This window comes from Novosphingobium capsulatum NBRC 12533, assembly GCF_001598375.1.
Taxonomy (GTDB): Bacteria; Pseudomonadota; Alphaproteobacteria; order Sphingomonadales; family Sphingomonadaceae; genus Novosphingobium; species Novosphingobium capsulatum.
Genome location: NZ_BCYV01000005.1, coordinates 226,247 through 443,791 on the forward strand (window position 1 = coordinate 226,247; position 217,545 = coordinate 443,791).

Below are 217,545 nucleotides of genomic sequence, written 5' to 3' on the forward strand. Positions count from 1 at the left end.
CCGCCACCCACGGCGAGGTACGCGCCAGCCATGATGTGCCGCTGGGGCCCCTGGCCGGCAAGCCCGGCACCGGCTGGACGGTGGCGTTCCAGGCGGGACGCGGCGCGCCGGCGACACTGGCTATGCCCACGCTGGCGCGGCTCGACCAGAATGCCGACGCTGGGGTGCGCTATTTCTCGGGCATGGCCACCTATGCCCGCACGTTCCGCCTGCCCAAGGGCTGGAAGAAGGGCCAGGCACTGTGGCTCGATCTGGGGGAGGTGCACGACATTGCCGAGGTCACGGTCAACGGCCAGACGCTGGGCACGCAATGGCATGCGCCCTATCGCTTTGACGTGGGCAGCGCGGTGCACAACGGCAACAACACGATCGCCGTGCGTGTCGCCAACAGCTGGGTCAACCGCCTGATCGGCGATGCCCAGCCCGGCGCCACGAAGGTAACCTGGACGGCGATCCCGACCTACAATGCCGATGCGCCGCTGCGCCCATCGGGCCTGGTGGGGCCGGTGGTGCTGGGCACTACCCACTGACGCGGGGGCACTGAACCCCGTTTCAGGCCTCGGGCAGGGGCGGGGCGATCGAGTCCCGCTCCACCAGGTGATAGGGCAGCAGGCGCAGCGCGGGCGCCGCATCACCCTCGCGGTCCATCAGCAGGCTGGCGGCGGCATAGCTCATTTCCTGGATCGGCTGGTAAACCGTGGTGAGGTAGGGCCAGACCGACCGCGCCACCCAGCTATCGTCAAACCCGCAGATCGACACATCGCGCGGCACGGCAAGGCCGGCCCGCGAACAGGCAACCAGCGCGCCGGCCGCCGAATCGTCGTTGGTGGCAAAGATGGCGGTGGGGCGCGGGGTGTGTGCCAGCAGATCGGCCCCGGCGCTGATGCCGCCTTCAAACGAAAACCCGCCGTTGGCTTCCACCACCGGGCCGGTGTGGCCGAGGTCGGCCAGGGCGGCAAGAAAGCCAAGGCGGCGGCGCGCGGCGGCGCCATGGTTGGGCGGCCCGGTCAGCACGCCAAAGCGGCGATGCCCGGCTTGCCACAGCATCTGCGCCACGGCCGCCCCGGCGGCCGTATCGTCCATGCCGATGCCCGGCGCCTCCAGGCTGGGCTTTTCCGGTGCGACGCGCACATGGCGCACGCCCTGTTCGCGCAGGAAATCGAGCACCACTGGCAGATCGGCCAGCGGCGGGGTCAACACAAAGCCATCGCAGCGTCCGTTGCGCAGCAATGCGGCAAGATCAGCCACGATCTCGGCATCGGGACGGGCCGAATCGATACGGTCGATGCGCAGGTGATACTGGTTGTCGACACAGGCCTGATAGGCGCCGGCCTGGATTTTCATCGTGTAGTTGGGGCTGGGATTGTCGAACAGCACGCTGATGATGAACGAGCGCGCCCCGGCCAGGGAGCGCGCCGCCAGATCGGGGACATAGTCCAGATCGGCAATCGCCTTTTCCACCTTGATACGCAGCGTATCAGATACATGCGGCTCGCGGTTGATCACACGCGACACGCTCTTGAGCGACACCCCGGCATGCCGCGCCACATCGTTCATCGTGATGTTACCCGTCGCGCGGCCGGCTGTGGTGGGTGCCGCATCGTTGTCGTCGTCGGCGCTACTGGCGGTTGCAGAGGGGCGGTGGCTTTGCGCGGGATCGGGCATGGGCCAAGCTATGAACGCAATTGTCCGGCAAGCCAACCTGAACAGGTAATTGACAACGCTGACAAGCGGCGGCACGATAACGGAGAACAAGCAGGTGGCGCTGTGGCCACCAACGGGAAGGGTGCATGACGATGGGCAGGAGATTTCTTTCGGCCGTGGCGCTGGCTGCGGTCGGAGCAGGGCTGGCGCAGGGTTCGGCCCAGGCGCAGGCGCCAAGCAGCGCGCCGGTCGACATGACCGCGGCGCAGGCACGGGCCGATCAGACCGTCAAGGCAATGCAGCCGGACGAGCGCACCACGTTGACCCACGGCATCATGGCCATCCAGCTGTTTCCCGGTGCCCCGCCGATCCCGGCTGACGCGGTGCCAGGCGCCGGTTACATCGCCGGGTTGCCACGCCTGGGTGTGCCTGCGCTCAAGGAAACCGACGCAAGCCTTGGTGTCGCGTGGGTTTCGGGTGCGCGCAAGCGGGGCGCGACAGCGTTGCCATCGGGCATTGCCCAGGCGGCGAGCTGGGACCCGGCAGTGATGCAGGCCGGCGGCGCGATGATTGGCGCCGAGGCGCGCGCCAGCGGCTTCAACGTGCTGCTGGCGGGCGGCGTCAATCTGACGCGCGATCCCCGCAACGGGCGCACGTTCGAATACCTGTCGGAAGACCCGCTGCTGTCGGGCATGCTGGTGGGCGCGGCGATCCGGGGCATCCAGTCCAACAATATCATTTCCACGATCAAGCACTTCGCGCTCAATGGCCAGGAAACCGGGCGCCAGTTCGTGGACATCCAGATCGGCAACGCCGCGGCGCGTGAAAGCGATCTGCTGGCTTTCCAGATCGGCATCGAACAGGGCCAGCCCGGCTCGGTCATGTGCGCCTATAACCGCGTCAACGGTAATCGCGCGTGCGACAACAGCTGGCTGCTCAACACCGTGCTCAAGCGCGATTGGGGCTACAAGGGCTTTGTCATGTCTGACTGGGGCGCGGTGCCTGGGCTCGATGCAGCGATGGCCGGGCTCGATCAGCAATCGGGCGAACAGCTCGACAAGGCGGTCTATTTCGGCAGCAAGCTGGCGGAAAAGGCGGCGACCGACAAGGCCTGGGCCGCGCGCCTGGCCGACATGAACCGCCGCGTGCTGACCGCGATCTATGCCACCGGCGTCGACAAGAACCCGGTAACCCCGGGCGGCCAGTGGGATGCCGCGGCGCATGCGGCCGTTGCCGAACAGACGGCGATTGCCGGCATGGTCCTGCTGCGCAACCAGAACAACGCCCTGCCGCTGCTGCGTGATGCCAAGAGCGTGGCGGTGATCGGCGGCTATGCCGACGGCGGCGTGCTGTCGGGCGGCGGGTCGAGCCAGGTTCAGGGCGATGGCGGGCCGGTGGTGTCACGCCCGGTGCTGGCTGGCGGCATGTTTGCCGGGATCATGCAGCAGCAGTTCCACCGCTCCAGCCCGCTCGATGCGATCAAGGCGCGGGTGCCGCAGGCGGCCATCCATTTCCGCGATGGGCGCTATATCGCCGATGCGGTAGAGGCGGCGCGCCGGTCTGACGTGGCGATTGTGTTTGCCACCGAATGGCGCACCGAAGGGCTCGATCAGCCCGATCTGTCCTTGCCCGATGGCCAGGATGCGCTGATCGCAGCTGTGGCCGCCGCCAATCCGCGCACGATCGTGGTGCTGGAAACCGGTGGCCCGGTGGCGATGCCGTGGCTGGACCAGACCGCCGCCGTGCTCGAAGCGTGGTATCCCGGCGCGCGCGGGGGCGAGGCGATCGCCAAGGTGCTGTTTGGAGAGGCCAACCCCGGTGGGCGTCTGCCGGTCACGTTCCCCGCCAGCGTGGCGCAACTGCCCCGGCCCAAGCTCGATGGCAGCGATACGCTCGATCCTGATTTCATGGGCAACCCGCCCACGCCAACCACCACGCTCAAGGCCGACTACAATATCGAGGGTTCGGACGTGGGCTATCGCTGGTTTGCCCGCACCGGGGCCAAGCCGCTGTTCCCGTTCGGCTATGGCCTGAGCTACACCAGCTTTGCCCAGGATGGGCTGAGCGTGGATGGCAAGACCGCGCGCTTCACCCTGCGCAACACGGGCAAGGTGGCGGGCGATGATGTCGGCCAGGTCTATCTGGTCGATCGCGCCGGCACGGCCAAGCGCCGCCTCGTCGGCTTTGCCCGCGTGCATCTCGCGCCCGGCGAAAGCAGGACTGTCAGCGTGACGATCGACCAGCGCCTGCTCGCCGATTGGCGGGACGATGGCAAGGGCAGCGGCGGCTGGACGCTGCCGGCGGGCAACTATGGCTTTGCGCTGGGCAGCGATGCGCAGACGCTGGGGCAGGTGGTGACGGTGCGCCTGGCGGCGCGCAACTGGAAGGATTGAAGATCATGACCTTTCGCAAAACGCTGATGCTGTCAGGATTGATGCTTGCTGGCGCGCTGTCGCTGCCGGGCGCTACGCTTGCCAAGGCTGCGCCAGCGGCGCCTGCCGCACCGACGGTAATGGTGGCCCAGGGCGCCTTGGTGGGTGCGGTGGAAGGCACCGTCGCCAGTTTCAAGGGCATTCCCTATGCCGCGCCGCCGGTGGGCGATCTGCGCTGGCGTGCGCCACAGCCGGCTGCGGCATGGAGCGCGCCGCGCGATGCCACGCACTATGGCCACGATTGCGCGCAGGCGCCGTTCCCGCCCGATGCCGCGCCGATCCGCACCCAGCCGGCCGAGGACTGCCTCTATCTCAACGTGTGGAAGCCGGCGGGCGCGGCCGCCAATGCGCGGCTGCCGGTGATGGTGTGGGTGCATGGCGGCGGTTTCGTCAACGGCGGCACCTCGCCAGCGGTCTATTCTGGCGCAGCCTTTGCGCGCGATGGCGTGGTCCTGGTCAGCCTCAACTACCGGCTCGGCCGCTTCGGCTTCTTCGCCCATCCCGCGCTCAAGGATGAAGGGCTGGGCGGCAACTTCGGCTTCCTCGACCAGATCGCCGCGCTCAAGTGGGTGCAGGCCAATGTCGCCGCATTCGGCGGTGATCCGGCCAACGTTACCGTGTTCGGCGAAAGCGCGGGCGGCATGAGCATGCACATGCTGCTGCAATCACCGCTGGCGCGCGGACTGTTTGCCCGCGCGATCATCGAATCCGGCGGGGGGCGCGATGGCACCCTGCCGATGCCGACGATGGCCCGTGCGGCCAAGATCGGCGCCGATTTTGCCCCCGGCCTCGATGCCGCCGCCCTGCGCGCGCTGCCCGAGGAAAAGGTGACCGGCAACCTCAGCATGATGACCATGGCGCAGACCGGCTATTCCGGGCCCATGGTGGATGGGCAAACGATCGTGGGCGCGTCCAACGATGCCGCCGCCGCCGGCATCGATGCGCCGGTGCCGGTGATGATCGGCGCCAATTCGGCCGATGGTTTCCCGATGACGACCGACAAGGCCGCTATCTTTGCCACCTATGGCGCCGATGCCGACAAAGCGCGCGCGCTCTATGATCCCCAGGGCACGACCAGCGGCCTGATCTTGGGCACGATGACCAGCGCCGATCGCATGTTCATCGAGCCGGCGCGCACCATCGCGCGCACGCTGGCCCCGCGTCAGCCGGTCTATCTCTATCGCTTTGCCTATGCCCATCCCGAGCCGCTCGAAAAGATGGGCGGCGCGCCGCATGCCTCGGAACTGCCCTATGTGTTTGACAGCCTGGCCGGGCGCACCACGCCCAAGGCCATCGCCGCCGAACAGCCCGTGGCCGATCTGACGCACAAGATGTGGGTGGCGTTTGCCAAGACCGGGCGCCCCGATGGCCTGCCCGGCCTGGCGCCCTGGCCCAAGGTGACGCCCACCGACACGACCGTCCACCTGATCACCGCAGCAGGCGCCACGCAGGTAGAAGATCCCTATCGCGCGCGGATCGATTTCGTGGAGCAGCGGATCAAGCCATAAGACCCCGATCCCGGTGCAGCAAAAACGCTGCTGCACCGGGATATTCAAGCGTTGGCGTTGACATTCGCGCGCAACCGGCTTTTTGTATTTCCCATGCTCTCGCAAAAAACGCGTTATACGATCCGTGCCCTGCAGCATCTGTCCGACACGTTTGGACAAGGCCCGGTGCGGCTTGACGCGATTGCCGAGGCGCAGAATATCCCGCGCAAGTTCCTGACCGTCATCCTGTCGGAAATGGCCCGCGAAGGCGTGGTGGTTTCACAGCGCGGTCGCGACGGCGGCTATGAACTGGCGCTGCCCCCGGTGGACATCCGCTATGGCGACATCATCCGCCTGACGCGCGGCAGCCTGGCCCTGGTGCCCTGCGCCAGCCGCAACGCCCACGAACACTGCGCCAACTGCCTGCCCGAGGCCGATTGCCGCCTGCGCGGGCTGATGATCCGCCTGCGCGATGAAATGGCAGACATGCTGGACAAGGTCACCCTGGCCGACGCGATCACGCTGGTCCCGCCGTTCGAGGAAATTGGGGCCGAGGGCTGAAACGCCCGTCCCAGCGTCACCCCGGACGTGATCCGGGGTTTCGCTGCCTGTGCACCGTCCAGAAAAAGCGGGATTCCGGGTCCAGCCCAGGATGACGAACGATCGGGGCATTCCCGGAAAAATGCAATCAACCGCAACTTTTGCGGGGCCCGCGCAACCTTCGCTTGGCGAGTGCCAAGCCGCTGGCTATAGGACGGCGCATGACCCTTCCTGCTTCTGGCCGCAGCCCGCTGCGCATCGCCGTTCTTGCCGCCGCCACTGTTGCCATGGGCCTGACCGCAGGGTGCGCGGGCGGGGGCAAGGCCAAGAAGGACGTGGCCTATGTCGCCCGCGACGTGGACACGCTCTACATGACGGCCAAGGACCGGCTGGACAAGGGCGACGCCAAGCAGGCCGCCGCGCTGTTCGACGAAGTGGAGCGCCAGCATCCCTATTCGCCCTGGGCCCGCCGCGCGCAGCTGATGGGCGCGTTCAGCTATTACGTGGCGCGCGACTATGCCAAGTCGGTGCAGACCGCGCAGCGCTTCCTGTCGATCCACCCCGGCAACAAGGACGCGCCCTATGCCTATTACCTGGTGGCGCTGTGCTATTACGAGCAGATCAGCGACGTCACCCGCGACCAGAAGATCACCCAGCAGGCGCTGACCGCGCTGACCGAAGTGATCCGCCGCTATCCCAACACCGACTATGCCACCGACGCCCGCCTCAAGCTTGACCTGGTGAACGACCACCTGGCCGGCAAGGAAATGGAAGTGGGCCGCTTTTACGAAAAGAGCGGCAAGTGGCTGGCCGGCACGCTGCGCTTCCGCGTGGTGATCGACAAGTACCAGACCACCAGCCACACGCCCGAGGCGCTGTTCCGCCTGGTCGAATGCTACCTGGCCCTGGGCATCCGCGACGAAGCCCAGAAGACCGCCGCCGTGCTGGGCGCCAACTATCCCGGCAGCGAATGGTACAAGCGCGCCTTCAAGCTGATGAACGCCAAGGGCGACGATATCAGCGCGGTGTGATTTGGGGCGCAGATTGTGAAGTTAGAGAAGGGCGCCTGCGGGGCGCCCTTTTTTTGGGGTGGGATGGCGCCCTCAAAGCAGACGTTCGTCGAGCAAAGCGACGGCGCCGAAATCAGCAATCTGTTGAGAAAAGGCACTATCACCCTCCCGAACGGCCTATCGCCAGAAGGGGCCAACATTGCGCAGTGATAACGGCAACCAGTGCAGTTGCTTTGACATCACCGATTTCTACTTCATGCCTTTGCGACCTTGAGTGCAATCACATTACCGACCAAGCGCTTGGATGCGTTTTGCGCCGCAAAAGCAACCACAACATAACAAAGAAACAGTCCGCCCATGAAGGTTGGAAGACTCAATTGAGGCGTTGTTTTCAGAAAAAGAAGGAGCGGCGTTGCCAAAAAGAGCATCAATAGAACCACAGTGCACTCCCTCAGGATCAAGAATCTCCTGTGATTATCCGCAATTCCTGGATCGCTCTCCACCGATTTGAACCACCGATACCACAGGGCATTCTCTTCACTTGCCGTCAAAGACTGCCTAGGAAGAAGTATCTGCAAATCAACGGGATCAATGCGCTGATCTGCTGGTGCTATCACCGAAAACGCGCGGCACCCGGGTACTCGATCACGCCAGCGCCAGAAAACCAGCATTTCCTTGATCGGGCGAGGCACAATCTCTTGGAGAAGCAGAACGCCCAAGCCAGCAAGCCCGGCTAAGCTTGCGTGCTGGACGAAAGACTGGATTTGATTGACGGACGTGATCCCGGCGATTCCAGCAAAAAAGCAATAAGCAACGATGATCGGGGAAAGGTATTTCGTCCCGATGCCTTTCTTCAAGGATTCGGCCATATGCTTCAGCGCCTTCCAACAGACCTTTGAACCGCGAAAATAAGCGGAAAACTCTACGCCCTCGCTGGCTCAAGCGTATACTCTGTTTCGACCGTCAGAGTTCCAAAATAACCTTTGAATTTATCTTGCTTCTCATCAGAAATTTTCTTTGCAAGATCGTGGTTAAAATAATTTTCGTTTGAAACGTAGATGTGAACCTTGTCATCCGACAGATCGAAAGTGATATCTCCAGCCATATTCTGGGTGATTTTCTCGTAGCCGGTGTAATAATGAAGGTGGCGCGATGCAGCCTCACCGATAACAATGATCTGCGGGTCCAGCTTTTCAAGCCAGCTATCCGGGATCTTACCCGATTTGCGACCATGGTGAGCAGCAAAGACGATGGTCGTCTTGGGCAGCTCGATAGCATCAACGATGTTTTCCATGAAATCAGTCTCGAGATCGCCCAGCCACATGACGCTCGCGCCGCCATTAAGCGAGTACCTCAGCACCGCAGAGGTGTTATTATAGCTTTCCCCAGCGTCGCATGCCGCCAGAGCATCAATAAAGTGCTGATTCTTCAAATCGGGCCAGAGTATGGTGATTCCGGCGCCAGACCGGGTGTCATCGTTCGAATTCAACCACTTCCGGCGCGAACCCTTTTCGATGTAGAAGGCCTTGTTACCATCTCGCAGTTCGCAATACCGCTGGAACGAGACCGTGTCCTGATCTTTGAGTGCCTGATTTTTTACAACATAGAAATTCGCGATCGGCATGGCATCGTCGAGAATTTCGATGCCACCAAAATGATCTTCATCAGGGTGGGTGCAAATGAAGCGGGTAATGCCCTTGCCCGCTGATTCACTCTTGAGCTCGGCGATGATGCAGCCGGCATTTTCCTCTGAAAGATCACAATCAATTATGGTGAAGCTATCGCTGCCATGCTTGATATAGAACATGTCGCCGCTGCCCACGGCGAAACTCTTGACGACCGACATAAGCCCCCCCTTCGGATAATCTCTATGTTGGCGTGAAGAATGGCATTGCAAGAGGTCTTAAGATTTTTTCAGAACCAGAGCATTCCCCGCTCTTACTTCGATTCATGTTGGTTGACGCGCGGGGCGCAAACCGTGCTGCCAGTCTAATCGCAACATGTCTCCGATTGACGCAGTTAGACCCCATGCCCCTGCCGATCAAGCGGCGAGCCTCATGGTCCTTCGAGTGTCTATTCCTAACCGTATGAATGATGAGCAGTTTGGGCCGATCCGCGCGCTAAAGGCGACTTACCGGTTCGTCCCCGAAAACAGCCATTCCCCCATCACCCCACTCACCCCCCATCCGTCATCATCCCCATCGTCCACTCCTGATCATAATCCACCTCTCCCGCCACCGCATGCCCCGCAGCATCCCGCGCCGGGCGGAAGCGGAAGCGTTGTAGGACGAGGGCGCAGGTGGTGGTGTCGAGCGCGGCGTTGTGGCTCGATTGCGTGATGTGGCAGGCGCTGGGGCGGCCTTGTGGAGTTACCGCTATGGTGACGGAAGTGGTGCCCTGGGCGTGCGCTTCGCGCGCGGCGAGGGGATAGTCTGACGATTTGATCTTGCCGCTGGTCCATTCCGGGTCGCTGCCGCCAGCGCCGTCACCGTTTCCGCTGGCGCCCGAGCCTGTGCCATTGCCGCTGCCACCAGCGCCGCTGCCGGGGCCGGGCGTGGGCGCGGCGCCGTTGTGGCTTTGCGTGCCGAGCGCCACTTGCGGGGCGACGGGGATCGGTGGCGGTGGGGCGTGGATGACCAGCGGGGCATAGACCGGCGCGGCCTTGGCGCGCAGGGCAGGGGGGGCAGACTTGCCGCTGGGCCGATGATGACGACTGGGTGGTGGTGGCGGCGGTTGCGCGGGTGGCGGCGGCGGGTTGAGCCGGACTGCCGTCAGCCAGTCGCGGGTGGCCTGGCGCAGGCCCGCCGGCTGGGCGAGGCCGAGCCATAGGGCAATGGCAAGGCCCACTTCGATGCCGGCGGCGATGCCGGCAGAGATGAGCCGGGATGATCGGGTCTGCGTGGCGGAAAAGGCCATGGTTGGCACGCTAGGCCACGCAGCCCCAGATCGATTAGCGGCAGCGCTTCTTGGCGGTGAGCGTGCGGTCGATCGCGCGGCCACCCAGGGCGCCGCCAACGGCACCCGCGACGATGCCCACCGGGCCGCCGATCAGGGCATGGCCGAGCAGCGCGCCACCGGCGCCACCAGCCACCAGGCCAGTCGTGCCGCTGGAGTGACGGCACCAGCGATAGTGCGCCCGCGACGAATAGTGGTGGCGGGCAAACGCCGGCGTCGCGTCGATCGCGGTGAGGCCGAACGCCGCGACAATCGCGGGGGCCAGCGCGAGCTTGCGGTTGAATGAGCGCATGATTGTGTCCTTCCCGTTGTTACAATCCAGCAATAATGCCAGGGGTAACGACCGAAGTGGCAGTTGGTTCACGCCACGGGCGATGAAATCTCTGTAATGATCACAAGCCTTTGTAATAGACCGTAAAGTTATGGTTCAGGCAGCGTCCTGGCGCACCCATACGCTCACACTGCCGCCCTCGCACCGCACGGCCAGCGCCCCCTGGTCATCCGCCACGCATTCACCCTGGGCGTGGCCCAACCAATCGACGAACGTGGCGCCGGCGTGATCGGGGCCAAGCTCTGCCGTGAGCGTGGCGGGTTCGCCATTGCTGAGGATCACCACGCAGCCCGGGGCATCGGCCGTGCCATGGCGGATGAAGCCGATGCAGGTGGGGCTGTCGAACAGGTCGGTCTGGGCGCCATGGGCAAAGCGCTGGCGCGCCTGGGTCAGCCGGGCAAGGCAGGCAACCGGGGCAAGGGTAATGTCGTAGTTCTCCCCGTCGCCGCCGGTGTCTGAATAGCTGGCGCCATAGAGATCGGGGTGGAACAGGCAGGGCACGCCGCCTTCGCGCAGCAGGATAAGGGCATAGGCCAGCGGCTTGAACCAGTCTTCCACCGGCGCCTCCAGCGCCTGAAGCGGCTGGGTGTCGTGGTTGGCAACCAGGGTAACGGCGTGTTCGGGCAGGCTTTGCACCAGCGTGCCGTCAAAGATCGTACGCAGATCGTAATCGGCGCCGGCGTGCGATGCGTCGGAGAAATGGTGGACGAGAGCGGCATCGAACAGTGACAGCTGGTGATCGACGCGATCGAGATAGGTGTGCAGCGCCGCCAGATCGGGTTGCCAGTATTCGGCCACCACGAACAGATCGGGGCTGATGGCCTCACGGCAATGGCCCACCCAATCGCGGAAGAACCAGGCGGGAATGTGCTTTGCCGCATCCAGCCGGAAACCATCGACCGCCACCTGGTCTGCCAGCCAGCGACCCCAGAACTTGAGCTCCTCATAGACCGCGCGATTGCGGAATTCTACATCGGCACCCATCAGGAAATCGAAGTTGCCGAGTTCCTCGTCCACCTCTTCGTTCCATTCGCCATCGCCATACTGGTTGACCAGGCGAAACACGCCGTCTTCCTGCGGGTCTTCGATGCGGTCCACTCCGCTGAAGCACTTGTGATCCCATATGAAGCGTGAGTGCGCACCAGCGCGACCGGGAAAGGTGAAGCGGGTGTGGGTCGTGGCGTCGAACGCCTCGTCCTCGATCTGCGTGCGGTCGTCCGGGTTGGTACGGCGCACGCTGACGCGCTCGGTCTCGTCGGCTCCCATCTTGTGATCGAACACCACATCGTGGATCACGCGCAGGCCCTGTTCGCGCAGCGCCGCGCAGGCTGCTTCCAGCGCGGCGCGGGTGCCGTATTTGGTGGGCACGGTGCCCTTCTGGTCAAACTCGCCCAGATCGAACAGGTCGTAGGTATCGTAGCCTACCGAACTGGTGCCGCTGGCGCCCTTGTAGGCGGGCGGCAGCCACACGTCGGTCACGCCCATCTCGGCCAGGCCCGGCGCGGCGCGGGCGGTATCGTCCCACAGCGCGCCTTCGGGAAGATACCAATGGAACATCTGAATCAGGGTGCGCTGCGACATGGGAAGCTCCGATGGGAGAAAGCTTCCCGGCAAATGCTTCAGCGCGGGATTGGTTGCAGTGCATCATCGGGCAAGTCGTACTTGGCGATGATCGTACCTCAGGCGGCGCAGGCGATCCGCTCCACGGCGCTGGCCAGCGCGGTTTCGAACTGGTCGGTGGCCGCTTCCCAGGAATAGCTGGCGCCATAGGCAGCGGCATCGGCGCGGCGGCAGGCCAGTGCCTGGGCAATCGCGGTGGCGAGGTCTTCGTGGCAGGCGCCCACCGGGTGGGGCAGGTTGCCCTGCGCGCCGCGGCCATCCACGCCGATCACGTCGCGCGGGCCGGCCACCGGGAAGGCGGCCACCGGCACGCCGCAGGCCATCGCCTCGATCATTACCAGGCCAAACGTGTCGGTACGGCTGGGAAAGACGAAGCAATCGGCGGCGCGATAGGCCTGGGCCAGCGCTGTACCCGAAAGCGCGCCGGTGAAATGCGCCTGGGGGTAGCGGCTTTTGAGCATGGCCAAGTCTGGTCCGTCGCCCACCACCACCTTGCTGCCGGGCACTGCGCAATCGAGAAACGCGCCAAGGTTCTTTTCCACGGCCACGCGGCCGACATAGAGCAGCACCGGCCCGAGCAGTGCGGCAAGCTGGGGCAGCGGGGCGTGGCCGGGATGGAACAGCCCGGCATCGATCCCGCGCGACCACAGCCGGGTCTGCACGATGCCGTGCCCGGCCAGCTCGCGCGCCAGGCTGGGTGTAGATACCAGCACCGCGGCGCTTTGCGCATGAAAGCGGCGCATCACCGGCCAGAACACATCGGGGCTCAACCCCGTGCGCATCGCGGCGTAATCGGGAAAGCGCGTGTGAAATGCGCTGGTAAACGGCACGCCCACCGATTTGCACCAACTGCGCGCGGCCCAGCCGATCGGCCCTTCGGTGGCGATATGCACGATATCGGGCGCAAAATCGCGCAAGGTGCGCCGCGTGCCAAAGCGGGGCGCCATGGCCAGGCGGATCTCGCCATAGCCGGGCAGGGCACACGTGCGGAACTGCTGGGGGGTGAGCAGTTCCACCACGTGGCCCCGCGCGCGCAGGTGCGCAACCGTGGTGGTCAGCGTGCGCACCACGCCGTTGACTTGCGGCGTCCAGGCATCGGTAGCGAGGGCAATGCGCATCAGGCGGATTCCGTTTCGGCCGGGCTGGGCAGGCCGGGCACGGCGGCGGGCGTGAACGGCGCCTGCTTGCGCTGTTCCTCCACCCAGTCGACGATGCTCATCGCGCCGGTGAAATCCTCGACCAGGGCGGTGCAGCTTTCCACCCAGTCGCCATCGTTGTAATAGGTGACATCGCCGATCTGGCGGATTTCGGCGCAGTGGATGTGGCCGCACACCACCCCGTCCACGCCCATGTCGCGCGCGGCGTGGGCCACGGCCTCTTCAAAGTCGCAGATGAACTGCACCGCGTTCTTCACGCGCTTTTTCATATAGGCCGAGAGCGACCAATAGGGCAGCTTGAACTGGCGCCGCACCAGGTTGACCCAGCGGTTGGCGCGCAGCAGCACGGCATAGGCGGCATCGCCCAGGAACGCGAGCCAGCGGGCATAGAGCACCACGCCATCGAAGCCGTCGCCATGGGTGATCAGCAGGCGCCGCCCATCGGCGGTGCGGTGAATGGTGTCGAGCGCCAGTTCCACGCCGCCAAAGGTCATCCCGGCATAGGGGCGCAGCATCTCGTCATGGTTGCCGGCAATCAGCACCACGCGGGTGCCGCGATGCGCCATCTTCAGCACGCGGCGGACCACTTCATTGTGCGCATCGGGCCAGTACCACCCACGCGACAGGCGCCAGCCATCGACGATGTCACCCACCAGATAGAGCGTTTCGCACTCGATCGAGGCCAGGAAATCGAGCAGCATTTCGGCATTGCAGCCGCGCGTGCCGAGATGAAGGTCGGAAATCCACACCGTGCGTACCCGCCGCTTGGGGCGAAAGCCGCGCGGTTCGGGCAAGTCAAGCCAATCGGGCGCGCCCTTTAGCCATTCGCTGACGGGGGCAAAGTTGCGGTCGCTTGGGCGGTCCATGACCCAGTCCCTTCATATGCTGCCGTTGTCTTGCGAATCTCATGGCACCGTCACATTGCGCGCTGGCGACACCGTGTCATGGTTGTGAAACAAGAGGGGAACAAATGGAGGGTGACGCCGGGCGTGCAACCCGCTAGGAAGGAAAGCGATGCTGACCGGGCTTTCCATCCGCAATGTCGTCCTGATCGAGGCGCTGGACCTCGTGTTTCCGGGCGGTTTGGGCGTTCTGACCGGCGAAACCGGTGCGGGCAAATCGATCCTGCTGGATTCGCTGGGCCTGGTGCTGGGGGACCGCGCCGACAGCGGCCTGGTTCGCGCCGGAGAAGACGTGGCGAGCGTGACCGCTACATTCGAGTTCGCGCGGCGGCCCGATGGCGTGGAAGCGATCCTGGCCGAAGCGGCGATCGATTGGGAACCGGGCGAGCCGTTGTTGGTCCGCCGCCGGTTGCGCGCCGATGGCGGCAGCCGTGCCTATATCAATGACCAGCCGGTGGGCGTGGCGCTGCTGCGTGAACTGGCGCGTTTCCTGGTGGAACTGCATGGGCAGCACGACGATCGCGGGCTGGTCAATGCACGCGGCCACCGGGCCTTGCTCGATCGCTATGCCCGCGCCGATGCCGCCGAGGTGGCGCGTGCATGGGATAGCTGGCGCGCGGCCGAACAGGCTTTGGCGCAGGCGCGCGCGCGCGTGGCGAGCGCGGCGGCCGAGCAGGACCTGATCGAGGCGCACTTGGCCGAGCTCGACGCGTTGCAGCCGATGGCGGGCGAGGAGGAAGAACTCGCCCTGCAGCGTGCCGAGATGCAGAAGGGGGAGCGACTCTCGGGCGATCTCAACGAGTTGCAGCACTTGTGGAGCGGATCGGATGCGCCACTGGTGCAGTTGCGCGGCGCGGCGCGGCGGCTCGATCGCATCGCGGCAGAGCATCCGCTTCTGGCCGAGGCGCTGGAAGCGCTGGACCGCGCGGTGATCGAGGCGGGCGAGGCGGAAGACAAGCTCTCGGCCGCGGCCGAGGCCCTGGCGCACGATCCGGCGCTGCTCGACCGGATCGAAACGCGGCTGTTCGATCTGCGTGCCGCTGCGCGCAAGCATGGCTGCACGGTGGACGACCTGCCCGCCCGGCGCGAGGCGTTGCAGGCCGCGTTGCAATCGATCGAGGGTGGCGAGGCGCAGATCGCCGGCCTGGCGCGCGTGGCGATGGACGCGGGCCTGGACTATCGCGCCAAGGCAGAGGCGCTGTCGGTGCAGCGGGCCGAAGCAGCGCGCAAGCTGGACAAGGCGGTGGCCGCCGAACTGGCGCCGCTGCGCTTGGATGCGGCACGCTTTCACACCGCCGTGGTGCGCCTGCCCGAGGATCGCTGGTGTGGCCAGGGTATGGACGCGGTGGAGTTCCTCATCTCCACCAACCCCGGCAGCGATTTTGCGCCGCTAGGCAAGATCGCTTCGGGCGGTGAATTGTCGCGCTTTATCCTGGCGCTGAAGGTGGCGCTGGCCGAACAGGGCGGGGCAGCGACCGTGATCTTCGACGAGATCGATCGCGGCGTAGGCGGCGCTGTGGCCAGTGCCATTGGCGAGCGCCTGGCGCGCCTGGCGCACGGTGGGCAGTTGCTGGCCGTGACGCACAGCCCGCAAGTGGCGGCGCGGGGTGACGCCCACTATCTGATCGCCAAGTCGAGCGAGGGCACAGTCACGCGCACCTCGGTGAGCAAGCTGGACGCGGCCGGCCGCCAGGAGGAAATCGCGCGGATGCTGTCTGGCGCGGAGGTGACCGCCGAGGCGCGCGCGCAGGCCAGCCGCCTGCTCGAACAGGCTTGAACCCTTTTGCCCGGGTGGGCAGGCGGTTCCTCCACAGCTATGCCTTGCCCGGACTGGCGATAGCGCTTTACGAATTGCCGTGATGGCGTATCGCGCCGGTGACTGGCGCAATTGTTTGGTGAAAGTGGCGTATAATGAGTGATCCGGCAGGCATCGATCCGGCAGCAATGGGCGAGGCGGCTGCCGCCAACGAACTGATGCGGCTGGCGCGCCAGATTGCCTATCACAACCGGCGCTATCACGCCGAAGACGCCCCGGAAATTTCCGATGCCGAGTATGATGCTCTGGTGCGGCGCAATGCCGAACTGGAAACGGCGTTTCCGCATCTGATCCGCGCCGACAGCCCCTCGCGCGCTGTGGGTCACGAGGTTTCTGCTTCTCCCCTGCGCAAGGTGACGCACGAGGTTCGCATGATGAGCCTCGACAACGCCTTCACCGACGAGGAGGTCGAGGAATTCGTCGCGCGCGTGCGCCGCTTCCTGGCGCTGCCGGCCGATGCACCGGTGGTGATGACGGCGGAAGACAAGATCGACGGCCTGTCATGCTCGCTGCGCTATGAAGATGGCCGCCTGGTGCGCGCGGCGACCCGTGGTGATGGCCAGGTGGGCGAGGATGTGACCGCCAATGTAGCCCATATCAAGGACATACCGCAGGAACTTTGCAGCGATTCCGGTGTCGAACCGCCGGCCGTGTTCGAAATCCGCGGAGAGGTCTACATGGCCAAGGCCGATTTCCTCGCGCTCAATGCCGCGCAGGAGGAAAAGGGCGACAAGGTCTTTGCCAACCCGCGCAACGCGGCTGCCGGATCGCTGCGCCAGAAGGACGCGAGCGTGACGGCCGCGCGGCCCCTGCGGTTTCTGGCGCATGGCTGGGGTGCGGCCAGCGCCGTGCCCGCCGAAACGCAGTGGGCGATGATGCAGCAGATGGCGGCCTGGGGTGTTCCCGTGTCACACCTGCTGACACGCTGCGATGATACCGCGCAAATGCTGGCGCACTATCGCAGCATTCAAGCGCAACGCGCTGATTTACCCTATGATATCGATGGCGTGGTATACAAGGTCGATAGCCTGGAATGGCAGCGCCGGCTGGGCTTTGTCGCCAAGGCGCCGCGCTGGGGCATGGCGCACAAGTTTCCCGCCGAGCAGGCGGAAACCACGGTGGAGGCGATCGATATCCAGGTGGGGCGCACCGGCAAGCTGACGCCGGTGGGGCGCTTGGCGCCGGTGTTGGTGGGCGGGGTGACCGTTACCAACGTGACACTTCACAACCGTGATGAGATCGGCCGGCTGGGTGTGCGCGTCGGTGATCGCGTGGTCTTGCAACGGGCTGGCGATGTCATCCCGCAAGTGGTTGAAAATCTGACACGCGAAGAAGATCGTCCGGCTTATGTCTTTCCCGATCACTGCCCGGAATGCGGCAGCGAGGCGGTGGCCGAAGAAGGCGAAGTGGACGTGCGCTGCACCGGCGGGTTGGTGTGCCCGGCGCAGCGGACCGAGCGGCTCAAGCATTTTGTCAGCCGCGCCGCGCTCGATATCGAAGGGCTGGGCGAAAAGACCATCGCCGAATTCTTTGCGCTGGGCTGGCTGGAAAGCCCGGCCGATATCTTCCGCCTGCGCAAGCGGCGTGACGATATTGTCGGTCGCGAGGGCTGGAAGGACAAGTCGGTCGACAATCTGCTCGCCGCGATCGAGGCCAAGCGCCAGCCCGATGCCGCGCGCCTGCTGTTCGGGCTGGGCATTCGCCACGTTGGCGCGGTCACCGCGCGCGACCTGTTGAAGCGCTTCGTCACGCTGCCCGCGCTGCGCGCCGTGGCCGAACGCGCCCATGGCGGCGATGAAGAGGCCAAGGCCGATCTGCTGGGCATCGATGGTGTTGGCCCGGTGGTGGTGGAAGCGCTGGGCGATTTCTTCCACGAACCGCACAACATCGCCGTGTGGGACGATCTGCTGGGTGAAGTGAGCCCGCCCGATTTCATCGTCGAAACCCGCGCCAGCGCCGTCGCGGGCAAGACGGTGGTGTTCACCGGCAAGCTGGAAACCATGAGCCGCGACGAGGCCAAGGCCCAGGCCGAGGCGCTGGGCGCGCGGGCCGCTGGCAGCGTTTCCCCCAAGACCGACCTGGTCGTTGCCGGGCCGGGTGCGGGCAGCAAGCTCAAGAAGGCAGCCGAACTGGGCATCGAGGTGATCGACGAAGCGGCCTGGGCGGAAATCTTCAAGGCAGCGGGATAGGCGATCATGGCCCTTCACACTTGGTGGCTGTTTGTCGTCACCGTCTTTTTCATCTCAATCTCGCCCGGCCCCAACATGCTGCACGTGATGACGCGCAGCGTGACACTGGGCTTTGGCCGGGCGATGCTGGCGATGAGCGGCTGCTTTCTCGCCGTGCTCACGCTGCTCAGCCTCTCGGCTGCGGGGCTGTCGGCAGTCCTGGTGGCGATGCCGCAGGTGTTTACCGCGCTCAAGATCGTCGGCGCGGCCTATCTGCTTTACCTGGGGTACAAATCCTGGACCGCCAAGGAATCTCCGGTGGACATGGTGGGCGATGGGGCAGTGGCCCTGCCATCGCCGCTCGGCCTCTTCCGCACGGGATTTCTGATCGGCATCAGCAATCCCAAGGCATTGCTGTTTGCCGGGGCATTCCTGCCGCAGTTCATCGACCCGGCCCGGCCCAAGGCGGCGCAGTTTGCCGTCATGGTGGCAACCTTCGGCGTGATCGAGATGACCTCGTACCTGCTCTATGCGCTGGGCGGGCGATCGGTGGCGCGCTGGCTGGAAAAGCCATCGCCGCGCAAGGTGTTCAACCGGGTGACCGGCGCGATCTTTGTGGCGTTTGGTGTGGCGATGGTGGGCAGCCGGGTTTAGGCGTTTGCGCTTGGTTTCGCACCACCCCTCGCCCCCCTCCTCTGAAGAGGAGGGGGAGTTAAGCTGCTGATTTTATAGCCTCATCCTCTTTAGAGGGGGCGGGGGTGGTGGACGTCGTGCGCTGTCCTACCACTTCTGCGACCACGCCGGCAGGGCGCCGGGCGTGGTGGCATGAATGCGCGCGGTGGCGCGGCGGCGCAGCCACAGGATCGACCAATCGCCGCGCACTTGGCGCGCCGCGAGGCGTAGGCCGGCGCGGGCATAGGCAGCACGCACGGCTTTTTCCTGCGTGGCGAGCAGGCCGGCGAGGAGGATATGGCCACCTGGCTTGACTGCCGCGGCAAATTCCGGCGCCAGTTCGATCAGCGGACCTGCCAGGATATTGGCAATCAGCAGGTCATAGGGCGCCGACAGGCGCAGGAGCGGGTGGTCCATGCCAGCCGCGATGACCATGGCCAGCTTGCCCGGCCCATCGCCTAGCGGCACGCCGTTGGCATCGGCATTGGTTGCGACCACCGGGCCGCAGACGGCGTCAATGTCGCTGGCGATCGCGCGCGCGCCGGGCCACAGATGCAGCCCGGCAAAAGCAAGCAAGCCGGTGCCCGTGCCGATATCGGCCAGGTTGCGCACCACCGCGCCATTGGCCTTCATGTGCGCCAGCATGGCCAGGCACCCGGCGGTGGTGGCATGCTGGCCGGTGCCAAAGGCCTGGCTGGTGGGGATCAGGAAATTGCGGATGCCGGGCGTGTCCACTGCCGGATATTCGGGGGTGTGGACGTGGAACGGCCCTTCGTGGATCGGCTCCACCCCGTGCTGGCTGAGCGTGACCCAGTCTTCCTCGGGCAGTTGTTCGATCACCATCGGCGGTGCGCCATCGGCGAACAGCGCGGCGATCGCGGCGCGTTCGTCTTCGCCTGGTTCGTCGGCCAGCCAGGCTTCCAGCTGCCAGTCTTCGGGCTTGTCCTCGGCAATCTCGCTGCCGGCGATGACGATGTCGGCGTCCCAGTCGAACACGTCTTCGTGGGCGATCAGCGCGGCCTGGACGATGGGGCGCGGCGCAAGGATGGTGATTTTCCAGCTCATGGCGCGGGTCTTTGCGGCGGCGCGGCCTCCTTGGCAAGCGTCTCGTCAAGCCGGGCGCGGCCATTGGCGGCATAGGTGCGGCAGGCACCCGGCACCGGCCGGGGCGCCCCATGCGCAAGGCGCTCGAACAGGTCGCTGGCGCCGGGATGAGGCGTGATCAGCACCGTGCAGGGCAGGGCGGCAATGCGATCGAGCGAGGCGCGAAACGCCGCGACATAGGCGGGATGATCGGCAAAGCGCCAACCCGGCGCGGCCATCGCGGTGACGCTGTCGACATAGGCCATGGTGCGGCAATCGCGGCCCTGGCAGCTGGTCCAGGTCCAGCTGGTGGAGCCGGGGGCGTGGCCTGGCGTGGCATGGGCGACAAGGCGCAGCGGCCCGGCCACCAGCGTTTCGCCATCATGCAGCACGCGATCGACGGCAACGGCCGGGAACGGCTTGAGCCAGGCGGACTGGGGATCGTCTGCCGGAACCTGACCGGTGGTGAGCACGCGCGCGGCGGCGGGCATGGCCGCCAGGCGTGCGCCGGTCATCCGCTTTAGCGCAGCCAGGCCGCCAGCGTGATCGGAATGTTCGTGGCTGAGCACGATCCAGCGCACGTCATGCAGGCGAAAACCGGCGGCAACGATGTTGCGCGCGACACTGTCGGCGGCCTCCGCCACGCCCGCGTCGATCAGGATATGTCCCTGCGGCGAAGTGACAAGCACCGCGCTGATGCCGCAGGTGCCGACGTACCAGGTATTGGCAAAGATCCGTTGCGGCGGCGCGGGATCGGCCCAGCCATCGCGGTTGTGGCAGGCCTGGGCGAGGGTGGGCCGCGCCGGAATGTGCGACGGCTGCGATCGGCCAAGCGCTGGCGCGGCCATGGCAACAAGCCCGGCGAGCGCGGCTGCGAAGATAGGAATGGTGCGCATCGCCTGTGGTTTGCGCGTCATCTTGCCGCATGACAACATACGAATTCGGCTTGGCCCTTTCGGCGGCTTGCACCCCGGGGCTTTTCGACTAATAGCGACTCGTCCCGACCGGAAACCTCATCCCGGTCGCCTTTGCGATAATAAGGGGAAGTTCCATGGCGCTGGCGCACAGCAACCGGCCACTTTCGCCGCACCTCCAGATCTGGCGCTGGGGTCCGGCCATGCTGGTCTCGATCCTCCACCGTGTTACGGGCAATGGCCTGGCCTTTGTCGGCCTGTCGCTGTTGCTGTGGTGGCTGGGTTCGATCGCCAGCGGTCCTGAAGCCTATGCAACGTTCATGACCTATGTGTGGACCGGCGCCGATGGCGGCCTTTCCGCCATTACCGCGATCCTCGGCAAGATCGTGCTGGTCGGCCTGTCGTGGGCGTTCTTCCAGCATGCCGCCACCGGCATCCGTCACCTCGTGCTCGATATCGGCGTGGGCTACGAACTTTCGGTCAATGCCCGTTGGTCGGTCTTCACCATGATCGCTTCTGTCGGTCTTACGGCTCTGTTCTGGGGCTTCGTGCTGCTGCGCTAAGCGCCGGCACGCCTTACCTGATTTCTCGGAGGTACCATGGGTAACGGAACTTCGATCGGTCGCGTGCGCGGGCTGGGCTCCAGCCACGCCGGCACGCACCACTGGCTGGCCCAGCGCCTTACGGCGGTGGGCAACCTGATCGTCATCCCCTTCCTCGGCATCAGCCTGGCGCTGCTGCCCGCGCACGATTACGTCACCGTGCATGGCTGGGCGGCGAAGCCGTTGTCGGCCACCATGCTGGTGCTGCTGGTGCTCAACACGCTGTACCACGCGCGCTTGGGCGTGCAGGTCATGCTCGAAGACTATATTCACGAGGAAGGCGGAAAGGTCGCATCCTGGATGCTGATCAACTTCGTGCCCGCCGCCGCTGCCGTGTTCGGCATCGTCTCGATCATCCGCATCGCACTGGGGGCCGCGTAAGCCATGTCTGCTGCCTACAAGATCATCGATCATACCTATGACACCGTCGTTGTCGGCGCGGGCGGTTCGGGCCTGCGCGCCACGATGGGTTCGGCCCAGGCCGGTCTGCGCACCGCGTGCATCACCAAGGTGTTCCCCACCCGCTCGCACACCGTGGCGGCGCAGGGTGGTATCGCGGCTTCGCTGCAGAACAACACGCCCGATCACTGGACCTGGCACATGTACGACACCGTCAAGGGGTCTGACTGGCTGGGCGACCAGGACGCGATCGAATACATGGTGCGTGAAGCCCCGGCTGCGGTTTACGAACTGGAGCACGCTGGCGTGCCGTTCAGCCGCAACGCCGATGGCACGATCTATCAGCGCCCGTTCGGCGGCCACATGCAGAACATGGGCGAAGGCCCGCCGGTGCAGCGCACCTGCGCCGCCGCCGACCGCACCGGCCACGCCATGCTTCACGCGCTCTATCAGCAGAGCCTGAAGTATGATGCCGACTTCTTCATCGAATACTTCGCCATCGACCTGATCATGGAAAACGGCGAATGCCGTGGCGTGATCGCGCTGTGCATGGACGATGGCTCGATCCACCGCTTCCGTGGCCACGCCGTGGTGCTGGCCACCGGCGGCTATGGCCGCTGCTATTTCACCGCGACGTCGGCCCACACCTGCACCGGCGACGGTGGCGGCATGGTGCTGCGCGCTGGCCTGCCGCTGCAGGACATGGAATTCGTGCAGTTCCACCCGACTGGCATCTATGGTGCGGGCGTGCTGATCACCGAAGGCGCGCGCGGGGAAGGTGGCTATCTCACCAACTCCGAAGGCGAGCGTTTCATGGAACGCTATGCCCCTTCGGCCAAGGATCTGGCGAGCCGCGACGTGGTGTCGCGCTCCATGGCGCTGGAAATCCGCGAAGGCCGCGGCGTGGGCCCGCACAAGGACCACATCTACCTGCACCTTGACCACATCGATGCCAAGGTGCTGGCCGAGCGCCTGCCGGGGATCACCGAAAGCGGCAAGATCTTTGCCGGCGTCGACCTGACGCGCCAGCCGTTGCCGGTGGTGCCGACTGTGCACTACAACATGGGTGGCATCCCCACCAACTATCACGGCGAAGTGATGACCATCGGCGCCGATGGCAATCCCGAAACCGTGGTGCCGGGCCTGTTCGCCGTGGGCGAAGCGGCCTGCGTTTCGGTGCACGGCGCCAACCGCCTGGGCTCAAACTCGCTGATCGACCTTGTCGTGTTCGGCCGCGCCACCGGCCTGCGCCTCAAGGAACTGATCAAGCCGGGTACGGCGCACCAGTCGCTGCCCAAGGACAGCGCGGACCTGGCGCTGTCGCGCCTGGATCACTTCCGCAATGCCAAGGGCGGTTCGCCCACCGCCAAGATCCGCACCGAGATGCAGCGCGCGATGAGCCAGCACGCGGCGGTGTTCCGCACCGACGAGCTGATGGCTGAAGGCAAGCACAAGCTGGCCGAAATCTATGCCTCGATGCAGGATATCGGCGTGTCGGACCGCTCGCTGATCTGGAACTCTGACCTGGTGGAAACGCTGGAACTGGACAACCTGATCAGCCAGGCTTCGGTGACGATGCATTCGGCCTACAACCGCAAGGAAAGCCGCGGCGCCCACGCGCACGAGGATTTCCCCAACCGCGACGATGCCAACTGGATGAAGCACACCGTGGGCTGGTTCGACGGCTGGGGCGGCAAGAGCGGCGACATCAAGCTCGATTACCGCCCGGTGCACGAATACACGCTCACCGACGATGTGCAGTACATCAAGCCCAAGGCGCGCGTCTATTGATCCGCGCCTGACGGCAAGAGACCAAGGAAAGGCCGGGGTTGGCAAGACCCCGGCCTTTTTCGTTGATCCGAACTGGGGCTTGTTTCCATGGGTGGAAGCCATGCGTTGCAATAGGTTGTGAACCATCGCGCTCTCGTTGGCCGGAGCGGAGATGGGAGATATCATGACCTATTATCGGGATGGAGCGGAAGTAACGCTGGACCAGACGCAGGCGCAAAGGCGTTCTCCCTTCGCGACGTTCCTGGCCAACGGCAACATCCTGGTCATGAACGAGGACACCGCGCATCCCAATTCGGGTGACTATATCTATTCCGTATTCACGGCCGATGGCGTGGCCAGCGGGGTAACTGCCACGGTGCGCGACTATGAGGTTTTTACGCTCGCCAACGGCAATGCGATCACTGTCAAGGAGGCCGAGGGCGCCGGTAGCCCTGTCACCCTGTCGCTGTTGGACACCGATCCGCGCGATGGCACGATCAGCGGGACGATCACGGTGCCGGCGCCGTCCCCCTCGGCCACGTACACCGGCACCTCGGTGCTGGCGCTGAAGGGCGCGGATCTGGGCAAAGTGGCCGTCGTCAGCAACGTCGATTTCGGGGGGAGTGCGGCGCGGGCGGTGGTCAACATCGTTGACCTGGCAACGATGAGCGTCCTTGCGCGCTTCACGGCCTCCTCCTCGGATCGGGATTTGCCGCCCAGCGTGACGCAGTTGGCCGATGGTGCACTGCTTACGCTGGCGCTGGACAATGGGGTGTCGAGCGGCAACGTCGGCTACACCTATGCGATCCACGCTGTAGACGGCACCGAGATCAAGGCGGCGACGCTGCTGGCGCTGCCGACGCGCGATGGCAATGCAGTGGAAGTGCAGATGGTCGCGCTTGCGACGGGTGGCTTTGCCATGACCTGGGCCGAAAACCATTCCAGTGGCGGTTTCGTGTCGCTGGGGGCGCTGCATATGCAGGTGTTCGACAGCAGCGGTGCCGTGGTGCAGGCCGATACGATCGTCAGCGAGGATGGTCCGCGCTTCGTCGGCTCAACCGACGTGGTTGCCCTGGCGAATGGCGGTTTCGCGATCGCCTGGGCCAGCGCTAACCCGGCGGGCGGCGCGAACGGCGCCAGCGAGATTGCGTTGCGGACCTATGATCATTCCGGCGGCGAAATCGGCCAGGAGCAGATCGTCAACACCACCACGGCGGGAACCCAGGATGCCGCGCAACTTGTGGCGCTGGCCGATGGTGGTTTTGCCGTGCTGTGGCGCGACGGCAACGGCACCTTGCACTCGCAGGCCTACACCGATCACCACGGGCAAACGGTGGAAGGCACGGCGGCGGCTGATAAACTGGTCGGCACCGATAAGGACGATCTGTTTCTCGGCCATGGCGGCAACGACAGGTTTGCGGGCGGCGCGGGGAACGACACGATCAGCTTTGCCGATGCGCAGCAGGGCATCTACCTGACGCTGGCGACGACCAAGCCGGTCGACACGATCGGGGCGGGAACGGTGCAGATCAAGAGCATCGAAAACGCCATCGGCTCGCAATTCGATGACGTGATCCTGGGCAACAAGGATGCTAACCGCCTGGAAGGCGGCGCGGGCAATGATCGCTTGAAGGGCGGGGCGGGGGATGACCACCTGCTCGGCGGCGCCGGCAACGACGCGCTGTTTGGCCAGGCTGGGGCCGACTGCATGGAGGGCGGCACCGGGAACGACGTCTATTATGTCGATGATGCCGGCGACCGGGTGGTGGAACGCGGCGATGATGCCGGGATCGACAAGGTCTTCTCCACCATCAGCTATCGTCTCGATGCCAACGTGGAACGGCTCACGCTGGTGAGCGGCGCGGGCAACATCAATGGTGCCGGCAACAACGCCAACAACACGATCGTGGGGAACGAGGGTGACAACGTGTTGAGTGGGGGCGGCGGCATAGACAGCCTGACCGGCGGGGCGGGGCACGATACCTTCGTGTTCGACACCAGCCCCTTGGCTGTCGGGCGCACCGTGATCCGCGATTTTGTGAGCGGCGAGGACAAGATTGCCCTATCACTCGATGCGTTTGGCGCAGGTTTCTATGCACAGCCGCCCGGCGCCATTGCCGACACCGAATTCGGCTATGGAACGCGTGCGACCACAGCCGAACAAAGCCTGATCTATGACCAGGCCAGCGGAAACCTCTATTACGACGTGGATGGTACCGGGCCGGAGAAGGCGGTGCGCATCGGGGTGTTGATGGGCGCGCCCGATCTGCACCTTGCCGATATCATACTGGTCTAAGTGACCTATCCCCGGCACCTGCACCGCATGACAGCGGGCGGGCGCCGGGGATAGGGTGAAGGATCAGCGGTTGCGCTTTTCCTGCTTGGCCTGTTCCTTGGCCGCATCGGCAGCGGCGGCCTCACGCGCGCGGTTGGCCGCGACGGCGCTGGCATCACGCGCAGTGGCGCCACGCGCCGGATAGGGACAGCCGCGCGACTGGCCAACGCCTTTGAGGAACGAACGGCGGGCCGTGCCGGCGAACAGGGCCACCTGCCAACGGCGCTGTGCTTCGTTCGCGCCAGAGATTTCGCGGATGATGCCGCCGAACGGGATAAGCGAGCCGACGATCGACTTGGCGGTGTTGCCCACCTTGAGGCCGCCCTTGGTGTAATCGGCAATATCGATGTCATCGCCGAGCACGGCATCGAGCCGGCGGATTTCGGACGAGATCGCCGGGCAGCTGCGCAAGCCAGCCAGCGTATAGGGCGTTTCCTGGGCGCGCTGCAGGATCGGCGGAATATCTTCCTTCTTGAGGTTCACCGTTTCGAGCGGCGTGGCGACGACATCGCCGACCTTGGCATCCTTGGGAGCCACGGCAGTCTGCGCGTGGGCGGCGAGGCTGCCAAGCGCGAGCGGGAGCATCGCGCCGAGCAGGGCGGCGCGGGCGGCATTTCGGTGTGCGAACATAATCGGTAAAACTCCCCGGTTTCCCGCATTACGCTGCAAACCGGCCTAGGTTCCACACGATCTGCCGATCACACCGCGCCCGGCGCAAAGGTGTTGCACTGCGCAGGGTTGCCGCTGTCGAGGCCCTTGCGCAGCCAGGCCATGCGCTGTTCAGAGCTGCCGTGGGTAAACGCCGCCTCGACCGGGGTGCGGCCGGCGGCTTTCATCAGCGTGTCATCGCCGATCTGGTGCGCGGCGCGCATGCCTTCCTCGACATCGCCGGGTTCGATCCGTGCGCGGTTCTGCGCGGCCCACACCCCCGCGTAGCAATCGGCCTGGAGTTCGAGGCGCACCGACAGGGCGTTGGCCGCATCGGGATTGGCGCGCTGCGCCTGTGTTACCTTGTCTGACGTGCCGACCAGCTTCTGGATATGGTGGCCATATTCATGGGCCATGACATAGACCCGCGCGAAATCACCCCCTGCGCCGAGCTTCTTGTCCAGCTCGGTATAGAAATCGGTGTCGATGTAGATGCCCTGGTCACTGGGGCAATAGAACGGCCCCATCGCGCTTTGCGCCGCGCCGCAGCCGGACGAACCCTGGCTGGAATAGAACACCAGCTTGGGTGCGCGAAACGCGATGTTCTCGCTGGCCAGCAAAGGCTTCCAGGTCTTGTTGAGCGAGGACAGCGCATTGCAGCTTTCATGGCTGAACGCGTTGACGTCACACGCCTGGGCCAGGGTTTCCCCGCCGGGCTGGCCCACCTCCTGCGATGGCGTTTCGCCCACGGGACCGGCCAACTGGCGAGGCAATCCGCCAAACAGCAGCGACGCGCCGACTACGACCAAGACCCCGAGGATGCCAAAGCGTGAGCCGACCAGGCTAAGGATCAGGCCAAGCGGGAAACCGCCGCCACCGCCGCCGCCCAAAGAAAAGCCGCCGCCCCGGCCGCGCTGGTCTTCCACGTCGATGTTGTTGTCGTAATCGTCGAGCCGCATCGCTTGCCTGTTGTCTGTGTGCCGTACGTGCCACGGCCTATAGCGTAAATGGCAAGCCGTGGCGCGCGACAATGTTCCGCGTCATGCGCCAGGAATTTCGCGCCCAGGCTCGATTCACCGTGCTTTACAGTTTGGGAACTTGCGCGTCTTGGCGGGTTTTGTCAGCAATGAGCCTGCGCTGAAGCGTTTGGGGACATAGATGAGTCGTGGCGCAAGGCTGTTGAGGGCACTGGCCCTGGTCTCGCTGGCAGCCCTGCTGCCGGCGGGCGCTACGCGTGCCGCAACCGCCCCCTTGGCGCTGCCCCTCGAGCAGCGGCTGCGTGGCCATGTCGAGACGCTGGCCAGCCCGGCCTTTGCCGGCCGCCGCCCCGGCACCGAGGGTGAAACCCAGACCTTGCGCTATCTGGTGCGGCAGTGGTTCGAAATGGGCCTGGAATCGGGCACCAACCTGCCGGGCAGCCCGTGGTTTGCGCCGGTCGAACTGGTCGCGCGCGAGCCGGTGCTGTCGCGCGCGGCCTTCATGCGCGGCCGACGGCGCCTGGCGGCTGACGAGCATGATGTCTTCGTGGTGACCTCGGGCGTGCGCAATCTGGTAGAAAGCGCGCCGGTGCTGTTTGTCGGGCATGGGGTGGTGCCATCGCGCACCGAACTGGCCGGCCGTGTTGCGCTCTTGCTGGAAAGCAAGGCCGCCGCTGGCGGCAAGCGTGGTGACCATGACGAGCGCCACGGCGACGTGGAGGCCGGGCGCGAGGCCGTGGGCCGCCTGCTGGACGGCGGGGCCATGGCGGTGATCACGGTGCTGGATGGCACGCGCACCCTTGATGATGTGGCAACGCGGCGGCGCAAGGCTGGCACGATGCTGGCCGGCGAGCGGCTCGACAACGAGATCGAGGCGTTTGTCACCCCCGACATGGCCGATCGCCTGCTGGGCGGAACCACGGCCGCGCCTGGCCAGGCGCTGGCCGCTGCCCAGGCCGAGGCAGAAAAGCCCGATTTCACGCCGCGCCTGATCGGCACTACGGCCAGTCTGGAAGCGACCAGCACCGAAACCCGCGTGCGCACGCACAACCTGATCGGCCGCATTCCCGGGCGCGATCCCGCTGCCGGCGCCGTGCTGCTGGTGGCGCATTGGGACCATTTCGGGGTCTGCACGGCGGCCGGGGCGATCTGTCCGGGCGCGGTGGACAATGCCAGCGGTGTGGCGGTGATTACCGAAGTGGCGCGGCAGATCTTGGCAGGCATGCCGCAGCGCATGCCCGATCGCGATATCTATGTTCTGGCCACCACCGGCGAGGAAATGGGCCTGCTTGGCGCCCTGGCCTTTGCCGAAAATCCGCCGCTGCCGCTGGGGCGGATCGTGGCGGCGTTCAACGTCGACAGCACCGGCCTGGTGCCGGCGGGCGGGCAGGTGGCGATCGTGGGACGGGGCATGACCCCGCTGGATGATACCGTGGCGCGGGTGCTGGGGCGGATGCGGCGCAAGCTGGTCGATGGCCGGGCGGCCAATGCCTATGTGCGCCGGCAGGATAGCTGGGTGCTGATGCAGCATGATGTGCCCGCGATCATGGTCAGCACCAGCTATGCCGACGAGGCCCCATTGGACCGGTTCATGACCGGCGCCTATCACACCCCGGCCGATACGCCGGACCATGTGAACTATGCCGGCATGGCCGATGACGTGCAGATCAATACCGAGCTGGTGCGCGAATTTGCCGATGCCCGCCGCTATGCCACAGGGGGCGTGACACCCCCGGCGACGGCGCCCGCGCCGGGGCCGACAAATAGCGCCCGAACCCCCTAGCCAATTGTTCCCGGCTTGATTACATGGGCCGCCACGATTCTACCCGGACAGGAAGTGGCAGCGCACATGGATATCCCCCTCGGCCTTACCTTTGACGACGTTCTGTTGCGTCCGGCCGAGTCAGACATTCTGCCTTCGCAGGCCGATACCCGCACCCGCCTGACCAAGGCGATCGCTCTCAACATCCCCGTGCTGTCTTCGGCCATGGACACCGTGACCGAGGCCGACATGGCCATCGTGATGGCCCAGCTTGGCGGGATCGGCGTGTTGCACCGCAACCTGACGATCGAGGAACAGGCCGCCGCCGTGCGCGCAGTGAAGCGCTATGAAAGCGGCATGGTGGTCAACCCGATCACCATTTCGCCTGATGCCACGCTGGGCGACGCCCAGGCGCTGATGAGCGCCAACCGCATCAGCGGCATTCCGGTGGTGGAAGCCGGCGGCCGGCTGGTGGGCATCCTCACCAACCGCGACGTGCGCTTTGCCGCCAATCTGGCGCAGCCGGTGCGCGAGCTGATGACGCATGAAAACCTGGCGACGGTGAAGCTGGGCACCAGCGGCGACGAAGCCCGCCGCCTGCTGCACGCCCGCCGCATCGAAAAGCTGCTGGTGGTGGACGATGCCTATCGCTGCATCGGCCTGATCACGGTGAAGGATATCGAAAAGTCGGTGACCTATCCCAACGCCACCAAGGACAGCGCCGGCCGCCTGCGCGTGGCCGCTGCCACGACCGTGGGTGAAAAGGGCATGGCCCGCACCGCCGCGCTGGTGGAAGCGGAATGCGACGTGGTGATCATCGATACCGCCCATGGCCACAACCGCGACGTGGCCCGTGCCGTGGAAGCGGTGAAGAAGCTGTCGAACGACGTGCAGGTGATTGCCGGCAACGTTGCCACCGCAGAGGCGACCCGCGCGCTGATCGATGCCGGGGCCGATGGCATCAAGGTGGGCATCGGGCCGGGCTCGATCTGCACCACCCGCATCGTTGCCGGCGTGGGCGTGCCGCAGCTGACCGCGATCATGGAATGCGCGGCCGAGGCGGAAAAGTCTGGCGTGCCGGTGATCGGCGATGGCGGCCTGCGCACCTCGGGCGATGCGGCCAAGGCGCTTGCCGCCGGTGCCAGCTCGATCATGATCGGTTCGATGCTGGCCGGCACCGAGGAAGCGCCGGGCGAAACCTTCATCTACCAGGGCCGCGCCTACAAGGCCTATCGCGGCATGGGTTCGGTTGGTGCGATGGCGCGCGGTTCGGCCGATCGCTATTTCCAGCAGGACATCAAGGATTCGATGAAGCTGGTGCCCGAAGGCATCGAAGGCCAGGTGCCGTACAAGGGCCCGGCCAAGGACGTGGTGCACCAGCTAGTTGGCGGCATCAAGGCGGCCATGGGCTATACCGGCAGCGGCACGATCGAGCACCTGCGCAAGAACGCCAAGTTCGTGCGCATCACCAATGCGGGCCTCAAGGAAAGCCACGTCCACGACGTGACGATCACGCGTGAGGCGCCGAACTACCCCACGCGGTGACGCCCGCCGCGCGGGTCCAGGCCGCGATTGACATTCTGGATGGCGTGATCGCGGCCGCGCGCGGGCAGGGGGCTTCGGCCGATCGGCTGGCGGCGGAATGGTTTCGCCAGCGGCGGTTTGTCGGATCAAAGGATCGCCGTGCCATTCGCGAGCTGGTCTGGGCCGCGATCCGCGCCTGTGGCGAAGTGCCGGTAAGCGGGCGGGCCGCCGTGCTGCGCCTGGCGCAGGATGATCCCGATCTGGCCGCACGCTTTGACGGTTCGCCCTATGGCCCGGCGCCGATCCGCGCCGACGAGCCCGTGGCGCTGGCCGGCGCCATGCCGGGCTGGCTGGCCAAGGCCATGGCCGCGTCAGGGCTGGGTGAGGCGGAACAGGCCGCGTTGATGGGCCGCGCGCCGCTGGATCTGCGCACCAATACGCTGAAGATCGATCGCGATAGCCTGGCGGCGCGGCTGCCGGTCGCGGCTGAGCCGGTGGTGGCGCCGCATGGCTTGCGCCTGCCAATGGGTACGCCGGCCGAAACATGGCCGGAATTTGCCCAGGGCCTGTTCGAAGTGCAGGACGCTGGCAGCCAGATCGCCTGTGAGGCGCTGGCCGCGCGGCCCGGCGAAAACGTGGTGGACCTGTGCGCTGGCGCCGGGGGCAAGACCCTGGCGCTGGCCGCTGCCATGGCAAACACCGGGCGATTGCTGGCCTGCGATATCGATCGCCCGCGCCTGTCACGCCTGGCACCACGGGCAGAACGCGCTGGCGCGCTGGTGGAAACGCGGCTGCTGAATCCCGGCAAAGAGACCGAGATGCTGGCCGATTGGCGCGGCCAGGCCGATGCGGTCCTGGTCGATGCGCCCTGTTCGGGCACCGGCACCTGGCGCCGCAATCCTGAGGCGCGCTGGCGGCTGAGCCCGGCCGCGATCGCTCGCTATCAGCAGATGCAGGCCCAGGTTCTGGACGTGGCGGCCGGGCTGGTGCGGCCCGGTGGGCGCCTGGTGTTCATCACCTGCTCGCTGATCGATGCCGAGGGCGCCGATGGGCTGGACGCGTTCCTGGCCAGCCATCCCGATTTCACGTGTGAACAACTGGCCATGCCGGCCGGGCGGGCGCATCGTGGCGGCTGGCGTTTGTCTCCGTATCATGACGATACGGACGGGTTTTTCTTCGCTCGGCTGGTTCGTCTGTGATAGACCCATCGGCCATGAGGGTGGTCTATCGCCGCGGTGAGCAGTCCCGGCTGAAGGAGTTCTTGATGCGTTACACGCCAGCGGCCCTTGCGCTGTCCCTGCTTGTGGCCGTGACCGGCAGCATGGGCTCGGCCCACACCAGCGAACCTCTCGATCCGCGCGCGCAGGTGCTGTTTCAGGAAGGGCGCACGCTCATGGCCAAGGGCGACATCGACGCCGCGACCGACAGCCTGGAATCGGCGCTGACCATCGATCCGGCCAATGCCAGCATCCTGGTCGCGCTGGGCGATGCCTCGCGCCAGGCCGGGCTTCAGGGCAAGGCGATCCACTATTACCGCGACGTGCTGGACCGCGAGCCCAACAATCTCGCCGCGATTGCGGGCGAGGGTGCGGCGCTTGCCGAAAAGGGCGCCATCGACAAGGCCAAGGCCACGCTCACCCGGCTGGAAGGCCTGTGCGGCAAGGCCTGCCCGGAAACGGCCGTGGTGAGCAAGGCGCTTGCCGCTGGCCCCAAGCCGCAGGTGGCGGCAGCTGAGCCGGTTGCGACGAAGGACCCGGTTCAGGCGAATTGATTTTGCGGGGGACGTGTTAGGCTTCGCACCACCCCCCGACCCCCTCCTCTGAAGAGGAGGGGGAGCAGAGGCTTAAGCCCCATCCTCTTTAGAGGAGGGGGTTTGGGGGTGGTGGAAACATGGCGCTGAAAAAATTCAGATCAGCGCGCGGAATTCTTCCACGACCTGGCGATAGACGCGCCGCTTGAACGGCACGATCAGATCGGGCAACTGCTCGGGATCGACCCACTTCCATTCGCAGAATTCGGCAGGATCGTGGGCGTCGAGCACCACGTCGCTGTCTTGGCCGTTGAAGCGCAGCAGCAGCCATGCCTGGCGCTGGCCGCGATATTGGCCGCCCCACAGCTTGCCCAGCAATTCGGGCGGAAGATCATAGAAATGTTCTTCGCGGCTCTGCGCCAGCACGGTGACATGCTCGCTCGTCAGGCCGGTTTCCTCGTGCAGTTCGCGCATCGCGGCGGGGACCAGTTCCTCGCCGTCGTCGATGCCGCCCTGTGGCATCTGCCAGGCGTCACCTTCCTTGTTGTCGATACGCTTGCCGACAAAGACGCGGCCTTGGGGATTGACGATCATCAGCCCCACGCAGGGGCGATAGGGAAGAGCGGCAAAGGGGTCCGCACTCATGGATAGGTGGTCCTCGTTCAAACAATAGGGCGCCCGGCATCGAGCACACCGCGCAGCGCCGCCAGAATTGCTTCCAGATCAGCCTGCGCGCTGGGGATGGCCTTGCGCACCTGGATAAAGCCGTGGATCGTTCCCGCGCGTTCGGTGAACACGAGGGGCGATCCGGCGCGTGCCAGGGCCGCGCCATAGACCCGCCCGCTATCGCGAATCGGATCGAGGCCTGCGGTCACTAGCACCGTAGGGGGCATGCGGTCATGCCCGCCGTTGAGCGGAAAGGTGCGTATGCTGTCGGCCGGCGCGGCATAGGCATCGGCAAACCAGCGCATCACCTGCGCATCGAGCAGAAAGCCTTCGGCAAATTCGCGGAAAGAGGCGTGGCCATCCACCGCATCGGTCAGTGGGTAGATCGGCACCTGGGCGATGACCGGGACGGCGGCGGGATCGGCAGCCAGCGCCTGGGTAACCACGATCGCGAGATTGCCGCCGGCCGAATCGCCGATCGGCACCAGGCCGGTGACATCCAGGCCCAGTTCGGCTGGGGATTGCGCGATCCAGCGCGTGGCCGCCTCGGCATCGTCGGTGGCGGCAGGAAACGGATGTTCGGGGGCGAGCCGGTAATCGACCGAGACCAGCGGCAAGTCCATCTGCGCGGCGATCTCGGTGCAGACGTTGTGATGGCTGTCCAACCCGCCAAGCACGAAACCGCCGCCGTGATAGAACACCAGCACTGGCCCCGGGGCGCGGGCTTCGCGGCTGTCATACAGGCGCAAGGCAATTTGGCCGGCTGGCCCCGGGCACTGTAGGTCGCGGATCACGGGCAGATTGCGCGGCGGCAGGTCGGCCAGTTGCTGCATGGCAACATAGGCGGCGCGGGCCTGGTCCACCGGCATCTGGTGCATCGCGGGGGCACCGGCGGCAGCAGCCTGGCGCAGGTAATCGAGGAACGCCTGCACATCAGGACGGACAAAGAGCGGTTCGGCCAAGGCCCATTCTCCAGTTGCGGCACCATAGGCGCCCAGCGCGCAGACCTGCACCAAGGGGCAGGCGGCCAACCATGGCCAAGTGGGCCATTACCCTGCACATAGCAAGGCATGACGAGCCCAACAATTGTCTGGCTGCGCCGGGATTTGCGCCTGCAGGACCAGGCCGCCTTCGCTGCCGCAGCCGCCAGCGGCAACCCGGTCATTCCGGTCTATGTGCTGGACGACGAAACCCCCAAGCACCGTCGCATGGGCGCCGCATCGCGCTGGTGGCTGCATCACAGCCTGGAACGGCTCGATGCGCAGTTGCAGGCCATGGGATCGCGCCTGATCTTGCGCCGCGGCAAGTGCGATGCCGCGCTGGCCGCCATTCGCCGCGAGACCGGCGCGCGCGTGGTTCATGCACTGCACCATTACGAGCCGTGGTGGCGCCTGGCCGAGCGCGCGGTGGGGAAGGCGCTGGATTTGCGCCTGCATCACGGCAATTTCCTGCTGCCACCCGGCACGGTCACCACCGGTGCGGGGCAGCCATACAAGATCTATACGCCGTTCTGGCGGGCCAGCCTGCAGCAGTTGCCGCCGCCGCCGCCCCAGCCTGCGCCCGCAAGGCTACCCGCCCCAGCGTTCTGGCCAGCGAGCGACGACCTGGACGATTGGCGGCTTTTGCCCCAGCGCCCGGATTGGGCGGGAGGCATGCGCGAAACCTGGACGCCGGGCGAGGCGGGGGCAGCGCAGCGTCTGGAGAAATTCGTCGGCCGTGCGCGTCGCTATGACGAGCAGCGCAACCTGCCGTCTTGTTCGGGCACCTCGATGCTGTCGCCCCATCTCCATTTCGGGGAAGTGTCTCCCGCCACGGTGTGGCACGCCGTGGCCGATGCCGGCGGTAGCGTGGACGTGTTCCTGAGCGAACTGGGTTGGCGCGACTATGCCCAGAACCTGATCCTGCAATGCCCCGATTACGCCACGCGCAATGGCCGCGCGGCATTCGATGCCTTGCCGTGGCGTGACGCACCTGAAGAACTTGCCGCCTGGCAGCAGGGGCGCACCGGCTATCCCATCGTCGATGCCGGCATGCGGCAACTGTGGCACACCGGCTGGATGCACAACCGCGTGCGGATGATTGCCGCCAGTTTCCTGATCAAGCATTTGCTGATCGACTGGCGCGCGGGGGAGCAGTGGTTCTGGGATACGCTGGTCGATGCCGATTACGGCGCGAATGCCACCAATTGGCAGTGGGTGGCGGGTAGCGGCCTGGATGCCAACATGTTCGTGCGGATCATGGCGCCGCTATCGCAATCGGCCAAGTTCGATGCGGCGACCTATATTCGCGAATGGGTGCCCGAGTTGCGCCATCTCGACGATGCCGACATTCATGATCCACAGCGCCCACCGCGCGGCTATCCGGCCAAGATCATCGATCATGGTCAGGCGCGGGCGCGGGCTCTCGCCGCGCATGGCGCGATGAAGGCGCAGGCTTGAGACGAGATTATCGGTAGCGGCAGGGGCGGGCGGCTCAGCGCCCGTCGCCGTCGGCCTCTCCGCCATAGCGCAGCAGCAGCGCGTCATGCTCGCGCTGGGTCAAAAGGTTGGCAAAGGCACAGCCGACCAGGCCGGCATGCCACCACACGACCTCGGCCTCGCGCAGTTCCAGGCCGGGCAGCGTGAGGTAAACCTTGCTGCCCTGGGCCAGCCGCACCGAAGCGAGCGCCGAAAAGCCGGCCAGTGAGAGATCAAGCACCAGGGTTTGCGCGGCGCGGGCCCCGTTGCGGCGCAACTTGGCCGGAATGACCATGCGCGAGCGCGGGGCGCAGCGATCGTCGCTGGCGGCTGCTTCGTAATCCTGCTGCCAATTGATTGTCGGCATTGGCCCTGACCTGCTGAAGCCGTGGTTCCAGGCCGCGCAGCACGCGGCCGTTGTGGAAGCATGAGGAAAGTGCGTTACCAGCAGGTTAACAGGCGCAATGACACCCTAAGATTTCATGCGATTGTGACATGTAACCGCGCGGAAAGCTCAGGCGGGTTCGTCCACCCGCTCGCGGTGCGGGCTGGTGAAATCGGCGCTGGCCAGGGCGACGATGCGCGCAGCCACCGTTTCGGGCGGCTTGACGCTGGCCGGATTTTCGCCGGGATAGGCCTTGGCGCGCATCTTGGTGCGCGTGGCACCCGGATCGACGATGGCCACGCGAATGCCCGAGATCGCGGCCACTTCCTGGGCATAGCTGGCCAGGAGATTGTCGAACGCCGCCTTGGTCGCGCCATAGGCGCCCCAATAGGCGCGCGGCGAGGCGCCGACGCTGCTGGTCAGGCCGATGACGCGCGCATCCTGGCTGCCCTTGAGCAGGGGATGGAACGCGCTGATCAGCGAGTGCGTCGCCAGCACGTTGAGCGTGATCGCGCGGCTGAAATCGCGCGGCTCGATCTGCCACACCGGGGTGAGGGCCGGCAGCACGGCGGCGTTGATCACCAGGATGTCGAGCGCCACCCAGCGTTCGGAAATCGCCGACGCCAGGCGCGCCACGCCATCGGGTTCGGCCAGGTCGACCGGCGCGATCGTGGCATTGCCACCGGCCTGGAAGATTTCGTCTTCCACCTTTTCCAGTTCGGCCGCCGTGCGGGCCACCAGCACCACATGGGCACCAGCGGCTGCCAGCGCCCGGGCCGTGGCGGCACCGATGCCCCGGCTGGCGCCGGTCACGAGGGCGACACGTCCGGCGAGCGGCGTTTGCGCGTTGGCGGCCGACACGATCAGGCCACCTTGGCGGGCTTGGCCTTGAGCTTGACCGGCGAACAGCCCGGCGCGCGATCACCCATATCGGTAAGGCGCGTGGGATAGTCACCGGTGAAGCAGGCGTCGCAATACTGCGGGCAGGTGCTGTTGCGCTGAACCTCGCCCACGGCGCGATAGAGACCGTCGATCGAGACGAAAGCCAGGCTATCGGCCTGGATGAATTCGGCCATGGCGGCAATGTCCATCCGCGCGGCGAGCAGCTTCGAGCGTTCCGGCGTGTCGACGCCATAGAAGCACGAATGTTCGGTCGGCGGGCTGGCGACGCGGAAGTGCACTTCGCGCGCGCCGGCTTCGCGCATCATCTGCACGATCTTGAGGCTGGTGGTGCCACGCACGATCGAATCGTCGATCAGCACGATGCGCTTGCCGGCCACCAGGGCGCGGTTGGCGTTGTGCTTGCGCTTGACGTCGGCATTGCGGGCGCCGTCAGAGGGCTGGATGAAGGTGCGGCCGACATAGTGCGAGCGGATGATGCCAAGCTCGAACGGAATGCCCGATTGCTGGGCATAGCCAAGCGCAGCGGGAACGCCGCTGTCGGGCACTGGGATCACGAGATCGGCATCGGCCGGGTTTTCCAGCGCCAGCTGCGTGCCGATGGCCTTGCGCACTTCATAGACCGAGCGGCCACCCAGGATCGAATCCGGGCGACTGAAATAGACATGCTCGAAGATGCACGGGCGCTGCGGCGTGTCGCCGAACGGGCGATGCGTCTGGATCGAGCCGTCGAGGGCCACCTGGACCAGTTCGCCCGGCTCCACTTCGCGCACCATGTCGGCGCCCACCACGTCGAGTGCGACGCTTTCGCTGGCGAACACCACGGCATCACCCAGCTTGCCCATCACCAGCGGACGGATGCCGAGCGGATCGCGACAGGCGATCATGCCTTCGGGCGTCATGCAGATCAGCGAATAGGCGCCCTCGACCAGGCGCAGCACATCGACGAAGCGATCGAGCAGCGTGGGATAGCGGCTGGTGGCCACGAGGTGGATGATCACCTCGGTATCCGAGGTCGACTGGAATATCGCGCCCTTTTGCACCAGATCGCGCTTGAGGAACATCGCGTTGGAAATGTTGCCGTTGTGCGCGATGGCAAAGCCACCGGCAGCAAGATCGGCAAACAGCGGCTGCACATTGCGCAGGCCCGAACCACCCGTGGTGGAATAGCGGACGTGGCCGGCGGCCATCATGCCCGGCAGTTCGGCGATTGCCTGGCCGCTGGAAAAGTTCTGCGCGACATGGCCGATGCCGCGGCGGGAGAAGAACTCCTGCCCGTCGAAGCTGGTGATGCCCACCGCTTCCTGGCCGCGATGCTGCAGGGCATGGAGCCCCAGTGCCGTCATCGCTGCCGCATCGCGCGCGCCAAGCACGCCGAAAATGCCGCATTCCTCGCGCAGCTTGTCGCCGTCGCGGTCCTCGAAGGGGTTGGTGGTGATCATCTGTCTCGCAAGCGCTCGCGCCAAAGACTCGCACCGGTGCGAAATGCCCCGGCCGAGCAATGGCGCCCATGTGGCGACGTTTGCCGCCAAAGGCAAGGGTGCGCGCAGCCCAGCCATTTGGCGTGGCCCGATTCAGGAGAAATTATCAATTAGCGCCATACAGTTGTTCAAGAGCGGCGATCACGGTGCAGCTGGTTTCCAAAACTTTACCATCGTATTGCGCGCTCAGCGCTGCCCCTTAGGTTGGAATTAACCATTTGGTGGCAGGTATAAGGGCCATGCAAACCGCCGTTCTTCCTCGGCCCCGTCTGGCCATAACCCCGGCAGCATCGCTGCGTGCCGCGCTCGTTACGGCACTCGCCTTTTTCATCAGTGCTTTCCTCGCCATCGAGTACAGCCGGCTGAGCGGCGGCGTGGCGATGGTGTGGGTTTCGAACGCGGTTCTCGCCTCGCGACTCAATGCATTGCCGACGCGGGTATGGCCAGCAACGATTGCCGCAACCGGCGTCGCCAGTTGGCTCGTCACCGGTTTGTTCGGGCTTGGCTGGCTGGCCGCGCCCGCGATGATGGTGATCAACCTGTTCGAGGGCGTGGTCGCCGCGGCGATCCTGCGCCGCCTCATGAAAGACCACTGGCCGCAAGACACTGCCGAATGGATGGCCGGCTACAGCCTGGGGATCGGCTTGTTCGTCCCGGTGATCGGCGCCATGCTGGCGGCGGTGATCGTATGGCTGACACTGGGCCAGCCGATGCGCGCCAGTTTCGTGGATTGGCTGGTGGGCCATTCGCTGGGCCTGTTGATTTTCCTGCCGGCGGGCAGCCTGTTGTGCCTCGCCTGGCAAACGCGCCAGCCGCTGGTGCCCAAGGGCAATGGCCTGCGCGCGCTGCTGCTGATCGGCGTGATGATCGTGCTGACGATCGCGGTGTTTTCGCAGATCGCCCGGCCCCTGCTGCTGTTTCCGCTGTTGCTCGTGCTGTTTGGCGCGGTTTGGGCCAATGCCATTGTCGCCCTGACCCTGCCGATCATTCTGGCAACGGTGGGCGGGTTGATGACCGTGCTGGGCCACGGCCCGATTGCCGACATGCAACTGGCGCCCACCGATCTGCATGTCCTGGCCGGGCGGTTGCAGTTCTTCCAGGTCTATCTGGGCATTACCGTGCTGGCCGTGCTGCCGGTGGTGGCCGAGCAGGAACGCCGCCGCCGCCGCATGCTCGATCTGGCGAACAGCGAAGCGCGCTATCGCCTGCTGTCAGACCATGTGAGCGACGTGATCATCCACATGAGCCAGCGCGGTACGATCCGCTATGCTTCTCCCGCGATCACGCAATTGACCGGCCATGTGCCCGAACAACTCCACGGCGTGGATTTCCGCCAGATCGTGACGGAAGAGCACCGTGCCGCCGTGGCCGCTGCCTGGAATGCTGCCTTGGCCAGCCCGGGTGAACCGGTGGCGGTGGAGTTCCTGGGCCTGCCGCTGGGTGGCCCGGCGCGCTGGTTCGAGACCCATTTCCGCGCTGTCACCAACGAAAAAGGCGAGATCGATGGGCTGGTCTGCGTGACGCGCGACATCGCCCAGCGCAAGCGCATCGAGGAAGACCTCTCGCGCGCCGCGCTGACCGATCCGTTGACCGGTATTCCCAACCGCCGTGCCTTCTTCGAAACCGCCGAGCGCGTCGGCGCGCTGGGCGTGCCTTCGGCGCTGGCGGTGGTGGACATTGACTATTTCAAGCAGGTCAACGATCGCTATGGGCATGCCGTGGGCGATCGCGTGCTGCGCGCTTTTGCCGAGGCGGCCGTGGCGGCCGTGCGCTCGACCGATTTCGTGGCCCGCATCGGCGGGGAGGAATTTGCTGTCCTGCTGCCCGATACCGAACTGGTTCACGCCGAAAAGGTGTGCCAGCGCCTGGCCAAGGCGGTGAACGCGCTGGCGGTGGATACGCCGCAAGGCCCGGTCAAGATTACCATCAGCGCAGGCATCGCCGCGCTGGGTAGCCATCCAGATGCCGCGCTGGCGGCGGCAGACAGCGCGCTCTATCGCGCCAAGGCCGAAGGCCGCGCCCGGCTGCGCGTGGCCGCCTGAAAGGGCTTGGCAGCACCAGACGCGGGAACCATTGCGGCACTCCATGATTGGGCAGGGGCGTCTTGCCCTGTCGCGCCCGCCGTCCTAAAGCCGCGGCCGACAAATCCGTCCAGTTCCAGCGCGAAAGTGTGCCGCCTTTGATCCTCTCGCCTTTCGAATGGACCATCGCCAAGCGTTACATGCTACCCGGACGCGGAGAAGCGTTTATTGCCATGGTGGCCGGCATCAGCCTGGCCGCCGTGATGCTGGGCGTGGCTGCGCTGGTGATCGTGATGAGCGTGATGAACGGCTTTCGCGCCGAACTGCTCGACAAGATCGTGGGCCTCAACGGCCACGCCGTGATCCAGGCCTATGGCGGGCGGCTTGAAGATTGGCAGGATATCCTGGCAAAGCTGGAAAAGACGCCCGGTGTCACCCGCGCGTCGCCGCTGATCGAGCAGCCGCTCTTGGCCAGCTTCAACGGCCGGGTGGAAGCCATCCTGGTGCGCGGCAATACGTCGAAGGATATCAACCGCCTGTCGGACAAGCTCAAGGCCGGCAACCTGGCCGCCTTGCAGCCCGGCAGCGACAATGTGGCAATCGGGTCGCGCCTGGCCGAAAGCCTGGGCGCGCAGGTGGGTGACACGATCACGATCATCAATCCCGCCGGCCGGTCTACGCCGTTTGGCACGGTGCCCCGCCAGGTGGGCTACAAGGTCGCCGCGATCTTCGAGATCGGCGTCTACGATTACGACAATGCCTTTGTCGTCATGCCCATCCCCGATGCGCAGACCCTTCTGCTCACCGGCGATTCCATCGGCATGATCGAAGTGACGACCACCGACCCCGATACGGTGATGACCACGCTTGGCCCGCTCAAGAAGCAGTTGGAAGGCCGCGCGCAGATCACCGACTGGAAGACGATCAACGCCAGCCTGTTCGAGGCCCTGGCCGTGGAACGCGTGGCGATGTTCGTGGTGTTGTCGATCATCGTGCTGGTCGCGGTGTTCAACATCCTTTCGTCGCTGATCATGCTGGTTCGCGCCAAGACGCGCGACATCGCGATCCTGCGCACGATGGGGGCATCGCGGCGCAGCCTTCTCAAGATCTTCATGGCCATCGGCTTTGTCATCGGCGCGCTGGGGACGATCGTGGGCCTCGTGCTCGGCTTCGTGTTTCTCTATTTCCGCCAGCCGATCGTGCATCTGGTGGAACTGCTCACCGGCCAGAACCTGTGGGACCCTTCGATCCGATTCCTGACCGAGCTGCCCAGCCGCAGCGACCCGGTGGAAATCATCGTGATCGCGCTGATGGCGCTGGTCCTGAGCTTCCTCGCCACCCTCTATCCCGCCTTGAAGGCGGCCAGCACCGATCCGGTGCAGGTGCTCCGTTATGAGTGAGACGGCCATGAACCAACCCGTCGTCCGCCTGCGCAACCTGCGCCGCAGTTTCGAGCAGGGCGGCGTGCGCATCGACGTGCTGCGCGGCGTGAACCTCGATATCCGCCCCGGCGAAATCGTCGCGCTGCTTGGGCCATCGGGCTCGGGTAAGTCCACCATGCTTCAGGCGGTTGGCCTGCTCGAAGGCGGCTTTGAAGGCATGATCGAGATTGCCGGAACCGATGCGGCCAAGCTCAACGGCGATGCCCGCACCGTGTTGCGCCGTGATCACCTGGGCTTTGTCTATCAGTTTCACCACCTCCTTCCCGATTTCAACGCCACCGAAAACGTCATCCTGCCCCAGCTCGTTTCGGGCAAGGCAGAGCGGGAAGCGCGCGAGCGGGCGACCGAACTGCTCACTGCGCTGGGCCTGGGCCACCGCCTCGATCATCGCCCCAGCCAGCTTTCGGGCGGCGAGCAGCAGCGCGTTGCCGTGGCCCGCGCGCTGGCCAATCGGCCGGCGCTGGTTCTGGCCGATGAGCCGACTGGCAATCTGGACGAGGCGACCGCCGACCGCGTGCTCGACGAATTTCTCAAGCTGGTGCGCGGCGAGGGCAGCGCTGCGCTGGTCGCCACGCACAACGAACGGCTTGCCGTGCGCATGGACCGGGTCATGCGCCTGAACGAGGGCGTCTTGGTGTAAGCCCAGGTTCAGATAGGTATTGCTTTGCTATGGAAACCGGAGAACGCTTTGTGCGTTGCCGGGGAACCCAAGGAGGGTTTTATCAGATGAATACCACAATTCGTGCCGAAGGCCGCGCAGGTGCCCAAGATTTCTGGAACGATCACGCCACGATCGTGACGCGCGATGCCGCGGGCAGCGTGCTGCATGGCTTTGCCGTGCTGCATTCGGGCAGCTTTGCCGAAATGGTCCGCATGATGGGACGCATGCCCGAAGCCGATCGCAACGACCTCGTCATCGAAAAGTCCGGCGATCGCAGCTATGGCCCGGCCGAAGCGCTGGAACTGTTCAAGCGGGCTGACTTCCCACTTTAATGCGGTGAACCAAGGCATTGATTTCGGGGGCCAAGCCGTGGCAACACGGCATGGAGACGGGACCGACCCGGAGCGATGCCTGCGGAGCACTGTCATGCATGATTCTGCCATAAGCGAGCGGAAGACCATTGCCGATTTCGACGCGCGCTTGCCCAATGGTGAGCGGGTCAGCCTGGCCGACCGGCTCGGCAAAGTCGTGCTGGTGGTGAACACCGCATCGAAATGCGGTTTCACCCCGCAATACGAAGGCCTGGAAATGCTATGGCGCCGTCACCGCGATGCCGGGTTCGAAATCCTGGCGTTTCCCTGCAACCAGTTCGGCGCGCAAGAGCCCGGCTCGGCTGACGAGATCGCCAGCTTTTGCCAGGTGAATTTCGGCTTGAGCTTTCCCCTGATGGCCAAGGTTGACGTCAACGGCGATAAGGCCGAACCCTTGTTCGATTGGCTCAAGGCGCAGGCGCCCGGCGTTTTGGGAACGAAGGCGATCAAATGGAACTTCACCAAGTTCCTGATCGATCGCAACGGCCATGTCGTGCGCCGCTACGCCCCCACCGACAAGCCCGAGGCGATCGAGGCTGACATTGTCGCTTTGCTTTGATGGCGTGCGAACGAATTAAGGAGCGGGGCCCCGGATCAAGTCCGGGGTGACGAGACATACGTGTGGTATAGAATTAACGTCACCCCGGACTTGATCCGGGGTCCCGCTGCTCTTCGGCCCTAGGCCGCATGCTGTGATCACCCGTCCGTGAATTGCGCATACCCCTTGCGGCGTTCCAGGCTCCTTCCGCAGCCCAGCTTGTTTCGGTTGTAAACAGTTGGAGGTTTTGTACAAAAACCGCCAACCGCACAATCGACGCAGGGGGCAATCATGATCAAGCCAATTCACGCCATGCTGGCTGCCACAGCCATGGTGTCATGCCTGGCAGGCGGCGCTGCGCTGGCGCGTGATACGTCCACCGCGCCGGCCGCCACCGCGCCAGCCAGCGCAGCCGCCGCGCCGGCCGCCACCGCGCCAGCCAGCGCAGCCGCCGCGCAGGACGCGCGCCTGGCGGCATTTCTCGACCAGGAATTTACCGCTGAATTGGCGCTGCGGCCGCAGCTTGCCACGCGCCTGGGCCGCAAGGAAGGCATGGACCGGCTGGACGACAACAGCGACGCCGGCATGCTGCGTCGCCTGGAATGGCGGCGGGGCAGCGTTTCCCGGATGAAAGCGGCGTTTTCCCGTGATGCGCTCTCTCCCGAAGGACGCATCAACTACGATATCTGGGCGCTGGAACTCGATCGGGCCGAACTGCAATACCGTTTTCGCCGTTATCAGCCGCCGTTTTATTCCTACCTCTATTCCGTCCACGCCGAACTGCCCAATTTCCTGATCAACACGCATCAGGTGCAGGACGCTTCAGACATGGCGGCCTATATCACGCGGTTGCGCGCGATCCCGGCGGTGCTCGACACCGCGATCGGCCAATCCACCCAATCGGCGGCGATGGGCATCTTGCCGCCGCGGTTTCAGCTGGAGCGCGTGATTTCCGGCAGCAAGGGTCTGATCACCGGCGCGCCGTTCGACAACGGCCCGGCCTCGCCCTTGCTCAACGATGCCGAAACCAAGATCGCCAAACTGCTGGCGGCCAAGGCGATTTCGCCGGTGCAGGCAGCCCAGCTGACCGAGCAGGCTGTCGATGCGGTGCGCGCCTTGCAGCCAGCCTATCAGCGGGTAATCGCCTGGGCGCAGGGCAATCTGGACAAGGCGCGTTCGGGCGTGGTCGGCGTCGGCACGCTGCCGGGCGGGGCAGACTGGTATGCTGCGGCGCTGCGCCTCAACACCACGACCGACCTGACGCCCGAACAAATTCACCAGACCGGCCTTGCCGAAGTGACGCGCATCAATGCCGCCGAAGACGCCCTGGCGCGCAAGGCCGGGTTTGCCGATGCTGCTGCGCTGCGGGCCGATATCGTGGCCAAGGACCCGCCGCGCCCGTGGACCGACGAATTGCGCGCGGCGCGCCTGGCCAAGTCCAACGCCATCGTCAATGCCAACCGCGCCCTGCTGCCCAAGGTGTTCACCATGCTGCCGGCCTATGGCGCCGAGGTGGTGCGCGAGCCGGCATTCAGCGAAGTAGCCGGTGGCGCCGCCCACGCTGCCTCTGCCAGCGCCGATGGCAAGCGCCCAGGACGCGTATGGCTGCACATGCTGGGCGAGAAAGACCCCGACGCCACGCTCTATACGCTGATGTGCCACGAGGGCATCCCCGGCCACCTGATGCAGGGCGATATCCAGGTGCGGCAGACTGGTACGCCGCAGTTCCGCAAGGCCTATACCTATGTCGCGTTCAGCGAGGGCTGGGCGCTCTATGCCGAGCGGCTGTGCAGCGAAATGGGGGCGTTCCCCGATGCCGCCGCCGATCTGGAGCGGCTGGATGCCGAACTTTTCCGCGCCGCGCGCCTAGTGGTGGATACCGGCATCCATGCGAAGGGCTGGTCGGAAGATCAGGCCGTGCAATACCTGATCGATACCGCGCATCTGCCGGCGCAGCAGGCCGGTTCGGAAGTGCGGCGCTATATCACCGTGCCGGGGCAGGCGACTGGCTACAAGGTCGGCATGCTGCGAATCGTCGGGCTGCGGGAAAAGGCGCAGGCCGCTTTGGGCGCCAAGTTCGATCTGCGCGGCTTCAACGATCTGGTGGTGAGCGCCGGTTCGGTGCCGCTGTCGGTGCTGGAAGGACGGGTTGACGCCTGGATTGACGGCCAGCGGGCCAAGGGGTGATCGTTATCTGTTGATGAGGGCACGCTGCCCCTCAAAATCGGGCGAAGGCCATGCTATCTTGATGCCATGGCCTTCGCACCCTTCGTTCCGCTGCGCGTCTTTTCGTCGTACACCATGCTGGACGGGGCGATCGACCCCAAGGCGATTGCCAAGACCGCAGAAAAGCGCGGCTTCCCGGCCATCGCCATTACCGACCGCAATGGCCTTTATGGCAGTGCTGCCTTTGCCAAGGCGTGCAAGGACGGCGGCGTCCAGCCGATCATCGGCACCATGCTGGCCGTTGCTCGGCCCGAACGCGAGGGGGCATCTAGCCCCGGCTTTGGCCCGCAGGCGCCGACGATCGATTGGCTGGCGCTCTACGCCCAGGATTCGCGCGGCTATGACAATATCTGCCATCTGGTCAGCCGAGCCCACCTCGATCGCCCGCTGGAGCATGCACCGCACGTGCTGCTGTCCGATCTGGAAGGCTATACCGACAGCCTGATCTGCCTGACAGCAGCGGGTGAGGGGGCGCTGGTGCGCCTGCTGGCCGGCGAACAGCAGTCTGCGGCCGAAGCCTATTGCACGCGGTTGCAGGCGCTGTTTCCCGATCGGCTCTATATCGAAGTGGCACGCCGCAACGAGGCCAACGAGCAGGCCGCCGAAGAGGCGCTGATCGCGCTGGCCTATGCCCGCGATCTGCCGCTGGTGGCGACGAACCCGGCCTGCTTTGCCGACGCGCAGTTCTATGATGCGCACGATGCCATGCTGTGCATCGCCAGTTCCACCCATGTCGACAGCCCGGACCGGCCGCGCTCCTCGGCGCAATGGTGGATCAAGCCGATCGAGGCGATGCAGGAGCTGTTTGCCGACCTGCCCGAGGCATTGGCCAATACCCTGGTGGTGGCGCAGCGCACCGCCTGCATCCCGCCCAAGCGCAAGCCGATCCTGCCTAGCCTGGCGGGCGACAAGGAAGGGGAAGCGCTGGCCTGCGCGCGCGACAGCCGCACTGGCCTGGTCGAGCGGCTCAAGCCCTATTACCCGGAACACTGCCACGCCGAACTGTCGCAAGTCCTGTGCCTTGAGCCGGAGGCAGAACCGGACGGCGCAGACTATCCCGAACTCGTGGCTGCGGGCGTGTGGGACGAGGTGCTGGAATACCGCAAGCGGTTGGAGTTCGAGGTTTCGATCATCAACCGCATGGGCTTTGGCGGCTACTTCCTGATCGTGGCCGACTTCATCAAGTGGGCCAAGGATCATGACATTCCGGTGGGGCCGGGGCGTGGTTCGGGTGCCGGTTCGCTGGTCGCCTGGGCGCTGACCATTACCGATCTCGATCCGATCAAGCTGGGCCTGCTGTTCGAACGCTTCCTCAACCCGGAACGCGTTTCCATGCCCGACTTCGATATCGACTTCTGCGAAACCCGGCGTGGCGAAGTGATCCGCTATGTCCAAGCCAAGTATGGCGCCGATCACGTGGCGCAGATCATTACGTTCGGTAAGCTGAAAGCCCGCGCCGTGCTGCGCGATACCGGGCGCATCCTGCAGATGAGCTATGGCCAGACCGACCGGCTGTGCAAGATGGTGCCCAACCATCCCACCGATCCCTGGACGCTGGAGCGTGCACTCAATGGCGTGATGGAACTGAAGCGCGAGTACGATCGCGATCCCGAGGTCAAGCGCCTGATCGACCTGGCGCGCCAGCTGGAAGGCCTGCCGCGCAACAGCTCTACCCACGCGGCGGGCGTGGTGATCGGGGACCGGCCGCTGGCGAAACTGGTGCCGCTCTATCGCGATCCTCGGTCAGACATGCCGGTGACCCAGTTCGACATGAAGCATGTCGAGGACGCAGGGCTGGTCAAGTTCGACTTCCTCGGCCTCAAGACCCTGTCGGTGCTGCGCAAGGCGGTGGACCTGCTGGCCAAGCGCAGCATCACCATCGATCTGTCGCTGCTGCCGCTCGATGATGCGGCGGTCTATCGCCTGCTCCAGGTGGGTGACACGGTCGGCGTGTTCCAGCTGGAATCGGAAGGCATGCGGCGCACCCTGGCGGCGGTGAAGCCCACCAATTTCGGTGACATCATCGCGCTCGTCTCGCTCTATCGCCCTGGCCCGATGGACAACATTCCCTTGTTCGGCCGCCGCAAGAATGGCCTGGAAGCGATTGAATATCCGCATGAAAAGCTGTCGGGGATTCTGGCCGAAACCTATGGCATCTTCGTTTACCAGGAACAGGTGATGCAGGCCGCGCAGATCCTGGCGGGCTATTCGCTGGGCGACGCTGACTTGCTGCGCCGCGCCATGGGCAAGAAGATCCAGGCGGAAATGGACCAGCAGCGCCTGCGCTTCGTGGCCGGGTGCAAGGAGGTGTCGCAGATCGAGGCAGGCAAGGCCAACGAACTGTTCGACTTGATCGACAAGTTCGCCGGCTATGGCTTCAACAAGAGCCATGCTGCCGCCTATGCCTTGCTGGCCTATCACACCGCTTGGTTCAAGGCGCATTACCCGCACGAATTCTATGCCGCGTCGATGTGCTTCGACATGCACCAGTCGGAAAAGCTCAACATCTTTGTCGACGACATGCGCCGCAACGGCGTGGCGCTGGCGGGGCCTGACATCAACCATTCCGAAGCCGAATTCACCGTGGAGCGGACCGCCGATGGCCACGCCGTGCGCTATGCCCTGGCTGGCCTGCGCAACGTGGGGGAAAAGGCGATGGACGCGATCGTCGCGGAGCGGGAGGCGAGTGGCCCGTTCGCCTCGCTCGACGATCTGTTCAAGCGCATTCCCGCTGGCTCGATGAACCGGCGCCAGCTTGAAGCCTTGGCGGCGGCCGGCGCGCTCGATGGGTTGGAGCCTAATCGGGCCAAGATCATTGCCAACGCCGAACTACTGATGGCCGTGGCCGATGAAGCGGTGCGCAGCCGCACCTCTGGCCAGGGCGGCCTGTTCGGCGGCGACGGGCATGATCAGCCGGCCACGCGGCTGGCGGAAACCAAGCCATGGAGCCGCGCCGATCAGATGGCGGCCGAGCGCGAGAACTTCGGCTTCTATTTCGCCGCGCACCCGGTGGAGGAATACCGCGCCGTGGCGAGCGCCAATGGCGCGCGCACCTATGGCAGCCTGATGGCGGGTTCTGGTGATGGTGGTGGCGCCGCGCGATCGGCGGCGGTCATGGCGGCGCTGGTGGAAAACGTCCAGAAGCGCAAGACCAAGCGCGGCAAGGACTTTGTCATGGCCGACTTTTCCGACAGCAGCGGGCTGTTTTCGGCCTCGTGCTTTGAAGAAACCCTGGTCGACGATTTCGTCGCCTGGGCGCGCGAAGGCACCTGCGTGCTGCTCAATGTCGAACTCGATCGGCCCAACCCTGACGAGCCGCCACGCGTGACCGTGCGCGGCGCCCGCCCGCTGTCGAGCGTGACCAGCGCGGCGCGCATGCACCTGACGCTGGACGTGACACGCGAGGATGCCCTGCGCGAACTGGCGCTGCTCTTGCCGCGCGAGCCCGATGGCAAGGGCGAGGTGATCGCCCGGCTGCGCACCGCAAGCGGGGCCGAGCCGCGCGTGCGGCTGGGGCGCAATTTCAAGCTCGACAGCGATTTGATCGAACGGCTGATGCCGATCGAAGGGCTGGCCAACATGGCGCTGACGGCCAAGGCCGACCTGCGGCTGGTGAAATAACACGTCAGCCGGGCGACAAGACCCGGCAGTAACGAAAGGGCAGAGCGATGCTGGGCGGAATGCAGGACTGGCCGCTGCGCGTGGGCCGCTTGGTCGATCACGCCGCGCGAGAGCATGGCGCGCGGGCGATCGTCAGCCGCTGGGCGGATGGCCGCGAAACCGAAACCACCTGGAGAGAGGTGCGCGACGATGCGGCGCGGCTGGCAGCGACGCTGCGCCGCGTCGGTGTTCAGCCCAGTGATCGCGTGGCGACGCTAGCCATGAACCACGCCCACCACCTGGCTGCTTGGTATGGCATTCCCGGCGCCGGGGCGGTGCTGCACACGGTGAACCCGCGCCTGTTCGACGATCAACTCGAATTCATCGTCAACCACGCCGAAGACCGGGTCATGCTGTTCGACGCGGTGTTCGCCCCGCTGGTCGAGCGGATGAAACCGCGCTGGCCCAGTGTGGAGCATTACGTCTGCTTTGACAGCGACGGCCCTGCGCCAGCCTTTGCCGACTGGATCGGCGACGATCGCGCCGCGTGGGTTGAGGGTGATGAGCGCGAGGCCTGCATGCTGAGCTACACCAGCGGCACCACGGGCAATCCCAAGGGCGTGCTCTATTCCCACCGCTCTACCGTGCTGCACGCGCTCTCGATGTTGCAAAACCAGGTCTTTGGCCTGGAAAGCCGCAGCGTGATGCTGCCGGTCGTGCCGATGTTCCATGCCGCCTGCTGGGGCGCGCCGTGGGCATCAGCCAGCGTGGGCGCCAAGCTGGTGTTTTCTGCCGTGGCCGAGCCGGCGGTGCTGTGCGATCTGCTGCATCGCCACGCGGTAACCGCCGTGGCGGGTGTGCCCACGGTCTGGCTGGGGCTGACGCAATATGTCGACGCAACGGCCGATGGCGCCTTTCCCCCGGCTCTGCGCGATGTGCTGTGTGGCGGATCGGCCCTGCCACGCGCGCTGGTGGAGCGGTTCATGGCGGCGGGGCTGCGCGTCAGCCATGCCTGGGGCATGACCGAAACCTCGCCCATTGGCACGTCTGGCGGTGAGCCGTGGAACTGGGACACGCTCGATTTCCAGGCGCAGGTCTCGCTCAAGGCGATGCAGGGGCGCCCGCCGTTTGGCGTGGAGATGCGCTGCGTCGATCTGGGAAATGCCACGCGCGTGCTGCCCCGCGATGGCAAGACGGCAGGCGCGCTGCAGGTGCGCGGGCCGTGGGTGATCCAGCGTTATTTCAAGGCCGAGGCCGATGCCGTGGATGGCGACGGCTGGTTCGACACCGGCGACGTGGCGATCCTCCACCCCGAGGGCACGTTGCAGATCACCGACCGGACCAAGGACGTGATCAAGTCGGGCGGGGAATGGATCAGTTCGGTCGATCTGGAAAACATCACCGTTGGCCATCCGGCCGTGGCCGAAGCCGCCGCGATCGGCATTCCCCATCCGCGCTGGGACGAACGCCCGCTGCTGGTGGTGGTGCTGCGCCCTGGAATGACCGCCACGGCGGATGACCTGCGCGACTATCTGTCCAGCCGGGTTGCCAAATGGTGGCTGCCCGATGCCGTGGTCTTTGTCGAAAGCCTGCCGCACACCGGCACCGGCAAGATTTCCAAGAAGGATCTGCGCGCACAATTCCATGGCTTTTCATGGGATCAAGCGCCATCATCGGCGGCAATCAACGGGAGAGAACCATGATCGTCACGACCACCGAAAACATCGCCGGCCATGAAGTGGTGGAAAGCCTGGGGCAGGTGTTCGGCGTGGTGGTGCGCAGCCGCGGCCTGGCTGGCAACATCGTGGCGGGCCTGCGCACGATCATTGGCGGCGAGATCAAGGAATATTCGGCGCTGGTCGAAGATACGCGGCGCCACGCGATCGATCGGCTGGTGATGAATGCGCGGCTGATGGGTGCCGACGCCGTGGTGATGATGCGCTTTGACTCTGGCTCCATCGGCCAGACCATGAACGAGGTGGTGGCCTATGGCACGGCCGTGAAGCTGGCCAGGCCGTGACCGGCGGGGCACGCATCGCCGCGCTGGTGACAGCGGGGCTGGTCGGCCTGGGCGGAGTGGCCCTGCATCTGGTGACGGGCCATGGCTGGGGCCTGATCGGCCTTGGCGCGGTGATTGCGCTCGGCACGCTGTTCGAAGGGCGTTACCGCGCGCGCCTGCCCGAAGGGCAGGTGCAGTGGCAACGCACCGGCGAGTGCGAGGTGGACGTGGAAACCGGCGCGGTGGTGGAAGTGTGGTACGATCCGCTGACTGGCGCGCGCAAGTATGAGCCGGTTGCGGATTAATTGGGCGCTCAGGTTTCCACCACCCCCGACCCCCTCCTATAAAGAGGAGGGGGAGTTAAGTAGCTGACATAAAAGCCCCCTCCTCTTCAGAGGAGGGGGTTGGGGGTGGTGGAAATCATGCGCCGCACCTCTCAAAACAAGTCCATCTGCCCATCCCGCGAAGGCGCGCGGAACTGGCTGCAATCGAGGTTCAGCCGCTCTTGCGGTATCCCGGCCCGGCGCAACGCCAGGCGAAAGCGGGTGCGGACGAGATCGGCCCACACGCCCTGTGGTTTCATCCGGGTGTGGAAGCTGGCGTCATAATCCTTGCCGCCACGCATCGATTGCACGGTGTGCATCACCTTGGCAGCGCGATCGGGAAAATGCGTGTCGAGCCATTCGCGGAACAGCGGCGCCACCTCGTGCGGCAGGCGCAGCATGATCCAACTGGCCGAGCGCACGCCCAGCGCGCCGGCATCCATCAGGATCTGTTCGAGGAACTGATCGGTAATGGCCGGAATGATCGGCGAGACGCCGACATGCGCGGGAACCCCGGCCTCCACCAAAGTACCGAGCGCCGCCATGCGCTTGGCCGGGCTGGCCGCGCGCGGTTCGAGCAGGCTGGACAGGCGCGGATCGAGGCTGGTGATCGAGATGCCGACCGCCACCAGCCGGCGCGCCGCCAGCGCGCGTAGCAGATCGAGATCATCGAGCACGCGCGCAGACTTGGTGGTGATGGTGACGGGGTGGCCCACGTCCAGGCACAGTTCCAGCACCTGGCGCGTGATGCGATAATCCCGCTCGATCGGCTGATAGGGATCGGTGTTGGTGCCCATGGCCAGTGGCCTTGGGCTATATCCGCGCTTGGCAAAGGCCTGGCGCAAAAGCGCGGCCGCCTGCGGTTTGGCAAACAGCTTCGTCTCGAAATCGAGGCCCGGCGAGAGATCGTGATAGGCGTGGGTTGGTCGGGCGTAGCAATAGATGCAGCCATGCTCGCAGCCGCGATAGGCATTGACGCTGCGGTCAAACGGAATGTCGGGAGAGGCGTTGAACGTGAGGACCGACTTGGGAAATTCCTCGGTCACCGTCGTGCGCAGGGGCGGGGCGGCGCCGTCGATATCAGGCGCCATGTCACGCCAGTCGCCATCGGCCTCGCGCTGGGCAAGGCCAAAGCGCGTGGGCACCGCGCCGGATTGCGCACCCCTGCCTTTGATCGGTTGCATGCATGAGAACATAGCATGAACATAAACGCAGAGGAAGCCAGTTCCTCCCCGGCACGGGGAGGGGGACCAGCCAAAGGCTGGTGGAGGGGTGTCTATCCCTCGCACGGCGTATCGGGCTGACAATCCCCTTCACCACGCTTCGCGCGGTCCCCCTCCCCGGCACGGGGAGGAGCTTACTTTTCGAGCAGCCTTGGCATCAGTTCGACGAAGTTGCAGGGGCGATTGCGGCTGTCGAGCTGTTCGGCCAGGATGCCGTCCCAGCCATCCTTCACCGCGCCGTTCGAGCCGGGCAGCGCAAAGATATAGGTTCCGCGCGCCACCACGGCGCAGGCGCGGGACTGGATCGTGCTGGTGCCGATGGTCTTGTAGCTGAGCCAGCGGAACAGCTCGCCAAAGCCGGGAATGTCGCGGGTCTTCACCCGGTCGAGCGCTTCTGGCGTCACGTCGCGGCCGGTCAGCCCGGTGCCGCCGGTGATCACCACGGCATCGACCTTGGGATCGTCGATCCAGTTGTTGAGCCGCGTGGCGATGACGCCGGCATCGTCCTTGTCGATGCCGCGCGCCACCAGGCTGTGCCCGGCATCGCGAATGCGCTGGGCGAGGATGTCGCCCGAGGTGTCCTCATCCGGTCCGCGCGTGTCGGACACGGTGAGCAGGGCGATGTTGATCGGCTTGAAAGTGCGCGTCGTGTCTATGGCCATGGCGGCGTGATGCGCTCAATTCCCGCCCATCGCAACCCGGACATTGTCTGCGCCGGCCAGGCCCGGGAACTTGGGCCACAAGCCCTGGACCAGGCCGATCCGGCTATCCGACGGGCCACCGGCCTGGCGTTCGTACATCCAGTAGTTGCGCATCACGGCAGAAACATAGCCGCGCGTTTCCCAATAGGGGATCGATTCCATCCACAGCAGCGGGTCACCCTGGTCCTTCACCTGGGTGTTCCAGCGCGCCACCGGCATCGGGCCGGCGTTGTAGGCGGCGATCACCTTGGGCAGCAGCCCGCCGGTGGCGCCATTGTCGCGCAGCCGCGTGAGGTAGGTCTGGCCAAACGCCAGGTTCACCCCGGGCAGATCGAGCTGGGTGTCGCGGCCCTGCATGACCGGATCGGCCCGTGCCATGTCACGCGCGGTGCCAGGCAGCACCTGCATCAGGCCCTTGGCGCCGGCCGGGCTGGTCACCGCCGTGCGGAAGTTCGATTCCTGCAGCGAGTGGGCAAAGAGCAGCGCGGGATCGACTTTCCAGCCATTGGCCGGGACCCACTTGGGCGCGGGGAAGCGTGCCGCTTCATCGGCGCGCGCGCCAGCCGGGGCGTTATAGGCCATCCACAGCTGGGTGGATGGCAGGCCCAGGTCGCGCGCCAGGCGCGAAAGCGGGGCATACTGGCTGGGCGCACCGATCCGCGCCTGATAGCGCAGAACATCGTCGGCCAGACCATCCTCACCGATTTCAGCAAGCTGGACGGCGAGGCGCACATTGTTGACATCGCGAAGCGATTGCCAATCGGTAGCGGAGAAATCGGGCGCTGGGGGCGGCGTCGCGCTGCGCAGGCCCAGCGCCTCTGCGGCCATCATGCCATAGAGCGTGTCGCTGTTGCGGGCAGCGGCGCGCAGCATGCCAGACACCTTTTCCGGCTGGCGGCAGCGCACCATCGCGCGGCTGGCCCAGTAATAGCCGGCCGAAACCAGTTCCGGGTTGCTGCCCTGCGTGGCCGCCTGCTGGAACGCATCGGCCGCGGCCATGCAATCGTCCATGCGCCAGGCAGCGAGGCCGGCGGTCCACAGCGCCTCGGCCACCCAGGGGCCAGAGCCGCCCTGCGTGGCGGACAGCGCGACGAGCCGGGCGTTGGCATCGTCGTTTTCGATGTAGAAGCTCCAGCCGACCTTCTGGCGCCATTCGGCGCGGGCGTCGGAGGAAAGGTTGGCGTCGATCCCATCGAGCAGCACGCGCGCGCCCGTGGGGTCGTCGGCCTTGATCCGCTCTTGAATGGCCTGGGCGACGCTATCGGGCATTGTGCCATCAGCAATGCTGCGCGGGCGGGTGCGGCGCGGCGTGCTGGGCAGCGTGGCGAACGATTGCGCGCTGGGCGTGATCGGCAGCGAGATGGCCCCGCGCTTGAGCGCCAGGCGGCCGAGCTGGTCGGTCCACGGCAGATCCGGCGCGCGGGCGATCAGATCGGTGAGCGAGGCGAGATCCGCCTTGGGCGATGTGGCGGCCAGATAATACTGCGCGCGGGCCACGGCCTGAAGCGGGCCATCGCTGCGCTGGGCCAGCATGGTCTGGACATTGGTCCAGTCCTGCCGCTCGATCGCGGCGAACAGCTGGGTGTAATAGGTGCGGTCGTCCTGGCTGAGCAGGGTTGGCACCGCGGTGCGGTCTGCGCGGCTGCGGAAGTACTCCACGGCCGCGCTGTTGGCGTGTGCAGGCGCGGCCAGGCCGGCGATGCAGGCAAGGGCTGCAGCCGGCAGGCAAGCGCGGTGAAAGCGCCGGATCATCACGTCAGGTCTGTTCCCGTCCAGTCAAGCAAGCGGTTCCACAAGGCCGCCTTGTGCGCCGGGCGAGCCACGAGCGCCGCAAGATCGTATGCGAAAACCGCAGGTACGCATCCACCGTCATGGTTAAACTCTCGTAAATCGGCAGCATTATTCGGCAAGCTGTGGCCAAGAAGCGTTGAAATGCCGCTGCGGCCCAGGATCAGCATGCGTTGCGGCGCGGCAAGGGCGGCGTGATGGGCGAGGAGTGCGCCCAGGCCTTCTGCCCGCAACTGGCCCCAATCGGGCATCGGCACATGCACCGGCAGGGCGGCTGCGCAATAGACCTGTTCGCGCGCCAAGCCCAAAGCGGCCAGCATCCCGTCCACTACCTTGCCGCCTCGTCCGCTGAGCAGGCCGGCTTCGTCATCCGCCTCGGGCATGGGCAACAGGATCATCAGCGGCGCGCCGGCCGGGCCGGCGGGGGCGATGCGGCGCGCTGGCGGGAAGGGCAGGCTGGGCGTTTCCAGCCACCAGGCGTGGAAATCATCAAGGGTTTGCGGCCAATCCCGCGCCAGGCCGCCCATCGCCGGCGGCGGTGGTGGCGGGGCAAAGCCGGCGGCGCCATTTCCGGCCTTGGCATTGGCATTGGCCTTGGCCGCAGCCTTGCGGTCGCTTTCCAGCCAGGATTGCGGCGTATCGCTCAACATTCCATCGAGCCCGGCATCCTCCCACCAGGCAAAGGCAGCGTCGACCAGGGCAGACAGGGAATGGCCGGCGGCCGTGCCGGCAGGGGGCTGGCTCATGCCGCAACCTGTGGCGCGATGCCTTTTTGTCTCATGAGGCGGCTTGTCATGCACACCCTATTGACCTTGGGCGCCCCAGCTTTCAAGGCTGCGCTGCATAATCGCGTGATTAACAGCCCTCAGCAGGAACGGGCGATGGAGCGGGGACGATGAGCGAACGGGAATCGATGCCTTATGACGTGGTGATCGTCGGTGGTGGGCCTGCAGGCCTGGCTGCCGCGATCCGGGTGAAGCAGCTCAATCCCGAACTTTCGGTGTGCATCCTGGAAAAGGGCTCCGAAATCGGCGCGCATATCCTGTCTGGCGCGGTGGTCGATCCCAAGGCGTTGGACGAACTGCTGCCCGAATGGCGCACCATGGGCTGCCCGATGGCCGAAGTGCCGGTGACCGACAACTGGCACTGGGTGCTGACCAAGACCAAGAAGTACGCCATCCCGCACTGGCCGATGCCGCCGTTCATGTCGAACGAGGGCAACTACACCGGTTCGCTTGGCAACCTGTGTCGCTGGCTGGCCGAACAGGCGACCGAACTCGGCGTGGAAATCTTCCCCGGCTTCCCCGCTGCCGAAGTGCTGTTCAACGAGGCCGGCGCCGTGATCGGCGTGGCCACGGGCGACATGGGCGTGGCCAAGGATGGCAGCCACAAGGGCGATTACCAGCCCGGCATGGAACTGCATGCCAAGTACACCCTGTTTGCCGAGGGTGCGCGCGGCAGCCTGACCAAGCGGCTCAAGCAGCATTACGATCTTGAGCGCGATTGCCAGCCGCAGGTCTATGGCCTGGGCATCAAGGAATTGTGGGACATCGATCCGGCCAAGCACGTGCCGGGCCGCGTGCTGCACACCCAGGGCTGGCCACTGTCGGAAAGCAATTCGTGGGGCGGCGGGTTCCTCTATCACCAGGCCAATAACCAGGTGGCCCTGGGCTTTGTCACCGCGCTCGATTACGTCAACCCCTATGTCTATCCCTACGAGGAATTCCAGCGCTGGAAGCAGCACCCGGAAATCCGCGCCATCCTGGAAGGTGGCCGCCGCGTGGCCTATGGCGCGCGCGCGATCAACGAAGGCGGCTGGCAATCGGTGCCGCGCCTGTCGTTCCCCGGTGGGGCGCTGATCGGCTGCTCGGCCGGCTTCGTTAACGTGCCGCGCATCAAGGGAAGCCATACCGCGATGAAAAGCGGCATGCTGGCGGCCGAGGCAATCGTTGCGGCAGCGGCAGCCGGGCGCGAGCATGACGACATGGTGGAATACGATGCCGCCTTGCGCGACAGCTGGATCGCCAAGGAACTCAAGCTGGTGCAGAATGCGCAGCCGCTGGTGTCGAAGTTCGGCGGTTCGTGGGGCACGATCCTGGCCGGGGCCGACATGTGGGCCCGCGTGCTCAAGGTCAATCCGGTCAAGGGCCTCAAGCATCATACCGATGCGGAGGCGACGCAGCGCGCCGATCTCTACAAGCCGATCGCCTATCCCAAGCCCGATGGTGTGATCAGCTTCGATCGCCTGACCAGCGTGTCGTTCTCGTACACCAATCACGAGGAAGACCAGCCGTGCCACCTGGTGTTGAAAGACCCCGAGGTGCCCACGCGCGTCAACCTGCCGCTCTATGCCGGGCCAGAGGCGCGGTTCTGCCCGGCGGGTGTCTATGAATTCGTGGGTGTGGAAGAAGGCACGCCGCGCCTGCAGATCAACGCGCAGAACTGCGTGCATTGCAAAACCTGCGACATCAAGGACAAGACCCAGAACATCGACTGGGTCACGCCAGAAGGTGGCGGTGGCCCCAATTATCCCAACATGTAAGGCCCTGTTGTTCAGACCATGGATGAAACGGCCTTTGCCAAGATCAACCTGGCGCTGCACGTCCGCGCGCGGCGCCAGGATGGCTATCACGCGCTGGAAACTGCGTTCGCCTTTGTCGACACCGGCGATGAACTGGCGGTAAGCCCGGCAGCGCAGGATGCCTTGCGCGTGGTCGGTGAATTTGGCGGAGAACTGGCCGATCCCTTTGGCAATATCGTGGCCAAGGCGCTGACTACGCTGCCGCGTGAGCAAGGCTGGGCGGTCACGCTGGAAAAGCGCTTGCCGGTGGCGGCCGGGATGGGTGGTGGATCGGCCGACGCCGGCGCGGTGTTTCGCCTGGTCGAGCGGGCGCAGGGCCTGCCGAAGGATTGGCACGCGCGCGCCGCTGCGCTGGGCGCCGATGTGCCCGCCTGCGTGGCGAGCCAGGCTTGCATCGGGCGCGGTACCGGCACCGAGTTGGAAGCGGTGGACAACGACTTGGCCGGCTGCCCGGTGCTGCTGGTCAATCCGCGCATTCCGCTGGCGACCGGACCGGTGTTCAAGGGCTGGGATGGCGTCGATCGCGGCCCGCTGCCGACCGGAAACCTGCGCACCATCGCGCTGGACGGGCGCAACGATCTGGAAGCACCGGCGCTGGCGCTGGTGCCGCAAATCGGTGAGGTGCTCGCCGCGCTGCGCGCCACGGGCGCCTGGCTGGTGCGCATGTCTGGGTCTGGCGCAACTTGCTTTGCGCTGTTTGACGATACGGCCGCGCGCGATGCCGCGCAGGCGGCCATGCCTGGCGCATGGTGGACGCTGGCCGGAGCGTTGCGATGAGCGCCGAGGCCTGGACCCTGTTGGGCACGCCCACAACAGGTGGGGTGCTGATCGTTTCCGACCACGCATCGGCGCGTGTGCCGGGCGATATCGATCTCGGCATCGATCCTGCCTTGTTGAGCCAGCACATGGCCATCGACATTGGCGTGGCCGGCATTGCCGCCATCCTGGCGCAAACCTCGGGCGTGGCGGCATTCCTGGGCGGGGTGAGCCGGCTGGTCTGCGATTTCAACCGCGATGCCGATGCGCCGGGCGTGGTTCCCGAAGCGAGCGACGGGCATGCGATCCCCGGCAACCGGCTCGACGCCGTTGCCCGCGCGGCACGGCTGGCACGGTTCTTCGATCCTTATCATACCGCGCTGGCGCGAATGCTGGCGGCGAATGAACCGGCGCTAATCCTTTCGCTGCATAGCTTTACGCCGCGTCTTTCAAGTGATCCCGAACAGCAGCGGCCGTGGCACGTCGGCGTGTTGTACAACGAGGATACGCGCGCCGCACATCTGACGCTCGATTGGCTGGGTCAAGAGCCGGGCCTGTGCGTGGGCGATCAGCAGCCCTATTCGGGGCGCCTGCTCAATGCCACGATGAACCGCCATGCCGAGGCGCACGGGCGGGCCTATGTCGGGCTGGAACTGCGCCAGGATCTGATCGGCGATGCGGCGGGCCAGGCGGATTGGGCCGCGCGACTCTCCCGGTTGTTGCCAGCGGTGGTTGCGGGCCTCGCCAAAAAGTCGCAAATGTAACCTTGGACGCGTCGGCTCACGTGGAGTAGGGGCACGTGCTTGCGCCTGCGCGGCGCGAGAAAATTGCATGCCTGGAGTTACCGAACAATGCCCGCCTATCGCTCCCGCACCTCTACCCACGGCCGCAACATGGCGGGCGCGCGCAGCCTGTGGCGCGCCACGGGGATGAAGGATGGCGATTTCGGCAAGCCGATCGTCGCCGTGGTAAACTCGTTCACGCAGTTCGTGCCGGGCCACGTCCACCTCAAGGACCTGGGCCAGATGGTGGCGCGCGAGATCGAGGCCGCGGGCGGCGTTGCCAAGGAATTCAATACCATCGCGGTGGATGATGGCATCGCCATGGGCCACGACGGCATGCTCTATTCGCTGCCGAGCCGCGATCTGATCGCCGATAGCGTGGAATACATGGTCAACGCGCACTGCGCCGACGCCATGGTGTGCATCTCCAACTGCGACAAGATCACGCCGGGCATGCTGATGGCGGCGATGCGCATCAACATTCCCGTGGTGTTCGTTTCGGGCGGGCCGATGGAAGCCGGCAAGGTGGTGCTGCGTGGCAAGGAACACGCGCTCGACCTGGTCGACGCCATGGTCGTGGCCGCCGATGACAACTATACCGACGAGGAAGTGGCCGATATCGAGCGTTCGGCTTGCCCCACGTGCGGCTCGTGCTCGGGCATGTTCACCGCCAATTCGATGAACTGCCTGACCGAAGCGCTCGGCCTGTCCTTGCCCGGCAATGGCTCAACCCTCGCCACCCACGCCGATCGCCAGCGCCTGTTCCTGGAAGCAGGTCGCCTGGCGGTGGACCTGTGCAAGCGCTATTACGAAGAGGGTGACGAGAGCACCCTGCCGCGCTCGATCGCCAACTTCCGCGCGTTCGAAAACGCGATGAGCCTCGACATCGCCATGGGCGGTTCGACCAACACCGTCCTGCACCTGTTGGCCGCCGCGCACGAGGCCGGGGTCGATTTCACTATGGCCGATATCGATCGCCTGTCGCGCCGGGTGCCGGTGCTATCCAAGGTGGCGCCCGCCAAGAACGACGTGCACATGGAAGACGTGCACCGCGCTGGCGGGATCATGGCCATTCTGGGCGAACTGGACCGCGCCGGGCTGCTGCATACCGATACGCCGACGGTGCACGCCCGCACCATGGCCGATGCGCTGGCGCAGTGGGACGTGGCGCGCACCAATGCGCCCTCGGTACAGGAATTCTATCGCGCCGCCCCTGGCGGCGTGCCCACGCAGACCGCGTTCAGCCAGAACCGCCGCTGGGCTGAGCTGGACCTCGACCGCGAAAACGGCGTGATCCGCAGCGCGACCCATGCCTTTAGCCAGGATGGCGGGCTGGCCGTGCTGGCCGGCAACATCGCCGCCGATGGCTGCATCGTGAAGACGGCGGGCGTGGATGAAAGCATCCTCACGTTCACCGGCCCGGCGAAGGTCTATGAAAGCCAGGACGCTGCAGTAACCGCGATCCTCACTGGCCAGGTGGTGGAAGGCGATGTGGTGCTGATCCGCTATGAAGGGCCGAAGGGGGGGCCTGGCATGCAGGAAATGCTCTATCCCACCAGCTATCTGAAGTCCAAGGGCCTGGGCAAGGCCTGCGCCCTGGTGACGGACGGGCGCTTTTCGGGCGGCAGTTCGGGCCTGTCGATCGGCCACGTCTCGCCTGAGGCGGCCGAGGGTGGGGCGATCGGCCTGGTGGAAACCGGTGACCTGATCGCCATCGACATTCCTGGCCGCAAGATCGACGTGCTGGTGTCGGCCGATGAACTTGCCCGCCGCCGCGCCGCGATGGAGGCCAAGGGCGCCGATGCCTGGCAGCCAGCCAAGCCGCGCGCGCGCAAGGTTTCGGTGGCGTTGCAGGCCTATGCCGCGATGACCACGAGTGCGGCACGCGGTGCGGTGCGCGACCTGGCGCAGTTGAAGCGGAGCTGATGCTGCGCGCGGCCGCCCTGCTGCCGCTGCTGGCGCTGGCTGCCTGCGGGCAGGGCGCCGGCTCTGCGCCGGAACGGCCGATGGTCACCATCGAATGCGCCACCGATGGCGCCACTGCCTTTGCGCGCGATTGCAAGGTGGAGCCGGTGGTGGAGCAGGGCCGGCACCTGTTGGTCGTGCACCATCCCGCTGGCGGATTTCGCCGCCTGCTCAAGGTTGATGACGGGCGCGGCGTGGTGACTGCCGATGGCGTGGTGCCCGCCCAGGTGGCGTGGCTCGCCGATGGCCGGCTGGAGGTGACGGTGGGCAACGATCGCTATCGCTTTCCCGCCAAAGTGAAGGCCGACGCCCCGGCCAGTGCCCCGGCTGGACCCGATGTTCCCGCCAAGCCGTGACCCTGCGCAAATCCTCACCGTCGCGCAGATGCGCGCCGCCGAAGATGCCCTGATCGCCGCTGGAACCGATGTCCATGCGCTGATGCAGCGCGCCGGGCGCGGCGCCGGGGAATGGGTGCGCCGGGTGGCGGCCGGGCGGCGCGTGACGGTGCTGTGCGGGCCGGGCAACAACGGCGGCGATGGTTATGTCATCGCGCACTATCTGGCCGAGGCGGGCTTGCGTGTGTGCGTGATCGCGCCCAGGCCGCCCGCCACCCCGGCGGCGCAGCGGGCGCGGGCGCTGTATGCCGGCACCGTTGTGGAAAGCGCGGCTGACGGGCTGGGCGGCGTGCTGGTCGATTGCCTGTTCGGTAGCGGGTTGACCCGGCCACTGGACGATGCATCGGCGGCGATGCTGGCGGATCTGGCCGCGCGGCACGCCTATCGCATCGCGATCGATGTGCCCAGCGGCGTGGCGAGCGATAGCGGCGAATGCCTCAATCCCGGTCTGCCCGATTGGCATCTGACCGTGGCCTTGGGCGCATGGAAGCATGCCCACTATGCGATGCCGGCTTGCCCCACGATGGGCGCGTTGCGGCTGGTGGATATCGGCGTTAGCGCGGTGCCCGGCGCGGCGCATGTGTTGCCGCGGCCGCTATTGGCAGCGCCGGCGGCCGATGCGCACAAGTATCGCCGGGGCTTGCTGGGCATCGTGGCCGGTGCCATGCCCGGCGCGGCGCTTCTGGCGGCCACGGCCGCGCTGCGCGGTGGGGCGGGCTATGTTCAGGTCTTGGCGGGCGAAAGCGCGCTATCCGGGCCGCCGCCGGAACTGGTGGTGCGTGACACTGCCGAGCAAGCGGCGCTGGCAACGGCGTTGGACGATGATCGCTTTGCCGCGTTGCTGGTGGGGCCGGGGCTGGGCCGTGATGACGTAGCGCGGGCACGCCTGGCTGCAGCGCTTGGAGTAGGCCGGCCCATGGTGATTGATGCCGATGCGCTGGTCTTGCTGGCGCCGGCGATGCTGCGGGGAACACCCTTGGTGTTGACCCCGCATGATGGAGAGATGCAGGTTTTGGAACGCAATTTTGGACTTTCCGGCACGGGTGACCGGCGCGCGCGCGCCGTGGCACTGGCGCAAGCCGCCCGCGCTGTGGTGATTCTCAAGGGACCGGACAGTGTGATCGCCGCGCCCGATGGCGCTGTGACGGTGGCGCCGCGCGCGTCGTCGTGGCTGTCGGTGGCCGGCAGCGGCGATGTGCTGGCTGGCACCGTTGCCAGCCGCCTGGCCGTGCTGCGCGATCCGCATCGCGCCGCGCAGGAAGGGCTGTGGCTCCATGGCGAAGCAGCGCGCTTGGCCGGCCCGGCCTTCACCAGTGGCGATCTGGCCCATGCCATCGCCGGTGCAATGCAACAGGTGCTGGCATGAGCGCGGCACCGATCGTGCGCGTGGCCGCCAAGGGTGAGGGCGCCACGGCCGATGGCCGCTATGTCGCGCTCTCTGCCCCCGGTGACATGCTGGAGGCCGATGGCACGCTGACCTGGGGGCCCAACCATGTCGAGCCGCCCTGCCGGCATTTTCCGGCCTGCGGTGGCTGCCAGCTGCAGCATCTTTCCGAAGCCGCGCTGACCGATTTCGTCGGCAGCCGGGTGATCGGTGCGGCCAAGGGGCAGGAACTGGACCCCGGCACGCCCGAGCCCACCCACCTTTCGCCGCCGCGCACCCGCCGCCGCGCCACCCTGCATGCGCAGGCGATCGGCCGCCGCGTGGTGCTGGGCTTTCGCGAGGGTGGCAGCCACAAGACCATCGACATGCGCGAATGCCACGTCATTGCGCCCGAGTTGATGGCGCTGGTGGCCCCGCTGCGCACGCTGCTGGAAAGCTGGCAGGATCGTAAGCTGGCGGTAGACGTGGAACTGACGCTGGCCGATCAGGGCGTGGCCGTGGGCTTTTCCGGCCTGGTCGCTGATAACCTGGCGCGGACCGAGGCGTTGCTCGATTTCGCCCGCGATCACCGCCTGGCGCGGCTGACGATCGATACCGGCTATGGCCCGGAAACCACGTGGGAGCCTGATCCGGCGACGATCACCCTGGGTGGCACCGCCGTGGGCATTCCGCCGGGTGCATTCCTGCAGGCCACGGCCGATGGCGAAGCGGCGCTTGTCGCCGTCGCGCAGGGCTGGCTGGCCGGCGCCAGCACCGTGGCGGATCTCTTTGCCGGGTTGGGCACCTTTGCCTTTGCTTTGGCCGGGCCGGGTACAAAGGTGCTGGCGGTGGAAGCCGCGCGCGATGCGCATCTGGCCTGCCAGGCGGCGGCGCGCAGCCAGGGCCGCCCGGTGCATGCGCTGCACCGCGATCTGTTCCGCAATCCGCTGCGGGCCGAAGAACTGAACCGCTTCGCTGCCGTGCTGCTCGATCCGCCGCGCGCCGGCGCGCGCGAGCAGGTGGGGCAGATCGCGGAATCAACCGTGGCGCGGGTGGTCTATATCAGCTGCAACCCGGCCAGCTGGGCCCGTGATGCGGCAACGCTGGTGGCGGCTGGCTATCGCCTGGAAGGGCTCAAGGCTGTGGGCCAGTTCCGCTGGTCCACCCATGTCGAACTGGCGAGCCTGTTCGTGCGCGCAGGTGCCTGATCAGGGCCGGCGCAACCCACAGCCTTTCCCGGCGATATCCATGGATTGTGCGCAGGTTATCCACAGGTCTGCGCACAGGGGCTCAGCGTGACCGGGTGAGCACGATCAGGCGGTAATAGCCAAAGGCGCCGGTATGGGTCTGGCAAGACAGTCCCTGCCGCGCGGCGATGTCCTGGGCCAGCTTGGCCAGTTCGGTGCGCGGCGTGACATGAAAGCGCGTCAGCCAGGCATGCAGCAGGCGGCGCAGCGGACCGGGCAGGCCGGCGGCATCGTGGAAATCGACGATGTGCAGCGATCCGCCCGGCGCCAGCAGGGTGGCGGCATGGGCCACGGTTTGCTGCCACGGCGGGATCATCGAGAGCGCAAACGAAATGACCACGCGATCGAACCGCGCCGTGCCGAGCAGCGCAGCCGGGTCAAAAGCGCCCGCATCGGCCAGTGCCAGGCGCGCGCCATCACCCAGCCGCGCCTGTGCGGCCCCGAGCATCTCGCGTGAGATATCGATGCCGAACAGGCGCATGCCGGGCCAGCGCCGCGCGATCATCGCCAGGTTGCGCCCGGTGCCGCAGCCCAGTTCCAGCACGCGGGCGCCGGGCGCAGCGTCCAGCCCGCGGATCAGGCGATCGCGGCCGAACAGGTAATATTTGCGCGTGATGTCATAGATGCGCACCTGGCGGCGGTAGATCGCATCCATCAGCACGCCATGCTCGCGGGCTTGCCCGGCCAGCATCGTCATGCGCGCAGTTCGTAAAGGTGGACGCCGCCATAGATCGACGAGCGATCACGCGCGGTAAAGCCGGCGCTGGCCTGCGCATAATAGGTCCAGCGATCGAGCAGGTCGGGCGCCACGCGTCCCGGCAGCAGCGTGGGTTGGGCGGCGGTGCGGAACAGCACGCGGGCGCCGGGCCGGGCAGTGCGGGTGATCTGCTGCCACAGCGCGTTGAGCTGGGCATCGGTCATCCAGTCCTGCGCATCGAGCAGGACATAGCGATCGCGCGAGGCATCGGGCAGCGTGGCGAGATGCTCGGTGAAATTGGCGTGAAGCACGGTCACGCGGCCGGCACGGGCACGCACGGCGTCCCAGTTCCCGGCCTGGAGATAGGGCGGCAGGGGCCCATCACCATCGCGGGCATAGCCGCGGGCGAAGGCTTGCCAGGCGAAATAGTTGTCCTCCACCGGGAAATCGCAGGCCAGCTTTTCCAGGCGGCGGCGCAGCACCTGGGCCATGGGCTGGTCTCCCGCCAAGGCATCGAACTGCGCCGGGGGAATGCCCAGGCCAAACAGCGCGGCGGGCTGGTCGGTCAGCCAGCGCACGAAGCGCTTGTCGAACACCGGGGCCAGTTCGCGCTCGAACACGGCGCGCTGCGCCTCTTGCGTGGGGGCGGCCAGGATTTGCGCCAGGTCGATGCGATAAAGCTTGGCCAGCAGATGCGCCACGCCGATGAAGTTGCCCAGCAGCCCGCGCTTGTAGATGCCCTTGGAAAAGCCGCCGATGCGGCGCCGGCCGATCAGGTCGCGTCCTTCCCAATAGCGGCGCGTCGGCTCATCGAGCATGGGCGCAAGGTGCGCGCGATAGGCCGCGATGTTGGCCGGGCTATCCGCCTGAGCGAAAAAGCGGTGGAAGGCGGCATGGTCGGGCAGGCCTTGTGCTGCGGCCAGTTTCAGCTTGTTGAGCGCGATATGCGCGGTGTTGAGATCGACCGCCGTAATGCTTTCGGGATCGGCCACCAGATAGGACAGCACGTTGCACCCGCCGCTGGCGATCGCCACCACGCGGCTGTCGGGTCGGATCTGCAGGGCGTCCATGTCGACGTCCGGGTCTTCCCAGATCTGCGCATAGACCAGCCCGCGAAACGCCAGAGCAAAAGCATGATCGAGCAGGCGGTGGGCAACACCGGCGCCCTTGCGCACGACAGAGCGGGTGATCGGGTTGCCGGCGCCGGGTTGGCCCCGGTGGCGTTGCAGTTCCATGGTCAGTGTCTTTCCCATTCGTATGGATAGGCACCGGTTTAAGGCAGCGGCGTTGCGGTAATATGGCAAACCCGGTGGCGTACCGGGTTTCGCCCCGGTTGTGTTGCCCGCAATAGGACTTGGGTTTGTCATGTGCTTGCCCTATGGGGCCTGCCCATGATGGGTCTGCCCTGTGCCGGGCAGGCCGAATGCCCCCTGTTTTCTCGAATTATGGAGTGACCATGGCTCAGGTTCTTGTGATTGGCGCCGGCGGCGTCGGCTCGGTCGCGGTCCACAAGATGGCGATGAATGCCGATATCTTCACCGGCATCGCGCTCGCCAGCCGCACGAAGAGCAAGTGCGACGCGATTGCCGCATCGGTGAAGGAACGCACCGGTGTTGACGTGGCCACCTATCAGATCGACGCAGACGATGTGGCCGCTACCACCGCGCTGATCAACCAGGTGAAGCCCATGCTGGTGGTCAACCTGGCACTGCCGTACCAGGATCTCACGATCATGGACGCGTGCCTGGCGGCCGGCGTGCACTATATGGACACCGCCAACTACGAACCGCGCGAAGAAGCCAAGTTCGAATATAAGTGGCAGTGGGCCTATCAGGAACGCTTCAAGGAAAAGGGCCTGATGGCGCTGCTCGGTTCGGGCTTTGACCCGGGCGTGACCTCGGTGTTTGCCGGCTGGCTCAAGAAGCACAAGCTCGACACGATTCGCACGCTCGACATTCTCGATTGCAACGGCGGCGATCATGGCCAGGCCTTTGCCACCAACTTCAACCCGGAAATCAACATCCGCGAAGTGACGGCCCCGGCGCGCCAATGGCTGAATGGCGAATGGGTGGAAACCCCGGCGCTGACCATCCGCCAGCAGTTCGATTTCGAGGCCGTCGGCCCCAAGAACATGTACCTCATGTATCATGAGGAAATCGAAAGCCTGAAGACGCACCTGCCCGAAATCGAGCGCATCCGTTTCTGGATGACGTTTGGCGACGCCTATATCACGCACCTCACCGTGCTGCAGAACGTGGGCATGACGCGCATCGATCCGGTGATCTATGAAGGCAAGGAAATCATTCCCTTGCAGTTCCTCAAGGCCGTACTGCCCGAACCGGCGTCGCTGGGCGCCACCACCAAGGGCAAGACCAACATCGGTGACATTGCCACCGGCATCAAGGACGGCGTTGAAAAGACGTTCTACATCTACAACATCTGCGACCATGAAGACGCCTTTGCCGAAACCGGCAACCAGGCGATCAGCTACACCACTGGTGTTCCGGCGATGATCGGCGCGGCGCTGATGGTGCAGGGCCTGTGGAAGGGCGAGGGCGTGTTCAACATCGAACAGCTCGATCCCGATCCGTTCATGGACATGCTCAACCAGCATGGCCTGCCCTGGCAGGTGAAGGAACTGGCAGGCCCACTGCAGTTTTGATTGGGTTCCGGGGTCTGGTTTAGACCTCCACCACCCCCCGACCCCCTCCTCTGAAGAGGAGGGGGAGTAAGACCCACATAGCCCCCTCCTCTTCAGAGGAGGGGGTTGGGGGTGGTGGAAGCCACCCGCACACCACAGAAAGGCCGCACCTTCATGGAAACCAGAGCCGGTGACCCGGGCGCCTTCGCCCATTTCGATCTGTCGCGTGTCGACAGCCCAGCTTTCGTCGTCGATGTGCAGGCCCTGCGGCGCAATCTGGCGACCCTGGCTGACATTCGCGATCGGGCCGGGATAAAGGTTCTGGCTGCGCTAAAGGCCTTTTCGATGTGGCAGGTGGCGCCCGTGGTGGGCGAATACCTCGATGGCGTGTGCACCTCGGGCCTGTGGGAGGCCAAGCTGGCGGCCGAGCACTACCAGGGCGAGATCGCGACTTATTGCGCGGCCTACAAGGCGGAAGACCTGGCCGAAATCTGCGCGCTTTCGGATCACGTGATTTTCAATTCGCCGTTCCAGATCGCGCGCTTTGCCCCGGTGCTGGCGCAGGCGCGCGCTGATGGCCAGGCGTTCGACGTGGGCCTGCGGATCAATCCGCTGCACCAGGAAGGCGAAGTGCCGCGCTATGATCCGTGCGCGCCGCATTCGCGCCTGGGCTTTCCTGTGGACCAGTTGCAGCCAGAGCATCTCGGGGGCGTGTCCGGCCTGCATTTCCACACCCTGTGCGAGCAGGATTTCGAGCCGCTGCGCCGCACGTGGGAAGCGCTGCTGCCGCGCATCGCGCCGTTCCTGGGCCAGCTCAAGTGGTTGAACTTTGGCGGCGGCCACCATGTGACCCGCGCGGATTACCAGCGCGATGACCTGGTGGCCTTCCTGCGCGAGGTGAAGGCCCAGACCGGGTGCGAGATCTATCTCGAGCCCGGTGAGGCCGTGGCGCTCGACGCCGGCATCCTGGTGGGCACCGTGCTCGATCGCCATTGGAACGGCATGGACATTGCGATCACCGACATTTCGGCCACGTGCCACATGCCCGACGTGATCGAGGCACCCTATCGTCCGGCAATGCTGGGCGAGCTGCCGATCGACGAATACGAGGATGGCGCCGGCGATGCTCCGGTGCGGCTGGGCGGGCCATCGTGCCTGGCGGGGGACGTGATCGGCGACTATCGCCTGCCGGTTCCGGCCGAGCCGGGCGTGCGTTTCGCGTTCCTGGATCAGGCGCATTATTCGATGGTCAAGACGACCACGTTCAACGGTGTGCCGCTGCCCTCGATCTGGTTGTGGGACAGCGGGGCGGACACGCTCAAGCTGGTACGCCGGTTTGCCTATGAAGATTTCCGCGACCGGCTGAGCTAACCGGAAAATATCTCTTTAAAACAGTCTTTTGCCCGCTCTCGTCGAGGTGCTATCTGCGCCCGGACGGGGCGGGGGTGCGCCAGTCCGAGGCTGGCACTGTGACAGATTTGTGAAAGGGGGATTTTTTCGCTTGAAGTTCCCCCCCTGAGCCTTATTTAGCGCTTCCTCGCTGCCCCATGGGGACTTCCAAACCGCAAGGCAGCTTTCGTTCCACGTTCCGTTTGGGGGTCCCTTGAGTTGCACATTCATCCTGATGCACGGGCTGTAGTTCGCGCCACCGCGCCTGACCAACCCGCCATTTTGAACCGCCCGCATGCAGCAGCGCGCGCAGCCCGCTTCTTTGTTGAGAAGTTTCCGGGCAAGTCGCTCTATGCTGTCAAAGCGAACCCCTCTCCTGACCTCCTGCGCATCCTCTGGGACGCTGGTGTCACGCACTATGACGTAGCCTCGATCACCGAGGTCAAGCTGGTGCGCGCCACGCTGCCGCAAGCTACGCTGTGCTTCATGCACCCGGTCAAGGCGCCGCGCGCCATTGCCGAGGCCTATCACGTCCATGGCGTGCGCACGTTCAGCCTCGACTCGCTCGACGAATTGGAAAAAATCCGGGAAGCGACCAATGGCGCCACCGATCTCACGCTCTGCGTGCGCTTGCGCGTATCGTCCGAGCATTCGGAACTGAGCCTGGCGTCGAAGTTCGGCGTCGACCTGGTCGATGCGCGTGAACTGCTGCAGCAGACCCGCCAGTTGGCCGATTGCCTGGGCGTGTGCTTCCACGTGGGCAGCCAGGCGATGAGCCCGCATGCCTATGTGCTGGCGCTGGAAAAGGCCCGTGCCGCGATCGTCGATGCCGCCGTGACGGTGGACATCATCGACGTGGGCGGGGGCTTCCCGTCGGTCTATCCGGGCATGGAGCCGCCGCCGCTCGAAGACTACTTCGCGCTGATCGACCGTACCTACGAATCGCTGCCGGTGTCCTATTCGGCCGAACTGTGGTGCGAGCCGGGCCGTGCGTTGTGCGCGGAATACAACTCGATCATCGTGCGCGTCGAAAAGCGTCGCGAGAACGAGCTGTTCATCAACGACGGCGCCTATGGTGCGCTGTTCGATGCTGCACACGTGGGCTGGCGCTTTCCTGTGCGCCTGCTGCGCGAAGCCGACAACGATGCTGCTGGTAGTGTCGAGGCGCAGGACTTCAGCTTCTATGGCCCGACCTGCGACGACATGGACTTCATGGAAGGGCCGTTCCCGCTGCCCGGCGATGTCCGTGCCGGCGACTATATCGAGATCGGTATGCTCGGTGCCTATGGCGCGGCGATGAAGACCGCGTTCAATGGCTTTGAAGCGGTGGAAACTTATACCGTGGCGGATGAGCCGATGGCCAGCCAGTACAACGGCAGCCGTCGCCACCTGCGCACCGGCGACAACGTGGTTTCGCTGCGCTGAAAATATGAAACCGGCGGACTGCGGTCCGCCGGTTCATTTTTGCGTCATGTTGCAATCGATATAATTCGTCCACATCCCGAGTCCAATCGGGTCGCAATCCAGAAAAAAGGCCCCGTCGATCGCATCGGCGGGGCCTTTTTTGTTGTGCAGTATGGGGCGTTGCGGCCCGTGCTGCATGGCGGCCGAAACCGCCACGCAGCCGTGGTCATCAGAACTTGATGCCAGCCGTAACGCGCATGTAGCGGCCCATCACAGCGTCGTAGTAACGGGTGGAAACCGAACTTCCGAGGCCATACGGGAAGGGCACGCTGCGGTTGAACACGTTGTTCACGTTGAAGCGCAGGCTGAAACGGTCGTTGACGTTGAAGCCGAGTGCGCTGTTAAACAGCACATAGGCGCCCACGCGCGGATACTGATAGACCGTGTCAGGCGAATTCACCGCAACCTTGGCCGGCCCATAATACGTGGCCTGCCACATCCAGTTGATCGACTTGGTGGCCCAGACTGCCGTTGCGGTGAAGTTGTCGGTCGGTTCGGCAACGCCGCCCACCGTCTTGGTGAAATCGCCTTCACCGATCTGGTAGTAGTGGCGGAAGGTATGCAGATAGTTCACGTCGAACAGCAGTGCACCGGCCGACGAAGGCAGGCCGAGGCGGGTAAGTGGGAGGTCCCACTTGGCCGAGGTCTGCAGGGCGCGGAACACTTCCAGACCGATGTTGTAGTTGCCTTCGGCAAAGCTGGTGACCTGGCCGGCAGCATTGCGCGTGAACGTGCTGCAATACGGGCTGCTACCCGAGGCCGAATCGTAGCACGCGTTCATCAGATCGGTCAGGCTGAGCGTGGCGATCTCGTTCTTGAGCTTGATGTTCACGTAGTCCGACGTGACAGTCAGGCCTGGCAGGAAGCTGGGCTGGAACACGCCACCCACGGTCCAGCTGTTCGCCACTTCGTTGCGCAGGCCGGGGTTGCCGCCCGACGTACCCTGAGCGGTGTAATCCACAACGTTGGAGGTGAAGTTGGCGGGAATGCCGGCGGCAGCGCAGTTGGCGGCACGGCGCGTCGGGTTGGGCCCCTGGTTGATGTAGCGCGCGTCGCAAGGGTCGTTGCCGGTGTCGAAGATCGAGCCGACCGGTGCAAACAGTTCGGTGATCGACGGCGCGCGGAACGAGCGGGTGTAGTTGCCGCGCAGCGTCAGGGCCTTGACCGGCGCGTAGGTGGCGCCACCGGTATAGGTCCAGAAACCGCCGGCGATGCTGTTCTTCACATAGCGGCCCGCCCCGTTGACTTCGAGGCGATAGACGGCCGGCACCGCATTATCGGGTGAGATAAAGGGCAGGCTGATTTCGCCGAACGCTTCGTTGGTATTGTAGCTGCCCGCCACCGGATCGATCGGAATCGAGTTGCCGTACTGCGTGCGCGTGCCATCGCCATTGTCCTGGCCGTAATAGAACGCACCCGGATCGAAACGCGCGCTTTCATAGCGGTGCTCGTAACCCAGCACGAACTTGGCAAAGCCGCCCGGCAGCTTGACCAGATCGCCCTTGATGTCGGCGATGATGTCGGACTGCTTGTTGATCTGGCGGGTGGTGGCCTGCGTGGTGACGTAGTCGAGCGCTGCCTTGCTGGCGTTGCCATTGCCAAAGACGTTCAGCGGCGCACAAGTGGAGCTGAACGTAGCAATCGCGGCGTTGGTATAGCCCGGGCGGCAAATGATGTTGCCGCTGCCATCGGTGGTGGCATCGAGCGCATTGAAGAAGTTCTGCGTGACGATCTCGCGCGAGGTCGTGCGCGAAATGGTCCGGCCATAGGTGCCGTTGATTTCCCACGTGAACTTGCGTTCGCCAGCCTCGATATCGCCCGTCACGCCGCCCACGAAGCGCAGCAGGTCGCTGCTCGTGCGGAACGAGCCGGTGGACAGGTCGGTATTGGCACGCGACATGTAGAACTGGCTCGGGTCAGCCCCGGCGGCGGTCAGGTTGTTGATGATCGTCGCGCGGTCGGCGGCGCTCAGGAACGGGTTGGCCGTGCTCAGGATGAGGTTGCCGTTGGTGTCACCGGCATTGCCGAAACCGGCATAGTTGTAGAACGGCTGACCCGCGGTGTTCGACGCATAGTTGCGGCTGAACCACACTTCACCGTTGAAGCGGATGCTGTCGCTGATGTCATAGTGGGCCAGCAGCGTGCCCTGATAGCGTTCAGAGGCCACCAGGAAGTTGCTGTAGTCGCCGATGGCAAAGCCGTCGCCACCCGCCTGATAGATGGAGCTGCCGGTACGCTGCCCGTTCTGGAACGGCACCAGTTGCCCGGCGCGGTTGAACACCAGCGCCTGACCGGCTGCATTGGTGATTGCCGAAACGGGGGTCGTGCCCAAGATCGGGTAGTAATCCTCGACCATCGGCATGCCGGTGTTGGTGAACACGTTGTAGTGACGGCCGCCGCCATAGAGCTGGTACGCATAGCTCGCCGGCTTGACTGAGGTGCCGAAGAACGACGCCGAGCCGCCGTAGGTCGTCGGACGCTGCGCGCCGGTGATGCCGTTCTGGTTGTCGTAATAGAAGTTGGCAGTGATGTTGCCACGGCCGTCGGCAAAGTTCTTCCCGGCCAGCACCGAGAAGTTGTAGTCCTGACCGTCGCCATACTTCGACAGGCCGTAGGAGCCATTGGCTTCGACGCCGTCGTAGTTCTTCTTCAACAGGATGTTGACGGTACCGGCGATCGCGTCGGAGCCATAGATCGGTGCCCCGCCGACCGAGACGACTTCGATGCGGTCAACCAGGCTCGGCGCGATCTGGCCGAGGTCCACCGGGCTACCGGCGACGGCGCCGAAGATCGAGGTGGTCGCCGGGCTGACGAAGCGCATGCCGTTGACGAGGGTGAGCGTGCGCTGCGAACCCAGGTTATAGAGGTTGGCAAAGGTCTGGCCGGCGCCGAAGCTGCCCTGGTCACCGGCGACGCTGTTGCCTGGAACGCCGAAGCCCGGCAGCTGCTGCAGCGCCTGGCCCACGTTGGTATAGCCGCGCTGCTCGATCAGGTCGCTGCCGAGCGTGGCCACGGGCTGGTCGGTGATCGGCGCGCGGGTGATGCGCGAACCGGTGACGACGATTTCGGCGTCGGATGCGTCGGCCGGTGCAGCCTGTTCCGCCGAGGCGGGGGCCGCGTCGGTGGATTGTGCGTGCGCCACGCCGGCCAGGGTCAGAGGAACAAGGAATGACGCCGTAGCTGCCAAGGCACGCATGCGGCGCTGCGAAAAAGTAGTCGCGGCCATAAAGCCCCCGTTTGTTGCAAGTGCGACCAAACTTGCGTGCGAGGTATCAAAACGCAACTGTTTTGCGCCAATTCGATCAATGGCTTGTCCGGGTGTTGCAGCCAGGTTACACCCTGGCCTTTGGGGCAATACTGCTGCATTCGTTCGCAACAGACGGCATCGCTCGCGCGCTGCAACGCACGTGGCTAACCCTTGGTTCCCGCCCTTTTTCGCATGATCGATTTCGGCAATCTTTGTGACCGGATAAATCTGTTTCCGCCAAACCGCGAATTGCGGAAAGACACACCCTGAACTCGTGATGAAGGGGAAGTGTATTTGCAATGCCGGGATGACATGATCTGAAATCCACGAAATTGCTGTTTCTAACCCGTCATCAGGCATTTTGCCTGATGGTCGCGTTCGTTCTGTTGGTCTGAATATATTCGGAAACAATTCGTGCCGCACGCCATCGCGTTTGCGGCAGCGCCTATGCTTGTCTTATCAAAACGCAGGAGATTGTTGCAATGCGTCATATTCATCGCTCGCTGGGCGCTTTGTGTCTGGCGATGATTGCCCCTTGGGGCACATCGCTGGCTCATGCCGAAGCAACCGCTCCTGCTGGGGCTGCGCCTGTGGCCATGGCTGCCAGCGACACGGCCACCACCAACAAGGACTGGTGGCCGGCTCGCCTCGACCTGTCGCCGCTGCGCCAGAATGACGTGAAATCGAATCCCTATGGCGCCGATTTCGATTATGCCGCTGCGTTCAAGACGCTCGATCTGGCGGCGGTGAAGGCTGATATCGCCAAGGTGCTGACCACGTCTCAGCCGTGGTGGCCGGCCGACTATGGCAATTACGGCCCGTTCTTCATCCGCATGGCCTGGCACAGCGCCGGCACCTATCGCACGGTCGATGGTCGTGGCGGATCGGCCGGCGGCGAACAGCGCTTTGATCCGCAGAATTCCTGGCCAGATAACGCCAACCTCGACAAGGCGCGCCGCCTGCTCTGGCCGATCAAGCAGAAGTATGGCCGCAAGATCTCGTGGGGCGATCTCATGGTGCTGACCGGCAACGTCGCGCTGGAGCAGATGGGCTTCAAGACCCTGGGCTTTGCCGGTGGCCGCGTCGATGCGTGGGAGCCGGACATGGTTTTCTGGGGCAGCGAGAAGAAGTGGCTCGACGGGGCGAACAGCCGTATCGGCGCCAATGGCCAGCTCAAGGGCCCGCTCGCTGCCGTGCAGATGGGCCTGATCTATGTGAACCCCGAAGGCCCGGGCGGCAATCCTGATCCGATCGCAGCAGCGGCCGATATCCGCCGCGCCTTTGGCCGCATGGCGATGAATGACGAGGAAACCGTGGCGCTGATCGCCGGCGGCCACACCTTTGGCAAGGCGCACGGCGCGCACAAGCCCGACGAGTGCACTGGCCCGCAGCCGGCAGCCGGCCCGGTGGAAGACCAGGGTTTCGGGTGGAAGAACAAGTGCGGCAAGGGCAACGCCGAAGACACCGTGACGAGCGGCTTGGAAGGCGCATGGTCGGCCAATCCGATCGCGTTCACCACGCAGTATCTCGACAACCTGTTCGGGTTTGACTGGGTGCTCACCACCAGCCCGGCTGGCGCCAAGCAGTGGACGCCCAAGAACGCCAAGGACGTGCAGATCGTGCCCGATGCGCACCTGGCTGGCGTGACCCATGCACCGATGATGTTCACCACCGATATCGCGGTTAAGGAAGACCCTAGCTTTCGCGCGATTGCGCTCAAGTTCCGCAAGGACCCGCAGGCGTTTGCCGATGCCTTTGCCCGCGCCTGGTTCAAGCTGACCCACCGCGACATGGGCCCCAAGGGCCGCTACATCGGCCCTGACGTGCCGGCGCAATCGTTCCTGTGGCAGGACCCGCTGCCCAAGGCCGATTACGCCATGATCGATGCCGGTGACATCGCCAAGCTCAAGGCGCAAATCCTGGCGAGCGGGCTGGGGCAGCGCGAACTGATCCGCGCCGCCTGGGCTTCGGCCAGCACGTTCCGCAGCACCGATATGCGGGGCGGCGCCAATGGTGCGCGCATTCGCCTGAACCCCGAAAAGGCCTGGGCGGTCAACGATCCGGCCGAGCTTGACGCGGTGCTGGCCAAGCTGGCGGCAATCCAGGCCGGCTTCAACAAGACCGCGCCGGGCGGCAAGAAGGTGAGCTTGGCCGATCTGATCGTGCTGGGTGGCAATGCGGCGGTGGAACAGGCCGCGGCCAAGGGCGGCGTCACGCTGGCGCTGCCGTTCACGCCAGGCCGTGTCGATGCCACCCAGGCGCAGACCGACCCGGCCAGCTTTGCCGTGCTCGAACCCGTGGCCGATCCGTTCCGCAACTATTACGATGCCCCGTCAAACTGGCAGGGCCCGGCCGAAGCCATGGTGGACAAAGCCGACATGCTGGGCCTGAGCGTGCCGGAAATGACTGTGCTGCTGGGCGGGATGCGCGCGCTTGACGCCAATACCGGCCATTCGGCCAATGGCGTGCTCACTGCCAAGCCGGGCACGTTGAGCAATGATTTCTTCGTCAACCTGCTCGACATGGGCACGGTGTGGAAGAAGTCTGACAAGGCAGCGGGCCTCTATGAAGGCAGCGACCGTGCCAGCGGCAAGCCGCGCTGGACCGCCACCACGGTGGACCTGATCTTTGGCTCCAATTCCGAACTGCGCGCCGTGGCCGAAGCCTATGCCATGGACGATGCCAAGGAACAGTTCGTGCGCGATTTCGGCGCGGCCTGGACCAAGGTGATGAACGCAGATCGGTTCTGATATGGGTGGAGGTGGGGGCTGGGCTGGTGCCTGGTTTCCACCATCCCCAAACCCCATCCGCTGAAGAGGATGGGGCTTAAAGAAATAGGCCCCCGGATTGCGGTCCGGGGGCCTTTTTCTGTGTTTGCGGATGAAAGCGTCAGGCGGCCTGGCGCTGCGACATTTCCAGTTCAAGCCGTTCCCAGATTTCCACCAGGGCCTGCGTCAGGTCGCGCATCATTGCCTCGGTGTGGGCCGGGCCGGGGGTGAAGCGCAGGCGCTCGGTTCCGCGTGGCACAGTGGGGAAATTGATCGGCTGCACATAGACGCCGTATTCCGCGAGGAGGATGTCCGACACCTTCTTGGCGCGCACCGGATCGCCGACCATCAGCGGGACGATGTGCGTGGTGCTGTCCATCACCGGCAGGCCGGCATCGCGGAACAGCTGCTTGAGCGTGGCGGCAGCGGCCTGCTGGGCGTTGCGTTCGTCGCTCGATGCCTTGAGGTGGCGAACCGAGGCGAGCACGCCGGCCACGAGCACCGGCGAGAGCGAAGTGGTGAAGATGAAGCCCGGAGCGTAGGAGCGGATCACGTCGATGATCCGGCTGTCGGCCGCGATATAGCCGCCCATCACGCCAAAGGCCTTGCCCAGCGTGCCCTCGATGATGTCGATGCGGTGGGCCGCGTTGTCGCGGTCGGTGATGCCGCCACCGCGCGGGCCATACATGCCCACGGCGTGGACTTCATCGATGTAGGTGAGGGCGTTGTACTTGTCCGCCAGGTCGCAGATCGCGTGGATCGGGGCGACATCGCCGTCCATCGAATAGACGCTTTCAAACGCGATCAGCTTGGGCAGGGCGGGATCGGTTTCCGCCAGAAGCTGTTCCAGATGCTCCAGGTCGTTATGACGGAACACGCGCTTTTCCGCGCCGGAATTGCGAATGCCGGCAATCATGCTGGCATGGTTGAGCTCGTCGGAAAAGATCACGCAGCCCGGCAGAACCTTGGCCAGCGTGGACAGCGTTGCGTCGTTCGAGACATAGCCCGAGGTGAACAGCAGCGCGCCCTGCTTGCCATGGAGATCGGCCAACTCGTTTTCGAGATCGACGTGATAGTGGGTGTTGCCGCCAATGTTGCGGGTGCCGCCAGAGCCAGCACCGACATCGTGCAGCGCTTCTTCCATGGCGGCGATCACCTTGGGGTGCTGCCCCATGGCGAGATAATCGTTGGAGCACCACACCGTGATCGGCTTGGGTCCGTTGTGGCCGGCAAAGCAGCGCGCGTTGGGATAGGCGCCCTTGTTGCGCAGGATGTCGATGAAAACGCGATAACGACCTTCGGAGTGCAGGCGATCGATGGCAGCATCAAAAATCTGGTCGTAGTTCACTGCTTGCTGCTCCTTCGTTCCTGCAGCTGACCGGCTGGGCCCGGATTGCCTCGCGATGAAGCACTGCCAGGCAGCCGCGTCTTTGTCTTATCGCAACAAAATCCCATCCTGCGGTGAATGCACGGGTTGGATAATGCCACATCGTTGTTGTGCGCCCGCCACCTCTCTCCCAAAAGGCGTTTGTCGCGGGTTGCCAGGTGCTTCTACTCCCCGCGGTAAAGTCTTGCCAAGTGACTTTTGCGGTTTGAGTGATCGAAGCGATTGCACTTTAGGTCAATGCGGCAAAATGCCCCAGGCGGCGCGGCGCAACGCTCAAGCCTTGCCCACCTGGTCAAGGCCGTGTGCCGCCAGCGTGGGCGCCAGTTCGGCCACGGCATCGTCAAGGCGGGTGAACAGCGCAAGGTCGGGCACGCTGCGGGCAAATTCCTGGCCCTGGGTAAGGAACGCGATGCGCCGCGCGATGCCGTCAGAGCCGTCGATGAAGCGTACGCCAGGCCCGAAGGCGCGGCCCAGCTCCTGCTCCACCAGGGGGAAATGCGTGCAGGCCAGCACCACGGTATCGATCTGGGCGCCGCCCGGCTGTTCGCGCAGGGCCTGCGCTGCTGCGGCAAACACAGCGGGATCAACCGCATGGCCCCGCAATTGCGCCTCTGCTGCGGCAACCAGTTCGGGCGCCCCGTGCCGCAGCAGGCGCTTGTCGGCGGCAAATTCTGCTTCCAGCCGATCGACATAGCCCTGGCGGATGGTGGCCTGCGTGCCGAGCAGGCCGATCACGCCAGTATGCGTCATCGCGGCGGCCGGCTTGATCGCCGGCACCGTGCCCACGATCGGCACCTCCAGCACTTCGCGCACCGAAGCCAGCGCAATGGTGGAGGCCGTGTTGCAGGCAATGCATACCAGGCGCGGACGCAGCCGTTCGGTCAGGCGGCCGAGCAGGCCCGATACCCGCGCCGCGATCTGTGCCTCGGTCTTGGTGCCATAGGGCAGGCCCGCATTATCAGCCACATAGATCACCGGCGCCTGGGGCAGCACCTGCCGCAGCTTGGCCAGCACCGAAAGCCCGCCGACGCCGGAATCGAACATCAGGATCGGCGCGTCGGCCGGCGGCATGGCTGGATCGGAAGTGGTGGCGGCAGCGGTCATGGCCGCGCTTGTAGCGATAACGGTGGTAAAAAGGGAGGGCATGGCACCTTTCGATTGTGCGCAACCACGGCTAAGAGCGGCGGCGTGACCCATGACCTTGCCCTTCCGGCCTGCATCCTGGCCTATCTGCTCGGCGCGATTCCCTTCGGCCTGATCCTCACCCGATTGACCGGGGCGGGTGATCTGCGCGCGATTGGGTCGGGCAATATCGGCGCCACCAATGTCTTGCGCACCGGGCGCAAGGGGCTGGCGGCCAGCACGCTGCTGCTCGATCTGCTCAAGGGCAGCGTGGCGGTGTGGCTGGCCCGCGCCTATGCCCCCGGCACCGAGGCGCTGGTCGCGCTGGCGGCGGTGATCGGGCACTGCTTCCCGCTGTGGCTGCGCTTCAAGGGCGGCAAGGGCGTGGCGACCACCATGGGCGTGGCACTGGGCCTCGGCTGGCCGATCGGGCTGGCTTATGCCGTGGTGTGGCTGGGCATGCTGGCGCTGGTGCGGATTTCCTCGGTCGGCGGCATGTCCGCCGTGGTGGTGGCGCCGCTGGCTGCGCTCGCCATCGGGCGCAGCGATTATGCGCTGGTCCTGGCCGTGATCGCCGCGCTGGTGATCTTTTTGCACCGGGCCAATATCGCCCGCCTGCTGGCAGGAACCGAGCCGAAGATCGGCGGCAAGAAGAACACCGGCGGGGACGCCGCCTGATGGCCAGCGCGGACGAAGCTGCGGCGCCGCCGCTTTCGTCCGACGAGGCGCTGGCCCGGCTGCGGCTGCTGCGCTCACCCAACGTGGGGCCGGTTTCCTATTACCAGTTGCTGCGCCGCTTTGGCAGCGCCGGCGCTGCGGTGGAGGCTTTGCCCAGCCTGGCGGCGCGGGGCGGGGCGCCCTATCGCCCGGCCGATGCGGCGCGCATCGCGGCAGAGGCGGCCAGGGTGCGCGCGCTGGGTGGGCGTTATCTCTTTCATGATTCGCCGCACTATCCCGCGCTGCTGGCGCAGACCGACACGCCGCCACCGATCCTGACGATGCAGGGTGATGCAGCGTTGCTGGCGCGGCCGGCGGTGGCGCTGGTGGGCGCGCGCAATGCTTCAGCCGGGGCAATGCGGCTGGCCCGTGAATTCGGTGCCGCGCTGGCAGCGGCCGGCTTTGCCGTGGTTTCCGGGCTGGCGCGCGGAGTGGATGGCGCCGCGCACCAGGGCTCCTTGCTGCCCGATGTGGCGGCGGGTGGCGGCGGCACGATTGGCGTGATTGCTGGCGGGCTCGACAGCATCTATCCGCCCGAACATGCCGCGTTGCAGGCCCAGATCGTGGCGCAGGGCGTGCTGCTGGCAGAAATGCCGCCTGGCACCGAACCGCAGGCCCGCCATTTTCCCCGGCGCAACCGCATTATCGCCGGGCTGTGCGCCGGCACGGTGGTGGTGGAAGCCGCGCCCAAGTCCGGCTCGCTGATCACCGCGCGGCTGGCGGCAGAAGCGGGGCGGGAGATCATGGCCATTCCGGGCTCCCCCCTCGACAGCCGCAGCCAGGGCTGCAACCAGTTGATCCGCGAGGGCGCGATCCTGGTACAGAGCCCGGCCGACGTGATCGAACTGCTCGAAAGCTTTACCGGCACGCCGCGCTCCACGTTTCACGAAGCAGCCGCGCCCGTGGCGCTCGACAGCGCGCCGGCCGACGATGCGCCGGCCGATATCGTCGCGCTGCTCGGCACCGCGCCGGTTGGCGTGGATGAACTGGTGCGGCTGAGCGGCGCGCCGGCCGGATCGGTGCAACTGGCGCTGATCGAACTGGAACTGGCCGGGCGCCTGCTGCGCCATGCCGGGGGGAGGGTGTCGCTTGCCTGAGCGCCTGCCTGAACGCACGCCTGAACCGTCGCTGAAAATCGGGGGCTTGACGCCACCGTCCAACCGCCCCCACCCTCATACGCACGTATACGCGTAAGGACGTTTTGCCAGTCGCCATGCAGCTTGTCATTGTAGAATCCCCGGCCAAGGCCAAGACCATCGAGAAGTACCTTGGCCCCGGCTACAAGGTCCTGGCCTCTTACGGCCATATCCGCGACCTGCCGGTCAAGGACGGGTCCGTGCGCCCGGACGAAGACTTCGCCATGGATTGGGAGCTGTACGGCGACAAGCAATCGCGCGTGAAGGCGATCACCGACGCCGCCAAGGAGGCCGACGGCCTGATCCTGGCGACTGACCCTGATCGCGAAGGCGAGGCTATTTCCTGGCACGTGCGCGAACTCCTGGCCAAGCGCCGCGCGCTGCCCAAGAATGTCTCGCGCGTGACGTTTAACGCCATCACCAAGCCGGCGGTAACCTCGGCGATGAAGGCGCCGCGCGAGCTGGACCAGGATCTGATCGATGCCTATCTGGCGCGCCGCGCGCTGGATTACCTGTTCGGCTTCACGCTGTCGCCGGTGCTGTGGCGCAAGCTGCCCGGCGCCAAGTCGGCCGGGCGCGTGCAGTCGGTGGCGCTGCGCCTGATCGTGGAGCGCGAGCGCGAGATCGAGACGTTCAAGGCGCAGGAATACTGGTCTGTCGCCGCGCGGATGGAGCACGATGGCACGCCGTTCGTGGCGCGCCTCGTCAAGTTTGACGGCAACAAGGTCGATCGCCTGTCGCTGGGCGACGAAGGCAGCGCGCTGGCGGCCAAGGCGGCGGTGGAAGCGGGCACGTTCCGCGTCGAAGAGGTGGATGTGCGGCCCACGCGGCGCAATCCCTCGCCGCCGTTCACCACCTCTACGCTGCAACAGGAAGCGGCGCGCAAGCTGGGCTTTTCGGCCAGCCACACCATGCGCGTGGCACAGACGCTGTATGAAGCGGGCGCCATCACCTATATGCGTACCGATGGCGTACAGATGGACCCCAGCGCCATCGACGCCGCGCGCCGGGCAATCTCCGACCGCTATAACGGGCACTTCCTGCCCGAAAAGCCGCGCCACTATGAAACCAAGGCCAAGAACGCCCAGGAAGCGCACGAGGCGATCCGCCCGACCGATTTCACCCGCGATCACTATGGCAGCGGTGATGAGGCGCGGCTCTACAACCTGATCTGGAAGCGCGCGCTGGCCAGCCAGATGGCCTCTGCCGCGATCGAGCGCACGACCGTGACCCTGCGCGAAGGCACCGGCAAGCACGAGCTGCGCGCCACCGGCCAGGTGATCAAGTTCCCCGGGTTCCTGGCCGTCTATGAAGAAGGCCGCGACCAGAAGGCCGACGGCGACGACGAGGACGGCAACCTGCTGCCGATGCTCAACAAGGGCGATTGCCCGGTCAAGCACGGCGTTGACGCCACGCAGCACTTCACCCAGCCGCCCCCGCGCTATTCCGAAGCCAGCCTGGTCAAGCGGCTGGAAGAGCTGGGTATCGGCCGCCCGTCGACGTATGCCGCCACGCTGCAGGTTCTCAAGGACCGCAACTATGTGCGGACCGAGAAGAACCGGTTCTTTGCCGAGGAAAGCGGGCGCATGCTCACCGCGTTCCTCGAGCGGTTCTTCGAGCGCTATGTCGCCTATGAATTCACCGCCGGCATGGAAGACGAGCTAGACGACGTTTCCGGTGGTCGTGCCGCCTGGAAGCAGGTGCTGGCCGAATTCTGGCGCGATTTCAAACCCAAGTCCGACGAGGTCATGGAGAAGAAGCCCAGCGAGGTTACGGCCGAGCTGGACGTGTTCCTGGAAGACTACCTCTTTCCGCCGCGCGCCGACGGGCATGACCCGCGCGAATGCCCCAAGTGCGGGGCTGGGCGGCTCTCGCTGCGCGGTGGCCGTTTCGGCGCGTTCATCGCCTGCTCCAACTATCCCGAGTGCAAGTTCACCCGCAAGTTTGCCCAGCCGGGCGGCAATGGCGAGGGTGGCGATGGCGAAGAAACCGGCCTGGGCAAAGACCCCGAGACCGGGCTTGAAGTGACGCGCCGCACCGGGCGGTTCGGGCCCTATATCCAGCTGGGCGAGGGCAAGGACGCCAAGCGCGCCTCGATCCCCAAGGATATTCCCGAGCTGGATCTGGAATGGGCGCTAAAGCTGCTGAGCCTGCCGCGCGAGGTGGGCGTGCATCCCGAAAGCGGCAAGCCGATTACGGCCGCGATCGGCCGCTATGGCCCCTATCTGGCGCACGATGGCAAGTATGCCCGCCTCAAATCGACTGCCGAGGTGTTTGACACGGGCATGAACGCGGCGGTGGTGCGCCTGGCCGAGGCGGCCAGCGGTGCGGGTGGGCGCGGCGCGCGCACGGCGGCCGAGCCGCTCAAGACCTTCGGGCCGCACCCCACCTCTGGCGGCGAAATCAAGCTGATGGCTGGGCGCTATGGCCCCTACGTCACCGATGGCACCACCAACGCCACGCTGCCGCGTGACAAGCAGCCCGAAAGCCTGACGCCTGCCGAAGCCATTGCGCTGATCGACGAACGCGCCGCCAAGGGACCGGCCAAGGGCAAGAAGAAGGCGCCAGCCAAGAAGGCTGCCGCGCCCAAGAAGGCGACTGCCAAGAAGGAACCTGCTGCGAAAAAGGCCCCGGCGCGCAAGAAGGCTGCGGCGGAATAACCCTGTGACATGGCGGGCACGACGATGCCCGCCATGTCGGCTACCGGGGGCGATAGAGCGCGTAGCGTTCCTGCCCCAGCGTGATCTCGGCAAAGCGGGTGTAGTCTTGGGCAAGCGCCTGGGCCGTGATCGTGCGTGTGGCGCGGTTGGGCAGGTAGAGGTCTTCGGGCGCGCTTTCCGACACCTGCACCACGGCGGGGCGCGTCGCCATGATGCGGCGCACTTCGGCCACCGGGTCTGCGCCGATCGCCGGGCTTTCGGTCCAGGTGTTGAGGTGGTTGGGGAAGGCAAAGCGCGTCGGCACGCAGGCGCCCACGCCCCGATAGAGCGCCGGCACGCCATCGAACTGGAAATAGCAGCCCTGGTTCACGGCGCTGCGGATCACTGCAGTGGCGCGCTGAAATTGCTGCGCCGTGCCATGGTTCTGGACAGCACCCGCCATGACCACGATGCCGCCGATCGCGCTCGCCAGGATCAGGAAGCGCCCGCTCCACCGCGCCTGCCACGGCTGGCCCGCGCGCGCCGCAGCCGCCAGGGCAGGGGCCGACAGCACGGCGAGCGGTGCCACCAATGGCCCGGCATAGTGATCATACCAGGTGCCGAACAGCAGGAAGCCCAGCACCGCTGCCCCGGCCCACAGGCTTAGCAGGCGATAGGCGAGCGCGCGGCGTTGATCATTCCACCCGGCGCGGCGCAGGGGATCGAACGCGATGCACAGCACGAACGGCGACAGGCCGGCCGACAGCTTGAGCAACCGGCGCCAGCTGGGCGCGCCATCGGGCAGGCGTTCCAGTACCGAGGTGAAATTGGCGAAGACGAAGGCGTGCGCCTGGTCGATCGCGGCATAGCTGCCCAGCACCAGCACGGTTGGCGCCAGGGCGATGGCGCACCACACCAGTGCTGCGCCGGCCAGGCGGGGGAGGGGCCAGCCTACCCTGCGGCCGAGTGCCAGCAGCATGATGCCGATCGCCAGGCCCTCGAACACGGCGGCATACTTGATCTGCAGCGCCAGGCCGATCAGCAGCATGATCACTGCGCCTTGCCGCAGCAGATCGGCGCCATCGGCGCGTTGCCATGCGCGCAACAGCAACAGCGCCGCCAGTGCCACCAACGGATTGTAGAACACGGGCGATTGACCCAGCGCGCAATTGAACGCGGGCATGGCGCAAAGATAGACCAGGCCTGCCAGCCAGGCGCCACGCGGCGAGGCCAGCTCCAGCGCCAGGCGCCGCACGACCAGCGCCGCAGCCGCCGTGCTGGCAATGCCGCATACCTGATAAGCCAGCACGGGATCGCCCGGCAGGCTCACGAACAGCCGATAGAGCGCAAAGAGGCCCAGTGGCTTGCGGTCCCAGATATCGATGAAAGGCACCGCGCCATGCGCCCAGCGATCGGCCATGAAGAGATAGAACTCTTCATCGACGTGGACGAGCGGGTTGCCCAGTAGCATCAGTCGAAAGATGAGGGCGAGGCCAAAATACTCGGCAAAGAGACGAGCGTATTCGAGCCTGGCAGGCGGCGTTGATTTCACCCCAACAGGATATTCTGGTCGCGATGCGATCAAGGACAGGCCAGAGATATCGATCATCGTTTATTTCCGAAGTTTTCAGCTATATTTATATAGGCTAAAGCTTCGGAAATTGGCTATCAAGCGCAGTGGTTGTTATTATCTCAATATAACGTTCAGCGTCGCGTTTAATGCGGATGGGCTATTATTGTCGCAATGCTGACACGTAATTGTTGTGGCCTGTCAGCGTGCGGCAAACAGCGCGAATGATCGCGTGCCTAGCGTGATGGTGCGAATCCGCTGATAGTGCTGCGCCAGCGCCTGGAGCACGACAGCGCGGGTCTGCATGTTGGCGCCATAGGGGTTTGGCGCGGCGTCGATCACGACCGCACCCGGGCGGCTGGCCATGATGCGTTCCACTTCGGCGGTGGGATCGATGCCCAGGGCATGTTCCTCGAACCGGGTGGAAAGATGCGCGGGAAAGGCAAAGCGCGTGGGCAGGCACGAATTTGTCGCGCTGTAGAGGGCGCTGTCGCCTTCGTAGACATAGAGGCAGTGGTTGGCGTCGATATGGGGGCGAATGGCGGCGGCTGCCTCGTCCAGGTCGGTGGTGTTGCCAAAGCGGTGCGCCTGCACCGTCGTTGCGCCCAGGCCCGCGCCAAGGCGCACAACGAACAGCACGCGGCGCAGCCAGCCGGTGGGGCGGCAGCGGCCATCGAGGGCCGGGGCCGCCAGGATCGCCAGCGGCATCAGGGCAGGGGCGACGTAATGATCGTACCAGGTGCCCGGCGCGAGGAACCCGACGATCGCCAGGCCCAGCCACATCAGCACCGCACGCCGCACGATTTCGCTTTCGCTGCGGGGCAGCGCGATCCGCCAGCCCATCGCCAGCGCCACATAGAACGGTATCAGCGCGGCCGCCACCTTGGCCAGGCGGAACGAAGCCTCACCCAGATCCTGGCCGCGGCCCAGAATGGACACCACATTGGCAATGAGGAACGCGCGGGCTTCACCCTCTGCCACATAGGCGGCAAAGACCAGTGCTGTGGGCAGCAGTGCCAGGGCAATCCACGCTGCGCCGGCGCCGGCCAACCTTGGCCAACCCCAGCCGCGCCGCCAGCCGGCCCACAGCAGCATGAGGCCAAACCCGATGCCTTCGATCACCACGCTGGTCTTGATCTGCAAGGCAATGCCGATCAGCGCCATCGCCATGCAGCCGCGCGCCATCAGGCCGAAACGCTGCCCGGCGATGGTGGGCGCGGCCGTATCGGCCAGGGCACCGATCACCAGCCATGCCGCTGCGATCATCGGCAGGTCATAAAAGACCGGGGCCTGGCCCATGCCGCAATTGAACGCCATCAGGTAGATGAGATAGGCAAGCCCGGCAAACAGCGCGCCGCGTGGCCCGGCCAGGTGGCGGGCACAGCGCGCCAGAACCACGGCAGTGCCAGCGGCGCAGGTAATCGCCATGAGTTGGTAGGCCAGCACGCCATTGCCGGGAAAGGCCCGCGCCGCGCCATAGATAAGGAACAGGCCCAGCGGCTTGCGATCCCACAGATCGACGTAGGGGATCACGCCGTGCCACAGCCTGTCGCCCATCAGCAGGTAGAACTGCTCGTCTGCGTGAAACAGTGGATCGCCCAGCCACGGCGCGCGCAACACGAAGGCAACCAGGAAAAACACGGCAAAATTGCGCATTCGCGACAGTCCGATCCGATCCGGTCAGGGCAGGGCCGCAGCTGCGTTCTGGAGTTTACCCGGCGCGGCGACAACGCCCCTCGCGCACGGGTGTTCCGGATCGAGCACGGTGGCGCGGTCTGCGCATGGCGCGGCGGCGAAAACCGGCATGATGGCCAGGCCCGGCAGGTACGGCGGTGTCTGGTCAAAGGCGGTCATCGGTCCCGTCAGCATCCTTGCAGGCTGCGCCAGCCCCGGCGGCGGGTCAAGCGCCATTACTTCACCCAGTCGAGACCGATTTCCTCGTAGATTTCGCGGCTATCGGCCCAGTTCTCTTCCACCTTAACGTGCAGGAAGAGATGAACCTTCGCACCAAGCAGGTTGGCCAGCTCTTTTCTGGATGCCTCGCCGATCGCCTTGAGCTTGGCGCCACCCTTGCCCAGCACGATGCCGCGCTGGCTGTCGCGCGCGATCACGATCTGCTGGTGGATTTCCACCGAGCCGTCGCGGCGGTGCTGATAGCTTTCGGGGCGCACCGCGCTGTCATAGGGCAGTTCGTCGTGCAACTGGCGATAGAGCTGCTCACGCGTGATTTCCGCGGCGAGCAGGCGTTCCGAGGCATCGGAGACCTGATCTTCGGGATAGTGCCACGGCCCTGGCGGCATGAGGGCAGCCAGCCGCGTCTTCAATTCGGGCACGCCATCGCCGGTCAGGGCCGAAACGAAGAACACCTCGTCGAACTGGCCTTCGCCGCTCAGCGCCTCGGCCATGACCAGCAGCGGTTCCTTGGGGCTGGCATCAACCTTGTTGAGCACCAGGAACTTGCGCTCGGGCCGCCCGGCCAGCGAGGCGAGGATGGGTTCGAGGTATTCGCGCTTTTTCTTGCGCGCATCGACCACCAGCAGGATGGCGTCGGCCTCGCTCGCGCCTTCCCAGGCGGCGTTGACCATCGCGCGGTCGAGCCGGCGCTTGGGTTCGAACAGGCCCGGCGTATCAGCCAGGATGATCTGCGCCTGGCCTTCCAGGGCAATGCCCATCAGCCGCGCGCGCGTGGTCTGCGCCTTGGCCGAGACGATGGCGACCTTCTGGCCGACCAGCGCGTTGACCAGGGTGGACTTGCCCGCATTGGGCGCGCCGAGCACGGCGACCAGGCCGCAGGTTTGCCCGCCGCCAGTTTCAGTGGGGCCGGATTCGGATGGAATGGAAGTGGTGTCGATCATGGAAACAGAATGAACCTCATGGCGCCCGCCGACAAGCGGCCGGTGCGGCACTGGAAAATGCCCGGAAAAAGTGGCGGAATTGGGGATGGACGCTCGGTCGTGCGTGCGGTCAGGCGAACTGCTTGAGGAAATCGCGCGCAGCGGCCGTTTCGGCCTCCTGCTTGCTCGATCCGCGTGCTTCCGCCAGGCCCACGCCCTTGACCTCTACGCTTACGGTAAAGATCGCGGCATGATCGGGGCCATCGCGGCTGACCAGGCTATAGACCGGGGGCTTGCGGCGGTTGCCGGCGGCCCATTCCTGCAAGGCGGCCTTGGGGTGCTTGCGCTGCCCGGCGCCGGTGCGCATCGGCTTATCCCAGCAGCGGCGCACGAAATCGCGCGCGGCGGGAAAGCCGCGTTCCAAGAACAGCGCGCCGATCAGCGCTTCCATCACGTCGCCCAGGATGTTGTCGCTGTCGGCCCCGCCATCGTCGCGGGCCTGCTTGCCCAGGCGGATATGCACCGGCACGCCCAATGCGCGGGCCACATCGGCGCAGGTTTCGCGGCTGACCAGGGCGTTGAGCCGCTGCGACAGCTTGCCTTCGGCGGCATCGCTGGCCTCGTGCAGCCATTCGGCCACGGCCAGTCCCAGCACGCGATCGCCCAGGAATTCCAGGCGCTGGTAATCGCGCGCCTCGCCCAGCGAACCATGGGTGAGCGCTTCATGCCAAAGCGCCGGTTGTGCAACCGGCGCCTGGGTCAGTTCCGCCAGGAATTTGGCGGTTTCGGGGGAAAGGGGCGTGCTCAGAACATGCCCCCGATCCGGTTCCAGCGCAGCGCGGTAAACCAGGTCCACGGCAGGAACCAGTTGGCCGAACCGTCGGTGGACCACATCACGATCGTGGCGCGGCCAACCAGGTTGTCCTGCGGCACCAGGCCGATGCCGCCGCCTTCGATCGCGGGGAAACGGCTGTCCATCGAGTTGTCGCGGTTGTCACCCATCAGGAACAGGCGGCCTTCAGGCACGACCACGGGCGGCGTATCGTCCTGCGGGCGATAGCCCAGGTCGAGCACGTTGTAGGTCTTGCCGCCAGGCAGGGTTTCCTGGAACTGCGGATAGTGGCAGGTCTGCGTGCCATCGGCCTCGGTCACGGCAAAATCGGGCGAGATGCACTCGGTATTGGCCGAAACCTTGATCACGAAATCGGCAACCTTCACCTTGGGCACGGCCTTGCCGTTGAGGTGAAGCACGCCGCCGATCATCTGCACGGTATCGCCCGGAACGCCGATCACGCGCTTGATATAATCGACGTCGTTGCCCGGGGGCGCCTTGAAGATCACCACGTCACCCCGGTTGGGCTGGCTGGCGAAAATGCGCTTGGGCAGCAACGGCACGCTGAACGGCAGGGAATACTTGGAAAATCCGTAGGGCCACTTGGCCGCCAGCAGATAATCGCCGTTTTCCAGCCGGGGCAGCATCGATTCCGACGGGATGTTGAAAGGCGAGAAGAAGAAGCTGCGGAAGATCGCCACGATCAGCACCAGCTTCACCAGGAACACCGGGAAGCTGTCTTCCTTCTTCTGCTTTTTCGCCGGGGCGGCAGGCGCGCCCGCGGGAGTTGGCGCGGCCGCGGGCGGCACAGGCGTTTCCACCGCAGGATTGGCGGGTTCGGGCGTTTCGTTCATCGGCTGGGTCATGTGGAGGGCAAAGGCATCCGTCAAGCAGGAATGCACGTGCCATAGCCCGAGGCAAATACGTTTGCACGATCCGTTCGTCGAGCCACGCCACCGCTTGGAAGATTGTGCGCAAGCGGGCATGAGAGGCGCATCCCGCAACCGCGAAAAAGGACGTTAGACAATGGCAGCACAGGACCAGGCCACGCTGTGGCACGCACTGGAGACGCTGGAGGTGCCAACGCTCGCCGCGCTGTTTGCCGATCCGGCCCGTCTCGAGCGCTATGCCACCACGCTCGACCTGCCCGGTGGCCCGATTCGCTTTGACTGGTCCAAGACCCATCTTTCGGCCGACGTCGAGGCGATCCTGGCCCAGCTGGCACAGGCCACGGATTTTGCCGGCAAGCGTGAAGAGCTGCTGTCTGGCGCCAAGATCAACAACACCGAAGGCCGCGCCGCCGAACACACCGCACAGCGCGGCGTGGGCGCCGAAGCCAGCGTGGAAGAAGCCCAGGCCCTGCACGCGCGCATGGCGCTGCTGGTCGAAGCCATCCACGAAGGCGTGCTGGGCGAGGTGAAGAGCCTGATCCACATCGGCATCGGCGGCTCCGCGCTCGGCCCGGCGCTGGCGATCGACGCCTTGGCCCGCGAAGAGGCCAAGGTGGCCGTGCACGTGGTGTCCAACATCGATGGCTGCGCACTGGAACAGGCAATGAAGCAGTGCGATCCGGCCACCACGCTGATCGCGGTGGCGTCCAAGACCTTCACCACCACCGAAACCATGACCAATGCCCACAGCGCGCTGGAATGGCTGCGCGAAGGCGGCGTGGCCGATCCCTATGGCCGCGTCGTGGCGCTGACCGCCGCGCCGGAAAAGGCGGTGGAATGGGGCGTGGACGAAACCCGCATCCTGCCGTTTTCCGAAACCGTGGGCGGGCGCTATTCGCTGTGGTCCTCCATCGGGTTCCCGGTGGCGCTGGCCCTGGGCAACGAGGCTTTCGCTGAATTCCTCGCTGGTGCCAAGGCGATCGACGAACATTTCCGCGACGCCGCGATCGGTGAAAACGTGGTGGTGCGTGCCGCCTTTGCCGACCTGTTCTATACCCAGGCGCGCGGCTGCCAGACCCGCGCGGTCTTTGCCTATGACGAGCGCCTGGCGCTGCTGCCCGACTATCTCCAGCAACTGGAAATGGAATCGAACGGCAAGCGCGTGCTGGCCGATGGCACGCCGCTGACCCGCCCGAGCGCGCCGATCACCTGGGGTGGCGTGGGCACCGACGCGCAGCATGCCGTGTTCCAGCTGCTGCACCAGGGCACCCACCTGATCCCGGTGGATTTCCTGGCCGTGAAGGTGCCGGGCCATGATCTTGATCCGGTCCATCACAAGATCCTGCTGTCCAACTGCTTTGCCCAGGGCGCCGCGCTGATGGCGGGCCAGGCGAGCGAGGATGGCGCGCGCGCCTATCCGGGCAACCGGCCTTCGGCAACGATCCTGTGCGACGAACTCAACGCTGCCACGCTGGGCGCGCTGATCGCCTTCCACGAACACCGCGTGTTCGTTTCGGCGATGCTGCTGGGCATCAATCCGTTCGATCAGTTCGGTGTGGAACTGGGCAAGGCGATTGCCAAGAAGATCGATGCCGGTGGCGGCGAAGGCTTTGATCCCAGCACCGAAGCACTGCTGGCCGAAGCCGGCATCGGCGTGGAGTGAACGTTAGCCTGCCTAATTGAATAAACGGCGCAGATAATCGCTACGCCAGGGCTGGCGCCGGATGGGCATCGTTGCCATATCCGGCGCCAGTTTCCGATTCAGCAGCAAAAAGGCCGTGCCATGACCGAACCCGCCTACGACTATGATCTGTTCGTGATCGGGGCCGGATCGGGCGGGGTGCGCGCCAGCCGTATCGCCGCCGGCTATGGCGCGCGGGTGGCCGTGGCCGAGGAATACCGCGTGGGTGGCACCTGCGTGATCCGCGGCTGCGTGCCCAAGAAGCTGCTGGTCTATGGATCACACTTCGCCGAGGAACTGCAGGACGCGGCCAATTATGGCTGGACCGTCGAGAAGATGACGTTCGATTGGCCGACGCTGCGCGACGCGGTGGCCAAGGATGTCGACCGCTTGAACGCGGCCTATACCAACACGTTGAATTCCAACAAGGTTGAGCATTTCCTCGAACGCGCCACGATCACCGGCCCCAACAGCGTCAAGCTGGCGAGCGGGCGCGAGATCAGCGCCAGGTATATCCTGGTGGCCGTGGGCGCCTGGCCGGTGATGCCGCCGTTCGAGGGCGCCGAGCATTGCATCACCTCCAACGAGGTATTCAGCCTGGAAAAGCTGCCGCGCCGCGTGGTGATTGCCGGGGCTGGCTATATCGCGCTGGAATTTGCCGGCATCTTCAATGCGCTGGGCAGCCATGTTACGGTCGTCAACCGCAGCGAGACGATCCTGCGCGGCTACGACGCGGCGCTGCGCGACCGCCTGCTGCAGATCACCATGGCGCGCGGCATCGAATACAAGTTCAACTGCGGTATCGAGCGTGTCGAGCGACTGGAGGACGGCTGCCTCAACGTGCACATGAAGGGCCAGCCTGATCCGCTTGGCGCCGATGCGGTGCTGGTCGCGACCGGCCGGCGTCCCAAGACCGACGGGCTGGGCCTGGAAAACGCCGGCATCGAACTTGGCGAACATGGCGAAATCCGCGTGGACGACACCGCGCAGACATCGTGCCCCAGCATCTTTGCGGTGGGTGACGTGACCAACCGCGTGCAGTTGACGCCCATCGCCATTCGCGAAGGGCACGCCTTTGCTGATCGCGTATTTGGCGGCAAGGACACGCGCGTGGCCTATGACTGCATCCCGAGCGCGGTCTTTTCGCAGCCACCGCTGGCCAGTGTCGGCCTCACCGAAGCGCAGGCCCGCGAGATGCTGGGCAGCAACGTCAAGGTCTTCACCTCTGACTTCCGCCCGATGAAGAACATCTTCGCCCACCGCCACGAGCGCGGGCTTTACAAGCTGGTCGTCGATGCGCAGACCGACAAGGTGCTGGGCGTACACCTGATCGGGCCGGAGGCACCAGAAGTGCTCCAAGCTGCTGCCATTGCGGTGAAAGCCGGGCTGACCAAGGCCGATTTCGATGCCACCGTGGCGCTGCATCCATCGATGGCCGAGGAACTTGTCCTGATGCGCTGACCCACTTGGCGCATCGGGATTCCGCATTAACCAAAGATGCCCGTTGAACTGCGCCGCCGGTACGATAGGCTGTAGGCGGAGAGGGCTGGGGGCGGAATCAATGGACAAGATCGGCGGCACCGTGCTGGTCACGGGCGGATCGGGCTATATCGCCGGATATATCATCCGGGCGTTGCTGGACGAGGGATGGACCGTCAACACGACGGTGCGTGATCTTGCACGCGAAGCGCAGCTGCGTGCCCAGCTTGGCGGCAGCTATGCCACCTTGCGGTTTTTCAAAGCGGATCTGATGGACGACAAGGGCTGGCGCGCGGCGATGGACGGGTGCAGCCACGTTTGCCACGTCGCCTCGCCCATCACCGTACAAGCCCCGCGCCAGGAAGATGAACTGATTCTGCCGGCGCGCGAAGGGGCCTTGCGCGCCTTGCGCTTTGCCCGTGCTGCCGGGGTGGAACGGTTCGTGCAGACATCGTCGGTGGCGGCGATCGTCTATGGCCACGGCAAGGGCATCCGCCGGTTTACCGAGGCGGACCGGACCGACACCGATGGCCCGGGCGTGCATGCCTATGCCAAGTCAAAGACCCTGGCCGAACGCGCGGCGCGCGAATGGATCGCGCGCGAGGGGCGCGGCATGGAGTTCGTCTCGATCAACCCGTCGGTGGTACTGGGGCCGGTGTGGGGTGAAGACTATTCCACCTCGATCGAGCTGGTGCGGCAATTGCTGGCTGGTGCGGTGCCGGGCTGCGCCGATCTTGGCTTTGGCGTGGTCGACGTGCGCGACGTGGCAGCGCTGCATGTGCGCGCCCTGACCGAGCCGGGGATCGATGGCGAACGCTTCATCGCCTCTGGCCCGTTCCTCAAGATGATCGACATTGCCCGCATCCTGCGTCAGCAACTGGGCCAGAAGGCCCGGCGCGTGCCGCTGCGCCATGTGCCCGACTGGATGGTCCACGCCCTGGCGCTGGTCAATCCGATGGTGCGGCAGGTGACCGGCGAACTTGGCAATGTGCGCGATACCGATGCTGGCCATGCGCTCAGCCGGTTGGGCTGGGCAACGCGGCCGGTGGAACAGACGATCACCGATTGCGCACAAAGCCTGATCGAAACGCGGGTGGTGGCGGCCTAGATTCCCGCCCACCACTGATAGCCGGAATGGTCTTCCCAGTACCCGCCCTTGCCGCCGTAAAGGCCGGTAAGGCTGGCGACGAGTTCCACCCGCATCACATACTTGGCCTGCTTGTAGCCCAACTGGCGTTCGACCCGCAGGCGCAGCGGTGCGCCATGGCCGACCGAGAGCGGCTGCCCGTTCATGGTGTGGGCCAGGATCGTCTGGGGATGCAGCGCCTCGGCCAGGTCGATCGATTCGTAATAGGGCTTGCCCGAAAAATCGTCGGCACAGTGGAACACGGCATAGCGCGCCTGGGGCAGGGCGCCGGCACCGTGCAGCAGCAGGGCGAGCGGAACGCCGGTCCATTGCGCGATCGCACTCCACCCTTCCACGCAATCGTGGCGGGTGATCTGGGTGCGCTGGGGCAGGGCGCGCAGTTGCGCCAGGCTAAACGCCATCGGCTTTGCCACCAGGCCATCGACGGTCAGCCGCCAATCGGCAAAGCCGCGCTCCACCTGCGCGAGATAGGCCGCTGCCGTGGGCCGGGTATTGCCGTTGACGCGGAACACCGGCGAAATGTCAGCCGCGGAAAACTCCGGCGCCAGGGCATTGCCGGCGACCAGCCGCTGTGCGCTGCGGCTGGCCTTTTCGCCCAGCGACAGCAGCGACTTGGCCGTGGGCGAGGTGGTGATGCGATCGCACCCCGACAGCAGCAGCCCACCCGATCCGACCAGCAGGCCGCGCCGCGAAAACCCGCTCATGGCTGGCGCTCCGGTGGCAGGCGATACCAGCCGGTAATCATCGCGCGCAACTCGTTGAATGGCCCGGCCAGCACTACCATGGCGAGGTGCACGGCAATGAACAGCGCCATCGCCAGCGCGCAGAGGAAATGGATCGACCGGGCAGACTGTCGGCCACCCAGCAGCGTCAGCAGCCATGGGCACGCAGCGTTCATCGTCGGCGACATGGCCAGACCCGTGGCGATGATCAGCGGCAAGACGCCCAGCAGCACCGAAAGATAGGCGATCTTCTGCAAGGGGTTGTAATGCCGCGCCGCCTCTCCGCGCGGCAGGCGCAGGCGCAGATGCTCGGTAACGTCGTGCAGCAGCGCCCGTGGCCGCCGCTCTTCCCGCGAAAGGCCAAGATCGCGGCGCAAATGGCCGGAAAGCAGCGCATAGGCGAGGAAGCCCAGCAGACTGATCACCAGCATCCACGCGCCCAGGAAATGCCATCCGCGCGCCAGCGACAGGTTGTAATGCGTGGGCAGCGTTACCAGGGGCGGAAACGCCAGCGCGGTATCCTGGGCATAGCCGATCACGCCGGTGGTGGGCCATTCATGGCCGCCCAGCGCGAGAAAACCGCGCGCGCCATGGTTGCCGATTTCCAGCCAGGCCTTGTCGAAGTTGGCGCCGAACTTGCCCCAATAGAGCCGCGGATGGGCATTGAAGATCATCATCCCGCTCATCAGCATGATGAACACGGTCAGCGCGTTGATCCAGTGCCACAGCCGCACCGGCCAGCGAATGCGCAGGATAAGGGGGGATCGCTCCATGCCCGATATCATGCCCGTGTTTGCGGCCGGGGTCATCCCCTGATCGATGAACGACGCGCGAGGCTTCAACCCCAGGGGCGGGCCTGCGCCAGGGCGATCAGGCTTTGCCGGCTGTGGCGGCGGGCCAGCGCGCTCTCTCGGCATGCCGGCGGCACCGGGCGCAGCGCCTGCCAGCCGGCGCGGAAAATCCACGCCAGCTTGGCCTTGCCCGACACCACGGTGCGGCTGTGCCAGGCGCGATCGCCACGCGCCGCCACCTTGCGGGCAATGTCGCCATAGATGCCGGCGGCGGCCAGGATCGCCCAACGCTGGCGCGGTTGCAGCCGGCCGGCACCGATGCGGGCAGAGCATTCGTGGGCCTGGGCCATGGCGCACATTCGCTGGGCCAGGATGGCCAGCGTGGCGCGGTACTGCGGCTTGAGCTGCTCGCCCGGCGGTAGGTCAACCTCGGCCAGCCATTCGGCCGGCAGATAGCAGCGACCGGCGGCATCGTCTTCGGCCAGGTCGCGGGCAATATTGGCCAGCTGGAACGCCAGGCCCAGGTCTGCCGCGCGATCAAGGGTGTCATCGTCATCGGGTGAAACCCCCATGACCACCGCCATCATCACGCCCACCGCGCCCGCCACGTGCCAGCAATAGCGCATGAGGTCTGCCTCGGTACGCGGCTGCCAATCGGCGGCATCCAAGGCAAAGCCGTCGATCACCGCCTCGGCCATGGCCATGGTGAGGCCGGTTTCGCGCGCGACCAGGCCCAGCGCATCGAACGCGGGGTTGCCGGTCGGCTCGCCCGCCATGGCCCGCGCGGTCAGATCGCGGACCAGCGCCAGCCGTTCGGCCGCGCCGGATTGGTCACCCAGTGCGCCGCCCATGTCCTGCGCATCGACGATATCGTCGCACGCGCGGCACCAGGCATAGAGCAGCCAGACCCGCTCACGCGTGACGCGGTCAAACAGGGTGGAGGCGGCGGCAAAGCTTTTCGAGCCGCGCCGGATCGTGTCGCGCGCGGCAGCCACCAGCGCGGCGCGATCGGGAGCGGCCAGGGTCATGGGATCAGAGGTCCGAGGCCTGCATCGCGATGATCGGGCGGTGCGGCTCGTGCGCGGCCATGCGCTGCAGCAGCAGGTCAAGCTCGTGCTCGGCCACCATGATCCCGGCGTGGACCGGGCGGATGAAGCCGACCTCGATCATGTGGCGGTTGAACGCCAGCAGGTGATCATAGAACCCGAACGCGTTAAGCACGCCCACCGGCTTGGCATGATAACCAAGCTGCGCCCAACTGATCGCTTCCCACAATTCGTCCATCGTTCCCACGCCGCCGGGCAGGGTGAGGAAACCATCGGCCAGATCGACGAAAGCCTGCTTGCGCGCATGCATGCCGGGCACCACGTCAAGCCGGGTCAGCCCATGGTGCGCCACTTCGGCACCGACCAGCGCCTGGGGGATCACCCCGATCACTTCACCACCAGCGGCCAGTGCGCCATCGGCCACGGCGCCCATCAGGCCCAGGCGGCCCCCGCCATAGACCACGCCGATGCCGCGTTCGGCCAGCTGCCGGCCGACATCGGCAGCCAGCGCGACATAGCGCGGGTCGGCCGGACTGGCCGATCCACAATAGACGGCGATACGTTTCACTGCAGGTCCTCCAGCATCAGCCGCGCCGTGGCCTTGGCGCTGCCGACCACGCCGGGAATGCCTGCGCCTGGATGCGTGCCGGCACCCACCAGATAGAAATTGGCGATATCGTCATCGCGGTTGTGCGCGCGGAACCACGCGCTTTGCGTGAGCAACGGCTCGAGGCTGAACGCGGCGCCCTGATAGGCGGAAAGATCGGCCGCGAAATCGGTAGGCGCATAGTGGAACTTGGTGACGATGCGGCTGTGGATGTCGGGGATCAGGCGGCGGCCCACTTCATCGAGGATGCGCTTTTCCAGCAGCGGCCCAACTTCGGCCCAGTCCACCGGCAGCTTGCCCATGTTGGCGACAGGGACCAGGGCATAGAACGTGCTCATCCCCTCGGGCGCGACGGACGGATCGGTCACGGTGGGATGGTGCAGGTAGATCGAGAAGTCCTGCGGCAGCACGCCGTGCTGATAGATATCGTCGAGCAGGCCCTTATAGCGCGGGCCGAACAGGATCATGTGGTGCGGGATGCCCGGCCAGGTGCCTTCGATGCCGAAGTGCACGACGAACAGGCTGGGCGAGAACTTCTTGCGCTTGAGCGCGCGCGACCGCTTCTTGCCCGTGGCGCTGTCGCCCAGCAGATCGCGATAGGTGTGCATGATATCGCCGTTGGAGGCGACGGCATCGAAATTGCCGTGCCAGCCACTGGCGGTGTGCACGCCGGTCACGCGGTTACCCAGCGTTTCGACCCGCACCACCGGATCGCCCATGCGCACTTCGCCGCCGATGCGCTGGAAATGGGTGAGCATGCCGGCGATCAGGCGGTTGGTGCCGCCTTTGGCCCACCACACGCCGCCATCCTTTTCCAGCTTGTGGATCAGGGCATAGATCGCGCTGGTGTTCATCGGATTGCCACCAACCAGCAGCGTGTGAAAGCTGAACGCCTCGCGCAGCTTTTCGCTTTCGATGTATTTTGACACCATCGAATAGACCGAGCGCCAGGCCTGGTACTTCGCCAGGGCCGGCGCGGCCTTGATCATGCTGGCAAAATCCAGGAACGGCACCGCGCCAAGCTTGACATAGCCTTCTTCGAAGACGCCGGCGGAATAGCCCAGGAATTCTTCGTAGCCGGCCACGTCACGCGGGGAAATCTTGGCGATTTCGGCGCGCAGGCTGGATTCATCGTTGGAATAATCGAAGTTCGTGCCATCGGGCCAGTTCAGCCGATAGAACGGCATGACCGGCATCAGCTCGACATCTTCCGACAGCTTGTGCCCGCTCAGGCCCCATAGCTCTTCCAGGCAGGCCGGATCGGTAATCACCGTGGGCCCGGCATCAAAGGTAAAGCCATCACGCTGCCAGTGATAGGCGCGGCCACCGGGCTTGTCGCGCGCTTCGATCAGGGTGGTCTGGATGCCGCCAGACTGCAGGCGGATAGCCAGGGCCAAGCCGCCAAAACCGGCGCCGATGACGCATGCTCTTTTCATTTACTTGCGCATCCCTGCCAAAGTGAGAGGCCGCGGCCGGGCGCCCGATCCGGCGAGCACCGCCAGGGCGCGCGAAATCGGTACCGGGGGCCGCCCCACAAAAATCCGGGCGCGATCCAGCAAGCTGCTGCGTCCGGCATAAAAGCGTTCGATCAGCCGGGTATCCAGCCGATAGAAATGTTCCATCATGCGATAGCGTGCCAACGGCTCTGCTGCCTGGAACAGCATGGCCGACAGCAGGCGGCCAAAGCTGTTGCGCTGCCAGTGGCGCTTGGCCCAACGTTCGCTGAAACCGGCCAGCGCCTCGTGCGTCAGATCGGGCTGCTGCGCCACGGCCAGGGCAAAACGCACCGCTTCGGGCACGGAATAGCTGGTCACCGGGTGAAACAGGCCGGCGCGCGTACCGGCGCGGGCGATCTGTCCACCTGAGGAGCGCCAGAACGCGTCCCAATCGCCGGCGGAAACCACGGGCAGAACGCCCTGTTCCTCGTGCAACACCTCCACGATCGACCAGCCCTGGCTGCGGGCATAATCGGCGATGCGGGCGGCAAGGGCGGGGTGATCGATCGCCGGGCTGTCGGCGTAATAGGTGTCTTCGATGAAGATCTCGTCATCGCCAAACGGCAGGCAATAGACAAAGCGATAGCCATCGACCTGTTCGACCGTGGCATCCATGACGATCGGCTTGATCAGGCCATGGGGCTGCGCCAGCTTGACGCGCTGGCCGAGGAATTTTTGCCAGCCGCCTGAAAGCTGCCCCTGCAGGCGAATGCCGCGCGCATCGACCACTGCGCCGGCTTCGATCCGGGTGCCATCGGCCAGGGTCACCGCGCCGGTGCCGGCGGCGAGTACGCGTGCGCCGGTGACGATCGCGTCAGCCGGCAAGGCAGCGCGGATCGTGGCGTCAAAGCGGGCCGAGGTCATCGAATAATAGCTGGTCGAGAGATCGCGGCGATACTGCGGAAAGCGCACCGAATATCCCGACCACGCCCCAACGACCATCGGCGCCAGCAACTCGCGCCCGGCCTTGCCCACGTCTGATCCGAAGAAGGACCACACGTGGTTGCCGCCCAGCACATGGTCCTGTTCGACAAGCAGCAGGGTGCAATCCGGGCGGGCTTTGCGCAGGGCGAGCGCGATCAATCCCCCGGCAAGGCCCCCGCCCAGGATCGCGATGTCGGCATGGCGTATGCTCATTGCCATGGCGTTAGGCCAGGCGGCGCGACCATGCAACCGCCCCTAAGGGCCTGTCAGCAATGCACGGCGCTTTTCCGCGGCGAAGTGTTGATGTCATGCCGGAGCCGGCCGGGCCGCAGCCTTGAAGCGGCGGCCGGCGCGGGCCGATCGCTTGCGCAGCCAGATCAACACGCCGGTGACCGACAGCACCGTGATGCCAAGGCCGATCACGCTGACGGCAATGCGCCATGCCAGCCCGCCGACATGGGCCATGTGCAGCGCGACAATCCAGGTGGTGAACGTTGTCGCGCCCTGGGCTCCGGTAGGCACGGAGACGTGGCGCAGCGCGCCGCTGTTGCCATCAAACGCGATCCGCGTGCCGCCGCCTTCCGGCGTGATGTCAGCCGAAGACTTGACGCCATAGACATAGAGCCCGGTTGCCGGAATGTACCATAGCCAGGCCCGCCCATCCGGGCGCAAGGACAGCCCGCGCCGCGCTGTCTCTTGCTGCGCCAGTGCCGCCCCGTGTCGCGCGGCGGCGGGGAAATCGAGCGCGGGGTTCCAGCGCGGGCTGGGCAGGGCAGACGCTTCCAGCAGGGCCTCGTCATCCTGCCCGCCCAGCAGGCCAAGCACCGGGCGATAGACCTGGGGCAGGTTGAACGAGACGCTGGACAGCGCAAAGACCAGCAGGATCGGCCAGAGCCACAGCCCACCGGCGCGGTGCAGGTCGAATGTCAGCTTGTAGCTGCTGGTGGGCCGGCGCACTTTCCAGCTGGGCCGCCAGCGACGCCACAGGCCGCCTTTGCCCAACGCGCCGGGCGGCAGGGTGAGATAGAACCCGACAAAGCAATCCGCCGTCCAGACCAGCGCTGCCACGCCCATGGCGAACAGGCCCCATGGGCCCAGCGCCAGAGAATAGTGCAGGCGATAGAGGAACGGCATCAGGTTCTTGATGCCCTGGCGCACGTCCCCATTGCGGCGATGGCCCTGCTCGGCGCCGGTCCAGGGATTGAGGAAGACATCGTCCCAATCCGGCCGATCGCGCCGTTCCAGGCCGGTCCTGGGGTCGGGCCAGGTGGCATAGAGCCGATCGGCCCGGCCGGGCAGGCGGGTGAGGTAGACGAAATCGACCCGCGCCGCGGGATGGCGGGCAAGCAGCCCGGCGCGCACCGCCAGCGGATCAAGCGCTGCCATGCCAGGGCGGGGCGGGGCTGCGTTCTGCATCGCTGGCGCCGTGGCTGCGTCGAGTTCCTCGAACCACGGCAACAGCGATCCGGTGAGCCCCGCCACCGCCAGGAACAGGGCAAGAGTCAGCCCCGCCCAGCGATGGACGATCACCCAGAACGGACGGCCGGGAAGCGCCATGACGGTCAGAACGTCACACGGACAGAGCCGGTGACATTGCGCGGCGCGGCGTAATAGGCCTGCGTCCAATACAGGCTGGTCAGGTACTTGTGGTTGGTCACATTGGCGACGTTGAAATTGAACTGAACGTTCTCGTTCAATTTATACCCGGCCTGCAATTGCAGCGTGGCATAATCGCCCTGGCGCACGGTGCCGGAATAGATCGTGTCCTGCCACTTGACCGCCGCGCCCAGTTGCAGCGGCGCGATGGGATTCCAGCGCAGCGCCAGGTTGGCGGTGTTGCGCGGCACATACGTACGCACTTGCCTGCCCGCGCCATCGTCCATCTTGAGCGTGGTGGCGCCGGCCTGGATCGTGAGCGTGGAGGTCAGCTTGCCACCCACTTCGGCCTCTACCCCGCGGCTGACGGCGCGGATGCCGTTGTACAGGGTCTGGCCGGTGGCCGTGTCGTAAGCGCCCGCATCGGCCAGGTTGCTTTGTTCGGCGCGGAACCAGGCGACCGATCCAAACAGCCCGCCGCCCGGTGTCTGCGCCTTGAGCCCGGCTTCATAGCTCTTGCCTTTGGCCGCGCCCAAGGGCCTGCGGTCGATGTCGAGATTGGCCTGCGGGGCAAAGATGCTGGAATAGCTGGCATAGAGATTGACGCCGGGCAGGGCGTTGTAGGTCACGCCGACGAATGGGCTCAGCGCCTTTTCATTCTTGTCGGTGCTGGCGCCAAAGCTGATCCCACGCGTCTTTTCGACAAGGTAACTGGCGCCCAGCAGCACGCTGAGCTTTTGGGTCAGCGATACATCCGATGCCCCGCGCAGGCGCCACTGGCGATCTTCGGTATGCTCCTGCTGCACGCTGGCGCCATAGGCGGGGAGGGCGACTTCCTGTCCGGTCCAGCTGCCGGGCAGGCCGCGAATCTGAGCCCAGGCAGGATCGCTGTCAGGCACGGCGCGGCCATAGTATTCATAGGTTCCCACCGTGCGCTGCACGCCCAGCGTCAGCTGCTGGTCGCGGCCGAACAGGCGATAGCTGCCCTGTACCGTGCCGTCATAGATCCAGCCTTTGGCGACGGGGGCATAGGCGCCGGGATTGCCAAAGAGCCCGCCCCAGGCGCCGGTCTGGCTGTCCTGCTTTGGCGTGCCATAGACATAGAACAACCGCGAATCTTCGTTGTGGTACTTGCGCGTGACATGGGCGCGCACGCTCCAGCCCGGGGCGAAATCCCAGGTCAGCTGGCCATAGGCGGTCTGGTCATGCGTATTCCAATAGGTCCAGTCCATCGTGGTAGAGGCGCTGCGGTCAAACTCCAGCTGGTTGCCCTTGCTGTCCTGCAAGGGCAGGGCGCCCCACATCACCCCGGTGGACTTGCCATCCTGGCGCATATAGCCGGCCGAGAGATGCAGGTTGGGGGTGATTTCGCCATCCAGAACGCCGGAAATCGCGGTGCGGCTGTGGTGATAGCTGCGCAGGTAGGAATCGCCGTCCTGCGCCGCGCCGGTGACGCGCACGGCCCATTTGCCATCGGCGGTCAGCGGCAGGTCAAGGTCCACCTCGGCGCGCTTCTTGTTCCATGAGCCATAGGACAGCTCGGCCGACATATGGCGCTGGCCGGTGGGATGGCGGCGGTGATAATTGATCGTGCCCGAAGGATTGCCTGCGCCGGTGAGCAGCGCGTTGGCCCCGCGCACCACTTCCACGTTGTCCCACATCACCGAATCCTGGGCGCCGATCGTCGGGCCCCAGATATTGGGCAGGCTGATCCCGTCGATCATCGCGTCGACGATGTCGAACCCGCGCGCGTTGTAGTATGTGCGCTCGGTTTCCACCTGATCGACATTGACGCCCGTAACGTAGCGCAGCAGCTGGTTGGTTTCGTCCAGCGCAAAGTCATCCAGGAACTTTCGATCGACCACGCTGACCGATTGCGGCGTATCCATCAAGGATAGCGCCAGGCCGGTAGCGCCGCTTGCCACCGTCTCCCCCTTTTCGCCGTTGACCACAATGGTGCGGCCAGCGTCGGCATCACTGGCGCTGGCACTCGCGGCGTCCGCAGTGCTGTCGGCATGGGCGGGCGCCGCCGCCAGCACACCCAGCGAAACGCCGCAGGCCAGCATCGCGTGGCGCAAATGCGTGGGGGCCATGGTCTCAATCCTTCCTGAACAATGATTTCTCACCGCCCGCTAATGCGAATGGTTATCATGAGTCAAGGAGAGTGATAATCATTTTCAAAAAAGTAGCGCTTGTCTCAACTCGACCGACGATGGCGTCGGTCCGGCTTGCAGCGTTACGCCCTTGGCCCTAGGATGCGGGCACCCCGGGGAGCCAGTGGCCTGGGCAACGCGCCTGCGTTGCCGGGTTGAGCAAAGGCTGAGAGGGGCTGGTCACGCAGCCCGACCCGTCGAACCTGAACCCGTTAGCACGGGCGGAGGGAGGGCCGGCCCAGCGTTACACGTGCGTGCCACAGCCTTTCGTTCGTCCACACGAAAGGAACCTCGTGTATGGCCGATCTCAATTCTCCGCTGGAAATCGGTGTCACCACCGGCCCTATCCGCGGCAGCCGCAAGATCCACGTGGAATCGCCGCGTTTCCCTGGCATGACCGTGGCGATGCGCGAAATCGCGTTGGAGCCTGGCTGCGGCGAGCCGCCGCTGCGCGTCTATGACACCTCAGGCCCCTATAGCGATCCCAAGCAGGCGATCGACATTCGCGCTGGCCTGCCGCGCCTGCGCCATGATTGGATCATGGCGCGTGGCGACGTGGAAACCTATGCCGCGCGTGAGGTGAAGCCCGAGGACAATGGCCTCAAGGGGCCGGACCGTTCGGGCGGCGTACCGGCGTTCCCCAACGTCAATCCCGCACCGCTGCGGGCCAAGGCCGGCGCCAATGTCACGCAGATGCACTATGCCCGCCAGGGTATCGTTACGCCCGAGATGGAATACGTGGCGATCCGTGAAAACCTGGGCCGCCGCCAGTTGAAGGAAGCCCTGGTGCGCGATGGCCAGGATTGGGGCGCCAGCATCCCCGATTACGTCACGGCCGAATTCGTGCGCGATGAAGTGGCGCGCGGGCGGGCGATCATCCCCAACAACATCAACCACCCGGAAAGCGAACCGATGGCGATCGGGCGCAATTTCCTGGTCAAGATCAATGCCAACATCGGCAATTCGGCGGTCGCGTCTGATGTGGCCAACGAAGTGGACAAGATGGTCTGGGCGATCCGCTGGGGCGCCGACACAGTGATGGACCTGTCGACCGGGCGCAACATCCACGACACGCGCGAATGGATCCTGCGCAACAGCCCGGTGCCGATCGGCACGGTGCCGATCTATCAGGCGCTGGAAAAGGTCGGCGGCATTGCCGAAGACCTGACCTGGGACATCTTCCGCGATACCTTGATCGAGCAGGCCGAACAGGGCGTGGACTATTTCACCATCCACGCCGGGGTTCGCCTGCCCTATATTCCGCTCACCGCCAAGCGCGTGACCGGGATCGTCAGCCGGGGTGGCTCGATCATGGCCAAGTGGTGCCTGGCGCACCACCGCGAAAGCTTCCTCTACGAGCATTTCGACGAGATCACCGAGATCATGAAGGCCTATGACATCGCCTATTCGCTGGGCGATGGCCTGCGCCCGGGCAGCGTGGCCGACGCCAATGACGAGGCACAGTTTGCCGAGCTTTACACCTTGGGTGAACTGACCAAGCGTGCCTGGGCGCAGGACGTGCAGGTGATGATCGAGGGGCCGGGCCATGTGCCGATGCACAAGGTCAAGGAGAACATGGACAAGCAGCTGGCCGCCTGTGGCGAGGCGCCGTTCTATACGCTCGGGCCGCTCGTCACCGATATCGCGCCGGGTTATGATCATATCACCAGCGGCATCGGCGCGGCGATGATCGGTTGGTTCGGCACCGCCATGCTGTGCTATGTCACGCCCAAGGAACATCTGGGCCTGCCCGATCGCGATGACGTCAAGGTTGGCGTGGTCACCTACAAGCTCGCCGCCCATGCCGCCGATCTGGCCAAGGGACATCCGGCGGCCAAGCTGCGCGATGATGCGTTGAGCCGCGCCCGCTTCGAATTTCGCTGGCGCGACCAGTTCAACCTCAGCCTCGATCCCGAAACGGCCGAGCAGTACCACGACCAGACCCTGCCGGCCGAAGGGGCCAAGACCGCGCACTTCTGCTCGATGTGCGGGCCCAAGTTCTGCTCGATGAAGATCACGCAGGAAGTGCGTGAATTTGCATCGAAACAGAACCAGGCCGCCGATACCTTCATCGCCGCCGAAGAGGCCGAGGCGGGGATGCAGGCCATGAGCGACAAGTATCGCGAGGCCGGTAGCGAACTGTATCTGCCGGCCGCGCAATAAGGCGGTGCGTCCTGCGCTGGTTGCCATCGTGTAACCAGCGCAGGAACCAGCGCGGTTTCCGATCATTGCCTGTCCATCTGGAAGGTCGCGTCGCCATGGGGTGGCGCTCCGCTCCTCTCGTGATGGAGATCGCGCCATGAAGAAGGCTTTGCTGGCAGTGGCACTTGCAGCGTCGGGCCTGACCGCCGCTTGTACCGATGGTTATGATGGCCGCCCCGGCTATGACAACGGCTATCACCGCCATCGCGGCGGTTACGGTGGCATCGAAGGCGGTTATGCCGGTGGCGGCGGCTGGGGCTATCGCGACGACGGCTATTATCGCCGCTATGGCAACTATGACTACAACCGTCCCGATCCCAGCTACGGCGGCTACTATGCCGATCGCTATTACCGCGACGATCCGCGCTACGGCGAACATCGCCTGAGCGCCAATGAGCGGATTTATCGCGGCAATGATGGTCGCTATTATTGCCGCCGTTCCGATGGCTCGACCGGCCTGATCGTCGGTGGTGTGTCGGGCGCGCTGCTCGGCTCGGTGATTGCCCAGGGCGATTCCCGTCCGCTCGGTGCGATCCTCGGTGCCATCGGTGGCGCTGCCGCCGGTGCCGCGATCGACAGCAACAACGTGCGTTGCCGCTGATCCCCAACCGGGCATCCGCACACATGAAAAAGGCCCTTTCGCCACGCGGCGAAAGGGCCTTTTTCATGTCGGCGTGGCGCGGGACAATCCCGCGTTAGGCCTCAACAGGCTTACTTGGCAGCGTCGACCGCGATGCCGAGCTTCTTCACGTCGTTGAGCGTGAAGGCCACCGGGCGATCATTGAACGTGCCTTCCACCGACTTCTTGCGGATGTGCAGTTCGAAGGGCACCTTGCCGGCATAGGCGGTGCCACGGACGATCTTTTCTTCGCCCTTGGTTTCGGTGGTGTAGGAATAGCTCACGCCCTTGTAAGCGAAGCTATCAGGCTGGGTTTCGGCCGAGGCCACGGCGGGGGCGGCAAGCACGAGAGCGGCGGCGGCGGTCGAAATGAAAGAACGAAGCATGGCAATTTCCCCTGATCATAAAGGCGAGATTGCCTTCGGACACCCGTCTGTTGTGTTCTTGTTGCAGCGCGTTTCACCCATGCTGCGCCTGCGAGCAATTGCTTAGGTTGCCCGCCCGCTTGCATGATTTGCAAGTGGCGAGCGCTCGGTTTTGAAAAGCGTTTGTTTTCATGCATAACAATATGCGCCCAGCCATGGGGGAGGTGGCCGGGCGCATACGAAAACACGGGAAAGTGCCGGAACGCTTAGGCTTCGAGCGCGCGCTCCAGCGTGACTTCGCAGTTCAGCAGGCGCGAAATCGGGCAGTTGGCCTTGGCCTCATCGGCAATTTTGGCGAAATCCGATTCGGCGATACCGGGGATTGCCGCCTTGAGTGCAAGTGCGCTGCGCGTCACCTTGAAGCCGTCGCCATCGGCCTCCAACGTAACCTTGGCGGTCGTGTCGAGCGTGCCATCGGCATAACCGGCCTTGGCGAGGGCAAAGCTGGTGGCCATGGTAAAGCAGGCCGCATGCGCGGCGGCGATCAGTTCTTCCGGGTTGGTGCCCGGCTTGCCTTCGAACCGCGTGCCAAAGCCATAGGGCTGGTCTGACAGCACGCCCGAGGCCGTGCTGATCGATCCCTTGCCGGGCTTGCCGAGCCCTTCATAACGGGCAGAAGCGGTGCTGGTGGGCATTGGGGCATCTCCTTGATGGGGTTTGCCCGTTGAACGCCCTGGCCAGCGGTGCGTTCCATCCGGTTCAGCGCTTGCGCACGAACTCTGCGCGGAGCACGAGGCCCTTGATCCCATCGAACTTGCAGTCGATTTCCTGTGCGTCACCGGTGAGGCGGATCGACTTGATCAGCGTGCCGCGCTTGAGCGTCTGCCCGGCGCCTTTGACATCAAGATCCTTGATCAGCGTAACCTGGTCACCGTCCTGCAGCACGTTGCCCACGGCGTCGCGCACTTCCACGGCGTTGGCCGCCGCGCGCCGCGTGGCCAGTTCCGCGGCCGTCATCCATTCGCCGCTTTCATCATCGTAAACGTATTCGTCGTCGCTCATGTCCCGCCCCTTTATGCTGTGGTCCCGGTGGGGCCATGGCAGGTTGGGGGCACGGGCGCCAGCCCTTGCGGGAACTTGTCTTACCACACCGCCGGGACGAGCACGATTGCGCCACCGTCGCGGGGTTTCCAGGCGCGCATGGCCAGGGCGACATTGCTTTCCCGGGCCGCGCGGTCTTCCGCCAGAGACCATGTGATGTGCCAGATGCCACCGTCCGGCCTGCGGGTGGAGCCTTCGAGCGCCACCACCAGCGCCTCCACGCCCGCGCCGTCATCGATATGGCCGACAACGCGGGCGTGGCGGATCGCTGGTGGCAAGGGATCACCGGGGCCGGCATGAACCGTGCGCGTCACATGGTTTGCCACAGTGTGCGGATAGCGTGGCGGGAACAGCGCCATCAGGCGGTCGCGGCTATCGGGTTCGAGCTTCCAGCCGCTGGGCATCGCGCGGTTTCCGGCAGATCAGGAAGATGGCGTGGCCTGGCCACTGACGACGCCGTTGTGATCGGCCTGTGGTGTCGTGAGCGCACCGGTGATCCAGATGGCAGACAAGGCCAGGATTGCCAGCACGAGGCTGATCAGAAGTACCCAGCGCACCACGTTCAAGCCGACGGCGCTACGCGCTTCGTCGGTGGACAGCCGCGCCGGCGGCTCCTGTCGTTGGGTATGGTCGTTCTGCATGACGACTCTCCTGCGTTTCATCGGCAGGGCGCACGGGTGGCGCGCCCCTTTTGCCTGATTCTACGCGCGGAGAGCCCGCGTGGTTCCGCGTCAGTCGCGCAGCAGCTCGTTGATGCCGGTCTTGCTGCGGGTTTGCGCGTCCACGGTCTTGACGATCACGGCGCAATAGAGCGACGGCCCGGGCGTGCCATCGGGCAGCGGCTTGCCGGGCAGCGAGCCGGGCACGACCACGGCATAGGGCGGCACGCGGCCGATATGCACTTCGCCGGTGGCGCGGTCGATGATCTTGGTGCTGGCGCCCAGGAACACGCCCATCGACAGCACCGCGCCTTCGCCCACGATCACACCTTCGGCCACTTCCGAACGCGCGCCGATGAACGCGCCGTCTTCGATGATCACCGGGCCGGCCTGCAGCGGTTCGAGCACGCCGCCGATGCCGACGCCGCCCGAGATATGCACGTTCTTGCCGATCTGCGCGCATGAACCCACAGTGGCCCAGGTATCGACCATGGTGCCTTCATCGACGAACGCGCCGATGTTGACGAAGCTGGGCATCAGCACGACATTCTTGGCAATGTGAGCGCCACGGCGCGCCACGGCGCCCGGCACCACGCGGAACCCGGCGGCGCGAAAGGCGGCTTCGTCCCAGCCGGCAAACTTGCTCGGCACCTTGTCAAAGGCCGGGGCGCCACCGGCGCCACCCTCAACCACGACATTGTCGTTGAGGCGGAACGAGAGCAGCACGGCCTTCTTCAGCCACTGGTTTACGCGCCACGCGCCATCGACCTTTTCCGCCACGCGGGCCTGGCCGGCGTCGAGCAGGGCGAGGGCCTGTTCCACCACCACGCGCACATCGTTGCTGGCCGGCGTCACGTCCGCGCGGTTGTCCCAGGCGGCTTCGATGGCGGCTTCAAGCTGTGCGGTCATGTGTGTTTCTCCGGGCAATACTGAGATGGTCTGGCCTTGGGGGGTCTGGACAGTCTGCTTGGGCAGGGCGCCTAGCCGAGGTGACCGTCGGCGGCAAGCGCGTCGAGCCAGGCAGCAAGATCGTCGATCGTCTCATCGATCGCGGTCTCGTCACGGGCGCGGGCACCCCAATCCGTGCCGAAATCGAGCCAGACCGTCTGCATACCCATGGCCTTGGCCGGGGTGAGGTTGCGCGCCGAATCCTCGAAGAACACCGAGCGGGTAGGGTCGATGCCAAAGGCGGAGACAAAGCCGCGATAGGCCGATGGCTCGGGCTTGGGCTTGTATTCCATGGCGTGGATGTCCCACAGGCCTTCAAAGCAGTGGGTGATGCCCAGGGCATCGAGCACCCGCGTGGCATAGGCGGCATCGCCATTGGTAAATATCAGGCGACGCCCGGGCAGGCGCATCAGGCGTTCTTCCAGGCGCGGCGCGCGGTTCAGCGGGGCCATGTCGACATCGTGAACATAGCCAAGAAATTCATAGGGATCGACGCCGTGAAAATGCATCAGGCCAGCGAGCGTGGTGCCATGGTCGTGGAAATACATCTTCTGCACGCGGCGCGCCTCGGCATGGTCGCAGCCCAGCAGATCGGCAATATAGGCGCCCATGCGCACGTCGATCTGGTCGAACAGGCAGGTTTCGGCCGGGTACAGCGTGTTATCCAGATCGAAGATCCAGCAATCGACACGCGATGGGTCAAAGGGCATCCGTCATCCTTGCGAGCTTGGCTCTGGCCTTAAGAGCGTGGCTCTGCCTTTAGAGCATGGTGCCGCCGCCTGCCCGCAAAATCAGCGCGGGGCAAGCCTCCTCAGCCGGGCGTTTTCGCCGTCTTCGAGAATCCATAGCGTACCATCACGTGCTTCGCGAATCTCGCGTATCCGCGTCCCCAAGTCGATCCTCTCCAGTTCCTTGCCCACGGGGCGGCCGTCTGGCCCCGGTTCCAGGCCCACGCGCACGATCCCGGCCGCGCCCAGCGCCGCGATTAGCGCCTGCCCGCGCCACTGCGGAAACGCCTTGCCCGAATAGAACACGAAGTCCCCCGGTGCGATCACCGGATTCCAGCTGATCGCCGGCGCGGCCAGGTCTGGCCGCGTTGCGTTGCGCGGGATCGGCGTGCCATCATAGTTGTCGCCATCGGAAACCAGCGGCCAGCCATAGTTCTTCCCGGGTGAAAGCAGGTTAAGCTCGTCCCCGCCGGCCGGGCCATGTTCGAGATCCCACAGCCGCCCCTGCGCATCGAATTGCAGCCCCAGCGGGTTGCGATGCCCCAGCGTCCACACCTGCGCGGCAATGCCGCCTTGCGCTGCAAAGGGATTGCCCGGCGCGGGCTGGCCATCGAGCGTGAGGTGGAGGATCTTGCCCAGGTTGGTGGTCATATCCTGCGCCGGGGTGAACTTCTGCCGCTCGCCCGAAGACAGGAACAGGCTTTTGCCATCTGGTGCAAAGGCGATGCGATGGCCAAAATGGCCGCGCCCGGAAACCTTGGGTACCTGCCGCCAGATCACCGTGAGGCCTTCAAGGCGGGGCGAGCCCTGATCGCGCACCAGCCGCGCGCGGCCCAGCACGGCGCCGCGCGTATCCCCCGCGCCCGCTTCCACCCAGGTGAGATAGACCAGCCCGCTGGTGGCAAAATCGGGGGCGAGGGCAATATCGCCGAGGCCCCCCTGGCCGCCGGCGTCCACCTTGGGCGTGCCAGAAACGATCACGGCCTTGGCCCCTTCGCGCCACAGCTTGAGCGCGCCGGTGCGTTCGGTCACCAGCATGGCGGTCTTGCCTTGGCCATCATCGGGCAGGAACACCATGGCCCAAGGGCTGTCGAAACGCGCCAGGTCGGTAATCACGAAGCCGTCGCGCTGTTCGGGCGCCGTGGCGGCGGCGTTATCGGGCTGGGCTTGCGATCCGCAGCTTGCAGCCAGGAACGCGAGCGGCGATAGGAGGCAGAGGATCCCTTTTGTCATGCCCGCTACAATGCCCGAAACCCGCGTCCGTGCCACCAGAATTACCCGTGTTACTACCCGCGTATCGGGGCACGTCATCGGCGTCGACGAGGCGGGGCGCGGCCCCCTGGCCGGCCCGGTGGTGGCCGCTGCCGTGGTGCTGGGGCGGCGGCCGCCCGAAGGGCTGGCCGATTCCAAAAAACTTTCGGCCAAGCGCCGCGCGGTGCTGGAAGAGCAGATCAAGGCGTCGTGCCACTGGGGCGTGGGCGTGGTGGACCCGGCCGAGATCGACCGCCTCAACATCTTTGGCGCCACCATGCTGGCGATGACCCTCGCCGTGCAGGAACTCGTGGCGCAATTGCAGGGCGACGTATGCGAGGTGCGTGTCGATGGCAATCTCACGCCGCACGGGCGCCATGCCGATTGGTGCTGGCCGGCGCGGCCGATTGTCGGTGGCGACGCGATCGAGCCGTGCATTTCTGCGGCCTCGATCATCGCCAAGGAACACCGTGACCGCATGATGCGGGCGGCGGCCGAACTCCATCCGCACTATGGCTGGGAGCGCAACGCCGGCTATGGCACGGCGCAGCACCTTGCCGCCCTGCGCACGCATGGCCCTACGCCGCTGCATCGGCGCAGTTTTGCCCCCGTGGCGCAACTGCTGCTTCTCTAGCCGCGACTCGGCGCAAGGCCTGCGAATAAATTTTCCACAGTTGCGCGCACCATATCTTGAGTCGCGCACCCCACCGAGACTCTAGATGTGGTTGGCGGACTCGTTCCGTTCCGCTTTTGCAGCGCTGCGACTCGCCGCAAATCGGCGAGTCGCGCCTTGACCTGCGACTCGCGATGATTCAGATTCCACGTCAACAAGCGACAGTGGAAGGAAGTATCATGGTTACGGCAGTGAAAACGCGCACCCGCGCCTTGCGGGCCAAAGTGGCCGCCAAGGTTCAGGCGCCCGCGCTGCCCGTCAACCGCATCCTCAAGGGCGATTGCATCGACATGATGCGCTCGCTGCCCACTGGATCGATCGACATGATCTTTGCCGATCCGCCCTACAACCTGCAGCTTGGCGGCGACCTGGCCCGCCCCGATGGCAGCCATGTCGATGCGGTGACCGATCACTGGGACAAGTTCGACAGCTTTGCCGTCTATGATCGCTTCACCCGCGAATGGTTGAGCGAGGCCTATCGCCTGCTCAAGCCCAATGGCTCGATCTGGGTGATCGGCAGCTATCACAACATCTTCCGCCTGGGCACGATGCTGCAGGACATGGGCTTCTGGATTCTCAACGACATCATCTGGCGCAAGACCAACCCCATGCCCAATTTCAAGGGCACGCGGTTCACCAATGCCCACGAAACCCTGATCTGGGCAGCCAAGAGCGAGAAGGCGAAGTACACCTTCAACTACCGCGCGATGAAGACCTTGAACGACGAGTTGCAGATGCGCTCTGACTGGGTGCTGCCGATCTGTTCGGGCAAGGAACGCCTCAAGCGCAACGGCACCAAAGCCCATCCCACGCAAAAGCCGGAATCGCTGCTCTATCGCGTGATCCTGGCCACCACCAACAAGGGTGACGTGGTGCTCGATCCATTCTTTGGCACCGGCACCACCGGCGCAGTGGCCAAGCGCCTGGGCCGCAACTGGATCGGCTGCGAGCGCGAGGACGATTATATTGAAGTGGCGCAGGAGCGTATCGACCTGGCCCTGCCGCTCGATGAAAGCGCGCTCAAGACCATGCAGTCCAAGCGCGCCGCGCCCAAGGTGCCGTTCGGCTCGCTGGTGGAAAGCGGCTGGCTGACGCCGGGCACCGTGCTCGCTGACAAGAAGCGCCGCTGGCAGGCGGTTGTGCGCGCCGATGGCAGCCTGGCCGTAGGCGAGGATACCGGGTCGATCCATGGCATGGGGTCCAAGGTGCAGAACGCCGCCTCGTGCAACGGCTGGACGTTCTGGCATTTCATGGACAAGGGCGAGATGAAGCCGATCGACGTGCTGCGCCAGCGCTATCTGTTGGCGGTGGAAGACTGATCGGGTTAATTGCCGTCGTCCCGGACTTGATCCGGGGCCCCGCTTTTCCTGAAGGATAGCGCAAGGCGCCCAAAAGAAGCTGGACCCCGGGTCAAGCCCGGGGTGACGAATAGTTGGTGGTTGGGGCAAAGGCTTTGGCATGAACGAGACGGTTTACCTTCGCCCCATCGCCTTGACCGAAAGCCCGCAGGCTGACGATGGCCAGGCCGTGCGCCTGGCCGGCGGGCTCGCCTGTGCCAGCCGCTTTGCCCTGCTGGTGCGGGGTGACGGCAAGGTGGTCTCGCGCCAGGTTGTCAGCGCGGGCGACGTAGCTGCTGCCATTGCTGCCTTGCCCGATGCCCTGGCCGCTGACGCCAGCGCGCAATGGGCCAATCTGCGCAAGAGCCATGCCCCGATCGGCTGTGGCGAGCGGGTGCTGCGCCTCGATCAGCCGCTGGTCATGGGCATTCTCAACGTCACGCCCGACAGCTTTTCCGATGGCGGCCAGTTCCTCGACAAGCCCGATGTCGCGCTAGACCATGCCTCGGCCATGCTGGCGGCGGGCGCGGCGGTGATCGACGTGGGTGGGGAATCCACCCGGCCCAATGCCGCCGCGGTGTGGGAAGGGGACGAGATCAAGCGCGTGGTGCCGGTGATCGAGCGCCTGGCCACGACAGGCGCTGCCATTTCCATCGACAGCCGGCGTTCCAGCGTGATCGCCGCCGCGCTTGCCGCCGGGGCGCATATTGTCAACGATGTGTCCGCCCTGCGCCACGATCCGCGCAGCATGGAGATTGTCGCTGCCAGCGGCGCGCCGGTCGTGCTGATGCATGCGCCGGGCGGTGCGGACGACCTCCACGCCGATGGGCATTATCGCGATGTCGTGCTCGATGTGTTCGATGACCTGCGCACCCGGCGTGATGCCGCGCTGGCCGCGGGCATTGCCGCCGAGAAGATCCTGCTCGATCCCGGCATCGGCTTTGGCAAGACGCTGGCCGAAAACCTGGCGCTGATCAACGCCCTGCCGCTGTTCCACGCGCTGGGCCAACCCGTGCTGTTTGCTGCCAGCCGCAAGCGCATGATCGGCGCCTTGGCCGGCGAGGCACCGGCAGACCAGCGCCTGGGTGGCTCGGTCATGCTGGCGATCAAGGCGCTGGAGGCGGGCTGCCACATGGTGCGCGTGCACGACGTGGCTGAAACGGTGCAGGCCATGCGCGTGTGGCGCGGCCTGCGCGATGCGGCGCTGACTGACTTTTCGCAGGTCGGTTGAGGCGGCGGGGGCTTCGACAGGCTCAGCCCGAACGGATTAAAGAGCAGTTTGTGAATACCGTTCGGGCTGAGCTTGTCGAAGCCCCAGCCGCGCACGTCCCTGTCAGGCCGCGTTGTCGATGCCCAGTTCCGACAGCTTGCGGTAGAGCGTCGAGCGGCCGATCCCCAGGCGCCGTGCCACTTCGGTCATGCGGCCGCGATAGTGGCCGATCGCCAGGCGGATGACATCGGCCTCGATCTCTTCCAGCGGGCGCAGGTTGCCGTCGGCGGTGAACAGCATCACGCCGGCACCGTCGCTGATCGGCGCCGGGCTGCGCGGGGTTTCGCCCACCATCGTCGAGAGATTGGGGAAGTCTTGCGCGGTCAGCGTTTCCGCATCGCAGAACACGGCGGCGCGAAACAGCGTGGCCTGCAATTGCCGCACGTTGCCCGGCCAGTCATAGGCCTTGAGCAGGGCCAGCGCGCTATCGGTGATGCCAAGCGGGCGCAGGCCCGGCTGCTCCCCGATCCGCGTAAGGAAATAGCGGGCCAGCGCGGCGATATCGCCCGACCGCTGGCGCAGCGCGGGCAGATGCACGTGCACCGTGCTAAGCGCATCGACCAGGGGCGCATGATAGAAACCCGCCTCGGCCAGATCGCGCAACGGCGCATTGCTGCAAGCGAACAGGCGCACGTCGATGCGGAACGAGTGGCGCGCGCCGATCGGCTGTACATCACCGCGTTCGACGAACTGGGTCAGCCGTTCCTGCACATGAAGGGGCAGGCGATCGACCTCGTCGATCACCAGCGTGCCGCCGTCAGCGTGTTGCAGCGCACCGATATGCCGATCGAAGGCCCCGGGAAACGCGCCCTTTTCGTGGCCGAACAGCACGCTTTCGATCTGGTTGGCGGGAATGCCGCCAGCGTTGACGATGCGCAGCGGCGCCTTGGCGCGCGGGCTGGCGGCGTGCATCGCGCGCACCAGCATTTCCTTGCCGGTGCCGCTTTCGCCCTCGATCAGCACCGTCTGCTGGGTCCGCGCCGCCTTGGCCGCCACGGCCAGTGCGGCGCGGAATGCCGGCGCGGCGCCGATCATCGAATCAAAGTCGAGCGTCGTGCCGATCTTTTCGGTGAGCGGCTGAAGCTCTGCCGCGGGCGCCTCGCGCGTGGTTGCGCTGCGCAGGGCCTGGAGCAGGCGATCGGGTGCCACGGGCTTGATCAGGTAATCGGTGGCCCCGGCGCGCATTGCTTCCACCGCCAGCAGCGGCGAGGCACTGGTGGTGAGCATCAGGATCGGCAGGGCCGGGCGCCGCGCCTTGAGTTCGGCGATCAGCGCACAGGCATCGTCGCCCGGAACCCATTGATCCAGGATGATGGCACCCAGTTGCATGCCCTGGCGCGTGCCGAGCGTGGCAATCGCGGTTTCGGAATCGCGGGCCACGAGCGTGCGCCACCCTTCGCGTGCGGCCAGTGCCGTGATCAGCCGGCATTGCGCAGGCTCATCATCGATCAGCATCAGCAGGCGGTCGTCGGCTTCGGCCATGATTTTCCCGTCGTTGAAACAACACCCGATTACGCATTTCTGGTAAAAACCTGATTAAACAATCAGGCCGTTCGATCGCCCTTGAGAGACGCGGGACAGCGGTTTAAGGTGCGCCCAAGGATAATAACGAGGGATGAGTGAGCATGACGTCTGCCAATGATATGAAGGCTGCACGCGAAACCTACGAAGGCTTTATCTCGATGATCAAGGTCTCCGTGCCGGTGATCGCGCTCATCGTCGCTTTCGTGATCCTGATCATACAATAAAGAATGTCACATGACATAACGATCGCCGTTCTTCGGGAACGCGCGACGGGGGAGAGCCGGGTGGCGGCGACACCGGAAACGGTGCGCAAGCTCTCGGCTTTGGGGGCCAAACTGGTGGTGGAAAGCGGCGCGGGGAAGGGCGCCGATATTTCCGACGATGATTTTCAGGCCGCCGGCGCGGCGATTGCCAGCGCCGATGCCGCCGCCGGCGCGCAGATAGTGCTGGGCGTGCAGGGGCCCGATCCGGCGCTGTTGGCTGGCGCCGCGCCTGGTGCGTGGATCGTGGCAGGGCTCGATCCCTTTGGCCAGCGCGCCCGGGTCGATGCCTATGCCGCTGCGGGGCTCGAGGCGCTGGCGATGGAATTCATGCCGCGCATCACCCGCGCGCAATCGATGGATATCCTGTCATCACAGGCCAATCTCGCTGGCTACAAGGCCGTGCTGGTGGCGGCCAATCTCTATGGCCGGGCTTTCCCGATGATGATGACGGCGGCCGGCACGGTGAGCGCGGCCAAGGCCTTCATCATGGGCGTGGGCGTCGCCGGCCTCCAGGCCATCGCCACCGCTCGCCGCCTGGGCGCGCAGGTTTCCGCCACCGACGTGCGCTCTGCCACCAAGGAACAGATCCAGTCGCTGGGCGCCAAGCCGATCTTCGTGGAGAACGTGGCGGGGATCGAGGGCGAAGGCGCGGGCGGCTATGCCACCGAAATGAGCCCCGAATACCAGAAGGCCCAGGCCGAACTGGTATCGAGCCATATCGCCAAGCAGGATATCGTCATCACCACCGCGCTGATCCCCGGCCGCGCCGCGCCGCGCCTGATCAGCGATGCCCAGATCGCGACGATGCGGCCAGGCTCGGTCATCTATGACTTGGCCGTGGCGCAAGGCGGCAACGTGGAAGGCAGCGTGGCCGACCAGGTAGTGGAACGCCACGGCGTGAAGATCGTCGGCTATGCCAACACGCCCGCGCTCTTGCCGGCCGATGCTTCGGCCCTGTTTTCGCGCAACCTGTTCAATTTCCTTTCGGCCTTCTGGGACAAGGAACAAGGCCGCCCGGTGCTGGACGAGGAAATCGGCAACGCCATCCGCCTGACGCAAGGCGGGCAGGTCGTGCACGAAAGGCTCAAGGGGTGAGTATGGACGAGTGATCCTCCCCCTGCGGGGGAGGGGAACCGCCCACAGGGCGGTGGAGGGGGGGTAGCGATGCGCGATCATAGCGTGCAAGCACTGACAAGCGCGAGAAAGCTGCGCAAAGCCATGAGCTTGCCCGAGGTTCTGCTGTGGCAGCGCTTTCGGCAGCGGCCTGCGGGAATCAAGCTGCGCCGACAGCACCCGGTGGGCGGCTTTGTCGCTGATTTCTATTGCGCTGCGTCTAGAACTGTCTTCGAGATCGACGGGATTTCGCATGACATGGGCTCTCGCCCGCTTGCTGATGCCCGGCGTTCGGCGTGGATGGAACGCCACGGGCTTCGCGTGATCCGCATTCCCGCCGCCGACGTTCTCCGCGACCCTGATGCCACGGCCCAAGCCATTATAACCGCGTGCCAAGCAGCACCCCCTCCGTCAGCGCTAGGCGCTGCCACCTCCCCCGCCGGGGGAGGATCTGAAGGTACCTGATCTATGGACTTCATATCGATCCTGAGCATTTTCGTGCTCGCCTGCTTTGTCGGCTACTACGTCGTCTGGTCGGTCACGCCGGCCTTGCATACGCCGTTGATGGCGGTGACCAATGCCATTTCGTCGGTCATCATCGTCGGCGCCCTGGTCGCCTCGGCAGCGGCGGGGTCGCCACTGGCCAAGGTGCTGGGGCTCGGCGCAGTGGTCCTGGCGTCGGTCAATATCTTCGGCGGTTTTGCCGTTACCCAGCGCATGCTGGCGATGTACAAGAAGAAGGAGAAGAAGTGATGGACTTCTCGTTCCTCTCGGCGGCTGTGAGTGTGGCGCCGCGCAATGCATTTCCGATGCCTGCGGCAGAAAACAGCGGTATCGTTCCGCTATTATACCTCATTTCGGGCGTGCTGTTCATCATGGCGCTGCGCGGGCTTTCGTCGCCGGGCACGAGCCGGGCGGGCAACCGCTATGGCATGATCGGCATGACGATTGCCGTGGCGACCACGCTGGTTACCCATTCGATCGCCAGCCTGCCGGAAATCGCGGTGGCCATCGCCATTGGTGGCGGCATCGGCTTCATCATCGCGCGGCGCATCCAGATGACGGCGATGCCGCAACTGGTGGCCGCGTTCCACTCGCTGGTGGGCCTGGCGGCTGTGCTGGTGGGGCTGGCGGCCTATGCCAATCCCGAGGCTTTCGGCATTCTTGATGCGCAAGGGCTGATCGAACCGCAAAGCCGGGTGGAAATGGGCCTGGGCATTGCCATCGGCGCGATTACCTTCTCCGGCTCGATCATCGCGTTCCTCAAGCTGGCGGGCAAGATGAGCGGCGCGGCGATCCTGCTGCCCGGGCGCCATGTGATCAACCTGGGCACGCTGCTGACAATCCTCGGGCTGGTTGGCTGGTTTACCCAGGATCAAAGCCCCTGGGTCATCGCCACGATTACCGCGCTGTCTTTCGTGATCGGCTTCCTGCTGATCATCCCGATCGGCGGGGCAGACATGCCGGTGGTGGTCTCGATGCTCAACAGCTATTCCGGCTGGGCCGCGGCGGCGATGGGTTTCACCCTGCACAACACCGCCATGATCATCACCGGCGCGCTGGTCGGCTCTTCGGGTGCGATCCTGTCGTACATCATGTGCAAGGCGATGAACCGCTCGTTCCTGTCGGTGATCGCCGGGGGCTTTGGCGCCGAAGCAGCCGTCAGCGGCGGTGCGGCCAAGGAGCAGCGCCCGTGGAAGCGCGGTTCTGCCGAAGACGCGGCATTCCTGATGAAGGAAGCCGAAAACGTCATCATCATCCCCGGCTACGGCATGGCTGTCAGCCAGGCACAGCACGTGCTGCGCGAGATGGGTGACGTGCTCAAGGCCAATGGCGTCAACGTGAAATATGCCATTCACCCGGTGGCGGGGCGCATGCCCGGGCACATGAACGTGCTGCTCGCCGAAGCCAACGTGCCCTATGACGAAGTCTTTGAACTGGAAGACATCCAGGGCGATTTCGCCCAGGCCGACGTGGCCTTCGTGATCGGCGCCAATGACGTGGTCAACCCGGCGGCCAAGACCGACAAGTCCAGCCCGATCTATGGCATGCCGGTGTTCGACGTGGACAAGGCCAAGACCATCTTCTTCGTCAAGCGCTCCATGGGCGGGGTCGGCTATTCGGGCGTCGACAACGATGTGTTCTACATGGACCAGACGATGATGCTGCTGGCAGACGCCAAGAAGATGGTGGAGGAGATCGTCAAGGCGCTCCAGCATTGAGGACAACCCTTGGTTGACAGCGTCGGCGCGGCGGGGCGAGAAGGCGGGCATGAAGCCCATCGTTCTTGTCACCGCCGCTGCCGCGCTGTCGCTCGTTTCTACCGGCTGCGTCTCCAAACTGGCCGAAGGCCGCGTGCGCACGGCCTTGGTCGATGCCGGCCTGTCCCATGCCAATGCCGCCTGCATGGCCGAGCGTATGACCGATCGCCTGTCGCTGGGTCAGTTGCGCCGGTTGGAGGCGCTGCAGGCGCCCAAGCGCAGCCTGGCTGATTACGTGTGGACCGTGCGCCGGCTCGATGATCCGCAACTGGTGCAAGTGACGGTCAGCGCCGCTGCGCTCTGCGCCATGGGATTGGCCCCCGAAAAGCGGTGAACCGCGTGCGCGCACACGGTGGATCGCTGCCGTGGGCCGCTGGACCTGGGCGGTGGTCTTGCCTAAGGCTGAAAGCCATCGAAACGGGACTGACCGGCGGGGGCGCCGGTGGGAGATAGTGGTTTGCGCAAGATTGGCCTTATCGGCGGCATGAGCTGGGTTTCGACCCGCACCTATTACGAGCATCTCAACAAGCTGGTTCAGGCGCGCACAAGCACGTTGTCGAGCGCGCCATTGCTGATCGAAAGCCTGGATTTCGCCGGTCTGGCCCGGCTTTCGACTGCGGATGAGTGGGCCCACGCTGCGACTGTCCTGGTGCAAAGCGCCAAGCGGCTGGAACAGGCTGGCGCCACCGCGCTTCTGATCGGCGCCAACTCGATGCACAAGGTCTATGACCAGGTGGCCGCGTCGGTCGGCGTGCCGGTGATCCACATTGCCGACGCCGTTGGCGCGCGGATGCAGGCCAATGGCGTGAAGACCGCGGCGCTGATCGGCTCGCGCAATGTCATGGTCGAAAGCTTTTACCGCAAGCGCCTGGTCGCCCATGGCGTCACGCTGCTGCCGCCGGTGATGGACAATGTCGATGAGATCGACCGGATCATCTATGAAGAGCTGATGCAGGGCCGCGCCACGCGCTCGGCCGAGCGGACCTTCAAGACGCTGTTGACCACCATGGGCCAGGCCGGCGCGCAAGGCGTGGTGCTGGGCTGCACCGAACTCGACATGGTGATCGATGTCGATGCCAACGTGCTGCCGATCTATGATGGCACGCGCATTCATGCCGAGGCGGCGGCCGACTGGATCCTGGGCGCGGGGTGACAGGCATGCGCGCGCCCTGGGCCTGCGATCCCGCTGCCTCGCGTGGGCGAGAGTTCGCACCAGAGCAGGGCGGGGTGCGCGGCCCGCGCAGCGAGTTCCAGCGCGATCGCGATCGGATCATCCATTCGATCGCGTTTCGCCGGCTGCGCCACAAGACGCAGGTGTTCATCGCGCCCGACGGCGATCACTATCGCGTGCGGCTGACGCACAGCCTGGAAGTGGCGCAGATCGGGCGGGTGATCGCCCGTGCCCTGGGCGCGGATGAAGACCTGACCGAAGCACTGTGCCTGGCGCACGATATCGGCCATCCGCCGTTCGGTCACGCCGGCGAGGATGCGCTGGAGGCGGCGCTGTCCAATTGCGGCGGATTTGATCACAACGCCAATACCTTGCGCGTGTTGATGCGCCTGGAAAGCCCCTATGTGGAGCATGACGGCCTCAACCTGACCTGGGAAATGCTCGAGGGCCTGGCCAAGCATAACGGCCCGGTGAAGAAGCCCACCTGGGCGCTGGCCGAACTCGACCAGGCCTTTCCGCTCGATCTCGCCAGCCACGCCTCGATCGAGGCGCAGATCGCCGCGATTTCCGACGACATTGCCTATGACAACCACGATATCGACGACGGACTACGCGGCGGTTTCCTGACGCTGGACGATCTGCTGGAACTGCCTTTCGTGGCCGATCAATGGTACGCGATCGAGGCGCGCCATCCCCATGCCCCGCGCGAGCGGCTGCTGCGCGAATTGGTGCGGGGGCAGATCGGCCGGATGGTCAACGACGTGATCAGCGAAACGCAGCGGCGCCTGGATGATAGTGGGGTCGACAGTGTGGCGGCGGTGCGCGCGGCCGGGCGCGCGCTCTGCGGGTTTTCCGAGGAAGTGCGCCGAGAAGAGCGTACGCTCAAGCAGTTCATGTATGCGCGGCTCTATCTTCACCCCGAGCAGGTGGCGGCGGCCGATCGTGCGCGGCATGTGGTGGAAACGCTGTTTGCTGCCTATCGCGCCGATGCCGGACACATGCCGGCCGCCTGGCAGGCGCGCTTGCGGCTGTCAGAGCCAGATCGCAGCCGCGTGATCGCCGATTTCATCGCCGGCATGACCGATCGCTATGCTATCGACTGTTACGCGAAGATCGTCGGTCAAGTGCCTGAAGGACTTAGCAATGTCTGATCCCATCCGCGTGCTGCTGGTCGGCGCGACGGGGCTGGTCGGCCAGGCCGTGCTGGATGCCGCTGCTGGCCGGCCTGGCGTGCGCATGGTCGCCTTGGGACGCCGTGCGGCGCCCCTGCCTGCCGGCGCGCAGATGGAGCAATTGGTGATCGCGCCTGAACACTGGGGCGATGCCGTAGCGCAGGTGCGCCCTGATGTGATCGTGCTGGCATTGGGCACGACGATCGCGGCGGTGGGTGGCGATCGCGCCGCCTTTCGGGCGGTGGACCATGACCTCACGCTGCGCTGTGCAACGGCGGCGCGCCAGGCGGGCGTTGGCCATGCGATCCTGGTTTCGTCGGTTGGCGCTGATCCTTCCGCGCGCGCGTTTTATCTCGCCACCAAGGGTGAGGTGGAGCGGGACGTGGCAGCCTTGGGCTTTGCCCGTCTCGATGTGCTGCGCCCGGGCCTCCTGCGCGGCGCCCGCCAAGGCGCGGTCCGCCCGGCGGAGCGGCTAGGCATGGCGGTGGCGCCACTGGTCGATTGGGCGCTGATGGGTGACCTTTCCCGCTATCGCTCCATCCCCGCCGCCAGTGTGGGCCAAGCCATTGTAAACCTGGCCAGCGCCCAGGCCACCGGGTATTTCGTCCATGAATTCCGCTCCATCCACAGCGCTGCGCGCGGGACTGCTTATCCAGGCAGTTGACTTGCACGGGGTGCCTGCGCGAAAGGGCGGGCCTGTCGCTGACCCGCGCGGGAGAGTTTGCTGCTGATTCGCATATGTGAAAAAGCAGTGACGCCGAAGGAGCAACCGCCCCGGAATCTCTCAGGCTAAAGGACCGCACGGGGTCTATAGCGACACTCTGGAAAGTGTTTCATTTCCTTGCGGAAATGGGGCCGCCGAAGGGGTAACCCCGCGATGCGCCACAACTAGGGGCGCGGGGGAAAGCTCTCAGGTTTCCGTGACAGAGGGGGCACCGTTGGGTGCACCTCTGTGCGGAGTTGAAACTTGTGAGTGACACATACGATCTCGCCCCGATTGCGGGCGAAAAGCCGCTTATCCTCACCCTGCCTCTCGATGCCTGGCACCGCGCACGCGGCGGCCGGATGGTGGAATTCGCCGGCTATCACATGCCGGTGCAGTACGAAGGCATTCTGGCTGAACACCAGTGGACGCGGGCCCATGCCGGGCTGTTTGATGTGTCGCACATGGGCCAGCTGGTGCTGCGCGGTGACCATGCCGGGCAGGCGCTCGAGGCCTTGCTGCCCGGCGCCTTCACCACGCTCAAGCCCGGCAAGCAGCGCTATTCGCTGCTGCTGGCGGACGACGGCGGCATCCTTGACGATCTGATCGTGACCAATCGCGGCCCGGATTTCTACGTGGTGGTCAACGGCGCTACCAAGCATGCCGATATCGCCCACATCACCGCGCGCCTGCCGCACGGCGTGACGCTGGACCACTTGGCAGACCATGCGCTGCTAGCGCTGCAAGGACCGGAAGCCGCCCTGGCGCTCGGCGCGCTGGGCCTGGTGCCGGCGGCCGATCCGGCGCGCACGCTTGACAGCCTGGTGTTCATGGAGGCCGCGCCGTTCATGTGGAACGGGGTGGCGCTGGGCGTCAGCCGCTCGGGCTATACCGGCGAAGATGGCTTTGAGATTTCGGTTCACGCCGATCACGCCGTGGCGCTGGCCGATGCCCTGCTGGCCCAGCCGCAGGTCAAGCCGATTGGTCTGGGCGCGCGGGATTCGCTGCGCCTGGAAGCCGGCCTGCCGCTCTATGGCCATGATCTTTCGCCCGATATCGATCCGGTAGAGGCCGATCTCGGCTTTGCCATTCCCGCCCGCCGCCGCGTGGCCGATGCCGGTTTCCGCGGTGCCGCACAACTGGCCAAGGCTTTTGCCGAAGGCACTGCGCGGCGCCGCGTGGGCCTGCTGATCGAAGGCCGCATGGCCGCACGCGAAGGCGCCGAGGTGGTGTCAGATGGCCGCACCGTGGGCATCGTCACCTCTGGCGGCTTTGCCCCCAGCCTGGAGCGGCCAATCGCCATGGCCTTCATCGAAACCGCGCTGGCCACACCCGGCACCGCGCTGACCCTTTCCGTGCGCGGCAAGAGCCTTGCCGCCACTGTCGTTTCGCTTCCCTTCCATCCCCATCGTTACGTGCGCAAAGGAGCCGCCTGATGACCCGCTATTTCACCGCCGATCACGAATGGCTTGTGGTTGAAGGCGATGCTGCAACTGTCGGCATCACCGACTATGCGCAGAGCCAGCTGGGCGACATCACCTTTGTCGAACTGCCCACCGTGGGCGCTGCCCTGGCCAAGGGCGACAGCGCGTCTGTCGTGGATTCGGTCAAGGCCGCTTCGGATGTCTATGCCCCGGTTTCGGGCGCCGTTACCGAAGTAAACCCGGCCCTGGAAGACGCCCCCGAACTGGTCAACTCCGCGCCGGAAGGCGAGGGCTGGCTGTGGCGCATGACGCTGGCCGATGCCGCCCAGCTTGATGGGCTGATGGACGAGGCGGCCTATGCCGCCCATGTCGCGGGGCTTTGACACGATGCGCTATCTTCCCTTGAGTGACCGTGATCGTGGCGAGATGCTCGCCACGATCGGGGCGCCGGATATCGATGCGCTGTTCGCCGATGTTCCGGCGGCGGCCCGGCTCTCTGGCCCGATCGCGGGCCTGCCGGGCCATGCCAGCGAAATGGCGGTGGAACGCCACATGGCGCGGCTTTCGGCCGAAAGCCTCACCGCCGGCCAGGTGCCGTTTTTCCTCGGGGCAGGGGCCTATCGCCACCATGTTCCCGCGACGGTCGATCACCTGATCCAGCGCGGCGAGTTCCTCACCGCCTACACCCCCTATCAGCCGGAAATCGCCCAAGGCACCCTGCAGGTGCTGTTCGAATTCCAGACCCAGGTGGCGCGCCTGTTCGGCACCGATGTGGCCAATGCCTCGCTCTATGATGGCTCGACCGCGTGCTGGGAAGCCATCGCCATGGCCGGTCGCATCACCCGCCGCAGCAAGGCCGTGCTCTCGGGCGGCCTGCACCCGCATTACGTAGGCACGGCACAGACCATGGCGCGCTTTACCGGCGATACGCTGGTGACGGCCAAGCCTGAAGTGTCGGCACAGGCCGATGACGAAGCGCTGATCGCGGCGATCGACGCGGAAACATCGTGCGTGCTGGTACAGTATCCTGATGTGCTGGGCCGTATTCCCGATCTCAATCGCATTGCCGCGGCCGCGCAGGCCCAGGGCGCGCTGCTGATTGCCGTGGTGACCGAACCGGTTGCGCTGGGCCTGATCGAAAGCCCGGGCACGCTGGGCGCGGATATCGTCGTCGGCGAAGGCCAGTCGCTCGGCGTTGGCCTGCAGTTCGGCGGGCCTTACCTGGGCCTGTTTGGTTGCCGCGAAAAGTACGTGCGCCAGATGCCGGGCCGCCTGTGTGGCGAAACGGTGGATGCCGATGGCAAGCGCGCTTTTGTGCTGACCCTTTCCACGCGGGAACAGCATATCCGGCGCGAAAAGGCGACGAGCAATATCTGCACCAATTCAGGGCTTTGCGCCCTGGCTTTCAGCATTCACCTGAGCTTGCTGGGTGGTGAAGGCCTGGCCCGCATGGCCCGCGCCAGCCATTTGCGCGCGGTCCAGGCGGCCACCGCGCTGGCGGCGCTGCCGGGCGTGGCCGTGGTCAACGCCAGCTATGTCAACGAGTTTGCCATCACGCTGCCGCGCCCGGCGGCCGAGGTGGTGGATGCGCTGGCGGCCCGTCGCGTGTTGGGCGGCGTTGCCCTGTCGCGGCTGGTGCCGGGGCAGGCTGATCTCACCCACGTGCTGCTCGTCGCCACCAGCGAACTCACGACCGATGAAGACATCGCGGCCCTGTGCGCCGCGCTTGCGGAGGTACTGGCATGACTGTTCTGAACCCCGCCGGCTGGCGCCCCGAACTGGGTGACCGCATTCCTGCCGCGCTGGAAGCGCCCGAAACCGTGACCGGCAACCGCGCGCTGCACCTGGAAGAACCGCTGCTGTTCGAAGTGGGGCGGATGGACCACTGCGGCGTTGATTTCGACGACGTACCCGGATCGCCGCTCGCTGGCCTCGCCCTGCGCGCGGCGCCGGTGGACCTGCCGGGCCTGAGCGAGCCGGAGGCGGTGCGCCACTACACCCGCCTCTCGCGCCAGAACTATGCGATCGACCTCGGGCCGTTCCCGCTCGGCAGTTGCACGATGAAGCACAACCCGCGCCTGGACGAAAAGGTCGCGCGGATGCCCGGTTTTGCCGATGTGCACCCGCTGCAACCGGTAGGCACGGTGCAGGGCGCGCTCAAGGTGATCGACGAACTGGCTGACTGGCTGGTCAAGCTGACCGGGATGGCCGCCGTGGCGATGACGCCCAAGGCCGGTGCGCATGGCGAACTGTGCGGCTTGCTAGCGATCCGCGCCGCGCTCGATGCGCGGGGGGACAAGCGCGAGGTGATCCTGGTGCCCGAAAGCGCGCATGGCACCAACCCGGCCACCGCCGCCTTTGCCGGCTTCCAGGTGGAGGCGATCCCCGCCACCGACGATGGCCGCGTCGATACCGCCGCGCTGATCGGCAAGCTCGGCCCGCATGTGGCCGGGGTGATGATCACCAACCCCAACACCTGCGGCCTGTTCGAGCGCGATCTCAAGACCATTGCCGATGCGGTGCATGCCGCTGGCGGCTATGTCTATTGCGATGGCGCCAACTTCAACGCCATCGTCGGCCGGGTGCGCCCGGGCGATCTGGGCGTGGATGCCATGCACATCAACCTGCACAAGACCTTCTCCACGCCGCACGGCGGGGGCGGTCCGGGTGCCGGTCCGGTGGTGCTGTCGGACGCGCTGGCGCCGTTTGCGCCGCTCCCGGTCGTCAAGCCTGGCAGCGACGGCATGCTGCGCCTGGTGGAAGAGGCCGATAGCGCCGCTGAGGCGCCTGAGGCGTTTGGCCGCATGTGCGCGTTCCATGGCCAAATGGGTATGTTCAGCCGTGCGCTGGCTTATATCCTGAGCCACGGTGCAGATGGCCTCGCCCAGGCATCGGGCGATGCCGTGCTCAACGCCAACTATGTGCTGCGCCGCTTGGAGCATGTGCTGCATGCGCCGTTTGCCGCAGCCGGCCCGTGCATGCACGAGGCGCTGTTCAGCGATGATGGCTTTGCCGATGGCTTTGCCACGCTGGACCTCGCCAAGGGCCTGATCGACGAGGGCTATCACCCGATGACGGTCTACTTCCCGCTGGTCGTGCACGGTGCGATGCTGGTTGAGCCGACCGAGACGGAAAGCAAGGCCGGCCTCGATCAGTTCATCATGGCGATGGAAAGCCTGGGCGCGCGCGCGAAGGCGGGTGATCCCGCGCTCAAGTCTGCGCCGCACTTCGCTCCGCGCCGCCGCGTGGATGAAACCCGCGCTGCACGCAAGCCGCGCCTGGTGTGGAGTGCTTGAGGCGCGCCTAGGAATTTGATGGCCAAACGTAAAAAGGCGCCGCAAGATACTGATCTTGCGGCGCCTTTATTATTTCAGATCGCGGCGTACTTACTTGCCGTTGATTGCGTCCGAACCGGCCTGGCCAGCAGACTGGATGTCCTTGCCGGCGCCCTTGACGGTGTTGCACGCAGCCGTGCCCAGCAGCAGGCCGCCCATGGCGGCCGCGACGATGATCTTGCGCATCATGAGATTGGCTCCCTTCCTTGTGGGACGAAAGGCTTGAAACATGCCCTTCCGAACGCGCACAGAACGAGCCAATTCGCATGCGGTTCCTTGCCCTAAGGACCCTGCAGTTACGCCATGGCAGAGGCGGTAGCCGGGCTGGCTTGCTGCTGTCGGTGCCGCACATGTTCGCGCCAGGCGATGATCAGCCCTGCCGCAATCACGATCGGCGCACCGATCCAGGTGGTGGCAGGCGGTAGGTGGGCAAAGACCAGCCAGCCCCACAGCGTGGCCCAGCCAAATTGCGAGTAATCCATCACGATCACGCTGGACACCGGGCCGAACCGCAGTGCGGCTGTCATCAGCAATTGCGCGCCAAGGCCGGCCAGGCCAATGCCGCCGAGCATGAGCCAGCCGAGGGCATCATGGTGCACCCCGGTGCGGAACAGGAACAGCGCCAGGAACGGCGCGCTCATCGCGGAAAAATAGAAGACCACTGTCAGTGGCTCTTCCGTGCGGCCAAGGTCGCGCAACTGGATCGAGACCAGCGCGACCATGAACGCCGCGCCGACGCCAACCGCCACGCCCAGCGCGGGCAGGTGGGTCTGGTTCGGGCCGGCAATGATAACGATGCCCAGCAGGCCCATGGCCACTGCCGTCCAGCGCCACGGACCCACCCGTTCCTTGAGCAGGAACGCAGAGAGGATCACGGCAAAGACCGGGGCGGTAAAGCCCAGCACGGTCGCCTCGGCCAGGGGCAGGATCTGCACTACACCGAGCGTAAGGAACATGCCGGCCGTGCCGATCATCGCGCGGCGGAAATGAACCCACGGCCGCGCCGTGCGCAGGCGATGCAACTGCCCACGCGCACCAAGCCAGCCCAGCAGCATGAGCGCCGGCAGCGTCTGCCGCCAGAACATGGTTTCGGGCAGCGGCATGCCACGCTCGCCGGTCAGCTTGACCAGCACCAGCATGGTCGACAGCATGGCCATTGCCACCAGGCGCAGGCCCAGGGCCAGAAAGGGTCTTTCACGAGACGGCATGGCCCGCGCGCCTAGGCGCAGGGCGATGCGAGTGCAAGGCTTGTCGATCGCGGGGTTGCATCGTGCCGGCGCTGCGGCCATGGCGCCGCCATGATCGAACGGTGGCGCGCGATAGACTGGCAGCAGGTGTGGCAGGGGCCGTGGCAAGCCGTGGCGGCCGTTGGCGCCGTGCTGCTGGCGGTGGCGATCGTGGCGCTGGTGGCCGAACGGCGGCGCAGCAAGCATGCCGATCTCGATCGCGTGGGCTGCATGCCGTGGACGATGATCTATGCGCTGTGCTTTTTCATGGCCTGCGTGCTGCTGGGCGGCGCTTTGCGCACCGCCCTGGCAAGCTGAAGATCAGAGGCACGCTTCCAGGAATGCCTGGTCAAAGCCGAACTGGCGCGCCTTTTCCAGGGTATAGGGGCGCAGGCCCGACGGGCGGAATTCGCCGATGATCTTGCCCTCTTCGGTTTCGTCGAGATATTCGAACTTGAACAGTTCCTGCGTCACGATCACATCGCCTTCCATCCCGATCACCTCGGTGATGTTGGTGGTGCGGCGCGAACCGTCGCGCAGGCGCTTGACCTGAACGATCAGATCGACGCTCTCGGCGATCTGGCGGCTGATCGCTTCCTTGGGGATCTTGATGTCACCCATCAGGATCATGTTTTCCATACGGCCCAGGCATTCGCGCGGGCTGTTGGCGTGCAGCGTACACATCGAGCCATCGTGGCCGGTGTTCATCGCCGCCAGCAGGTCAAAGCATTCCGCGCCGCGAATTTCGCCCAGGATGATGCGGTCAGGGCGCATACGCAGCGCGTTCTTGACCAGATCGCCGATGGTGATCGCGCCCTGGCCTTCGAGGTTCGGCGGGCGGGTTTCCAGCGGCAGCCAATGCGGCTGTTGCAGGCGCAGTTCGGCCGCGTCTTCGATCGTCAGCACGCGCTCGCCAGGGTCGATCATCTTGGACAAGGCGTTGAGCATCGTGGTTTTCCCCGAGCCGGTGCCCCCGGAAATCACGATATTCATGCGGCACGCCCCGGCGATTTTCAGCGCCGTGCACATCTTGTCGCTCATCGAGCCGAAATCGCGCAGCATATCGAGCGTGATCGGCTTTTCGGAAAACTTACGAATGGAGATCGCCGTGCCGCGTAGCGAGAGCGGCGGCACGATCACGTTGACGCGGCTGCCATCCTTGAGGCGGGCGTCGGCCAGCGGCGTGGTCTGGTCGACGCGACGGCCGACCTGGTTGACGATGCGCTGGGCGATCTGGAACAGGTGGCTTTCATCGCGAAAGCGGATCGGCGCGAGCTGCAGCTTGCCCTTCTTTTCGATGTAGGTCTGTTCCGGCCCGTTGACCATGATGTCGGACACGTCGGGATCGTTGAGCAGTTCCTCCAGCGGCCCGAAGCCGAGCAGTTCGTCGATCAGCACCTTTTCCAGCGCAAACTGTTCGCGCCGGTTGAGCGTCACTTTCAGTTCGGCCAGCACTTCCATGATGATCGGGCGGAATTCTTCCGACAGTTCATCCTTGGTCAGCGTTGCGGCGGCTTCGGGATCGACACGTTCGAGCAGGCGCGGCAGCACCTGTTCCTTGATCTTGTGGACCGACGCCTCGAAGCCTTCCGCCTGGTAGGTGTTGTCCACCACGCCGTTGATGCGCTCGGCCAGGCGGCTCATCGCATCGGCATGCTTGCCGCCCATGTCATCGTTGGCGCCGGGCAGAGGGCTTGCTTCGACAAAGCCAGCGGGCACGGCCGTTGCGGCTTCGCCAGTTTTCATCGGCCGGGCAACGCCGAACGAGGGGCGCGCGGCGGTGGCTCCACCCAAACCTGTCTTCCGGCCAAAAGCGCTCATGCGTCTTTTCCTGTCAACTCGTTCTTCCGGGGCCGTAGCCCGACAATGGTCAGGAACGGCTTTTCAGACGTAGTGAATACGGGGGAAACCTTCAGGATTCCCTAAAAACGGACAAAAGGCCGAAATGGCGCCGTGCATGGCGGTGTTGCCTGGCCGCGCGGCGGCAATCCTTCACCAACTCTATAGAAATGAAAGGCTTGGCCATCCAATCCGGCCGGGACGTCGCCGATCCGCCGAATCAGGGGCGGCATGTCGGGCAGGGAAAAGTCACTCAGCAGATAAAAGCTGCCTTCGTGTTTCGCCGTGGCCGCCAGTACGCGATAGAACTGCGCGCCATCGACCAGCTTTTGCGGTTCGGGATTGTTCCAGCGGGTAAAACTTTGCGTGCAGCGCTTGCCCAAGCGTTGAAATGGCATGCCGCTCAGCCCGGAAATTCCCTCGCCCGCGCTTTCCGGGAAAGCCAGCCAGCGTTCCTGGCTCAGGTTATGAGACGCGATCCAGGCGGAGGCGCGATCGCTGTTGTTGAACGGCATGATCAGGGCGACCACCGCCATGAACACGCCACACCCCGCCACCAGCCATAGCCACGCGCGCATCCACACGCCGGGGCCAGGCCCCCCGGCAAGGGCCTGGCGCCAGACCATCGCCACCAGCAGCAGTGTGCTGAGCATGAGGTGGCGGACCGAGAGGGCGTAAACCGCCACGCTGAACACCAGCGTAAATCCGGCAAAGCCGGCCAGCACGAGGCGATCGGCCGGTCGGCCGCGCAGTTGTGTCCAGGCCATGGCTGCTACGGCCAACAAAGCGATCGCGCCCAGCAAAGCAGGCGGAGGCTGACCCCATTCCGGGCGCAGGCCGTGCCATTGCAGCGGCAGGCCTTGCGCGCTCATCCCAGCGAGCCAGTCAATCAGTCGTGCAAGTCGGCCAGGCTGGGTGATGGCGGGCGCCACGTCGGGCGCGGGGCGCACCCACCATGCTGCCAGCAGGCCCGAGGCGATCCACCCGCCCAGCCAGCCGAGCGGCGCGCGCCGTTCGACCCAGCGCCAACCGGCGAATACGAACGACAGCACCCCGAACAGGAAATCGCACTGCGGCAACAAGATGATGAATGGCCAGGCCCAGTGGCCGCGTCGCCACAGCGCTAAGGCAAGGAACACGCACACCGCGCCCAGGGTGAGGCTGCGCGACACGGTCAGGAATTCGAACAGCACGAATTCCGACAGGGCCAGGCACAACCGCTGGCTGCGCGCGAAGGGTGCACCTAGCAGGATGGCAAGCTGGCCCGGAACCGCAATCAGGGCGGCTGCCACCGGCAGGGTCAGCAATGGCGCAGATAGAAAGTGCGTCAGACCGCGCAGGATCGCGTACCACAGCGGGGGATGGCCTTCATAACGCAGCGCGGCAAGCAGATCGGGCCAGGTTGGCGTCTGCACCGCGATCAGCACGGCCTGCCATTCGTCCAACCAGGGTTTGTGCGTGATGATCAGCAGGATTTGCAGGGCGATAACCGCGCAAATCGCGCCGGTCCACGCAACGGTTGTGGCCAAGGCTGCGTTGACGGCGCGATCCAGCGCCAAGGTCGTGCGGGCTATCCAGGCCAGCACCCGCGCCAGCAGCGGCGCCCGCGCGCAAAGCCAGGGTGCGATCGTGTCGCCGCCGTGGATCTGCGTCATGCCCCGTCTGCCCCTTTCTGTCCGTCGCTATGGCTAGGGCGGGAATAAAAGGACGGAGGCCAAGGAATGGTTAACGCGCGCTTGCTGGCGGCGTGCACGAACGCGAACGGGGCTGCACCGCTTGGCGATGCAGCCCCGTTCCAAGCCTTCCAGGACGCAGCAGCGCGGAGGGACGCGGCGCCAGGTCTTGGGGTGTTGCGTCAGTTTGCGGTCAGATGCGGGCCGCGAACAGATAGCCTTCGCCGCGTACCGTGCGGATCAGGGCGCCGCCGCCGTGGCGCACCAGCTTGGCACGCAGGCGCGAAACGGCGACATCGATCGCGCGGTCAAACGCTTCGGCTTCGTCGCCATGGACCAGGCGCAGCAGCGCTTCGCGGCTGACGACCTGGCCGGCGTGGACTGCCAGGGCATGGAGCAGCTTGAATTCGCCGCTGGTCAGGTCAACGTCGCGGCCAGCGGCATCGCGCACCACATAGAACGTGGGATCGAGCACCCAACCGGCAAAGGTCAGCACTGGAGTGGCAGCGGCGCGCGCGGTGGCGGCGTTACCACGGCGCAGCACCACGCGCAGGCGGGCGAGCAGTTCGCGCGGGTTGAACGGCTTGGCGAGATAATCGTCAGCGCCCAGTTCCAGGCCGACGATGCGATCGATATCGCTGGCGACGGCGGAAAGCAGCATGACCGGCGGCGTGCCGGGCTGTTCAGCCATCTCGCGCAGCAGGCCGAGCGAATCCTCGCCACGGGCCATGACATCGAGGATCACCGCATCGATCGGTTCCTGCGACACCAGCTGGCGCAGTTCGGTGCCATTGGCGACGGGCACCACGTGCATGCCCTGGCCTTCCAGGTATTCACGCAGCATGTCGCGGGTCTGCTGATCTTCATCGAGCAGGGCGATGCGGGCATCGTGGGTGCGGCGCATGGCAGGTTCATAACCGTTGGCCGGAGCGGGGGCGGTGATCATGGCGTCGTTACGGGCAAAGCGCATGGCACCGGCGGGATTTGGGCGGAGTTCGGAGTGTGCAAGGGGCATTCGTCAGGGTCCATCAGTGGGAGGGGAGGGATGAGGGACACCGGCTTAACGAGGTGCGTGGCAAAACCCTTCGCGGCAAGTTTCTTTTTCTTGCGGTTCGCGCGGCTTTCGTGCCGAAGATCGACGAGCCCATTTTGCAATCGATTGTTGTAAGGGCGCATTGTCTGTGCCATGGTGCACGCGAAGGGCCGGTGAAGCCCCTTGGGAGAGCGTCATGGAATTTGCCCGCAATCAGGCCGAAACTCCGCCAGGCAGCACGGTGCCGGGCAGCGGTTGCGTGGCATCGGGATCTGCGCGGCCGCATCTGTCCCTGGCGCGTATCCTGGAAATGAACCTGGGCTTCCTGGGTCTGCAATTCAGCTTCGGCCTGCAGCAGGGCAACATGGGCCCGATCTACAGCTATCTTGGCGCCAACGAGGCGCAGCTTCCGCTGCTTGGCCTAGCCGGGCCGATTACCGGGTTGCTGGTGCAGCCGCTGATCGGGGCGCTGTCTGATCGCACCGCCAGTCGCTGGGGCCGCCGTACGCCTTATTTCCTGGTCGGGGCCGTGCTCTGCGCGCTTGGGCTGTTCATCATGCCGCTGTCCTCGTCGGTGCTGATGGCTGCCTCGCTGCTGTGGCTGCTCGACGCTGGCAACAACATCACCATGGAACCCTACCGGGCCTATGTCTCTGACCGGCTCAATCCCAACCAGCGGCAGACCGGGTTCCTGTCGCAAAGTGCGTTCACCGGCCTGGCGCAGATGCTGGCATTTCTGACGCCCTCGATCCTCGTCGGCCTGGGCATGAACCAGGATTGGGTCGATGCCCATGGCATTCCCTATACCGTGCGGGTGGTGTTCACGCTGGGCGCCGTCCTGTCGCTGGTGACGATCCTGTGGTCGGTGTGGCGCGTGCCGGAACTGCCGCTGACACCGCAGGAACGCGCGCATATCGATGCCGCGCCCAAGGGCTTTGGCGCGGCACTGGCCGAGATTGCCGACGCCATCCGCACGATGCCGGTCGCCATGCGCAAGCTTGGGCTGATGAGCCTGTTCCAGTGGTCGGCGATGTCCGGCTATTGGCTCTATGTCACCTATTCGATTGCGCGGACGGTCTATCACACCGCCGATGCACATAGCTCGGCGTTCCACAGCGCGGTGCTAACCAATGGCGAAATGGCCGCGTTCTACAACGGCATTTCGTTCGTTACCGCGTTTGCCATGGTGCCGCTGGTGCGCCGGATCGGCCCGGGACCGCTGCATGCGCTGTGCCTGCTGGCCGGTGGCGTGGGCATGCTGGCGCTGCCGCACATTACCGACAAGGCGCTGCTATTCGTGCCGGCGGTGGGCGTGGGTCTTGCCTGGGGCAGCATCATGGGTAACCCCTATGCCATCCTCACCAATTCCATCCCGCCGGCCCGCACCGGGGTCTATATGGGCATTTTCAACATGATGATCGTGATCCCCATGTTGCTGTTCGCGGTGGTGATGAGCGAGTTGGACCTGGGCTTCATCAAGCTGGGGCTGGGTGTCTATTCCCATGTGCTGCGTGGCGATCCGGGCAATATGCTGTCGCTGTGCGGCGCGCTGTTGATCGCGGCGGCGCTGTCGGTCCTGTGGGTGCGCGAAGGGCGCGCCCATGCCGTGGCCCAGGCGCAAGCCCTGGCATGAGCGGCATGTTTGCCTTGAATAGCGGCGATGCGGCAATCGTGCTGGAGCCGCGCGAGGGCCGCGCTCCCGCGTGGCGCCATTGGGGCGCGGCGGTGGATGTTGCTGGCCTGCCGCCGCTGGCGGACACGCGCGGCGCAGCGTCGTTTTCGTTTGACGAAGACGTCCCGTTCGATAGCGCGCCGGTGGGCGGGCTGGGCTGGTTCGGTCCGGCTGCGGTGGAATTACGTGATGCCACCGGGGCCGGCATGGTCGTTTCCTGGACCAACAGTGATGTTGCCCGCACCGACGACGGGCTGGTGATCTGCCTCGATGATACGGTGCAGGGCGTGCGCCTGGTGCAGACCATCGCCGCCGATGGCCTTGGCGGCTTTCGCATGGGTGCCACGCTGACCAATATCGGCCCTGCGCCGATCCAGCTCGATTGGCTGGCCAGCGCGGTGCTGCCGCTGCCGGGCGATGCCGCGCAGCTGGTGTCCTGGCGCGGGCGGCACAATGCCGAATTGGTGCAGAAGGTCGAGCCCTTGCCGGCGCATGCCTGGCAACGCGAAGGGCGGCGCGGCATTGCCGGCCATGGCGGCCCGGCCGGGCTGTTCGTGCTGGGCGAGGGGGCAGGGCATGCCACCGGCCCGGTTCATGCGCTGCAATTGTGCTGGTCAGGCGACAGCCGGATCCGGGTGGAGCGCGATGACGAAGGGTTCTTTATCGCCATGGCTGGCGCGCGCCTGGCACCGGGCGAGGTGGTTCTGGCCCCCGGTGCCAGCTGGCACGCGCCCGATGTGTTGGCAGCCTGGTCCAGCCACGGGCGCAACGGCGCCACGGCGGTGTTCCATGCGGCGGTGCGGGCCATGGTGCGCTGGCCGGGCGGCACCATGCCGCCGCGCAAAGTCCATCTGAATTCGTGGGAAGCCTGCTATTTCGATCATGACGAGGCGCGCATCCTTGCCTTGGCCGAAGCCGCCGCGCAGATCGGCATAGAGCGCTTTGTGCTCGACGATGGCTGGTTCGTGGGGCGCAACGACGATACGGCTGGGCTGGGCGATTGGACGCCCGATCCAGCCAAGTATCCGCAAGGCCTGGCGCCGCTGGCGCACCGGATCATTGCCACCGGCATGGAATTCGGACTGTGGGTCGAGCCGGAAATGGTCAACCCCGATAGCGATCTCTATCGCGCCCATCCCGGTTGGGCACTGGCGCTACCCGATCGTGCGCGACCCACGGCCCGCAACCAGTCGGTGCTGGATCTGTCGCAGGCAGCGGTGCGTGACTATCTGTTCGATTGCCTCGATCATCTGCTGCGCGATGTGCCGATCAGCTATCTGAAATGGGACCACAATCGCGATCTGGCGCCATCCGGTGGCGCGGCACAGGTGCGCGGGCTGTATGACTTGCTGGCCCGCTTGCGCGCCGCCCATCCCGGCGTCGAGATAGAGGCCTGTGCAGGTGGTGGCGGGCGCAGCGACGCCGGTATGGCGCCCTATGTCCACCGCTATTGGACCAGCGACAATATCGATGCCGTCAGCCGCGTGGATATCCAGCGCGGGTTCCTAGCGTTCCTGCCGCCCGAGATGATGGGCAGCCACGTGGGCGCCAGCCCCGCCCATGCCACGGGCCGGGCACAGGCCCTGGCGTTTCGCGCTGCCGTGGCCATGCCAGGGCATTTCGGTGTGGAGATGGACCCGCGCACGCTTGACGCGCAAGAGCGGGATGAACTGGCCGGTTGGATCGGGTTTCACCGCACGTGGCGCGATCTGCTGCATAGCGGGCAGGTGTGGCTGGGCGAAGGCCCCGATGGCCTGGTGTGGCAGGCCCAGGGCAATGCACAGGCGCAACTGCTGTTTGCCATTCGCCGCGCGCCGGCCGCTGATCGTCGGCCGCAGCCGCTGCGCTTGCCGCATCTGGCCGGGCAGGGGGCATGCAAGGTGCGCCTGCTGCGCCTGGCCGGTGGCACTGGTGGCCACGCCGCCCCAACCGCCCCGCTCCATCGTGCCATGGTGGATGCGCCGGTAACGCTGGCAGGCAACTGGCTGGCCCATGCCGGCCTGCCCATGCCGCCGATGAATGCCCAGACCGTGGCGATCTTTCATATCGAGGCCGGGTGAATGACTTGGCCGCTTCACACCCTCCACCCTTCCTCGCGCGCCTGACGCGCCAACCAGCACGAGGTCGCATGTCCGCCGATCGTCCTTCTTTCCAGCCCGATGCGCAAACGATTGCTCACCCGGTCACCCGGCAGCCGAGCCGCTGGGAGCCGCATGGCTATGACCCCGTGCCCGAAATTCCGCTGGTGACGGCGGCCGATGTCGCGCCGATCATGCCCGGCCTCGATCTGTGGGACTGCTGGCCGCTGGCGCACGAAGACGGGCGCACGGCGGTGCATGCCGGGCGCACCTGGTGGTTCTTCCTCAGCGCGCCGTGCTTCCCCGATCCGGTGCAGCGGCACGACGTGGCACGTATCCGCCTGCTGTCGCACGGCGCGGATGGCTGGCGCGATCATGGCAACGCCTTGCCCGATGGGCTCAACCCCGGCACCCGCGAATGGGCCGGCTGCGCCGTGGTGATGGATGACGGCGTTTCGGTGACGCTGTTCTACACCGTGGCCGGGCGCCAGGGCGGGGCCTTTTCCTATGAGCAGCGCCTGTTCTCAGTGCCCGGCACGCTGGGCGCGGATGGCCCGGGGCAGTGGCAGGCTCCGCAGGAAATCGTTGCCGCCGATGGCCGCCGCTATATTGCCGATCGCCAGGAAATCACCAATCCCGCGCCTGGTTCGATCAAGGCGTTTCGCGATCCCGCGTGGTTCCGTGATCCGGCCACCGGCCAGCGTCACATCGTCTTTACCGGCAGCGCAGCCTGGACCGACAACCCGCACAACGGGCTGGTAGGCTTGGCCACGCTGAGCGATGCCGGCTGGCTGCTGGAAGATCCGCTGGTCGAGGCGATCGGCACGAATAACGAAATGGAGCGCCCCTGTGTGGTATGGCGCGAGGGCCGTTATTACCTGTTCTGGTCCACCCAGCGGCATACTTTTGCTCCTGGCGCCGTCGATGGGCCCAACGGCCTTTATGGCATGGTGGCCGACAGCCTCACCGGCCCGTGGCGCCAGATCAACGGCAGCGGCCTGGTTGCCCCCAATCCGGCCGGCGAGCCCGGCCAGACCTATAGCTGGTGGGTGACGGGCGAAGGCGCGGTGTGGAGCTTCATCGACTATTGGGGCATGAACGGGCGCAAGCTGGCCGATCATCCCGAACTGCTGCGGGCCCAGTTCGGTGGCACGCCGGCGCCGGTGTTCCAACTGGCGTTTGACGGGGATCGCGTCACCGTCGCGGCCTGAACCTGGCGGCTTGGCCCCCCGTGCTGGTCAGGCGCTTTCGCGCACGACCAGTTCGGGGGCCATGATCGTTGATGGGGTTTCCACGCCGGCGATGCGCTGGGTCAAGAGGTCGACCATCGCGCGCGCCCCGCCAGCGATATCCTGGCGCACGGTGGTAAGCTGCGGCACGGTCTGCGTGGCGATCGGCACATCGTCAAACCCGGTCACGGCCACATCGTGCGGCACACGCACACCGCGTTCGTGCAGCAGGCGCAGCGTGGTCATCGCGATCACGTCAGACGCGCAGACGATGCCGTCGATCTGGCCGGCGAACTGCTCAAGGTGCCCGGCCACCTGTTCGGGGATTTCCTCGTTGGACAGATGGGTGGAACAGGCCACGAGCGGCGTGGCCCCCGCGCATGCCGCCACGGCATCCTGCGCCCCGGCCAGGCGATCGGCGATTTCCGGCGCGCCGGTATCGCCAAAGAACACGAGCTTGCGCTTGCCCTGGTCGAGCAGGCGCTGCGCCGCCAGGCGGCCGCCCAGGCGGTTGTCGGTGCCCACGGTGCAATGGATCTGCCCGTCACGGTGGCTGCCCCACACTACCATCGGCAGATAGCGTTCTGCCACCCGCTCGATCGCCTCCATCTGGTTGGACTGGCCGATCACCAGGGCGCCATCGAGCATGCCGGAATCGACGATGCGATCCAGCCATTCGTCATCGCCCGGGATCACGCGCGACAGCATCAGGTCGTGCCCGCTTTCCGTCAGCGCATCGGCCAAGTGCCCAAACAGCGTCATGAAAAACGGATCGGAAATGTGTTGGCGGCGCTCGTGGCCGAGCGGGATGACCACGCCGATCACGCCGGTGCGCTGCGTGCGCAGGCGGCGGGCCATCTGGTTGGGCCGGAACCCATGTTCGCGGGCGATGGCCTGGATGCGCTCGCGCGTTTCGGCGTTGACCAGGCTCTTGCCGGCCAGCGCGCGCGAAACAGTGCCGGCCGAAACACCGGCCATGCGTGCAAGTTCCGCAATGTTGCGGATCCTGGGTTTGCTTGCCTCTCTTACGGTCTTTTCGTTGGACGTTTCGGTCATGGCCACGCTTTTAGCTGGGGGAACCCTGAAAGCAAGGTAGAGCAGGCAACTTAAAGCCGTGCAACGCCGGGCTTCGAGGCGATGGGTGATGCAGCGATGCCACAGCCCGAGGCAAAGTGATAGCCGACGATGCAATCCATTGCATAGCGCGCAAATGCGCATTGCAAACGATTGTAGTGGTGCGTATCAGGCTATTTATCGATTCCCGCTCCGCATGTGGGAACGTGTTCATGGGAGAGTACCTGATGAAGCCGTCCGCTTTTCTGTCGTGCGCGTCGCTCGCCGCCCTTGCCGGTGCGCTGATTGCCACGCCCGCCCTGGCGCAGGATGCCCAGCCGGCCGCGACCCCCGCCGATGACGCCGCCGATGTCGCCCCGATCGTGGTGACCGCCGCTGCCGGCGGCAAGTCTGCCCAGCTTTCGTCGATCTCGGTGTCGCAGATCAACCAGGAAGCGGTCACCAACTTCACCCCGCGTTCGCAGGCCGAAGTGCTGCGCACGATCCCCGGCCTCAACGTGCAGGACACCGCCGGCCCGGGCGGCAACGCCAACATCGGCGTGCGCGGTATTCCGGTTTCCACCGGCGGTTCGGAATATGTCGGCCTTCAGGAAGATGGCCTGCCGGTCACCCTGTTCGGCGATATCCAGTTCGGCAACAACGACTACTGGGTGCGTTTTGACAACAACGTGAACCGCGTGGAAGCGGTGCGCGGTGGTTCGGCCTCCACCTTCTCCAGCCAGGCGCCCGGCGCGGTCATCAACTATGTGTCCAAGACCGGTGAGCACGACGGCGGCGAAATCGGCCTGAGCCAGGCGCTCAACTATCGCGAAACCCGCGTCGATTTCGATTACGGCGGCCACCTGTCCGACAGCGTGCGCTTCCACCTGGGCGGCTATGCGATCGATGGCAACGGCCCGACGCACCTGCCGTACAAGGCGCAGAGCGGCTATCAGATCAAGGGCAACATCACCAAGGACTTTGACGACGGCAAGGGTTACATCCGCTTCAACTTCAAGCGGTTGGACGACAAGGAGCCGACCTTTACCTCGATGCCCAGCCTGGTGACGCTCTCGGGCAACAAGATCACCGGCTACAGCACGTTCGATGGTGTCGACGCGCGCAAGTATGCCTCCACCGGCATCTACAACCAGAACTTCCAGATCCTTGATGCCAACGGCAACGTGCGCACCGTGGCGATGGAAGGCATTCACCCGGTCGCCACCGCGCTGGGCGGCGAATTCCACTACGAATTCACCCCGGCCTTCACCGTGACTGACAAGGCCCGCTGGACCTCGATGAGCGGCACCTTTGCCAACCAGTGGACCGGTGAAGCCACCGCTGCCTCGCTCGCGGGTCTGGGCACGCTGCGCTATGCCGCCGGCCCCAACGCCGGCCAGGTCTATAACGGCCGTTTCGTCAGCAACAGCGCGCAGGCCTATGTCGACATGAAGGATGTCGGCAGCCTGGTGAACGACCTGACGTTCAGCGGCAAGTTCGACGTGGGTGACGGCGCCAAGGTCAAGGCCAATGCCGGTTGGTTCCACATGCGCCAGACCGTGGCGATGGATTGGCGCATCAACAACGCCACCCAGACTCTGAATGGTTCGAGCAATCCCGTTCCGCTCGACCTGTTCGATGCTGCCGGCAACCAGCTGACCGCGCAGGGCCTGACCGGCTTCAACAACCAGTGGGGCGGCTGCTGCGGCGGGCGTTCGTATGACGTCAGCTACACCGACGATGCGCTTTATGGTCAGCTCGAAGGCCAGGTTGGCCACCTCAACCTCGATGGCAGCGTGCGCTATGACAGCGTGAAGGCATCGGGTGCGGCCTATGCGCCGCAGGCCGTGGGCAACGTGACGGTTACCGACGCGCTCGGCTCGGCCTCGATCCCGGCCTACAACACCAAGTCGACCCCGGACAATGTGCTGAACTACACCAAGAGCTATGTCAGCTGGTCGTTTGGCGCGCTCTATGAAGTGAGCAACGACACCAGCGTGTTCGTCCGCGTCAGCCGCGGTGGCCGCTTCAACGCCGATCGCCTGCTGTACAACAATGCCAACTTCACGGCCGATGGCAAGCTGACGGCCGGTGGCGATCACCTCTCGGTCAACTATGTCAGCCAGCAGGAACTGGGCCTCAAACAGCGCGGCAACGTGGGTGGCGGTCGCTATCACGCCGAAGTCACGCTCTATCGGGCGCAGGTGAAGGAAAGCAATTACGACTTCACCGCTCCCTCGCGCGGGGAAAGCCCGTTCATCGACGCGATCTACCACTCCTATGGCGTGGAAGCCTCGGGCGGCGTGTCGGCGGGCCATTTCTCGCTCGACGGCTATGTGGTCTATACCCATGCCGAAAACGTCGGCACCAAGACCACCCCGGTCGCCATGCCGAAGTGGACCTGGCTGGTTTCGCCCAGCTATGACGCGGGCGTTGCCGCCATCGGCTTCTCGGCCAGCGGCCAGTCCAACTTCCTGGTTTCGGGTGGCTATACCGCGCCGGGCCGCACGTTCGTGAACGGCTTCGTCAAGGTTCGCCCGGCCGACAAGCTGGAAGTGAGCTTCAACGTCAACAACCTGTTCAACACGCTGGGCTATCGCGCCAACAACGGTTCGATCGCGGTGGGCCCGGGCACGGCCGGCCTGTCTGCCAACCAGGCGATCTTCGACAACAGCGCCATGCTGGGCCGCACGATGAGCGCTTCGGTTCGCTACAAGTTTTGATCCACGGGAGGGCGGCCGGGGCATTCCCGGCCGCCTTTCTCATGACAGACAAGCAGCAAAAAGCCCGGCAAGGTCAGACCTTGCCGGGCTTTTTGCATGCGCCGTGCGGCAGGCGGGATCAGCCCGGCAGGGCCGCGTCCAGCGCCTGGCAGCCCAGCGCGATCGCGCCGGTGATGCCGGCATCGTCGCCCAGGCCCGGCGTGACGATATAGGTTTCCAAGCCAGCATCGAGGCGCGGGTGGCTGACATAGCCGTTGAGCTTGGCTTCCGTCTGGCGGCGAACCGATTCCACTAGGCCCGGCGCCTTCATCACGCCGCCGCCAAAGATCAGGCGATCGGGCATGTGCAGCAGTACCAGGCTGGCCGCGAGGTGCGCGATATAGCCGCCGATCAGATCGATCGCCGCGCTGTCACCGGCCAGCTGGTCCAGGCTCTTGCCCCAGCGCTTTTCGATTGCCGGGCCCGATGCCAGGCCTTCCAGGCAATCACCGTGATAAGGGCACGATCCTGCGAACGGATCGAGCGTGCGGTCGTGCGGGGGCAGGATATGCCCGCTTTCAAAGTGGGAAATGCCCATTAGCGAGCGGCCATGGCTGACGACGCCGGTGCCCACGCCGGTGCCGATAGTGGTATAGGCCAGCGTGCGGCACCCTTGCCCTGCGCCTTTCATCCATTCGCCCAGGCACGCGCCGTTGACGTCGGTATCGACCACGATCGGCGCGCCGAAGCTGCCCAGCACATCGTGGAAACGCGCGCCCTGCCAGCCCGGCTTGGGCGTGGTGGTGAACGTGCCATAGGTGGGCGAGGTGAGATCGATGTCGATCGGGCCGAAGCTGGCAACGCCAAAGGCGGCGACGGGGCCGTGCTCTTCCTGCGCGGCGGCAAAGAAATCGGCCAGCGCGGGGAAGCAGGTTTCGGGCGTTTGCGTGGGAATGCGCGTGCGCGCCAGGATTTCGCCTTCCGGGGTGGCGAGTGCGGCGATGAACTTGGTTCCGCCTGCCTCGATCGCACCGATCAGGGGGGCACCGTTGAGCGGGGCAGCAGGCATTATTTCTCCCTTTGGATCGCACAAATCGGACGGTCCTTGAAGGCGTGATGCCAGCATGGTCAACCTCTTTGCAATCGAATTATCACGAAAACGGCGCGATCATGCGCACGGCAGGAAATTGCGCGCGCTACCATGGCCAGCCATGGAAACGTGCTTGGCAGTGCCCACCCCGCTTGCATACTTATGCGACGTGCATCGCGCCGCATGAGCGACTAGGGCAGGCATCGACAAGGACCCAACCCAAGGGGTCGCACGTTGCCATGCAAGCGCGCACGGCATTCGTGTTGCGAAAGATAAGGAGATCCGCCGATGGCCGACAGCAGTTGTTCTGCGCTTTTGCTCTTTGGCGCAACCGGCGACCTTTCCCGCCGGATGCTGTTGCCCTCGCTCTATGCCCTGCATGAAGACGGGTTGATCGATCCGGGCCTGCGCATTGTCGGCACCGCGCGCTCGGAACACACCGACGCTGATTTCCGTGACTTTGCCCACGCCGCGCTTGATGAGTTCCTGCCGGAAGACCGCAAGGACGAAACCAAGCTGGCGAGCTTCCTGGCGCGCCTGGAATACCAGACGCTCGATGCGTCGAACGTCGATGGCTTTGCCGATCTCGCCACCAAGCTGGGCGATACCAGCTGCGGCCTGTCGATCTTCCTGTCGACCGCGCCCGCGCTGTTCGAGCCGACGATCGAGGGCCTGCGTCGCGCTGGCCTGGCGCATGACAACGTGCGCATCGGCCTGGAAAAGCCGCTGGGCAATGATCTGGCCTCCAGCCGCCGGATCAACGATGCCGTTGCCGGGGCCTTTGCCGAAGACCAGATCTTCCGCATCGACCATTATCTGGGCAAGGAAACCGTGCAGAACCTGATGGCGCTGCGCTTTGCCAACATGATGTTCGAGCCGCAGTGGAACGCCGGCAATATCGATCACGTGCAGATCACCGTCAGCGAAACCGTGGGCCTGGAAGGGCGCAAGGGTTTCTACGACGATACTGGCGCCCTGCGCGACATGGTGCAGAACCACATGCTCCAGCTGCTCGCGCTGATCGCGATGGAGCCGCCGCGCGATTTCGATGCCACCTCGATCCGCGATGAAAAGGTCAAGGTGCTGCGCGCACTGCGCACGGTGAAGGCCGAGGAGATGGTGCGCGGGCAGTATCGTGCCGGGGCGGTGAAGGGCGGTGGGGTGGCTGGCTACCAGGAAGACCTGGGCGAGCCGTCGGACACCGAAACCTTCGTGGCGATCAAGGCGCATGTCGACAACTGGCGTTGGCAGGGCGTGCCGTTCTACCTGCGCACCGGCAAGCGCCTGGCCGAGCGCCGCTCGGAAATCGTGGTGCAGTTCAAGCAGGTGCCGCACAACATCTTCTCGGGCCGTGGCGGCAAGTTGCAGGCCAACCGCATGGTGATCCGCCTGCAGCCGGAAGAATACGTGCGGCTTCAGGTCATGGCCAAGGAGCCGGGCCTCGATCGCGGCGGGGTGGTGCTGCGCGAGGTCAACCTCGATCTCTCGCTGACCCAGGCCTTTGCCAAGGCGCGGCGTCGCATTGCCTATGAACGCCTGCTGCTCGACCTGATCGAGGGCGAACAGACGCTGTTCGTGCGCCGTGACGAGGTGGAGGCGCAGTGGCGCTGGGTCGATGCGATCCGCGCGGTCTGGGCCGGTGGTGACATGGAGTGCAAGCCCTATGCCGCCGGCAGCTGGGGCCCCAACGCGGCCATCGCCCTGACCGAGCGCGACGGGAGAAGCTGGAATGACTGAGACCGCCAACCCGCGTGTGCGGTGGGCCACGCCGGGCGATGCCGCCGCCGTGGCCGATCGCATCGCCACCGAACTGGCGCGTCCGGGTGAAAAGCGCCTGGCGATGACCGGCGGCTCCACCCCGCTCAAGGTCTTTGCCCTGCTCAAGGATCGCGGGCTTGACTGGTCTGGCGCCACCCTGGCGCTGACCGACGATCGCCGCGTGCCCGATGATCATCCCGCCAGCAATTTCGGCAAGCTTTACGGCGCGCTGGGTGACAGCGGTGCCAGGTTCGAGCGCCTGGAAGAGGGCGCCGCAGTGGCGCCGTTCGATCTGGTATGGCTGGGCATGGGCGAGGATGGCCACGTCGCCTCGCTGTTTCCGACCATGCAGGCGCTGGTCCGCCCCGGCGCCACGGTGATTGCCACCACGCCGATCCCGCTGCCGCCCGAGGCACCGTTCGATCGGCTGACGCTGACCGCGCGGGCGCTCAAGGCCACCAAGGAAGTGATCCTGGTCGTGACCGGCGCATCGAAGAAGGCGCTGATCGAAGACGTGCTGGCGGGCAACGCCGATTACCCTGTTTCCGACTTCCTGCGCGGCAGCGATGGCCCGCCGGTTACCATCTATTGGAGCGAATGATGGCCCTTCATCCTACCGTGGCCAAGGTCACCGATCGTATCGTGGCACGCAGCCGCGATACCCGCGCCGCCTATCTCGATCTCATCGATCGCGCGCGCGAGGCAGGCGTCAACCGCCCCAAGCTGACCTGCGGCAACCTGGCCCATGGCTTTGCCGCCGCCGGGGATGACAAGCTGGCGCTGCGCGATGGCAAGGCGCTGAACATCGGCATCGTCAGCGCGTTCAACGACATGCTTTCGGCGCACCAGCCCTATGGTCGTTATCCCGAACAGATCAAGGTTTTCGCCCGCGAAGTGGGCGCTACGGCGCAGGTGGCGGGCGGCGTTCCGGCGATGTGCGACGGGGTGACGCAGGGCCAGGATTCGATGGAACTGTCGCTGTTCAGCCGCGACACCATCGCGATGAGCACCGCGGTGGGGCTGTCGCACGGCATGTTCGAGGCGGCGCTGTTCCTGGGCATCTGCGACAAGATCGTGCCTGGCCTGATCATCGGCGGCCTGCGCTTTGGCCATCTGCCCACGATCCTGGTCCCGTCGGGCCCGATGCCCACGGGCCTGGCCAACAAGGAAAAGGTGCGCATTCGTCAGCTCTATGCCGAAGGCAAGGTTGGCCGCGACGAACTGCTCGAATCCGAAAGCGCAAGCTATCACTCGGCCGGCACCTGCACGTTCTATGGCACGGCCAATTCCAACCAGATGATGATGGAAATGATGGGCCTGCACATGCCCGGTTCCAGCTTCGTCCTGCCCGGCACCAAGCTGCGCCAGGAATTGACCCGCGCCGCCGTGCACCGCGCCGCGCAGATCAGCTGGGATGGCGATGACTATCGCCCGCTGGGCCATTGCGTGGATGAGAAGGCCATCGTCAATGCGGTGGTCGGCCTGCTCGCCACGGGTGGTTCGACCAATCACGTCATCCACATTCCGGCCATGGCGCGCGCCGCTGGTGTGCAGATCGATTGGGACGACATGGACGAGCTGTCGCGCGTGGTGCCGCTGATCGCCAGCGTCTATCCCAATGGTGCGGGCGACGTGAACTATTTCCATGCCGCCGGTGGCATGCCCTATGTCATCCGCGAACTGCTCGACAACGGACTGGCCCATGCCGACATCCGCACTGTCTATGGCGCTTCGCTGGCCGATGGCGCGCAGGAACCGGTCATGGATGGCGACACGCTCACGTGGAACCCCGCCCCGGTGAAAAGCGGGGATGACAGCATACTGCGCCCGGTCACCGCGCCGTTCCAGCCCGAAGGCGGCCTGCGCCTGCTGCAGGGGAACCTGGGCCGTGGCACGATCAAGGTCAGCGCGGTGGATGCATCGCGCTGGACGATCGAGGCGCCCGCGCGCGTCTTTGCCGATCAGAACGACGTGCTCAAGGCGTTCAAGGCCGGCGAACTCGAACGCGATGTGATCGTCGTCGTGCGCTTCCAGGGCCCGGCCGCCAATGGCATGCCCGAACTGCACAAGCTGACGCCGCCGCTCGGCGTGTTGCAGGATCGCGGTTTCCGCGTGGCATTGGTCACCGATGGGCGCATGTCTGGCGCATCGGGCAAGGTGCCAGCGGCAATCCACGTCTCGCCCGAAGCCAAGCTGGGCGGCCCGCTCGCCAAGCTGCGCGATGGCGATATCGTGCGCGTCTGCGCGCAGACCGGCGAACTGGTGGCGCTGGTCGATGCTGATGAATGGGCTGCGCGTGAAGACGTGGTTGCCCCGCCCGAGGCGATGGGCGTGGGCCGCGAGCTGTTTGCCCTGATGCGCCACTATTCCGATCCGGCCGAGCGCGGTGGATCGGCCATGTTGGCCGCAGCAGGCCTGTAACGTCCGGCATTCGGGGGAGAGGATATCATGGAACTCGTAGCCGTAGACATCGGCGGTACGCACGCGCGCTTTGCCTTGGCCACTGTGGAAGGTGGCCGGGTTACCCACCTGGGCGAGGCCGTCACACTCAAGACGGCCGAACATGCCAGCTTCCAGCTGGCGTGGGAGGAATTCGCCCGGCAGAACGGTGGCGTGGTGCCCAAGGCCTGCGCCATAGCCGTGGCGGGGCCGGTGGGTGGTGAGGTGATCAAGTTCACCAATAACCCGTGGATCATCCGCCCGGCGCTGATCCCGGAAAAGCTGGGCGCCGAACGCTATGTCGTGGTCAACGATTTCGCCGCCGTCGCCCATGCCGTGGCCCAGGCCGGCGAAGAACACTTCATCCATCTGTCTGGCCCCGATGTGTCGCTGCCCGATCATGGCGTATTCAGCGTCGTCGGGCCGGGCACCGGGCTGGGCGTGGCCCAGTTGTGGCGCCATGCGCATGGCTATCATGTGCAGCCCACCGAAGGCGGACATATCGATTATGCCCCGCTTGACGGGATAGAGGACGCGGTGCTCGCCCGCCTGCGCAAGCGTCATCGCCGCGTGTCGGTAGAGCGCGTGGTGGCCGGGCCTGGCATCGTCGATATCTATGAAACGCTGGCGCTGATCGAGGGCGCGCCGTTCATCCCGCGTGACGACAAGGCGATCTGGACGCTGGGCAGCAGCGGCGAAGACAGCCTGGCCGCCGCCGCGATCGACCGCTTCTGCCTGAGCCTGGGCAGCGTAGCGGGCGACCTGGCGCTGGCCCATGGTGCCTCGGCCGTGGTCATGGCCGGCGGGCTGGGCCTGCGCATCAAGGATTGCCTGGTGCGTTCGGGCTTTGCCGAGCGGTTCCGCGCCAAGGGACGGTTCGAGCAGATCATGGCGCAGATGCCGGTCAAGCTGATCACCCATCCGCAGCCCGGTCTGTTTGGCGCAGCTGCCGCCTTTGCCCAGGCCAACAAGGACTGATCGAGCCACCGGCCGCCTTGCACATGCGGGGCGGCCGGGGCACAATTGGCCCATGCATGTTATTCACGATCCCGCCAGCGAGCCCGAAGAAACCATTGCCTTCAGCGATTTCCTGAAAGTGGACATTCGCATCGGCACCGTGCTTTCCGCTGAAGACCTGGTTGGCGCGCGCAAACCATCGATCAAGCTGGTGATCGATTTTGGCCCTGGCGTGGGCCATAAGAAAAGCTGCGCGCAAGTGGCCGCGCTGTATGATCCGGCCAGCCTGATCGGCCGCCAGGTCGCCGCCGTGGTCAACTTCCCGCCGCGCCAGGTGGGCAAGGCCATTTCCGAAGTGCTCACGCTCGGCTTCGCCGATCCCGAAGGCCGCGTGGTGCTCGCAAGTCCCGAACGCCCCGTGCCCAACGGCGCCCGCCTGCTATGACCGCGCCCACGATCTGGACCATTGGCTACGAGCAGGCGACGCTCGATGCCGTGATCGGCACGCTCAAAGCCGCCGGCGTCGACGTGCTTGCCGACGTGCGCGCCCTGCCGCTGTCGCGCCGGCCCGGCTTTTCCAAGACCGCGCTGGCCGGAGCGCTGGCCCAGGCCGGCATCCAGTATGTGCATTTCAAGGCGTTGGGCACGCCTGCGGACGGCCGCGCCGCCGCACGCGCGCATGATCACGCGGCGCTGGAACGCATCTATGCCGGCCAACTCGAACTGCCCGAGGCGATGGCTGCTGGGGCGCACCTGCATGCCCTGGCCACGGAAAAGCGCGTTGCCCTGTTATGCTATGAACGCGCCGCGCACGAATGCCACCGCACTTTGCTGCGCGAAGCGATGCTGCCAGAGTTTGCCGCGGTCGATCTGGTGCCGGACGTAGTCTGAGGCATCGCCCCTCCACCAGCCTGCGGCTGGTCCCCCTCCCCACAAGTGGGGAGGACCTTCAAGATCCTCCCCACTTGTGGGGAGGGGGACCGCCGCGTAGCGGTGGTGGAGGGGGCGCTTAGCGCGCCAGTTCCTCGTCAAGGAACGCTGCCACATCCGCCAGGTCCACATCCTTGGCCAGGAACGTCTGCCCCAGCCCACGCATCAGCAGGAAGGGCAGGGTGCCGGCGTCCATCTTCTTGTCGTGGAGCATGTGATTCTTGAGCGTCTGCCCGTCGCAATTCATGTCCAGCGCCTTGAGCGAAGCCGGGAGGCCCACGGCAGCGATATGCGCGGCGACGCGCTCGGCATCCTGGCGGCTCATCAGGCTAAGGCGCGCGGAATAGCGCGCGGCCAGGATCATGCCCAGCGCCACGCCTTCGCCGTGCAGCAGGCGATCGGAAAAGCCGGTCTGCGCCTCGAGCGCGTGGCCAAACGTGTGCCCCAGGTTGAGCAGGGCGCGCACGCCCGTGGTTTCCTTTTCATCGGCCGCGACGATCCGCGCCTTGGCCGCCACGCTGCGGGCGATGGCGTGCTCGCGAGCGGCGGGGTCGCCGGCCAGCAGGCGGGCGGCGTTGGCCTCGCACCAGAAGAAGAATTCGGGATCGTCGATCAGCCCGTACTTCACCACTTCGGCATAGCCGGCGCGCACATCGCGCAGGGGCAGGGTATCGAGGCTGAGGGGATCGGCCAGCACCAGGCTGGGCTGGTGGAACGCGCCCACCAGGTTCTTGCCCATGGCGGTGTTGATCGCGGTCTTGCCACCAACGCTGGAATCGACCTGCGCCAGCAGCGTGGTGGGCATCTGGATAAAGCCGCAGCCGCGCTTGACCATCGAGGCGGCAAAGCCGGTCAGATCGCCGATCACGCCGCCGCCCAGCGCCACCACGTTGTCCTTGCGCTCGATCTCCAGGCCCAGCAGCCAATCGACCACGCGCACCAGGCTGTCCCAGGATTTGGTCGCCTCTCCGGCCGGCAGCACCAGCCACTGGCTGGCGATGCCCTGCGCGGCAAAGCTGGCCGTCACCGTCTCGCGCCAGGCGGCGGCGACGTTTTCGTCGGTGATCACCGCGACGCTGTCCTTGCGCACGAACGGGCGGCACAGCGCGCCAGCGCGGGCGAGGGCGCCTTCTTCGATCACCACGTCATAGGGGGCGCCGGCAATGGCGACGGGGATTACAGCCATGCGTCAATCGCTTTCAGGATGCGGTTTGCCGTCACGCCGTGGGGCAGGTTGCCGCTGGTGATATGGATTGCCGCCTGCTCATAGGCGGCGCGCCGGTCCTCGCGCAGGCGGGAAAGGATCTCGCGCGGGTTGCCGCCGCGCAGCAGCGGGCGGTTGTCCTTGCGGCCCACGCGCTCCACCAGCGTGTCGATATCGCTGTCGAGCCAGACCGATACCGCCTTGTCGAGAATCAGCCGCCGCGTATCGGGATCGACAAAGGCGCCGCCGCCGGTGGCCAGGATCTTGCGCCGCGTTGGCGTGGCGCCGTCGAGCAGGCGGGCGATGACCCGGCGCTCGCCACTGCGGAAATAGGGTTCGCCATAGGTGGCAAAGATTTCGGGGATCGGCATTTGCGCCGCGCGCTCGATTTCTTCGTCCGCATCCACAAATGGCACGTCGAGCAGGCTGGCCAGCTTGCGGCCCACCGTGGTCTTGCCCACGCCCATCATGCCCACCAGCACCACCGGCCGATCGATCCGGCGGCCAATGCGGGCGATTTCCGCCATGGATAAGAGGGCGCTTTCGTGGTCCATTGCCGCGCCGCCTATACTTGCGCTAGGGCCAAGCGCAAGCGCCGTGGCAGCGAGGCAACGTGAACAATCAGGGTTCGATGCAAAGTGGCAAGGGTGACGGGCGAGGGCCGGAAAATCGGCCGACGCTTTCCGCTGGTGGATTCGAGCCGTTTCAGGGGCTGCCCTGGCTGGCGATCGGCGGTGGCCTGGTGGCGGCCGTGATCGTGGCTCTGGTTATGCTGGCCTGGATGCTGGGCGGGCCACGCCAGACCGCTTGGGTGGAACAGCCCGTTGCCGTGCCCAGTAACGCCAGCTCGGCCCATTCGGAAAGCAAGCCATGAAACCGCGCCTTTTCCGCCATGCCCTGCTCGGCTGCGTTGCCATTGCCGGGATGACCGGCGCGCTGCTGGCGCAGGAATCGCTGCTGCCGCCCGGTTTTGACAAGCCGGCGGCGCAGCCCGCACGCCCGCAGCCGGCCAAGGCCAAGCCCGCGGCAGCATCTGGCGCCGCCAAGGCGGCTCCCGCGCCGGCCAAGCCCGCCACAACCCCGGCGGCGCCCGCGGCCGTTGCGTCACCGGTGATCCAGCCGCTTCCACTGGACGAGAATGCCGATGTGACCGGCAATAGCGGCCCGGCCGATCCGCTCGATTCGATCGATCCCGGCACGCTTGATGCGCTGATCGCCAAGGCTCAGCCCAAGTACGATATTCCGCCCAGTGCCCAGCGCAGCCTGGCGCGGGTCGGAGTGATCGACCAGATCGATGGCGGGTTTCCGGCCACGTCCACGCATTATCTCAACGGCCCGTTCGTGGAGCAGTTGCTCAACCACATGCGCGGGCCGATGGTGTCGCGCTGGGGGCATATCCTGGTGCGCCGCGCGCTGATGAGCCGCATGGATACCCCGGTGGGCATGAACGGCGCCGATTGGGCCGCCCTGCGCGCTGGGCTGCTGCTGCGTATGGGTGAGGCTGATCCCGCGCGCGCCATGGTGCAGTCGGTCGACAGCGGCTTTTTTACGCCGGGCCTGGAAGACGCCGCGATGGGGGCATTCCTGGCCACGGCCGATCCGGTCGGGCTGTGCCCGATCACCGCGCTTACCGCCGCAGGGCGGCAGGGCATGCAGTGGGACCTGACCCGCGCGATCTGTTCTGGCTTTACCGGCGATGGGCCGCCGGCGATGGCGCAGCTTGATCGCCTGATGCGCCGCGGCGGCGCCGACAAGATCGATATCCTGCTGGCGCAGAAGCTGGCCGGCGCCACCTCTGCCACGCGCCGCGCGGTCAACATCGAATGGAAGGATGTCGATCAACTCACCCCGTGGCGCACCGGCATGGCCTTTGCAGTCGGCATCGAACCGCCGCAGAACCTGCGCGAGCAGGCCTGGGCCGATTATGCCGTGCTGGCCGTGCGTGCGCCCATGCTGCCGCTGCCGGCACGCTGCGCTGCAGCCGATGTGGCCGCCGGCCGGGGCATCCTGTCGAGCGCGGCGATGGTTGATCTTTATAGCCAGCTTGCCGAAATCAACGCCCAGGACGGGGCCGACCAGGACAAAACCTGGGGCCCGCTGGCCGACAAGCTGCGCACCGCCTATACCGCGCCCGAGGCCGCAGACCGCTTGGCCGCGATCAAGGCGCTGTGGGGTTCGGCCGACAATCCCGATCGGGCCTATTCGCGCCTGGTGCTCACGGCCTATGCCGCCGCGCGCATGCTGCCCAGCCCCGATCTGGCAGGCGATGCCGGGGGCCTGATTGCCTCGATGTTGACCGCTGGCCTCGATGCCAATGCCGCGCGGTGGAGCGGTGTCGTCGCCATGGGCAGCGAGCCCTGGGGCCTTATCGCCCTGTCCGCCCCGGCCAAAAGCACGGCGATCGGCAACGCCGCGCTGGAATCCTTCCAGAGCGGCGATGACAGCAGCGGCGCGCTGCGTTCGCAGTTCCTGCTGGCCGGGCTGATGGGCCTGGGTCGCGTGGATGATGCCACGGCCAATGCCTTTGCCGGCAAGCTCAAGATCAACATGGGTCGGCAAACGCGCTGGACCCGCGCCATCGATGATGCTGCCCAATCCGACAATCCCGCGCTGGTCGCGCTGCTTGCCGGCTTTGGCATGCAGGCGCAAAGCTGGGACAAGATGACGGCGGTGCATCTTTATCACATCGTTTCGGCGCTGCGCCGCGTTGGCCTGGATGGCGAGGCGCGGATGATCGCCGCCGAAGCGGTGGCGCGGGTGTGAAGGCGCGGTTGTGACCAGGCGCGGCGCCGGCCCGGCCTCTCCGGCGGTGGCGGCGTTCCTGGCGATGATGGCCGCCGAACGGGGCGCGGCGGCCAATACCCTGGCCGCCTATGCGCGCGATCTTGCCGGCGCCGAAAGCGTGGTCGGCAATCTGGTTACTGCTGATGTCGAGGCGCTGACCGGCCTGGCGCAAACCTGGGCCGAACTTGCCCCGGCCAGCCAGGCACGCAAGATTTCGGCGCTGCGCCAGTTCATGGCCTTTGCCCAGGACGAAGGCCTGCGGGCCGATGATCCCAGCACCGCGCTGGTGCGGCCACGCGCCCGGCGGCCGCTTCCGCGCCTGCTCGATCATGCGGAAATCGCGCGTTTCCTGGAAACGGCAGAAGCCGATGCGGCCGCCGGCACGCCCGAGGGCGTGCGGCTGCTGGCCCTGGTCGAACTGCTCTATGGTTCGGGCCTGCGCGCGACGGAGCTGGTCTCGCTGCCGCTGGCGGCGCTGCCGCGCGACGTGCCGTTCCTGGCGATCACCGGCAAAGGTGGGCAGCAGCGCCTGGTGCCGGTGTCCACCCGGGCGCTGGCGGCGTTGCGGCGCTGGCTGGCGGTGCGGCCGGGTGGTTCGCGCCACCTCTTTCCCTCGCCGCGTGGCGGGCACCTGACGCGCGTTCGTCTGTTCCAACTGGTGCGCGATCTGGCCTTGCGCGCCGGAATCGATCCGGAGAAGGTCAGCCCGCACGTGCTGCGCCATGCCTTTGCCACCCATCTGCTGGAGGGCGGGGCAGACCTGCGCGTGTTGCAGACCCTGTTGGGCCACGCCGATATTGCCACCACCGAAATCTATACCCACGTGGATTCGGCCCGCCTGGTGGCGCTGGTGAACGAGAAGCACCCGCTCAGGCACCTTTGACCATGCGCGACCATTGACCAAACGGCCGCGTGTCCCTAGCGCAGGCGCCATGATTTCGTACCTCGAATTCGAAAAACCCGTCGCCGCCCTGGAAGCCCGCATCGCCGAACTGCGCGATACGGCTGCCGCCAGCGGTGAGCTGGATATCGCCGCCGAGATCCGTCGTCTTGAGACCAAGTCGGCCGAGCTTCTGGCCAACACCTATCGTGCGCTCTCGCCCTGGCAAAAGACCCAGGTGGCCCGCCATCCGGCGCGGCCGCACTTCCGCGACTATGTCGAGCGGATGTTCACCGGGTTCATGCCGCTGGGTGGGGATCGCCTCTATGGCGAGGATCAGGCGATCGTCGGCGGCTTTGCCCGTTTGGGCAATCGCCGCGTGATGCTGATCGGCCATGAAAAGGGCCACGATACGCAAAGCCGCATTCGCCACAATTTCGGCATGGGCAAGCCCGAAGGCTATCGCAAGGCGGTCCGCCTGATGGAAATGGCCAGCCGATTCGGCCTGCCGGTGGTCACCCTGGTCGATACCTCGGGCGCGTTTCCGGGTGTCGAGGCTGAGGAACGCGGCCAGGCCGAGGCGATTGCCCGCTCCACCGAAGCCTGCCTGGCGCTGGGCGTGCCGATGGTCGCCACGATCGTGGGCGAGGGCGGCTCGGGCGGGGCCGTGGCACTTGCCAGTGCCGAGCGCGTGCTGATGCTCGAACACGCGGTCTATTCGGTGATTTCGCCCGAAGGCTGCGCCTCGATCCTGTGGCGCACGGCTGAAAAGGCACCCGAGGCGGCCGAGGCCATGAAAGTGACGGCGCAGGATCTGCTCTCGCTGGGCGTGATTGATCGCATTGTGCCCGAACCGGTGGGCGGCGCGCATCGCGATCCGGCCGCCACCTGCACCGCACTCGCCGCCGCGATCGGTGAGGAACTCGATCACCTGGCCGGCAAGAACGCCGATGCCCTGCGCGCCCTGCGTGCCGAACGGTTCCTGCGCATCGGCGCCTGATCCGCACAAGCCAGACATGAAAAGGCCGCCGGCATGATGCCTGGCGGCCTTTTTCGTGCCGGCCGTCTGGTGCTGCTGACAGAAAAGGGGCGGAAAAAGGCCCCCGCCTTCTTCCGCCCCTTCCTGTTGCTCACCCGGCGTGTTTCGCCGGGCGACGGCGCCTCTTAGAGGTGGCCGTCCGAAGCGTTGTTCATGTCGTTCGACACGAGGTTGAAGGTGTTGCCGAGCGAGTTGCCCAGCGCGCCCATGGCGGTGATGGCAGCAACGGCGATCAGAGCGGCGATCAGGCCGTATTCAATGGCGGTGGCGCCTTCTTCGTTGCGGAACAGGTCGCGGACGAGCTTCATAAATTCTACTCCTGAAGAGATCTTCTTTTCCCGGCCCGCCTCGGTTTTGCGTCACGCTGCGGACAATGCTGTCTCTAGGCAGTAAAACCTAAAATGCGCTTAATGCCGATTGGCCGCAGCCACCGCTGCATTGTCGATAATGTGCCAAAGACGGTAGAGTTGATTGGTAAACGCGTTGAGCCCGAAAACGATCGACAGGCCCAGTGCCCCCACCAGCAGGCCATATTCCACCAGCGTCACCGCCTCGCTTTCGCGCGCGATCCTGCGCAAGAAGTTCTTCATGTCTTGGCCCCATCCACCTGTGCATCTTTCCGCTTAGCGGGACATGGCCTAAGAAACCGTTGCCGGCATGACTGGCGGTTTGCCCTTATGTTTTGCCGGATCGGATTAACCAATGTCAGCTACACTTGCCTCGCCCCTGCCGCACCAGGCATCCGCGCCGCTGCTGGTCGTCGCTGCAGCGCTGGTAGCGGGCGAGGGCAGCGAAGGCCGCCTGCTGTTGCAGCAGCGCCCGCTGGGCAAGCATCACGGCGGGTTGTGGGAATTTCCCGGCGGCAAGGTGGAGCCAGGTGAGACGCCGGCAGCGGCCCTGGCGCGCGAGTTGGCAGAAGAGCTGGGAATTGCCGTCGATCCTGCCGATCTGGCGCCGTTGACCTTTGCCGTGCACGAGGCGGCCACCAGCGGGCGTGATCTGGTCCTGCTGCTCTATCGCTGTGCCGCCTGGCGTGGCACGCCCGTGGCCGAAGAAGGGGCGGCGCTGCAATGGGTAGATGGGGCAGCCCTGCGCAGTTTGGCCATTCCCGAAACCATGCCGCCGCTCGATATTGCACTGTGTATAACTGCACAAAATTTGCTTGGCGCCTGAACAAGACGCTTGCCAACCTGCGCTGTGTGACATAGAGGCGCGGCTCCCCGGCACCCGTAGCTCAGCTGGATAGAGCATCAGACTACGAATCTGAGGGTCGGACGTTCGAATCGTTCCGGGTGCACCATTCTCCTTTCAGGGGCGTGGGGCAGGGGAAGGCCTTCACTGGCCATACATGGCAGGCACCCGTAGCTCAGCTGGATAGAGCATCAGACTACGAATCTGAGGGTCGGACGTTCGAATCGTTCCGGGTGCGCCATACCTTTCCATTGGAAAGGCGCCTGCATGGGTATCCCGGCAGGCACGACATTGGCAGGCACCCGTAGCTCAGCTGGATAGAGCATCAGACTACGAATCTGAGGGTCGGACGTTCGAATCGTTCCGGGTGCGCCACTCGCTTATCATCACGCTACAGCACGATCCGCACAAGCCGGCGCCTGTCTCGGGCGGCCGGTCGCATTGGTGTTTGCCGCCGCGGCCGCAACGCCACGATCCGGCCTGTGGTTGTGCGCGGCGCCATCCTCTTCGGCTGTCACTACGCAAACCCCGATTTGACGCACCGGGCAATTCATGCTGGCTTCGTGGCTTGTTCGGCGTGGAAAGGGCGGCGCGCATGGTGCGGCATCCGCGTCGTTTCAGGGTGCATTGCAATGCCGCATTGCAGCGATTTTTCGTTATACTAGTATAAATCCCGAGAAACCGCGTTTTCGCTGCATCAATTGTCGTCTTGGCCGCTGTTGGCCGTTGCGCAAGGCGCGATCATGGTTCAATGGGAGAGCCGGTTTTGCGAATACGCAGAGCCTTGAGGCAGCCAGAATAAGGATATTGAGACTTGGCCAAGTCCGCCAGGCCGCGTGCCGCCAATCCCCGCTCCTCCGCCCCCAAGCCTGCTGCTGTGGCCGCGTCGGTTTCCGACGTGTCGGCCGCGCTGAGCAGCCCGGTCGAGGACGATGCCACCTTCGCGCTGCGCAGCCTTCAGCAGTCGCACGCGAACAACAAGCGCTATGATGCGTCGGACGCCGAACTGCTCAAGTTCTATGAGCAGATGGTGCTGATCCGCCGCTTCGAGGAAAAGGCGGGCCAGCTTTATGGCCTGGGCCTGATCGGCGGCTTCTGCCACCTCTATATCGGCCAGGAAGCCGTGGCGGTCGGTCTGCAGTCGGCGCTCAACGAGGGCCACGACAGCGTGATCACCGGTTATCGTGACCATGGCCACATGCTGGCCTATGGCATCGATCCCAAGGTGATCATGGCCGAATTGACCGGTCGCGGCGCGGGCATCTCGCGCGGCAAGGGCGGGTCGATGCACATGTTCTCCACCGAGCACAAGTTCTTCGGCGGCCACGGCATCGTCGGCGCGCAGGTCTCGCTGGGTGCAGGCCTGGCGTTCGGCCATAAGTATCGCGACGATGGCGGCGTGTGCATGGCCTATTTCGGCGATGGCGCGGCCAACCAGGGCCAGGTCTACGAAACCTTCAACATGGCCGCGCTGTGGAAGCTGCCGATCGTGTTCGTGGTGGAAAACAACGGTTATGCCATGGGCACCGCGGTCAAGCGCGGTTCGGCCGAAACCCATTTCTATCGCCGTGGCACCGCGTTCCGCATCCCCGGCATGCCGGTCAACGGCATGGACGTGCTCGAAGTGCGCCAGGCTGCCGAAGTGGCGCTGGAATATGTGCGCGGCGGCAATGGCCCAGTGCTGATGGAACTCAACACCTATCGCTATCGCGGCCACTCGATGTCTGACCCGGCCAAGTATCGCAGCCGTGAAGAAGTGCAGGAAATGCGCGACAAGCACGATCCGATCGAGGGCGCCAAGCAGGAACTGCTCAAGCGCGGCGTGACCGAAGAAGCGATCAAGGACATCGACAAGAAGATTCGCCAGCAGGTGGCCCAGGCCGCCGACTTTGCCGAAAGCTCGCCCGAGCCGGACATGGCAGAGCTGTATACCGACGTGCTGGTGGAGAAGTACTGAGATGGCAATTGAACTCAAGATGCCCGCCCTCTCGCCCACGATGGAAGAGGGCACGCTGGCCAAGTGGCTGGTGAAGCCCGGCGACACGGTCAAGTCTGGTGACATCCTCGCCGAAATCGAAACCGACAAGGCGACGATGGAATTCGAATCCATCGACGAAGGCACGATCGGCGAACTGCTGGTTTCCGAAGGCACCGAAGGCGTCAAGGTCGGCACCGTGATCGCCACGCTGCAGGGCGAGGACGAGCCGGCTGCCCCTGCCGCCGCGTCCGCCCCGGCGGCCGAACCGGCGCCTGCCCCTGCTGCTGATCCCAAGGCCCAGGCTGCCGCCGCGATCGCGCCCAAGCATGACGCCAAGCCTGCGGCCGATCCGGAAATCCCGGCCGGCACCACGATGGTTCCCACCACCGTGCGCGAAGCGCTGCGCGACGCCATGGCCGAGGAAATGCGCGCTGATTCCGCCGTCTTCGTGATGGGTGAGGAAGTGGCCGAGTACCAGGGCGCCTACAAGGTGACCCAGGGCCTGCTCGAAGAGTTTGGCGACAAGCGCGTGATCGATACCCCGATCACCGAATATGGCTTTGCCGGCATTGGTGCGGGCGCCGCCATGGGTGGTCTCAAGCCCGTAATCGAGTTCATGACGTTCAACTTCGCCATGCAGGCGATCGACCACATCATCAACTCGGCCGCCAAGACCAACTACATGTCCGGTGGCCAGATGCGCTGCCCGATCGTGTTCCGTGGCCCCAACGGCGCCGCTGCGCGCGTGGGTGCGCAGCACAGCCAGAACTATGGCCCGTGGTATGCCGCAGTCCCCGGTCTCGTGGTCATCGCGCCTTATGACGCGGCCGATGCCAAGGGCCTGCTCAAGGCCGCGATCCGCAGCCAGGACCCGGTGGTGTTCCTGGAAAACGAACTCGTCTATGGCCGCACGTTCGACGTGCCGCAGCTTGACGATTTCGTGCTGCCGATCGGCAAGGCCCGCGTGGTGCGTGAAGGCAAGGACGTGACGATCGTGTCGTACTCGATCGGCGTGGGCTTTGCCCTCGAGGCTGCGCAGCAGCTGGCCGAGCAAGGCATCGATGCCGAAGTGATCGACCTGCGCACGCTGCGTCCGCTCGACAAGGAAACCGTGCTGGCCAGCCTCGCCAAGACCAACCGCATGGTCGTTGCCGAAGAAGGCTTCCCGGTCTGCTCGATCGCGTCGGAAATCATCGCCATCGCCATGGAAGAAGGCTTCGATCACCTCGATGCCCCGGTCCTGCGCGTGTGCGACGAAGACGTGCCGCTGCCTTATGCCGCCAACCTCGAAAAGGCCGCGTTGATCGACGCTGGCAAGATCGTGGCTGCGGTCAAGAAGGTCTGCTACCGCTAAGCGGTGGTGGCTGACCGGGGCGCAGGATCTCGCAGTGCATAATCCGGCAATGCAGGATCTGATCGATGGCTTGCCGCCGCTTGAACGGCTTGCGGCAAGCTATGCTCCGGCAGCCACACGCCCGCTGTGGATCGGCTATTTCGCGCTGGAACAGCGCCTAGCCGATGCCGCGCGGGATGGGCGCGACGCCATTATGATCCAACTGCGGCTGGCCTGGTGGCGTGATCGCCTGGGCGAGGATGCCGCCCGCTGGCCCAAGGGTGAACCCTTGCTGGCCATGCTTTCCCCCTGGAACCCGTCACGCCCCGCGCTTTCGGCACTGGTCGATGGCTATGAGGCGCTGCATGTGGGCGAGGAAGGCCCTGCCGCACTTGATGAGGCGCGCGTGGGCGTGATGCTGGCGCTGGCCGGCTTTTCCGATATTGCCGATCTGGCGCCGGTGGAACTGGGCGCCCGCCAATGGCGCGGCCTGGCACCGTCCACACCCGGAATGGCGCCGCTGCCCCGCGCGATGCGGCCGCTGGCGCTGCTGCGTGGCATGGCCCTGCGCGGCGAGGGCGGCAGCCCGGCGCTGCGCTTCCTCAGTGCCTTGCGGTTGGGACTGATCGGCCGCTGATCCTGCCAAATCGGTATTGCTTTCCTCTGTGAACGTCCGCCCGGGACCGTAAAATTGCGTAAACCGGGGGTGGGCAATGAACAGAACGTTGGTGGGTGCTTTGGGCGCGCTGATGCTGGTGGCAGCGGGCGTTTTCTGGTGGCAAGGCCACGCTGCCGTGCAGAAAAACCCGGCGCTGGCCGCCGTCCCCAGCAGCGCACCGTCAGCAGAGGCGAGCGAGGACGATACCCTGCCCACCGCCGATGGTGACGGCTTGCAGGGACCAGCCCTGCCGCATGCCAGCGAGGCGAGCCGCGAGCAGCGCCGCTTCGACCGGTTCGACAAGGACCGCGATGGCCGCATCACCCGCAACGAACTGCTGGCCCCACGGGCCAAGGATTTCCGCAAGCTGGATGTCGACGGCAACAACCTGCTCAGCTTTGACGAATGGGCGGTGAGCACCGAGAACAAGTTCAAGAGCGCCGATGCCAACGGCGATGGCGCGTTGACCCGTGCCGAATTCGTCACCACCAAGCAGAAAACCAAGAAGGCGGCCTGCGCCTGCAAGTGATCAGGCCAGCGAGTGTAACACCGGCTCCAGTCCATCGAGCAGAACGCCAGGCCGATCGCGCTGCGGCAGGTCGCTGGCCGATTTCATCAGGCCGGTGGTTAGGCCCACGGCCATGGCGCCAGCGCCGTTGGCCATGCGCATTTCGAGGGCGGGATCATCGCCCACCACCACCATCGCGCCCGCGGCGCTGCGCGGCAGGCCCATGATCTGGCGGGCCACGTCAAAGGCCACGCGCGATGGCTTGCCCAGGATGCGCGCTCGCTTGCCGGTCATTGCCGTGAGCATCGCATTGATGGCAAAGCTCGATCCAATCGCGCGGCCCGTGGCCGTGGCAAAGAATGGTACGTTGCTGGCGGTAAACAGCCGCGCCCCGTGCCACAGCGAATCGCAGCCGGCCTCAAGCGCGGCAAAATCGAACTCGCGGAACCATCCGGTATAGACTGCATCGACGCGCTCTGCCGGTTCCGACGGATCGATCACGTCAAGCCCGATCGCCCGCAGCGGCGCGGCGCAGCCGGCATTGCCCAGCACCCGCACCCGCCGCAACCCCTGCGCGGCAAACCACGCGGCGGCCGATGCCGATGGCGTGAGCATCTGCGCATCGTCTACCGGAAATCCTGCATTGCGCAGCGATGCGGCATAGTCGGCCGGCGCCTTGGCCGTGCCATTGGTGAAGATCACATACGGCGTGCCGCGCTGGCGCAGCCGTTCCAGCAGGGCCACGGCATGGGGCAGGGCCTTGTGTCCGCCGCTCTTGGCGTCGCCCAGGGCAATCGTGCCATCCATGTCGAAGATGAAGCCGGCGGCATCGCGCAGACGCGCCGCGTGATCGGGGGAAAGGACGGTCACAGGCTGGCTCCGGCATGAAGGGCGAGGCGAAAGCCGGGGCGTTCGACCACCAGGTTGCGTGCGTCGGGCTTGGCCGCCAATTGCCGCAGCAGGCTGAGTAGCGGCGCGGCCTCGGGCGTGTAGGTGGCGCGCGAGGGGCCGGCGGCCAGCATGGCATCGACCTGATCGGCGGGCATGACCGCGCGCAGCAGGAATTCCTCGTCCGGCAGGCCCTGGCCAAACTGGCGGCGCAGGTCGGCCAGGGTGGGAAACGCCGGCTCCCGCTCCAGTTCGCGCGCACGTGGCCGGTCCATGATCGTGGCCAGCACCGCCGGATCGATCGGCGAGGTGGGCTTGCCGAACTTGCCTAGGCAATAGCGGATCACCTGGTCTGAAACCTGGGCATAGCGATGGCTGCCGATCACATTGAACAGCGCCTGGTTCATGACCATCTGCGGAAACGGCGTGACCATGATGGGATAGCCCAGTTCGGCGCGCACTTGCCCGGTTTCGGCAATCACGGCCTCCATCCGGTCGGCCAGGCCCAGTTCGGCCAGTTGCCGCGCCGTGGTCGTCATCACCCCGCCGGCGATCTGGTGGCGCAGGAAACTGGCATCGAAATTCTGCGGCGCGCCCGGCGGCAGGCCTTCGGCCAGAGCCACGCGCTGCCAATAGCGAGTCAGGCGCGTGAGCGCGTTCCGGTCGATCTCCACGCTGTGGCCGGCATCCTCAAGGTTGGCGAGCATGCGGTTCGCCTCGGGCAGCGATGAGCCATCGCCACCCGGGCCAACGCCCACATGCACGGCGCTGATGTCCAGGCGCGCTGCCTCCAGGCTGGAAAGCATGCCCTGGCCGATCGTGGTATGGGCGTGGATTTCCAGCGGCTTGGCGCCGATCACGGCCTTGACCGCCGGCACCAGCGTGCGCACCCGGTCCACCGACAACAGCCCGCCCGGGTCCTTGATATAGAACAGGTCGATATCGGGGCATTGCGCCAAGGCGCGGGCGAAATCGGCGTAGAACGCGTCGGTATGGATCGAAGACAGCGTGAAGGTGAGCGCGGCCATGACCTGCGCCCCGCCTTCCTGCTTTACCAGCCGCGCCGCTTCGATCACGGCTGGCACCTCGTGCATCGGATCGAGCAGCACGAAGCGGCCCACGCCATTGGCCTGCAGCGTGCGATAGACCACCGCCATGAAATCGGGATCGGCCTGCTGCCAGGCGATGAAACGCAGGCCCGTGGTGATGAACTGCAACGGCGTGGTCGGCATAGCGGCGGCCATGCGCCGCAGCCGTTCCCACGGGTTGTTGCGGAAATAGCGGACAGCCACGGCCATGTGGCTGGATGAAGTGAAATCCACCGCGGCAAAGCCACAGGCCTGCGTAAGCGACGCGGCCTGGAGCATGTGCGCGGTGTGCAGGCCGGTGGCGCCCCACAGGCTCTGGTTGCCGTCGCGCATGGTCACATCGACAAGCCGGATCGCGGTCATGGATTGGATCCTGTAAGATTGAGGCCGGCAAGAAAGCCGGTGTCCACCCCGCCGGCGACAAAGCGCGGATCGGCCAGGATGCGGCGATGAAGCGGCGCCGTGGTCGGCAGCCCGTCGATGCGCAGGTGCTGGAGTGCCGCCGCCATGCGCGCCACGGCTTGTTCGCGCGTGGGACCATGAACGATCAGCTTGCCCAGCAGCGAATCATAGAATGGTGGAACCTCGCCGCCGTTGGCGATGTGGCTGTCCACCCGGACGCCCGGCCCGGCTGGCCAGGCCGCGCGAGCAACCACGCCGGGCGCCGGGCGGAAATCGGCGTCGGGATCTTCGGCATTGACGCGCACCTCGATCGCGTGGCCATGGGGCCGCACCATGGCCTGGGTCAGCCGCAGGGGATGGCCCATCGCCACGAGCAACTGCTGTTCCACCAGATCGACGCCGGTGATCGCCTCGGTCACCGGATGCTCCACCTGGATGCGGGCATTAAGCTCCAGGAAGTAGAACGAGAAATCGTCGGCATCGACGAGAAATTCGGCCGTGCCCGCGCCGCGATAGGCGATGTGACGGGCCAGGCGCACGGCCGCATCCTCGATGGCGGCGCGGGCGGCTGCGGGCATGGCCGGGGCAGGGGCTTCCTCCACCAGTTTCTGAAACCGGCGCTGGATCGAACAGTCGCGGGTGCCCAGGTGAATGGCATGCGTGCCATCGCCCAGGATCTGCACCTCGACATGGCGTCCGCGCGCGACGAACCGTTCGACATAGACCGCAGGGTTGCCAAACGATGCCTGCGCCTCGGCCCGCGCCATGGCCAGCGCGGCATCGAGGTCTTCGGCGCGGTCCACCCGGCGCATGCCCTTGCCGCCGCCGCCCGCCACCGCCTTGAGCAGCAGGGGATAGCCGGTTTCCTGGGCGCGGGCGGTCACATCTTGCGCCGTCTCCGCCGGACCGCCGGGCAGCACGGGAAGCCCGGCCGCCAGCGCGAGTGCCCGCGCAGCCAGCTTGTCGCCCATGCCTTCCAGCGTCTGCACGGCCGGGCCGACGAAGATCATCCTGGCCTGGGCCACCGCGCGGGCAAACGCCGCGTTTTCAGAGAGGAAGCCATAGCCAGGGTGCACCGCGTCGCAGCCATGCTCCACCGCCGCTGCCACCACCCGGTCGATCGCCAGATAGCTTTGCGGCGAAGGACCGGGGCCCAGCACCGCCGTGGCACCAGCCAGGCGCGCCGGGAGAGAGGTGCTGTCTGCTTCCGAGACGCCAAGGACGGTCGCAATCCCCATGGCATGGGCGGTGCGCAGCACGCGCAAGGCGATCTCGCCGCGATTGGCGATGAACAGGCGTTTGATCGTCATGACGGATGCTTTCAGGTTAGGCGCACGAGCGGGGTGCCCTTGGCCACGAGTGCGCCGTTGGCGGCCAGTACGGCTACAACGGTTCCCGCGCGCCCGGCATGGACCGGGTTCATCAGCTTCATGGTTTCGACGATACCCACCACCGTATCGGGCATAATGGCGTCTCCCACAGCGACGAACGGCGGCGCGCCGGGCTGTGGCGCATGATAGAACGTGCCGGGCAGCGGGCTGGCGATCAGGTCGGGATCGGCCGCCGCTTCGCCGGCTGTCTCGGCGCTGGCCGGGCCAGCACCCGCCGATCCATCGCCCGCCCATTGCCATTCCTGGGTCAGGCCGCCATCGCCGCCACCGTCCTGGTCTGCCCCGCGTGACACGCGCAGGCGAAAGCGGCGGGTGGAAAGATCAAGCTCGCGATAGCCCGAATGCGCCAGGATCTCGGCAATCTCGGCCACATCTTCGGCGGTCAATGGCAGGTCTGGAGTCATCTTGGTCCCTTTGGACGGATCAGGCCACGCACGCCGGCGCGTCGGCCAGCAGCGCCCGCGCCGTGGCGATCACGGCATCGGAAAAGGCTTCATCGTTGAAGTGCGCGTCCACGGCGGTGACGGGCACATGCGGCGGCATCACCTCGCGCAGGTATTGCGCAAAGGGGCCGGGCACCGATCGGTCCATGATGTGGCCGGCGGGGCTGTCATGGTTGGAAAAGCCGTGCAGCGGCGTGATCACGCGGACCGGCCCCTGCGCATCGCGCACATTGGCGGCCAGGTGATCGGCCAGCTTGCGCAGGTCCTCGATCGTGGTGCGTACGGCGGTCAGCTGCGGATTGTGTTCGTGATAGCTCCGGCCAGGAAACTGCGCGCGCGCCGCGTCGATCGGTCCGGCGATGATGAAATCGGCATTGCCCGGCGCCAGGATCGTGGGAATGCCGCGCGCCAGGGCCGCCTTGCCGCGATCCGGGCCGCTGTCGGCCAATCCCCCCATCAGGTGATCGAGGATTTCGGTCTGCGACAGATCGAGCACCAGGGCCACGTCCTTGGCCTGGGCCAGGCCATCCAGCGTTGGCCCGCCCGCGCCAGAGGAATGGAACACCATCACTTCGCAGCCATCGCGCTCCAGCGCCTCGCGGATGCGACGCACAGACGCTTCGGTCGTGCCCAGCGTGGTGATCAGCACCAGCGGCTTTTCGGCCGGGGCGTTGCGATCATAACCCCGCGCCATGCCGGCAACGGCGCGCGCGGCGTTGCCAAAGACATCGCGGCTGATGGTGTTGAGGCCAGAGATATCGGTCACCGCGTTCATCATCGCGATGTCCTTGATGCCCATGTAGGGCTTGGTGAAACCCGAGGCCATGGTCGAGACGATCAGCTTGGGCAGGCCATAGGGAAACGTCTGCATCAGCGCGCCGGCCAGGGCCGAACCCATCGAACCGCCGATGGCAAGGATGCCGGAAATCGGCTCGCGCGCATCCCAGGCGTGGGCGGCGGCGATCGCGCCCTTGATCATGGCCGCCTGGCATTTGCCCTCGTGGCCCAGGGCGCGCACCCTCGGCATGGTCATGCCGGCTGCGGCGGCGACGTCTTCCGGCGCAATTTCCGCGCCGCCCAGGGTGCGCCGGACGCTGGGATCGAGGTGCACCACGCGCACGCCTGCCGCTTCCAGCGCGGCACGGGTGAAGCGGGCCTCTTCCTCCTTGGTATCCTGCGTAATGACAAGCAGCACGCTGGGCGCTGTGGCGCCTTGGCTCTGGGTCATGGTCGGTTCTCTCCCTTGGCCTTGATGTTGCGCCAATGGATTTGACTTTGCCACCGGCTGCGCCATTCTTCCGTTTCACAAGATGAAACCATAACGAGCCGCAGCAGCGGTCGGGAGACAGGATGCAGGATCGGAAGGTGAAGACCGTCCGCGCGTTGGAGCGTGGCCTGGATGTCTTGCTGCAGGTGCAGGCCCGCCGCGCGGCCAGCCTGCACGAAATGCATGTGGCGCTGGGCCTGCCCAAGGCGACGTTGCTGCGCATGCTGCAGACGCTGGGCCAGAAAGGGCTGATATGGCAGCGGCTTGCCGACGGTGCCTATCTGCCCCACGTCGATGCCCGGGCGCGTTCGCAGGCGCTGACGCTGGAGCATGTCGCCGAGGTGGCCTCGCCCTGGCTCAAGGCACTGTCGACGCGCGTCTCGTGGCCATCGGTGCTCGCCATGCCGCGCCTCGATCACATGGAGATCGTGGAAACTAACAGCCCGCTGTTCCGACTCGATTCGGCCACGCTCGGCCCGGTTGGCGTCAAGCTTTCCTATATCCACACCGCCACCGGGCGGGCCTATCTCGCCGCCTGCCGCGAGGAAGAGCGCGAGGCGATCATCACCCGCCTGCGCCCTCGCAACCCGCAAGAAGGTAGCGAAGCCGATCTGCGCGCGATCCTGGCTGAAACACGCTCTCGCGGCTATGCTGCGCGCGAGCCGCTGCACCCATGGCCGGATCGGTCGAGGCAACTGGTGCTGCGCGACGGGCGCCGATCGATGGCGGTGCCGATCCTGCTGGATGGTGCGCCGGTGGCCTCGATCAACATCACCTGGCCGGCCAAGCGCGGCACCGATGATGCGGTCATGCTGCGCCATCTGGGTGCGCTCAAGCATACTGCGCGCGAAATCGCCATGGCGATCGAACGCGCGGCCTTGGCGGCGGAGGGGCGGGCGCCAAGCGGCGCGATCATGGCCCAGTTTACCGCAGCGAGCGCGAAACGCGTTTCACCTGGTGAAAATAGTTAGTCTAGCTGATTAATTTGCCCGTCGCCTGTGCCATGATTGGCAACAAGGCGTAAGAAGCAGACCATATGCCATGGGGGAGATGGACGGCTATATGCGGCAATGGCTTATCCGCAAGGGCGCGCAATCGCTTGACGACATGGCGCTGGTCAACGTGCCGGAGCCGCAGCCTGGCCCTGGCGAAGTGGCGGTACGCGTGCGGGCCTGCTCGCTCAACTATCGCGATCAGTTGATCCCGCTGGGCCACTATTTCGGCGGCGCAGTCGATCGTGACACCGTGCCGCTGTCTGACGGCGCGGGAGAGATCGTGGCGGTGGGGGAAGGGGTGACTGGCCTGGCCGTGGGTGACCGCGTCGCTGGCCTGTTTTTCCAGAACTGGGACGATGGACCGCCCAATCCCGGTTCCGGTCCCGCGCTCGGCGCGCCGCCCGCCACCGGCATGCTCCAGGATGTGGTGGTGCTGCCCGCCCACGGCGTGGTGCCCATCGCCGCCAGCCTGTCGTTCGAGGAAGCGGCCTGCCTGCCCTGCGCCGGGGTCACGGCCTGGCATGCCTTGATGGAAGGGCCAAGGCCGGTCGGGCCGGGGCGTTCGGTGCTGGTGCTGGGCACCGGCGGGGTTTCGCTGCTCGCCGCACAGATCGCGCTGGCGGCCGGGGCGCGGGTGATCGCCACGTCATCGTCCGATGAAAAGCTGGAGCGGGTGCGTGCCATGGGCGTGCACGAAACGATCAATTATCGCACCACGCCCGATTGGGGCGTGCGCGCGGCAGAGCTTGCCGGCGGCGGGGTGGACCATGTCGTCGAAGTCGGCGGTGCCGGCACCCTGGCGCAAAGCATCCAGGCGGTCGGCTTTGCTGGTGAGATCGCGCTGATCGGCGTCTTGACCCGCAGTGGCGATACCAGCCCGCATGGGCTGATGATCAAGGGCGCCAGCCTGCGCGGCATCTTCGTCGGCTCGGCCGGCATGGCGCGCCGGCTGCACCAGTTCATCGATGCCCACAGCATCAAGCCGGTGATCGATCGCCGCTTTGCCATGGAGCAGGCACGCGAGGCCTGGGAGTATCAGGCATCGGCAGGGTTGTTTGGCAAGGTCGTGATCACGGTGTGATCGCCGGCCCTGGGCCAGAGCAGGCGTGACGCGGCCCGATAGCGGCCGGCACGCCAAGGGAAGAGGATGCGCGCATGGTGCGACGTCGGGTTTCCGGCGGTGGGCGCGTGCGCAAGGGGAAAGGACAAGCCGTTGGACCAGCTTACGTCTGCCGTCACACCGGCCGCCACGCTCGGCTATGGCCAGCCGATCGGCGGAATTTGCCAGACTGCGTTCGTGGTGCGCGATATCAACGCCGCGATCGACCACTTCATCCGCGATTGCGGGGCAGGGCCATTTTTCCTGCTACCCCATTTCCTCACCGAGGGGCAGGTCTATCGCGGCACGCCGTCCACCGCAGACGTGGCGATCGCCATGGGTTTTGCCGGGCACATGCAGATCGAATTGATCCAGCCGCTCGATGATAACCCGTCGGTCTATCGCGAAACGATCGAGGCGCGCGGCCATGGCTTCCACCACGTTGGCATTGCCTGCCGCGATGTCGATGCGGCGCTACCCGGCTACCTGCAACGCGGCTATACCATGGCCTTTCGCGCCCCGGTGCCCACGGGGGGCGCTGTCGCCTATCTCGAAGGGGGGCATGATGGCGCGCCGGGCTTTGTCGAACTGATCCCCGCCACGCCCGACATGGACCGCCATTTCACTGCGATGTGGCAGGCATCGCGCGGGTGGGACGGCAGCGATCCGGTAAGGCCCTTCCTGTGAGCGGGCGGGCCCACGCGCCAGCGCGCGCCAGCAGCGGCTATCAGGTCTGGGTGACCGGTCTGCTCAGCCTCAATTTCGGCATCCTGTTCTTCGATCGCAACGCGCTCAACTTTCTCATGCCGTTCGTCCAGCCCGATCTGGGCCTGTCGAACACGCAGGTTGGGCTGTTTTCCTCGGCCCTCTCGCTCACCTGGGCCTTGTCGGGCTTTGTCGTGGGGCGCGTTTCGGATCGGCTTGGCGCGCAAAAGGCCGTGGTGGTGGTCGCCACCTTGGCGTTTTGCCTGTGCTCGGTGGTGTCGGGCTTTGCCACTTCGTTTCTCATGCTGCTTGGCGCCCGCCTGCTGATGGGCGCGGCCGAAGGCGGGGTCATGCCCGTCAGCCATGCCATGATCGTGGGCGAGGTATCGCCGGAACGGCGGGGCATGGCGATGGGCGTGGCCCAGAACCTGGGCTCCAATCTGCTCGGCTCGGGGCTCGCGCCGATCCTGCTGGTGCCACTGGCGGTCGCCTATGGCTGGCGTGAGGGGTTCTATCTGGCGGCGGCGCCAGGCGTGATTACTGCGGCGCTGATCTGGTTCACCCTACGTGAACCTCCTGCGGTTGAGCATCATGACGATGCGCCGCGCGTGACGCTACGCGCCGCGTTTGCCCACCGCAACGTGTTGCTGTGTGCGTTGATCGCGATCCTGCTGGTGTCCTATCTGGTGGTGTGCTGGGCGTTCATGCCGCTGTTTCTCACCAAGGGGCGCGGGTTCGATCCGGGCACGATGGGCTGGCTCATGGCCACGCTGGGCATTTCGGCGGGGATCGGCAGCTTTGCCGTGCCGGCGCTGTCCGATGCCATTGGCCGCCGCCCGGTGATGATCGCCTTTTCGTTCCTGGGTGCGATCCTGCCGCTGGGCGCCATCTACTATGGTGGCTCGGCCTGGCTCTTGGGCGCCATCTTCTTCTTTGGCTGGGCGCTCAACGGCCTGTTCCCGATGTTCATGGCCACGATCCCGGCCGAAAGCGTCGACCCGCGGCTGACCGCCACCCTGACCGGCGTGGTCATGGGCATCGGCGAAGTGCTGGGCGGGGTGCTCAGCCCGTTTCTGGCCGGCTTCCTGGCCGACGCCTATGGCTTGGCTGCGCCGGTGTGGCTGATGCTCGTGCTGTGCCTGGCGGCCGGTGTGCTGGCGCTGGGCCTTGAGGAAAGCGCACCACGCGTGCTCGCGCGGCGGGCGGCATCGGGCCGCCATCCCGTAACACCGGGGGTCGTGCCAAGCGCCTGATCTTGTTCTCGTTGGGGGAGTTCACGCCGATGAATGCCGTGCAACGCTACGCCACCGATGCCATCGCGCCCGACCAGCGCCTGTCGTATTGGAATGATCTGGTCGATCGCATCTATTCCGGCACCTATGTGAAAACCCAGGGCCGCGATTTCGTGGGCGAAATGTGGTCATGGACGGTGGGTGACCTTGCCATGATCCGCCCGCGCTCGACCGCCTCATTCGTGGGGCGGCAGGGTGATCAGGCCACGACCGAGCGGTTGATCCTGCACCTGCAATGCCGCGGCCGCAGTTTGCATCGCCAGGGGCAGGCGGAAAGCCTGCTCGAAGCCGGCGATTTCGTGATTGGATCGCCGCACCAGTCCTACACGCTCGATCTTTCCGCGCATGAACTGCTGGTGGTGGAGTTCCCGCGCGCGCCGCTCGCCGAACGCGTGCCCGGCCTCGATGACATGCTCAGCCGCCGCCTGTGCGGGGCCAGTCCGGGCGGCCGGGTATTCCACGATTTCCTGCGCTCGCTGTGGCACCAGGGCGATCAAAGCGGGCAGGACATGGCCTGGCAGCAGGGCGTGAGTGCCGTGTTCTATGACCTCGCCGCGCTCGCCATGCGCGGCGCCACCCATCCTGAAGAGCGCGTGACCGATCATGCCCTGCGCGACAAGGTGGTGGCGCTGGTCGATGCTCATCTGGGCGATCCGGCGCTGCGCACGCAGACCCTCGCTGATGCCTGCCACACCTCGGTCCGCACGGTGCAGAACGTGTTTGCCATGATGGGCACCACGCCCAGCGCCTATATCCTCGAGCGGCGCCTGCAGCGCGCGGCCGATCGCATTACCGGCAGCCCTGGCGCCAGCATCACGCAGATCGCATTCGAAATGGGATTTAACGACAGCGCCTATTTCGCGCGCTGTTTTCGCCAGCGCTTTGGCGTGGCGCCGCGCGAATGGCGCGCCGGCAATTGAACCTTGCCGGCTGAATTGTTCGGGCGCGCTGAATTTTTCGGGGTGGTTGCGCCAGAATCCTGATCGGCTTGCGCACCAATGCAAGCGCAGATCACCCCGAACACCTACCATCGTCCACAGCGGATCGGATGTCAGGGGAATCCGGGCACAACCCGCATCGAAAAAAGGGAGAGAGACCATGAAGTTCGCACCGGTATCGGTGGGCGCACTGGCCATTGCACTGGCCAGCCCGGCGATGGCGCAGGAAGCGCCGCAAGGCCAGGCCACGCCACAGGCAGAGGCGCAGAGCGGCAACGGGGGCATCCAGGAAATCGTCGTGACCGCGCAAAAACGCGCCGAAAACGTCCAGGATGTGCCGATCGCCATCAGTGCTTTCACCGCATCGGCCCTGCAGGAGCGCGCGGTGACCAGCGTTTCCTCGCTTTCGAACATCGCGCCCAACGTCACGCTTGATGCCGGCACGCCGTTTTCGGGGTCGAGCCAGGTGCTAGCGGCCTATATCCGCGGCATCGGCGCCAACGATTTCGCCTTCAACATCGATCCGGGCGTGGGCATCTATCTCGACGGCGTCTATCTTGCCCGCTCGGTCGGCGCGAACCAGGACCTGCCCGATGTCGAGCGCGTCGAAGTGCTCAAGGGGCCGCAGGGCACGCTGTTCGGCCGCAACACCATCGGTGGCGCCATCTCGATCGTGACGCATGATCCGGGCGATACGTTCCGCTTTGTTGGCAGCGCGATGACCGGCAGCTACAGCCTGTTCAGCGCCAAGGGCACGGTCGACATGCCGCTGGCCGACAAGCTGTCCTCGTCCTTGAGCTTTGCGATCACCAAGCGCGATGGCTACCTGCATCGCATTCCCTATCCGGGCGCCAACAACTATGCGTTCGATCCGATCACCTCGCTCAAGGCGGCTGGCTATGGCAACCAGGGCTACGGCACCGAAGGGGGCGACAATACCTGGAACCTGCGCGGGAAGATCCGCTACAACGGCGCCACGTTCCGCGCGACGCTGACCGGGGATTACAGCCGCACCGATACCTCGCAGATCGCCAACAAGGTGATCACCACCTTCCCGGCGGTGTTTGCCGGCACCTATAACTGCGCAATCGCCGGCAATCCCACCACCACCGTGGGCGGCGTTACCGGCCCGTGCGACAGCTTCATCGGCGGGCCGCCCTCGGCCGCCTATCTCTATCGCCGCGGCGGGCTCAACTCGATCCTCGATCTGCCCGCTATCTATGGCGTCAACACCGACAACAATCCTGACAACAACCGGCTGCCCTATGACAATCGGTTCGTCACCAACAACATCGATACGTCCTATGCCAACGGCAACAACTTCAACAAGTTGAAGCAGGGCGGCGCCGCGCTGACGCTGGATTTCGATCTGTCTGACACGGCCTCGATCAAGTCGATCACGGCCTATCGCGAATTGCACTGGGTGGTGGGCATGGACCTTGACGGTTCGCCGCTCAACTTCCTCCACACCAGCTTCTCGATGAACCAGAAGCAGTTCAGCCAGGAACTGCAACTCACTGGCACGGCTGTGGACAAGAAGCTCAAGTATGTGCTCGGCGCCTATTACTTCACCGAAAGCGGTGACCTGCACGACTATGTGACCTTTGCCGAAGGCCTGCTGCAGGTTGACGGGCCCAACAACCTCTCGACCAAGAACTATGCGTTCTATGGCCAGGTCGACTACGCCCTGTCAGACCTGATCGCCTTTACCGTGGGTGGCCGCTATACCCACGAAAAGAAGGAGTTCGAAGGCTTCCAGTCTGATGCCAACGGCTTGAACTACAAGCTGGCGAACTATTTTGGCGATCCCAACTGCGCCTCACTCAATCCCATTAGCGATGCGTGCCGCGTGGACAACGGCTTCCCCAATGCCGGGCAGCCGCTGCGCTATTACGTTGCCGGTGTGCAGCACAAGACCTTCTCCAACTTCTCGCCCAAGGTCGGCGTGCAACTGCACCCCACGCAGGACATCATGGTCTATGCCAGCTGGTCCAAGGGATACAAGACCGGCGGCTGGACCACGCGCCTGTCCAACCCCTTGCCCTATGCGCCGGGCTTTGGCCCGGAAAAGGCCGAAACCTGGGAAGCGGGGATCAAGTCTGAACTGCTCGATCGGCATCTCCAGATCAACGGCGCGGTGTTCCTCACCAACTACAATGGCATCCAGCTCAACTTCCAGCAGGGGGTTTCGCCCACCATCCAGAATGCCGGTGATGCGCGGATCAAGGGCTTTGAAGTGGAACTGGTGGCAGCGCCGGCGCGCGGCCTGACCATCACCGGTTCGCTCGGCTATACCGATGCCAAGTACACCAGCGTCGATGGCCCGGCGCAGGTTGCGCCTTCTGCGCTCCAGGCCGGGGTCTTTGCCGGGGCCACGCTGCCCAAGACTCCCAAGTGGAAATTCAACGTGTCGCCCCGCTATCAGGCCGATCTGGGCAGCCACGGCACCCTGGTGTTCCTTGGCGACGTCACCTTCACCAGCATGATGAAGAACGACACCGAAGGCACCTTCCTGCTCGACCGGCAGCATACCACGGTGCTCAACGGCTCGATCACCTATCGTGCGCCGGGCGGTAGCTGGGAGCTTACGGCCGGCGGCACCAACCTGACCAACGAACGCTATCTCACCACCGGCCAGGCACAGCTGGCCGGCGGCCAGATCTACGGCACTTATAGCCGCCCGGCCGAATGGTATGCGCGCGTTGGCGTGAAGTTCTGACGCAACAAAGCCGGGCGGCGCGGGTCCCCGCGCTGCCCGGCTCCTCCCCTGGAGAACGATAATGCCCGAAGCCCCCCACGCCGAATTCTGGAAAGACATCAAGCCGGTAGAGAAAGTCTTCCGCGATGGTGGCCTGCCCGAAGTCTATATGCCCAAGATTGCCGAAGGCGATGAACGCTATTGGGTGCCGATCAGTGAAACCGTGTTTTCCAAGCCGGTGTGGATCAGCCCATCGAAAAACATGTGGGCCGACGTGCTGATGAGCAAGCAGGCCGGCCTGGTTAACCGCCACTATCACCCACATCCGATCTGGGCCTATACCATCAGCGGCAAGTGGGCCTATCTCGAACATTCCTGGACGGCCACCGCCGGCGATTTCATCTATGAAACCCCGGGCGAGAGCCACACCCTGGTATGCTATGAACACGAAGACCCGATGAAGGTGTTCTTCGTCGTGTCGGGCCCGCTGATGTGGCTCGACGAGGCCGGCAACACCATCGGCCATTACGACGTGTTCGATTATATCGCCGCCGCCCGCGCGCATTATGCCGCTGTCGGCATCGGCGCCGATTACGTCGACACCCTGATCCGCTGACCCCCGGAGATCCCCCCATGACCGTGATGACAGCCCCGCCGTCGAACAAGGCGGAAATCGTCGACGTGAAATTCCCGCACAAGGCCCTGGTCGAACGGCTCAGCCCCGGCGGCCGCTATATCGACGCCGCCACCGACGTGGACAGCCCATGGGTGCCGTTCGGCGATAGCGCGGCGATCAAGCACCTGGCGTTCGACGTGCGCCAGAATCTGTTTTCCAACATCCTGTGGGTCAAGGGACCAGGCGTGATCGGCACCCATTTCCATCGCGGCACGATCACCATGGTCTGCCTGGAAGGATCGGTACGCTATCTCGAATACGATTGGGTGGCAACGCCGGGGGGCCTGATCCTGGAAACGCCGGGCGAAAGCCACACGCTGGTGACCGATCACCCGCAGGGCTGCAAGCTGTTCGGCTGGATGCAGGGACCGATCGATTTCTACGATGACCAGGCCAATCTGGTCGATACCGCCGACGTCTGGTGGTTCATCAACCACTACGAGACGCACTGCCGCGAGCACGGCCTTGCGATCAATCCCAAGCTCTATCTCTGACAAAGGCAAACGCCATGGCCAGCAGCATGAAGGCGCCGCCCTCATCCGCCTATGAAATCGTCTCGGTGCCCGAACTCTATGGTGACCTGATCCGCGCGCGCGGGGTGGAAGGCACCTATGTCGGCGCGGGAGAGGCGGAAAGCCCGTGGGTTCCGTTCGGTGACAACGCCGCGATCCGCCACCTGGCGTTCGACGTGCGCGAAAACATCTATGTCAACATCCTGTGGATCAAGGGCCCCGGCGTGATCGGCACGCACAAGCACCGGGGCAAGGTGTGGGCGATCGGGCTGGAAGGCTCGTTCCGCTATCTCGAATACGATTGGGTGTGCAAGCCGGGTGAATTCATCACCGAAACCCCCGGCACCGCCCACACCCTGGTGACCGATGATCCGCAGGGGATGAAGGCGCTGTTTCACATGCAGGGCGCCAACGAGTTCTTCGATGCCCAGGGCAACCACGTGGAAACGCTCGATGTGTGGTGGTTCATGAACCACTATGAAAGCTACTGCCGCGAACACGGTATCCCGATCAACAAGCAACTCTATCTGTGAGCAGCGGGGCAGCGTGATGCCGGCGCCGGCGCTTTCCATCCCCGTTCTGGCCGGTCCGCCGCGCGGTACGTATCTGCGCCATTGCTGGTACGTGGCCGGGTGGGCCGATGACCTGGGCAGCGATCCGATCGATCGGGTCTTCCTGGAAGAGCCGGTTGCCTTGTTTCGCGACGAGGCGGGCGTCGCCCATGCCGTGGGTGGACGCTGCCCCCATCGCTTTGCCCCGCTGGGGCAGGGCAGGGTGATCGATGGCGCGCTCGCGTGCCCCTATCACGGGTTGCGCTTTGATGGCGCGGGCGCCTGCGTGCACAATCCCCATCCTGGCGGGCAGCTGCCCGCCACACGCTTGCCGGTCTATCCGCTGGTCGAGCGCCATGGCCTGCTGTGGACCTGGATGGGCGAGGCGGAACGCGCCGATACCGCGCTGATCCCGGATTTTTCCTGGCTGGTCGATCCCGCCTGGGCGGTGGTGCGCGGCGCCACCCGTGCCGAAGGGCATTACGAACTCTACAGCGACAATATCCTCGATCTCAGCCATGCCAACTTCGTCCACCCCGCGCTGGTCGCCCGCGCCTTTACCGAAGGAGAGCGGCGCTTCTGGCAGGATGGCGAAACGGTGCATGCCGAATATGTCCGCCTGAATGACACACTTTCCGATGGCATCGGCGCCATGCTGGGCCGCGTGGGGCAGGCGCAGGATTTCTATGGCGAGGTGATCTGGCACGCACCGGCGGTCTTGCGTTTCGACTATATTGCCGGGCCGCCCGGCACACCGCGTGAGCAATGCACGCTGCTGCCCTCGCTCCATGCCTTTACCCCCGAAACGCCCGATACCACGCACTATATCTGGGCGACGGGGCGCGATTTCGCGCTGGGCGATGCGGCGTTTTCGCAAGGCATGCAGGCCGCGCTCGAACATGCCTTCGAACGCGAGGACATGCCGATCATCCGCGATAGCCACCGCCTGATGCGTGGGGCCGATTTCTGGGCGTTGAAGCCCCTGGTGCTGGGCGGCGATGGCGGCGGCATCCGCGCCCGTCGCCTGCTGCAGCGCCTGATCGCACGCGAGCAGGGCACCACCCTGCCGCAAGACACCGAAGCCACCGTCTGAAAGGCGGGGCATCCCCCCAATCGGAGAGGAACACCATGGCCATTATCGATCGTTTCAGCATCACCGGGCGCAGCGCGCTGGTTACCGGGGCTGCCAGCGGCATTGGCCTTGCCTATGCCCAGGCCATGGCCGAAGGCGGCGCGGCCGTCACCCTGGCAGACATCGATCTGCCCGGTGCAGAGCGCGAAGCCGCCCTGCTGCGCGAGGCGGGGCACGACGCCCGCGCCGTCCATTGCGATGTATCCAGCTTTGATGCGGTGGCCGCCGCCTTTGACGACCATGCCAGCGCGTTCGGCGGCCTGGATATCTGCTTTGCCAATGCCGGGATCGATGCCGGCGCCGGCTTCTGGAACCCGGCGGGCCATCGCAACCCGGAAGGCCAGGTCGATACTTATGATCCGGCGCGCTGGGACAAGTCGATCGCGGTCAACCTCAACGGCGTATTCTACACCATTTCCAACGCTGTGCGGATCATGAAACAACCCGGCCGCGCCAACGGGCGCAGCGGCGGCTCGATCATCTGCACCGCATCCAACGCCGGCCTGGTGACAGAGCCGATCGTGGGCCTGCCCTATATGCCGGCCAAGGCCGGGGTGCTGCACATGGTCCGTGCGCTGGGGCTGGAACTGGCCGAGTTCCGCATCCGCGTGAACGCCATCGCGCCTGGCCCGTTCGTGACCAACATCGGCGGCGGCTGGCTCAAGAAAGACCCGGTGGCGCGCGCCGCCTGGGATGCCATCGTGCCGCTGGGCAAGTTGGCCGAGACTGAGCAGATCAAGCCGCTCGCGCTGCTGCTCGCTTCAGATGCGTCTGACTATATGACCGGCAGCCACGTGGTGATCGATGGTGGCATGATGCTGGGCAAGTACCAGTAATGCGCGCGGTGGTGATGCAGGGGCTGCACCGGCCCCTGGCGCTGGAAACCGTGCCCGACCCCGTGCCAGAGGCGGGCGACCTGGTGGTGCGGGTGGGCCGCTGCGGCATTTGCGGATCGGATCTGCACATGACCGAAGACCCCGCCTATGGCCAGGGCGCCGGCTCTATCCTCGGGCATGAGTTCGCCGGCGAAGTGGTGGCTATGGGCCGTGATGTCTCCGGTTGGCGCGTGGGCGATCGCGTGGCGGTCAGCCCGTTGAAAAGCTGCGGCGATTGCCCGGCCTGCCGCGCCGGAGAGGTACAATGGTGCACCGCGTTTGGCCTGCAGGGTGGCGGCTATGCCGAATATGCGCTCACCCGGCCCAACCAATGCGTGCGCCTGCCGCAGACCGCCAGCCTGGCCGATGGCGCGATTATCGAGCCACTGGCCGTGGCGCTGCATGGCATCGGCCTGTCTGGCCTGCGCCGGGGAGACAAGGTGCTGGTGCTGGGCGCCGGGCCGATTGGCCTTGCCGTGGCATTCTGGGCGCGGCAGCACGGGGCCGGGCGCGTGGTGGTGCAGGATATCGCCCCGTGGCAGCGGGATCGTGCGCTTGCCATGGGCGCGCACGAGTTCGTGGTGGCGGCCGATGATCCGGTGGCCGCAGCCCAGCGCGCATTGGGTGGCCCTGCCGATCTGGTGTTCGAATGCGTCGGCGTGCCCGGCCTGATCGCGCAAGGGGTGGAAACCGCGCGCAACCGCGGCACCATCGTGTTGCTGGGGCTGTGCACGCGGCCCGACACGCTCAACACCTTTGCCATGCTGTCAAAGGAAGTGCGGTTGATCACCTCTGCCTTCTTCACGCGGCAGGAATACGAAGCCGCGCTCGACGCGCTCGATCGTGGCCTCGCCGAACCGCGCCTGCTGGTAACCGATACCATCGCCCTGGCGCAGACGCCCGACGTGTTCGAAAGCCTGCGCCACCGCACCCATCAGTGCAAGGTGCTGATCGCGCCGGGTGATCAGGACTGATCGGCCGCCGCGATGAACGCGCGCAACAATGCCGGGCCGTCGGGCGTGTCAGCATTGGCGGCGCGCAGGGCGGGCACGGAAAAGCCGGCGCGGGCAATGGCATCGGCATAGACGTCATAGCTGCCGGCCATGATCGCGGCGTCGAATTCGGGGTGAAACTGCACGCCCCAGGCGCGCGGGGCATAGCGCACGGCGTGGTGCGGGTCGTGGCCGCTGGTGGCCAGGACCTGTGCCCCTTGCGGCAAGGCCAGCACCGACTGGAAATGGAAAACCATCTGTCGCGCCACCTGCGGCAGCGCAGCAAACAGCGCGTCCTGCGCGCCGGCTGGGGTGCGGGCCACGTCTACCCCACCAAACATCGCACCGCGCGGATTGTCGTCCACCACCCCGCCCAGGGCATGGGCCAGCAACTGGTGGCCAAAGCACACGCCCAGGATCGGCGCGCCTTGCGCCATGGCATCGCGCGCCCAGGCGGCGGTGCGCTCGATCCATGGGTGACCATCGGTGACCATGTCGATCGCGCCGGTAATGATCGTGCCGCGCACCTCTGCTGGATCGGGCAGCGGCTCGTCCTGATAGACCTTGATCGCCACGATCTCGTCACGCGGCACCCCGCAGCCGGCGCTGAACCAGGCGACCTCGTCCCCGTGCACGGCGCAGGTGGCGGGCATGTCGTCATACGAGGTTGCTGGCTGGATGATCAGCAGTGGCTTGGGCACGATCGGTTCTTTCGCAGGCGTTAGAGGGCGTTGAGGCTCTTGCGCAGGGCATCGATGAAGAACGCCACTTCGGTTTCCGTCCAGGTGAGCGACGGGCGCAGCTTGAACGTGGCACGATATTCGCCCGACGTGCCCACCAGCACGCCGTTTTCGCGCATCCGTTCCACCAGCAGGCGCGCCTGGGCCGGCGCCGCGGTGCGGGCGGCACGGTCGGTGACGAACTCCAGCGCCGTCAGCATGCCGCGTCCGCGCACGTCGCCAATCAGGGCAAAGTGCTGCGCGAGCGTGCGCAACTCTGCCCGCAGCAAGTCTCCAATGTGGTTGGCGCGGGCGATCAGGTCTTCCCGCTCGATCACGTCCAGCACGGCTTGGCCCGCCGCGCAGGACACGCTGTTGCCGCCAAACGTGCTGAACACCTCGCAATCGGCATAGAACGCCTGCCACAGGTCGCGCCGCGTCAGCACCACGCCGAGCGGATGACCATTGCCGACCGGCTTGCCCAGCGTGATCACGTCAACCTGGTCCAGGCCCTGAGTGGCAAATCCCCATAAGCTGCCCATGCGGCCCAGCCCGGCTTGCACCTCGTCGGCAATCACCAGCGCGCCGGATGCGTGCGCGGCACGGGCAAGGCCTTGCATATAGCCTTCTGGCTGGCCGGGCACGCCGTTGCTGGTCAGCGCGGTGTCAATCATCAGGAACGCCGGCTGGTGGCCGACCTGGGCCAGCGCTGCCACGGCCTTGGCCCAGCTTTCCGCCGGATCGGGCGCGACGCCGCGATAGAGGTCGGGCGGGGGCAGGCAGGCCACATGCGCGTGCGGCGCCTTGGTGAGCGGGGAAAGCTCTACCGTGGTGGCCGTGATCCCGTGATAGGCGCCTTGCATCACCACGGCGCCGGTGCGCCCGGTGGCAAAGCGGGCAATCTGCGCGGCCACGTCGTTGGCCTCGCTGCCGGAATTGACGAACGAGCAGACATCGAACCCGGCCGGTGCCTTGGCCAGCAGCGCCTGGGCATAGGAACCAGGGCTATCGGCCAGATAGCGCGTGTTGGCGTTGAGCGCGGCAGCCTGGCGCGCGATGGCGCGCACTACGGCCGGGTGGCAATGGCCTACCTGCGGCACGTTGTTATAGGCGTCGAGATAGCGCGTGCCATCCGCGCCGATCAGCCAGGGACCTTGCCCACGGGTAAGATGCAGCGGCGTTTCATAGAAGTGCCAGATCTTGCCAAATGCCGCGTCGCGCTGCGCGATCAGGCCCGTGCGCGCGGCTGCCGGATCCGGGGCCAGCGCGGGCACCGGAAAACCGCAGGCCCGGCGCAGCGCATGGGTCGCGGTATCACGCCCCACTGCCAGCAACTTGGCCAGCATCGCACTATGCTTGCGCCCGCCGCCCAGATGTGCATCGGGCGTTTCGTCTGCGGGATCACGCCGGGCATTGGCTACCAGCACGGTGTTGACCAGGCGCAGGCAGCACATATCGAATACCAGGTCGATTTCCGCTTCTTCCAGCGGATAGACCGTGTCGAAGCCCTGCGTCACCTCGGCCAGGATGACCAGCGGATCAACGCTTTCATCGGGAAAACAGTCTGCCGCCGTCACCAGATCGGCCAGCAGCGCACCATAAAGCATGTCGCCGAAATCGATCACGCCCACGATGTTTGCGGGCTGTGCAGGATCGACCAGCAGGTTGCCCATGTGCGCGTCCTGATGCACCACCTGGTGGCGCGTGCGGGCGAGCGCCGGATAGATGCGGCTGTCCGCCTCGGCCAGAATCTGGGCGCATTGCGCGCGCAGGGCCGGATCGGCAATGCGGGGCAGGGCCGGGGCCAGCGCAGTCACCCGCGAAAGATCCCAATCGTGCCGGTTGCTGGCCGCATGGGGATGGAAATAGCCACGCAACGCCAGGCTCAACCGCGCCACGAAGGCGCCCGTGGCGCGGCGCAGTGCTGCGGGATCGGTGCAGTCCGCAAAGGCATCCTGGGCGATCCTGCCGTCGAGATAGGTCAGGATGCGCAGGATGTGCACCGTGCCATCATCGGCGGTTATCGTCGTGCGCCTGGCGCCGGCAAGCGTAGGCACCATCCGTGGCACCGCCAGTTGCGGGTCGATCCGCGCGATGTGATCGAGCGCCCCGATCTGGAAATCCACCGTGGCCGGTTGCTCCATCCGGTGCGACAGCTTGACCACGTAATCCGATCCAGCATCATCGGTGAGATGCCAGGTCTGGTCCCGCTCCGAGTTGATCGCGTGCCACTGGCCGCGCAATCCCCACTCGGCGTGAACCCGCTCCTGCACCTGTTGCAGCGGAAAGGCTGGCGGAATGGCGTCGAGTGCATCATGAACTGCCAATCCTGCCACCGTATCGTCCCTGCCGCTGCTCCGTCCTCGCCGCCTGCATAGGGCCTTTGCATCTGAGATCGCAAGGGCATTGTGGTTGCGGAGACAGGCCAGGCAGCTAAAGCGGGATGGCAACCTGATCGTATCACGGGAGAATGTGGGCTATGGCCAGCCATGCAGACCGGGGCAATGCTGCCGCCATCACCGATGCGCAGCGCCTGCGCGCGATCCTGGCCGGGTCGGCCGGCAATCTGATCGAATGGTACGATTTCTATATCTACGCCTTTACCGCGCTCTATTTTTCGGCGGAATTTTTCCCCGAAAGCAACGCCCTGGTTCAGGTCATGGCGACGAGTGGCATCTTTGCCGTGGGCTTTCTGCTGCGCCCGATCGGCGGTTGGTATTTCGGCCGCTTTGCCGATCGCCACGGGCGGCAACGGGCCATGGTCGTCTCGGTGCTGATGATGGGGCTGGGCGCCCTGCTGATCGCGGCGCTGCCGACCTATCGCCAGGTGGGGATTGCCGCGCCCGCGCTGCTGCTCCTGGGACGGATGCTCCAGGGCTTTTCCACCGGTGGGCAATATGGCACCGCGGCTACTTACCTTAGCGAGATCGCTGGGCGCGGGCGGCGCGGGTTCTGGGCCTCGTTCCAGTATGTCACGCTGATTGGCGGGCAACTGCTGGCCACGCTGGTGATCCTGGCCTTGCAACACCTGTTGGGGGAGGGCGCGATGAAAGCCTATGGCTGGCGCATCGGCTTTGTCATCGGCGCGGGCGGTGCGGCGCTGATCCTGTGGCTGTCGCGGCACATGCACGAAACCGGGCAGGCCGCGCAAGGGCGGGCCGGTGCCGGCACCCTGCGCGAACTGTTCGCCCATCACACCCGCCCGTTCCTGCTGGTCATGGCGCTCACGGCCGGGGGCAGTCTGTCGTTCTATACCTTCACCACCTATATGCAGAAATACCTCGTCCTGACCGTGGGCATGACCAAGCCCGACGCAACCTTGCTGATGACGGTAGTGCTGGTGGCGTTCATGCTGATCCAGCCCGTCATGGGCGCGCTGTCAGACCGGATCGGTCGCCGCGCCAACATCGTGCTGTTCGCTGCGCTAGCCATGGTGCTGACCGTACCGATCTTCACCGCGCTGGCGGCGACCCGCAGCGTGTGGGTGGCCGGGCTGCTGGTCATGGCCGGCCTCATGATCAACAGTTTCTACACCTCGGTCAGCGGGCTGTTCAAGGCAGAGCTGTTCCCGGTACACGTCCGCGCGCTCGGCGTGGGCCTCGCCTATGGCGTGGGCAACGCGCTGTTTGGTGGCACGGCGGAAAACGTGGCGCTCGGCTTCAAGCAGATCGGCCATGAAAGCGGGTTCTACTGGTATGTGACCGTGCTGGCTGCGGTTTCCTTGGTCGCGGGCCTGATGCTCAGGGACACGCGCCGGGATGATCCGCTGGCGTAAGGCCACGCGCCATCGCGGCAGGCAGTTCGGCCGCCAGAAGCGCAATGAAATCGGTGACCTTGCGCGGCACCAGGCGGCGGCGTGGGTGCATGGCCCAGACGGCTTCCTCGGTGGCGCGGAACGCCTCCAGCACGGGCTCCAGCCGCCCTTGGGTCAAGGCAGCCGCCGCATAGAAATCGGGCACCTGGCAGATGCCCAGCCCGGCCACCGCCGCCGCCGTCACCGCCGGGCCATTGTTGCAGCGCCAGCGGCCCTGCGGCTGATAGGTCGTTTCCGCGCGATGGCGGCGGAAATGCCAGACATCGGCCGATCCGACCAGGCAGTCGTGATGATCCAGATCCTCGATCTCGGCCGGGCGGCCACGCTGCGCCAGATAGGCCGGTGCGGCGCAGGTCACCAGCTTGCGCCCGCCCAGGTGATGGGCCGCCAGGCGCAGATCGCCCTGCGGCCCGGTGCGGATCGCCACATCAAACCCCTCGGCGACGATATCGACCACGCGGTTGCTGAAATCGAGCGTCACGTCGAGCGAGGGGTTGGCCATGGCGTGGCGCAGCGCCAGCGGGGCGATGAAGTATTCCCCCAGTGCCGCCGGGCAGGTGATGCGCAACGATCCGCGCAGACCGGTATCGCCGCTGGCCACGGCCAGCGCTGCATCGCGCTCGTCGATGATGCGCCGCCCCCGCTCGGCCAGTTCGCGTCCCGACGCCGTCAGCGAGACCTGGCGCGTCGTGCGGTGCAGCAGGGTGGTGCCGGTGCGGTGTTCCAACTGGGCAATCGCCCGGCTAACGTGCGAGGTGGAGCGTCGCAGCTTGCGCGCAGCGGCCGCGAAAGTGCCGTTTTCGGCAATCGCGACAAGTTCTTCCAGCCCATCCCAGTCCGACATGGCATTATCCCAAGCAAGCAACGAACTTTTGCGCAAATGCGCTCTTTGTGCCTGCCATGCAATGATGTAGGCCACTGCGATCGATAAGGAGGACACCTTCATGAAGACCCGTGCCGCCGTGGCCTTTGAGGCCAAGAAACCGCTTGAGATCGTTGAACTCGATCTCGAAGGCCCCAAGGCGGGCGAGGTGCTGGTGGAAATCATGGCCACTGGCGTGTGCCACACCGACGCCTACACGCTCGACGGGTTGGACAGCGAAGGCATCTTTCCGTCGGTGCTGGGCCATGAAGGCGCCGGCATCGTGCGCGAGGTTGGCCCCGGCGTCACCAGCGTGAAGCCCGGCGATCACGTGATCCCGCTCTACACGCCGGAATGCCGCCAGTGCAAAAGCTGCCTTTCGGGCAAGACCAACCTGTGCACCGCGATCCGCGCCACGCAGGGCAAGGGCCTGATGCCCGATGGCACCACGCGCTTTTCCTACAAGGGCCAGCCGATCTATCACTACATGGGCTGCTCCACGTTCTCCAACTTCACCGTGCTGCCCGAAATCGCGGTGGCCAAGATCCGCGAAGACGCCCCGTTCCAGACCAGCTGCTACATCGGCTGCGGCGTGACCACGGGTGTGGGCGCGGTGGTCAACACCGCCAAGGTCCAGGTGGGTGACAATGTCGTGGTCTTCGGGCTGGGCGGCATCGGCCTCAACGTGATCCAGGGCGCGCGCCTGGCTGGCGCGGGCAAGATCATCGGCGTCGACCTCAATCCCGAGCGTGAGGAATGGGGCCGCCGCTTCGGCATGACCGACTTCCTCAATTCCAAGGGCCTGAGCCGCGAGGAAACCGTGGCCAAGGTCGTGGAAATGACCGATGGCGGCGCGGATTACACGTTTGACGCCACCGGCAACACCGAAGTGATGCGCACCGCGCTGGAAGCCTGCCACCGTGGCTGGGGCACTAGCATCATCATCGGCGTGGCCGAAGCTGGCAAGGAAATCGCCACCCGTCCGTTCCAGCTGGTCACCGGCCGCAACTGGCGTGGCACGGCGTTCGGTGGCGCCAAGGGCCGCACCGACGTGCCCAAGATCGTCGACTGGTACATGCAGGGCAAGATCGAGATCGATCCGATGATCACCCACGTCATGGGCCTGGAAGAGATCAACACCGCGTTCGACCTGATGCACGCCGGCAAGTCGATCCGCAGCGTCATCGTGTTCTGATCACGGGCTTGATGCCGCAATAAAAAAGGGGCCGGCCCATATGGGCACGGCCCCTTTTTCATGGCAGCGCGGTGGACGGCAGCCTAGAACTTGAGCGTTCCGCGCACGCCATAGGTGCGCGGCGGGCGCATCTGGTTGTAGATCACGCCGGGCTTCCCTGGGCTTTGCGTGGAATTGGCAAAGACCAGCGCGTTTTCCAGGTTGTTGACAAAGCCGGTGATCGCCAGCGAACCGGGCGCATTTTCCCAGGTCAGCCGCGCGTTCGACATCATGTAGGCGCCCTGGCGGCCCAGATCGAGATAGTCGATCGAAAGATAGCGCGAGCTTTCCACGCGGGTGTCAACCGCCGCGATGATCCGGCCGGCGCTGCCGATGTCGAACGTATGGTCATACCCCGCATTGACCACCCAGCGCGGCGCATTGACCAGCGACTTGCCCGAGCAATCGACGTTGTAGATGCGCGCCGCCGCGCTCGCGCCCATCAGTGCCGTGGGGGTGATCGCGCAGCCCACCACAGGCGCGGGCCCAGTGGTGGAATAGGCCTTGTACTGCAGGCTGTCGTACGTGGCGTGCAGGTATTGCACGTTGAGCGAGAACAGGTCGTTGCGCGTGGGTTGCCACAGCACTTCGGCTTCTGCGCCATAGAGCTTGGCCGCGCCCGCATTTTCCGTGGCAAAGACCGGGCCATAGATCGCGCCGGCCGGCGTTGCCGCCACCTGCACGGGCGCAAGATGAGAAATCTGCTGGTCGCGATAGTCCCAGTAGAAGCCTTCGACGTTGACCTGCAGCGTATTGGCAAAGAAGCGGTTCTTGGTGCCGATGGTATAGGCCGTCAGCCGTTCAGGGCGCGAATAGTTCTGCCCCAGCGCGGAAAACAGGATGCCCGATTTGAAGCCGGTGGACACGGTTGCATAGAGCAGCGAATGCGGCCCGGCGTCGAACTCCATGCCGGCCTTCCACGTCACCTTGCTGAAATTCACATCGGTGGTGGCGTTGGTCGCCAGGTCGAGGACGATCGGCGTGAAGTTGGGATAGGCCGGGGGCACGAACCCGACGAAGGGATAGGTGTGCGCTTCGGTCTGCTGCGTCTTGGTATCGTGGGTATAGCGCAGGCCGCCGGTCAGCCGCCAACGCGGGGTCAGTGAATAAGTCGCCTCGCCAAACACGGCATAGCTGTCCGTACCCAGGTTGGAATTGATCCGCGTGCCGTTGTTGCCCTGGTCGAAGAACTGCTTCGCCTTGACGCTTTCGGTGAAATAATAGCTGCCCAGCACCCACTTGAGCTGCGCATTCTGGTTGCCCAGACGCGCTTCGAGCGACATCTGATCAGACTTTTCCGTCACGTCGATCAGGAAGCTGGACGAGTAGTTGACAAAGTCGAGGTCAGTGCGCCGCCACGCCGGGATGACCGTGAGCTTGGCAAAGCCCAGATCGGCATTCACCGTGACCAGCGCGCCGTAATACTTGTTGTTCTGATAGCCATCGCCGCGCGCGATGATCTGCGGCACGGGCGCGGTGGGCGCGCGTGACAGGTATTCGGCGAGGACACGCGGATCGCTGGGGCCAAGGCGGTCTTTGCCCGCCAGCAGCGGCATGATCGTGCCGCCCAGGCCCTTGCCGCCAACATCGCCATAATCGACCATCAGGTTGGCGTTGAAGCCGTCGCCGGTGTCAAAGCGCAGTTGCCCGCGCACGGCGGTCGTGTCCTCGTCGTCATAGCCGTCGCTGTAATAGCCGTCATGCTGGGCATGCTGGGCCGAAATGCGCAGGGCTGCCTGGCTGCCGAGCGGCAGGTTGATCGCGCCCGATGCCTTGATCGCGTTGTAATTGCCGTATTCCCCGGTGACGAAGCCGGATGCCTCGCCCAGCTTGGGCTTTACCGTGATCAGGTTGACCGCGCCGCCCGTGGCATTGCGGCCATAGAGCGTGCCCTGTGGCCCCTTGAGCACTTCCATCCGCTCAAGATCATAGAACAGCGCCGCCGGGGCAGCGGGGCGCGACAGGTAGACGCCGTCGAGGTTGAACGCCACGCCCTGTTCGGCAAAGGCATTCGCCCCGAACGTGCCGATCCCGCGCAGATAGATCTGGGTGAACGAGGCCGCCGGCGCTACCTGCAGTGCCGGGACCAGGCGGGTCAGGTCATCGGCGCGCGTCACGCTCTGCTTGGTCAGCACGTCACCGGCCACGGCGCTGACCGGAATGGCCGCGCGCTGAAGGTTTTCGGTGCGGCGCTGGGCGGTCACCACGATTTCGGCAAGGCCAGCCTGCGGTTGTTCCGGCGCGGCGGCAGCAGGTGGCTGCTGGGCTGGTCCATCTGGCGATTGGGCCGATGCGGCGTGGGCAGCGGCCGGCATGGCAATCGCTGCGGCCAGGGCCACGATCGATACCGCGGGGCGAATGTCGAAGTGCAAGATGCCTCTCCCTCTTGTGCTTTTTATGGGCGCAAGCATCGCCACCGCCTTGTCATAATGGAAATGATTTGTTTTTATCGGTTTCGATTTGTCAGAATTATGGTGTGCAATGCGCTTCAAGGGACTCGATCTCAATCTGCTGGTTTGTCTCGATGCGCTGCTCGATCTGCGCAACGTCACGCGCGCCGCCGAGCATCTCAGCCTCAGCCAGCCGGCGATCAGCGCGGCGCTGTCCCGGCTGCGCACGTTCTTCGCCGATCCGCTGCTGGTGCAGAACGGCAAGCGCATGATGCCCACGCCATTTGCCCTGCGCCTGCAGCCGGCCATCCGCGCCATCCTCAACGATGTCGATGGCCTGGTCGGCAGTTCGCCACATTTCGATCCGGCCACCAGCACGCGCGATTTCCGCATCTGCCTGTCAGACTATCTAGCCAGCGTTTTGCTGGCGCCGCTGCTGCCGCATCTGGCGCGGGTGGCGCCGGGCGTGGGGATCGACGTGATCCCGCTGAGCGACGATGCCACGCAGCGGCTCGATCGGGGCGAGATCGACCTGCTGCTGACACCGGAAAGCTATGTCAGCGACGAACATCCCGCCGAACTGCTGTTTGAAGAACACCACGTGGTGGTCGGCTGGCGTGACAATCCGGTCATGGCCAAGCCGATCGATGTGGAAGCGTTCGTGGCCGCCGGGCATGTGGCGGTGGAGATCGGGCGGTTCAACCGCGTGTCCTTTGCCGAAAGCTATATGCGCGCCCAGGGCATCACGCGGCGGGTGGAAGTGCGGGTTTCCGGCTTTACCATCATTCCCGAACTGCTGGTGGGCACCACGCGCCTGGCGGTGATGCATGCGCGCCTGGCGGCCAAGGCGGCCCGGCATTGGCCCGTGTCCGTTTCACCACTGCCCTTTGCCATGCCGCCCATGCTGGAAATGGCACAGTTCCACCGGGCCCGCGCCGAAGACGCCGGCCTGCGCTGGCTGATCGATGCATTTCATGATGTGGTTCGCTGCGAAGGGGATGGACCGGCCACCGCGTTGCTGTAACACGGGCCGCATAGGAATGCGTGCCTGGGGGAGAGAAGCGCAGATGACCAATGCAGACCTGCATATCCGCCGCGAAACGGCGATCAGCATGGTGATCAATACCGTGCTGAGCGGTGTATTTTTCCTTGCCGTATTCGGACTGCACGGGCCGGTGCCGATCTGGGGCATGGGCCACTACGTCTTCGATTTCGGGCCGCAGGCCTTTGCCGTGGCGTTCATGAGCACGCTGGTGCCCGGTGCCCTGTCGCGCAAGGCCCTGCGCGCCGGCCGCGTGGCCTCGCGCCCCAGCGCGCTGCGCCTGCCGGGCAACCTGCTGTTGCGCGGGCTGATCCTCGCGGTGCCTTCGGCCATGCTGGCATTGGCTGGGGCCGCCGCCGTGTGCCTTGCGCTGGGCCTTGCGCAATTGCCGTGGTCCGTGGCCCTCGCCGCAAAGCTTGGCTTTGGCGCCGTGCTGGCCCTGGTGATCACCCCCATCGCCCTGCGCGCCACCCTGGCCGAGGCCCTGGGCTGACGCGCAAGGGTGCCTGGGTTCAGACCATGGCCATCAGGCTGGCATTGCCGCCGGCGGCGGTGGTGTTGATCGACAGGCTCACTTCTTCGACCAAGAGATCGAGCGGGTAGGCGCCTGTCGTATCGGCGGCGTGCAGGGCCACGATCATGCCCTCGCGCGCGGCCAGCGCCTCTGCCGCTGCGCGTGCCGGCGCACCGACATGTTCGACCAGCGCGGCTGCCAGATCATCGACCGGTTCGCTGCGGGCAAAGCCGATCCGCGCGGCCAGCGCCGCCGGAAAATCGGCGGGCAGGGCAGCAAGCGGCGCGCCGGGCATGATCACGGCGTGGTTGCCCGTGGTCAGCGCCGCGCCCAGCTGTCGCCACAGCCCAGCGGTGGTCGTGGCATAGAGCGCAATGCGGCCGCGCGGCGCCAGGCGATAGCGGTTGCTTTCCCCCACCGGGCCGGTGAGTTCCACGTCAACGCCCAGCTTGCTGCGCGCGGCATCGTGGCGCACGGCGCGGGCGGTTGCGGCCTCGCCATGCTGGTCCAGCCAATCGGCCAGTATGGCCGCCTCAGGCCCCGGTTGCCCCAGCGCGCCAGCCAGAACGGGCGGGTTGCCCGTGGCGCCGCGCACCAGTCGCGCCAGATAGAGCGGGCCACCCGCCTTGGGTCCCGTGCCCGAAAGGCCCCGGCCGCCGAACGGCTGCACGCCCACTACCGCGCCGATGGTGTTGCGGTTGACATAGAGATTGCCCGCTTCCACCGCCCGCGTCACCCGCGCCACGGTATCATCCAGCCGGGTGTGCAGGCCAAAGGTGAGGCCATAACCGGTGGCGTTGATCTGCGCGACGAGACGATCCATGTCGCGCGCGGCAAAGCGGACGACATGCAGCACGGGGCCGAACACTTCGCGGCCCAGGGCAGCAAGGCCAGGAATCTCGATCAGCGTCGGCGCCACGAACGTGCCGTTGGCGCACTGATCGGGCAGGGGCAGGCGGTGCACCCGCGCGCCGCGCTCGGCCATGGCCGCCACGTGTCCCTCGATCCCGTCGCGCGCCTGCGCGGTGATCACCGGCCCCACATCCGTTTCCAGCGCATCGGGATTGCCCAAGGTCAGCTCTGCCATCGCGCCGCGCAGCATCGCCAGCGTGCGATCGGCCACGTCTTCCTGAAGGCACAGCACGCGCAGCGCGGAACAGCGCTGGCCCGCACTGTCAAATGCCGAGGCGATGACATCGGCCACGACCTGTTCGGCCAAGGCAGAGGAATCAACGATCATCGCGTTCTGCCCGCCGGTTTCGGCGATCAGCGGGATCGGTCGGCCCGTCGCATCGCTGCGCGTGGCCAGGGTGCGCTGGATGATCCGCGCCACTTCGGTCGATCCGGTAAACATTACCCCCGCAACACCTGGCGCCTCCACCAGCGCAGCGCCGATCGCACCGTCGCCGGGCACCAGATGCAGCACATCGGCAGGGATGCCGGCGGCATGGAACAGGCGCACCATTTGTGCGGCGATCAGCGGCGTTTCCTCGGCCGGCTTGGCCAGCACAGGGTTGCCCGCCACCAGCGCGGCGGCAATCTGCCCGGCAAAGATCGCCAGCGGGAAGTTCCACGGCGAAATGCACACCACCGGCCCCAACGGGCTGGTATGGGCCAGCGTGCTGCGCGCCTGCACCGCGTAATAGCGCAGAAAGTCCACCGCCTCGCGCACTTCGCCCACGGCATTGGCGGCAGTCTTGCCGGCCTCGCGCATGATCAGGCCCATCAAGGCGCGGCCTTCGTCTTCCAGCAGGCAAGCCGCGCGTTCCAGCATCGCCGCGCGCGCGGCCACCGGGGTAGCTGCCCACATCGGCGCGGCGGCCTGGGCGCGGGCCACGGCGGCTTGCGCACCTGCGGCGTCCATGGGCCAGACTTGGCCGACGATGTCGTGGTGATCAGCCGGGTTGCGCACAGCCTCGCCCTCGGCCGACGCACCCGGCGTTCCCGCCTGCCAGGCGCGTTCGGTGCTCGCCATCAAGCGCGGCGCCAGGTCAGCCAGGGTCGCTTCATCGGCCAGGTCCAGCCCGGCCGAATTGCGGCGATCGGCAAAGAGCGCGGCGGGCAGGGCCACCGCCGGATGTGGCGCGCCCGGATCTGCCTTTGCCGTCACCACCGCCACCGGATCGGCCACCAGTTCGGCGATCGAGACAGCCGGATCGTTGATGCGGTTGACGAACGAGGAATTGGCCCCGTTTTCCAGCAGGCGCCGCACCAGATAGGCCAGCAGCGTTTCATGCGTGCCCACCGGGGCATAGACGCGGCACGGGCGGTTGAGCTTGTCGGCGCCGACGACCTGGTCATACAGCCCTTCGCCCATGCCGTGCAGGCACTGGAACTCATAGTCGCCCATCGTGAAATCGGGTCCCGCCAGGTGCAGCACGGTCGCCACCGATTGCGCGTTGTGGGTGGCAAATTGCGGGAACACCACGTCGCGCGCGGCCAGCAGCTTGCGCGCGCAGGCGACATAGGCAAGGTCGGTATGGACCTTTTGCGTATAGACCGGGAAATCAGCGAGGCCATCGACCTGAGCGCGCTTGATTTCGGCATCCCAATAGGCGCCCTTGACCAGCCGCACCATGATGCGCCGGCCCGCGCGCCGCGCCAGGTCGACGATCCAATCGATCACGAAAGGGCAGCGCTTCTGATAGGCCTGCACCACGAAGCCCAGGCCATGCCATCCGGCAAGGTCAGGATCGGTCGCCAGGCTTTCCAGCAGGTCAAGCGACAGTTCCAGCCGGTCGGCTTCCTCGGCATCGATGTTGAGGCCGATGTCATGGCCCTTGGCCATCACGCACAGCGCCTTGACGCGCGGCAGCAGTTCGGCCTTGACCCGCTCGGCCTTGGCCCGCGCATAGCGCGGATGCAGCGCCGACAGCTTGATCGAAATGCCCGGGCCACCATGGATGCCGCGCCCGGCACTGGCCTTGCCGATCGCGGTGATCGCCTGCTCATACGACGCGTTGTAACGATCGGCGTCGGCGGCGGTCATCGCCGCTTCGCCCAACATGTCATAGGAAAAGGCAAAGCCCTTGGCCTCGCGCGGGGCAGCGCGGCGCAAGGCTTCCTCGATCGTCTCGCCGGTGACGAACTGTTCGCCCATCATGCGCATCGCCGCGTCCACCGCGCGGCGGATCACCGGCTCGCCCATCCGCGCGATCAGGCGCGTCAGGCTGGCACCCAGCCCGGCTTCGTCCTCGGCCTGGACCAGGCGGCCGGTCACGAGCAGGCCCCACGAGGCTGCATTGACGAACAGCGGGCGATCCTTGCCCACGTGGCCGCGCCAATCACCGGGCGCGATCTTGTCACGGATCAGCGCATCGCGGGTCGCCACGTCGGGGATGCGCAGCAGCGCTTCGGCCAGGCACATCAGCGCGACCCCTTCCGGGCTGCTCAGCGCATATTCCTGCACCAGCGATTGCACCGCGCCTGGGCGGGCATCGGCGCGCAACTGGCTGATCAGGGCGCTGGCCGTGGCCGCGATCGGCGCGCGCAGGTCTTCCGGCACGGTCGCTTGCGGCACAAGTGCGGCAACGCAGGCCCGCTCGTTGCGACGCGTGGCGGCGGTGATTGCCTGACGCAGCGGGGTTTCCCCGGCAAGAGGGGTGAAGAAGCGGGCGAACGGGCGGGGCGCGGGCTGATCCATAGTGCCATGGTATCACGGCCTGCACAGGCCATTGGCCCTATTTTGGCAGAGGCTCAGGCCAAATGGCCTGAATACGATGCTGCAAACAGGCCGATTTCAGCCCCTCGGCGCATATCGACGGCTGTTGCGACTGCGAGACGCCGCACCGGCCTGGTGGGGTCGTGTTTGCATGATCTGACTGAATACGCGCCGGGGAGCCTGTAAGCCGGGTTCTGTCGCACCGACGGTATCCCACGTGTGGACCGTATCGGCACGGGCAGCCATTCCTCTTGGCGACCTGTTGCCAGGCCGCTCTAGCAACCAACCCGGGCAACTGGCGCGAAACACGCCTGCATCCACGAGGGATGCGCGTTGCCCCTATTCGGTCTTGCTCCGGGTGGGGTTTGCCATGCCGCTTCCGTTGCCGGTCGCGCGGTGCGCTCTTACCGCACCCTTTCACCCTTGCCCAAGGCTTGAAAAGCCCTGTCGGCGGTTTGCTCTCTGTGGCACTTTCCCTTGCCCGGTTTGCACCGGGCCGGCGGGCGTTACCCGCCACCCTTGTTTCGTGGAGCCCGGACTTTCCTCGGCATCAGACGAAGTGATGACGCGGCTGCCCGGCTCCCCGGCGCGAGGGCGTCACCTAGCATGGCCCAGGTCGCGCGCCAACAGCAGTTCGAACAGCAATGCGCCGATTTGTCCGTCCACCTCGCCGTCGATCTTGTGCGGACGCCAGCGCCGCTGGAATGCGGCAACGGCTGCTTCCTTGTCGCTGACATCATAGCCAAAGCGTTCGAGCGCCAGGAAAAACGCGCCTTCGTTATCATAGAGCAGACGCATCTTGGGGCGGGGGCGGGGCAGGGTCAGGTTATAGCGGGCCAGCATGTCCCAATCGAACAGTTCGCCCGGATCGGTCTTGCGGGCCGGTGCCACGTCGGAATGGCCCACCACGTTGGCGCGCGGAATATCATGCCTGCGCACGATATCGCCCAGCAGCGGCACCAGCGCTTCCATCTGGGCATCGGGAAACGGACGATAGCCAAACTCGTGTCCGGGATTGACCAGTTCGATCCCCACGCTTGCCGAATTCACGTCGGTGATGCCGCGCCAGAAACTGCGCCCGGCGTGCCAGGCGCGCTTGGCCTCGTCCACCAGGCGGATCACCGTGCCATCTTCATCGATCAGGTAGTGCGCCGAAACCTCGGCAGCCGGGTCTTTGAGACGCTCCAGCGCCTCGGCCGCGCTCTGCATGCCGGTATAATGCAGCACGATCATCGACACCGGCAGCCGTCGCTCGTTGAAATTGGGCGACGGCTCCTCGCGATGGACCAGCCAGCGGTTCATGCGGCGCGGCGGTCTGTCAACGAACCGGCAGCACGGCGCCCAGCACCAGGGCGTCGGCGGCAACATGGGTCTGGAAACCACCGCCCAGGCTCTGCGCCAATTGATACAGCATAGCAGCCGGCGCGGTGCGGCTGGACAATTCGGCCGGCGGCAGCGTGCCGGCCAGGGCCTGGGCCACCAGCGGATCGAACGCGATGCGCGGCCCGCTTGCGCGGATCACCAATTCCGTCGCGCCGTTCCGCACTTCGCCGGCGATATCCAGGCTGCCGCCACGCACCAGCGCCTCTATTCCGATCAGGGACAGGTTCAGCAGCGTTTTTACCGCCGCCTTGGGCAGCATGTCGTCCGCCAGGGCCCAGGCCACTGAAATGCGCGGATTGGCTGCAACCAGCGCATCGACCAGCGCGCGCGGTTCGGCCACGGGCACCATCTCGCCAAAGCCACCGGCAGCACCGAACGCCAGGCGGAAAAAGCGCAGCTTGTTGGCCGAACTGGTGGCGCTCTGTTCCAGCAAATCCATGCACTTCTGGCGCATTTCCGGATCGCGTTCCTCGGCCAGCAGTTCCAGCCCGTTGGTAAGCGCGCCCACCGGGCTCAACAGGTCGTGGCAAAGCCGCGAGCAGAGCAGGCTGGCGAGATCAAGCGTGGCAATGGTCATGGCAGATTGGGAAGCCTTCCGGGGTATGCAATGCGTCGGGATCGGCTGCTGCTGCATCCTCTCCCCAGCAATGCGCCTTAACCGTCTGCGACGTGATAGGAAAGCGCCTGAAATACAGATGGCGCATCGCGCCACAGGCTCACCTGTCCCTGCGCCACGATTGCCCATATCCTGCCATCGCCCGCCGCCTGGGCAGAATCAGTGGCAGAAGGACGCGCCAAACCATTGGGATGCGAATGAAAATAGCCGATCAATGCCGGCCCACCGGCACGCGCGGCGCGGTGCGCGGCGATCAATCCGGCCGGATCGATCTCGAAATGATGCGACGGATCTGGTGCCACATTGGTGCATTCCTGCGCCAAGGCGATATGATTTCCATGGCCGAACAAGAGCCCGCATGCCTCAAGCGGGTGCGTCCGCGCCGCTGCGTCGAGCATGGCGGTAAGGGCGGCGGGGGATAGGGTCATATCAAGCGTTGCGCTGACGCCCTTCGACAAGCTCAGGGCGAACGGCGTTTGGGTGACAACAACTTCATTATCCCCCCCTCCGTTCGGGCTGAGCCTGTCGAAGCCCCCTGGCTGAACCCCACTGCCTTGCCGATTGCGCGCCAAAATCTTCAACCGATCCCAGTCACCGTCGATCAAGGCCTGTTTCTTTGCGCGAGACCATCTTTTGATTCGCAACTCAGCCGACAACGCCTCGTCCCGTGTGGCAAAGTCCTGCTGCCAGACCAGTCGGACTGGGCGGCGCTTTGCCGTATAGCCGCTTATGCCGTGTTGGTGCTGCGCCATGCGCGCCTCCAGATCGTCTGTATGCCCAGCATAAAACGATCCGTCGGCGCAGAGCAGCAGGTAGGCATGAAAGGCCATAGCGCTGTGAGATAAGGGGCCAACCATACTTGGTCTATCCCTATCGCCTACCCCCTTGTTCCGACGTCAAAGAATACCCATATCCTCAATCCAATGGGGGAATTAGACGATATTCTGACCGGCACGATCGCCGCGCCCGGCCGCCTTGACAAGGCCTTGGCCGACGCCAGTGGCCTGTCGCGCGAGCGCATCAAGGCGCTGCTCGACGAGGGGCGCATTACGCTGGACGGGCAGGGCGTTCGCCAGGCCTCGCTCAAGGTTGCCGCTGGCGCTGCATTCGTCGTGCGCGTGCCCGCCGCGGCCCCGGCAGAGGCGGTGGCGCAGGATATTCCGCTGTCGGTAACCTACGAAGACGATGCCTTGATCGTGGTGGACAAGCCGGCCGGGCTGGTCGTTCACCCGGCCGCCGGCAATCCCGATGGCACGCTGGTCAATGCCCTGCTGCATCATTGCCGCGGGCAGCTTTCGGGTATCGGCGGTGTGGCACGGCCAGGCATCGTGCACCGGATCGACAAGGATACCTCGGGCCTGCTCGTCGTGGCAAAGAGCGATGCCGCCCATGAAGGATTGGCTCGCCAGTTTGCCGATCACTCGATCGTGCGCGCCTACAAGGCGGTTACCGCCGGCCGGCCCATGCCTGCTGCTGGCACGATCCGCGGCGCGATTGCGCGTTCGGTGCATGATCGCAAGAAGATGGCTCTGGTCGATGATGGGCGTGGCAAGCATGCCGTCACGCACTATCGCACGCTCTCGCCCCTTGATGGCGCGGCCCTGGTCGAATGCCGCCTGGAAACGGGGAGAACCCACCAGGTCCGCGTTCACCTTGCATCAATCGGCCATTCGCTATTGGGTGATCCTGTCTATGGACGCGCACCCGCAAGAATTCGCCCCATTCTGGCCCGGATCGGCTTTGCCCGGCAGGCACTGCACGCGGCAGAATTGGGCTTCATTCACCCGATTAGCGGTAAAGCGCTCCATTTCACCAGCTCGACGCCCGTCGATATGACGGAACTGATTGTCGAACTGGGCGGTTCTTGAGCTTGATCATGGTATAAATCGATTACTGTGTACCAAAAGGATGTGTGGCCCCACCGGGGAATGCTCGCTAGAGGTTCTTCATCGGGGAACTGACGCGACGAAAGGATGTGTTCAGGTGAGCAACAAGACAGCAGTGGCCAAAGCCCCCGCGACCGTTCCGGCCTTGGGCGGGGAAGCTAGCCTCAACCGCTATCTCTCTGAGATTCGCAAATTTCCGGTGCTTACGGCTGAGCAGGAATACATGCTCGCCAAGCGCTATCAGGAACATGCCGATCCTGAAGCCGCAGCGCAGCTGGTGACCAGCCATCTGCGACTCGTGGCCAAGATCGCCATGGGCTATCGCGGATATGGCCTGCCCGTGTCCGAGCTGATTTCCGAAGGGAACATCGGCCTGATGCAGGGCGTCAAGAAGTTCGAGCCCGATCGCGGCTTCCGCCTGGCGACGTATGCCATGTGGTGGATCAAGGCCTCGATGCAGGAGTTCATTCTGCGCTCCTGGAGCCTCGTCAAGATGGGCACCACCGCTGCGCAGAAGAAGCTGTTCTTCAACCTGCGCCGCATGAAGAAGAACCTCGAGGCGTTCGAAGACACCGACCTGTCGCCCGAAGACGTCAAGAAGATCGCCACCGACTTGGGCGTGCCCGAGCAGGAAGTGATCAACATGAACCGGCGCATGATCATGGGTGGCGATGCCAGCCTGAACGTGCCGCTGCGCGAAGACGGCGAGGGCACTTGGCAGGATTGGTTGACCGACGATCGCCCCTTGCAGGACGAGACGGTGGCCGACGCCGAGGAAGCGCACTATCGCCACGACATGCTGGTCGAAGCGATGGGCAGCCTCAACGATCGCGAGCGTCACATCCTGACCGATCGCCGCCTGGTAGATGACCCCAAGACGCTGGAAGAACTGAGCCAGGTCTATAACGTCAGCCGCGAACGCGTGCGCCAGATCGAAGTGCGCGCCTTTGAAAAGCTGCAGAAGGCGATGCAGCGCATCGCCGGCGAACGGCACTTGCTGCCGGCAAGCTGATTGATTTGAGCATGATGGAAAAGCCCGGTTGTCCAGAGGGGTGGCCGGGCTTTTTTGTTGGCATTCGAGATTGCGTGGGGCCTCGGATCAAGTCCGGGGCGATGATTGTGGGATCTCATTCGTCAGTTTGAAGTCTCCCGTCGCCCCGGACTTGATCCGGGGCCCTACGCGAGGTTTGCCCCTCAATGAAAATCCCGTGATCTCGGCAACACCCGCACCTGCCGCGGATGCCGTGCCAAGGCGGGATCGGGCGCTGGCACTCCACCATCCTCTTGCAACTCTGCCAAAGCAGCACTGGCATCATGAACGCAAGACACCATCAGGTGCACCACGCCTTCCTTGCTGCGTTGCACCTCTCCATCGATCACCATGAGCCGCGCCGCCATGACAGGGCGCCGCTGCTTCTCGAAATCGCGGGCCCACATCAGGGCATTGACCACGGCGGTTTCATCTTCGATCGTAATGAAAATGGCGTTGCCCTTGCCGGGCCGTTGCCGCACCAGCACCACGCCGGCCACGCGCACCTTCTGCCCGTCGCGCGCGGCGTTGACGTCGGCACAGGATATCGCGCCGCGCGCGGCAAAGCTGTCGCGCAAGAACTGCATCGGATGGCCTTTGAGCGAAAGCCGCTGGGTCTGGTAATCGGCCACGACTTCTTCGGCCAGGGGCATGGCGGGCAGGGCGGCATCGGGTTCGGCCGCCAGTTCGGGCGCATCCAGCGCGGCAAACAGGGGCAGTTGCCTGGGCGGCACGCGGCGCACGTCCCAGCCAGCCTGGCGCCGATCGCGGCCCAGAGAGACCATGGCATCGGCATCGGCCAAAAGCGCCAGCGCGCGCGGCGGCAATTGCGCACGGCGCGCCAAGTCTTCGGGAGAGTCAAACACGCCAGCCACGCGGGCGCGCACGATCGCGGCGGCCCATTCTTCTTTGAAGCCATCGATCATCCGCAGGCCAAGGCGCAGGGTGCGCGCATCGTCCAGCGTGCAATCCCACCAACTGCGGTTCACATCGGGCCCGTGCACCACCACGCCGTGTTCGCGCGCATCGCGCACCAGTTGGGCCGGGGCATAGAACCCCATGGGCTGGCTGTTGAGCAGGGCACAGGTGAAAACGCCGGGGTAATGGCATTTCAACCATGACGAGACATAGGCCAGCCAGCCAAAGGCTTGGGCGTGGCTTTCGGGAAAGCCATATTCGCCAAAACCCTTGATCTGTTCAAAGCAGCGCTCGGCAAAATTCGGCGGATAGCCGCGCGAAACCATGCCGGTGATGAACTTCTCCTGGTAATTGGTGACCGTGCCATGGTTGCGGAACGTGGCCATGGCACGGCGCAGGCCATCGGCCTCGGGCGGGGAGAAGCCGGCGGCCACGATGGCCAGCTTCATCGCCTGCTCCTGAAACAGTGGCACGCCCAGGGTCTTTTCCAGAACCTCTTGCAATTCACCTTTCGGGCCGGGGTACTCCACCTTCTCTTCGCCATTGCGGCGGCGCAGATAGGGATGAACCATGCCGCCCTGGATCGGCCCCGGTCGCACGATCGCCACCTGGATCACCAGGTCATAGAGCTTGCGCGGTTTCATCCGGGGCAGCATCGCCATCTGCGCGCGGCTCTCCACCTGGAACGTGCCCACGCTGTCTCCCCGGCACAGCATGTCGAACGTCGGCACGTCGTTGCGAGGCACGGTGGCCAACGTATAGCGCCCCAGGTTCAGCCGCTCCATCAGGTCAAAGCTCTTGCGGATGCAGGTGAGCATGCCCAGCGCCAGCACGTCCACCTTCATCAGCTTGAGAACGTCGATGTCGTCCTTGTCCCATTCGATGAACGTGCGATCGGGCATGGCGGCATTGTGGATCGGCACCAGTTCATCCAGCCGGCTCTGGCACAGCACAAAGCCGCCGACATGCTGCGAAAGGTGGCGCGGGAACGTCAGCAACCGATCGACCATGTCGCGTAGGCGGGCGATCTCGCGGTTTTCAGGGTCGAACCCGGCCTGCGACAGGCGCTCTTCGGGCAGCGAGCCGCGCCCCCAACTGCCCCACACCGTGCCGGAAAGCCGCGCCGTGACATCTTCCGACAGGCCCAGCGCCTTGCCCACGTCACGAATGGCGCTGCGCTGGCGATAGCGGATCACCGTGGCGACGATCCCGGCGCGCTCGCGGGTGTAGCGGTGGTAGATATATTGCATCACCTCTTCGCGCCGCTCATGCTCGAAATCCACGTCGATATCGGGCGGCTCATGGCGCTCTTCGGAAAGGAAGCGAGAGAACAGCAGCTTTTCCTGAACCGGATCGATCGGCGTGATGCCGAGCAGATAACAGACGAGGGAATTGGCCGCAGATCCACGACCCTGGCACAGGATCGGCGGGGAAAGACTGCGCGCATAGCGCACCACATCGTGCACCGTCAGAAAATAATAAGCATAATTTTTTGAAGAGATTAGGCGAAACTCTTCATCCAGAACCTCTTGGTATCCAGGCGGCAGGCCATGGGGGAACTGGCGTGCTGCATTCTCCCGCACCAGATGTTCGAGCCAAGCCTGCGGGTTCCAGCCTTCCGGTACCGGCTCGTGCGGGTATTCATATACGATCTGGTCCAGCGTGAAATCGATGCAATCCAGCCAGTCGCGTGTCGCTTCCAGGGCCTCTGGGCACAGGGTGAAAAGACGGGCCATTTCGGCCGGCGGCTTGATATGCCGCTCGCCATTGGCGGCAAGGCGGCGCCCGGCGGCATGCACGGTGGTGCCAAGCCGCGTGGCCGTCAGCACGTCATGCAGGGGGCGGTCTTCGGGCACGGCATAGCGCGGATCATTGCTGGCAATCAGCGGCACGCCGGCGCTTTGCGCCAAGGCCATCCGCCGGGCAAGATCGCGGCCATCGGCCCCGGCACGCGGCATCGTGGCCGCCAGCCAGAGGTGGGGCGCAGCCTCGGCCAGGCGGGCGAGCAGATCGGCGCTGCCATCCATCGCGATCAGGGCCAGCCCATCGGCATGCTCCAGCAGATCGGGCAGGGTGAGGTGGCACTCGCCTTTCTCCACGCGGCGATTGCCCATGGTGAGCAGGCGCGTCAGCCGTCCCCAAGCCGCGCGCGTGGTGGGATAGGCGGCAATATCGGGCGTGCCATCGGCAAAGCACAGCCGTGCGCCAACCTTGAGGGCAAAGCCGCCAGCCTTGCCGCCAATTTCTTGCCACGCGGCATGGGCACGCACCACACCGGCCACGCTGTTGCGATCGGCGATGCCGATGCCTTTGAGGCCCAGCCCATGGGCGCGCGCAACCATTTCCGCCGGATGGGCCGCCCCCCGCAGAAAGCTGAAATTGGTGGCAGCGACAGGTTCTGCAAAGAACGGAACCCCGGTCATGAAAACAGCCCGTGGACATACCAGGCCGGCGTGGTTTGCGTGCCATAGAGGCCGCGCCGGAACACCCACAGGCGGCGGCCGTGCCCATCCTCGATCCGGTAATAATCGCGCGTGGTGCGCTCTGCGCCGGTGCCCATATGCCCGCCGCGCTGGCGCCACCATTCAGGCGCGATGCGCTCGGGCCCTTCGGCGTGGACCACTTCATGCACCGTGCCGCGCCAGCGCAGGCGCAGCGGCGGGCCATCGGGCACCCCGGCGATCACCTCGATCCCCTGCGGCGGATCGAACAGCAGCAGGGGGCGGGGCATGGTGGTAAGAGCAAACGAAACGGTTCCGTTCCATTTAGCGGCCGGCGTCTGAACCTGTGCCTGCTCGGGCATGTGGCGATTGGCCGGGATCAGGCGCAGCACGGCATCCTGGCCCAACCGCACGCCCAGCCGATCGATCAGCGCCTGCAGATTGTCCTGGTTTTCCTCGGCCTGGTCCAGTCCGGTCTGTCGCGCAGCCAGGGGTTCGGCCCGCTTGACCGCCAGGGTGATGGCATCGAACCCGAAACCGGGATCGATCGGATCAGCCAGACTGTCGATCCGCTCGCGCAGCAGGCGGACGACCACAAGCGGATCGCGCGTGGGCTGGCCGGTTTCCACCTGCAGGCGCCGCCGCGCGCCATCGCTGCGATGCAGGGTCAGGGCAAAGCGCCGCCCGCCCAGCCGGCGCTGTTCCATCTGCGCGGCAACCTGGCGCAAGAGATCCTCGGCCACCTCGAGCACGTCATCGGTGCGGGCGATGGGTTCGGCAAAGCGTGCCTCGGCCCGGATCGGGGCCTGCATGGGTTGCGGGGCCAAGGGGGCAGCAACGTCTCCGGTCAACTGGCGCAGGCGCAGCACCACCCCTTCGCCAAAGCGCGCCGCCAGGGCCGGGGCCGGGCGTGTGGCCAGATCGCCCAGACGCTTGAGTCCGGCGCGGCGCAGTGCGCTGGCGGCCTCCTCGCTCAGGTCGAGCGCGGCCACTGGCAGGGCTGCCACATCCTCCGCGCGGCGTTGCGCCGGCGTGCCGTGACGGGCCAGGGCGCGCGCCGCGGCCGGATTGCAGGCGAGGGCATGGATCGTGGAAAGTGCTGTAATTTCAGAAGCCTTTTCCACCATATTGGCTTCCGATCCGAAGAGGTGCGCGCAGCCACTGATATCCAGCAGCAAACCATCGGGGGGATCGGGCATGACGCTGGGGGTCAGCGAGTGCATCGCCGTGGCCAGGTGCGCCAGCAGCGTGGCATCGGCGGCCGGATCATGGGGCAGGGTGAGCAGATCGGGGCAGCGGGCGCGCGCATCAGCCAGGGTCATGCCAGGGGCCAGGCCGTGGCGAGCGGCGTCGCGCTCTACCGCCATCAGGCGCAACGCCTGGCCACTGCGCGCCACCAGGGCCAGCGGCACGCCTGCGGGCAGCGGGTCTGCCGATGTGGCCCTAACCCGCTCGCAGGGCAGCCAGGGGAAGTACAGCGCCAGATGGCGCCGCCTGTCCGTTTTCGCTCCGGTTGGAGGTGCCGGTGGTGTCCCGGAAACCGCCATGTTGTTCATCCCATTGCAAATGCCACGTTTGCCCCGCCGGCCCACCCCGCCAGCGCAGCGCCTCTACCGCCAAAGCCGGCAAGCCGGGCGGACGCACTTGCGCACCCGGTGGCGCTGCGAGGGGTTGGGATGGCGCACTGGCAACCTGCCAGCGGGTATGTGCGGCGCTGGGCTGCGCCTTGGCGGCATGGCGCAACAGCACGACCGGCGTTTGCGTGCGTTCGGCAGCCAGCACGAAGCGCCGGCTGGCCGTCAGGTCATAGCCTTTCAAGGGCCCCTCGCTTTCCAGCAAGACCAGCGCCAGGCCAGGGCAGCGTGCGCCCTCCAGCCCGGCGCGCAGCAGAGTGGCAGCGTCGCCTGCCTCTACCAGCAGCAGCCGCGCCGGATCGATACCCAGCAACATCAGTCCTTCACCGTAAAGCGCCAGTGACGGGCGCCCGCCACTGCGCACCATCAGCACGGTGCCACTGCGATTCGCCGCGCCCAGCCCCAAGGCAAAGGCAAGCCCCGCCGCGCGATCATCACCTTGCCCATGCACTTCATGCACTTGGCCCGCCGCCAGCACAGGCACGGGACGCTGCAAGGCCGGGCGCAGGCGCCAGGCCGGGGTGGTGAGGATCGAGGCGGAAACACTTTCCATGTTCCTATTATGTTCCATTTCTCACTCCCTGTCGAGGCTGGCCGTTGGAACAGGTGGGGATAGGGTTGCGATTGTATTGACATTGTACATACAAAGGCGGATATTCACGCCATGGACCAGTCTCCCCAAATGATCCCAAGCAAGGGCAGCATCAATCTGCGGATCGAGGCTGCCACCCGCCAGCTTATTGACGAAGCAGCGGCCATTCTGGGCAAGACCCGCACCGAATTCATGATCGAAAGCGCGCGCCAACAAGCGATCGACGTCTTGCTCGATCAGCGATTGTTCGCACTGGAAAGCCAGGACCATGCGGCCTTCATGGCCGCGCTGGACAATCCGCCCGAGCCTGGCCCGAGGCTGAAGGCACTGATGCGGCGGGTGCCGACATGGCAACGGGAAGACTGACTGCGCCAGTCCCTCTGGCCGATGACCATGAGGTTGACGAGTTCGATTGCGGAGAGCCGGCGCTCAATGCCTGGTTGCAACAGAGGGCGCGTCGCAACGAGGGGCGCTTCGCGCGTACCTATGTCGTATGCCAAGGCCAGAAGGTGGCGGCGTATGTCTGCATCCTGGCAGGGGCAGTAGAACGGCGTGAAGCACCATCTCGTCTGCGCCGCAACGCGCCTGATCTGATCCCCGTATCGATCATCGGACGCCTTGCGGTGAATCGGCGCCATGCCGGGCAGGGCCTCGGTAGCGATCTATTGGCCGATGCTCTGCGCCGCATAGCCTTGGCGGCACAAAGCATCGGCATCGGTGCGGTGATGGTTCACGCCAAGAATGAGCAGGCTCGGCGCTTTTACCTGAAATGCGCCGAGTTTCTGGAATATCCGGCCGATAGCCGAACCCTGTTCCTGCCCATAGAGACGCTGATCGCGGCTCTACCATGATGGGTCACTTCATCGTCGGGATAACGAAGCTCTGGTCCACCACGTCGCCCGAGGTGCTGGGCCAGCGCTGGGTCACGGTCTTGGTGCGGGTGTAGAAGCGCACGCCGTCCATGCCGTACTGGTTGAGATCGCCAAAGCCCGAGCGCTTCCACCCGCCAAAGCTGTGATAGGCCACCGGCACCGGGATCGGCACGTTGATGCCGACCATGCCCACTTCCACCTTGGCGGCAAAGTTGCGGGCGGCGGCGCCGTTGCGGGTGAACATGGCCACGCCATTGCCATAGGCGTGGTTGGTGGCCAGCGCGATGGCTTCATCGACATCGTGCGCGCGCACGATCTGCAGCACCGGGCCGAAGATTTCCTCCTGGTAGCTGCGCATTTCCGGGGTCACGCGGTCAAACAGCGTGGGCGCCAGGAAATTGCCGTTTTCATAGCCTTGCAGCGAGAAGCCACGACCATCGACAACCAGTTCGGCGCCTTCGTCCACGCCCATCTGGATATAGCTTTCGATCCGCGCCTTGTGCTGGGCGGTCACGACCGGGCCATAGTGGGCGGCTTCATCGGTGGAAATGCCCACCTTGAGGCCGGCGATCCCGTCGATCAGGCGGGCGCGCAGTTCCTCGGCGGTCTTGTCACCCACCGGCACCACCACGGGCAGAGCCATGCAGCGTTCGCCTGCCGAGCCATAGGCCGCGCCGAGAATGTCACTGACTACCTGGTCGAAATCGGCGTCGGGCAGCACGATGCCGTGGTTCTTGGCGCCGCCCATGCACTGCATGCGCTTGCCCGCCTGGGCGCCGCGCTGATAGACATAGTTGGCGATGTCGGACGAGCCGACGAAGCTGACCGCCTTGATGCGCGGATGATCGAGCACGGCATCGACCGCCACCTTGTCACCATGCACCACGTTGAACAGGCCGGCTGGGCCGCCCGCCTCGATGAACAGTTCGGCCAGCATTACCGGCACCGAAGGATCGCGTTCCGACGGCTTGAGAATGAAGGCGTTGCCGGTGGCGAGCGCCGGGCCGCACATCCACAGCGGGATCATCGCGGGGAAATTGAACGGAGTGATGCCGGCGACCACGCCCAGCGGCTGACGCATCGAGAACACGTCGATCCCCGGCCCGGCGCCTTCGGTATATTCGCCCTTGAGCAGGTGGGGAATGGCGCAGACGAACTCGATCACTTCCAGCCCGCGCTGCACATCACCCTTGGCGTCGGCGATCACCTTGCCATGTTCGGCGGAGAGAGCATGGGCGAGCTTGTCCATGTCACGTTCGATCAGGCGCTTGAATTCGAACATCACGCGGGCACGGCGCTGCGGATTGAGCGCGGCCCATTCCGGCTGCACGGCGGCAGCGAGGGCAACGGCCTGATCCACATCGGCTTCGCTCGCCAGGCCAACCTGGGCCTGCACTTCGCCAGTATTGGGATCGAAAACGTCGCTCTTGCGGCCAGAGGTGGCAGCAACGGCGGCACCGTTCAGGAAATGGTCGATCTGGCGCATGGCAACACTCCCGGGAAAAGTCTGATGCCTGGTTGTAGAACGTGCAGGAATATCCTGATACAGACAATTTTGCCAAACAGGTCGTGCAAATTTACAGGAACACCATGCGCATTCGCCAGTGGGACGATTTGAGGATCTTTCTGGAAGTGGCCCGCCACGGCCGCCTGACCGGGGCGGCGCGGGCGCTGGGGCTGGATCATTCCACCGTCTCGCGCCGGCTCGATGGCCTGGAAAGCGGGCTGGGCGCGCGCCTGGTCGATCGTTCGCCGAGCGGCGCGCGGCTGACCGAGGCGGGCCGCGCGCTGTTGTTGCATGCCGAGCGGATCGAGGCGGAAACCCATGCAGCAGACAGCGCGCTGGGCGGGGTGGATACCGAATTGACCGGGACAGTGCGGGTGGCGACCCCGGCCGCCTTTGGCACCTATCTGGTGGCGCCGCGCATTCCGCTGTTCATGGCCCGCCATCCCCGGATCGAACTGGAACTGGCGCCTGAAACCCGCGCTGTCAGCCTGTCCCAGCGCGAGGCGGACCTGGCCGTGACGCTCAAGCGACCGCCGCGCGGGCGGCTCTATGCCCGGCAACTCGCCGCATTCACCGTGGGGTTCTATGCCGCGCCGGCCTATCTGGAGCAGCATGGCGTGCCGAACAGCGTGGCCGACGTGTCGCAGCATCGGCTGATTTCCTATATCGACGATCTGATCGATTGGCCCGAACTGCGCTATCTCGATGAAGTGGCGCCGGGCATGCAGGCGCAGTTCCGCTGCACATCGGCCACGGTGCAACTGGCTGCGGTGCAGGCGGGCGGGGGCGTGGGCCTGCTGCACACTTTTGCCGCCGATGGTGATCCTGGCCTGGTGCGGGTCTTGCCCGATGTGGCCGTGCCGCGCGCCTACTGGCTGGTTGTGCATGCCGAACTGCGGCGCCTGCCGCGGGTGCGCGCCGTGGCGGAATTCCTGGAAGAAGCCGCACATGCTGCCGGATACGGGGCCGCGCGCAACGCAAAATAAGCAGGTGCCGGGGCAGACAAGCGCAGATGGCCTTCCTATCTAGGCCGCAAGACACCTTGCCGGAGCGCACCTTTGACCGATACTGCCACGCTCGACGCTGCCTTTCCCCTGCTGGCCACGCATGGCCAACCGCGCTTTGCGCAAATCCACGCCGATGACATTGTGCCGGCCGTAACCGCCGCGATCGCCGATCACCAGGCTGCCATGGCCGCGTGCGTGGCGCGCGCCGGCGATCCGGCCATGCTGGCATTCAAGGAAGAAGCCGATCGCCGCATCAGCGAGGCCTGGGGCGTGGTGGGCCATCTGCTGGCGGTGACCAACACCCCGGAATTGCGGGCCGCGCAGGCACAGGCGCAGCCGCTGATCGCCGCGCACTTTGCCGCCGTGGGCCAGGACCGCGCGCTCTATGAGGCGATCCGCGCGATCGATCCTACGGCGCTTGATCCGCTAGCCGCCCGCGCCCGCGAACTGGCTCTGCGCGATTTCGAACTGTCCGGCGTGGCGCTCGATGGTGATGACGCGCGCGACTTTGCCGAAAACCAGGTGGAGCAGGGCCGCCTGGCGACCGAATATGCCAATGCCGTGATGGACGCGACCGAGGCCTGGAGCCTGCACGTGACCGATACGGGCCGCCTGGCCGGTATTCCCGACGCGGACCTTGCCGGCATGGCAGCAGCTGCGCGGGCCAAGGGGCATGAAGAGGGCTGGCTGATCACGCTGCATGCCCCGGTGGTGGTGGCAGTGCTGACCTATGCCCAGGATCGCGCGCTGCGCCACGAGGTACAGCAGGCCTATGCCACCCGCGCATCGGACCAGGGGCCCAACGCCGGGGAGTTTGACAACGGGCCGCGCATGGCCGCGCTGCTCGCCCTGCGCGCCAAGGCGGCGCAGCTGCTGGGCCAGGGCGATGCCGCGAGCCTGTCGCTGGCCACCAAGATGGCCGAAAGCCCCGATGCGGTGGAAGCCTTCCTGACCGACCTGGCCGCGCGCACCCGCCCGCTGGCCCAGGCCGATCTGGCCGATCTGGCCGCATTTGCCGGCAGCGAGCTGGGCATCGAGACGCTCGAACCCTGGGACATGGGCTTTGCCACCGAGCGCGCGCGCCTCGCCCGCCATGCGCTCGATCAGTCCGAGGTGCGCCGCTACCTGCCGCTCGACAAGGTGCTGCCGGCGCTGTTCGGCCATGTGGAGCGGCTGTTCGGCGTGGTGTTCAAGGAAGTGCCGGGCAGCGGCCTATGGCATGATGACGTGCGCCAGTTCGACCTGTTCCGTGCCGGGGCGGATGCTCCGTTTGCCCGGCTCTATGCCGATTTCTTTGCGCGCGAGGGCAAGCGCGGCGGCGCCTGGATGAACGTGTGCCGCTCGCCCAGCCGGGCCGCCGATGGGGCGCAGATGCCGGTTGCCTATCTTATCACCAATTTCGCCCAGGCCGCGCCGGGCAAGCCGGCGTTGCTCCAGCATGCCGACGTGGTGACCCTGTTCCACGAAATGGGCCACTGCCTGCATCACCTGCTGGGGGAGGGGGATATCCCCTCGATCGGCGGGATCAGTGGAGTGGAATGGGATGCGGTGGAACTGCCCAGCCAGTTCCTGGAAAACTTTGCCTATGATCCCGCCGTGCTCAAGGCCGCATCGGCGCATGAGGAAACGGGCGAACCGCTGCCCGATGCCTTGATCGAGCGCCTCAACGCCGCGCGCGGTTTCATGGGCGCGCTGGCGGTGCTGCGCCAGATCGAATTCGCGCTGTTCGATATTCGCCTGCACCGCGCTGCTGCCGATGCGCCCGATGTGCAGGGGCTGCTCGACGCCGTGCGGGCCGAGGTGGCGGTGATGCGCTATCCGGCGTGGAACCGCTTTGCCCATGCCTTCAGCCATATCTTTGCCGGCGGCTATGCGGCGGGGTATTATTCCTACCTCTGGGCCGAACTGCTCTCGTCCGACGCCTATGAGCAGTTTGCAGCGGCGCCAGAGCGGCAGGCTGAACTGGGCGCCGCATTCCGGCGCGAAGTGCTGTCGCAAGGCGGTGGCCGCCCGGCAATGGACAACTATGTGGCGTTTCGCGGCGGCGCGCCCGATCCTGGGGCGCTGCTGCGGGTGCGCGGTTTGGCGGCCTGAGCGATTGAATTATAAGTAATTACCGTCACCCCGGGCTTTGACCCGGGGTCCTGCTTGCCTGTGCGACGAAACAGAAAAAAGCGGGACCCCGGATCAAGTCCGGGGTGACGAAGAATAAAGTCAGCGCAGCGGCCGCTTTTCGAGCTTTCGCGCCAGGGTGCGGCGGTGCATGCCCAGGCGCCGGGCGGCTTCGGAAATGTTGAAATCGCATTCCACCAGCGTGGAGTGGATGTATTCCCATTCCACCGTCTTGATCGAGGTCTTGCGCGTATCGAGCGGCACGGTGGGATCGCCGCCGACGCGGCCAAAGGCTTCCTCGATATCGTCGGTGTTGGCGGGCTTGGCCAGATAGTGCGCCGCGCCCAGCTTGATGGCTTCCACCGCTGTGGCGATCGAGGCAAAGCCGGTAAGGACGACGATGCGCGTTTCGGGATCGCGTTCAGCCAGCATCTGCACGCAGGTGAGGCCGGAACCGGTGCCGAGCTTCAGGTCCACCACGGCAAACTGGAAATCGTGCGCATCGAGCAGCACTTCCAGTTCATCGGGGCTGGCGGCATGCTCTACCGCATAGCCGCGCCGTTCGAACGAGCGACGCAGGGTGCGGGCAAAGGCGGGATCGTCTTCCACGATCACCAGCGGCAGGGCTTCGTCCTGCGCGGTGAGTTCCAGTTCGGGATCGGGCATGTTCATTCCCCCGTGCGATAGGCCAGCGAGGCCATCGGGATTTCCAGGCGCACCATCGCGCCGCGCGCCGTGCGGTTCTTCACTTCGACCCGGCCGCCCAGCTTGCGCACGACGTTGACGACCAGGAACAACCCCAGCCCGCCACCGTCACGGCCCTTGGTGGAATTGTAGGGGCGGCCGATCGATTCCAGCATGTCGGGCGCGAAACCGGGGCCGAGATCGAGCACGGTCAGCACGATGTCGCCCCCGGTCATCTCGGCGCGGATTTCCACGAAATCGGGCGAGACTTCCAGGGCATTGTCGATGACATTGCCGATGATCTGGCGCAGCGCGGGATCGGCCACGATCGGGTGATCGGTCTCCACCATGTTGCGCAGGCGGATCACGCCATGGCCACGCTCGTTCCATTCGGCCGCGATGGTGCCAAGAAAATCGCCCAGCGTAGTGATCTGCGGGTTTTCGCCGCGCGCTTCCCCGGCGCTGAGCAGGATGCCCGAGAGGATCGATTTGCAGCGCTTGAGTTCGGAAGCCATGTCCTGCAACTCTTCGCGCAGGTCCTGGTCGGCCATGATTGCGGGATGGCGCTGCCAATCGCCCAGGATGACCGACATCGTCGCCATCGGCGTGCCCAGTTCGTGCGCCGCGCCTGAGGCAAGCAGGCCCAGGCGCACGATATGCTGTTCCTCGGTCGCCTGCTGGCGCAAGGCGGCCAGCGCCGTCTCGCTCTGCCGCCGGTTGCGGTCCATGCGGATCACGAAGAACACCAGCAGCGCGGCGACCAGCGCAAAGCAGACGAGATTGCCCAGCTGGAACAGCTCGATCGTGCCATCGAAGGTGCCGGTAGGCAGATCGAGCGGGCGATGGACGAAGGCCAGCCGGGTGACGATCAGCGCGGCCATGCCCGCCACGATCGCGCTCCAGTTGGGGGGCAGCAGGATCGCCGCGATCACGATCTGCATGAGGAACAGGAAGGTGAAGGGGTTGGACGTGCCGCCGCTGAAATAGAGCTGCCAGGCAAGCGCCAGCATATCGAGCGTGAGCGCGCCAAGCAGTTCGACATGGCTGTAGCCCTCGCGCCCGCGATCGAGCAGCAGGGTCAGGCCATTGATCACCACCATCAGCACCGGCACGGCCACCAGCGGCGCCACATCGAGCTTGACGCCCAGCACCCGCACGCTGACCCAGATCGCCACAAGCTGGCCCACGGCAGCAACCCAGCGCAGTTGCACCAGCAGCGCCATGTTGCGCGCGCTGGCCGCGGGATAGATCGGACGGGTGGAGGAAAGGGGCGGGGTGGCGCTCATCGCGCCTTGCGCCATACCATGATTGCCGCGCCAAGCGAGAGGGCGCAAAGGGCAAACCAGGTCAGCGCATAGGACAGGTGGTTGTTGGGAAACGCGATGACAGTGAGGCCGGACACCGGCACGGGCTGAGCCGTGGGGCGCGGCGTTTCCACTTGCGCGTCGAGGAAATAGCGCGGCTCTGCCACGACCCCGCGGCGCATGTTCATGACGGGCAGATCGCGCGCATACCAGCGCTCTGCCTCGGGCCGGTTGGCGCGAAGGAACGTGCCCTTGGGCTCGCTCGGGCGGATCAGGCCGATGATGGAAACGGGGGTAACGGGAACGGCGCGGCGGGCGGTATCGAGCCGGGTGCCCATCGGCACGAAGCCACGGTTGATCCACACCGGGGCCTGGCCGGGCGTGGCCAGGGGCACCATGACCCAATAGCCATTGCCCAGCGTGCTGGTGGCCGTGGCCAGAACGGTGGCGGCGGGGATGAACCGGCCGGTGATCGCCACGCGATGATAGGCAAGCCGATCAATGGCGCCAGCGGGCACGGCGGCGATGGAGACAGGCGCTGCATGCACGGCGCGCGTCACATCGGCAATCAGCGCCTCTTTCCAGGCGAGGCGCTTTACCTGCCAGATGCCCAGGCCGGCAAAGGTCAGCGCCAGGACCAGCAGAATCGAAACGGGCAGCAAGCGCTGCCTGCTGCCCGTTTGCGAAGTCATGATCAGTCCATCTGCTCGGCGTGCATCGGCATCATGTTGTGGTTCATATGGTACATCACCCACATCGAACCAGAGATGACGATCAGCACGACCACGGCGGTGAAGATCAGGGCCAGCATGTTCCAGCCCCCTTCGGCCTTGCCGTTCATGTGCAGGAAGTAAATCATGTGGACCACCACCTGGACCACGGCAAAGGCCGCGATGACGATGGCAGTGGTGTTCTTGTCGGCAATGGCGCCGCTCATCACCAACCAGAACGGAATGGCGGTGAGCACCACCGACAGCACGAAGCCGATGACATATTCGCGCAGCGAGCCGTGCGGTTCGTCATGGTGGTGGCCGATGGCGTGGGGATTGGCATCCCCGTGCGCGTGGCGGTGGGCCAGGTCGGTATAGTTCTTCGCGCTCATCGCAGCATCCCCATCAGGTAGACGAAGGTGAAGACGCCGATCCACACGACGTCGAGGAAGTGCCAGAACAGCGACAGGCACATCAGGCGCCGCTTGTTGGCCTGGATCAGGCCCTTGCGCGAAACCTGCACCACCAGCGTGAACAGCCAGATCAGGCCGAACGTGACGTGCAGCCCGTGGGTGCCGACCAGCGTGAAGAACGCCGAAAGGAACGCGCTGCGCTGGGGCGTGGCGCCTTCGTGGATAAGGTTGGAGAATTCGTAGAGTTCGATCGACAGGAACGCCGCGCCGAACACGGCGGTGACCAGCAGCCACATCTGCGTCTGGCTGACCGAGCCGCGCTGCATCGCCAGCATGGCAAAGCCATAGGTGATCGACGAGAACAGCAGCATCGAAGTGTTCACCGCCACCAGGGGCAGCTCGAACAACTCGCGCGGGCCGGGCCCGGCGGCATAGTTGCCGCCGAGCACGCCGAACGCTGCGAACAGCATGGCGAAGATGAGACAGTCGCTCATCAGGTAGATCCAGAAGCCCAGCATGGTGCTGTGGCCTTCGGGATGGTCATGCTCGTTCAAGTCCCAGAACTTGCCCAGCTTGGTCAGCGAGGCAGGCAGGGGAGCCGAATGGCCCGAGCTATGGACAGCATCGCTCATGCGGCGGCTCCCTGGTTCTGGGCAAGGCGTTCCAGCTGGGCCGTACGCTGCGCCTCGACGGCGGCAACGTCTTCGGCCGGGATGTGGTAATCGCGCTTGTAGTTGAAGGTGTGGGCGATGGCGCTCACGAGCAGTGCCACGAAGCTGGCCCCGGCCATCCACCAGATATGCCAGATCAGGGCAAAGCCAAGCGCCGTGCTGATGCCAGCCAGGATCACGCCTGCACCCGTGTTGCTGGGCATGTGGATCGGGCGGTAGCCATCAAGCGGACGGCCGACGCCGGCGCGCTTCATGTCTTCCCAGGCATCGAGATCGTGCACGATCGGGGTGAAGGCAAAGTTGTAGGCCGGCGGGGGCGAGCTGGTGGCCCACTCCAGCGTGCGGCCATTCCACGGATCGCCGCTTTCGTCCTTGAGCTCTTCGCGCTTCCAGATCGACACGCCATACTGCACGACCATCGCGCCGATGCCGGCGGCGATCAGCACCGCGCCCAGCAGGGCAACAATGAAGTAGGGCTGCAGGCTGGGATCGTCGAACACGCGGGTCCGGCGGGTCACGCCCATCAGGCCCATGATGTAGAGCGGGGTGAACGCCAGCCAGAAGCCCGGCACCCAGCACCAGAAGCTGACCTTGCCCCAGAACTGGTTGAGCTTGAAGCCAAAGGCCTTGGGCCACCAGTAGTTGATCGCGGCAAACGTACCGAACACCACGCCGCCGATGATCACGTTGTGGAAGTGCGCGATCAGGAACAGCGAGTTGTGCAGCACGAAGTCTGCCGGGGGAACGGCGAGCAGCACGCCGGTCATGCCGCCGATCGTGAAGGTGAGCATGAACGCCACGGTCCACATCATCGGCAGGTCAAAGCGGATGCGACCGCGGTACATCGTGAACAGCCAGTTGAACAGCTTGGCCCCGGTGGGGATGGAGATCACCATGGTGGTGATGCCGAAGAAGCTGTTGACGCTGGCGCCCGAACCCATCGTGAAGAAGTGGTGCAGCCACACGACGTAGGACAGGATGGTGATAACCACGGTGGCATAGACCATCGAGGTATAGCCGAACAGGCGCTTGCCCGAGAACGTGGAGGTCACTTCCGAGAACACGCCGAAGATCGGCAGGATGAGGATGTAAACTTCCGGGTGGCCCCAGATCCAGATGAGGTTGACGTACATCATCGGGCTGCCGCCGAAGTCGTTGGTGAAGAAGTTGGTCCCCACGTAACGGTCGAGCGAGAGCAGCACGAGAACGGCGGTCAGCACCGGGAAGGAGGCAACGATCAGCACGTTGGTGCACAGCGCGGTCCAGGTGAACACCGGCATGCGCATCAGTGTCATGCCCGGGGCACGCATCTTGATGATCGTAGCGATTAGGTTGATGCCCGATAGCGTGGTACCGACACCTGCCACCTGCAGCGACCAGATGTAATAGTCCACGCCAACGCCGGGGCTATAGGCCAGGCCCGACAGTGGCGGGAAGGCCAGCCAGCCGGTCTGGGCAAATTCACCCAGGAACAGCGAGGCCATGACCAGCACGGCGCCGCCCGTGGTCATCCAGAAGCTGAAGTTGTTGAGGAACGGGAACGACACGTCGCGCGCGCCGATCTGCAGCGGCACAACATAGTTCATCAACCCGGTCACGAACGGCATCGCGGCAAAGAAGATCATGATCACGCCGTGGGCGGTGAAGACCTGATCATAGTGGTGCGCGTTGAGATAGCCGTCGCTGCCGTTGAACGCCATTGCCTGCTGCAAGCGCATCATCAGCGCGTCGGCAAAGCCGCGCATGAACATCACCAGACCCAGGATCATGTACATGACCCCGATCTTCTTGTGATCGACGCTGGTGAACCATTCTTTCCAGAGATAGCCCCAGAGGCGGAAATAGGTGAGGGCCCCCACCAGCGCGATCCCGCCAAGGATCACACCAACGAAGGTGACCGCCACGATCGGTTCGTGGAGGAAGGGAAGCTGCTCAAGGGAAATGCGTCCCAGGAGCGGAGACCACGGCGGTGGGGCAGTGGCGGGAAGGGGGACAGCGGTCATCGCAATATCCATCGGTCAGAAAAATGGGGCCGGATCAAATCTGGTGCGGCGTATCGGATCGGCAACCTGCCTCAAGAGGCAGGCTGCAGTAGCGGGCCGGCCAGGCTGACCCGGGGACCAGTTGCCTGGTTGATTCCGGCGCCACGCAGGCGATCGAGCGTCTTGGGCAGAGGCGCGTCACCGCTGGGTGCGGCCATCGGGCGGTTGTCGCTGCAATAGGCCTTCACGAAGCGGTCGGTCTGGGCCACGACGCTGCCAGGCAGGACTGCCGTTTCGGTGGCGCGGCCGTTCTTGTCATAGGTCAGCGCGGCCACGTTCAGGCGCGCTGCTTCCTTGCCCACGCCGCCCTTGGCATCGAGCATGGCCATCTGGCTCATGCAGATCTTGCCGGGCTGCACGCAGAGATCGACAACGGCGTTGAACAGATCGGGAGCGACACCAGCATAGTGACGCACCGGATCGGCAATGCTGGGCTTGTCGAGCTGGAGATAGGCATCGCGGCTGAGCATTCCGTCGTTCTTGCCGGCCTTCACGCTGGCCACCCATTGGTCGAACTGCGCATCGGACACGGCACGCGTGGCAAAGTGCATCTGCGAGAAGCCCGCGCCGCTGAAGTGTGCGGAAATGCCCTTGAACGCGCCTTCCTGGTTGAACACGGCGTGCAGCTTGGTTTCCATGCCGGGCATGGTGTAGATCATGCCGGCCAGCGCGGGGACATAGAAGGTGTTCATCACGGTGGACGAGGTCATGCGGAAGCGCAGCGGCCGGCCGGCGGGAACCACCAGTTCATTGACCGTGGCGATGTTCTGTTCGGGATAGATGAACAGCCACTTCCAGTCCATCGACACCACTTCGACCTCTACCGGCTTGGCATTGGCGGCGACCGGGGTCTGCGCATCAATGCGCGAGATCGCGCGATAGGGATCGAGCAGGTGGGTGCCGACCCAGGTGACCGCGCCCAGCGCGATGATGATCATCAGCGGCGCGGCCCAGATCATCAGTTCCAGCTGAGTGGAGTGGTTCCAGTCCGGATCGTACTTGGCCTCGGTGTTGGTGGCGCGGTAACGCCACGCGAAAATGACAACCGTGGCCATGACAGGCACGACGATCAACAGCATGAGCAACGTGGCCACAATGACCAGATCGCCCTGCTGGCGAGCGACATCGCCCGCGGGGTTGAGCACGACCCAGTCGCAGCCGGCAAGCGGCAGGGCCAGGAGCGGGACGATGGCGCAGCGCAGCAGGCGCGCCCGATTCAAGAGTTTCGCACGCATGTGGCGCACCTAGAAGCGCTGGGCCGTGCAAACGATAGGACATTTTGTCCAATCCCCTTCGCGGCTGCACAAAGACAATAGGGCACATAAGGGCAGGTCGCATGCGTGCGGCCGGCCGGTCGGCGCGTTTGCGAGAAATGCGCGGGATCCAAGGAGTTTGTGTCAGTCATGACTGCTGCCGTAGTCGATAATCACGAAGGGCTGGGGAGCGATTCCCACGCCGGGCACGGTTCGATTTCCCCGGGCGAGATCGCCATCGGCGTGATCATCGGACGGACCTCGGAGTTCTTCGACTTCTTCGTCTATGCGATCGCCTCGGTGATCGTGTTCCCCAAGGTCTTCTTTCCTTACCTGGACCCGCTCAACGCCACGCTGGCGTCGTTTGCGGTGTTCCCGCTGGCGTTCATCGCCCGCCCGGTCGGCTCGCTGTTCTTCATGTGGCTCGACCGTGCATTCGGCCGTGGCTTCAAGCTGACGGTGGCGCTGTTCGGCCTGGGTGGCTCGACCGCGGCGATCGCGTTCCTGCCCGGCTATGCCGAAATCGGCCACAACGCGGTGCTGCTGCTCGCGCTGTTCCGCCTGGGCCAGGGCTTTGCGCTGGGCGGCACGTGGGATGGCCTGGCCTCGCTGCTGGCGCTCAACGCGCCGGCGGGCAAGCGTGGCTGGTATGCCATGATCCCGCAGCTGGGCGCGCCGCTTGGCCTGATCGTGGCCAGCCTGCTGTTCGCGTTCTTCACCGCCTCGCTGCCGGCTGACGATTTCCTGTCGTGGGGCTGGCGCTTCCCGTTCTTCGTGGCCTTTGCGATCAACGTGGTGGCGCTGTTCGCGCGCCTGCGCATCGTGGTGACGCCGGAATTCCAGCGCTTGTTCGAATCGCGTGACCTTGTCGCCGAAAGCGCGCTCGTCACCATCCGCGAACAGTGGAAGACCATCCTGATCGGCGCCTTTGCACCGCTCGCCAGCTTTGCGCTGTTCCACATGGTCACGGTGTTCCCGCTGTCGTGGGTGTTCATCTTCACCTCGGAAGAGCCGACCCGCTTCCTCACCATCGAAGCCATCGCCGCTGCCGTGGGCGTGGCCGCGATCGTCATCTCGGGCCTGGTGGCCGACCGCGTTGGCCGCCGCACGCTGCTCGGCTTCTCGGCCGCCGCGATTGCCGCGTTCTCGGGCTTTGCCCCGCAGTTGCTGGGCATTGGCGTGGCCGGCGAAGTGTCGTTCATGCTCACCGGCTTCGTGCTGCTGGGCATTTCGTTCGGGCAGTCTTCGGGTGCCGTGGCCGATGCCTTCGAAACCCGCCACCGCTACACCGGTTCGGCGCTGACCAGCGACTTGGCCTGGCTGCTGGGCGCGGGCTTTGCGCCCTATGCGGCGCTGTGGCTGTCGGCCAACTATGGCCTGCTGGCTTCGGGTGCCTACCTGCTGTCGGGCGCGATCGGCACGATCGTGGCGCTGTGGGCCAACCGCACCGCGGCGACCAACTGAGCCATCTGGCAAAGCAACAAGAAGGGGCGGTTCGGATCAATCCGAACCGCCCCTTTTTTGTTCACCAACGGTGATCAGGCTGTTCTCCCCCTCCTCTTCAGAGGAGGGGG

At 65.5% G+C, this 217,545-nt stretch carries 190 protein-coding genes, 3 tRNA genes, 1 other RNA gene and 2 riboswitches (1 of these 196 running past the window's edge); of the genes, 108 read left to right on the plus strand and 86 right to left on the minus strand.

The window, feature by feature from the left end:
* On the plus strand, positions 1 to 530 hold the final stretch of the coding sequence (locus SCA01S_RS02745) for a glycosyl hydrolase (protein ID WP_245652413.1). Its footprint begins 2,944 nt before the window's first position; the window shows 530 of its 3,474 coding nt (coding positions 2,945-3,474); its start codon lies beyond the left edge, outside the window; its stop codon occupies positions 528 to 530.
* A gap of 22 nt (positions 531 to 552) precedes the next feature.
* Here SCA01S_RS02745 and SCA01S_RS02750 read toward each other — a convergent pair whose 3' ends face one another.
* A complete protein-coding gene (locus SCA01S_RS02750) occupies positions 553 to 1,665 on the minus strand; it encodes a LacI family DNA-binding transcriptional regulator (protein WP_054131051.1) in 1,113 nt (370 codons plus the stop codon).
* Between the two features lie 125 nt (positions 1,666 to 1,790).
* Between SCA01S_RS02750 and SCA01S_RS02755 the strand changes: the two genes are divergently transcribed.
* The 4 genes from SCA01S_RS02755 (at position 1,791) to SCA01S_RS02770 (ending at position 7,134) form a co-directional block, all read left to right on the plus strand.
* On the plus strand, positions 1,791 to 4,037 hold the full coding sequence (locus tag SCA01S_RS02755) for a beta-glucosidase family protein (protein WP_412103040.1): 2,247 nt from the start codon (positions 1,791 to 1,793) through the stop codon (positions 4,035 to 4,037).
* A 5-nt stretch (positions 4,038 to 4,042) separates the two neighbouring features.
* Positions 4,043 to 5,584 carry a carboxylesterase/lipase family protein gene (locus tag SCA01S_RS02760; RefSeq protein WP_245652414.1) on the plus strand — a complete coding sequence of 514 codons (1,542 nt, stop codon included), beginning with the start codon at positions 4,043 to 4,045 and terminating at the stop codon, positions 5,582 to 5,584.
* 93 nt (positions 5,585 to 5,677) lie between these two features.
* Positions 5,678 to 6,124: an RrF2 family transcriptional regulator gene (locus SCA01S_RS02765; protein ID WP_062782609.1), complete on the plus strand. Its 447-nt coding sequence runs from the start codon at positions 5,678 to 5,680 to the stop codon at positions 6,122 to 6,124.
* A 200-nt stretch (positions 6,125 to 6,324) separates the two neighbouring features.
* Positions 6,325 to 7,134, plus strand: a complete 810-nt coding sequence (locus tag SCA01S_RS02770) for an outer membrane protein assembly factor BamD (protein WP_022677032.1) — start codon at positions 6,325 to 6,327, stop codon at positions 7,132 to 7,134.
* 233 nt (positions 7,135 to 7,367) lie between these two features.
* On the opposite strand, the gene SCA01S_RS02775 is transcribed toward SCA01S_RS02770, so the two are convergent.
* The 7 genes from SCA01S_RS02775 to SCA01S_RS02805 all read right to left on the minus strand — a co-directional run bounded on the left by SCA01S_RS02775 (position 7,368) and on the right by SCA01S_RS02805 (position 14,042).
* A complete protein-coding gene (locus tag SCA01S_RS02775) occupies positions 7,368 to 7,982 on the minus strand; it encodes a hypothetical protein (protein WP_062782612.1) in 615 nt (204 codons plus the stop codon).
* A gap of 53 nt (positions 7,983 to 8,035) precedes the next feature.
* Positions 8,036 to 8,959, minus strand: a complete 924-nt coding sequence (locus SCA01S_RS02780) for a ComEC/Rec2 family competence protein (protein ID WP_062782615.1) — start codon at positions 8,957 to 8,959, stop codon at positions 8,036 to 8,038.
* A 329-nt stretch (positions 8,960 to 9,288) separates the two neighbouring features.
* Positions 9,289 to 10,029 (minus strand): TonB family protein, encoded by a 741-nt coding sequence (locus SCA01S_RS02785; RefSeq protein WP_062782618.1) that lies wholly within the window; start codon positions 10,027 to 10,029, stop codon positions 9,289 to 9,291.
* A gap of 34 nt (positions 10,030 to 10,063) precedes the next feature.
* Complete coding sequence (locus tag SCA01S_RS02790; RefSeq protein ID WP_054131054.1) at positions 10,064 to 10,360, minus strand: hypothetical protein; 297 nt, start codon at positions 10,358 to 10,360, stop codon at positions 10,064 to 10,066.
* Between the two features lie 135 nt (positions 10,361 to 10,495).
* Positions 10,496 to 11,980, minus strand: coding sequence for an alpha-amylase (gene amyA / locus SCA01S_RS02795; RefSeq protein ID WP_062782620.1), 1,485 nt, complete (start codon positions 11,978 to 11,980; stop codon positions 10,496 to 10,498).
* 98 nt (positions 11,981 to 12,078) lie between these two features.
* Entirely contained in the window at positions 12,079 to 13,137 is a 1,059-nt protein-coding gene (locus SCA01S_RS02800) for a glycosyltransferase family 4 protein (protein WP_062782623.1), read from the minus strand.
* Positions 13,137 to 14,042: a UDP-2,3-diacylglucosamine diphosphatase gene (locus SCA01S_RS02805; protein ID WP_062782625.1), complete on the minus strand. Its 906-nt coding sequence runs from the start codon at positions 14,040 to 14,042 to the stop codon at positions 13,137 to 13,139. Before SCA01S_RS02805 ends, SCA01S_RS02800 begins: the two co-directional genes overlap by 1 nt.
* Before the next feature lie 148 nt (positions 14,043 to 14,190).
* Between SCA01S_RS02805 and recN the strand changes: the two genes are divergently transcribed.
* The 3 genes from recN (at position 14,191) to SCA01S_RS02820 (ending at position 18,716) form a co-directional block, all read left to right on the plus strand.
* On the plus strand, positions 14,191 to 15,855 hold the full coding sequence (gene recN / locus SCA01S_RS02810; RefSeq protein WP_062782628.1) for a DNA repair protein RecN: 1,665 nt from the start codon (positions 14,191 to 14,193) through the stop codon (positions 15,853 to 15,855).
* A 134-nt stretch (positions 15,856 to 15,989) separates the two neighbouring features.
* Positions 15,990 to 18,083 carry an NAD-dependent DNA ligase LigA gene (ligA, locus tag SCA01S_RS02815; protein ID WP_062782631.1) on the plus strand — a complete coding sequence of 698 codons (2,094 nt, stop codon included), beginning with the start codon at positions 15,990 to 15,992 and terminating at the stop codon, positions 18,081 to 18,083.
* A 6-nt stretch (positions 18,084 to 18,089) separates the two neighbouring features.
* Complete coding sequence (locus SCA01S_RS02820) at positions 18,090 to 18,716, plus strand: LysE family translocator (RefSeq protein ID WP_062782634.1); 627 nt, start codon at positions 18,090 to 18,092, stop codon at positions 18,714 to 18,716.
* 126 nt (positions 18,717 to 18,842) lie between these two features.
* Here the strand turns inward: SCA01S_RS02820 and SCA01S_RS02825 are convergent, their stop codons facing one another.
* Together SCA01S_RS02825 and bla are read right to left on the minus strand one after the other, a co-directional pair.
* Entirely contained in the window at positions 18,843 to 19,799 is a 957-nt protein-coding gene (locus SCA01S_RS02825) for a 50S ribosomal protein L11 methyltransferase (RefSeq protein WP_062782637.1), read from the minus strand.
* The gene (gene bla, locus SCA01S_RS02830; RefSeq protein ID WP_245652415.1) at positions 19,796 to 20,713 is read right to left on the minus strand and encodes a subclass B3 metallo-beta-lactamase; all 918 of its coding nucleotides are present in this window, start codon (positions 20,711 to 20,713) and stop codon (positions 19,796 to 19,798) included. Before bla ends, SCA01S_RS02825 begins: the two co-directional genes overlap by 4 nt.
* A 155-nt stretch (positions 20,714 to 20,868) precedes the next feature.
* On the opposite strand from bla, the gene sdhC reads away from it, so the two are divergent.
* From sdhC to SCA01S_RS02850, 4 genes are all read left to right on the plus strand, one after another.
* Positions 20,869 to 21,294 carry a succinate dehydrogenase, cytochrome b556 subunit gene (sdhC, locus tag SCA01S_RS02835; protein ID WP_022675379.1) on the plus strand — a complete coding sequence of 142 codons (426 nt, stop codon included), beginning with the start codon at positions 20,869 to 20,871 and terminating at the stop codon, positions 21,292 to 21,294.
* Between the two features lie 36 nt (positions 21,295 to 21,330).
* Positions 21,331 to 21,714 carry a succinate dehydrogenase, hydrophobic membrane anchor protein gene (gene sdhD, locus SCA01S_RS02840; protein ID WP_022675380.1) on the plus strand — a complete coding sequence of 128 codons (384 nt, stop codon included), beginning with the start codon at positions 21,331 to 21,333 and terminating at the stop codon, positions 21,712 to 21,714.
* 3 nt (positions 21,715 to 21,717) lie between these two features.
* Entirely contained in the window at positions 21,718 to 23,523 is a 1,806-nt protein-coding gene (sdhA, locus tag SCA01S_RS02845; protein WP_062782643.1) for a succinate dehydrogenase flavoprotein subunit, read from the plus strand.
* 163 nt (positions 23,524 to 23,686) lie between these two features.
* The gene (locus SCA01S_RS02850; protein WP_167542860.1) at positions 23,687 to 25,798 is read left to right on the plus strand and encodes a calcium-binding protein; all 2,112 of its coding nucleotides are present in this window, start codon (positions 23,687 to 23,689) and stop codon (positions 25,796 to 25,798) included.
* A gap of 63 nt (positions 25,799 to 25,861) precedes the next feature.
* On the opposite strand, the gene SCA01S_RS02855 is transcribed toward SCA01S_RS02850, so the two are convergent.
* Both SCA01S_RS02855 and ypfJ read right to left on the minus strand, forming a co-directional pair.
* Positions 25,862 to 26,467, minus strand: a complete 606-nt coding sequence (locus tag SCA01S_RS02855) for a hypothetical protein (RefSeq protein ID WP_062782648.1) — start codon at positions 26,465 to 26,467, stop codon at positions 25,862 to 25,864.
* 68 nt (positions 26,468 to 26,535) lie between these two features.
* Entirely contained in the window at positions 26,536 to 27,444 is a 909-nt protein-coding gene (ypfJ, locus tag SCA01S_RS02860; RefSeq protein ID WP_062782651.1) for a KPN_02809 family neutral zinc metallopeptidase, read from the minus strand.
* A gap of 220 nt (positions 27,445 to 27,664) precedes the next feature.
* Between ypfJ and SCA01S_RS02865 the strand changes: the two genes are divergently transcribed.
* The 4 genes from SCA01S_RS02865 to SCA01S_RS02880 all read left to right on the plus strand — a co-directional run bounded on the left by SCA01S_RS02865 (position 27,665) and on the right by SCA01S_RS02880 (position 32,519).
* Positions 27,665 to 29,245, plus strand: coding sequence for a M28 family metallopeptidase (locus SCA01S_RS02865; protein ID WP_245652416.1), 1,581 nt, complete (start codon positions 27,665 to 27,667; stop codon positions 29,243 to 29,245).
* A gap of 66 nt (positions 29,246 to 29,311) precedes the next feature.
* On the plus strand, positions 29,312 to 30,769 hold the full coding sequence (guaB, locus tag SCA01S_RS02870) for an IMP dehydrogenase (protein WP_028657618.1): 1,458 nt from the start codon (positions 29,312 to 29,314) through the stop codon (positions 30,767 to 30,769).
* Positions 30,766 to 31,947: an RsmB/NOP family class I SAM-dependent RNA methyltransferase gene (locus SCA01S_RS02875; protein ID WP_062782656.1), complete on the plus strand. Its 1,182-nt coding sequence runs from the start codon at positions 30,766 to 30,768 to the stop codon at positions 31,945 to 31,947. Before guaB ends, SCA01S_RS02875 begins: the two co-directional genes overlap by 4 nt.
* Before the next feature lie 65 nt (positions 31,948 to 32,012).
* Positions 32,013 to 32,519: a tetratricopeptide repeat protein gene (locus SCA01S_RS02880; protein ID WP_107716256.1), complete on the plus strand. Its 507-nt coding sequence runs from the start codon at positions 32,013 to 32,015 to the stop codon at positions 32,517 to 32,519.
* 135 nt (positions 32,520 to 32,654) lie between these two features.
* On the opposite strand, the gene SCA01S_RS02885 is transcribed toward SCA01S_RS02880, so the two are convergent.
* Both SCA01S_RS02885 and SCA01S_RS02890 read right to left on the minus strand, forming a co-directional pair.
* Complete coding sequence (locus tag SCA01S_RS02885; RefSeq protein WP_062782662.1) at positions 32,655 to 33,143, minus strand: RNA pyrophosphohydrolase; 489 nt, start codon at positions 33,141 to 33,143, stop codon at positions 32,655 to 32,657.
* 17 nt (positions 33,144 to 33,160) lie between these two features.
* Complete coding sequence (locus tag SCA01S_RS02890; RefSeq protein WP_245652417.1) at positions 33,161 to 34,126, minus strand: alpha/beta hydrolase; 966 nt, start codon at positions 34,124 to 34,126, stop codon at positions 33,161 to 33,163.
* A 108-nt stretch (positions 34,127 to 34,234) separates the two neighbouring features.
* Between SCA01S_RS02890 and SCA01S_RS02895 the strand changes: the two genes are divergently transcribed.
* Positions 34,235 to 35,602: a cryptochrome/photolyase family protein gene (locus SCA01S_RS02895; protein ID WP_062782665.1), complete on the plus strand. Its 1,368-nt coding sequence runs from the start codon at positions 34,235 to 34,237 to the stop codon at positions 35,600 to 35,602.
* 34 nt (positions 35,603 to 35,636) lie between these two features.
* Here SCA01S_RS02895 and SCA01S_RS02900 read toward each other — a convergent pair whose 3' ends face one another.
* The 3 genes from SCA01S_RS02900 to purF form a co-directional block, all read right to left on the minus strand.
* A complete protein-coding gene (locus SCA01S_RS02900; protein ID WP_062782668.1) occupies positions 35,637 to 35,987 on the minus strand; it encodes a PilZ domain-containing protein in 351 nt (116 codons plus the stop codon).
* Positions 35,988 to 36,134: 147 nt separating this feature from the next.
* Positions 36,135 to 36,866 carry an SDR family NAD(P)-dependent oxidoreductase gene (locus SCA01S_RS02905; protein WP_062782671.1) on the minus strand — a complete coding sequence of 244 codons (732 nt, stop codon included), beginning with the start codon at positions 36,864 to 36,866 and terminating at the stop codon, positions 36,135 to 36,137.
* A gap of 2 nt (positions 36,867 to 36,868) precedes the next feature.
* On the minus strand, positions 36,869 to 38,347 hold the full coding sequence (gene purF, locus SCA01S_RS02910) for an amidophosphoribosyltransferase (protein WP_062782673.1): 1,479 nt from the start codon (positions 38,345 to 38,347) through the stop codon (positions 36,869 to 36,871).
* A 278-nt stretch (positions 38,348 to 38,625) separates the two neighbouring features.
* On the opposite strand from purF, the gene SCA01S_RS02915 reads away from it, so the two are divergent.
* The 10 genes from SCA01S_RS02915 to SCA01S_RS02960 all read left to right on the plus strand — a co-directional run bounded on the left by SCA01S_RS02915 (position 38,626) and on the right by SCA01S_RS02960 (position 51,549).
* Complete coding sequence (locus SCA01S_RS02915; protein WP_022675275.1) at positions 38,626 to 40,428, plus strand: sensor domain-containing diguanylate cyclase; 1,803 nt, start codon at positions 38,626 to 38,628, stop codon at positions 40,426 to 40,428.
* A 137-nt stretch (positions 40,429 to 40,565) separates the two neighbouring features.
* Positions 40,566 to 41,807, plus strand: coding sequence for a lipoprotein-releasing ABC transporter permease subunit (locus SCA01S_RS02920; RefSeq protein ID WP_062782676.1), 1,242 nt, complete (start codon positions 40,566 to 40,568; stop codon positions 41,805 to 41,807).
* A 7-nt stretch (positions 41,808 to 41,814) separates the two neighbouring features.
* Entirely contained in the window at positions 41,815 to 42,489 is a 675-nt protein-coding gene (locus SCA01S_RS02925; RefSeq protein ID WP_022675277.1) for an ABC transporter ATP-binding protein, read from the plus strand.
* Positions 42,490 to 42,575: 86 nt separating this feature from the next.
* Entirely contained in the window at positions 42,576 to 42,842 is a 267-nt protein-coding gene (locus tag SCA01S_RS02930; RefSeq protein ID WP_022675278.1) for a hypothetical protein, read from the plus strand.
* A gap of 94 nt (positions 42,843 to 42,936) precedes the next feature.
* The gene (locus tag SCA01S_RS02935) at positions 42,937 to 43,440 is read left to right on the plus strand and encodes a glutathione peroxidase (protein ID WP_062782679.1); all 504 of its coding nucleotides are present in this window, start codon (positions 42,937 to 42,939) and stop codon (positions 43,438 to 43,440) included.
* A 270-nt stretch (positions 43,441 to 43,710) separates the two neighbouring features.
* Positions 43,711 to 45,606 (plus strand): DUF885 domain-containing protein, encoded by a 1,896-nt coding sequence (locus SCA01S_RS02940; protein ID WP_245652418.1) that lies wholly within the window; start codon positions 43,711 to 43,713, stop codon positions 45,604 to 45,606.
* A 66-nt stretch (positions 45,607 to 45,672) separates the two neighbouring features.
* Positions 45,673 to 49,266, plus strand: coding sequence for a DNA polymerase III subunit alpha (dnaE, locus tag SCA01S_RS02945; protein ID WP_062782681.1), 3,594 nt, complete (start codon positions 45,673 to 45,675; stop codon positions 49,264 to 49,266).
* A 47-nt stretch (positions 49,267 to 49,313) separates the two neighbouring features.
* Positions 49,314 to 50,948: a long-chain fatty acid--CoA ligase gene (locus SCA01S_RS02950; RefSeq protein WP_062782684.1), complete on the plus strand. Its 1,635-nt coding sequence runs from the start codon at positions 49,314 to 49,316 to the stop codon at positions 50,946 to 50,948.
* Positions 50,945 to 51,265, plus strand: coding sequence for a YbjQ family protein (locus SCA01S_RS02955; protein WP_022675283.1), 321 nt, complete (start codon positions 50,945 to 50,947; stop codon positions 51,263 to 51,265). The genes SCA01S_RS02950 and SCA01S_RS02955 overlap by 4 nt, the downstream gene beginning before the upstream one ends.
* Positions 51,262 to 51,549 (plus strand): hypothetical protein, encoded by a 288-nt coding sequence (locus SCA01S_RS02960; protein ID WP_062782687.1) that lies wholly within the window; start codon positions 51,262 to 51,264, stop codon positions 51,547 to 51,549. The genes SCA01S_RS02955 and SCA01S_RS02960 overlap by 4 nt, the downstream gene beginning before the upstream one ends.
* Positions 51,550 to 51,680: 131 nt before the next feature.
* Here the strand turns inward: SCA01S_RS02960 and SCA01S_RS02965 are convergent, their stop codons facing one another.
* The 4 genes from SCA01S_RS02965 to SCA01S_RS02980 form a co-directional block, all read right to left on the minus strand.
* Complete coding sequence (locus SCA01S_RS02965; RefSeq protein WP_062782690.1) at positions 51,681 to 52,751, minus strand: PA0069 family radical SAM protein; 1,071 nt, start codon at positions 52,749 to 52,751, stop codon at positions 51,681 to 51,683.
* Positions 52,752 to 52,924: 173 nt separating this feature from the next.
* Positions 52,925 to 53,452, minus strand: a complete 528-nt coding sequence (gene moaB / locus SCA01S_RS02970) for a molybdenum cofactor biosynthesis protein B (RefSeq protein ID WP_062782692.1) — start codon at positions 53,450 to 53,452, stop codon at positions 52,925 to 52,927.
* 15 nt (positions 53,453 to 53,467) lie between these two features.
* Positions 53,468 to 55,243, minus strand: coding sequence for a lytic transglycosylase domain-containing protein (locus SCA01S_RS02975; RefSeq protein ID WP_022675287.1), 1,776 nt, complete (start codon positions 55,241 to 55,243; stop codon positions 53,468 to 53,470).
* A complete protein-coding gene (locus tag SCA01S_RS02980; RefSeq protein ID WP_062782695.1) occupies positions 55,243 to 56,025 on the minus strand; it encodes a uracil-DNA glycosylase family protein in 783 nt (260 codons plus the stop codon). The genes SCA01S_RS02975 and SCA01S_RS02980 overlap by 1 nt, the downstream gene beginning before the upstream one ends.
* Positions 56,026 to 56,174: 149 nt before the next feature.
* Between SCA01S_RS02980 and SCA01S_RS02985 the strand changes: the two genes are divergently transcribed.
* The 7 genes from SCA01S_RS02985 to SCA01S_RS03015 all read left to right on the plus strand — a co-directional run bounded on the left by SCA01S_RS02985 (position 56,175) and on the right by SCA01S_RS03015 (position 64,329).
* A complete protein-coding gene (locus SCA01S_RS02985; protein ID WP_062782698.1) occupies positions 56,175 to 57,821 on the plus strand; it encodes an electron transfer flavoprotein-ubiquinone oxidoreductase in 1,647 nt (548 codons plus the stop codon).
* 18 nt (positions 57,822 to 57,839) lie between these two features.
* Entirely contained in the window at positions 57,840 to 58,637 is a 798-nt protein-coding gene (locus SCA01S_RS02990) for a 4-(cytidine 5'-diphospho)-2-C-methyl-D-erythritol kinase (RefSeq protein ID WP_062782701.1), read from the plus strand.
* A complete protein-coding gene (locus SCA01S_RS02995; protein WP_062782704.1) occupies positions 58,634 to 59,380 on the plus strand; it encodes an N-formylglutamate amidohydrolase in 747 nt (248 codons plus the stop codon). Before SCA01S_RS02990 ends, SCA01S_RS02995 begins: the two co-directional genes overlap by 4 nt.
* Positions 59,381 to 59,467: 87 nt before the next feature.
* Positions 59,468 to 61,324, plus strand: a complete 1,857-nt coding sequence (gene ilvD / locus SCA01S_RS03000; RefSeq protein WP_062782707.1) for a dihydroxy-acid dehydratase — start codon at positions 59,468 to 59,470, stop codon at positions 61,322 to 61,324.
* On the plus strand, positions 61,324 to 61,719 hold the full coding sequence (locus SCA01S_RS03005; RefSeq protein ID WP_062782710.1) for a hypothetical protein: 396 nt from the start codon (positions 61,324 to 61,326) through the stop codon (positions 61,717 to 61,719). Before ilvD ends, SCA01S_RS03005 begins: the two co-directional genes overlap by 1 nt.
* Positions 61,700 to 63,124, plus strand: a complete 1,425-nt coding sequence (locus SCA01S_RS03010) for a bifunctional ADP-dependent NAD(P)H-hydrate dehydratase/NAD(P)H-hydrate epimerase (RefSeq protein ID WP_062783030.1) — start codon at positions 61,700 to 61,702, stop codon at positions 63,122 to 63,124. Before SCA01S_RS03005 ends, SCA01S_RS03010 begins: the two co-directional genes overlap by 20 nt.
* Complete coding sequence (locus tag SCA01S_RS03015; RefSeq protein ID WP_062782713.1) at positions 63,121 to 64,329, plus strand: class I SAM-dependent RNA methyltransferase; 1,209 nt, start codon at positions 63,121 to 63,123, stop codon at positions 64,327 to 64,329. The genes SCA01S_RS03010 and SCA01S_RS03015 overlap by 4 nt, the downstream gene beginning before the upstream one ends.
* A gap of 82 nt (positions 64,330 to 64,411) precedes the next feature.
* On the opposite strand, the gene SCA01S_RS03020 is transcribed toward SCA01S_RS03015, so the two are convergent.
* Together SCA01S_RS03020 and SCA01S_RS03025 are read right to left on the minus strand one after the other, a co-directional pair.
* Complete coding sequence (locus tag SCA01S_RS03020; protein ID WP_245652420.1) at positions 64,412 to 65,065, minus strand: class I SAM-dependent methyltransferase; 654 nt, start codon at positions 65,063 to 65,065, stop codon at positions 64,412 to 64,414.
* Positions 65,062 to 66,318, minus strand: a complete 1,257-nt coding sequence (locus tag SCA01S_RS03025) for a BtaA family protein (protein WP_233250932.1) — start codon at positions 66,316 to 66,318, stop codon at positions 65,062 to 65,064. The genes SCA01S_RS03020 and SCA01S_RS03025 overlap by 4 nt, the downstream gene beginning before the upstream one ends.
* A gap of 203 nt (positions 66,319 to 66,521) precedes the next feature.
* Between SCA01S_RS03025 and SCA01S_RS03030 the strand changes: the two genes are divergently transcribed.
* From SCA01S_RS03030 to SCA01S_RS03040, 3 genes are all read left to right on the plus strand, one after another.
* Complete coding sequence (locus tag SCA01S_RS03030; RefSeq protein ID WP_062782722.1) at positions 66,522 to 67,727, plus strand: saccharopine dehydrogenase family protein; 1,206 nt, start codon at positions 66,522 to 66,524, stop codon at positions 67,725 to 67,727.
* A gap of 153 nt (positions 67,728 to 67,880) precedes the next feature.
* Positions 67,881 to 69,077: a carboxynorspermidine decarboxylase gene (locus SCA01S_RS03035; RefSeq protein ID WP_062782725.1), complete on the plus strand. Its 1,197-nt coding sequence runs from the start codon at positions 67,881 to 67,883 to the stop codon at positions 69,075 to 69,077.
* A 237-nt stretch (positions 69,078 to 69,314) separates the two neighbouring features.
* Positions 69,315 to 70,520, plus strand: a complete 1,206-nt coding sequence (locus SCA01S_RS03040) for a type III PLP-dependent enzyme (protein WP_054131081.1) — start codon at positions 69,315 to 69,317, stop codon at positions 70,518 to 70,520.
* 33 nt (positions 70,521 to 70,553) lie between these two features.
* On the opposite strand, the gene SCA01S_RS22055 is transcribed toward SCA01S_RS03040, so the two are convergent.
* Positions 70,554 to 70,715, minus strand: a complete 162-nt coding sequence (locus tag SCA01S_RS22055) for a hypothetical protein (protein ID WP_157088840.1) — start codon at positions 70,713 to 70,715, stop codon at positions 70,554 to 70,556.
* A 13-nt stretch (positions 70,716 to 70,728) separates the two neighbouring features.
* Positions 70,729 to 73,785: a TonB-dependent receptor domain-containing protein gene (locus tag SCA01S_RS03045; protein WP_245652421.1), complete on the minus strand. Its 3,057-nt coding sequence runs from the start codon at positions 73,783 to 73,785 to the stop codon at positions 70,729 to 70,731.
* Between the two features lie 545 nt (positions 73,786 to 74,330).
* Between SCA01S_RS03045 and katG the strand changes: the two genes are divergently transcribed.
* Positions 74,331 to 76,556 (plus strand): catalase/peroxidase HPI, encoded by a 2,226-nt coding sequence (katG, locus tag SCA01S_RS03050; protein ID WP_439646868.1) that lies wholly within the window; start codon positions 74,331 to 74,333, stop codon positions 76,554 to 76,556.
* A gap of 139 nt (positions 76,557 to 76,695) precedes the next feature.
* Here the strand turns inward: katG and hemA are convergent, their stop codons facing one another.
* Both hemA and murI read right to left on the minus strand, forming a co-directional pair.
* The gene (gene hemA, locus SCA01S_RS03055) at positions 76,696 to 77,922 is read right to left on the minus strand and encodes a 5-aminolevulinate synthase (RefSeq protein ID WP_062782731.1); all 1,227 of its coding nucleotides are present in this window, start codon (positions 77,920 to 77,922) and stop codon (positions 76,696 to 76,698) included.
* Between the two features lie 312 nt (positions 77,923 to 78,234).
* Positions 78,235 to 79,065 (minus strand): glutamate racemase, encoded by an 831-nt coding sequence (murI, locus tag SCA01S_RS03060; RefSeq protein WP_084390735.1) that lies wholly within the window; start codon positions 79,063 to 79,065, stop codon positions 78,235 to 78,237.
* Between the two features lie 84 nt (positions 79,066 to 79,149).
* Here murI and plsY point away from each other — a divergent pair, with 84 nt between their 5' ends.
* The 3 genes from plsY (at position 79,150) to topA (ending at position 83,596) form a co-directional block, all read left to right on the plus strand.
* Positions 79,150 to 79,761: a glycerol-3-phosphate 1-O-acyltransferase PlsY gene (plsY, locus tag SCA01S_RS03065; RefSeq protein ID WP_022678265.1), complete on the plus strand. Its 612-nt coding sequence runs from the start codon at positions 79,150 to 79,152 to the stop codon at positions 79,759 to 79,761.
* Positions 79,761 to 80,897, plus strand: a complete 1,137-nt coding sequence (gene dprA, locus SCA01S_RS03070; RefSeq protein WP_062782734.1) for a DNA-processing protein DprA — start codon at positions 79,761 to 79,763, stop codon at positions 80,895 to 80,897. The genes plsY and dprA overlap by 1 nt, the downstream gene beginning before the upstream one ends.
* A 116-nt stretch (positions 80,898 to 81,013) precedes the next feature.
* Complete coding sequence (gene topA / locus SCA01S_RS03075) at positions 81,014 to 83,596, plus strand: type I DNA topoisomerase (RefSeq protein WP_062782737.1); 2,583 nt, start codon at positions 81,014 to 81,016, stop codon at positions 83,594 to 83,596.
* A 40-nt stretch (positions 83,597 to 83,636) separates the two neighbouring features.
* On the opposite strand, the gene SCA01S_RS03080 is transcribed toward topA, so the two are convergent.
* The 6 genes from SCA01S_RS03080 to lepB all read right to left on the minus strand — a co-directional run bounded on the left by SCA01S_RS03080 (position 83,637) and on the right by lepB (position 89,677).
* Positions 83,637 to 85,046 carry a glycosyltransferase family 39 protein gene (locus SCA01S_RS03080; RefSeq protein WP_245652422.1) on the minus strand — a complete coding sequence of 470 codons (1,410 nt, stop codon included), beginning with the start codon at positions 85,044 to 85,046 and terminating at the stop codon, positions 83,637 to 83,639.
* A 300-nt stretch (positions 85,047 to 85,346) separates the two neighbouring features.
* On the minus strand, positions 85,347 to 86,801 hold the full coding sequence (locus tag SCA01S_RS03085) for an ArnT family glycosyltransferase (RefSeq protein ID WP_062782743.1): 1,455 nt from the start codon (positions 86,799 to 86,801) through the stop codon (positions 85,347 to 85,349).
* Between the two features lie 24 nt (positions 86,802 to 86,825).
* A complete protein-coding gene (locus SCA01S_RS03090; RefSeq protein ID WP_062782746.1) occupies positions 86,826 to 87,014 on the minus strand; it encodes a hypothetical protein in 189 nt (62 codons plus the stop codon).
* A gap of 41 nt (positions 87,015 to 87,055) precedes the next feature.
* Complete coding sequence (gene era / locus SCA01S_RS03095; RefSeq protein WP_022676336.1) at positions 87,056 to 88,000, minus strand: GTPase Era; 945 nt, start codon at positions 87,998 to 88,000, stop codon at positions 87,056 to 87,058.
* Between the two features lie 109 nt (positions 88,001 to 88,109).
* On the minus strand, positions 88,110 to 88,829 hold the full coding sequence (gene rnc, locus SCA01S_RS03100; RefSeq protein ID WP_412103062.1) for a ribonuclease III: 720 nt from the start codon (positions 88,827 to 88,829) through the stop codon (positions 88,110 to 88,112).
* Positions 88,784 to 89,677, minus strand: a complete 894-nt coding sequence (gene lepB / locus SCA01S_RS03105) for a signal peptidase I (protein WP_245652423.1) — start codon at positions 89,675 to 89,677, stop codon at positions 88,784 to 88,786. The genes rnc and lepB overlap by 46 nt, the downstream gene beginning before the upstream one ends.
* A gap of 160 nt (positions 89,678 to 89,837) precedes the next feature.
* On the opposite strand from lepB, the gene pgi reads away from it, so the two are divergent.
* The 3 genes from pgi (at position 89,838) to SCA01S_RS03120 (ending at position 93,969) form a co-directional block, all read left to right on the plus strand.
* Positions 89,838 to 91,364, plus strand: a complete 1,527-nt coding sequence (gene pgi / locus SCA01S_RS03110) for a glucose-6-phosphate isomerase (RefSeq protein ID WP_062782749.1) — start codon at positions 89,838 to 89,840, stop codon at positions 91,362 to 91,364.
* 120 nt (positions 91,365 to 91,484) lie between these two features.
* On the plus strand, positions 91,485 to 92,843 hold the full coding sequence (gene gorA / locus SCA01S_RS03115) for a glutathione-disulfide reductase (protein ID WP_062782751.1): 1,359 nt from the start codon (positions 91,485 to 91,487) through the stop codon (positions 92,841 to 92,843).
* A gap of 100 nt (positions 92,844 to 92,943) precedes the next feature.
* Positions 92,944 to 93,969: an NAD-dependent epimerase/dehydratase family protein gene (locus tag SCA01S_RS03120; RefSeq protein ID WP_327195811.1), complete on the plus strand. Its 1,026-nt coding sequence runs from the start codon at positions 92,944 to 92,946 to the stop codon at positions 93,967 to 93,969.
* Here SCA01S_RS03120 and SCA01S_RS03125 read toward each other — a convergent pair.
* The 8 genes from SCA01S_RS03125 to SCA01S_RS03160 all read right to left on the minus strand — a co-directional run bounded on the left by SCA01S_RS03125 (position 93,966) and on the right by SCA01S_RS03160 (position 103,283).
* A complete protein-coding gene (locus tag SCA01S_RS03125) occupies positions 93,966 to 94,712 on the minus strand; it encodes a molybdopterin-binding protein (RefSeq protein WP_062782754.1) in 747 nt (248 codons plus the stop codon). The two genes, SCA01S_RS03120 and SCA01S_RS03125, sit on opposite strands and share 4 nt — an antisense overlap.
* Complete coding sequence (locus SCA01S_RS03130; RefSeq protein ID WP_245652424.1) at positions 94,709 to 95,503, minus strand: cytochrome b/b6 domain-containing protein; 795 nt, start codon at positions 95,501 to 95,503, stop codon at positions 94,709 to 94,711. Before SCA01S_RS03130 ends, SCA01S_RS03125 begins: the two co-directional genes overlap by 4 nt.
* A gap of 65 nt (positions 95,504 to 95,568) precedes the next feature.
* Entirely contained in the window at positions 95,569 to 96,549 is a 981-nt protein-coding gene (locus SCA01S_RS03135; protein ID WP_062782757.1) for a phytoene/squalene synthase family protein, read from the minus strand.
* 4 nt (positions 96,550 to 96,553) lie between these two features.
* Positions 96,554 to 97,135 carry an LOG family protein gene (locus SCA01S_RS03140; protein WP_022676345.1) on the minus strand — a complete coding sequence of 194 codons (582 nt, stop codon included), beginning with the start codon at positions 97,133 to 97,135 and terminating at the stop codon, positions 96,554 to 96,556.
* Positions 97,132 to 98,610, minus strand: coding sequence for a phytoene desaturase (locus SCA01S_RS22060; RefSeq protein WP_062782760.1), 1,479 nt, complete (start codon positions 98,608 to 98,610; stop codon positions 97,132 to 97,134). The genes SCA01S_RS03140 and SCA01S_RS22060 overlap by 4 nt, the downstream gene beginning before the upstream one ends.
* Entirely contained in the window at positions 98,611 to 99,807 is a 1,197-nt protein-coding gene (crtY, locus tag SCA01S_RS22065) for a lycopene beta-cyclase CrtY (protein WP_062782763.1), read from the minus strand. It abuts the gene before it with no gap.
* A 93-nt stretch (positions 99,808 to 99,900) separates the two neighbouring features.
* Positions 99,901 to 101,151 (minus strand): PepSY-associated TM helix domain-containing protein, encoded by a 1,251-nt coding sequence (locus SCA01S_RS03155; protein WP_062782766.1) that lies wholly within the window; start codon positions 101,149 to 101,151, stop codon positions 99,901 to 99,903.
* A 5-nt stretch (positions 101,152 to 101,156) separates the two neighbouring features.
* Positions 101,157 to 103,283: a TonB-dependent siderophore receptor gene (locus SCA01S_RS03160; RefSeq protein ID WP_062782769.1), complete on the minus strand. Its 2,127-nt coding sequence runs from the start codon at positions 103,281 to 103,283 to the stop codon at positions 101,157 to 101,159.
* A 357-nt stretch (positions 103,284 to 103,640) separates the two neighbouring features.
* Here SCA01S_RS03160 and thiC point away from each other — a divergent pair, with 357 nt between their 5' ends.
* Positions 103,641 to 105,506 carry a phosphomethylpyrimidine synthase ThiC gene (gene thiC / locus SCA01S_RS03165; RefSeq protein WP_062782772.1) on the plus strand — a complete coding sequence of 622 codons (1,866 nt, stop codon included), beginning with the start codon at positions 103,641 to 103,643 and terminating at the stop codon, positions 105,504 to 105,506.
* 136 nt (positions 105,507 to 105,642) lie between these two features.
* Positions 105,643 to 106,146, plus strand: coding sequence for a glycine zipper 2TM domain-containing protein (locus tag SCA01S_RS03170; protein WP_022676351.1), 504 nt, complete (start codon positions 105,643 to 105,645; stop codon positions 106,144 to 106,146).
* 110 nt (positions 106,147 to 106,256) lie between these two features.
* On the opposite strand, the gene SCA01S_RS03175 is transcribed toward SCA01S_RS03170, so the two are convergent.
* From SCA01S_RS03175 to SCA01S_RS03210, 8 genes are all read right to left on the minus strand, one after another.
* Positions 106,257 to 106,550, minus strand: coding sequence for a hypothetical protein (locus tag SCA01S_RS03175; protein ID WP_022676352.1), 294 nt, complete (start codon positions 106,548 to 106,550; stop codon positions 106,257 to 106,259).
* Positions 106,551 to 106,795: 245 nt separating this feature from the next.
* A complete protein-coding gene (locus SCA01S_RS03180; RefSeq protein ID WP_062782775.1) occupies positions 106,796 to 107,224 on the minus strand; it encodes an OsmC family protein in 429 nt (142 codons plus the stop codon).
* Positions 107,225 to 107,288: 64 nt separating this feature from the next.
* The gene (locus SCA01S_RS03185) at positions 107,289 to 107,591 is read right to left on the minus strand and encodes an alkylphosphonate utilization protein (protein WP_022676354.1); all 303 of its coding nucleotides are present in this window, start codon (positions 107,589 to 107,591) and stop codon (positions 107,289 to 107,291) included.
* Positions 107,592 to 107,671: 80 nt separating this feature from the next.
* Entirely contained in the window at positions 107,672 to 108,034 is a 363-nt protein-coding gene (locus SCA01S_RS03190; protein WP_062782778.1) for a hypothetical protein, read from the minus strand.
* Between the two features lie 18 nt (positions 108,035 to 108,052).
* Complete coding sequence (locus tag SCA01S_RS03195) at positions 108,053 to 108,271, minus strand: hypothetical protein (RefSeq protein ID WP_022676356.1); 219 nt, start codon at positions 108,269 to 108,271, stop codon at positions 108,053 to 108,055.
* A 90-nt stretch (positions 108,272 to 108,361) separates the two neighbouring features.
* The gene (gene dapD, locus SCA01S_RS03200) at positions 108,362 to 109,198 is read right to left on the minus strand and encodes a 2,3,4,5-tetrahydropyridine-2,6-dicarboxylate N-succinyltransferase (RefSeq protein ID WP_062782781.1); all 837 of its coding nucleotides are present in this window, start codon (positions 109,196 to 109,198) and stop codon (positions 108,362 to 108,364) included.
* Positions 109,199 to 109,269: 71 nt separating this feature from the next.
* Complete coding sequence (locus SCA01S_RS03205; RefSeq protein WP_062782784.1) at positions 109,270 to 109,947, minus strand: pyrimidine 5'-nucleotidase; 678 nt, start codon at positions 109,945 to 109,947, stop codon at positions 109,270 to 109,272.
* Positions 109,948 to 110,028: 81 nt separating this feature from the next.
* A complete protein-coding gene (locus tag SCA01S_RS03210) occupies positions 110,029 to 111,198 on the minus strand; it encodes a PQQ-dependent sugar dehydrogenase (protein WP_062782787.1) in 1,170 nt (389 codons plus the stop codon).
* Positions 111,199 to 111,208: 10 nt separating this feature from the next.
* Between SCA01S_RS03210 and rnhB the strand changes: the two genes are divergently transcribed.
* From rnhB to folP, 3 genes are all read left to right on the plus strand, one after another.
* The gene (rnhB, locus tag SCA01S_RS03215; protein WP_062782790.1) at positions 111,209 to 111,850 is read left to right on the plus strand and encodes a ribonuclease HII; all 642 of its coding nucleotides are present in this window, start codon (positions 111,209 to 111,211) and stop codon (positions 111,848 to 111,850) included.
* 218 nt (positions 111,851 to 112,068) lie between these two features.
* On the plus strand, positions 112,069 to 113,208 hold the full coding sequence (locus SCA01S_RS03220) for a site-specific DNA-methyltransferase (protein ID WP_062782793.1): 1,140 nt from the start codon (positions 112,069 to 112,071) through the stop codon (positions 113,206 to 113,208).
* A gap of 139 nt (positions 113,209 to 113,347) precedes the next feature.
* Positions 113,348 to 114,457 (plus strand): dihydropteroate synthase, encoded by a 1,110-nt coding sequence (folP, locus tag SCA01S_RS03225; protein ID WP_062782796.1) that lies wholly within the window; start codon positions 113,348 to 113,350, stop codon positions 114,455 to 114,457.
* A 102-nt stretch (positions 114,458 to 114,559) separates the two neighbouring features.
* Here the strand turns inward: folP and SCA01S_RS03230 are convergent, their stop codons facing one another.
* Complete coding sequence (locus SCA01S_RS03230) at positions 114,560 to 115,978, minus strand: sigma-54-dependent transcriptional regulator (RefSeq protein ID WP_062782799.1); 1,419 nt, start codon at positions 115,976 to 115,978, stop codon at positions 114,560 to 114,562.
* 143 nt (positions 115,979 to 116,121) lie between these two features.
* Here SCA01S_RS03230 and SCA01S_RS21625 point away from each other — a divergent pair, with 143 nt between their 5' ends.
* The 13 genes from SCA01S_RS21625 to gcvPB all read left to right on the plus strand — a co-directional run bounded on the left by SCA01S_RS21625 (position 116,122) and on the right by gcvPB (position 127,423).
* A complete protein-coding gene (locus tag SCA01S_RS21625) occupies positions 116,122 to 116,244 on the plus strand; it encodes an aa3-type cytochrome c oxidase subunit IV (protein WP_022676364.1) in 123 nt (40 codons plus the stop codon).
* 15 nt (positions 116,245 to 116,259) lie between these two features.
* Positions 116,260 to 117,378 carry an NAD(P) transhydrogenase subunit alpha gene (locus SCA01S_RS03235; RefSeq protein WP_028657878.1) on the plus strand — a complete coding sequence of 373 codons (1,119 nt, stop codon included), beginning with the start codon at positions 116,260 to 116,262 and terminating at the stop codon, positions 117,376 to 117,378.
* Between the two features lie 69 nt (positions 117,379 to 117,447).
* Positions 117,448 to 117,861 carry an endonuclease domain-containing protein gene (locus SCA01S_RS21630; RefSeq protein ID WP_082209119.1) on the plus strand — a complete coding sequence of 138 codons (414 nt, stop codon included), beginning with the start codon at positions 117,448 to 117,450 and terminating at the stop codon, positions 117,859 to 117,861.
* Positions 117,862 to 117,864: 3 nt separating this feature from the next.
* Positions 117,865 to 118,149 carry a proton-translocating transhydrogenase family protein gene (locus SCA01S_RS03240; RefSeq protein WP_022676366.1) on the plus strand — a complete coding sequence of 95 codons (285 nt, stop codon included), beginning with the start codon at positions 117,865 to 117,867 and terminating at the stop codon, positions 118,147 to 118,149.
* A 56-nt stretch (positions 118,150 to 118,205) separates the two neighbouring features.
* Positions 118,206 to 119,618 carry an NAD(P)(+) transhydrogenase (Re/Si-specific) subunit beta gene (locus tag SCA01S_RS03245; RefSeq protein WP_062783051.1) on the plus strand — a complete coding sequence of 471 codons (1,413 nt, stop codon included), beginning with the start codon at positions 118,206 to 118,208 and terminating at the stop codon, positions 119,616 to 119,618.
* 49 nt (positions 119,619 to 119,667) lie between these two features.
* Entirely contained in the window at positions 119,668 to 119,991 is a 324-nt protein-coding gene (locus tag SCA01S_RS03250) for a hypothetical protein (RefSeq protein WP_062782802.1), read from the plus strand.
* Between the two features lie 123 nt (positions 119,992 to 120,114).
* Positions 120,115 to 120,810, plus strand: a complete 696-nt coding sequence (locus SCA01S_RS03255; RefSeq protein ID WP_022676369.1) for an aspartate/glutamate racemase family protein — start codon at positions 120,115 to 120,117, stop codon at positions 120,808 to 120,810.
* 5 nt (positions 120,811 to 120,815) lie between these two features.
* Positions 120,816 to 121,979, plus strand: coding sequence for a deoxyguanosinetriphosphate triphosphohydrolase (locus SCA01S_RS03260; RefSeq protein ID WP_084390758.1), 1,164 nt, complete (start codon positions 120,816 to 120,818; stop codon positions 121,977 to 121,979).
* On the plus strand, positions 121,972 to 122,664 hold the full coding sequence (locus SCA01S_RS03265) for an NAD(P)H-binding protein (RefSeq protein ID WP_062782806.1): 693 nt from the start codon (positions 121,972 to 121,974) through the stop codon (positions 122,662 to 122,664). Before SCA01S_RS03260 ends, SCA01S_RS03265 begins: the two co-directional genes overlap by 8 nt.
* 38 nt (positions 122,665 to 122,702) lie before the next feature.
* Positions 122,703 to 122,810: riboswitch (glycine riboswitch) on the plus strand.
* Between the two features lies 1 nt (position 122,811).
* Positions 122,812 to 122,937: riboswitch (glycine riboswitch) on the plus strand.
* 32 nt (positions 122,938 to 122,969) lie between these two features.
* On the plus strand, positions 122,970 to 124,139 hold the full coding sequence (gcvT, locus tag SCA01S_RS03270; protein WP_084390738.1) for a glycine cleavage system aminomethyltransferase GcvT: 1,170 nt from the start codon (positions 122,970 to 122,972) through the stop codon (positions 124,137 to 124,139).
* The gene (gcvH, locus tag SCA01S_RS03275; RefSeq protein WP_062782808.1) at positions 124,139 to 124,510 is read left to right on the plus strand and encodes a glycine cleavage system protein GcvH; all 372 of its coding nucleotides are present in this window, start codon (positions 124,139 to 124,141) and stop codon (positions 124,508 to 124,510) included. The genes gcvT and gcvH overlap by 1 nt, the downstream gene beginning before the upstream one ends.
* A 4-nt stretch (positions 124,511 to 124,514) precedes the next feature.
* The gene (gcvPA, locus tag SCA01S_RS03280) at positions 124,515 to 125,873 is read left to right on the plus strand and encodes an aminomethyl-transferring glycine dehydrogenase subunit GcvPA (RefSeq protein WP_062783056.1); all 1,359 of its coding nucleotides are present in this window, start codon (positions 124,515 to 124,517) and stop codon (positions 125,871 to 125,873) included.
* Positions 125,870 to 127,423 (plus strand): aminomethyl-transferring glycine dehydrogenase subunit GcvPB, encoded by a 1,554-nt coding sequence (gene gcvPB, locus SCA01S_RS03285; protein WP_062782811.1) that lies wholly within the window; start codon positions 125,870 to 125,872, stop codon positions 127,421 to 127,423. Before gcvPA ends, gcvPB begins: the two co-directional genes overlap by 4 nt.
* 90 nt (positions 127,424 to 127,513) lie before the next feature.
* Here the strand turns inward: gcvPB and SCA01S_RS03290 are convergent, their stop codons facing one another.
* Positions 127,514 to 127,651, minus strand: a complete 138-nt coding sequence (locus tag SCA01S_RS03290) for an entericidin A/B family lipoprotein (RefSeq protein ID WP_022676376.1) — start codon at positions 127,649 to 127,651, stop codon at positions 127,514 to 127,516.
* 107 nt (positions 127,652 to 127,758) lie between these two features.
* Positions 127,759 to 128,670: a DMT family transporter gene (locus tag SCA01S_RS03295; RefSeq protein WP_062782814.1), complete on the minus strand. Its 912-nt coding sequence runs from the start codon at positions 128,668 to 128,670 to the stop codon at positions 127,759 to 127,761.
* A gap of 90 nt (positions 128,671 to 128,760) precedes the next feature.
* Here SCA01S_RS03295 and SCA01S_RS03300 point away from each other — a divergent pair, with 90 nt between their 5' ends.
* Complete coding sequence (locus SCA01S_RS03300; protein WP_062782817.1) at positions 128,761 to 129,006, plus strand: hypothetical protein; 246 nt, start codon at positions 128,761 to 128,763, stop codon at positions 129,004 to 129,006.
* A 3-nt stretch (positions 129,007 to 129,009) separates the two neighbouring features.
* On the opposite strand, the gene SCA01S_RS03305 is transcribed toward SCA01S_RS03300, so the two are convergent.
* The 3 genes from SCA01S_RS03305 to SCA01S_RS03315 form a co-directional block, all read right to left on the minus strand.
* The gene (locus SCA01S_RS03305; protein WP_028657883.1) at positions 129,010 to 130,509 is read right to left on the minus strand and encodes a TadA family conjugal transfer-associated ATPase; all 1,500 of its coding nucleotides are present in this window, start codon (positions 130,507 to 130,509) and stop codon (positions 129,010 to 129,012) included.
* Between the two features lie 101 nt (positions 130,510 to 130,610).
* Positions 130,611 to 132,182, minus strand: coding sequence for a hypothetical protein (locus tag SCA01S_RS03310; RefSeq protein ID WP_062782820.1), 1,572 nt, complete (start codon positions 132,180 to 132,182; stop codon positions 130,611 to 130,613).
* Between the two features lie 211 nt (positions 132,183 to 132,393).
* Complete coding sequence (locus tag SCA01S_RS03315; RefSeq protein ID WP_218016379.1) at positions 132,394 to 133,146, minus strand: winged helix-turn-helix domain-containing protein; 753 nt, start codon at positions 133,144 to 133,146, stop codon at positions 132,394 to 132,396.
* A gap of 397 nt (positions 133,147 to 133,543) precedes the next feature.
* Between SCA01S_RS03315 and SCA01S_RS03320 the strand changes: the two genes are divergently transcribed.
* The 3 genes from SCA01S_RS03320 to SCA01S_RS03330 all read left to right on the plus strand — a co-directional run bounded on the left by SCA01S_RS03320 (position 133,544) and on the right by SCA01S_RS03330 (position 138,194).
* Positions 133,544 to 134,866: an MFS transporter gene (locus SCA01S_RS03320; protein ID WP_062783059.1), complete on the plus strand. Its 1,323-nt coding sequence runs from the start codon at positions 133,544 to 133,546 to the stop codon at positions 134,864 to 134,866.
* Positions 134,863 to 136,965, plus strand: coding sequence for an alpha-galactosidase (locus tag SCA01S_RS03325; protein ID WP_062782825.1), 2,103 nt, complete (start codon positions 134,863 to 134,865; stop codon positions 136,963 to 136,965). The genes SCA01S_RS03320 and SCA01S_RS03325 overlap by 4 nt, the downstream gene beginning before the upstream one ends.
* A gap of 68 nt (positions 136,966 to 137,033) precedes the next feature.
* Complete coding sequence (locus tag SCA01S_RS03330; RefSeq protein ID WP_084390739.1) at positions 137,034 to 138,194, plus strand: glycoside hydrolase family 68 protein; 1,161 nt, start codon at positions 137,034 to 137,036, stop codon at positions 138,192 to 138,194.
* Between the two features lie 27 nt (positions 138,195 to 138,221).
* Here SCA01S_RS03330 and SCA01S_RS03335 read toward each other — a convergent pair whose 3' ends face one another.
* Positions 138,222 to 139,268, minus strand: coding sequence for a LacI family DNA-binding transcriptional regulator (locus tag SCA01S_RS03335; protein WP_054131101.1), 1,047 nt, complete (start codon positions 139,266 to 139,268; stop codon positions 138,222 to 138,224).
* 245 nt (positions 139,269 to 139,513) lie between these two features.
* Between SCA01S_RS03335 and SCA01S_RS03340 the strand changes: the two genes are divergently transcribed.
* The gene (locus SCA01S_RS03340) at positions 139,514 to 141,988 is read left to right on the plus strand and encodes a TonB-dependent receptor domain-containing protein (RefSeq protein ID WP_062782828.1); all 2,475 of its coding nucleotides are present in this window, start codon (positions 139,514 to 139,516) and stop codon (positions 141,986 to 141,988) included.
* Positions 141,989 to 142,106: 118 nt separating this feature from the next.
* Here SCA01S_RS03340 and SCA01S_RS03345 read toward each other — a convergent pair whose 3' ends face one another.
* On the minus strand, positions 142,107 to 143,036 hold the full coding sequence (locus SCA01S_RS03345) for an ROK family protein (RefSeq protein ID WP_062782831.1): 930 nt from the start codon (positions 143,034 to 143,036) through the stop codon (positions 142,107 to 142,109).
* Positions 143,037 to 143,345: 309 nt separating this feature from the next.
* On the opposite strand from SCA01S_RS03345, the gene zwf reads away from it, so the two are divergent.
* From zwf to SCA01S_RS03375, 6 genes are read left to right on the plus strand one after another with little or no spacing between them, the layout of a single operon-like run.
* Positions 143,346 to 144,794 carry a glucose-6-phosphate dehydrogenase gene (gene zwf, locus SCA01S_RS03350; protein WP_022676386.1) on the plus strand — a complete coding sequence of 483 codons (1,449 nt, stop codon included), beginning with the start codon at positions 143,346 to 143,348 and terminating at the stop codon, positions 144,792 to 144,794.
* Positions 144,787 to 145,416, plus strand: coding sequence for a 6-phosphogluconolactonase (locus tag SCA01S_RS03355; RefSeq protein WP_062782834.1), 630 nt, complete (start codon positions 144,787 to 144,789; stop codon positions 145,414 to 145,416). Before zwf ends, SCA01S_RS03355 begins: the two co-directional genes overlap by 8 nt.
* Positions 145,413 to 147,236, plus strand: a complete 1,824-nt coding sequence (edd, locus tag SCA01S_RS03360) for a phosphogluconate dehydratase (RefSeq protein ID WP_062782837.1) — start codon at positions 145,413 to 145,415, stop codon at positions 147,234 to 147,236. Before SCA01S_RS03355 ends, edd begins: the two co-directional genes overlap by 4 nt.
* Before the next feature lie 27 nt (positions 147,237 to 147,263).
* The gene (locus tag SCA01S_RS03365) at positions 147,264 to 148,232 is read left to right on the plus strand and encodes a glucokinase (protein WP_062782840.1); all 969 of its coding nucleotides are present in this window, start codon (positions 147,264 to 147,266) and stop codon (positions 148,230 to 148,232) included.
* A gap of 52 nt (positions 148,233 to 148,284) precedes the next feature.
* Entirely contained in the window at positions 148,285 to 148,656 is a 372-nt protein-coding gene (locus tag SCA01S_RS03370) for a tRNA-binding protein (RefSeq protein WP_062782843.1), read from the plus strand.
* A complete protein-coding gene (locus SCA01S_RS03375; protein WP_022676391.1) occupies positions 148,653 to 149,102 on the plus strand; it encodes a DUF488 domain-containing protein in 450 nt (149 codons plus the stop codon). Before SCA01S_RS03370 ends, SCA01S_RS03375 begins: the two co-directional genes overlap by 4 nt.
* 118 nt (positions 149,103 to 149,220) lie before the next feature.
* Here the strand turns inward: SCA01S_RS03375 and aroB are convergent, their stop codons facing one another.
* Positions 149,221 to 150,327: a 3-dehydroquinate synthase gene (aroB, locus tag SCA01S_RS03380; protein WP_062782846.1), complete on the minus strand. Its 1,107-nt coding sequence runs from the start codon at positions 150,325 to 150,327 to the stop codon at positions 149,221 to 149,223.
* Positions 150,318 to 150,899, minus strand: a complete 582-nt coding sequence (locus SCA01S_RS03385) for a shikimate kinase (RefSeq protein ID WP_022676393.1) — start codon at positions 150,897 to 150,899, stop codon at positions 150,318 to 150,320. The genes aroB and SCA01S_RS03385 overlap by 10 nt, the downstream gene beginning before the upstream one ends.
* Before the next feature lie 59 nt (positions 150,900 to 150,958).
* Here SCA01S_RS03385 and SCA01S_RS03390 point away from each other — a divergent pair, with 59 nt between their 5' ends.
* Genes SCA01S_RS03390 through SCA01S_RS03405 form a run of 4 tightly spaced genes read left to right on the plus strand, consistent with a single transcriptional unit; the run spans position 150,959 to position 155,009 of the window.
* Positions 150,959 to 151,219, plus strand: a complete 261-nt coding sequence (locus SCA01S_RS03390) for a hypothetical protein (protein WP_062782848.1) — start codon at positions 150,959 to 150,961, stop codon at positions 151,217 to 151,219.
* Entirely contained in the window at positions 151,216 to 153,108 is a 1,893-nt protein-coding gene (locus SCA01S_RS03395; RefSeq protein WP_062782851.1) for a hypothetical protein, read from the plus strand. The genes SCA01S_RS03390 and SCA01S_RS03395 overlap by 4 nt, the downstream gene beginning before the upstream one ends.
* Before the next feature lie 10 nt (positions 153,109 to 153,118).
* Positions 153,119 to 154,012 carry a tyrosine recombinase gene (locus SCA01S_RS03400; protein WP_281191297.1) on the plus strand — a complete coding sequence of 298 codons (894 nt, stop codon included), beginning with the start codon at positions 153,119 to 153,121 and terminating at the stop codon, positions 154,010 to 154,012.
* 49 nt (positions 154,013 to 154,061) lie between these two features.
* Positions 154,062 to 155,009, plus strand: a complete 948-nt coding sequence (locus SCA01S_RS03405) for an acetyl-CoA carboxylase carboxyltransferase subunit alpha (RefSeq protein ID WP_022678267.1) — start codon at positions 154,062 to 154,064, stop codon at positions 155,007 to 155,009.
* 164 nt (positions 155,010 to 155,173) lie between these two features.
* Here the strand turns inward: SCA01S_RS03405 and SCA01S_RS03410 are convergent, their stop codons facing one another.
* A complete protein-coding gene (locus SCA01S_RS03410) occupies positions 155,174 to 155,356 on the minus strand; it encodes a Flp family type IVb pilin (RefSeq protein ID WP_022678268.1) in 183 nt (60 codons plus the stop codon).
* A gap of 99 nt (positions 155,357 to 155,455) precedes the next feature.
* Complete coding sequence (locus tag SCA01S_RS03415) at positions 155,456 to 155,638, minus strand: Flp family type IVb pilin (protein WP_062782854.1); 183 nt, start codon at positions 155,636 to 155,638, stop codon at positions 155,456 to 155,458.
* Positions 155,639 to 155,750: 112 nt separating this feature from the next.
* Between SCA01S_RS03415 and SCA01S_RS03420 the strand changes: the two genes are divergently transcribed.
* The 8 genes from SCA01S_RS03420 to SCA01S_RS03455 all read left to right on the plus strand — a co-directional run bounded on the left by SCA01S_RS03420 (position 155,751) and on the right by SCA01S_RS03455 (position 160,737).
* A complete protein-coding gene (locus SCA01S_RS03420) occupies positions 155,751 to 156,221 on the plus strand; it encodes an NUDIX domain-containing protein (protein WP_062782856.1) in 471 nt (156 codons plus the stop codon).
* A gap of 50 nt (positions 156,222 to 156,271) precedes the next feature.
* Positions 156,272 to 156,348: transfer RNA gene (locus tag SCA01S_RS03425), tRNA-Arg, on the plus strand.
* 55 nt (positions 156,349 to 156,403) lie between these two features.
* Positions 156,404 to 156,480, plus strand: a tRNA-Arg gene (locus SCA01S_RS03430).
* A gap of 57 nt (positions 156,481 to 156,537) precedes the next feature.
* Positions 156,538 to 156,614 (plus strand) — tRNA-Arg (locus SCA01S_RS03435).
* A gap of 502 nt (positions 156,615 to 157,116) precedes the next feature.
* Complete coding sequence (gene pdhA, locus SCA01S_RS03440; RefSeq protein WP_412103061.1) at positions 157,117 to 158,196, plus strand: pyruvate dehydrogenase (acetyl-transferring) E1 component subunit alpha; 1,080 nt, start codon at positions 157,117 to 157,119, stop codon at positions 158,194 to 158,196.
* A 1-nt stretch (position 158,197) separates the two neighbouring features.
* A complete protein-coding gene (locus SCA01S_RS03445; protein ID WP_062782861.1) occupies positions 158,198 to 159,571 on the plus strand; it encodes a pyruvate dehydrogenase complex E1 component subunit beta in 1,374 nt (457 codons plus the stop codon).
* A 34-nt stretch (positions 159,572 to 159,605) separates the two neighbouring features.
* On the plus strand, positions 159,606 to 160,187 hold the full coding sequence (locus SCA01S_RS03450; RefSeq protein ID WP_157088841.1) for a hypothetical protein: 582 nt from the start codon (positions 159,606 to 159,608) through the stop codon (positions 160,185 to 160,187).
* A gap of 76 nt (positions 160,188 to 160,263) precedes the next feature.
* Positions 160,264 to 160,737, plus strand: coding sequence for an EF-hand domain-containing protein (locus SCA01S_RS03455; protein ID WP_062782867.1), 474 nt, complete (start codon positions 160,264 to 160,266; stop codon positions 160,735 to 160,737).
* On the opposite strand, the gene SCA01S_RS03460 is transcribed toward SCA01S_RS03455, so the two are convergent.
* The 5 genes from SCA01S_RS03460 to SCA01S_RS03480 are packed head-to-tail and all read right to left on the minus strand — an operon-like array spanning position 160,738 to position 166,156.
* Positions 160,738 to 161,586 carry an HAD-IIA family hydrolase gene (locus SCA01S_RS03460; RefSeq protein WP_245652425.1) on the minus strand — a complete coding sequence of 283 codons (849 nt, stop codon included), beginning with the start codon at positions 161,584 to 161,586 and terminating at the stop codon, positions 160,738 to 160,740.
* Positions 161,583 to 163,055, minus strand: coding sequence for a biotin carboxyl carrier protein (locus SCA01S_RS03465; protein ID WP_062782870.1), 1,473 nt, complete (start codon positions 163,053 to 163,055; stop codon positions 161,583 to 161,585). The genes SCA01S_RS03460 and SCA01S_RS03465 overlap by 4 nt, the downstream gene beginning before the upstream one ends.
* A complete protein-coding gene (locus SCA01S_RS03470; protein ID WP_062782874.1) occupies positions 163,052 to 164,404 on the minus strand; it encodes an acetyl-CoA carboxylase biotin carboxylase subunit in 1,353 nt (450 codons plus the stop codon). Before SCA01S_RS03470 ends, SCA01S_RS03465 begins: the two co-directional genes overlap by 4 nt.
* Before the next feature lie 11 nt (positions 164,405 to 164,415).
* A complete protein-coding gene (locus SCA01S_RS03475; protein WP_028658389.1) occupies positions 164,416 to 164,889 on the minus strand; it encodes an acetyl-CoA carboxylase biotin carboxyl carrier protein in 474 nt (157 codons plus the stop codon).
* A gap of 19 nt (positions 164,890 to 164,908) precedes the next feature.
* On the minus strand, positions 164,909 to 166,156 hold the full coding sequence (locus SCA01S_RS03480) for a Tm-1-like ATP-binding domain-containing protein (protein ID WP_062782877.1): 1,248 nt from the start codon (positions 166,154 to 166,156) through the stop codon (positions 164,909 to 164,911).
* 137 nt (positions 166,157 to 166,293) lie between these two features.
* Here SCA01S_RS03480 and SCA01S_RS03485 point away from each other — a divergent pair, with 137 nt between their 5' ends.
* The 12 genes from SCA01S_RS03485 (at position 166,294) to SCA01S_RS03540 (ending at position 178,642) form a co-directional block, all read left to right on the plus strand.
* Positions 166,294 to 167,166 carry an IclR family transcriptional regulator domain-containing protein gene (locus SCA01S_RS03485; RefSeq protein WP_245652426.1) on the plus strand — a complete coding sequence of 291 codons (873 nt, stop codon included), beginning with the start codon at positions 166,294 to 166,296 and terminating at the stop codon, positions 167,164 to 167,166.
* Positions 167,167 to 167,236: 70 nt separating this feature from the next.
* Positions 167,237 to 168,271, plus strand: a complete 1,035-nt coding sequence (locus SCA01S_RS03490) for a zinc-dependent alcohol dehydrogenase family protein (protein WP_245652427.1) — start codon at positions 167,237 to 167,239, stop codon at positions 168,269 to 168,271.
* Between the two features lie 132 nt (positions 168,272 to 168,403).
* Entirely contained in the window at positions 168,404 to 168,976 is a 573-nt protein-coding gene (locus tag SCA01S_RS03495) for a VOC family protein (protein WP_022678279.1), read from the plus strand.
* Complete coding sequence (locus SCA01S_RS03500) at positions 168,973 to 170,247, plus strand: MFS transporter (RefSeq protein WP_062782880.1); 1,275 nt, start codon at positions 168,973 to 168,975, stop codon at positions 170,245 to 170,247. The genes SCA01S_RS03495 and SCA01S_RS03500 overlap by 4 nt, the downstream gene beginning before the upstream one ends.
* 29 nt (positions 170,248 to 170,276) lie before the next feature.
* Positions 170,277 to 171,206 carry a helix-turn-helix domain-containing protein gene (locus tag SCA01S_RS03505; RefSeq protein WP_062782881.1) on the plus strand — a complete coding sequence of 310 codons (930 nt, stop codon included), beginning with the start codon at positions 170,277 to 170,279 and terminating at the stop codon, positions 171,204 to 171,206.
* 178 nt (positions 171,207 to 171,384) lie between these two features.
* Complete coding sequence (locus SCA01S_RS03510; RefSeq protein ID WP_062782882.1) at positions 171,385 to 173,943, plus strand: TonB-dependent receptor; 2,559 nt, start codon at positions 171,385 to 171,387, stop codon at positions 173,941 to 173,943.
* A 61-nt stretch (positions 173,944 to 174,004) separates the two neighbouring features.
* The gene (locus SCA01S_RS03515) at positions 174,005 to 174,538 is read left to right on the plus strand and encodes a 2,4'-dihydroxyacetophenone dioxygenase family protein (protein ID WP_062782883.1); all 534 of its coding nucleotides are present in this window, start codon (positions 174,005 to 174,007) and stop codon (positions 174,536 to 174,538) included.
* Between the two features lie 17 nt (positions 174,539 to 174,555).
* A complete protein-coding gene (locus tag SCA01S_RS03520; RefSeq protein WP_062782886.1) occupies positions 174,556 to 175,092 on the plus strand; it encodes a 2,4'-dihydroxyacetophenone dioxygenase family protein in 537 nt (178 codons plus the stop codon).
* Between the two features lie 14 nt (positions 175,093 to 175,106).
* Positions 175,107 to 175,643: a 2,4'-dihydroxyacetophenone dioxygenase family protein gene (locus tag SCA01S_RS03525; protein ID WP_062782889.1), complete on the plus strand. Its 537-nt coding sequence runs from the start codon at positions 175,107 to 175,109 to the stop codon at positions 175,641 to 175,643.
* A 16-nt stretch (positions 175,644 to 175,659) separates the two neighbouring features.
* A complete protein-coding gene (locus SCA01S_RS03530) occupies positions 175,660 to 176,754 on the plus strand; it encodes a Rieske 2Fe-2S domain-containing protein (RefSeq protein WP_062782892.1) in 1,095 nt (364 codons plus the stop codon).
* A 35-nt stretch (positions 176,755 to 176,789) separates the two neighbouring features.
* Positions 176,790 to 177,629 carry an SDR family NAD(P)-dependent oxidoreductase gene (locus SCA01S_RS03535; RefSeq protein ID WP_062782895.1) on the plus strand — a complete coding sequence of 280 codons (840 nt, stop codon included), beginning with the start codon at positions 176,790 to 176,792 and terminating at the stop codon, positions 177,627 to 177,629.
* Positions 177,629 to 178,642 (plus strand): alcohol dehydrogenase catalytic domain-containing protein, encoded by a 1,014-nt coding sequence (locus SCA01S_RS03540; RefSeq protein WP_062782899.1) that lies wholly within the window; start codon positions 177,629 to 177,631, stop codon positions 178,640 to 178,642. The genes SCA01S_RS03535 and SCA01S_RS03540 overlap by 1 nt, the downstream gene beginning before the upstream one ends.
* On the opposite strand, the gene SCA01S_RS03545 is transcribed toward SCA01S_RS03540, so the two are convergent.
* A complete protein-coding gene (locus SCA01S_RS03545) occupies positions 178,633 to 179,361 on the minus strand; it encodes a glutamine amidotransferase (protein WP_062782902.1) in 729 nt (242 codons plus the stop codon). The genes SCA01S_RS03540 and SCA01S_RS03545 overlap by 10 nt on opposite strands.
* Before the next feature lie 20 nt (positions 179,362 to 179,381).
* Positions 179,382 to 181,715 carry an aminotransferase class III-fold pyridoxal phosphate-dependent enzyme gene (locus SCA01S_RS03550; RefSeq protein WP_157088842.1) on the minus strand — a complete coding sequence of 778 codons (2,334 nt, stop codon included), beginning with the start codon at positions 181,713 to 181,715 and terminating at the stop codon, positions 179,382 to 179,384.
* Between the two features lie 143 nt (positions 181,716 to 181,858).
* Here SCA01S_RS03550 and SCA01S_RS03555 point away from each other — a divergent pair, with 143 nt between their 5' ends.
* On the plus strand, positions 181,859 to 183,154 hold the full coding sequence (locus SCA01S_RS03555; RefSeq protein WP_218016380.1) for an MFS transporter: 1,296 nt from the start codon (positions 181,859 to 181,861) through the stop codon (positions 183,152 to 183,154).
* On the opposite strand, the gene SCA01S_RS03560 is transcribed toward SCA01S_RS03555, so the two are convergent.
* Complete coding sequence (locus SCA01S_RS03560; RefSeq protein WP_062782911.1) at positions 183,120 to 184,037, minus strand: LysR family transcriptional regulator; 918 nt, start codon at positions 184,035 to 184,037, stop codon at positions 183,120 to 183,122. The genes SCA01S_RS03555 and SCA01S_RS03560 overlap by 35 nt on opposite strands.
* A gap of 100 nt (positions 184,038 to 184,137) precedes the next feature.
* On the opposite strand from SCA01S_RS03560, the gene SCA01S_RS03565 reads away from it, so the two are divergent.
* Complete coding sequence (locus tag SCA01S_RS03565; RefSeq protein ID WP_054131118.1) at positions 184,138 to 185,250, plus strand: S-(hydroxymethyl)glutathione dehydrogenase/class III alcohol dehydrogenase; 1,113 nt, start codon at positions 184,138 to 184,140, stop codon at positions 185,248 to 185,250.
* An 83-nt stretch (positions 185,251 to 185,333) separates the two neighbouring features.
* Here SCA01S_RS03565 and SCA01S_RS03570 read toward each other — a convergent pair whose 3' ends face one another.
* Positions 185,334 to 187,661 (minus strand): TonB-dependent receptor, encoded by a 2,328-nt coding sequence (locus SCA01S_RS03570; RefSeq protein ID WP_245652428.1) that lies wholly within the window; start codon positions 187,659 to 187,661, stop codon positions 185,334 to 185,336.
* Positions 187,662 to 187,770: 109 nt separating this feature from the next.
* Here SCA01S_RS03570 and SCA01S_RS03575 point away from each other — a divergent pair, with 109 nt between their 5' ends.
* Both SCA01S_RS03575 and SCA01S_RS03580 read left to right on the plus strand, forming a co-directional pair.
* Positions 187,771 to 188,703, plus strand: a complete 933-nt coding sequence (locus SCA01S_RS03575; RefSeq protein ID WP_084390744.1) for a LysR family transcriptional regulator — start codon at positions 187,771 to 187,773, stop codon at positions 188,701 to 188,703.
* A gap of 43 nt (positions 188,704 to 188,746) precedes the next feature.
* On the plus strand, positions 188,747 to 189,214 hold the full coding sequence (locus SCA01S_RS03580) for a hypothetical protein (RefSeq protein ID WP_054131119.1): 468 nt from the start codon (positions 188,747 to 188,749) through the stop codon (positions 189,212 to 189,214).
* A gap of 19 nt (positions 189,215 to 189,233) precedes the next feature.
* On the opposite strand, the gene putA is transcribed toward SCA01S_RS03580, so the two are convergent.
* The 5 genes from putA to SCA01S_RS22995 all read right to left on the minus strand — a co-directional run bounded on the left by putA (position 189,234) and on the right by SCA01S_RS22995 (position 195,725).
* Positions 189,234 to 192,878, minus strand: coding sequence for a trifunctional transcriptional regulator/proline dehydrogenase/L-glutamate gamma-semialdehyde dehydrogenase (gene putA, locus SCA01S_RS03585; protein WP_062782914.1), 3,645 nt, complete (start codon positions 192,876 to 192,878; stop codon positions 189,234 to 189,236).
* 185 nt (positions 192,879 to 193,063) lie between these two features.
* Positions 193,064 to 193,483: RNase P RNA component class A (gene rnpB, locus SCA01S_RS03590), an RNA gene on the minus strand.
* Between the two features lie 10 nt (positions 193,484 to 193,493).
* Positions 193,494 to 194,198 carry an N-acetylmuramoyl-L-alanine amidase gene (locus SCA01S_RS03595; RefSeq protein ID WP_062782917.1) on the minus strand — a complete coding sequence of 235 codons (705 nt, stop codon included), beginning with the start codon at positions 194,196 to 194,198 and terminating at the stop codon, positions 193,494 to 193,496.
* Positions 194,199 to 194,214: 16 nt separating this feature from the next.
* Positions 194,215 to 194,856, minus strand: coding sequence for a histidine phosphotransferase family protein (locus SCA01S_RS03600; protein WP_062782920.1), 642 nt, complete (start codon positions 194,854 to 194,856; stop codon positions 194,215 to 194,217).
* A gap of 77 nt (positions 194,857 to 194,933) precedes the next feature.
* Positions 194,934 to 195,725 carry a Mov34/MPN/PAD-1 family protein gene (locus tag SCA01S_RS22995; protein ID WP_327195808.1) on the minus strand — a complete coding sequence of 264 codons (792 nt, stop codon included), beginning with the start codon at positions 195,723 to 195,725 and terminating at the stop codon, positions 194,934 to 194,936.
* Positions 195,726 to 195,818: 93 nt separating this feature from the next.
* On the opposite strand from SCA01S_RS22995, the gene SCA01S_RS03610 reads away from it, so the two are divergent.
* Together SCA01S_RS03610 and rpoH are read left to right on the plus strand one after the other, a co-directional pair.
* On the plus strand, positions 195,819 to 196,763 hold the full coding sequence (locus tag SCA01S_RS03610) for an RluA family pseudouridine synthase (RefSeq protein WP_062782925.1): 945 nt from the start codon (positions 195,819 to 195,821) through the stop codon (positions 196,761 to 196,763).
* Between the two features lie 115 nt (positions 196,764 to 196,878).
* Entirely contained in the window at positions 196,879 to 197,793 is a 915-nt protein-coding gene (gene rpoH, locus SCA01S_RS03615; protein ID WP_022675464.1) for an RNA polymerase sigma factor RpoH, read from the plus strand.
* Positions 197,794 to 197,975: 182 nt separating this feature from the next.
* Here the strand turns inward: rpoH and SCA01S_RS03620 are convergent, their stop codons facing one another.
* Genes SCA01S_RS03620 through SCA01S_RS03630 form a run of 3 tightly spaced genes read right to left on the minus strand, consistent with a single transcriptional unit; the run spans position 197,976 to position 203,357 of the window.
* Complete coding sequence (locus SCA01S_RS03620; RefSeq protein ID WP_062782928.1) at positions 197,976 to 201,152, minus strand: error-prone DNA polymerase; 3,177 nt, start codon at positions 201,150 to 201,152, stop codon at positions 197,976 to 197,978.
* Positions 201,149 to 202,582, minus strand: coding sequence for a Y-family DNA polymerase (locus tag SCA01S_RS03625; protein ID WP_412103039.1), 1,434 nt, complete (start codon positions 202,580 to 202,582; stop codon positions 201,149 to 201,151). The genes SCA01S_RS03620 and SCA01S_RS03625 overlap by 4 nt, the downstream gene beginning before the upstream one ends.
* A gap of 31 nt (positions 202,583 to 202,613) precedes the next feature.
* Complete coding sequence (locus tag SCA01S_RS03630; protein WP_054131121.1) at positions 202,614 to 203,357, minus strand: ImuA family protein; 744 nt, start codon at positions 203,355 to 203,357, stop codon at positions 202,614 to 202,616.
* Between the two features lie 111 nt (positions 203,358 to 203,468).
* On the opposite strand from SCA01S_RS03630, the gene SCA01S_RS03635 reads away from it, so the two are divergent.
* Positions 203,469 to 203,762, plus strand: a complete 294-nt coding sequence (locus SCA01S_RS03635; RefSeq protein ID WP_043609985.1) for a type II toxin-antitoxin system TacA family antitoxin — start codon at positions 203,469 to 203,471, stop codon at positions 203,760 to 203,762.
* Positions 203,744 to 204,247, plus strand: coding sequence for a GNAT family N-acetyltransferase (locus SCA01S_RS03640; RefSeq protein WP_062782931.1), 504 nt, complete (start codon positions 203,744 to 203,746; stop codon positions 204,245 to 204,247). Before SCA01S_RS03635 ends, SCA01S_RS03640 begins: the two co-directional genes overlap by 19 nt.
* Positions 204,248 to 204,251: 4 nt before the next feature.
* Here SCA01S_RS03640 and SCA01S_RS03645 read toward each other — a convergent pair whose 3' ends face one another.
* Positions 204,252 to 205,754, minus strand: a complete 1,503-nt coding sequence (locus SCA01S_RS03645) for a CoA-acylating methylmalonate-semialdehyde dehydrogenase (protein WP_062782938.1) — start codon at positions 205,752 to 205,754, stop codon at positions 204,252 to 204,254.
* Between the two features lie 104 nt (positions 205,755 to 205,858).
* On the opposite strand from SCA01S_RS03645, the gene SCA01S_RS03650 reads away from it, so the two are divergent.
* Positions 205,859 to 206,761, plus strand: a complete 903-nt coding sequence (locus SCA01S_RS03650; RefSeq protein WP_062782941.1) for a LysR family transcriptional regulator — start codon at positions 205,859 to 205,861, stop codon at positions 206,759 to 206,761.
* Between the two features lie 72 nt (positions 206,762 to 206,833).
* Entirely contained in the window at positions 206,834 to 208,876 is a 2,043-nt protein-coding gene (locus tag SCA01S_RS03655) for a M3 family metallopeptidase (RefSeq protein WP_062782944.1), read from the plus strand.
* Between the two features lie 120 nt (positions 208,877 to 208,996).
* Here SCA01S_RS03655 and SCA01S_RS03660 read toward each other — a convergent pair whose 3' ends face one another.
* From SCA01S_RS03660 to cyoA, 7 genes are all read right to left on the minus strand, one after another.
* Positions 208,997 to 209,566 (minus strand): response regulator transcription factor, encoded by a 570-nt coding sequence (locus tag SCA01S_RS03660; protein ID WP_022677275.1) that lies wholly within the window; start codon positions 209,564 to 209,566, stop codon positions 208,997 to 208,999.
* Positions 209,563 to 210,864 (minus strand): ATP-binding protein, encoded by a 1,302-nt coding sequence (locus SCA01S_RS03665; protein ID WP_062783080.1) that lies wholly within the window; start codon positions 210,862 to 210,864, stop codon positions 209,563 to 209,565. Before SCA01S_RS03665 ends, SCA01S_RS03660 begins: the two co-directional genes overlap by 4 nt.
* Entirely contained in the window at positions 210,861 to 211,574 is a 714-nt protein-coding gene (locus tag SCA01S_RS03670) for an SURF1 family protein (RefSeq protein WP_062782947.1), read from the minus strand. Before SCA01S_RS03670 ends, SCA01S_RS03665 begins: the two co-directional genes overlap by 4 nt.
* 2 nt (positions 211,575 to 211,576) lie before the next feature.
* Complete coding sequence (cyoD, locus tag SCA01S_RS03675) at positions 211,577 to 211,984, minus strand: cytochrome o ubiquinol oxidase subunit IV (protein WP_022677272.1); 408 nt, start codon at positions 211,982 to 211,984, stop codon at positions 211,577 to 211,579.
* The gene (cyoC, locus tag SCA01S_RS03680) at positions 211,981 to 212,637 is read right to left on the minus strand and encodes a cytochrome o ubiquinol oxidase subunit III (protein WP_062782950.1); all 657 of its coding nucleotides are present in this window, start codon (positions 212,635 to 212,637) and stop codon (positions 211,981 to 211,983) included. Before cyoC ends, cyoD begins: the two co-directional genes overlap by 4 nt.
* Complete coding sequence (gene cyoB / locus SCA01S_RS03685; protein ID WP_051146403.1) at positions 212,634 to 214,679, minus strand: cytochrome o ubiquinol oxidase subunit I; 2,046 nt, start codon at positions 214,677 to 214,679, stop codon at positions 212,634 to 212,636. Before cyoB ends, cyoC begins: the two co-directional genes overlap by 4 nt.
* 71 nt (positions 214,680 to 214,750) lie before the next feature.
* Positions 214,751 to 215,953: a ubiquinol oxidase subunit II gene (cyoA, locus tag SCA01S_RS03690; RefSeq protein WP_022677269.1), complete on the minus strand. Its 1,203-nt coding sequence runs from the start codon at positions 215,951 to 215,953 to the stop codon at positions 214,751 to 214,753.
* 168 nt (positions 215,954 to 216,121) lie between these two features.
* Here cyoA and SCA01S_RS03695 point away from each other — a divergent pair, with 168 nt between their 5' ends.
* Positions 216,122 to 217,435 (plus strand): MFS transporter, encoded by a 1,314-nt coding sequence (locus SCA01S_RS03695; protein WP_022677268.1) that lies wholly within the window; start codon positions 216,122 to 216,124, stop codon positions 217,433 to 217,435.
* Positions 217,436 to 217,545: the final 110 nt, after the last annotated feature.

Bases quoted from the DNA above. Each gene is read 5' to 3' on its own strand.
- SCA01S_RS02750 (WP_054131051.1), bottom strand. From the start codon at position 1,665: ATGCCCGATCCCGCGCAAAGCCACCGCCCCTCTGCAACCGCCAGTAGC.
- SCA01S_RS02755 (WP_412103040.1), top strand. From the start codon at position 1,791: ATGACGATGGGCAGGAGATTTCTTTCGGCCGTGGCGCTGGCTGCGGTC.
- SCA01S_RS02760 (WP_245652414.1), top strand. From the start codon at position 4,043: ATGACCTTTCGCAAAACGCTGATGCTGTCAGGATTGATGCTTGCTGGC.
- SCA01S_RS02765 (WP_062782609.1), top strand. From the start codon at position 5,678: ATGCTCTCGCAAAAAACGCGTTATACGATCCGTGCCCTGCAGCATCTG.
- SCA01S_RS02770 (WP_022677032.1), top strand. From the start codon at position 6,325: ATGACCCTTCCTGCTTCTGGCCGCAGCCCGCTGCGCATCGCCGTTCTT.
- SCA01S_RS02775 (WP_062782612.1), bottom strand. From the start codon at position 7,982: ATGGCCGAATCCTTGAAGAAAGGCATCGGGACGAAATACCTTTCCCCG.
- SCA01S_RS02780 (WP_062782615.1), bottom strand. From the start codon at position 8,959: ATGTCGGTCGTCAAGAGTTTCGCCGTGGGCAGCGGCGACATGTTCTAT.
- SCA01S_RS02785 (WP_062782618.1), bottom strand. From the start codon at position 10,029: ATGGCCTTTTCCGCCACGCAGACCCGATCATCCCGGCTCATCTCTGCC.
- SCA01S_RS02790 (WP_054131054.1), bottom strand. From the start codon at position 10,360: ATGCGCTCATTCAACCGCAAGCTCGCGCTGGCCCCCGCGATTGTCGCG.
- amyA (WP_062782620.1), bottom strand. From the start codon at position 11,980: ATGTCGCAGCGCACCCTGATTCAGATGTTCCATTGGTATCTTCCCGAA.
- SCA01S_RS02800 (WP_062782623.1), bottom strand. From the start codon at position 13,137: ATGCGCATTGCCCTCGCTACCGATGCCTGGACGCCGCAAGTCAACGGC.
- SCA01S_RS02805 (WP_062782625.1), bottom strand. From the start codon at position 14,042: ATGGACCGCCCAAGCGACCGCAACTTTGCCCCCGTCAGCGAATGGCTA.
- recN (WP_062782628.1), top strand. From the start codon at position 14,191: ATGCTGACCGGGCTTTCCATCCGCAATGTCGTCCTGATCGAGGCGCTG.
- ligA (WP_062782631.1), top strand. From the start codon at position 15,990: ATGAGTGATCCGGCAGGCATCGATCCGGCAGCAATGGGCGAGGCGGCT.
- SCA01S_RS02820 (WP_062782634.1), top strand. From the start codon at position 18,090: ATGGCCCTTCACACTTGGTGGCTGTTTGTCGTCACCGTCTTTTTCATC.
- SCA01S_RS02825 (WP_062782637.1), bottom strand. From the start codon at position 19,799: ATGAGCTGGAAAATCACCATCCTTGCGCCGCGCCCCATCGTCCAGGCC.
- bla (WP_245652415.1), bottom strand. From the start codon at position 20,713: ATGCGCACCATTCCTATCTTCGCAGCCGCGCTCGCCGGGCTTGTTGCC.
- sdhC (WP_022675379.1), top strand. From the start codon at position 20,869: ATGGCGCTGGCGCACAGCAACCGGCCACTTTCGCCGCACCTCCAGATC.
- sdhD (WP_022675380.1), top strand. From the start codon at position 21,331: ATGGGTAACGGAACTTCGATCGGTCGCGTGCGCGGGCTGGGCTCCAGC.
- sdhA (WP_062782643.1), top strand. From the start codon at position 21,718: ATGTCTGCTGCCTACAAGATCATCGATCATACCTATGACACCGTCGTT.
- SCA01S_RS02850 (WP_167542860.1), top strand. From the start codon at position 23,687: ATGACCTATTATCGGGATGGAGCGGAAGTAACGCTGGACCAGACGCAG.
- SCA01S_RS02855 (WP_062782648.1), bottom strand. From the start codon at position 26,467: ATGTTCGCACACCGAAATGCCGCCCGCGCCGCCCTGCTCGGCGCGATG.
- ypfJ (WP_062782651.1), bottom strand. From the start codon at position 27,444: ATGCGGCTCGACGATTACGACAACAACATCGACGTGGAAGACCAGCGC.
- guaB (WP_028657618.1), top strand. From the start codon at position 29,312: ATGGATATCCCCCTCGGCCTTACCTTTGACGACGTTCTGTTGCGTCCG.
- SCA01S_RS02880 (WP_107716256.1), top strand. From the start codon at position 32,013: ATGCGTTACACGCCAGCGGCCCTTGCGCTGTCCCTGCTTGTGGCCGTG.
- SCA01S_RS02885 (WP_062782662.1), bottom strand. From the start codon at position 33,143: ATGAGTGCGGACCCCTTTGCCGCTCTTCCCTATCGCCCCTGCGTGGGG.
- SCA01S_RS02895 (WP_062782665.1), top strand. From the start codon at position 34,235: ATGACGAGCCCAACAATTGTCTGGCTGCGCCGGGATTTGCGCCTGCAG.
- SCA01S_RS02900 (WP_062782668.1), bottom strand. From the start codon at position 35,987: ATGCCGACAATCAATTGGCAGCAGGATTACGAAGCAGCCGCCAGCGAC.
- purF (WP_062782673.1), bottom strand. From the start codon at position 38,347: ATGATCACCACCAACCCCTTCGAGGACCGCGACGGCGACAAGCTGCGC.
- SCA01S_RS02915 (WP_022675275.1), top strand. From the start codon at position 38,626: ATGCAAACCGCCGTTCTTCCTCGGCCCCGTCTGGCCATAACCCCGGCA.
- SCA01S_RS02925 (WP_022675277.1), top strand. From the start codon at position 41,815: ATGAACCAACCCGTCGTCCGCCTGCGCAACCTGCGCCGCAGTTTCGAG.
- SCA01S_RS02930 (WP_022675278.1), top strand. From the start codon at position 42,576: ATGAATACCACAATTCGTGCCGAAGGCCGCGCAGGTGCCCAAGATTTC.
- SCA01S_RS02935 (WP_062782679.1), top strand. From the start codon at position 42,937: ATGCATGATTCTGCCATAAGCGAGCGGAAGACCATTGCCGATTTCGAC.
- SCA01S_RS02940 (WP_245652418.1), top strand. From the start codon at position 43,711: ATGATCAAGCCAATTCACGCCATGCTGGCTGCCACAGCCATGGTGTCA.
- dnaE (WP_062782681.1), top strand. From the start codon at position 45,673: ATGGCCTTCGCACCCTTCGTTCCGCTGCGCGTCTTTTCGTCGTACACC.
- SCA01S_RS02950 (WP_062782684.1), top strand. From the start codon at position 49,314: ATGCTGGGCGGAATGCAGGACTGGCCGCTGCGCGTGGGCCGCTTGGTC.
- SCA01S_RS02955 (WP_022675283.1), top strand. From the start codon at position 50,945: ATGATCGTCACGACCACCGAAAACATCGCCGGCCATGAAGTGGTGGAA.
- SCA01S_RS02965 (WP_062782690.1), bottom strand. From the start codon at position 52,751: ATGCAACCGATCAAAGGCAGGGGTGCGCAATCCGGCGCGGTGCCCACG.
- moaB (WP_062782692.1), bottom strand. From the start codon at position 53,452: ATGGCCATAGACACGACGCGCACTTTCAAGCCGATCAACATCGCCCTG.
- SCA01S_RS02975 (WP_022675287.1), bottom strand. From the start codon at position 55,243: ATGATCCGGCGCTTTCACCGCGCTTGCCTGCCGGCTGCAGCCCTTGCC.
- SCA01S_RS02980 (WP_062782695.1), bottom strand. From the start codon at position 56,025: ATGAGCCAGCCCCCTGCCGGCACGGCCGCCGGCCATTCCCTGTCTGCC.
- SCA01S_RS02985 (WP_062782698.1), top strand. From the start codon at position 56,175: ATGAGCGAACGGGAATCGATGCCTTATGACGTGGTGATCGTCGGTGGT.
- SCA01S_RS02990 (WP_062782701.1), top strand. From the start codon at position 57,840: ATGGATGAAACGGCCTTTGCCAAGATCAACCTGGCGCTGCACGTCCGC.
- SCA01S_RS02995 (WP_062782704.1), top strand. From the start codon at position 58,634: ATGAGCGCCGAGGCCTGGACCCTGTTGGGCACGCCCACAACAGGTGGG.
- ilvD (WP_062782707.1), top strand. From the start codon at position 59,468: ATGCCCGCCTATCGCTCCCGCACCTCTACCCACGGCCGCAACATGGCG.
- SCA01S_RS03005 (WP_062782710.1), top strand. From the start codon at position 61,324: ATGCTGCGCGCGGCCGCCCTGCTGCCGCTGCTGGCGCTGGCTGCCTGC.
- SCA01S_RS03010 (WP_062783030.1), top strand. From the start codon at position 61,700: ATGTTCCCGCCAAGCCGTGACCCTGCGCAAATCCTCACCGTCGCGCAG.
- SCA01S_RS03015 (WP_062782713.1), top strand. From the start codon at position 63,121: ATGAGCGCGGCACCGATCGTGCGCGTGGCCGCCAAGGGTGAGGGCGCC.
- SCA01S_RS03020 (WP_245652420.1), bottom strand. From the start codon at position 65,065: ATGACGATGCTGGCCGGGCAAGCCCGCGAGCATGGCGTGCTGATGGAT.
- SCA01S_RS03025 (WP_233250932.1), bottom strand. From the start codon at position 66,318: ATGGGAAAGACACTGACCATGGAACTGCAACGCCACCGGGGCCAACCC.
- SCA01S_RS03030 (WP_062782722.1), top strand. From the start codon at position 66,522: ATGGCTCAGGTTCTTGTGATTGGCGCCGGCGGCGTCGGCTCGGTCGCG.
- SCA01S_RS03035 (WP_062782725.1), top strand. From the start codon at position 67,881: ATGGAAACCAGAGCCGGTGACCCGGGCGCCTTCGCCCATTTCGATCTG.
- SCA01S_RS03045 (WP_245652421.1), bottom strand. From the start codon at position 73,785: ATGGCCGCGACTACTTTTTCGCAGCGCCGCATGCGTGCCTTGGCAGCT.
- katG (WP_439646868.1), top strand. From the start codon at position 74,331: ATGATTGCCCCTTGGGGCACATCGCTGGCTCATGCCGAAGCAACCGCT.
- murI (WP_084390735.1), bottom strand. From the start codon at position 79,065: ATGACCGCTGCCGCCACCACTTCCGATCCAGCCATGCCGCCGGCCGAC.
- dprA (WP_062782734.1), top strand. From the start codon at position 79,761: ATGGCCAGCGCGGACGAAGCTGCGGCGCCGCCGCTTTCGTCCGACGAG.
- topA (WP_062782737.1), top strand. From the start codon at position 81,014: ATGCAGCTTGTCATTGTAGAATCCCCGGCCAAGGCCAAGACCATCGAG.
- SCA01S_RS03080 (WP_245652422.1), bottom strand. From the start codon at position 85,046: ATGCTACTGGGCAACCCGCTCGTCCACGTCGATGAAGAGTTCTATCTC.
- SCA01S_RS03085 (WP_062782743.1), bottom strand. From the start codon at position 86,801: ATGCGCAATTTTGCCGTGTTTTTCCTGGTTGCCTTCGTGTTGCGCGCG.
- SCA01S_RS03090 (WP_062782746.1), bottom strand. From the start codon at position 87,014: ATGCTGACGGGACCGATGACCGCCTTTGACCAGACACCGCCGTACCTG.
- era (WP_022676336.1), bottom strand. From the start codon at position 88,000: ATGATCGACACCACTTCCATTCCATCCGAATCCGGCCCCACTGAAACT.
- lepB (WP_245652423.1), bottom strand. From the start codon at position 89,677: ATGACCCAGCCGATGAACGAAACGCCCGAACCCGCCAATCCTGCGGTG.
- pgi (WP_062782749.1), top strand. From the start codon at position 89,838: ATGGCAGCACAGGACCAGGCCACGCTGTGGCACGCACTGGAGACGCTG.
- gorA (WP_062782751.1), top strand. From the start codon at position 91,485: ATGACCGAACCCGCCTACGACTATGATCTGTTCGTGATCGGGGCCGGA.
- SCA01S_RS03120 (WP_327195811.1), top strand. From the start codon at position 92,944: ATGGACAAGATCGGCGGCACCGTGCTGGTCACGGGCGGATCGGGCTAT.
- SCA01S_RS03125 (WP_062782754.1), bottom strand. From the start codon at position 94,712: ATGAGCGGGTTTTCGCGGCGCGGCCTGCTGGTCGGATCGGGTGGGCTG.
- SCA01S_RS03130 (WP_245652424.1), bottom strand. From the start codon at position 95,503: ATGGAGCGATCCCCCCTTATCCTGCGCATTCGCTGGCCGGTGCGGCTG.
- SCA01S_RS03135 (WP_062782757.1), bottom strand. From the start codon at position 96,549: ATGACCCTGGCCGCTCCCGATCGCGCCGCGCTGGTGGCTGCCGCGCGC.
- SCA01S_RS22060 (WP_062782760.1), bottom strand. From the start codon at position 98,610: ATGAAAAGAGCATGCGTCATCGGCGCCGGTTTTGGCGGCTTGGCCCTG.
- crtY (WP_062782763.1), bottom strand. From the start codon at position 99,807: ATGAGCATACGCCATGCCGACATCGCGATCCTGGGCGGGGGCCTTGCC.
- SCA01S_RS03155 (WP_062782766.1), bottom strand. From the start codon at position 101,151: ATGGCGCTTCCCGGCCGTCCGTTCTGGGTGATCGTCCATCGCTGGGCG.
- SCA01S_RS03160 (WP_062782769.1), bottom strand. From the start codon at position 103,283: ATGGCCCCCACGCATTTGCGCCACGCGATGCTGGCCTGCGGCGTTTCG.
- thiC (WP_062782772.1), top strand. From the start codon at position 103,641: ATGGCCGATCTCAATTCTCCGCTGGAAATCGGTGTCACCACCGGCCCT.
- SCA01S_RS03170 (WP_022676351.1), top strand. From the start codon at position 105,643: ATGAAGAAGGCTTTGCTGGCAGTGGCACTTGCAGCGTCGGGCCTGACC.
- SCA01S_RS03175 (WP_022676352.1), bottom strand. From the start codon at position 106,550: ATGCTTCGTTCTTTCATTTCGACCGCCGCCGCCGCTCTCGTGCTTGCC.
- SCA01S_RS03180 (WP_062782775.1), bottom strand. From the start codon at position 107,224: ATGCCCACCAGCACCGCTTCTGCCCGTTATGAAGGGCTCGGCAAGCCC.
- SCA01S_RS03185 (WP_022676354.1), bottom strand. From the start codon at position 107,591: ATGAGCGACGACGAATACGTTTACGATGATGAAAGCGGCGAATGGATG.
- SCA01S_RS03190 (WP_062782778.1), bottom strand. From the start codon at position 108,034: ATGCCCAGCGGCTGGAAGCTCGAACCCGATAGCCGCGACCGCCTGATG.
- SCA01S_RS03195 (WP_022676356.1), bottom strand. From the start codon at position 108,271: ATGCAGAACGACCATACCCAACGACAGGAGCCGCCGGCGCGGCTGTCC.
- dapD (WP_062782781.1), bottom strand. From the start codon at position 109,198: ATGACCGCACAGCTTGAAGCCGCCATCGAAGCCGCCTGGGACAACCGC.
- SCA01S_RS03205 (WP_062782784.1), bottom strand. From the start codon at position 109,947: ATGCCCTTTGACCCATCGCGTGTCGATTGCTGGATCTTCGATCTGGAT.
- SCA01S_RS03210 (WP_062782787.1), bottom strand. From the start codon at position 111,198: ATGACAAAAGGGATCCTCTGCCTCCTATCGCCGCTCGCGTTCCTGGCT.
- rnhB (WP_062782790.1), top strand. From the start codon at position 111,209: ATGCCCGAAACCCGCGTCCGTGCCACCAGAATTACCCGTGTTACTACC.
- SCA01S_RS03220 (WP_062782793.1), top strand. From the start codon at position 112,069: ATGGTTACGGCAGTGAAAACGCGCACCCGCGCCTTGCGGGCCAAAGTG.
- folP (WP_062782796.1), top strand. From the start codon at position 113,348: ATGAACGAGACGGTTTACCTTCGCCCCATCGCCTTGACCGAAAGCCCG.
- SCA01S_RS03230 (WP_062782799.1), bottom strand. From the start codon at position 115,978: ATGGCCGAAGCCGACGACCGCCTGCTGATGCTGATCGATGATGAGCCT.
- SCA01S_RS21625 (WP_022676364.1), top strand. From the start codon at position 116,122: ATGACGTCTGCCAATGATATGAAGGCTGCACGCGAAACCTACGAAGGC.
- SCA01S_RS21630 (WP_082209119.1), top strand. From the start codon at position 117,448: ATGCGCGATCATAGCGTGCAAGCACTGACAAGCGCGAGAAAGCTGCGC.
- SCA01S_RS03240 (WP_022676366.1), top strand. From the start codon at position 117,865: ATGGACTTCATATCGATCCTGAGCATTTTCGTGCTCGCCTGCTTTGTC.
- SCA01S_RS03245 (WP_062783051.1), top strand. From the start codon at position 118,206: ATGCCTGCGGCAGAAAACAGCGGTATCGTTCCGCTATTATACCTCATT.
- SCA01S_RS03250 (WP_062782802.1), top strand. From the start codon at position 119,668: ATGAAGCCCATCGTTCTTGTCACCGCCGCTGCCGCGCTGTCGCTCGTT.
- SCA01S_RS03260 (WP_084390758.1), top strand. From the start codon at position 120,816: ATGCGCGCGCCCTGGGCCTGCGATCCCGCTGCCTCGCGTGGGCGAGAG.
- SCA01S_RS03265 (WP_062782806.1), top strand. From the start codon at position 121,972: ATGTCTGATCCCATCCGCGTGCTGCTGGTCGGCGCGACGGGGCTGGTC.
- gcvH (WP_062782808.1), top strand. From the start codon at position 124,139: ATGACCCGCTATTTCACCGCCGATCACGAATGGCTTGTGGTTGAAGGC.
- gcvPA (WP_062783056.1), top strand. From the start codon at position 124,515: ATGCGCTATCTTCCCTTGAGTGACCGTGATCGTGGCGAGATGCTCGCC.
- gcvPB (WP_062782811.1), top strand. From the start codon at position 125,870: ATGACTGTTCTGAACCCCGCCGGCTGGCGCCCCGAACTGGGTGACCGC.
- SCA01S_RS03290 (WP_022676376.1), bottom strand. From the start codon at position 127,651: ATGATGCGCAAGATCATCGTCGCGGCCGCCATGGGCGGCCTGCTGCTG.
- SCA01S_RS03295 (WP_062782814.1), bottom strand. From the start codon at position 128,670: ATGCCGTCTCGTGAAAGACCCTTTCTGGCCCTGGGCCTGCGCCTGGTG.
- SCA01S_RS03300 (WP_062782817.1), top strand. From the start codon at position 128,761: ATGATCGAACGGTGGCGCGCGATAGACTGGCAGCAGGTGTGGCAGGGG.
- SCA01S_RS03305 (WP_028657883.1), bottom strand. From the start codon at position 130,509: ATGAGCGCTTTTGGCCGGAAGACAGGTTTGGGTGGAGCCACCGCCGCG.
- SCA01S_RS03310 (WP_062782820.1), bottom strand. From the start codon at position 132,182: ATGACGCAGATCCACGGCGGCGACACGATCGCACCCTGGCTTTGCGCG.
- SCA01S_RS03315 (WP_218016379.1), bottom strand. From the start codon at position 133,146: ATGATCACCGCCCCCGCTCCGGCCAACGGTTATGAACCTGCCATGCGC.
- SCA01S_RS03320 (WP_062783059.1), top strand. From the start codon at position 133,544: ATGAACCTGGGCTTCCTGGGTCTGCAATTCAGCTTCGGCCTGCAGCAG.
- SCA01S_RS03325 (WP_062782825.1), top strand. From the start codon at position 134,863: ATGAGCGGCATGTTTGCCTTGAATAGCGGCGATGCGGCAATCGTGCTG.
- SCA01S_RS03330 (WP_084390739.1), top strand. From the start codon at position 137,034: ATGTCCGCCGATCGTCCTTCTTTCCAGCCCGATGCGCAAACGATTGCT.
- SCA01S_RS03335 (WP_054131101.1), bottom strand. From the start codon at position 139,268: ATGACCGAAACGTCCAACGAAAAGACCGTAAGAGAGGCAAGCAAACCC.
- SCA01S_RS03340 (WP_062782828.1), top strand. From the start codon at position 139,514: ATGAAGCCGTCCGCTTTTCTGTCGTGCGCGTCGCTCGCCGCCCTTGCC.
- SCA01S_RS03345 (WP_062782831.1), bottom strand. From the start codon at position 143,036: ATGCCTGCTGCCCCGCTCAACGGTGCCCCCCTGATCGGTGCGATCGAG.
- zwf (WP_022676386.1), top strand. From the start codon at position 143,346: ATGGCCGACAGCAGTTGTTCTGCGCTTTTGCTCTTTGGCGCAACCGGC.
- SCA01S_RS03355 (WP_062782834.1), top strand. From the start codon at position 144,787: ATGACTGAGACCGCCAACCCGCGTGTGCGGTGGGCCACGCCGGGCGAT.
- edd (WP_062782837.1), top strand. From the start codon at position 145,413: ATGATGGCCCTTCATCCTACCGTGGCCAAGGTCACCGATCGTATCGTG.
- SCA01S_RS03365 (WP_062782840.1), top strand. From the start codon at position 147,264: ATGGAACTCGTAGCCGTAGACATCGGCGGTACGCACGCGCGCTTTGCC.
- SCA01S_RS03370 (WP_062782843.1), top strand. From the start codon at position 148,285: ATGCATGTTATTCACGATCCCGCCAGCGAGCCCGAAGAAACCATTGCC.
- SCA01S_RS03375 (WP_022676391.1), top strand. From the start codon at position 148,653: ATGACCGCGCCCACGATCTGGACCATTGGCTACGAGCAGGCGACGCTC.
- aroB (WP_062782846.1), bottom strand. From the start codon at position 150,327: ATGGCTGTAATCCCCGTCGCCATTGCCGGCGCCCCCTATGACGTGGTG.
- SCA01S_RS03385 (WP_022676393.1), bottom strand. From the start codon at position 150,899: ATGGACCACGAAAGCGCCCTCTTATCCATGGCGGAAATCGCCCGCATT.
- SCA01S_RS03395 (WP_062782851.1), top strand. From the start codon at position 151,216: ATGAAACCGCGCCTTTTCCGCCATGCCCTGCTCGGCTGCGTTGCCATT.
- SCA01S_RS03405 (WP_022678267.1), top strand. From the start codon at position 154,062: ATGATTTCGTACCTCGAATTCGAAAAACCCGTCGCCGCCCTGGAAGCC.
- SCA01S_RS03410 (WP_022678268.1), bottom strand. From the start codon at position 155,356: ATGAAGCTCGTCCGCGACCTGTTCCGCAACGAAGAAGGCGCCACCGCC.
- SCA01S_RS03415 (WP_062782854.1), bottom strand. From the start codon at position 155,638: ATGAAGAACTTCTTGCGCAGGATCGCGCGCGAAAGCGAGGCGGTGACG.
- SCA01S_RS03420 (WP_062782856.1), top strand. From the start codon at position 155,751: ATGTCAGCTACACTTGCCTCGCCCCTGCCGCACCAGGCATCCGCGCCG.
- SCA01S_RS03445 (WP_062782861.1), top strand. From the start codon at position 158,198: ATGGCAATTGAACTCAAGATGCCCGCCCTCTCGCCCACGATGGAAGAG.
- SCA01S_RS03455 (WP_062782867.1), top strand. From the start codon at position 160,264: ATGAACAGAACGTTGGTGGGTGCTTTGGGCGCGCTGATGCTGGTGGCA.
- SCA01S_RS03465 (WP_062782870.1), bottom strand. From the start codon at position 163,055: ATGACCGCGATCCGGCTTGTCGATGTGACCATGCGCGACGGCAACCAG.
- SCA01S_RS03470 (WP_062782874.1), bottom strand. From the start codon at position 164,404: ATGACGATCAAACGCCTGTTCATCGCCAATCGCGGCGAGATCGCCTTG.
- SCA01S_RS03475 (WP_028658389.1), bottom strand. From the start codon at position 164,889: ATGACTCCAGACCTGCCATTGACCGCCGAAGATGTGGCCGAGATTGCC.
- SCA01S_RS03480 (WP_062782877.1), bottom strand. From the start codon at position 166,156: ATGACCCAGAGCCAAGGCGCCACAGCGCCCAGCGTGCTGCTTGTCATT.
- SCA01S_RS03490 (WP_245652427.1), top strand. From the start codon at position 167,237: ATGGGGGAGATGGACGGCTATATGCGGCAATGGCTTATCCGCAAGGGC.
- SCA01S_RS03505 (WP_062782881.1), top strand. From the start codon at position 170,277: ATGAATGCCGTGCAACGCTACGCCACCGATGCCATCGCGCCCGACCAG.
- SCA01S_RS03510 (WP_062782882.1), top strand. From the start codon at position 171,385: ATGAAGTTCGCACCGGTATCGGTGGGCGCACTGGCCATTGCACTGGCC.
- SCA01S_RS03515 (WP_062782883.1), top strand. From the start codon at position 174,005: ATGCCCGAAGCCCCCCACGCCGAATTCTGGAAAGACATCAAGCCGGTA.
- SCA01S_RS03520 (WP_062782886.1), top strand. From the start codon at position 174,556: ATGACCGTGATGACAGCCCCGCCGTCGAACAAGGCGGAAATCGTCGAC.
- SCA01S_RS03525 (WP_062782889.1), top strand. From the start codon at position 175,107: ATGGCCAGCAGCATGAAGGCGCCGCCCTCATCCGCCTATGAAATCGTC.
- SCA01S_RS03530 (WP_062782892.1), top strand. From the start codon at position 175,660: ATGCCGGCGCCGGCGCTTTCCATCCCCGTTCTGGCCGGTCCGCCGCGC.
- SCA01S_RS03535 (WP_062782895.1), top strand. From the start codon at position 176,790: ATGGCCATTATCGATCGTTTCAGCATCACCGGGCGCAGCGCGCTGGTT.
- SCA01S_RS03540 (WP_062782899.1), top strand. From the start codon at position 177,629: ATGCGCGCGGTGGTGATGCAGGGGCTGCACCGGCCCCTGGCGCTGGAA.
- SCA01S_RS03555 (WP_218016380.1), top strand. From the start codon at position 181,859: ATGGCCAGCCATGCAGACCGGGGCAATGCTGCCGCCATCACCGATGCG.
- SCA01S_RS03560 (WP_062782911.1), bottom strand. From the start codon at position 184,037: ATGTCGGACTGGGATGGGCTGGAAGAACTTGTCGCGATTGCCGAAAAC.
- SCA01S_RS03565 (WP_054131118.1), top strand. From the start codon at position 184,138: ATGAAGACCCGTGCCGCCGTGGCCTTTGAGGCCAAGAAACCGCTTGAG.
- SCA01S_RS03575 (WP_084390744.1), top strand. From the start codon at position 187,771: ATGCGCTTCAAGGGACTCGATCTCAATCTGCTGGTTTGTCTCGATGCG.
- SCA01S_RS03580 (WP_054131119.1), top strand. From the start codon at position 188,747: ATGACCAATGCAGACCTGCATATCCGCCGCGAAACGGCGATCAGCATG.
- putA (WP_062782914.1), bottom strand. From the start codon at position 192,878: ATGGATCAGCCCGCGCCCCGCCCGTTCGCCCGCTTCTTCACCCCTCTT.
- SCA01S_RS03595 (WP_062782917.1), bottom strand. From the start codon at position 194,198: ATGAACCGCTGGCTGGTCCATCGCGAGGAGCCGTCGCCCAATTTCAAC.
- SCA01S_RS03600 (WP_062782920.1), bottom strand. From the start codon at position 194,856: ATGACCATTGCCACGCTTGATCTCGCCAGCCTGCTCTGCTCGCGGCTT.
- SCA01S_RS22995 (WP_327195808.1), bottom strand. From the start codon at position 195,725: ATGGCCTTTCATGCCTACCTGCTGCTCTGCGCCGACGGATCGTTTTAT.
- SCA01S_RS03610 (WP_062782925.1), top strand. From the start codon at position 195,819: ATGGGGGAATTAGACGATATTCTGACCGGCACGATCGCCGCGCCCGGC.
- SCA01S_RS03620 (WP_062782928.1), bottom strand. From the start codon at position 201,152: ATGACCGGGGTTCCGTTCTTTGCAGAACCTGTCGCTGCCACCAATTTC.
- SCA01S_RS03630 (WP_054131121.1), bottom strand. From the start codon at position 203,357: ATGGAAAGTGTTTCCGCCTCGATCCTCACCACCCCGGCCTGGCGCCTG.
- SCA01S_RS03635 (WP_043609985.1), top strand. From the start codon at position 203,469: ATGGACCAGTCTCCCCAAATGATCCCAAGCAAGGGCAGCATCAATCTG.
- SCA01S_RS03640 (WP_062782931.1), top strand. From the start codon at position 203,744: ATGGCAACGGGAAGACTGACTGCGCCAGTCCCTCTGGCCGATGACCAT.
- SCA01S_RS03645 (WP_062782938.1), bottom strand. From the start codon at position 205,754: ATGCGCCAGATCGACCATTTCCTGAACGGTGCCGCCGTTGCTGCCACC.
- SCA01S_RS03650 (WP_062782941.1), top strand. From the start codon at position 205,859: ATGCGCATTCGCCAGTGGGACGATTTGAGGATCTTTCTGGAAGTGGCC.
- SCA01S_RS03660 (WP_022677275.1), bottom strand. From the start codon at position 209,566: ATGAACATGCCCGATCCCGAACTGGAACTCACCGCGCAGGACGAAGCC.
- SCA01S_RS03665 (WP_062783080.1), bottom strand. From the start codon at position 210,864: ATGAGCGCCACCCCGCCCCTTTCCTCCACCCGTCCGATCTATCCCGCG.
- SCA01S_RS03670 (WP_062782947.1), bottom strand. From the start codon at position 211,574: ATGACTTCGCAAACGGGCAGCAGGCAGCGCTTGCTGCCCGTTTCGATT.
- cyoD (WP_022677272.1), bottom strand. From the start codon at position 211,984: ATGAGCGCGAAGAACTATACCGACCTGGCCCACCGCCACGCGCACGGG.
- cyoC (WP_062782950.1), bottom strand. From the start codon at position 212,637: ATGAGCGATGCTGTCCATAGCTCGGGCCATTCGGCTCCCCTGCCTGCC.
- cyoB (WP_051146403.1), bottom strand. From the start codon at position 214,679: ATGACCGCTGTCCCCCTTCCCGCCACTGCCCCACCGCCGTGGTCTCCG.
- cyoA (WP_022677269.1), bottom strand. From the start codon at position 215,953: ATGCGTGCGAAACTCTTGAATCGGGCGCGCCTGCTGCGCTGCGCCATC.
- SCA01S_RS03695 (WP_022677268.1), top strand. From the start codon at position 216,122: ATGACTGCTGCCGTAGTCGATAATCACGAAGGGCTGGGGAGCGATTCC.